This window comes from Shewanella putrefaciens, assembly GCF_016406305.1.
GTDB classification, from domain to species: Bacteria; Pseudomonadota; Gammaproteobacteria; order Enterobacterales; family Shewanellaceae; genus Shewanella; species Shewanella putrefaciens_C.
The window spans coordinates 3,912,633-4,143,318 of the sequence record NZ_CP066369.1 but is presented as its reverse complement, the minus strand read 5'-3'; the positions used below and the strand labels follow the sequence as shown (position 1 = coordinate 4,143,318).

Sequence of the window (230,686 nt, the reverse complement as noted above, 5' to 3'; positions counted from 1 at the left end):
ATAGACACCCGACCCATGGAGCGAATTTTCTTGCGCGAATAATGGCTTGGCACGTCAAAGTCGGTAATGGGCGCGGCTAAACGGGTATTGAGACCATCGTATTTATCCCATTCACCCATAGTGACGACGCAGTTTTTCTGCGCCTTAAGGCTTGCCGCAATGGTTGGCCAATCATGGCCTAGGGCGGTAATGCCACCTATGCCAGTGATGACCACTCGTTTCCCTAAGCGGGTTTGATTTGTCGACTCGCTCATTTAGATCATGCCTCCATTGACCGATATCACTTGGCGAGTGATATAGGCGGCATCGTCAGACATTAAAAATGCGGCTAAGGCGGCGATCTCACTGGGTTTACCCATGCGGCGCATCGGCACTAATTGTTCCACCATATCCTTAGGAATATCAGCCACCATGTCGGTTTCAATCAAGCCGGGGGCGATACAGTTGACGGTAATTTTGCGTTTTGCCAGCTCTAATGACAGCGCCTTAGTCGCGCCGATAATCCCCGCTTTGGAGGCGCTGTAATTCACTTGGCCACGGTTGCCCGCAATCCCAGAAACCGAAGCTAAGGTAATGATACGCCCGCCCTTGCGGCCTTGTACCATAGGCATCACGCAGGGGTGGATAACATTATAAAAGCCGTCCAAGTTAGTGTGGATCACGCTGTCCCACTCGCTTTCTGTCATGGCGGGAAAGGCAGTATCGCGGTTGATGCCCGCATTGAGGATCACGCCGTAATAGGCACCATTGGCCTCGATATCGGCTTCAATGGCGGCTCTGACGATTGCGCGGTCGGCAACATCAAATTTCAGTAGGCTCACATTCACGCCAAGTGCGTGGATTTGCGCGGCAGTCTCATCGGCCGCCGTTTGGTTACTGTGGTAATGCAGGGCGATATCGAAGCCCGCAGCGGCGAGTTTTAGGGCGATGGCTTTACCAATGCCGCGGCTCGAACCTGTAACTAATACTCTGTTATTCATCTGTTTTCTCCACCCCATTTTATCGTTATGCGTCGGTATGGGGTTGCATGTCTTTATGGTAAAAAGATAGCTTGTGAAGGCGCTTTAACGCTTTTTATCTACAGGCTGATTTACTTTAGTGTCAGTGCCCAAGGCTTCTATTGGCCGCGTCTTGATTTCCCACAAAGTAGGCTTGGGTGTCTTGGGGTTGGAACACATTCACATTGGCCTCGGCCACTAAGATTTTTTCTTGATCGCTTCCAGCTTCGGGCAACAGAAAAATCTGACAATCGAATACCGCTAATCCCGACTCCTCTTGATAGAGACGGCTGACTTGGGTGCGATAGGTGCGCCCGAGCTCATATTGCTTGGCATGCAAGGTTAATTTGCGCGAGCCCAGTAGAAAACCCACGCGGATTTTATCATTGCGAAGCTTTGCCTCAACCCCAGCGAGGGCGGCAATGCTTTGGGCCATATATTCGATACCCACATAGTTTGGCACGGCTCGATGTTTATCATCGAAATAAGGGCTATTGGCCGTGATAGTGACTTCGGTCTCTAGGTTATCGCGTCGATAGCCAATGATTTTATCGAGCAAAATCATCGGTGCCCTATGGGGAATAAAATCGGCAATATCCTGTTCGGCAAAGGGTTTATTGCATTGTATAAAGGGCATCATTTTAGGCCTCGTTACGGCAAAAAATCAGGCTGGCATTGCTGCCGCCAAAGGCGAAGGAATTGCTCATCACATAATTAAGCGCGCCCTTAGCGGCAACTTGATGGCGTTCGACCAAGGCAATGGACGGATCCAGTGGGTCGACTTGGCCGTCCCATTGATGGGGCGGCAGGGCTTGGTCGTGATTATGTGCTGACAGTAATAAATAGCAGAAGGCGGCTTCAATCGCGCCAGCGGCGCCTAAGGTGTGGCCGACTAAGGGTTTGGTCGAGCTACAGGGCGGCGTGTTAACGCCAAACACTTCAACCACAGCGCGGCTTTCCATCGCATCATTCTTAGGCGTGGCGGTACCGTGCAAGTTAATGTAACCAATGTCTTTTGCTGTAATATTTGCATCCTGCAACGCCGCGTGCATGGCGGCTATGGCACCTGCGCCTTCGGGGTGTGGCGCCGAAATATGGTGGGCATCGCTCGACTCGCCAATACCCGCCAGCATCACCTCGGACTCGCCCAACGTCAGCACGAAAAGCGCCGCGCCTTCGCCGATATTGATGCCGTCACGGTTGATGCTAAAGGGATTGCAGTGGCCTTTTGAGACGGATTCTAAGGCGTGAAAACCATTGACTGTGAGTTGGCACAAACTGTCGACACCGCCGACAATCACCATATCGCAGAGGTTAGCCTGTAATAGGCGTTTGGCGCTGGCAAACACTTTGGCGCTTGAAGAGCAGGCGGTTGAAATCGTGTAGCAAGGACCGTCGAGCTCAAAATATTGGCGTAAAAAGTCGCTGGTGCTGCCAAGTTCCTGCTGGAAATAGTGGTAATCCGCCGGAAAGTGGCCGTGTTCATTTCGATACGCAAGTGCCGCTTCGCCTTTAGAAATCCCCGAGGTGCTAGTGCCGAGCACTACGCCAATGCGGGCATGGCCAAAATCCCGTTTAGCTTGTTCAACCCTGGCGGCAATTTGCAGGGCGGCGCACAGCAGTAACTGGTTGTTACGGCAGTCAAACTGGATAAGTTTTTCAGGGATCGCCGGTAGCGCTGCCGTCACTGGCGCCACTAAGGTTGGGCGCTCGAAAAGGAGAGTGTCACTGCGCTGCAACGCGCTAGTGTCTCCCGCGATCAGGCGGTCTAAAACCTGCTGGGGATCTTGCCCTAGCGGGGTACACAATCCAATCTGTGTAATGGCGACTCTGTTCTTCATTGTGTGTCGTTTATCCAGCGGCTAAATCTATTAAGTGATTAAATGGGTTGTATTTCTAGTTCAAACTTTGCCTGTGGCATGGTCAAATTGATATGGGCTTGCCAGAGCATATCGCCCGTGCCCTGTCGGTAATTTATCTGTAAAACCTGTGCTTGCTCGGTACTGTTACTTTCTAAGGGATCTTGGCTATAAATCTGGCGACAGGGGATGCTACTCCCTTGGGCGTTGTTCAGTGTTTCTGCAACCGTTTTGCAAAGGCCTATGACTAAATGGCCACCTTCCAAATGGGCACGAATGCTTTGCTCGGGCCAATAGATGAGTTGCATCATCGCCATTAAATACTCGGCTTTAAAACTGTCCCCCAGCAGTACGCTTTGCTCACTGCTGAGTGTATTACCATCATAAACTAAGGTAAACAGCGCCTGTCCGAGTGGTGCTAAGCCAACGAGCGTCATGCGCTCACCCTCTAACTCCAATTGGGTGAGCAGTTCGTGGGACTCATCACCCACCTTAATGCTGACTTTTTGGCTAAAGGATTGGGGTGAGGATACGCCCGTTTTGCTTTCGGTTTGCGGGCTGCTAATGTCGGCGGGTTTCGCCGTCGGCTTAGTCAGAGTCTTATCGGTTGCGGGGGCAAAGTTATGGGGCAGTGGCGCCAAACAATAACGCGTGTCCTTAGCGAGCGCGACACAGGTCTGCCTAAGTAGCAGTTCGCTACAGCCTGTCAACCCAAGGCTTGCGATCAGCAAGGCGGGGATGACTCGCCATTTTGCGTTAATGTTTAGCGACATAGGGTTATTCCTCGTCGAACTCTGGGATTGGCGCCTGTTGTTGGCACAGTTCGACTATCATGTTCAGGCGGCGCTCCGAGTCTTTAACGAAGGGATTATTAAGATCCCAAGCGTAACCCGCCAGAATCGAGCAAATCATTTGCTTGATACGCTCGTTCGGTGCTTCATAGAAGATCACATCCTGAAAACGGCCATCATACCAAGCTTGCACATAGGTGCGGAAGGTATTGACCCCTTGCATTAACGGCGCTGAGTAATCGGCTTGCCAGTCAACTGCTTCGCCATTGAGTTGTTTAGTCACACATTTTGCCGCCATAGACGCCGATTGCATGGCGATAGTGACGCCTGAGGAAAATACCGGATCGAGGAACTCGCCGGCATTACCCAATAGCGCGAACTTGTCGGTCGCAAGCCGTGACACATTGGCGGAATAGCCTTTGAGCGTGGCGCATTCCTGTACCACTTTCGCGTTTGCCAGTAGGGCTTTTAGCCCTGGTTCTTCGTTGACTATGCTCATCAATTGTTGCTCAAGGGAACCTTGTAAACGCGCTAGTAATTGCGGCTCTGCCACTACGCCGAGCGAACAGCGACCATTGCTAAAGGGAATGAGCCAATACCAAATGTCTTTATGCTCAGGGTGGACGCTGATTAAAATCTTATTTCTATCGAAGCTTGGATCGCTGATGTTGTCTTCCACATGGGTGAAAATAGCGCTGCGCGGGGGCAGGCAAGACGGCGTTTCTAAGTGGAGCAAGCGCGGTAACACGCGGCCAAAACCACTGGCATCGAGCACATATTGGGCGCTGATTTGATAAAGCTCGCCCTGTTCATTGCGCACCATTAAGTATGGGTTCTCGGTTAAATCTATCGCCTCGACGGTTTCGCCGTAGCGGATGTCGACCCCTTGGCTTTGGGCGGTATCGGCTAACAGTTTATCAAAACTGGCGCGCTGCACTTGGAATGTGGTGCCCGGCCCTGGGGTAAATTTATCGGTAAAGTCGAAGGTAGTGTAAGTGCCATTGCGACGAAAGGCGGCGCCATTTTTATGCTGGAATCCAGCGGCATTGAGTGCCTCTAACATGCCCGCTTCTTCGATAAACTGCATGCAACAGGGCAGTAAACTTTCACCGATGGAGAAACGGGGGAAATGTTGTTTTTCTAACACCAGCACGCGCTTACTTTGTTGGTGTAGCAGGCTGGCGGCGATGGCGCCCGAAGGTCCTGCGCCGATAATAGCCACATCGACGGCAAGTGAATTTGGCATAGCCGATAAATCGTGAGCGGGTGTAGGCATGTAAAGTACGTTCCTTGTCGTTATCAGGACTTTTTAGTCGTTAAAATCAGTGGCGAAAGTAAGAAGGTAAAACCTATACCCAGCGACAGGGTTAAGCCAAAGTAATGGATCGCTTGGGTCTGGCTAAAGGCGAGTAAACCAAAGGCCAATAGGGTCGAGCAGGCGGACATAAACACCGCCATCATCACCGCCTTGCCGTGGTTTTGGGCAGAGGCAAAAAACAAGCTGTAATCTATGCCAATCCCGAACACTAAAATGAGTGCGAGTGCGTGGAACAGACTCAGCGGCGAGCCTGTTAAACCTAAGGTTGCCAGCGTCAGCAAGGCCGCAAGGGCTGGAACGGCCACCACAACCGCGGCTTTTTTAATGCCAAAATTCAGGCTAAACAACAAGAGTGCGATAGCGAGTGCGAGTGCTAACAGCTTTAGAGTTAACAGTCGGTAATGGCCCATCACGGCGGAGATATCCGCGACTTTATCGATAAGTTGTACGCTTTGAACATTGGCAAAGCGCGCCTTGAGCGCGTCGATCTGCTGAATGCCGCCAAGCAGGACGATTGCTCCATGAGCTGCGCCATGATCCGCGCTCGCCCCATCATCATTTAGCGCGCCGCCATCATTTAGCGCGTCATAGTCGGTGGCCTTGTCGTTCGGTGCTAGCCACAGCAGTGCGAGTTGCTTGCCTGCCTCTAGCTTAAAGAAATCTGCTGGGGCGATATATTGGTCTTTAGCCGCTAAGTAGCTTGCTTGCAACTCTGGCTTTAAGTTCTCATCCAACCCAAGGCTTGTGAGCACAGTATCTATCTGAGTTTGATAGATATCACCCTGTAAGCGATAAGCCGTGTCTTGTTTTTGTTGGCTGGGCAGATACCGGCTGAGGCTGACGTAGTTGCCTAACTCTTGATTAGCAATAGCGGCATCGAGCAGTGGCGACACTCGCTCAAGCTGTTGCAGCAGTGCTTCTTCACTCGCGGCGCGTACCAGTAAGAATTGATTATCTGTGCCGCCGCTGAGTAGCTGCCTGAGCTTATTTTCAGGTTCAGTCACGCTCGCGGGGCTTTGCTGCAAATGGCGAATATCGTCATCGACGGTTAACTTGGTAACGCCAACCAGACACCACACCACTATCACTAAAGCAAACATGCCCATGCCTAAAGGCGTGGTCAATCTGTTGGATAACTGAGTGAGATTAGCAAGGTAAGTCCCCGCGAATGCTAATGGGCGGGAGCCCGATGGCAAACGACTCCCCGCGAGCAGTGGGTAGGCGAGAATGAGGGTAAGATAGGCCCCGAGCAGTCCCGCGGCGCAGAAGATCGCCACTTGCTGCATTCCCGGAAACGGCGCTAAACCTATGCCCACATAAGCTAAGGCACTGGTGATAAAGGCAAGTGTCACTGTGGGGAAGATATACGCGACCGTCGCCTTTGCGCTCCGTTCGCTATCGCTTAAGCGCTCGCAGTAAAAATGAAAGCTGTAGTCGATGGCAATGCCAATCAAGCTAGTACCAAACACTAAGGTGAGTAAATGCAGCTCGCCAAACACGCTTAAGGTAAAAGTCACTGCCAGCAAGAGCCCGCTGGAAATGGTAACGATTGCCAACAGTAGCGGCATCACAGAACGAAACGCCAGCCAGACTAGGGCTATGACCCCAAGTAAGGATGCAAGACCGAGGATCGAGATTTCACTCTTAGCCGTTTGGGTCGCCGCAATCGCGTGAAACAGGGCGCCAGCCTTAAGCACATTAATATCGGGATAGCTTTGTTTAACCGCATCCAACCCTAGGGTTAATGCCGTCATCTGCGCTAATTGCGCATTGGGATTAAAGGCGCTTTCTCGCCCCTTTGCCATAACAACCGCGGCGACATTATCGCCTTGATTCACCAGCAGAATGCCTTGGCTGACCCTGACTTTTGAACTCGGCGCGAGGGCGAGTAAATTGGCGGGGAATAACAGCAGAGGATCTTGGGCAAGCAAGTTGCTATTGGCGTAACTAAAGGCGTTGTAAAGCTGTGCGGTGGCCGCTTCAATCAGACTTTCAATATTTTGGCTGGCTAACGCTTCGGCTTGCGGCGCTGTCAGTAATTTAAATCTGTGGGGGAAATAGAATTGTCCTAGCGCTTCACCGAGCTGCATATCGGCGCTGCGAATCTCTGTGAGTGCAGCATTTTTTCCAGTAGCAACAAGGTCAGCTTCAAGCTTTTGCATCAACAGCTTAGCCGCAGCGATTGCCGTGGTTTCATCCTTGGCGACGAGCGCAATATAGACTTGGTCGGCGAGGGTCGCTTCAACTTGGTTAAGGGCGCGCTCGGTGAGTTTGTCTTGCTGTAAATGCGGCAGCATAGCGAGGATATCGCTTTGTACTCGTGCGCCATTTTGCCAGAGTTGCAACGTCCACAGACTGGCAGAGAGCATCAATAGTAACCAAATGGCGAGGCGCCATTTAGGGGATGATTGTATTAGCGCTTGATTGGCGCGCGCGGCGAAGTTGGAGGCCATGGTTAAGGTATATTCGCCTCGAGCGCTAACGCATACTGCGCCAATTCGGTTTCGCTGAGTGTGCCTTGGGAAAGCGCACTAAAGTCGATGCGGGTCATATCCTGTGGGCTCACACTCGGCGCCGCGCTCAGCAGCACTAAGGATTGCAAGGTATCGCCACCCTCTAACACCATATTGGCGATGGCTTTTTTCATTAAGGGATCTTTGGGCGTTAGGCCTAATTGCCATTGACCGTCTGTGTTCAAGCTTCCTGCTTTTAACCTGTCTGTGATGAGAAAGTGCAGTTCGAAGTTCTCACTTAAACCGGAAATATCACCGCCGAGCATAGCGCGCACTAGGCTGGGCAATAAATCCCCCATAGCGGCAGCGCTCGCCGAGGCATCGGCCTTGCTGACTTGGACTCGACCTTGACTATCGCGCTGGGTCAGTTGTTTATCTTTTAAAATCAGTAGCGACTCAAAGGGTTTTATCTGTTGCCAGATCAGCCCTTGCTCTTTGTCGAAGATAAACTGACCTTGGCTGATTAACGGCTTTTTGAGCACCTTTAGTTGCCGAGATTGCACAAACTGGCCTCGCACCGTTTCGCCCAAGTTAAGCTTTTGACTGAGGGCCACAAGCTGCGCGGTATCCGCACTTTGGCTAAAGAGTGTTTGATAAACACTGGGCTCCGCAAGCCTGTCACTTAAGGTTTCAGCCTTGAGTGGCAGGGGCAGGGTTATCAAAGCAAAAGCTAAGCAGAGAAATAATGCGAATTTCGCCAGCACTGAGTTCATTAGTCTTCAACCTTAGCGAGCAGGGTGGCGATTTTGTCACGGAACACCTCTGGGGTGACAAAGCACAATTCTTGGGTGCTCATATCGACCGCCGCCTGAATAGTATAACCCTTAGTGATGCGCGCTCCGGTTTCGACATCGCGGATTTGATAATTGATTCTTAAGCGGTTTTCCCACTCGACTAACTCGGCACGTACCGTGATTTTTTGCTCGAAGGTGCTGGCTTTGACGTATTTAATCTGCAAATCGATAATCGGCCAGGCATAGTTAGATGCTTGCATTTGGCGGTAGTTGTAGCCCAGCTCATCGAGCAGTTTGCAGCGTGCTATTTCGAAATAACGCAGGTAATTGCCATGCCAAGTGATCCCCATGGAATCCACATCGTGGAAGGGGATTTGCATTTCCATATCGATAGTGAGCAATGATTTCATCGGCACACTTCCCATTCGCCCGCTTGGATTTTCGCTATGGTTTGGCGCAGTACGGCTTCAAGCGGCCTGTCTTCAATTAAGGTCTCAAAATCACCGCGCACTTGGGCGAGGGTTTTCGCCAATGAGGGTGTGAGCGAGGCTTCGTCCAGTTCATTTTGGGCGATACGCAGACCAATGCCTTGGGTCATGGCGAGCAAGGCAGCCGCCGCGACTTGTTCGGTCAATTGCAGCACGCGCATACAGTCGCGGGCGGCGATAGTGCCCATGCTCACCTTGTCTTGGTTGTGGCATTCGGTCGAGCGCGAGAATACGCTGGCGGGCATAGTGTGCTTGAGCGCTTCTGCTGTCCACGCCGACACGCCAATTTGCACCGCTTTAAAGCCGTGATTAATCGCACGGCGCGGGCCGGTTGAGCCGGATAAGTTGGCGGGTAAGCCATTGTTAAACTTAGGGTCCATCACTAGTGCCATTTGGCGGTCGATAAGGTCGGCTAAGTTGGCCACAGTATTTTTCAGTGAATCCATCGCAAAGGCGATATGACCGCCGTAAAAATGGCCACCGTGGAGAATGTGCTCGCCTTCGCCGTCGACAATCGGGTTGTCGTTGGCGCTGTTGACTTCGGTCTCGATAAACTGACGCATAAACGGCAGCGCATCCTGCAACACGCCGATAATGTGCGGTGCACAGCGGATGGAATATCTGTCCTGCAGCCTGTCCGAATTGCGTGGATGTTCGTGGTGATTTAAATCTTCACGGATCCAGGTGGCGATTTGGTTTTGCCCAGGATGCGGTTTGGCGGCAAATAAGATTTCATCAAAATGGTTCGAGTTGCCTTTTAACGTTAACGAGGCCATGGCGGTAATGCGGCTACTTAAGCGGGCAAGATATTGGGCGCGATCGAAGGCTAAACAGGCCAAGGCCGTCATCACTGCCGTGCCGTTCATCAGGGCTAAGCCTTCCTTTGGCCGCAGTACGTGCGGGGTGATGTTGAGCTTAGCGTAGACAGCTTGAGTCGCTTGGCGCTCGCCGTTATAAATCACTTCGCGCTCACCGACTAACACGGCGGCTAAATACGACAGCGGCGTTAAATCACCACTGGCGCCGACCGAACCTTCCTCTGGGATCACTGGTACTATGTTGAGATTCAGCAAGGTTTCGATGCGCTTTAATAGCTCATAGGTCACGCCAGATTTGCCAATGGCTAAGGAGTTTAAACGGCAAGCCATCACAGCGCGGGCCTGCATTATGCTTAAGGTCTCACCTAAACCGCAGCCGTGGAAGCGGGTCAAATGCAGTGGCAATTCGTGGACCAGATCTAAGCTCACATTGACTGTGCAAGAGTCGCCATAACCTGTGGTTACGCCATAGACCACGCCTTCTTCGTGCAGCAGGCTATCGATAAAGCGCGCACCTTTTTGGATATATGCTTGATAATCCGCATCATCACAGAGTTTGACTTTAGCACCCTTAGCAACGGCGACGACTTGCTCTAATGTGAGTAACTGGCGGCCAAATTCGATTGGCGGCTCAGTGGTTGTCGTTTGAGTAACTGCGTGGCTCATAAATGCGGTGTCCTGTCTGTCTTATGATCCTGCTCTGGGATCGGCGCTGCTGCTAAAGTGTCGGTTGGTACAGGTTGTGGCTGTACTGAAAGGGATGAAAGGCGCTGAAGTTCGCCATCGCTATGCCAAAAATCGAAGAAGTTAAACCATTGCAAAGGCTCGCGCCGCGCATAGTATTCTAAGCGTTCGCTGTAGCGATTCACCGCCTGCTGTAATCTGTCCATTCTGCCCGCTCTAGGGCCTTTAAGGGTGTCGGCGAAGCGTTCTAAATGCACCCGATAACGGCCCTGTTCCCGTAGGCAAAACATTAAAAACACAGGGCAATCGAGTAAGCCAGCCAAAATAAACGGCCCCTGCGGGAATGGTGCATCTTGGTCCATAAAGGGCGCGTACATGACGCGGCCTTGGGTATTGGATGAGGTTCTATCGCCCGCAATCACCACCAGTTCACCGTCTTCTATCTTTTGTTGCAACAGCATAGATGTCGCGGGGTTAAGCTCGGTCACTTGAATAAGATTGAGCGTGCTATCTGGGTTTAACTGTTTGAGTACTTTATTGAAGTTTTCCGCATGGCTCGTTAACACCATGACGTTTACTTTGACCTTGCGCTGGTGGATGGAAATCGCGCGGCAGAGTTCTAAATTGCCCAGGTGAGACACTAATAACACTGCGCCTTTACCGCTTTCGAGTTGACCCGCCAGCACTTGGCGGTCTGGGAAATCCACTTGGCTCAATTGAATACGATCGCACCAGGCATCGATTCTATCGAGCGCCGCATTGCCAAAGGCTAAAAAGTGATTCAGGCTATCGCGCCAGCCAACGGGACTATTCAGCTTAGGATGTTGCGGCTCAAGTACTTGTACGCGGCGCAGGAAATCTAACGAGGCGTTACGGGTGACTTTGCCCGTGAGAAAGAAATAGCAAATCACCGGATACATAATGGCGCGGCACAACCAATGGCCGCCAATACGATAGCTCTCGGCTAACAATTTGATGCCCCAGTAACTGCCGCGCTCCTTCATGCCCGACCAATGGGTGGCCGACGTTGATTTTGTTGCTGCCGTCGCTGGTGTTGCAGGCGAGCAATGGGAGTTTTGCGCGGCTTGTTGCTGCGATTTACGTTTCAATAGCCAAGGCAAGCGTTTGAGCATGCCGAAAAACAGCCGAGTGTGCAGTTTAGTGATGCGTACATTGTCGGCCACACCTTGGAAGTGACTGACACCACCTTCGGGATAAATCACCTTAGTCGGTTGGAATAAAATTTCCACCCCTTGCCAGTAAAGTTTGACGAGGATTTCGATATCAAAATCCATTCGCTCCGTTAAGGCTTGCTGGCACAGTAATCGCTCGGTGGCGGCTAAGGGATAAACGCGAAAGCCACACATAGAATCTTGAATATCAAAGCTTAAGGTTTCGACCCACACCCAAAAATGGGTGAGATAACGGCCATAAAGCCTGCCCTTAGGCACGGATTCATCGTACTCAGGTTTGCCTGAAATCAGCGCATCGGGTTTAGCCTGCGCCCTTGCTACCATAGCCGGAATATCGGCCAGATTATGTTGACCATCGGCATCGACCTGCAGCGCATGACTAAAGCCATCGCGGTAGGCCCGGCGCAGCCCTGTCATCACAGCAGCGCCTTTACCACGGTTGTAGGGATGTTGCAGCAGCGTCACCCAAGGATAGGTTTGGGCTAAGGATTGCAGCAGATAGCGGGTCTCGTCATTGCTGCCATCATCAATCAAATAACAGGGCAGATTAAACTGGGCGAGTTCGGCCAAGGTCTGGGCAATCGCGGCGCTGTGATTGTAATTGGGGATCACTAGGGCGAGCTTGATGGGCGCCGACTCAACAAGGTCGCTGGGTGGCGTTAACACTGGCTCACTCCGTTACTGTTGGCATTAGTGGTATCGGCAGGCTGATTGACCAATGGCGTGGTCTCAAAGGCGATTCGGCCTGATGCGTAGCGGTTTTCACCATCGCTATAGGCGAAGGTGAGTTTCCCCTTAGTGGCATTATGGCTAATGCTTAGGGTGACTTCTTGGCCCGGCAGTATGAGTTGCTGAAACTTAAGCACTTCTAAGTTAGCAACTGCCTCGCAATAACCAAAATGCTCGCAACCTAAACGCACCGCCCAATCTAATTGGGTCACGCCTGGCAGTACGGCTTGCTCGGGGAAATGTCCCTTAAAATAGTCAAGCTCGGCCGACACAAGGAGGCGAAATTCAATGGTATCAGTGCCGATATCGGAATGCAGGATCGGCGGTAAACTCGATTTAATCATGGTCAAATAACTCAACTAGCTCGGCGGTGACACGCTTACCCTGAGTGTTCAGCGGTAAAATATCGGGATAACGCCAGCGGCGTGGCAGGGTGACTCGCTCAAATTGGGTCAGTAAATGTGCTTTTAGGGCATTGTTGATGCTGAGTTTCCCCTGTTCTTGGTGCACGCTACGCCCCAGCGCCGAGAGGGTTACGACCGCGCCCAATTGGGATTTAAACTGCGGCAGTACCACCAGCGCGGCTTGTTCGACATAGCTGTGGCTGCACAACAACGTTTCCATCTGCGCCAGTGACAGGCGTTTTTCCTCAATCTTAACGATGCGATCGAGTCGGCCTTTAAGCCTAAACTGACCATTTTCGGTCGGTTCGATTTTATCTTCGCAGCGCAGCCATTCATCGTCGGCCAAATAGGGCGATTTCAGCAGCAGGGCGCCATCGGTCGGATCTTGGTCTATCGATATTTTGTCAAACACTTGCCAAGGTTCATCTGCCTCATGTTGGCGGCGATAGGCGATACCGCCGGTTTCTGTGCTACCAAAAATTTCGATGGGCAAATGGCCGTAACATTGGGCGACACCTTGGGCGGCGGCAAAACTTAATGGCCCGCCAGAGCTAAACACTAAGCTCGGTGAGCGCAGTTGGCGCTCGTGCTCTAAGGCTTTAGGCAAGCGCGATAACTGGGCAGGGCTACTGATCAAACACAGGTTTGGCAGTAAGGCAGTGTAATAGCTTAAGGTTTCTGGGTATTCAATCTGCTCGCTTAAAAACGGCCGACTGGCGGCGAGGGGCCACAAAATCTTGAATAACAGGCCGTAAATATGCTGGTGGGAAACCGTGGATACCACACTGCAATGGGGTAAATGTTCGGCAAAGGTATGTTCGAGCACTGACACTTCGACATCTAGCTGCCTTAATGTTTTACGGATCGCCTTAGGTTCGCCGCTGCTACCTGAGGTAAAGAGCACTAGCTCGCCTAGGTTGCCGCTCGCGGGCCAGGTTTGACTCGGTAGGCTCAGCTCTTTCTTCAGCAGAATAAAAGCCTGACTTTCGCACAGGGGCTTGTCCGACAAGATACCTTCAAACTGGTGGGTTAACTCGCTCAAGGTGCCGGTTTGAGTGTTGGCTGGCAGGATGATCTCCTTGCCCGCTAACAGCGCCGCACATAAGCCGACGGCAAACAGATCGCTGCTATCACTGGCGAGCAGCCATTTTTTCTCGGGGGCTTTGAGCAGTTGCTGGTAAAAATACGCCACCTGATTGGTAAATAATGCACCTGTGACTATGTCGTGGTGATTAAAGCTGATCAGTTGTTGGGCGAAGGGCCCTTGGGTTAACCAGTTTTTGAGTAGCTGTGTCATGTTTTCTTCAACCAAAAGCTGCGATATAACCATTCCCCACCGAGGAGCAGTCCCATGAGTACGTATGCAATCAAACCGTTATACAAGGTCCAGGTTGCTAAGCTAGTAAAGCCAGCGGTGTAAGCCGCCATAGTGCCATTGAAGATAAATAAGCCGCACCAGAGTAGGGTAACTTTTTTAAGGTATCCAATGGCTTCATCCGGTAAATCGGGTTCTTTCAAGCGGGCCAAACGCTCGATCATGCTAGGCCCACGGTGCAGTGAATAACTGAACAGCGCCAGCATAGTAAGATTTATCACCACTGGATAATACAGCAGCCAGTCGCTGCGCTTGGCAAGATAACTGCCCGCCGTGAGCGCAATGCCCACTAAAAGTGGTAAAACTAATGTCTTAACTCTTTGCTTTTGTAGCATTAACCGCGTTATCAGTAACAAACACAGCACGAGTGCTATGGTGCCTGCGGGCAAATAATTGAGCCCTAAATACACGGCAACCGGATAGGCCAGCACTGTGAGGGCGGTTAAGCCCTGTAGCAAGACTCGCATTAGCCTTTAACTAACCCTTCGATGGCATTGACTACATCGTTGACTGTGCGAACTGATTTAAATTCATCGGGTTGGATCTTTTTCCCCGTCAGTTGCTGCAGCTTAATCACTAAGTCGACGGCATCGATACTGTCGAGATCGAGTTCTTGATACAGATTGGCCTCGGGCGTAATAGCTTCGGCATCGATTTCAAATTCGTCCACTAAAATAGTGGTTAACATGGCGAGGATTTGTTCACGATTTTGCATATTCCTCTCCTATGGGCGCTGGGATTCAATAAAGCGCGCTAAGCTGGCGACACTGTGGAAATGGGCTTTAGTGGCATCCGAGTTCGCTTCGATTTTGACATCAAATTTTTTCTTGATGGCTAAACCAAGTTCGAGGGCGTCGATGGAATCTAAACCAAGACCTTCGCCAAAGAGCGGCGCATCTGTCTCAATATCATCAATACTGACGTCTTCGAGGTCGAGGCAGTCGATGATTAACTGTTTAATTTCATTGTTTAAGTTCATAATTACTTTCGAGTTGTTGTTTATAATAATGTTCAAGATCCCGCGTGAGTTGCCGGGCCATTTTTGCATGCTCACCTAAAGCCGCTGGGTACTTTTGGTGAGAAATTGTTGCGCCGATTTCAACGGCCATTCCCATGGTTTGCCTTGGGATCTCATACCAAGGCTGCTCCTTTGTCAAACCACGGACATTGGTACGTAAAACCACAGGTAAAATATCTGCTTCAGCCCTTAAGGCGATATTGGCTGCGCCGCGGGCAAAGTCGTTAATGGTCGCGCCGACAACCGTGCGCGTCCCCTCGGGGAAGATAATCAAATTGGTGCCCCGAGCGAGCACTTGGCGGCAATCCTCTAACATTAATTCGGCGCCGCGGTTGGGAATATAACCCGCGCAGGACACCACACCGCGCAAAAATGGATTACGCCACAGCCCCTGTTTAACTATGCAGCCCGCATTGGGCATTAGGCTTATCAGCACTACAACATCCACTAAGCTGGGGTGATTGGCAATAACGATAACGCCTTTAGCATCATGTAATTTTTGTGCGCCGTGGCGGCTGACCTTAATCACGCCCGCCCAGGTAAGCATAGCGACAAAGCCTTTAAACATCAGGTGCACGGCCCTTTGTACCCTAAGGATCCGCGCCTCGGGTGTGCCCGGCCAAAAGCGTAGCAGCGGCAAAATGGTCAAGGAGCTTAATAAACCGCCTAAGCCAAAGGCAATATAACAACTTACGCCACCGAGCCATCGGGGGAGATAATGTAGCCCTTCGCGGCGAGGTTCTGGCGTCGCATAGGCCACATTGAGTCCTGCCGGGTTAGACATGCTCTAGGCTCCAATGCCATTGGGACAGGCAGCCAGAAATATTTTGCGCTGTCGCAAGGGCGTGGATAAATGCGCCATAGGTCAGAGGGGTTAACTCTGTTGAGGCACCAATGCGGCTCACAGTGAGCTTGGCCGACGCGGGGGCATCGAAGGGCGCGAGCTGTAGGCCTAGGGCTAAAGGTAATTCAAATTCTTGGGTAAATTCATCGTACACTGGTGGCACTGCGTCATCGCCGAACACTAACAATAATGGCTCTGGCGATTGAGCTAATTGGACGAAGGCTTCAACCATGGCCTGTGACAGGGTTTCTGTGCCCGCTGCAATTGAGGTCGACGGCGCGGTATTGGCCGTCACTATGCCAAAAATACCGCTGGCAGTATTGTGCACAGATTGGCTAAAGCCTAAGGGAGATAAGGCTTGCTTGGCGATAATCTCTTCGAGTAGACCAATAGTGCGCGGCAACTCGCCGTGGCGCGAGGCAAAAATCGAGCGGCAGTTTGGCGCCACATTGCACTGAAAACCCGCCTCTAACATCATCTTAGTCAAACGGCTAAAACGGCGACGCTGCATGGCCGGCACTTGTTTGAGTGCTGGGGCCGAATTCTCTGAAAGTGTGGTATCTGACGGCGTTGTATCGAGACTGGAGGCAGCCGAGTTTTCGCACCAATTTTGCCAGCTATCACTATGCGGATATTGAGGCGTCCATGCGCCCCAGGAGAGAATGCTGAATGTTAGTTGCACTACTTTGCCTCGACACTAGTTTGCAGCTGTCTTAGTTATCCCTAACTAAGTTAACACTATGGTGAATGGAGCGGTCATTGGCTATTTACGCGTTGGATATAGCGCGTTCAATCCGCCATTTAGTGGGCGCCATTCTACACTAAGCCCCCCATTTTTATGAAGCCATTTGCTTAATGTGGGTTAATAAAATGCAATCAAGCTCGGGTGAATCACTCTTGAGTAACACTCTTTTCAGTCTTGTATAACTAACATTATTGAGTTCGGCTGGGTCAAATTAATCAAAAAGGCGCACTAAGGCGCCTTTTAATCGCAGTCGTTAGGGCAATTACTGCGCTAATTGATTTTCGAGTTTACGCAGCGCAATTTTTACTTTGCGGGTATTTTCTGGCCCCATGCGGATCAGCAGTTTTTGCGCGCTGGGTAGTGCTTCTAAATTAGGGTCAACAAATTGATAGTTAACGCTAATAGAGTTAAGTTCGATGGGCTCTTCAATAATCGGGGCCGCAAGTAACATTTTAATTGCCTGCAGCATTCTGTCATTGAATTTAGCGTTACTGTAACCCAGCTCCGCAAAGGCTTCTTCGAGTAATGGCGTCAGTTGCTTGTAGGTATTCATTAAGCTCTGCTCATCCATGCTGGCTATCACAGTCGCATAGGCATCATATCTATGGTAACTGTCTGGATTTAAATAGACCTTGTTGGTGATTTCCGACACAGTGAAGAGTTTTTCAGGCCCCTTGATAGGGCTTACCTTACGGGTCAATTCGCCCTGGGCCAAGTTATCCACGAACACCACAAATTGACGGGCGAGATCCTGGGTAATCAAGGATGAGCCGACAACATTGTTATTGATGATGGCGAGTGCTTTTTGGTGAATAAATTCGTCACTCTCCGCCAGCGCGGGGATAGGTTCAACCACAACGGCGGGTTCGGTCTCGGTGGCCGGACTATCTGTGGTTTCCGCTGCGGTTTGAGGCGTCTCGGGTAGATCGGTTGTGGTTGTTGGCTCGGGTGTGCTTTCGAGCGTCATGGGCTCGGATGAGGGGGCCTCTGGCAGCACAATAGGTGCGTTCGGGATCAATTTAGGCGAGTCTGAATCACCGCTATAGTAATAATATCCTCCGGCGGAAAGTAGCACGACGAGCACTATCGCAAAAAGCGCGAAGCGATTGCTGCTAGAGGAGGTCTCTTGAGGTGTTATTCTATCATCTTGATTAACTTGCATTTTACATCCTTCGCTTGAGCGTCAAGGTAACGTGGTGAATACATGCAGCTAACATTAAAGTGCAAGGACGGACTTGTTTGAAGGCCGTTGGTTCATTTTGCAATTTTCCATGCGCTTGTCTATAGCGCCTAGCTGAACATATCGCATTTATTTTGTGTTTTTAGGTAGATACTCTCTTAGGTCTGTTACATTTAGCACCTAAGCCTGTACATACTGTTGCCTGTGCCCCAGCCAGCGATGAATGATGGCGTCTACTCGCTCAGGAGCTTGCAACATCACATGGTTCGCCAGTTTTTGAATGTGGGGAATTAGGGCTTGATCCCGCACTAGGTCGGCAATTTTTAGCTCGGCCAGCCCAGTTTGTTTGGTGCCGAGCACTTCACCTGGGCCGCGAATTTCTAAGTCTTTTTGGGCAATCACAAAGCCATCGTTGCTTTGTCTGAGCACATTGAGCCTTTGGCTGGCAGTGTGACTCAAGGGCGCCTTGTAGAGTAACACACAATGGCTGGCGATGGCGCCGCGACCGACCCGTCCACGCAGCTGATGCAGCTGCGCTAGCCCCAACCGTTCGGGGTTTTCGATGATCATTAGGCTGGCATTGGGTACATCGACGCCGACCTCAATCACAGTCGTTGCCACTAGCAGATGAATCACCCCAGCCTTAAAGTCGGCCATGATTTGCTGTTTCTCGGCGCTTTTTAATCTGCCATGCACTAGGCCAATATTGAGCTCGGGCAGGGCGAGACGCAGTTCTTCGGCCGTGTCTTCGGCGGCTTGGCATTCGAGTACTTCGGATTCTTCAATTAGAGTGCACACCCAATAGGCCTGACGTTTGTCAGTCATGACACTGCTACGGACGCGATCTAACACTTCATTTCGCCGTTGATCGGGGATGGCGACTGTGGTCACTGGGGTTCGCCCCGGCGGCAGTTCATCGATAATCGAAGTGTCGAGATCCGCATAGGCCGTCATTGCTAAGGTTCGTGGAATAGGCGTTGCCGTCATGATCAACTGATGGGGGTGAAAACCCTGACTCACGCCCTTTTCCCGCAGCCCTAAGCGCTGGTGTACGCCGAATCTATGTTGTTCATCGATAATAATTAACGCGAGTTTATTAAACATTACATGCTGCTGAAATATGGCATGGGTGCCAATCACCATCTGGGCTGCGCCCGATTGAATATCCTCGAGGGATTGGCTTCTCGCCTTGCCCTTGAGTTTACCCGCAAGCCAGCCGACCTTTAGCCCGAGGGGCTCAAACCAAGCGGCAAAGTTGGCCGCATGTTGCTCGGCTAATAATTCGGTCGGTGCCATCATGGCAACTTGATAACCGTTTTCAATCGCTTGCAGCGCGGCCATCGCAGCGACTAAGGTTTTACCCGAGCCGACATCCCCTTGCACTAAGCGCATCATCGGATGGGGTTTTTCTAAATCTTTACCTATATCGACCACGACCCTTTGCTGTGCCCCCGTGGGTTTAAAGGGCAAAGCGGCGAGGAAGGGATTAAGCAACTGCCCTGTGGCGGGCATAGTGACCGCGGCGTCTAAATTACTGCGCTGCCTTAGGCGCAACATACTGAGATTGTGGGCGAGCAATTCTTCCTGCACGAGGCGCTGCTGGGCAGGGTGCTGGCCTAGCTCTAAATCGAACTGAGAGATCCCCGCGGGAGGACGATGCAGCGTCTGCAGCGCTTGTTTAAGGCTGATGTTGTTTGGTTGCAACTGCGGTGGCAGCAGCTCAGTTAAGCCGCCCTCTTCCAGTAATGCGAGGGCTTGTTCCGTCAGCTTTATCCAGCTCGCCTGCTTTAAGCCCTCTGTGGTGGGATAAATCGGCGTTAGGGTATCGCTTAGGTGAATATCCTCGCCGGGATACACGACTTTATATTCGGGATGCACTATCTCTGCTTGATGGTTGCCGCGGCGGACTTCGCCGTAGGCACGGATCATCAAGCCATTTTGCATGGCATTACGCTGGGCGACGGAAAAATTAAAGAAGCGCAGGCTTAAACTGCCGGTGTCGTCGCGCACATTGCAGACCAACATGCGTTTGCGGCCTTGGATGATTTGTGTCGATTGAATTTCGGCTTCTATCGTGCCGTAACTCCCCGGGCTTAGGGCGGCAATGGGATAGATTTGGGTTCTGTCTTCGTAGCGCAGGGGAAGGTGAAACAGCAGATCTTGTACTGTCGTGATACCAAGCTTGGCCAGTTTCTCTGCGACCCGTTTAGCGACGCCTTTAAGGTCGGTTATCGGAACAAGATCCAATTGCTGCAAGTTGTTAGCACTCAATCACTGTGAATTTATACATATATTAACAGAGTATATGCGTAAGGCAATCTTAGGGTGGGCTTTACGTTTGGCAGCCCGTTTCATAAATATTCTGACCATAAAGTTCACTTTGTATCATTTTGTGGTTTAATCGAAATATCCGTTGCCATTGGGGCATTTAGGCAACGATGCGGTAACAGGATTGTGAATCGATAATAATAAAGTGATCTCGAATGAAGGATAACGTTTGGGGGAACACGGTCGAGGAGAACTCGCCTATGCGTTTATGGACATTATGCAGTCTCTTGATATGTGGGCTTTTTTTTAGCATTCCGGCGATGGCTAAACTCGATGTCGTATTCTTTAATCCCGGTGCTGCAGAGGACAGTTTTTGGGGCGATGTCGATAGGTTAATGTCAGTCGCATCGACCAAGCTGGATATGAATCTCGAGATCATTCATTCGGATCGTAATCACTTCAAAATGATCACTCAGTTAGCTGAATTATTAAGTCATTCAGCTTCTCTTCCCCATTACGTGATCTTGGTAAATGAAAAGCAATCGGCACTAAAAATGCTGCAGATGCTTTATCCGTATCCTATTCATGTGCAATTAATTCTAAATGATATCTCCGTTGGTGAGCGTGATATCTTGCTGCAGGATCCCCATTGGCAGGAATACCTATTACCCGCCATTATTCCCGATAATTATGCGATTGGTTCGGCAACCGCTAAATCTTTGATGGCCGATTTAAAGGATAAAGAGGCTAAGGTTTTATTAATTTCGGGCGATAAATCGACACCAGCATCTGTGCTTCGTACCCAAGGTGCCCATGATTATTTTTTTATCCAAGCGAATGCGACGGTCGTGCAAACGGTCTACGGCCAATGGCGTGAGGATATTGCCTATGGTCAGGCGTTGACATTGCTTGGCCGCTATCCCGATCTCAATATGATTTGGACCGCCAGTGATCGCATGGCGATAGGTGTACTAAAAGCATTGAAAGAAAAAGGACTTAAGTCGGGTCAAGAGGTATTCGTCAGTACGATTAACACTTCGCCTGACATTTTACATCTCCGCCGTGAACAGGCGGTAAGCGTGCTCGGTGGTGGGCATTTTTTAGCGGGAGCCTTAGGCTTAGTACAATTGCAGCACTATCAACAGACGCGAAAATATATTCCCTATGAAGGGGTCGCGTTATTCGATGTGCTCAGGCCCGACTCGGCTTTCTATCGAATGCTAATTGCTAGGGATTGGCCCGCCATTTTTCAGGCTGAAATCTTGGATAAATTGCCGCCACAATAATACCTAATAGGTCTCCATGAAACATAAGAATCATTCCATTAGTCACCGAATGACGCTCACCATTATCGGTGTGAGTTCATTTTTTGCGGTGTTAACTATGCTGGTGCAACTGATATGGAATTATCAGGACAGCATCGACAATGCGACGGCGGATATTCGCGAGTATTCTGAGTCTATTCTCCCTAGCATTGCCAAATCGCTCTGGGATGTTGACCGTAGCTTACTCTCCGATTTGCTATCGGGCTTAGGTATGATGCCTATGGTATCGAGCGTGAATTTGGAGAGTATTGACGGAGTTGCTATGCAACTGGGAAGGCCTGTCCGTGATAGTGATGGGAGCCAGATGCTGTTTCACCATACGGTTGAATATCAAGATCAGCAGATTGGAACCCTCACCGTCGGTTTAGATACCAATGAGCTGTACTACGAATTGTGGCAACAGTTGATCATTATCGTCCTAGGCAATGGACTTAAAACCCTGCTGATGATTTATCTTATCCTCACTCTCGTACGTTTACTGGTTACGAGCCGTTTGTCCGCATTGGAACGTTTTGCCAATCAAATCAATCTTCATTCCCTTAAAAAGTTGTCGGTTCCCGAGACGATTGTGGCAAACCCCGATGAGATTGGCCATGTTGCCCTGTCGCTGCAGGCCATGTACCAGAGGATCCGCAACGATTTAGCCCTGAATAAGCGGCAGCAAAGGGCGCTACAGCAACAGCAACATCAGCTGGAACGTCTGGTCGAGGAGCGCACTCAAGAACTCAACTGGCAGTCGCGGGGGAACCAATTACTGGCTGAAATTTCATTGCAATTTCTCAATATGGATATGCTCAAGCTGGATGAAGGCTTGGCCGAGGTCAGCCAGAAAATCGGTGGATTATTCGATGTCCAGAGGGTGAGTATTATCGAATTTACCCAGGGGCAGGCCCAGTATCGCAGTCTGTGGGCGAGTGAGCCTAATGCCGAGCAAATTAAAGGCATTTCCGTTGAGAATGTCACTCTACTGGAACAGAAATTTGCAACTGAATCTATCCTAGTGATTGAGGATATTGAATCTTTAAAAGCTCAATCGCCGAAGGAATATGGCGTGATGCATTCGGTGGGCATATGCGCTATTGCGGCGTTTGCGATTAAAAATGCGGGTCACTTGCAGGGATTCTTGTCGCTATCGACTGTGAATTGCCCGTTAAATTGGAGCGCGCAGAAGAACGTCATGTTGACGCAATTTGCCGCCGCATTAAACGAATTGCTGCTACGAGCAGAAAAAGAGCGGCAAATGTTGGGCTTGCAGCAAGCCTTAGTCTCAGTCAATGCGCAGTTGCAGATCATGGCCGAAACGGACGAATTGACGGGATTAACCAATAGACGTCCCTTTACCCAAACCCTAGAAGCCGTATTGCAGGGCAAAGTGCCCGCCGGATTGTTAATGTTAGATATCGATTATTTTAAGCGTTACAACGATACCTATGGTCATCTTGAGGGGGATTCAGTGTTAAAGCGGGTGGCCGAGGCGTTAATGCACAGCGACATATTACCGCAGGGGGCCTTACTCGCAAGAATTGGTGGCGAAGAGTTTGCCATAGTGCTCGAGCGAGTCACGCCGGGTCAATTAGGGGCGATTGCGAACCAATTATGTTACCAAGTTGCGGAGTTAAATATTCCCCATAGCGGCTCGCCTATGGCCAAAGTGACCACTAGCATTGGCGGGGTTTATCTCGCGCTCGACACCCTATCTGGGCTGAAAATGGCGGATGTGCTTCGCCGGGCGGATATGTGTCTATACCAGGCGAAGGACAAAGGGCGTAACACTGTGGTGGTCGAGATAAATCCATGGGGCTAAGTCGCTTTTACTGAGCGGGCGATAGCGGGTTTATTTCTGATTTTTGCCTGCTATAATTGCCGCCCTTTATGTCCAATCTTTAGGTTTGAGCGTGTCAAAACGTGGTAAAAATACGGCAAATGCGGTGTCGATTTTTAATATCGATGATTTGTCTACCTGGCAAAAGTACCGTAAAGGTCTGTGTGACACTTGCCATGCCACTTGTTGCACCTTGCCCGTCGAAGTCACAGTGACTGATTTAGTCCGCATGGCATTAGTGGATGAATTTGAGGCCGAAGGCGATCTAAAAGTCATTGCTAAGCGCCTACAAAAAGCCCGCTTAATCGATAATTTTAATCATAAAACTGCCATTTTTACCTTAGCACGTATGGCGAATGATGATTGCCTGTATTTGGACAGCAACACCCGCCGTTGTACTATTTACCATCAACGCCCCGAGACTTGCCGCAATCATCCTCAAATTGGCCCTAAGCCAAATTTTTGCCCCTATCGCCCGCGGGCTTGAGCTGTTGAGTGCTCAGGTTTGCCTATTCTCTGTAAGACGCTGATGTAGTAATTCTTTTATAATTATCTATTTATAGATTCTGATAAAATAATTAACGGGTGAGTTTTCAGCCGCTTCGCCACAAATATGTCACTTAAATGATGGAAGCTCATCGGCATGACAAACGGGTGGCGAGAGCAGAGTCACGCATAGCTGAGTGATTAGCAGATATACTAGACATATATTTTCTATCGTCTTGAATTCAACTGACACGCGAGCCTTAAAACGCGGGTTGGTCCTAGTTAGTCCAGTGTTAAACAAAAGGTGTTACATGAGTCTCTTTGATAACGTGATGATTATATTGTGCTTAATCGGCGCGAGTTGTTTTTTCTCTATGTCAGAAATTTCCTTAGCCGCCTCGCGAAAAATTCGTCTACGTCAGCTGGCCGATGAGGGGGATGCTAGGGCAGAAAAAGTGCTGCATTTGCAGGCCCATCCGGGGAGCTTTTTTACTGTGGTCCAAATTGGCTTGAATGCCGTCGCCATTATGGGCGGTATTGTCGGTGAATCGGCTTTTCGTCCCTATTTCTATCAATTCCTAACGCCTTGGATAAGCGATCCTTGGTTGAGCCAAGTCAGCTTTTTACTGTCATTTGTGTTGGTGACCAGCGCCTTTATTCTGGTGGCTGATTTGATGCCAAAGCGTATTGCCATGGCGATGCCTGAGCCCGTCGCTCTGGCGGTAGTTGGCCCCATGAGCATCTGCATTACGCTGCTGCGGCCTTTAGTGTGGCTTTTTAATGGTATGGCGAGCGGCATTTTTAGACTGTTGCAAATTCCTACCGCCCGCAATGACGAAGTCACCTCCGACGATATTTATGCCGTGATGAACGCTGGAGCCGAAGCCGGGGTGCTGGATAAGGGTGAGCAACAAATGATGGAAAATGTGTTTGAAATGCAAACCGTTTCAGTCACATCCGCCATGACGGCCCGCGAGAGTCTAGTGTACTTTTTACTGCAGGACAGTGAAGAAGATATCAAACGTAAGATCGCCGAAGATCCCCACACTAAGTTTTTAGTCTGTGATGGTCAGTTGGATATGATCAAAGGTTTTGTTGATGCGAAAGAACTGCTGATCCGCGTGATCAATGGCGAGAACATCACGCTAAAAGACAGCAGCTTAGTGCATACCTCCCTGATCATTCCCGATACCTTGAGCCTATCAGAGGCGATGGAATACTTTAAAAATAGCCGCGCCGACTTTGCGGTGGTCATGAACGAATACGCCCTAGTGGTGGGGATTGTAACTACCAACGATTTACAGCGCGCCGTGATGGGCGCCTGGTCATTGCATGAGAGCGAAGAGCAGATCATCGCCCGTGATAGCAACTCTTGGTTAGTCGACGGAGTGACGCCTATTACCGATGTGATGCGCGCCTTCGGTATTGAAGAATTCCCGCACAATCAGAACTATGAAACCATCGCCGGTTTTATGATGTATATGCTGCGTAAAATCCCTAAGCGTACGGATTTTGTGAACTATGCGGGCTATAAATTTGAGGTGGTCGATATCGATTCTTACAAGGTCGATCAGCTATTGGTCACTCGTATCGATGCTAACGATAAGTTGATGTCGCCAGATACCTAAATCACTTCTAAGAAAGCGCTCAGTATTGGGTCATCCAGCCGTTTTACCTTGCAGCAGCAACCGAGTTCAAAGGGCGGTATCGCAACGGGTGAGACGAGTAACTGGATACGATCCCGCACTGGGCTGTTATTGATCACCACTTCAGGGCTGATGCTCAGGCCACAACCTAGCGCTACCATAGAGGCGATTGCTTCTTGCCCCGACACTTGGGCGTAAATATTGGGGCTGATGCCCATTTGTTTGAACCAGTTATCGGCGCGGCGCCGCCCGGGGCCGTGGTCTGGGATGATAAAGGGCACGCTCGCCCAATCGATGGGCGTCTGGCTAACTTGTTGCTGCACCGCGCAGCGGATCGTCGGTGCGATAATCGACAGCGGCACATCGTCGATTTTGGCAAAGTGTAGACTGCTGGGGAAGGGATCGGGCAGGGCGGCGATGGCGATATCGGCGCGATTCTGCTGTATTTCGACTAGGGCATTGGCTGCATCTCCCGTTGTCAGGGCTATCTCGACGAAGGGATGTTCTTGGCGAAATAAATCCAATAAATGGGGCAAATGGCTGTAAGCCGCCGTCACCGAGCAGTACAAGTTAAGCTTACCGCGCAGCACATCCTGCTTAAGGTCGATACTGTGCTTGAGCGTACTCCAATGGTTTAAGGTCTGCTCGGCAAACAGCTTAAACTCCCGTCCCGCGTGGGTTAAGGTCACGCTGCGGTTATCTCGCTCGAGCAATTTCGCGTTCACTTCATCTTCTAATCTTTGCAGGGCTCGGCTTAAGGTCGATGGGCTCACATGCATCTGCTCCGCCGTCTTGGCGAAGTGCAAACTGTCACATAAGTGCAGGTACAATTTGAGGGTACGAATATCCATGTGCTTATCCTGTTTAGGCTCGGCTACTTAGGTTGCAAGGGGGAGATGTACCCCATTTGCCACCGATAGCACGTTGCAATAAATGCAATATGAAGTTTCGAATATATCATTTTAAGCAACGATAAGCATGGGGTATAGTGATTTCAATCACAACCATTCCTTAACATAGTGTTTAGTTTGGTTGAGTCCCCCATTCCTGACTTAAAGGTGGTATCTCAGATGGCTAACTATTTTAACTCTCTGAATTTACGTCAACAATTAGCACAGCTTGGCCAATGTCGTTTTATGGATCGTTCTGAATTTACCGACGGCTGCAATTACCTCAAAGATTGGAATATTGTTATTTTAGGTTGTGGCGCTCAAGGTCTTAACCAAGGCTTGAACATGCGTGATTCGGGGCTGAATATTTCCTATGCCCTGCGCCCTGAAGCGATTGAACAGAAACGTGCCTCATGGCAAAAAGCAACCGATAACGGTTTCCGTGTTGGCACCTTTGAAGAATTAATCCCTGCGGCGGATCTGGTGCTTAACCTGACGCCGGACAAACAGCATTCAAATGTGGTTAATGCCGTTATGCCACTGATGAAGCAAGGCTCTACCTTGTCTTACTCCCACGGTTTCAACATCGTTGAAGAGGGCATGCAAGTTCGGCCAGATATTACGGTTATCATGGTTGCGCCTAAGTGCCCAGGTACTGAAGTGCGTGAAGAATACAAACGCGGTTTTGGTGTGCCAACGCTGATAGCAGTGCACCCTGAGAACGATCCCAAGGGCGACGGCTTAGAGATAGCTAAAGCCTATGCCAGCGCAACCGGTGGTGATAGGGCGGGCGTGTTACTGTCGTCCTTTATCGCAGAAGTGAAGTCGGATCTGATGGGCGAGCAGACTATCCTCTGCGGCATGTTGCAGACGGGCGCTATCTTAGGTTACGACAAAATGGTTGCCGATGGCGTGGAACCAGGTTACGCGGCCAAGCTTATCCAGCAAGGCTGGGAAACAGTCACCGAAGCGCTGAAACACGGCGGCATCACTAACATGATGGACCGTTTATCGAACCCAGCCAAGATTAAAGCATTTGAAATTGCAGAAGATTTAAAAGAAATTCTGCAGCCATTATTTGAAAAGCACATGGATGACATCATCAGCGGTGAATTCTCGCGCACTATGATGCAAGACTGGGCGAATGATGATGCGAACCTGCTGCGTTGGAGAGCGGAAACTGGCGAAACAGGTTTCGAAAATGCCCCCGTATCGAGCGAGCATATCGACGAACAAACCTATTTCGACAAAGGTATTTTCCTTGTCGCTATGATCAAAGCGGGCGTGGAACTGGCGTTCGATACCATGGTGTCTGCGGGTATTGTGGAAGAGTCGGCTTATTACGAGTCACTGCACGAAACTCCACTTATCGCCAACACTATTGCCCGTAAGCGTTTGTACGAAATGAACGTAGTGATTTCAGACACCGCCGAATACGGTTGTTACCTGTTCAATCACGCCGCCGTACCTATGCTGCGCGACTACGTGAATGCCATGTCGCCTGAGTATTTAGGTGCGGGTCTTAAGGATAGTTCCACCAGCGTTGATAACCTGAAACTCATAGCCGTCAATGATGCGATTCGCCACACAGATGTGGAATACATCGGTGCCGAGCTTCGTGGTTATATGACTGAAATGAAAAGTATTGTTTGAGTTAAATTGATCAAATAAATGCTGGTATAAAATGCCAAGACACTCAGGGAAAGGTGCTTGGCATTATTGAAAATTTTACCTGCTTCGTGGGCTGTCGAGTGGGCAACAACGACATGAGTTAGTCGGCAATGGTGCTAACTAACGCGCGTTTGATGGGGTTTTACCTTGTTGTTTTGCATTGTCTCGGCAGGGAAGCTGAATTTTTTTTGACAAAAAATCTTTTTTATTGTGTTTGGCTGTCGCTTTATGGTAAAGCTAATAGCTCGCAACGGGCAGAGCCCAGCGACATCATTATTTAAGCGATACTCATATTTTAGAAAACACCGATTAGGAACTCATATTGATGTTTAACCAAGCTGCCAAGCTCATTCTCGTGATTATTACCGTCGTGATTATTAAATCACAGCGGGGGCGGCGCATGGCGAACTGGTAGACCTAAAAGGTTAAAAGTTTCGAAAGAACCCCCCGCTCCGAAAGGACCGGGGGGTTCTTCGTTTCAGGGCCTTGAGCAAGGTCCAACGGTTCGACAAAGTAAAAGTTTCGAAAGCGTAAAAATCGAGTCGATTTTCGGCAATGTAGGATTCAGGTAGCGAGAGAAGATATGGAACCAGGGCAAATGATCAGAGGCGCAGACGCGGTAATCAAAGTGTTAGCCGCACATGGTGTTACCACAGTATTCGGTTACCCAGGTGGTGCCATTATGCCAATATACGATGCCCTCTATGGAAGCCCTGTTGAACATCTGCTCAGCCGTCACGAACAAGGCGCCGCCTTTGCGGCCGTAGGATACGCAAGAGCCAGCGGTAAAACTGGCGTGTGCTTTGCGACCTCAGGCCCAGGCGCGACTAACTTGATCACTTCCTTAGCCGATGCGCTGTTAGATTCTGTACCTATGGTGGCCATTACGGGCCAAGTCTCCACCGCCGTTATCGGCACTGATGCTTTTCAAGAAATCGACGTGCTGGGCATGTCACTGAGCTGCACTAAGCACAGTTTTATGGTGACAAACATCAACGATCTTATCCCCACCTTGTATCAAGCTTTTGAGATCGCCGCATCTGGTCGCCCTGGCCCTGTGTTGGTCGATATCCCGAAGGACATCCAAATCGCTCACCTCGAATACCGCACACCTTTGCTGGCCGTCATGAACGAACCCCAAGCCGAGATGAGTGATATCGACGCCGCCCGTGTGCTGTTGGCTGAAGCGAAACAACCTATGTTGTATGTCGGCGGCGGTGTGGGCATGGCGGGCGCGGTCGATCAACTGCGTGAGTTTATCAAAGTAACGGGTATACCTTCGGTCGCGACCTTGAAAGGGCTTGGCAGTATCGCCCACGGCACGCCCGGTTACTTAGGCATGTTAGGCATGCATGGTGGCAAAGCGGCTAACTTAGCGGTACAGGATTGCGATTTGTTGATCGTGGTGGGCGCCCGTTTCGATGACAGAGTCACCGGCCGTTTAGCGAGCTTTGCCGACAAGGCCAAAGTGATCCATTTAGATATCGACGCCGCCGAGCTGGGCAAATTGCGTATGCCAGAGGTGGCAATCGCCGGTGACTTACGTCAAATCCTGCCTGCCTTAGCCATGTCGATGAACATCACGCCTTGGCAGGCCGAGGTGGAGCATTTATCCCGTAAGCACCAATGGGATTATCAACACCCCGGCAGTTTGATCTACGCGCCTGCGCTGCTGCGCCGTTTAGCCAATAAATTACCCGAAGACAGCGTAGTTTGTTGTGATGTGGGCCAGCACCAAATGTGGGTGGCCCAGCATATGTGGTTCCGCCGCCCCGAAGATCATCTGTCCAGTGCTGGCTTAGGCACTATGGGCTTTGGTTTGCCCGCCGCCATTGGTGCGCAAGTGGCCCGTCCCGATGCGACAGTGGTGACTGTCTCTGGCGATGGGTCTTTTATGATGAATGTGCAGGAACTGACCACCATCAAACGCCGCAAGCTGCCAGTGAAGATAGTGCTTATCGACAATCAAAAGCTCGGTATGGTGAAACAGTGGCAGCAGCTATTTTTTGAAGAGCGCTACAGCGAAACGGATTTATCCGATAACCCAGATTTTGTGCAATTGGCCTCTGCTTTTGATATTCCCGGCCGGACTATTTTTTCTTCCGACGAAGTGGAAGAAGCCTTAACCGAAATGTTAGCGGCTAAGGGCCCGTATTTATTACACGTTGCAATCGACGATGCTTTTAACGTTTGGCCACTGGTGCCCCCCGGCGCATCAAACAGCGATATGATGGACGAAATGGAGAAACAAACATGATCCACTCTCTGGAATTAACGGTTCAACAACGCCCCGAAGTGCTTGAGCGTGTATTGCGCGTGACTCGCCATCGTGGCTTTAGGATTACCCAAATGCAGATGCGTATGAATGACGATGCGAGCCTGTCGCTGGATATGGAGGTCGATAGCGAACGTGCCATCGAACTGTTAAGTAATCAGTTGAATAAACTGATTGATGTGACCCAGTGTAAGGTATTGTTACCGCTGAGCTTGCAACAAACGGCGAATGCTTAAGCATTCGCCATGTGAATTAAGAATACGATTTTCGATTTGAGATAAAGGATACAGTCAATGCCAAAGTTACGTTCAGCTACCAGTACCGAAGGCCGCAATATGGCGGGTGCCCGTGCGCTATGGCGCGCCACAGGGGTGAAAGACAATGATTTTGGTAAGCCAATTATCGCCATTGCTAACTCCTTTACTCAGTTTGTACCTGGTCATGTGCACTTAAAAGACATGGGCTCACTGGTGGCGAGCGCCATCGAAGAAGCGGGCGGTATCGCCAAAGAATTCAATACGATCGCCGTCGATGACGGTATCGCCATGGGCCACGGTGGCATGCTCTATAGCCTGCCATCGCGTGAGCTTATCGCCGACAGTGTGGAATACATGGTTAATGCCCACTGCGCCGATGCTTTAGTGTGTATCTCCAACTGCGACAAGATCACTCCCGGCATGTTGATGGCGGCGCTGCGCCTCAACATTCCCGTCGTGTTTGTGTCTGGCGGACCGATGGAAGCGGGTAAAACTAAGCTGTCGGATAAGCTCATTAAGCTCGACTTAGTCGATGCTATGGTGGCGGGCGCCGACTCGAACGTGAGCGATGAAGACAGTGCCAAAATCGAGCGTAGCGCATGCCCAACCTGCGGCTCTTGCTCTGGTATGTTTACCGCGAACTCAATGAACTGTTTAACCGAAGCCCTAGGATTATCGCTGCCGGGTAATGGTTCTATGCTGGCAACCCACGCGGATCGCCGCGAGCTGTTTTTGGAAGCGGGTCGCCGCGTGATGGCGCTAGCAAAACGTTATTATCATCAAGATGATGAATCGGCATTGCCACGCAATATCGCCAACTTTAAAGCCTTTGAAAATGCCATGACCTTAGATATTGCCATGGGCGGTTCATCTAATACCGTATTGCATTTATTAGCTGCCGCGCAGGAAGCCGATGTCGATTTTACCATGGCGGATATCGACCGTATGTCGCGCTTGGTGCCGCACCTTTGTAAGGTTGCGCCATCGACGCCTAAATATCATATGGAAGACGTGCACCGTGCGGGCGGCGTGATGGGGATTTTGGGCGAACTCGACAGAGCCGGATTACTGCATACCGATGTGTTCCATGTGGCGGCCGATGACGGCGGAAATTTAAAGTCTGTGCTGGCCCAGTACGATGTGATGCAAACGCAGGATGAAAAAGTAAAACACTTCTTTATGGCGGGGCCTGCGGGCATTCCGACCACTAAAGCCTTTAGCCAAGATTGTCGCTGGCCTACATTGGATAATGACAGACAAGAAGGTTGTATCCGTAGCCGTGAGTTTGCCTTCAGCCAAGAGGGCGGGCTTGCCGTATTGTCGGGTAATGTGGCCGAAAACGGCTGTATCGTTAAAACCGCTGGCGTAGATGAATCGAATCTGACCTTTGTTGGCTCGGCGCGCGTCTATGAAAGCCAAGATGATGCAGTGGCGGGTATCTTAGGCGGCGAAGTGGTGGCGGGTGATGTGGTGGTTATCCGTTACGAAGGCCCGAAAGGCGGCCCGGGTATGCAAGAAATGTTGTATCCAACCAGTTACTTAAAATCTCGCGGCTTAGGCAAGGCCTGTGCGCTGATCACCGACGGTCGTTTCTCCGGTGGTACTTCAGGTTTATCGATTGGCCACGTCTCACCCGAAGCGGCTGCGGGTGGCACAATCGCCTTGATTGAAAATGGCGATCGCATCGAAATCGATATCCCCAAGCGCAGCATCAAGCTGGCGTTAAGTGATGCTGAACTCAATGCTCGTCGCGAGGTCATGTTAGCGCTTGGTCCTATGGCGTGGAAGCCTGTCGGTCGCGAGCGTTATGTGTCACTCGCGCTTAAGGCCTACGCCATGCTCGCCACCAGTGCCGACAAGGGCGCGGTGCGCGATCGCAGTAAACTGGAGGACTAATTATGTTTACTGCATCTATGTTGCCACTCTCATCGCAAACTCAGGCGGATTTAGCCCATTTTCAGTTGGCACAAAGCTATCTGCAAAAAATCCTGTTGTCATCCGTGTATGACATAGCGAAAGTGACGCCGCTTTCCAGCATGAACAAGTTATCGGCGCGTTTAGGTTGTCAGGTATTTTTGAAGCGCGAAGATATGCAGCCAGTGCATTCCTTCAAGTTACGTGGTGCCTATAACCGTATCGCCCAGCTGACGAAAGAAGAATGCCAGCGCGGCGTGGTGTGCGCTTCGGCAGGCAATCATGCTCAGGGTGTAGCTATGTCAGCGGCGAGTCGCGGTGTGGATGCTGTGATTGTGATGCCCGAGACGACGCCCGATATTAAAGTCGATGCGGTGCGCCGTTTAGGTGGCAACGTGGTATTGCACGGCCAAGCCTTCGATCAAGCCAATGGCTTTGCGATGGCGATGGCCAAAGAAGAGGGCAGAGTCTATATCGCGCCCTTCGATGATGAAGCGGTGATCGCAGGCCAAGGCACTATCGCCCAAGAGATGTTGCAGCAGCAGCGCGATCTCGAAGTGGTATTCGTGCCCGTAGGCGGTGGCGGTTTAATCGCGGGTATCGCAGCCTATTACAAGGCGGTGATGCCGCAGGTGAAAATTGTCGGCGTCGAGCCAGAAGATGCGGCCTGTTTAAAGGCGGCGATGGAAGCGGGCGAACCAGTGACGTTGGCGCAAGTCGGTTTATTTGCCGATGGCGTGGCGGTAAAACGTATCGGTACTGAGCCGTTTCGAGTCGCGAAACTTTATGTCGATGAAGTGGTCACTGTGACCTCGGATGAAATCTGCGCTGCGGTGAAAGATATCTTCGAAGACACCCGTGCGATAGCCGAACCCGCTGGGGCTTTGTCCTTAGCTGGGCTTAAAAAATATGTCAGCGCTAATGCCAATGGTGATTGCGGCAATGGTGAGAAAGTCGCGGCGATTTTAAGTGGCGCGAATGTGAATTTTCACAGTCTGCGTTATGTGTCTGAACGCTGTGAGCTTGGCGAGCAAAAAGAAGCGGTACTGGCGGTGAAAGTCCCTGAACGTCCGGGCAGCTTCCTGCGGTTTTGTGAACTGCTCGATAAGCGGGTGATGACAGAGTTTAACTATCGTTTCAGTAGTCGTGATCTTGCCGTGGTGTTTGCCGGCATTCGTTTAAGCCGAGGCCAAGGTGAGCTAGAACAAATCATTGCCACCTTAGAGGCCAATGGTTTTGAAGTGCAGGATTTATCCGGGGATGAAACCGCGAAATTGCATGTGCGTTATATGGTCGGTGGTCATCCACCAGAGCCTTTAGAGGAGCGTTTGTTTAGCTTCGAGTTCCCCGAGCATCCCGGTGCGCTGCTGAAGTTTTTGACCACATTGCAGAGTAAATGGAACATTAGCTTGTTCCATTATCGCAACCACGGCGCGGCCTTTGGCCGAGTGCTAGCGGGATTTGAAGTGCCCGCGAGTGATGCTTTGCCGTTCCAGCAGTTTTTAACTGAGTTGGGTTTTGTCTATCAAGAGGAAACCCAAAGCCCTGCCTATCAGCTGTTTTTAAATGCGGGTAATGCAAACAAAGCGTTATAGCATTTGCTGTGATTAACATAGCTGCTCGGTGCTATGGCATTTTAGGTAAAGTTAGGCACAAGTTAGATCAAAGTTAGGCTAAAGGAGGGGCGCACATGCGCCTCTTTTTGTGGTAGTTTTGTAGACTTAATACTCTAGCCGCCGATTAATACGTCGCAGTTAAGTCACTGACTTAAATCGCTGGCATTTAACGGGCAGTTTCTGAAAACAGAACGGCTAATGAATAACGAATTAATATCCAGACCTCGACCAGCACCTGCACGCATTAAGGAGACATGATGTTACCAGCACCGCGTTTTACCGCTTTTAATCCTCCTCGCCGTATTTTGATGGGCCCAGGCCCGTCGGATGTTTATCCCGAAGTGCTTGCGGCGCAGTCCAGACCGACAATTGGCCACTTAGATCCGCTATTTGTGGGCATGATGGATGAGCTTAAAAGTCTTATTCAATATGCCTTCCAAACTAAAAATGAAATGACCATGGCAGTATCCGCGCCGGGCAGTGCGGGCATGGAAACTTGTTTTGTGAACCTAGTCGAACCCGGCGAAAAGGTAATTGTCTGTCGTAACGGTGTGTTTGGTGAGCGTATGCGCCAAAACGTCGAGCGCATGGGCGCCATTGCTGTGTTGGTGGACAATGAGTGGGGCACGCCTGTCGACCCATCTGCGGTTGAAGCGGCGCTGAAAGCCAATCCCGATGCTAAATTTTTAGCCTTTGTGCATGCCGAAACTTCTACTGGCGCTTTGTCCGATGCTAAGACCTTGTGTGCATTAGCCAAACAACACGGCTGCTTATCGATTGTCGATGCGGTGACGTCCCTTGGCGGCGTCGAGTTAAGAGTCGATGAATGGGGTATAGATGCCATTTATTCTGGCAGTCAAAAGTGCCTTTCCTGTGTACCGGGTTTATCGCCTGTGTCTTTCTCGCCTGCTGCCGTCGAAAAACTCAAGAATCGCAAGACCCCAGTGCAAAGTTGGTTCCTCGATCAAAGTCTAGTGATGGCCTATTGGACCAGCGCTGGAGGCAAACGCAGTTACCATCACACAGCGCCAGTGAATGCGCTTTATGCACTGCATGAATCCCTACGTTTATTGGCGGCCGAAGGTTTAGAAAACGCGTGGCAACGCCATCATGAAATGCACTTAGTGCTGCGTGCTGGGCTGGAAAAGTTAGGGCTAAACTTTGTGGTGGCCGAAGATTCGCGTCTGCCACAACTTAACGCAGTTTACATCCCCGCTGGTGTAGATGATGCCGCAGTGCGGACTCGTTTATTGAAGGATTATAACCTCGAAATCGGCGCCGGCCTTGGCGCCCTTGCGGGTAAAGCATGGCGTATCGGTCTTATGGGCTTCGGTGCCCGCCGTGAGAATGTCGCCCTATGCCTCAAGGCATTAGAAGAGGTCTTAAGCTAAGCGACGGCACCATCATCCCCGCACTGCATTTGAGCGGGGATCCAGCTTTGGGTGACTTAAGTTTGATTAAGCATCGTCATCCCCGCGGTGCTTCTGAGCGGGGATCCAGCTTTTGGGTAACTGAAGTTTGATTAAGCACTGTCATTCCAGTGACACGCCGACTTTGGTTTAAAAATAAGTCATCCCTGAGGGCTCGACGGCGACATCTGCTGCACACGGAAGTGCGAATGCCGCGATCACATGAATGTGATAGAGCGGCCATGCCGCCAACGGTCACTTCCATGACAGTGCTTAATCTAGTTAAACCCTTGGTATGTCTGATAGTCTGTTATTTACAAATAGGGCATTTCAAGAGTTTAACAATGGGTGTCTCGTTAAAGTGATGGGTGTCTCGTTAACGTGGCTATAAGTTTGCGGCCTAACGGCCGAGGTGAATCAAGGTCGTGGGGCTTCCCCCCCTGATTTTTAATCAAGAGTCGACCAAGGAGGACTGCTCGTCCTATCCTCCTTGCTATTGTTTTCACAAGCAGCCAAGACGCCCCTAACGGAGTTGAAAGCCCCTTGTGCTCATTGCCAAATTTGCTATCGCTTCCGAAGGAGCCGTCCCTGCACCTGCGAAAGATAGCTCGCCATCCATGGCGAGACTCACGCAATTTGTCAATTCGCCCTGCGGTAACTCCGAGGGGGTGGTTAACTTCTGTTGCCTCGGTGTTGACTGTTAATAACAGGTGCGTTTTGTATGCCCGATCTTTTTACAAGTATGCACTTTGCATATTTAGCTATGATGGCTCATTAAACTAGAATTAATCAGCCCATCAAGCAGGTTTACATAGAGTATTTTCATATATACCCATTAACTCGCCTAGAACTTTTGTTAATATTTTCAAATAATTAAGGTTGTCCTTTATACTATCTGGTGATGGCCAATCAATACTACCTGATGGATGTGCAATCTTGTTCCTTAAATCCATTAAATCATTAAGTTTTCTTTTAGATTTTGACTCTACAGCACTTACATCATTATCTTTGAAGTATATTTTTATAGATGCCTGCTGAGCAATCAACTTCCATATTTCATTAGCACCAACTCTGCCAAATAAATCTGAGAGTACATCGGCCCTCATATTTGAATCGGTAATAGAAAGACATTGATAATTCACGGTATCAATATGGGCATTTGGTTGTAAATTTTGAGCTAATGTGGACACAAATGTACGCACCCCACCTTCAGCATGCCCATATTTTCTAGGTTCAGATATGACTCTTGCTGTAAATAAAGGAAGGTTTTCCTGCATTCTTGTCGGAAGCCTTTGATAGACTTTTGCTGCGGCAACTAACCTTTGACAAAGATCTTCAAACATAGTCCGCACCATTGATTCAAAACGACCGCACGTATAAAGGATAAGCGTACCTCGCGCAATTGGTAGATTAGTATGGCTTTCTTTTATTTTTGTAAGCAGCTCGATAGCAGATGTTAAAAAATGGCTGGAGTCATCCTCGAGAAGAGATGTATCATGACCTATAAACTCTCCAAGCATCTCAAGTAACTCAATTTGAATAAGTATTTTATTCAAATCATCTTCGAACTCTTTAACAATAGGGTCCATCAATATCCCCTTATAATCTTCTTAGCAAGTTCTACTCGATTCTTGATGGATTCCAGTGTATTTCCTCTACCAACCAATATTTCATACTCGTCAGGAGTTTCTAATGAAGAATTCAATCGCAATCTAATTTCAGCTGAATTAGAACTAAGATCTTGAGCTTGTAATTCTGATGTTGCTACCATCAAAGCATCATATAAAGGTCTACTAGGTTGACCTCCTTTAGAAAGCCTATGGAAATCATCCCCCAATGCAGCTCTTAATCTTACCAACGTTAACTTAAAGTCATTTTTTAATTGTTCGATTTCAAAGTAACTAGCTTTATTATATCTTGCCAATGTCTTGTTCAATATTTCACGTAATGCCCCTCGCGATATATCATTTACAGCATCTTTTATCGCAAAATATCGGAGCACCAACTCACAATCCATCATAGATCTATAGAGAGCATTCTTTAATAAGATTTGAGATGGATTTTCATCTTCATTATCTGATTTCCTGGGTATATCCCAAATAGCAGTAAAGTCATCACATCTTGAAAGTTCATGTATTGCCTGATTAAAAGGCCCAGGATAAAGCGCATTACGTAATTCTTGAGGATTTAACTTTACACCGCCAGTATTTAATCGACGAAACAGAATCATACGTATATCAAAATCAACATCTGTTCTGGCTGTTTCTGCTAATAATACAACCGCACTTATAGTTCTCCGAAGCAGTCCCCTCTGTATAAGGCTAGGTAAATCATTAAACCTTTTCCCTCGTAATTCAGGCCAAAACTCCAAACCAGTTAAGGCAAACCTATTAGCCAAAAAGTCTGAAATAGCCTCCATACGCTGTCTACCATCCATTATCTCATATTGGTTGTAATCATTCTCAAAAAGAAACAAGGGTGGTATCGGTACATTCATAAGAAATGATTCAATCAGAAGTGACTTCTTCTTGCGATCCCATCTCGCCCGACGCTGATACTCTGGAGCCATATTTATATATGATTTATCAGCGATAGATGCATTCAGAGTGTGAAGAGTAAAGTCTAGTGTAGACCTCACAATTCTAATCTGCATATCAGCATATTTTTGAGAAAGCTCATCATCGGTTAGTTTTTGTGGAGGCACCACATCATCTTCTGACTCGAACCAATCTTCAATTTCAGCATCATCTAAAAAACTATTAACTTCACTACTAATCATTATTAATTCTCATCAAAGAGTAAAATGTTACTTATGCTATTAGAATAAATCAGACCACACATTTTAAAACAAGAACATAGTACACTTTTGATATGGGTACAAGTTACTACAAGCTGCCATAAGCGACTTCCGCGTGAAAAGCGCTAGAAAGAAAAGATAGGACAAGCATTTTCACGATATTGGCTGTGTTAATGACCTTTCTAAAGCGATGCCAGCTGAGGTAATACTTAGGCATTTGGTTTCGGAGTTCTGGCGAACAGAATACACTTTTGTTAACGGGATTAAGCACTGGTATGTAAGTGACCGTCCGTGACATGGTCGCTCTTTCACATCCATGTGATCGCGACATTCGTAAATCCTTTTACATCAGATGTCACGGTCGAGCACACATGGATGTGCTTGCTGCGTGTCACTGGAATGACAGTGCTTAATCACTTCTCACGTCACACATAGCTGAATCACCATATCTTTAGAGGCATTCTTCGTTGAGTCATGCTGAACAATCAGGGATGAAGCCCCACGACTTTGATTTAGATGTTGATTTAGAAGAACAAACGAAGTTTGTAAGCTTATGCTCCTCTTTTCATAGTTGACATATAATGTCATCCCGCTATGATGCCAACACCTCTGGTTATACAAAGATCCTATAAATGAAAAAGTTATTTATTATGCTGGCGATGATTTTTGCGGTTAGCTTAGTTACTAGCCCAGTCGTTGAAGCGAAAAAGTTTGGCGGTAGTAAGTCTATTGGCAAGAGTCAGCAAACTGCGCAGGCTCAACCTGCAGCAACCAATACTGCGACCACTGCACCTACTGCTGCGGGAGCGGCGGGTAAAAAAGGCATGATGGGCGGTATGTTAGGCGGCTTGTTAGCGGGTGGCCTATTGGCGGCGCTATTTATGGGTGAAGGTTTTGAAAATATTCAATTTATGGATATTTTGATTATAGGTTTAGTGGCATTTGTACTGTTCAAAATTGTCCGTACTCTGATGGCCTCAAAAGCTGGCGCGCAGCCAAGACCTGCCTACGCGGGAGCTGGCCAGCCAAATCCTAATTTCCAGCGCCAACAAGCTGAGCAAACAGGTTTTGCGACCAATGGTAACAGTGGCAGCAATGGTTTTGCCCAGGCGGCAAGCGATGTTCCCTTTAATTTACCTGCGGGTTTTGATTTACCCGGCTTTTTGGAAGGTGCTCGTAGTCATTACAAAACCCTGCAACTGGCGTGGAATGAAAACGATCTGAACAAAATCCAAGAGTATGTTTCTATTGAACTATTCAATGAACTCAGCAACCAACGCCGCGAGTTAGTGGGCGATCAACACACAGAAGTGATGTTTTTGGATGCTGAACTGGTTCGCGCCACGCACAATGCTAATCTTGCGGAAGTGAGTGTTAAATTTAGCGGCCGCTACCGCGATACGGTTGAAGGCGTAGAAGAGGACATTAAGGAAGTATGGCATTTAGAGCGTAATTTAACGCAAGCCAACTCACCTTGGTTAATCGTCGGTATCCAGCAGTAATCCGTTCGTTTTCATCAAAGTAGTCCGTTTTCAAAGCAGCCTTAGCCATTTAAGGCTGCTCTCTTCAAACTTCTATTTTTATTCCCTTAGCCCCACCGCCACATTGAATTTTATTGCTAAATAACAAAGACATGTCAGCTTTTTTAGCTCGGGCAATAATCCTGGCTATATCCGCCGTTGAACGGTTTTGACTGGTGGTGGTAGGAGAGTGTTGGCAGAACTAACCGCTCTGGAACTCCTGCCATTTACCGCTATAGTTATGATACTCATCGAAGTGGGATAGTGTATGCGCTTGAGATTACTGTTAATCAGTTTGCTCATCCTACCGACCTATGCGGTATCGGTATCTTTAACTATTGGTAGCGCCTTAAATCGTCCACCCTATATTCTCGAAGATACTCGTTCTGGGCTCGAAATTGATATCATCAAGGCCGCATTTAGGGAAATGGGGATGTCAGTGAACTTTAAGTTCTATTCCCGTAAGCGCCAGCTTTTATATTTCAATAAAGAACGTGTGGATGCTGTGATGACCATGAGCACGCTCAATGGGATCAGAGGCTATTGGTCGGAGAGTTATATTGAATACGATAATGTGGCTATCAGTTTAGCGAGCCGCTAGTTAAAGATTAACTCAATTGCGCAGCTGCAAAACTACAGCATAATCGCCTTTGAAAATGCCCGTCTATTGCTTGGCCCCGAGTTTGCGGCAGTGGCAGCAAAGACCAGTTACAGTGAAGTGGACAATCAACTAAGCCAAAATAACATGTTGTATTTAGGGCGTATTGATACTGTGGTAGCCGATCGTTATGTGTTCTCAGCGCTTAATCAGTTGGTTGAGCAGAATGTCGCTCCCCAGCAAGCTGTGAGTTATCACTTGGTGTTCCCTCCTACGCCCTATCGAATGGTCTTTCATAACTCAGTGGCGAGGGATATTTTCAATCAGGGGTTAGTTAAAATTAAGGCCAATGGCGTTTACGAGGCGTTAGTGGCGCAATATTTAGGCAGTGCTGTAGCAAATAGGTAGTGCTGTAGCACAACCTAAATCGTTGCCAGCTATTTAACGGATCCTCAACGGATTATTGGAACCATGCCAGGGATCAGCGCCGTGGCTCCTGTTCAGCCCTTAGTGTTAATGGATAAAACTTACCGACCAAGAGTATGCTAGAGCCGCTGATAATGGCTGCCAAAAAAGTAGAAAAAAGCACATCCTGCGGCCAATGCATCCCCAATAACATCCGGCTCAGTCCCATCAATATCCCCCAACCTAATAGCACAGTGGTGAATAGGGGGAGCCCCGCCAACAGCAAGTAGTAGCTTGCGGTAAGCACCAGCGTCACCGCAAAAATGGTGTGCCCAGAGGGGAAAGAGTAGCCAATCTCATCTTCCCAGTGCTGATGGATAAGCGAGTCCAATTTTATCTGGGGGGCGGATATCTTCAATTTATCCAATGCGTTGGATATTGCCTGTGAACGGGCCTGTTTATCGAGCTGATAAAAGGTATCGAGGGAGAAGGCATCCTCCCTCGCCTTAGGCATCTGTTGCTCGGCTAAAAAAACCAGATTAGGTCTGGGTTCCTTAAAATAGGCCTTAAGTGAATGATTCAGGCTCAAACTCATGACTTGGCTGAGACTTACCGCCATAAATAAACTGATAAAAAACGTTTTGGGTAGAGAGCGATAGGCAATAGCTAATACACACAAAACGGTAGCAACCCCATAGGGCGCAGTGCCGGTAAAAGTGATCCAATAGAGGGCCTTGGCTAAGGACGATTGCAGATCGATCAAGGGAAATAGTTGATTTTGTGTCACTAAGAGTAGGGTTGGAATGGATGCCAGTAACAACCAAACTAGGGACAAGCGTCTAAAAAGCAGAGTATTAAGAGTCAAAATTGGGCCTCTTCATAAAACGCCATAGGCTACAACGGGAGATTGGCTTTGCCAATAAAAAAAATCCCGACAGCCAAAGTGGTCGCTGTCGGGGGTCTTCAAGGGTGGAACAGTTGGGCGTTATTGCGCCGTGTTCTTAGGTTGATGCCTTGTCACAAACATCAAAATCAGCAGGACCACTAACAGTAATCCTGTGCCCATCAGCAGGGCGTAATCTTCCAGTTGCAGTATCGAATAGAGCACGGCATACAAACTCACTAGCATTAAGCCAACGATGGAGCCACGCTTCATGCTCGCCGTGGCACTGCCCACATAGGCGGATACCGACAGCACGGGAATACAGGCGGCAATTAAATAGGCATGCAAGAAGGCGAGATGCTCAGAAAGCGACAGTAGTAGCAGATAGAACAGGGCCATGGCGCTGCCAACCAACATATATTGGATAGTGCTGAGGCTGGTTTTTTGGCCGAGTTCAAAAATGAACAACATGATAAAAGTCAGCACGATAAATAGCAGACCGTATTTTACCGAACGCTCAATCTTGCCATAGTGGGTCACGGGCTCGAATAGAATCGCATTGGCCGATACTTCGGTCAGGGTCGATTGATTACTCTTAATAAATTCCTGTGGGTAGTTACGGGTTAAGTGGCTGATATTCCAGCTAGCAGTAAATCCATTGGCGGTGATCTCCCGCTCGGCGGGTAATAATCCCTTAAAACTAGGGTGGGGCCAGTCAGCATGAATATTGAGCAGGGTTTGTTCGCCCAATGGCAAGGCACTAATCGACTGCGAGCCGCGCAGCGTCATGGCAAAGTCCACACTAAAGTCACTCGCCTCACCGACTTGTACACCTTGGTTGAAGCCCTTCTCTAGGCCGCCAGTGGTGCCTAAACCTGTGCCCGACATCAGCGAGCCTGAGAGTTTGACTGTATCGCCTGTTATCTCAAGTTTATCCACTTTATCAATAGCTTGATTCGACGATACCCCAAACACTAGGCGTGCATTTGTATTATCAAAGGCAATCAGGTTGGGGATCTCATAGTTATTTAAACTGAAATCGGCCTTACCTTGCAGCGCGGCGTTATAGACTAAGGATTGATAAATGCCACGGGTGCGAAAATCATGTTTAAGGTCTAGGTCGAGCTGAAGTTTTTTAGGCAGGATCACTAATTCATCCTGATAGGTACGCTTCACTTGGTGGCGGGTTTTGCCGTCGTTGCTGACTTCCTCCTGCATCACAAAATAGCTGTAGGGGATAACTAGCACTGGTCCAGATAGGGTTTGCTGTTCGCCCCATGAGTGGCCAATTTCATCGACTACGCTGTGGTAAAGCGCCTCACGATCTGAGGTCATATCCATAATGATCCCTAATGGGATCAAAGCGATAATCGATAATATGCCTATGGTTAAGGCTTTTAATAATGTGGTGTTCTTCGGGGTTACTTTATTGGGGGATGACTGTGCCTGTGGCGATTCCATGTCTATTCCTGCTTCTCGATTGAATTTTTTAAGGAGTGCGCGCCCGACTAAATAGGCGGCAGCACCGAATAATGCCAAAGTGAATAGGGCGACAACGCCCAGGATAATATCGAACATATGATTTCATTCCCTATGAAATGCGTTATTAGTGCCTAGAATGCGATTGAATACCTTAGCAAGTGCGGGTATTAAAACAGATTTACTCACGGAAGTTGCGGGCAAGTTGCTGATCAATAGTGGCAAAATTATGGCAACGGCTTTATGTTATCTAAATCTGGCGCTGGGTGAGTAGGTTAACGTGTTCGTTTGAGTCAGCGCAAGTATGATAAATCGTAAATGGTACTGATTTTCAATGTATTAGCTTGGTATGAAACTTGGTATCTGGTGAGTTTGGAGTCTTGATGTCTAGTCCCTTTTCCCCCCGCGAATGGTTACAGCTCAATATGCAGCAGCAAGGATTGCTGCATATTGAGGCATCTGTTCCCGCGCTGATCTCACGCCTAGGTTATGTGCAAATTGACTCTATCAATGTGGTCGAGCGGGCGCATCACCATGTGCTGCATAGCCGAATGCCGCAATACCAGAGCAGTATGCTAGATACCGCCTTGGCCCGGGGGGAGATCTTCGAGTATTGGTCCCATGCTGCGGCTTACCTGCCGATGGCCGATTATCGTTTCAGTTTGCAACGTAAACAGCAACTGCAAAATGGCGGTAAACATTGGTTTGAGCCGGACGATAAGGTGATGCAGGAAGTGCGTGCCCGCATTCATGCCGAAGGGCCATTAAAGGCGAGCGATTTTGAGCATACCGAGGGTAAAAATGGTGCATGGTGGGATTGGAAACCCGCGAAAAAAGCGCTGGAACAACTCTTTATGCGCGGCGAGTTGATGGTGGCGCGGCGGGAAAAATTCCAAAAAGTGTACGATCTTACGGAGCGAGTACTACCAAAGGGCATCAATATTGAGGTGCCTACGGACACTGAATTTGCCCGCCATTTGATTGCTCGTTACCTCGATGCCCACGCCTTTGGCTCGGCGGCACAAATCGCTTATCTGCGTAAAGGGATTAAAGCCAATGTGAGCGCGCAATTAGCCGCAATGCAGTCCGAAGGTGAGTTGGCAAGCTTTAAGGCCGAGGGACAATGGTATTTTTATCGCCCTGAATTGCAGTTAACCTCAGCTATGCCTAATCAGGTCTGGTTACTAAATCCCTTCGATAATCTGCTTATCCAGCGGCAAAGATTAAAGCAATGGTTTGATTTTGATTATCAAATTGAAGTTTATGTGCCCGCCGAAAAACGCCAATATGGTTATTATTCTCTCGCCATTTTGTGGCGCGACACTTTTGTTGGCCGTGTGGATGTTAAAGCCGAGCGCCAAACGGGCCGATTGTTACTGCAGCAATTGACCTTAGAAGCGGGCGTGATGGTGAATGGCTTAGATGAGGATTTCTGTGCGACCTTTGATATCGCAGTCAGTGAATATGCTCGTTTCAATGGTTGTGACCGCTGGAAGTTAGTTAAAGCTAACCATAAAGGCCTTAAGCAAAAGTATGCTCGCCAACAAAAGCTTTAACTATTTGTCTCTTTAGTTGGAGCATCCATAAAGCGAAAGCAGCCATAGAGTAAGATGAGATACAGCAGTGGCAATGCGGCGATAACGAGGGAAGAAGTGGTCATGTTTGCGCGGGCGATGCGATAGCAGGGAATATACACGGCGGGATAAGCTAGGCTTCCCCATAGAAAACACTGATTCATCAATCGATAGATAAAAGCGGGTTTGATGCTCGATTGGCTGCCTAGCCCCATCAAACTGGCGAGAAGCACACCGGGATAAGTGAGTAGCGGCAGGCCACCAAGGAGCAATAGTCCCCAAAGCAGATAGTCCTGATAGTCTGTGCTGATTGCGATATCCATTGCCGCTTTATTCCCTAAACTGGTCGACGCTAAAGCATTAAGTTTGTTTATGCTCTGGTTGCTGCTGTGTGACTGCCAGCCCTTGCTGCATCTTAAGCCAAAAGCTTTGCTGACATAGATTGCTAAAGGATTTTTGCGGCGGCGAAATCGCAATATGGGCTGTTACAACCCGATAGCTGAGCCAATAATCTTCACAAACCATGTCTGATTCATAGGGCTGTTTATCTTGCTCGCTTAGCTTGCTAATCACAACCCCGTTATCGAAGTGATAAAGCGTTATAGATTCACAAATCTCCACATTATCATCGTGATAGGTTTGCTGCTCGTTTGATTGGTTTACCACGGAGACAGGGCTGGGATAGCCTTCAATGGCAAGGATATAGCTAGCGAGTGACTGCATAGAAAACTCGGCATATTAGATTTGGGGTTAAGCGAATGATGTTATTTAAAACAAAAAGCACAGCCACCGCTTGCTGTGCTTTAAGAAAAAACACTTCATCACTTTGATTAACGCGCAATTAATCTGCGGCGTTAAGCTTTTTCTCTAGTTCATTGACTTGTGCTTGCAGTGCTTCTAATTTTTCACGGGTTTTCAGTAACACATGCTGCTGCACATCAAACTCTTCACGGGAAACCATATCTAACTTGAGCAATTGATTTTGCAATACTTGCTTGCTGCGCTCTTCAAATTCACCGGCAAATTGTTTCAGTCCGCTTGGCAAACTGTCGCTGAGTTGTTTTGCCATTTCTTCGATTTTCTTTGGATTGATCATGATCTTGTCCGCCTCTTTACTGAATGGGTCGATTGTAACCCAGTGGGCTTAGTTTCAAAAGTAAAGCTGTGCCCTTAACCGCAACGCCCAGAGGACGTAGGGGTTAAGGGCGATAGGATTAATGATCGACAGCCGCGGTTTCATTATCTTCATCAAACACAAGTAAAGGCTCATGTTTTTCTGCAAGATAGGTATATATCACCGGTAGAACAAACAGGGTGAAAACCGTTCCTATGGATAGGCCTGCGACAATGACTATACCAATATTAAAGCGGGCAACGGCGCCAGCGCCCGAAGCAAATAGCAGGGGTAGTAGGCCTGCAATCATCGCGGCTGTGGTCATTAAAATGGGGCGTAAACGTATAGTTGCCGCCAGTTTAATGGCTTCAAGCTTGCTTAAACCTCGGTGCAATTGCTCCTCCTTCGCCACTTCACACATCAAAATCCCGTGTTTAGTGATAAGGCCGACTAAGGTGATAAGTCCCACTTGGGTGTAGATATTGATTTTGGCTAAACCAAACACATGGGTCCAGCCGAGCACTATAAGTGCACCGCTGATCGCCAGTGGTACAGACACTAAGATCACTAGGGGATCTTTAAGACTCTCAAACTGGCTGGCCAATACGAGGAAAATAATGGCGATGGCCAGCAAGAACGTCGCGTAAAGCGCCGAGCCTTCGGTCACAAATTGGCGAGCTTCACCGAGGAAATCGTAGCGATAACCCTTAGGTAGCTCGTTGTCACCAATGTGCTGTAAGAAACTGATCGCATCACCAATAGCTACCCCTGGCGAGGCGACGGCGCCAACCGTAAGTGCGTTCATTTGGTTAAAGTGCGGTAATGAACGTGGCTCAGATACCATTTCAATTTCGACTAAGCTCGACAGTGGGATCGAGCGGCCATCGGCAGCTTTAACATAGTAATTTGCCAAGGATTCAGGATTGGCGCGTAAATGCCGTTCAACTTGCGGGATAACCTCGTAGGAACGGCCATCCAAGTTAATGCGATTCACATAGCCATCGCTCATCATAGTCGAGAGGGTAATCCCTATGTCTTGCATAGTGACGCCATAGGTGCCCGCTAGGTCGCGCTTTATGTGCAGTTTCATGGTGCCAGAATCGAACTTTAAGTTGATTTCCGAGTACACAAACAGCGGACTCTTTTGGACCTTGTCTAACACACTCGTACCTATCTGAAACAGGCTGGCGAAGGAGTTAGAGGTAGTGATCACAAACTGGATTGGCAAGCCGCTAGAGGCGCCCGGCAGTTCAGGCATTTGGAACGTCGTGACGGCCATCCCAGGGATATGTTTGACTTCCTTTGCAAAAAACTCCTGCATCTGTTTTTGGCTCTTATCCCGCTCGCTCCAAGGTACTAAGGGGGCAATCCCGAAGGCTTGGCTAGAACTCGGTACGCCGACGAAGGCAAGTGAGGCGGCAGATTCAGGCTGGGCCTTAATGATATCCGTCACTAGACTCATATTGGCCTGAATGTAATCTAAGTTGGCCGTTGAGGGGGCCGTGCCCATCATCATGACTACGCCTTTATCTTCGTTGGGGGCAAGTTCTGACGGGATAAACTTAAACAGCACAGGCAGTGAAGCGAACACGATAATCGCAAAGGCGACTATCACGGGGCGATGCGCCATAACGGCATCGAGCATACTCGCGTAGCGACGGGTTAAATTATCGAGGAAGGTTTCCACCCCGAGTTCGAAGCGATTAGGCGCAGTATGGGGTTTAAGGATTTTGGCGCACATCATAGGGGAGAGCGTCAGAGCGACAATCCCTGAGATAAATACTGCTCCGGCGAGGGTTAAGGCAAATTCCTTAAAGAGTGAACCTGTGATCCCTCCCATAAGGGCAATCGGCGCATAAACCGCTGCTAAGGTAATGGTCATTGAGATGACAGGCACGGCAATTTCGCGGGTACCAATAATGGCTGCCCTAAAGGGGGATTCGCCGAGTTTGATATGTCTGTCGACGTTTTCGACCACCACAATCGCATCGTCCACAACAAGACCGATGGCGAGCACCATGGCGAGCAAAGTCATCAGGTTTAAGGTAAAGCCAAACAGTTGCATAATGATGGCTACCCCAATCAGCGATAATGGGATAGTCACTATAGGGATGATCACCGCCCGCAGCGAGCCAAGGAATAAAGTGATCACTACAATCACAATAATCGCCGCTTCACCTATGGTTTTTACGACTTCTTTGATGGACTCATCAATGGCTAATGAAGAGTCATACAAGATGCGAGACTCTATGGATGGAGGTAAATTGCGTTCGATTTCAGGCAATAGGGCGCGGGTGTCCGCCGCCACTGTGAGTGGGTTGGCTGTGGGAGTCACATCGAGCCCGATCACTACCGCTTCTTTACCATTGGCTAAGGCGCGGTAGATATCATGGCTTTTTTCAAGGCTGACATCGGCAATATCTCCTAGGCGAACCACTAATCCATCTTTGCTGCCAATGACTAAGCGTTTTAACTCTTCAATCGTTGCTACTTGAGTATCGGCGGTGCCATTAAACAGGGTATAGACGCTATTGGTTTGACCAACGGCAGATTGGTAGTTGTTCGCCTGCAGTACCTGCATCACATCTGTGGATGACAGATTAAACGCTCCCATGCGTGCTGGGTCGAGCCAGATGCGCATAGCATATTTTATCCCACCATAGAGGTTTACCTTGGCGACACCATCTATGGTGAATAGCTGGGGTTTTACCACCCGCTCTAGGTAGTCTGTGAGTTGGCTGGAGTTGATTTGATCACTAAAAAACGAGATATAGAGTACTGAGGTTTGTGAACCCGTTGACATCTCGACGCTGGGATCTTCCGCCTCCTTAGGCAATTGGGACCGCACCGAATTGACCTTAGCGAGAATATCCGCCAAGGCGCCGTTAGGATCGGTATTGAGCTTCATATAGACGGAGATCTTTGAATTACCAAGGAAACTATCCGAGGTCATAAAGTCGACGTTATCCGCCTGCGCCAGTGCTTGCTCCAGCGGCTGGGTGATAAAACCTTGAATAAGGTTGGCATCGGCGCCGTAGTAACTGGTGGTAACAGTGATGACCGTGTTGGTCATTTTAGGGTATTCACGCACCTGCATGCTGTTAAGGGCGTTAAAACCTAATAACAGCAATAGGAAGCTGATGGAGGCGGCAAGGACCGGCCGCCTAATAAAAATGTCAGTAAAACGCATTGTTTAGCTCCTATTACAACTTAGGCATAGTGGCTGAGGGCGAGAGGGCTTTATCCTCAACGACTGTGACCTTGCTGTTGTTGCTTAGGCGAATTTGACCTGAAGTCACAATACGATCGCCCGCCTTGATATCGCCACTGACTAAGGCATTGTTGCCGTTACGTTCTAGTACCGTCAGGTTAAGCTGTTTCACTCGCTCAACTTTTTTACCTTCTTCCTCTAAGGGTTCAATAACATAAATAGAGTTGCCATAGAGGGTAAAATTGATTGCTGTTTGTGGCAGTACGAATTGGTTTTCGAGTTCAGGTAATAAAATCGACACACGGGCAAACATACCGCTGCGCAGTTTGGCGTTGTCGTTAGGAATGCGTGCTTGTACTTGAATGAGGCCGCTCTGGTAAAAAACCGCAGGCTCAATGGCGGCAATTTCACCTTCAAAGGGTTGTTCGGGATATGAATCAACGTAAACGTGAATTTTCTGCCCTACGGCAATGCGCGGGAGCTGAGTTTGGGGGATGGTAAAACGGATCTTCATAGTGCTGATATCTTCGAGGCGCACTATGTCGGTGCCGGGTTGCAGATATTCGCCTAGGTTGATATTACGGATCCCTACTAAACCGCTGAAGGGCGCAGTGATTTCTCGGCGCTCAATCGTGGCTTTTAGGCTTTCGATATCGGCCTGCAGTGCGAGGTATTTTGATTCGCTATTGTCTAAATCCTGTTTAGAAACCGATTTTTGCCCATAAAGTTTTGAGAGACGTTTAAAATCGGCTTCTGCGGCAGGCAGTTGCACCATCTTACTCTTAAGATTGGCTCTTTCTACTTTCGCATCCAGTTCGGCCAGCATTTGTCCCTTCTCGACGCGGCTACCGTTTTCGAAGCTGATACTGGTGACTCGCCCAGCTAATTCGTTGGCAATCGTTACCCCTTGATGGGGCTCAACAAATCCAATGGCATCTATGGTGGGTTGCCACTTCTGAGCGTTTAAGGTCATAGCCGTCACTGGAAACTCTGCTTCGGGCATATTGGCGATAGCATCGGCAATCTTGCCTTTCACCATCAAGTTAAAACCGATCACTGAGCCAAACGCGAGCACAGCAATGACGAGCATACTTAGGATCCATTTTTTCATGGCACTAAAAATTCCCAGAGTTAGGTTTGAGGGGAAGTTGAAATCGCCCTAAGGCAAAGCTCACAGGCTTTTTGTATTTCAAGTTCGTTAAAATCTACATGGCCACGCCGTAGACGTTTACCTATGGCTACGGCGGGCTCAAAGGCGATAGAGAACAAGATCCCATCGCTCAATGGTTGAATAATCCCTTGGCTTTTTGCTGTTTCGAATAGCTGATGCAATTGCTTAAAGGTTTCATTTTCAAATGCTTGATGCTCAGGCGCATCCACACCTGGCAGGTGGGAATACTGTGCAAAACTAAGGTTGGCATGTGAATGCTCACGGCCAAGTTTAATAATGTTGTACCAGAGGCGCTTAAAACGTTCCTCAAAGGAGCCTTGCTCAATATCAACCAAGAGTTCATTGGCGATGAGCTGTAATACGTTTTTGCGTAACTCGATGATCAAATCATCTTTATCTTTGAAATAACGATAAATGGTGCCCGCAGCAACGCCGGCATCGAGTGCCAGTTTTTGCATAGACAGGTTATGTAACCCCTCGGTGGCAATGATTTTTTCTGCCGCACGAAGTATTAAGTCGCGTTTATTATCCATTCGATTTACCATTTTCAGTAGTGAATGAATGTTCATTCACTTGGGAATTCTAATAGCTAAGCAGCCACTTGGCAATCCCAGTGAATAAAAAATAGCCCATTTTAGCCCGCAGTGATTTTTATCTAAGGTGAAGAGTTGATTGGCCTGCAAAATACTTAAGTGCGGCTGACTATGGCAGAGCATGTGTCAGAGTCAGCGGAGTGAGGTGAGCCGTTATCTATACTGAAGATGCAGGATTTAGATAGCTTGGGTATAGTTGCTCCCTATGCTCAATCAAGGGGATTTGTTAGCCTTAAAAGCGTCGATTCTGCTATGATCTCCAGCCCTTCTGCTACTTGTTTGGATATAACGCAAAGATGAAACTCAATCCCGCCCAAAACGATGCTGTTCATTACGTTTCTGGCCCTTGCCTAGTGCTGGCGGGGGCGGGCAGTGGTAAAACCCGCGTTATTATCAATAAAATCGCTTACTTAGTTGAAAAGTGTGGCTATAAGGCTCGCAATATCGCGGCCGTAACTTTTACCAACAAAGCCGCCCGTGAGATGAAGGAGCGGGTTGCACAGTCTATGGGTCGCAAAGAGGCCAGAGGATTGTGGATTTCGACCTTTCACACCTTAGGACTCGAGATCATTAAACGCGAACATAAGGTCTTAGGGCTAAAACCGGGTTTTTCCTTGTTTGATGATCAAGATACCTTGGCATTGCTCAAAGAGTTAACCCAAGACGAGCTAGACGAAGATAAAGATTTGCTCAAGGCTTTAGCGGGGGCGATTTCGAATTGGAAAGGGGGCTTAATCATCCCCGAACAGGCCAGCAAAATTGCCAAGGATGAGCAACAGCACTTATTTGCGAGCCTGTATCAGCGTTATGCCCAACATATGAAAGCCTATAACGCATTGGATTTTGATGATTTGATCCTTTTGCCTACGCTGCTACTTAGACACCACGAAGAGGTGAGGACTCGCTGGCAGACCAAAATCCAATATTTGCTGGTGGACGAATACCAAGATACCAATACCAGCCAATATGAAATGGTGAAATTGCTGGTGGGTGAGCGCGCTCGTTTTACCGTGGTGGGGGATGATGATCAATCTATCTATTCGTGGCGTGGTGCTAAACCACAAAACTTAGTCTTATTAGGGAAAGATTTTCCTAAACTTAAGTTGATCAAGCTGGAGCAAAACTATCGTTCCAGCCAGCGAATTTTGCGCGCAGCCAATATCCTCATTGCGAATAATCCCCACGTTTACGATAAGGCCCTTTTCAGTGAACTTGCCTATGGTGAGCCGCTGCGGGTGTTATTTGCCGCCAATGAGGAACAGGAAGCTGAGCGCGTGGTCGCCGAGATAGTGCGTCATAAGTTTGTTGGACGAACTCAATTTGGCGATTATGCGATTCTGTACCGGGGCAATCATCAGTCTCGTTTACTCGAGCGCGCATTGATGACAAACCGTATTCCCTACAAGCTCAGTGGCGGCACGTCATTTTTTGCCCGAGCAGAAATTAAAGACATCATGGGGTATTTGAGGTTAGTGGTGAACCCCGATGACGATAATGCGTTTTTGCGCATCGTTAACTTGCCTAAGCGTGGTATTGGTCCATCGACCCTGGAGCGTTTAGGTAATTTTGCCAATGAAAAACATATCTCTATGTTTGCCGCGATCTTTGAGCCTGAACTGAATCACCATTTGCCGCCGGCGGCTATGTCGTCCTTATATCAGTTTGGCCGCTTTATTGTGGAAACCGGCGATCATGCGCAGCGTGGCGAAGGCGTTGAAGCGGTCAAGCAGCTTATCCGCAAAATCAATTACGAAGACTATCTATACGAAACTAGCACTAGCGCTAAGGCCGCGGAAATGCGGATGAAAAATATCTCCGAACTGTATCGTTGGGTGACTGAGATGCTTGCTGGCGATGAATTGGATGAGCCTATGACGTTACCCGAAGTCGTCAATCGGCTCACGCTGCGAGATATGATGGAACGTAATAGTGAGGATGAAGGCGGCGATCAGGTACAGTTAATGACTTTACACGCCTCAAAGGGACTGGAATTCCCCTATGTGTTTATGGTTGGTGTTGAGGAGCGAATTTTACCCCATCAAACTAGCATAGATGAGGATAACGTCGATGAAGAGCGCCGTTTAGCCTATGTGGGCATCACCCGGGCCCAACGGGAACTCTGGTTTACCCTTTGTCGTGAAAGGCGTCAGTTTGGTGAAACGATGCGCTGTGAGCCAAGCCGTTTCCTGTTGGAGTTACCGCAGGATGATGTCGTCTGGGAAAATCGTAAACCCCAGCAAACGGAACAGGAGCGTATCCAAACCGGGCGAAGTCATATTTCTAACTTGAGGGATATGTTTAAGAAATAAAGGTTTAGCTAAATTTTTTATTATCCAATAATAGAATTAAGCGCAGACCTGCTGCGGACTTTCCAGTAGCGTAAAAGTGTCGGTTAAGGCACCGCCCTGGCCAAATTGGTAACCAAGTGAGCTAAATATTTGTATGTGCTCTTGGTTTGTGAGTCCGCTGGCAAAAATGAGCAGATCTAAGGTGGATGCGGTTTTTTGATAAGCAGATATCAGTTTAATATGCTGCTCGTCCTGCAGTTGTTTAGCGACATTTGTGTCGAGTTTTAGCGCTTTTATTGGTAAAAATAACAAACTATTCAATGAACTATGGCCACTGCCATAGTGACTTATCCCCAGATTAACGCCGAGCTTTTGTAGCAAACCAAAGCCATTAATATGGTTTTCGGTTTCTTGAACTAAGGCTTTTTCATTAAAGAATAACCATAAGCGGTTCAGGTTGAGCCGAGTTTGTTTTAGGGTGTTTTTAAGGCTACGCAATACATGCTTATGTTTAAGGTGTTGACTTGATAGCATTAAATGCAAGTCTAGCTGATCGCCATGGCACCTGAGTAACTCAATATAGGCGCTGTCTAAAATGGTTATTGCGTACTTATCTAATTCAACCATAAGGTTGGCCTGTTCTGCCAACGCACCGAGTTGCTCCTGTTGTATCGTGCCTCGTTGGGGATGTTCCCAAAACAAACGACATTCTAGTGCGTAGGTTTGCTGGGTTTGTAGATCCACTATAGGGGAATAACACAGTTGTAGCTCATGGGCTTGTAGTGCCAGCCTAAAGTCATTTTCAAATGCGGCATCTTGCATGGCTTGCTCGGACGAGCTGTCGTCAAAAATCACATAGCAACCCTTACCATTCGCTTTAGCCTGATACATGGCGGTATCGGCATTACGTAGCATCGACTCGCTCGTATCTAGCCTATGATTACCGCTCATGGTGATGCCTATACTGGCGCCAGAATTAAATTCGAGCGAGCCTGAGTGGTAGGGTTGGGAGATTTTTTGGATCACTCGCTCGGAGACATCTTTTGCATCATCAATGCTGTTGACGCAATCGAGTAGAATAACGAACTCATCACCACCGAGTCTGGCTAAAGTATCATTACTTCGAATACAGGATCTGAGGCGGCTTGCGGTTTCAATTAAAAATCTGTCGCCTTCGATATGGCCTAAGGTATCGTTAATTTGCTTAAAACGGTCGAGATCGATAAAGAGTAAGGCAAATTGTTCTAGGCTGTGGCGGCGGACATGTTTGATTGCTTGATTTAAACGCTCCATAAACATGGCGCGATTGGGAAGGCCTGTTAGTGCGTCGTGCTTGGCATCATGGACTAATTTTGCTTCCATATTGCGACGTTGGCGGATTTCTTTTTCAAGATCTTTATTTAATTCGGCTAAGGCCCTTGTGCGGGCAATCACTTTCTCTTCGAGTTCTTCGTAGCTGCGTTGTAGCGACTCGGCTGAGAGTTTTTTCTCAATAGCGGTACCAATATGCTGTGACACAAAGGTCAATAGCTCTAAGTCTTTGATCTGATAATTTTGCGTCATACTAAAGCTATAAATAGTCAAGGCACCACGCACTTGGTCATGGATAAAGAGGGGAATGCCTATCCATTGGTGCATTGTCTGGGTATGGTTTAACGAGGGCGCTTTAGCATAGATTTCACCAGAGGCGATAAGGGCATTGATGTCGTTTTGATCCAGTAGCAGTGGGCGTTTGTGCTTAAGCACATATTCGGTGAGTCCATCCTGCAGTGGGCGAGTTCCTGGATGTCCATTACCCAGTTGGGATACGTAAAAAGGAAAGGTTAAATGGGTTTCTTCCTCATTAAGCAAGGCGATATAACAGTTGTTCGCCGGAATTAAATGGCGGATAACATTGTGCAGCTGAGCGTAAAAATCGGGATTATCTGCGCTTGAGTTGGCAAGTTCTGCTATCTCAAACAGTGACTTTTGCAGCCGTTCAGCCCTACGTCTTTCGTAGACTTCTTGTTTCAGTTTATCGTAGGCTTGGCTGAGCTCTTTGGTGCGTTGTTGTATGGCTTGTTCTAATTGTTCTTGGTGTTTAAGCCTTTCCATAACCCCTGAAATATGGTGACAGATGAAGGTCATTAGCTCGACTTCAATATCGCCATAATGGACATTGGTATCGTAGGTTTGTACCACAAGTACACCCGTAACATTATCTTCATGTCTAATAGGGACACCTAACCATAAATGACAAGGGGAACCTAAATTCACAATTTGTCCCGCGGCGACGAGTTCATCAACCTTAGTATTGTCACACAGGAGCGGTTTGCCGGTTTTAAATACGTAACCCGTTAGCCCTTGTTGTAGCAAAGTGGACAGTGATTGTTCGGGGTAGAGTTGGGCTGGATGGGCATCTTTTTCATCGGCAAAGAAGGGGACTGTTAACCCACCAGTGGTGACATCGAGAGTAGCAATAAAGAAGTTATCGGCAGAGAGCAGCTGTTTGAGATGTTGATGTACACCCAGATAGAATTCTTCTAATGAGGAGACTTGTGTCGCAATATTTGATAATTCGAGTAAGGCGTTTTGAATGATTTCGGCACGCTTATACTTATGCGCCAGATATTTTAAGCGAATAAGCCGTTTTTCTAAGCGTTCAATCTCTTTAGTGCGAGGTTGCGCGGTTTCATCTTCATCCCTAAACATGATACTCACAGGTCAGATCTATCTATGTTGTTGCCAAACATTATAATTAACACGAAATACCGTAACATCCAAGTCATATTTAACGGGGATTTACGCTGGAAAAGCAGGCTAATGTATCAAAACTTGAGCAGTCAGTAAAAAAAGTGCAAAACAGCTATAGACTCAAGGGCTATTTGTCCATACTATATGCGGCGCTAACCAAGGCGAGCGCCCATAGCTCAGCTGGATAGAGCGCACCCCTCCGGAGGGTGAGGCCGAAGGTTCGAATCCTTTTGGGCGCACCACTTCCGTAGAACGTTGTGAGCTTTATGGTTGGTGAAGTAAGTGAAAATCAGTGGTGATTGTAGCTCAGTTGGTAGAGTCCCGGATTGTGATTCCGGTTGTCGTGGGTTCGAGCCCCATCAGTCACCCCATTTCATTTACTATGATAGATTTTTTACTCGATGATTAGCGCAGTCCGGTAGCGCATCCAGATTTTGGATAAGAACGGACCAGAGGGTTTGACCCTTAGAAAACAGTTTAATATTCGGTGATTAGCGCAGTCCGGTAGCGCATCTGGTTTGGGACCAGAGGGTCAGAGGTTCGAATCCTCTATCACCGACCAAATTCTTCGCATGACTAGCGCGCTTGATTTTACGAGCAAATAGTTAACAGTTTCGGTGATTAGCGCAGTCCGGTAGCGCATCTGGTTTGGGACCAGAGGGTCAGAGGTTCGAATCCTCTATCACCGACCAAATAGTGAAAAGCCCCAGCATACAATGTTGGGGCTTTTTTGCATCTGGCCTTTTATGCTTTGCCAATTAGCACTAGCTGTTGGACGTGTGCGCTGGGTGAAAACCAAAGTATAGCGATAATAGAAAAGCTCCCGAAGGAGCTCTACTATTGGTTCGATTGACGGTTTTAATCTAGGTTTTCTGGTGGGGCAATAAAGCCTTGATAAGCATCGGTTCTTAATTCATTAAAGCGTTCAAGCTGTGCTTTCTCCTGAATGCCTGTCACTATGACCTGAATATCTAACCCCTTGGCTACATTGATGATTGCACGGCATAATTCACCATTGTGCTGCGCTTCATCGTAATAGGAGAAGGACTGATCTAGCTTCACATAACTTGGTCTCAGCTCTTGAAGATAGGTCATAGAACCGAATTGACGGCCAAAGTGGTCGATACCAAACTTAGCCCCATTATCGCGAATAATTTTACACAACAATAAACAGGAATCTAAATCGCTGTAGACGCCCGCTTCTGGAATTTCGAAACAAATGCGTTCAATATTTGGGGCGGTGCGTAGGAAATGATTCAGCCATTCATGGAATTGAAGATCACTAATACTCTGATGCGTTAAGTTGATTGCCACGGGCTCATAACTACGTTCGAGTAGTTTTTGCTCGTAGACGGTTTCAATAAGGCATTTGTCGAGCAGTGCACCGAGTGACAATAGTTCTATATAGGGCATAAACTGCCCAGCGTGGGCTAGCTTATCTCCAAGTTCTAATTGGCAATATAACTCGCGTTGCGCTATGCCATTGCCATCGCAAAATTGAATGGGTTGCCATCTAAACTTAAATTTCTTATTGCTGATAGCATGGCTTAGGTTGTCTCGCCATTGTTCGCGAGTAAACAGCTGTTGTTCAGTCGTTTCAAACCAATGGAAAGTTTTGTTCTCCTTGAGGGCCTTTTGCAGGGCATTATCTGCCTGCGCCAGAATGTCGGAGACGTTCATTTGTCCAATTCGTTCGGCTACACCGATGGCAAAGCTCTCATTCGGCTTGCAGCCTGCCTTTGATATTTCTTGATTGATGGTGCGGATTAAGGTTTGAAGATATTTACTTATCTGCTCATGCTCCACCTCTGTCACAAGGAAAGCAAATTCAAAGGCTGCAATACGTGCGATGACCGAAGGCGTGATTTCATTTAGTTGCTGTTGGAATTTTTCGGCCAGAATACGAATGGTTTCATCCCTTACTTGGTAACCATATTTGCTATGGACTTCCTCAAGCCAATCGAGCTTAGCAAGAAAGAGTGCCCCGCTACTAGGTTCGCTTAACCAGCCGTTGAGTCTACTCACCACATATTGGCGATTCGGTAAGCCAGACGCTGGGTCTACTAGGTTTTTCTTACGTAATGCGCCTACTTCTTCATCCAAGGATTGGAAGACCTGCTTGAGTTGGGCTGACATGCTATTAAAGGCGGTGACAAGGTCCTTTAACTCTGTGGTTTTTGGGAGGGGCATATCCGGGCCAAATTGGCGGTCGGCAATACTTTTAGCGTGATCCGATAAATCGTGTAAAGGTTTTAGGATCCAAGTTAGCCCGAGTCTAGCGGTAAAAATAGCGACTAAGAATAATAGTGAAAAGGCGATAATGGTATTAGACATAATCCGCCATAACTCATGGTAGCCAAATCCCGGGTGCGCCGTAATTTCAAGCTGTGCCAGTTGTAGCCAGCCAGAGGTAATAGTGCTTTGTTTTTTGATTGTTTTAAAGAGGTTTAGATTGAGAAACCATTGGGGAACATCTTCAATTTTAAGGGGATTATTCCACTCTTGCTGTTTACCGTCGACCATCCAGGTCAATTTGACATTTTGGTAATAACCGCCTTCAAAAATCACGTTCACTAGGGTTTCTGCAGCCACTGTATCCCCTGCCTCAAGGGCTGGGGTGAGCATAAGACCAAGCGAAGTGCTGACGTTGTTTAGATCTGACTCCATTTGCTTGGTTAAAAAGCTTTGAGTTTCAGTGAATTGCACATAGCCAAGGCTTGCAACCACGAGCAAGAAAAGGCTAAAAAGCAGCGAATAAATCTGTCTAAACAGTGTCATCTTTGATGCTACTCCAGTTTCAATTTGGGTTGCCTGAGTCGGTCAACCCCTAACCTATGATTAAGGTCATTCCATTTTTCGAGTCGTGTTGACGAGCCGGCTAAGACGCCTCGTCCTTGTTCTTTGTTAAGCCATAACTGTTTACCGTTGAAACTGTACACAGGTAATAAATCTCTGCGCTGAGTCGCTGGTTTTATCGCATGATCGAGATTATCGAGGACGAGGGGAATTGATGAGGGGGTCTCATAGTAGGCTAATACCATATGATACTGATTCACACTGGTTGCTTTAACCATAGTAATTCGCATCTTATCTTCAGAAACCCCTAATTGAAGTAGCGTAAAGTATTTCGCTATCGAAAAATCTTCGCAGTCCCCACCATTCACACCAATAAACTCCATCGGTGTGGCCCAATAATTTGAATCGCCCCATAATTTAATGTCATCAACAAAACGGAACAAATTAAAGAAATTATTTACTTTCAATAATTTGTCCTGCTCACTCATTGTGACCGATTCCGACAATACCTTGAACCAAGCCCTTGCACGCATACCCGCGCGTTCACCGTAACGCTTTTCCAGTGTGGAAGTGATTCTAGTTTCATCAAGGGTTTGAGTTGGTGCGGCATAGAGGCAGCAGATGCCTAATGCCGACGCTATTAGACTTAAGCGGCAGACTCGCAAATATGATGCTTTATAACCAAGTCTGCCGTTCATAGCCTATTCTGCTAACCCTTATTTTGTAGGTTCATCTTTTGTTGGTTCATCGACGGAATAAATCGTCCATTTCATATCTGCCATAGTGTCATCCCCCGTGACTTCCGCAACAACGCGGCGGTTGCGGGTCTCAGCTTCGGGCGTGTGCTCTAAAACAAGAGGACGACTAGGCCCATAACCAATAGCGGTTAGCCTGCTTCTATCAATGCTAAAACGTTCCGCAAGTACTGCGGTAACCGCATCGGCACGCTCCTGTGATAACACAGCATTACGTTCGTCGGTTCCTGTGCGACTAGTGTGACCTTCGATGGTCACTTTAGTCGTTGGATACTGACGCAAGAAGACCGCGATTTCCTCAATCTGAGGATAATACTCGGGTGCAATAAAGGCTGAGTCATTAGGGAATAAAATATTTATTTCCTTGCGCTCATTAATCGCCTTAATGTTGCCGCAGCCATAGTTATCTATGCCTGCGCCTTTTGCCGTGTCGTTACAGCGCTCGCGGGCTTCGATGACACCATCTCCGTCTTTATCCGATAGATCATTGACTTGAGTTGTTGTCATTTCCTCAATATTAACTGTATCTCGTACCGAACAGCCAGCTAAAAGAGCGATACTGATGAATAGGATAGTTGTTTTCATTGGTTGGCGCCTCCTTCATAGTTACGCTCTCCACGCCACGCTTCAGGACGAGTGACTTTAAGAGAGTCGAGTAAACGTCCAGTGGAGTTGAGTACGCGATACTTTGCCGTAATTTCATCATATTCAGCCTGTAGGTAGTCTTTACGGGCTTCGAAGAGTTCATTTTCAGTATCAAGTAAGTCGAGTAAGCTGCGTTGACCTAGGTTGAATTGTTGCGCATAGGCCGATTGAGTGTCTTTTGCTGCTATCACATGGTCACGAATGTATTGCTTTTGTGGAGCAAGCATTTCAAACGCGTTCCAAGCTAGGTTTACGCCTTCAACCACTTCACGTTGTGCACGTTGGTTTATTTCTTTGGCTTCGCCGAGTTTGTAGGCCGTTTCTTTTTCGCGGGCAAGGTCTCTGCCGCCGGCAAATAAGTTGTATCTCACTCGCACCATGGCCACGATATCGTTGCTATAACCGCCTACATCTTGGCTAGGTATAACACTGACACCATCTTCACCGCCGACATCATTATTCCAATTACCATTCAGTTCCAATGAAACTTGAGGATAGTAGTTAGCTTGCACCGATGAGCGTTCATTTTCTGCTGCACGAATATCATTGGCAGCGGATTTAAGGATCGGGTGATTTTCCTGGGCGACAACTAAACCAGAACTGAGATCCTTAGGTAGCATATCAGCATCGGGAACGGGTTGAATTAAATCAACGGGCTCTACTTCAACCACGCGGATGAATTGGGCTTTCGCGTCGAGGAAATTATTGCGAGCCGAAATCACATTGGCATTTGCACGCGCAAGACGACCGGAAATTTGTGATAAATCTGCGGTCGAACCGAGGCCTGAATCAGTACGTTGCTTGATTTGCTCATAAATTTCTTTATGACTGTTTAGGTTCTTTTCCGCCAGTTTTAGCACTTCTTCAGTGCGTAGGTAGTTAAGGTAAACCTTACTGACATCGAGGGCCATATCTTCAGCTGCGGCAAGCAAAGCCCACTGGTCTGCGCTGGCTTCAAAGCTATAACGATCAACTTCACTGCTGGTGTAAAAACCATCGAATAGCATTTGCTTTAAGCTAACGCCAAATTCTCCGCGGTTTAGCTCTGCCACACCGTTACTATCGACATCGCCTACATTTTTACGTCTACGTGTTGATACGCTGTCAGTTTGTTCATAACCATAACCGCCAGTAATATCGACAGTAGGCATGTAGCCTGCAATCGCTTGATTAACTTGCTCTTCTCTGGCCTTGAAACGGTTAAACGCAACACGTAGATCCGGATTGGTATCGAGTGTATGCGCGACCGCTTGCTCTAGCGTCTGGCTCTGAGCCGATAACGGTAATAGGATTAATGACAGCACTATGGCTATCTTTGAACATTGAAATTGTCGTCTTACTGAAGTATTCATTGCAAACCTCCCGGTTTATAACAGGCTTAACGCTCTCTGAGCGCAGTATCCTTAGCCCTTAAAATTGGATTTAAAATGTACTCAAGAATGGATCTTTGTCCCGTAATGACATCAACCGTGGTTAACATCCCTGGGATAATTGGCATCTGTGTGCCATCGTCTTTGATTAAACTCGATTCTTCTGTTCTAACCCTAATAAGATAGAAGCTATTGCCTTCTTCATCCTGTGAAGTGTCGGCGCTGATATGTTCTACCGTCCCCTTAAGACCACCGTAGCGGGTAAAATCGTAGGCGGTTACTTTAACTACCGCCGGTAAACCTGGGTGTAAAAATGCGATGTCCTTCGGCAGGATCTTAGTTTCTATAAGCAACTGATCCTCGGAAGGAACGATTTCAATAATATCGACTCCAGGTTGTACAACACCACCTAATGTGTTGATATGCGTCGTTTTAATAGTGCCATTTACAGGAGATGTGATAATAGCTTTGCTCACTTTGTCCTGTGCGCCAACTTGGGCCTCATTCATGCGCGATAGCCGCGTTTGAGTTTCGTTTAGTTGCGCTCTAAGGTCTGCCGCATACACAAATACGGCCTCACGACGTTTTAAGATGGCTTCATCTAATGCTGCTTTCAATTTTGGCCTGAGTAATCGTAACGAATTAAGCTCACCTTGGGCATCGTTAACCGCCCGTTCTAATTTTAGCAGCTCAACTTCGGGAACAATGCCTTTTTTTGCTAAGGGACGTGTGAGTTCCAACTCGCGGGAAATCAACTGCATACTCGTTGTTAGTGTCGTTGTCTTAGAGGCAAGATCATCGATCTCTTGTTGGCGTTGCTGAATTTGCCGTACGAGAATCTCGAGTTGGTTACTGAGGTTGTCTAAGCGACCGTTGTATTCTTCCTGTTGCCGTTTAACGAGCGCAGGCTCGGCGGCGACAATGTTCTCGGGGAAAATCAACGCTTCTTTGGTAATTTTGACCTGTTCTCGCCAATCTGAAGTCATATCTGAAATCAGTATGCTATCGAGTTCTGCCCGCATACGAATGGCATTGGTTTTTAAACCAAACACTTCTTGTTCTTGTTGGGCATAATCGGAGCGGAAGCGAGTGTCATCAATGCGTACTAAGGGCTGCCCTTTAGTGACGATTTCACCTTCTTGCACATATAGCTCTTGCATGATGCCGCCATCTAAACTTTGGATGACTTGCACCTGTGAGGAAGGGATCACTTTGCCTGAACCTGTGGTGACCTTATCTAATTGGGCCAAACCAGCCCAAAACAAGAAACAAACTACCATGGCAGCGAGAGCCCAAATGATTAACCTATGGCCACTGGGCGCATCGGTCATCATGGCGCCATAGACATCATCGACCATATCAAGATCGGTTGTCGTTAGGTGTTTACTCATTTTTTAACGCCTCCATTAACGAGGCCAAAATTGAGTTTCTCTAATACTTCAGACTTAGGACCATCGGCCACAACATGACCGCGTTCGAGCACGATAATACGGTCAACCAGTTGTAATAGATGCATTTTGTGTGTGATGAGTATTAAGGTTCTATCTTTACTCACATTTTGCATAGAACGAATAAACTGTTGCTCTGCACGAGCATCTAAGCTTGCTGTGGGTTCATCCATTAACAGCACTGGTGGATCATTGAGCGTCGCTCTGGCTAGCGCTACAGTTTGCCTTTGTCCCCGGCTAAGTGACATCCCGCCTTCACCAACTTGTTGATCTAGGCCTTCAGCCTCAAGATGGGTGAATTGGCTAACCCCTGAGAGTTGTACTGCACGTATTAATTGATGTTCTGTGACTTGGCGAGTGCCGAAGAGGATGTTATCCCTAATAGTGCCATGGAACAGGGTGACGTCTTGGGGTAAATAACCAAAGTTACGGCGTAAATCACTGGGGTGGATCTGAGCTGAATCGACCCCGTCATAACGTAGGCTTCCGGTAGTGGGTTGGAACAGTCCGACTAAAAGTTTGGCTAGGGTGCTCTTACCTGAACCATTGCGGCCGATAATGGCGATGCGTTCACCGGGATTGATCGTCAGTGACATTGGATGCAATACTGGTTTTTCTGAACCTGGATAACTAAAGCCAACATTATCTGCGTTAATCTTACCTAATAGCCTTAATTTACTAACTAAATGGCCTTTGTTTTCAAATTCATCCTCTTGCATCATTAACTCATTAAGTTGACGCAATGCACTGGCGGTATGATTGGCTCGAGTCATCAGGCCCGCTAATTGCGCCATGGGTGCAATAGCGCGACTCGACAGCATTACCGCAGCGATGATCCCGCCCATTGATATCACATTATCGGCAACGCGATAAACACCCAAAATCACTACGCAGACGACAGTAAATTGGACGATAAAGTTGGCAAGGTTTGAGACTGAATTAGAGAGTTTTTTCGATCTTAATTGCCAGTTTGCACTGTGCCCTATCATCTGTTGCCAGCTTCTTTGAACTATACCCTCAGCGCCATTTGCCTTAATGGACTCAAGTGCCGAGAGGCTTTCAATTAAATGTCCGTGCTTAAGACTTGAGAATTTATTACCTTCTTCGATTGCGGCTTTCAATTTGGGCTGAGTGTAGAGTGTAAAACCGATAATGATTAAGCCACCAATCACGGGAATCGCGGCCAGATCACCCGCAACGATATAAATAATAATAATGAAGAAAAGCGCGAAGGGTAGGTCGACTAAAGTGGTTATGGTTGCCGAGGTTAAGATCTCACGAATATTGTCAAATTCACCAAGCTGCTTTGCCATGCCACCAATACTGGGGGAGCGTTTTTCCAATGGAATGCCGATGGCTTTCGCAAATAGCCGAGATGAAACTATGATATCTACTTTTTTACCTGCAACATCAATAAGATAACTCCTAAGTTGTCGCATCACCAGATCAAATAAATAGGCAATCGAAGCCCCAATAGCCAAAACCCAGAGTGATTCAAAGGCGAGGTTGGGAACCACTTTGTCATACACATTCATGATAAAAAGCGGTGAAACTAAGGCGAATATATTGACTAATATGGATGCAATTAAGGCATCACGATAAATAGGTGCTGAATCCCTTAGTGTTTGGACTAGCCAGTGAGTTTTGTTATCGTGTAAGTAAACATCGAAACCCATATCGCCACGGTATTCTTGTTTAACTAAGAATAAATATCCGACATATAAGGCTTCAAGGGACTCAATATTTAGAACTTCTTCACCGCCAGTCTCAGGCAGTTGAATGACAGCGCGATCAGATTCAAGGCTAAATTCACGTAATATGCAGGCTTTCTTATCTTTTAATAATAAAATGCATGGAAGCAGTATTGGTGATATTTCATTTAATCCCTTACGAGATAATTTTGCAGCTAAACCCGCACGCGACGCAGCTTGCGGAACCAAATCTGGCGTTAATATTGCGCCAGACAAAGGCAAGCCTGCCGCAAGCGAATCGCTTGAGCATGGGTTTCCAAAATGCTCAGTGAGGAGCACTAAACAATCTAGCAATGGGTCGACTATCACTCGCTGAGAAGCGGAAATAGTCCACTGCTCAACTCTTTCTGACGCAGTAGCAGGCACCTAGTTATCTATCCTTTGATTTCTATTTGATTATCAGAAGTATGGTCCAAGATGGCCTATATTTCTATAGGCCATCTGAACTGATTTATTAAGGAATCATAGTGCCATTGTTGTTATTGGGATCTAAAGGTTGAGTCAGTCCCTGCGGTGCATCTGGCGTGACAGGTGCAGCATCTATAATCAGAGGACCATTACCATTAGAGCCTAATAAGCCATTGATTATGCCTGCATTATCGATAGCACCATATTGACTGTAGAGATCAACCCCATCGAGGACGATATGTTGCTCAAAGACTCCATCTTTATTAGCGTCGATATCAATCACGGTTGAACCATTGTCTAAGCTAAAGTTGAGATAGTTTTCCAAAGTATTGGCAGTTTCACCTTGGAGTAAATCACTCAGATCTAACTTATCTTGGTTGGCATTAAAGTCCATTATATGGTCGGTGCCGTTATCTGCATCTGCATATCTCCAGACGAACTTATCGGCACCACTATCGCCCCGCAATACATCATCACCGAGACCACCGATCAGAGTGTCATTGCCTGCGCCACCACGAAGAGCATCGTTGTGGCTGCCTCCATCAATATAATCATCTTCAGTGTGTCCATAGAGGATATCTGAGCCTGATTGACCATAAATGCGGTCATTGCCACTACCTCCGTTGACGACATCTGCTTTTTCTGAGGCAACATCGTTGGCTAACAATAAACCATCATTATCAACAATCTTATTTGAGCCTGTTAAGGTACCCGTCATAATGTGATGATTTAAAAGGTCATTAACCGACAACTCCAGGTTATCATCGGAACCATAATTGCTTGTGCCAGTTTTGCCTGCATAGATCACATCGTTACCTCTACCAGTTTCAATATGATCGTTACCGTCACCGCCACTGACAACTTGCGCATCAGTAGTGCTAAAACTCTTTTTATTAGCGCCTGAGACAATAATTTCGTCACCGTTGCTATTAGTGATGATGCCATTTTGACCACCACCAAAAGTTACATTCAATTTATTATGGTTAGTAGCTCGTTCACCATCGATAACCACCATAGTGTCATTTAAGCTAGATCCTTGAGTTGTGAGTGCATTGGCGTCAGCAATATTGATACCGTCTGCATTTACTGGATTGACATTAATCTTTAAGGTTGCGCTTGAAGTATCTCCATCGCCATCCTGGATAGTGTAAGTAAAGGTTTCTACAGCTCCTGATGCAGGAAGCAGGTTCGCACTTGCAGTCAATTGATAGTGATAGGTTCCATCAGCATTAAGCACGAGCGTGCCATATACACCATTGATGGTTGAGCCTACGTGGCCAGACACGCCTGTACTAGTGTGATCACCACTAGCAACGCCGACAATTTCAAGTTCATCATCGGCACCAACTGTGTCATTAGTCAGTACATTACCATCGGAATGAGGCAGAGTGTAACCATCGCCTGCCACCATGCGAACGACTAGTTGGTAGCTGGTTGCTGCATCCTCATCCGTGTAAATAGAACTGACAATATTACCGTCATCATCTTTGAAACCAATAACTTGCATGGTGTACATTTGACCTTCATAGTTGAAAGTCACACTCGTTTGACCAACTGTCACTATATCCCTTGGGTCGGAACCGTCATTGGGTGTTTCATTATGGCTAAAATTCAACGTTAAGGTTACAGGGGTTACAACTCCGTAAGCATCTGTCACATTAAATGTTATTTCCATTGTTGCAGCAGTGATAGAGGAGCCTGAATCAATAGGGTAGTTATAGTGTGTGAAAGTTCCTAACACTATATCTTGGTTTAACGCGAGTGTGCCATTCAGCCCCGCATCGTTGTCCATAAATCCATAGCCAGATTGACGATCGTTGTAATTTGCAGGATCCCCCCAACGAACTTGATCGTGAGCTGAATCGTTATCTTCACCCCCAGAGCCGATATTACCATCGAAGGTATTAACATCTTCACCACCAGTGGTACTAATCCAAGTCGCTAGAATTCCTGAGAAGCTAAACGAATCGACCATTACATCCAACTGTGCAGTATCATTTTGGGCAATGTCCACGTCATCGGCGACTGTGACTGTGACTGTGGAATGTGCTGTATGACCAGCACCATCAACTGCCACGACTTGAATCCCATTAACTGTTAAGCTGTTGGCATTTACACTATGGGGGAGATTGGTCAGCAATTCGGCTGTAACTGTGACATCGCCTTGTTCTCCCGCATTGATACGATCCCAATCTAAGGTTAAGCGAAGTGCCTCTCTACCATAGACGGTACCGATTAATTGACCAGCACCATTGAGTGCCCAATGGATTTGGGCGTTAATACCTACGACTGAAATATTTGATAAGTTACCAAATTGGAAGCTTTCAATTGAATTGCTACCAGATTTAAAGCTCAGTGTTTGTACTGTTGTATCATTACCATCACTTGGTAATACGTCTTCATACAAAAACACTTGGGCGTTTGGTGTATTGGCAATAGGTTGTGCTGCAGGGTCTACAGTGACAGTAATTAAACCTTCAGTAGAATCCCCATCGTTGTCTGTTGCATTGTAAGCAAACTCAATATCGATAGGATCTTCAGTGACTATTGTGTTAGCTGAAACATCTATAATTTGGAAATCACTACCACTTTCATAACTAATAGTGATCGAAGTTATATTGGATCCATTCAGAGCCAAGGCTTCGAATTCTAAAGTTCCGTTTATTTCAATAAACTGTTCACTAGTCGTACCATTGGCATATGTGATGACTACCTTAGCTGTGGATACACTATCATGGGAACCATTTGAGCCGGTACCTAGACTGATAGTTGCAGCACTTGTGCCTGTAGAACTATAAGCAAAATTAATTGATTCACCAGTAGATATTGATGGATCGCCCACACCAATACCAAAACTGTTTGAGTTTACTTTGTGGTTACCACTACCAATACCAGTTATGGTGATGAGTGTATCCTCTGCACTGGCGTCACCATGGGTATCGAGCGTTCCATCTGTTAATACGTGATAGGCGTCGCTTGCGCCAGCTTGTATTCCAACAAAGGATGCTGTGGTGGTTTTATCTAGTTGTATTTCCTTAGATAATTCAAGCTGATAATCATAGTTGCCATTACCATCAGGAACTGCCGTTAAGGTAAACACCTCCTCGCCAGCATTGAAAACACCATCGTTATTAATATCTGCCCATGCAGTTAAGGTATTACCTGACATTAATGTCTGCAGCGGCTTACCATCACAAAATAAGCCAGTAGTGACGATGCTAAATGTGATTTCATCTAACCCATCTGCACCAGGAGCGAGTAAATCGCCACTGATCATTCCACTGCCGTTAAGTATGTGTTGAGCGAGATCTTGATCTACTTGATCGACCGGAGAGTCATCTTCAATTTTTATCTCAAAACTACCATTGGTTATTTGGTTTCCATCATCAACAGAAATGCCAATTTCAATGGGTAGCTCGTTTTCCCCTGTAGAGTTGGGGTGATCAATAGGCCCTAGTAGTGTTACTTCATATCCCCAAGTGCCAGATGAATTACCGATAGGTGGAGTTAGGGTTATTGTGATGACAGGAACGTTTGTACCTACTATGTAGCCAGTAAGTGTATTGCCAATCCAAGACCAAGCAATATCTTCACCGCCCGAAGTCAGGCCCGCTGGGCCAGAAAGCGAGACAGTTAGGGAGTCATTATCAACGTCAGTGATATTGATTTCGCCAGTCATTGAACTCAAATTGGTGGTGTCACTATCTCCAACAGTATCTTGGATACCGCCGGTTAGGCCTTCTTCAGACACGACAGCATTATCAGCCGAAACAATCACTGGCGCATCGTTCAGTGGGGTGACGGTTAAGCTTAAGGTAGAGGTGTCATTGCTGCCAGAGCCGTCGGTCAAGATGTAGGTAATGACGGGCACGGGGCCAAAGTAGTTGGCCACAGGGGTAAAGGTATACACGCCATCGCTGTTGAGGCTGAAGGTACCAATACCGTCGATGTTGATGTCACTGCCATCGGCGGGATAGACAGTGTCATCCCCGGCAATGGTGAAGCTGACCACGCTCAAGGGGCCGTCAACACTGACGCCATCAATCACGTTACCGGTCACTTCGGGGCTGTCTTCGACAATGCTGCGCTCTTCGTTGTCGTCGGTGAAGTTATCGTTCACAGGGGTGACATCGAGGGTCAGGGTCGAGGTGTCATTGCTGCCAGAGCCGTCGGTCAAGATGTAGGTAATGACGGGCACGGGGCCAAAGTAGTTGGCCACAGGGGTAAAGGTATACACGCCATCGCTGTTGAGGCTGAAGGTACCAATACCGTCGATGTTGATGTCACTGCCATCGGCGGGATAGACAGTGTCATCCCCGGCAATGGTGAAGCTGACCACGCTCAAGGGGCCGTCAACACTGACGCCATCAATCACGTTACCGGTCACTTCGGGGCTGTCTTCGACAATGCTGCGCTCTTCGTTGTCGTCGGTGAAGTTATCGTTCACAGGGGTGACATCGAGGGTCAGGGTCGAGGTGTCATTGCTGCCAGAGCCGTCGGTCAAGATGTAGGTAATGACGGGCACGGGGCCAAAGTAGTTGGCCACAGGGGTAAAGGTATACACGCCATCGCTGTTGAGGCTGAAGGTACCAATACCGTCGATGTTGATGTCACTGCCATCGGCGGGATAGACAGTGTCATCCCCGGCAATGGTGAAGCTGACCACGCTCAAGGGGCCGTCAACACTGACGCCATCAATCACGTTACCGGTCACTTCGGGGCTGTCTTCGACAATGCTGCGCTCTTCGTTGTCGTCGGTGAAGTTATCGTTCACAGGGGTGACATCGAGGGTCAGGGTCGAGGTGTCATTGCTGCCAGAGCCGTCGGTCAAGATGTAGGTAATGACGGGCACGGGGCCAAAGTAGTTGGCCACAGGGGTAAAGGTATACACGCCATCGCTGTTGAGGCTGAAGGTACCAATACCGTCGATGTTGATGTCACTGCCATCGGCGGGATAGACAGTGTCATCCCCGGCAATGGTGAAGCTGACCACGCTCAAGGGGCCGTCAACACTGACGCCATCAATCACGTTACCGGTCACTTCGGGGCTGTCTTCGACAATGCTGCGCTCTTCGTTGTCGTCGGTGAAGTTATCGTTCACAGGGGTGACATCGAGGGTCAGGGTCGAGGTGTCATTGCTGCCAGAGCCGTCGGTCAAGATGTAGGTAATGACGGGCACGGGGCCAAAGTAGTTGGCCACAGGGGTAAAGGTATACACGCCATCGCTGTTGAGGCTGAAGGTACCAATACCGTCGATGTTGATGTCACTGCCATCGGCGGGATAGACAGTGTCATCCCCGGCAATGGTGAAGCTGACCACGCTCAAGGGGCCGTCAACACTGACGCCATCAATCACGTTACCGGTCACTTCGGGGCTGTCTTCGACAATGCTGCGCTCTTCGTTGTCGTCGGTGAAGTTATCGTTCACAGGGGTGACATCGAGGGTCAGGGTCGAGGTGTCATTGCTGCCAGAGCCGTCGGTCAAGATGTAGGTAATGACGGGCACGGGGCCAAAGTAGTTGGCCACAGGGGTAAAGGTATACACGCCATCGCTGTTGAGGCTGAAGGTACCAATACCGTCGATGTTGATGTCACTGCCATCGGCGGGATAGACAGTGTCATCCCCGGCAATGGTGAAGCTGACCACGCTCAAGGGGCCGTCAACACTGACGCCATCAATCACGTTACCGGTCACTTCGGGGCTGTCTTCGACAATGCTGCGCTCTTCGTTGTCGTCGGTGAAGTTATCGTTCACAGGGGTGACATCGAGGGTCAGGGTCGAGGTGTCATTGCTGCCAGAGCCGTCGGTCAAGATGTAGGTAATGACGGGCACGGGGCCAAAGTAGTTGGCCACAGGGGTAAAGGTATACACGCCATCGCTGTTGAGGCTGAAGGTACCAATACCGTCGATGTTGATGTCACTGCCATCGGCGGGATAGACAGTGTCATCCCCGGCAATGGTGAAGCTGACCACGCTCAAGGGGCCGTCAACACTGACGCCATCAATCACGTTACCGGTCACTTCGGGGCTGTCTTCGACAATGCTGCGCTCTTCGTTGTCGTCGGTGAAGTTATCGTTCACAGGGGTGACATCGAGGGTCAGGGTCGAGGTGTCATTGCTGCCAGAGCCGTCGGTCAAGATGTAGGTAATGACGGGCACGGGGCCAAAGTAGTTGGCCACAGGGGTAAAGGTATACACGCCATCGCTGTTGAGGCTGAAGGTACCAATACCGTCGATGTTGATGTCACTGCCATCGGCGGGATAGACAGTGTCATCCCCGGCAATGGTGAAGCTGACCACGCTCAAGGGGCCGTCAACACTGACGCCATCAATCACGTTACCGGTCACTTCGGGGCTGTCTTCGACAATGCTGCGCTCTTCGTTGTCGTCGGTGAAGTTATCGTTCACAGGGGTGACATCGAGGGTCAGGGTCGAGGTGTCATTGCTGCCAGAGCCGTCGGTCAAGATGTAGGTAATGACGGGCACGGGGCCAAAGTAGTTGGCCACAGGGGTAAAGGTATACACGCCATCGCTGTTGAGGCTGAAGGTACCAATACCGTCGATGTTGATGTCACTGCCATCGGCGGGATAGACAGTGTCATCCCCGGCAATGGTGAAGCTGACCACGCTCAAGGGGCCGTCAACACTGACGCCATCAATCACGTTACCGGTCACTTCGGGGCTGTCTTCGACAATGCTGCGCTCTTCGTTGTCGTCGGTGAAGTTATCGTTCACAGGGGTGACATCGAGGGTCAGGGTCGAGGTGTCATTGCTGCCAGAGCCGTCGGTCAAGATGTAGGTAATGACGGGCACGGGGCCAAAGTAGTTGGCCACAGGGGTAAAGGTATACACGCCATCGCTGTTGAGGCTGAAGGTACCAATACCGTCGATGTTGATGTCACTGCCATCGGCGGGATAGACAGTGTCATCCCCGGCAATGGTGAAGCTGACCACGCTCAAGGGGCCGTCAACACTGACGCCATCAATCACGTTACCGGTCACTTCGGGGCTGTCTTCGACAATGCTGCGCTCTTCGTTGTCGTCGGTGAAGTTATCGTTCACAGGGGTGACATCGAGGGTCAGGGTCGAGGTGTCATTGCTGCCAGAGCCGTCGGTCAAGATGTAGGTAATGACGGGCACGGGGCCAAAGTAGTTGGCCACAGGGGTAAAGGTATACACGCCATCGCTGTTGAGGCTGAAGGTACCAATACCGTCGATGTTGATGTCACTGCCATCGGCGGGATAGACAGTGTCATCCCCGGCAATGGTGAAGCTGACCACGCTCAAGGGGCCGTCAACACTGACGCCATCAATCACGTTACCGGTCACTTCGGGGCTGTCTTCGACAATGCTGCGCTCTTCGTTGTCGTCGGTGAAGTTATCGTTCACAGGGGTGACATCGAGGGTCAGGGTCGAGGTGTCATTGCTGCCAGAGCCGTCGGTCAAGATGTAGGTAATGACGGGCACGGGGCCAAAGTAGTTGGCCACAGGGGTAAAGGTATACACGCCATCGCTGTTGAGGCTGAAGGTACCAATACCGTCGATGTTGATGTCACTGCCATCGGCGGGATAGACAGTGTCATCCCCGGCAATGGTGAAGCTGACCACGCTCAAGGGGCCGTCAACACTGACGCCATCAATCACGTTACCGGTCACTTCGGGGCTGTCTTCGACAATGCTGCGCTCTTCGTTGTCGTCGGTGAAGTTATCGTTCACAGGGGTGACATCGAGGGTCAGGGTCGAGGTGTCATTGCTGCCAGAGCCGTCGGTCAAGATGTAGGTAATGACGGGCACGGGGCCAAAGTAGTTGGCCACAGGGGTAAAGGTATACACGCCATCGCTGTTGAGGCTGAAGGTACCAATACCGTCGATGTTGATGTCACTGCCATCGGCGGGATAGACAGTGTCATCCCCGGCAATGGTGAAGCTGACCACGCTCAAGGGGCCGTCAACACTGACGCCATCAATCACGTTACCGGTCACTTCGGGGCTGTCTTCGACAATGCTGCGCTCTTCGTTGTCGTCGGTGAAGTTATCGTTCACAGGGGTGACATCGAGGGTCAGGGTCGAGGTGTCATTGCTGCCAGAGCCGTCGGTCAAGATGTAGGTAATGACGGGCACGGGGCCAAAGTAGTTGGCCACAGGGGTAAAGGTATACACGCCATCGCTGTTGAGGCTGAAGGTACCAATACCGTCGATGTTGATGTCACTGCCATCGGCGGGATAGACAGTGTCATCCCCGGCAATGGTGAAGCTGACCACGCTCAAGGGGCCGTCAACACTGACGCCATCAATCACGTTACCGGTCACTTCGGGGCTGTCTTCGACAATGCTGCGCTCTTCGTTGTCGTCGGTGAAGTTATCGTTCACAGGGGTGACATCGAGGGTCAGGGTCGAGGTGTCATTGCTGCCAGAGCCGTCGGTCAAGATGTAGGTAATGACGGGCACGGGGCCAAAGTAGTTGGCCACAGGGGTAAAGGTATACACGCCATCGCTGTTGAGGCTGAAGGTACCAATACCGTCGATGTTGATGTCACTGCCATCGGCGGGATAGACAGTGTCATCCCCGGCAATGGTGAAGCTGACCACGCTCAAGGGGCCGTCAACACTGACGCCATCAATCACGTTACCGGTCACTTCGGGGCTGTCTTCGACAATGCTGCGCTCTTCGTTGTCGTCGGTGAAGTTATCGTTCACAGGGGTGACATCGAGGGTCAGGGTCGAGGTGTCATTGCTGCCAGAGCCGTCGGTCAAGATGTAGGTAATGACGGGCACGGGGCCAAAGTAGTTGGCCACAGGGGTAAAGGTATACACGCCATCGCTGTTGAGGCTGAAGGTACCAATACCGTCGATGTTGATGTCACTGCCATCGGCGGGATAGACAGTGTCATCCCCGGCAATGGTGAAGCTGACCACGCTCAAGGGGCCGTCAACACTGACGCCATCAATCACGTTACCGGTCACTTCGGGGCTGTCTTCGACAATGCTGCGCTCTTCGTTGTCGTCGGTGAAGTTATCGTTCACAGGGGTGACATCGAGGGTCAGGGTCGAGGTGTCATTGCTGCCAGAGCCGTCGGTCAAGATGTAGGTAATGACGGGCACGGGGCCAAAGTAGTTGGCCACAGGGGTAAAGGTATACACGCCATCGCTGTTGAGGCTGAAGGTACCAATACCGTCGATGTTGATGTCACTGCCATCGGCGGGATAGACAGTGTCATCCCCGGCAATGGTGAAGCTGACCACGCTCAAGGGGCCGTCAACACTGACGCCATCAATCACGTTACCGGTCACTTCGGGGCTGTCTTCGACAATGCTGCGCTCTTCGTTGTCGTCGGTGAAGTTATCGTTCACAGGGGTGACATCGAGGGTCAGGGTCGAGGTGTCATTGCTGCCAGAGCCGTCGGTCAAGATGTAGGTAATGACGGGCACGGGGCCAAAGTAGTTGGCCACAGGGGTAAAGGTATACACGCCATCGCTGTTGAGGCTGAAGGTACCAATACCGTCGATGTTGATGTCACTGCCATCGGCGGGATAGACAGTGTCATCCCCGGCAATGGTGAAGCTGACCACGCTCAAGGGGCCGTCAACACTGACGCCATCAATCACGTTACCGGTCACTTCGGGGCTGTCTTCGACAATGCTGCGCTCTTCGTTGTCGTCGGTGAAGTTATCGTTCACAGGGGTGACATCGAGGGTCAGGGTCGAGGTGTCATTGCTGCCAGAGCCGTCGGTCAAGATGTAGGTAATGACGGGCACGGGGCCAAAGTAGTTGGCCACAGGGGTAAAGGTATACACGCCATCGCTGTTGAGGCTGAAGGTACCAATACCGTCGATGTTGATGTCACTGCCATCGGCGGGATAGACAGTGTCATCCCCGGCAATGGTGAAGCTGACCACGCTCAAGGGGCCGTCAACACTGACGCCATCAATCACGTTACCGGTCACTTCGGGGCTGTCTTCGACAATGCTGCGCTCTTCGTTGTCGTCGGTGAAGTTATCGTTCACAGGGGTGACATCGAGGGTCAGGGTCGAGGTGTCATTGCTGCCAGAGCCGTCGGTCAAGATGTAGGTAATGACGGGCACGGGGCCAAAGTAGTTGGCCACAGGGGTAAAGGTATACACGCCATCGCTGTTGAGGCTGAAGGTACCAATACCGTCGATGTTGATGTCACTGCCATCGGCGGGATAGACAGTGTCATCCCCGGCAATGGTGAAGCTGACCACGCTCAAGGGGCCGTCAACACTGACGCCATCAATCACGTTACCGGTCACTTCGGGGCTGTCTTCGACAATGCTGCGCTCTTCGTTGTCGTCGGTGAAGTTATCGTTCACAGGGGTGACATCGAGGGTCAGGGTCGAGGTGTCATTGCTGCCAGAGCCGTCGGTCAAGATGTAGGTAATGACGGGCACGGGGCCAAAGTAGTTGGCCACAGGGGTAAAGGTATACACGCCATCGCTGTTGAGGCTGAAGGTACCAATACCGTCGATGTTGATGTCACTGCCATCGGCGGGATAGACAGTGTCATCCCCGGCAATGGTGAAGCTGACCACGCTCAAGGGGCCGTCAACACTGACGCCATCAATCACGTTACCGGTCACTTCGGGGCTGTCTTCGACAATGCTGCGCTCTTCGTTGTCGTCGGTGAAGTTATCGTTCACAGGGGTGACATCGAGGGTCAGGGTCGAGGTGTCATTGCTGCCAGAGCCGTCGGTCAAGATGTAGGTAATGACGGGCACGGGGCCAAAGTAGTTGGCCACAGGGGTAAAGGTATACACGCCATCGCTGTTGAGGCTGAAGGTACCAATACCGTCGATGTTGATGTCACTGCCATCGGCGGGATAGACAGTGTCATCCCCGGCAATGGTGAAGCTGACCACGCTCAAGGGGCCGTCAACACTGACGCCATCAATCACGTTACCGGTCACTTCGGGGCTGTCTTCGACAATGCTGCGCTCTTCGTTGTCGTCGGTGAAGTTATCGTTCACAGGGGTGACATCGAGGGTCAGGGTCGAGGTGTCATTGCTGCCAGAGCCGTCGGTCAAGATGTAGGTAATGACGGGCACGGGGCCAAAGTAGTTGGCCACAGGGGTAAAGGTATACACGCCATCGCTGTTGAGGCTGAAGGTACCAATACCGTCGATGTTGATGTCACTGCCATCGGCGGGATAGACAGTGTCATCCCCGGCAATGGTGAAGCTGACCACGCTCAAGGGGCCGTCAACACTGACGCCATCAATCACGTTACCGGTCACTTCGGGGCTGTCTTCGACAATGCTGCGCTCTTCGTTGTCGTCGGTGAAGTTATCGTTCACAGGGGTGACATCGAGGGTCAGGGTCGAGGTGTCATTGCTGCCAGAGCCGTCGGTCAAGATGTAGGTAATGACGGGCACGGGGCCAAAGTAGTTGGCCACAGGGGTAAAGGTATACACGCCATCGCTGTTGAGGCTGAAGGTACCAATACCGTCGATGTTGATGTCACTGCCATCGGCGGGATAGACAGTGTCATCCCCGGCAATGGTGAAGCTGACCACGCTCAAGGGGCCGTCAACACTGACGCCATCAATCACGTTACCGGTCACTTCGGGGCTGTCTTCGACAATGCTGCGCTCTTCGTTGTCGTCGGTGAAGTTATCGTTCACAGGGGTGACATCGAGGGTCAGGGTCGAGGTGTCATTGCTGCCAGAGCCGTCGGTCAAGATGTAGGTAATGACGGGCACGGGGCCAAAGTAGTTGGCCACAGGGGTAAAGGTATACACGCCATCGCTGTTGAGGCTGAAGGTACCAATACCGTCGATGTTGATGTCACTGCCATCGGCGGGATAGACAGTGTCATCCCCGGCAATGGTGAAGCTGACCACGCTCAAGGGGCCGTCAACACTGACGCCATCAATCACGTTACCGGTCACTTCGGGGCTGTCTTCGACAATGCTGCGCTCTTCGTTGTCGTCGGTGAAGTTATCGTTCACAGGGGTGACATCGAGGGTCAGGGTCGAGGTGTCATTGCTGCCAGAGCCGTCGGTCAAGATGTAGGTAATGACGGGCACGGGGCCAAAGTAGTTGGCCACAGGGGTAAAGGTATACACGCCATCACTGTTTAAGGTGAAGCTGCCGACACCGACGATAGCCACGGCTTGGCCGAGCACGAAGGGACCGGCCACGCCAGCGATGCTGAAGCTTTGGACGGTTAACGGGCCATCGACACTGCTGCCATCAATCACGTTACCGGTCTTCTCGCCACTGTCTTCGGCAATCGACACCACTTCATCGTTATCGGTGAAGTCATCGTTCTCTGGGGTGACTTCAATCGTTAACGTGGCGGTTGAGCCTGTGTTGGTGGTGTAGGTGATGACAGGGACTTGGCCATTCCAGTTTTCATTAGGGGTGAAGGTGTAAGAGCCATCGGCATTAAGAATTAAGCTACCGCCTTCGAGTTCAACTGTGGTGCCTGCGGTAAAAGTATTGCCATTCACGGTGAAGCTGACAACGGAAAGGCTGCTGTCGATATCGCTGTCATTGTCGAGTACATTGCCGGTAGCGACGGTATCTTCTGCCACGGTATTGGTGTCGTTAACCAATACAGACGGATCATCAACCGGGGTAACTTCAATCGTTAACGTGGCGGTTGATCCTGTGTTGGTTGTGTAGGTGATGACCGGGACTTGGCCATTCCAGTTTTCATTAGGGGTGAAGGTGTAAGAGCCATCGGCATTAAGAATTAAGCTGCCGCCTTCGAGTTCAACTGTGGTGCCTGCGGTAAAGGTATTGCCGTTCACGGTGAAGCTGACAACGGAAAGGCTGCTGTCGATATCGCTGTCATTGTCGAGCACGTTGCCTGTGGCGACGGTATCTTCTGCCACGGTATTGCTATCGTTAACCAATACAGATGGATCATCAACCGGGGTAACTTCAATCGTTAACGTGGCGGTTGAGCCAGTGTTGGTCGTGTAGGTGATGACCGGGACTTGGCCATTCCAGTTTTCATTAGGGGTGAAGGTGTAAGAACCATCGGCATTAAGAATTAAGCTGCCGCCTTCGAGTTCAACTGTGGTGCCTGCGGTAAAGGTATTACCGTTTACGGTGAAGCTGACAACGGAAAGGCTGCTGTCGATATCGCTGTCATTGTCGAGCACGTTGCCGGTGGCGACGGTATCTTCTGCCACGGTATTGGTATCGTTAACCAACACAGAAGGATCATCAACTGGGGTAACTTCAATCGTTAACGTGGCGGTTGAGCCTGTGTTGGTTGTGTAAGTGATGACCGGGACTTGACCATTCCAGTTTTCATTAGGGGTGAAGGTGTAAGAGCCATCGGCATTAAGAATTAAGCTGCCGCCTTCGAGTTCAACTGTGGTGCCTGCGGTAAAGGTATTGCCGTTCACGGTGAAGCTGACAACGGAAAGGCTGCTGTCGATATCGCTGTCATTGTCGAGCACGTTGCCTGTGGCGACGGTATCTTCTGCCACGGTATTGCTATCGTTAACCAATACAGATGGATCATCAACCGGGGTAACTTCAATCGTTAACGTGGCGGTTGAGCCAGTGTTGGTCGTGTAGGTGATGACCGGGACTTGGCCATTCCAGTTTTCATTAGGGGTGAAGGTGTAAGAACCATCGGCATTAAGAATTAAGCTGCCGCCTTCGAGTTCAACTGTGGTGCCTGCGGTAAAGGTATTACCGTTTACGGTGAAGCTGACAACGGAAAGGCTGCTGTCGATATCGCTGTCATTGTCGAGCACGTTGCCGGTGGCGACGGTATCTTCTGCCACGGTATTGGTATCGTTAACCAACACAGAAGGATCATCAACTGGGGTAACTTCAATCGTTAACGTGGCGGTTGAGCCTGTGTTGGTTGTGTAAGTGATGACCGGGACTTGACCATTCCAGTTTTCATTAGGGGTGAAGGTGTAAGAGCCATCGGCATTAAGAATTAAGCTGCCGCCTTCGAGTTCAACTGTGGTGCCTGCGGTAAAGGTATTGCCGTTCACGGTGAAGCTGACAACGGAAAGGCTGCTGTCGATATCGCTGTCATTGTCTAGCACGTTGCCGGTTGCGACGGTATCTTCTGCCACGGTATTGGTGTCGTTAACCAATACAGACGGATCATCAACCGGGGTGACTTCAATCGTTAACGTGGCGGTTGAGCCTGTGTTGGTTGTGTAGGTGATGACCGGGACTTGGCCATTCCAGTTTTCATTAGGGGTGAAGGTGTAAGAACCATCGGCATTGAGGACAAGAATACCGCCGTCTAAGGTTACTTGAGTGCCTGCGGCAAAGGAGGTGCCATCGATCTCAAAACTTACCACCGTCAGTAGGGTATCGATGTCGCTGTCGTTAGTAAGCACATTACCTGTGGCAACGGAGTCTTCCGCGACAGTGTTTGTATCATTAACTAATAGAGAAGGTGAGTCAGTTGCTATTGTTTGTTCTGGCGTCGGTGTGGCGGCATCAGCCAATGGTTGACCTGCGGTGGAATAACCTGCAGTGGCGAGTGCTTCTGAACCATCACGGGCCAGTGACACGTAACCGGAGTTACCATCACTGCCTGGGGCATTACCGGCTGCGGTCTCGGGCAAGTTCTGGGTTGGATCTTCACCAGATGCTATAAGATCTTGTAATGCTTGGATTTCATCTAAGGCTGCTTCACTGGCCGTGTTGGGGGCGGCTGCGGCGGTTGCGTTCGGGGCTACCTCATTAGATAGCTTAGTGCCATCATCGAAGGTGATCTCGTATGTCGCGTTTTCCCCAATATGGAGAACTGCACCTTTCGGGAGTAGTTCGCCATCCTTAGCGGGTTGATTTGTACCATTAACTTCGACGCTGATTTGCCCTTTAACAAGCTTGAGCATACCTTTTTTTGATGTAATGACCGATCCCATAATAAGCTCCCAACAGCTCAACTGTGTTAATCCGAAGACGCACAAAAACAACAAAAATGTTGAATTGTGATACAAGTGGTGAAATTTTAGCTGGTGAAGCGTGGTAAGTCAATTTTTTGACGCGCCTGTATAGCTTGCTATGACTGGATTTTATGGGGTGCAGTACGTAAAACTGACATTTTTTTGAGGGCTAACTAGATGTAGTGCCTTAATAAATAAAACTAACTCTATTTAGTGTATATCAACTCTATATAGAAACATATTTATAACAAAATAATCTTGGAGCCTAGATAAAAACTTTAGTGAGAGGTAAAAAATTGTGGGTGAGGAGGAGCCCACACTGGATGAGTCAATCGTTTACGAGTGATGTTATGGCGAAACGCCGTAATCTGCTTATGCAAACTACGGCGTCTATATTGATGGCTGATTGTATAGTTGGCCTGATTGTATAGAGCTACACATTAACCGCTTGGCGATAACTTTGATTAGCGTGACCTTGTTCGCCTAGTTGCTCTTGAATACGAGCTAGTGCTAACCAAGAGGCCTTTGTGGGCTCGAGCCGACACACATTTTGCCAGCAGGTTTTGGCTTCTTTCATATCTCGCGTTTGCTGATATAGCTTGGCGAGACACATCTGGTAGTCAGCATTATTTTCGTGGGTCACTTCATGTTTCAGTAACTGTTTTCGAATTTCAATATCTTGGGCTGTCACTATCTCGGGGATGACTTGTAAAAGTGCTGATTCGGGAGACGTTCGCAACTTCTTGGAGAGCAGTTTCAGCGCTTGATCTTTGTGATTAAAACGGCACAAACCTATGGCATAAATCGCCAGATACTCAGACTGATTGCGTTCGCTGCGCGATAACCATTGCCAGCACTGTTCTAAGGCTTCTTCACCTTTGATAGAAGCGGCTTTGAGTAGGGCACTGTTCGTTGCTAATTCGAGTTCATTTAACTGGCTATCATTGAGGATTTGGCGCTTCTTTAAAATAGGCAACAATAGCTTAAGTGCATCCCAATCCTCTTGGGCTCGATATAACTCTAGGGCGAGTTTGAGCACCGGAGCCTTGCTCTTACTTGTCGGGGCTAATTTATCCAACTCGGCGCGTGCTAGGGTTAATTCCCCTTGTTTTAAGAGGTATCGAGTGCGGGTCGTTGCGACGGCATTTGCGGCAAGGGGTTGCGTAGCTGCACGGTCAAGGTATTGATCACGCTCGGCTATTTTATTTTGATACTGGGCAGCGCGGGCCGCCGCCAGTAAGTTAACGGCGGGGAGTTCACCGTTATCTGCGCCTTTTATCATAGCGCGTTCTGCTGCTGGCCAATCTTCTTCAGCCAGAGCGAGCGCACCCATTAAGGTATGTTTTTTGGCTGAGCGGCGGCGCCAATGGTAAGGGATAAAACGGCTGCGCAGCATCAGATTAATGGCGCTAATCACGAGCCATTCGAGCACCTGAAACACGGCATAAAATACAATTAAAGCTATGATCCCAAAGACTAAACTGGTCTCTATCTGATAATCACCCGCCGCAATATACACATAACCAGTATTGCCAACCAGCCAAGGGCTGATACAGAGCCCTATTAGCACAATTCCTAAGAAAATTAATATCTTGATCATAGTGGCGCATCCTCTGATGATGTCAACTCACCATAGCTGGTTAGCTGTAATAGCAGAGGTTTAGCGGCAAAGGATTTCAGGGTAATAGGGTCGAGCACAACTGTGGCTAGCTTATCGATTTCGGCGATGGCTTCGACCGTTTTATGGTCCTGAGTATCGAAGTAGGTTTGGATCCATTTGCGTGCCATCATCAACGATTGGTGATAGGCCGCTCTGTCATAGCGATATAACGCAAGTTGGGATTGCAGCAGTTTATGACGAATATTTTCCACCAAATACCATTGCTGTTCCGGTGCGAGTAATGCGGGGGCATCGGCGGTTCTGTGGCGTATGGTAATAAAATCTTGGGTTAACGCTTTCCACGTCTTGCCTAAGTTGCTCTGCCAGTCATTTAAATCGCCAGTAATGTTTGTATCTTCAGGGGTATCGGCTGCTGCATCGGCGCGATTAAGCGGCAATTTATCGAGTTGCTCAATTAAGGCATCGAGGGCTAATACACTGCCATCAATATCCGTGGTTTTAATGCTGGCCGTGGCAGCAATATCTTTCGCTAACGCCTTACGAATAGGCAGCAAAGCGGGATTGTTCATCGCGGCAATGGTTTCATCCGCGGACTTTAATAGATCGGTGGCGGTGCGGGGATCTTTCTCTAACCAAAGTTTACGGCCCGCCATATTCACTAGATATTCGGCTTCTGAGGCCATCCAATGGGTTGGGCTGCGCTGGGCGAGTTTATTGAGTCTATCCTGCAGCTGGTTTTGGTCTTCGGCCAGCTTTGCTAATTCTTGGAAAGTTTTGGCATCGTTCAGCTGCTGCTGTTCAAGCTGGCCAATACGTTGATTTGGCTGCAATAATGCTTGTTGTAATTGATCCTGCAGGGCAATATTTTTCGCATCCTGAACGAGCAGTTGTTGTTGTAGCTGTTGGTACAGCATAAAACCGCCACCAAGGGTGCAAACGGTTAAACCGAGCGCTAATAACACCCCAAAGCGAATCGCCCACGAGCTTCTCTTGGCGGCTGACGTTGGACTCGGTGCGGTTGATTGTGTGGCTTTAGCTGTTTTGGGTTCGGTGGATGACGCTGGAGTTGTGGACGTGTCATCGGTCGTTTCCGGTGACGCTATAATAGAAATGGCCTGTGATTCTGGGCTCTTTGCGTCGTGCTTGTTGTTATCCATTTAACAGTCCTTGAAAACATGCTACTGCCGAAATTCGAGTAAAATCGGGCTAAATAGCGCTTAGAGTTTAAGGGCGTTTAGCACGGCTTTGCTGTTGGCGGCATTGGCATTGGTGACTTGGGTTATACCAAAGGCGTGAGCTTGAGCTTCTACTCGGTTACTTGGGACTATGATATGACATGAGCGCAGCCATGCAAATAACTCTTTTGGCACTAGATTAATCAGGTTATCCAGCACTTCACCACTGGTCACCACAATAGTATCAATCCCGAAGGCTTGCCATTGTTGTACTAAGTGTTGTCCATCGAGCGGTGGGCAGGCCCGTTGATACACTTCCCAATAGCGCACATCTGCACCGCGCTCTGCCAGTTGTTCGGCAAGCGCTTCACGGCCACCTACGCCACGTATGATAGTAATCTGCTTAGCTTTAATATCTTGCAGCGGCGCGAGTGTGAGTAGACCTTCGGTCTGCTGGCAATCATCAGGAGCTTCGAGGGCTTCAATGCCGAGCTGATTTAATGCTTCCCAAGTCGCATGCCCAACGGCGAAGTATGGAATTTGTGGCCAGCCTTTGATTGGAGAATTCGCGGCTGTTAAGGCGTTATCAGCAAAAGTCACCGCATTGGCGCTGATGCAGATAATCATATCGGCCTGTGCCAAGGGATGTGGGGTATCGCTTGTTATGGGTGGCGTAGCTTCGACACACAGCAGAGGGGTGACCCAATGGCTAATGCCTCGCTCATTCAAGGCATCGACCATGGACTGATTGCGCCCCTCGGGGCGCGTCAGTAAGACTTTCATTGACTTAGGCTTTAGCGTAAACAGCGTCGAGAATGCCTTTTGCACCTTTGCTCAGTAACTCTTCTGCAAGGGCAACGCCTAATTGCGTGGCTTCGGTCTTAGGACCTGTGATCACGCCTTCGATGATTTCGCTGCCATCGGGGTTACCGACTAGGCCGCGTAGGGTCATCTCGTCACCATCGATTTCGGCAAAGGCGCCAATGGGTACTTGGCAGCCGCCTTCGAGGCGAGTGTTCATCGCACGCTCGGCAATCACACGGTAGCGCGTTTCTAAATGCTCTAATGGTGCCAGTAGCGCTTTAACGCGTTCATCGTTAGTGCGACATTCGATACCCACAGCGCCTTGGCCGTTAGCGGGTAAGGATTCTTCGGCCGAAATAAAGCTGGCGATACGCTCAGATAATTTCAGGCGGATTAAGCCGGCTGCGGCAAGAATAATGGCATCGTATTCGCCGTTATCAAGCTTAGCTAAACGTGTGCCTACGTTGCCGCGTAGATCTTTGATAATGAGGTCAGGGCGTGATGCGCGCAGTTGGCATTGACGACGTAGGCTCGAGGTGCCCACGGTTGCGCCTAGTGGTAATTCGCTGATCGATTTATATAAATTCGATACAAAGGCATCGCGGGGATCTTCACGCTCGCAGATCACCTCAAGGCCTAAGCCTTCAGGGAAGTCGACGGGCACGTCTTTCATGGAGTGCACTGCGATATCGGCCTGGTCTTCTAGCATGGCGACTTCAAGTTCTTTGACGAACAAACCTTTACCGCCTACTTTTGCTAGCGGCGTATCTAAAATCACGTCGCCCTTAGTGCTCATTGGCAATAGCTCCACCACAATACCGGGGTGAATGCGTTCTAATTCGGCTTTAACAAATTCAGCTTGCCACATGGCCAGCGGACTCTTGCGGGTTGCGATACGTATGCGGTTTTCAGACATGCCTAGTTTCCATCAAAGATCTTAGTTGCGCCAATGCTAACATTGGCTATTCGTTTATGTAAGGAAGCTCTATCGATTCTTTGAAGTTGGCTGTGTTCTAAATAGCCATAAAGTGTGACGAACTTCACGTTTGGTTGCTTGGGTTTGTAAAAGTGTTAACATGAGCACACTTCTCATAAGTATTTAAGCGTTGTGTTCTAGGATGGATCAGCAAGGCCTATTTCCTGATATTGCAGAAAGACTTAATAAGGTTCGCATCGCGCGAGCTTTGGCTTTGCTGTCGCCGTTACAAAAGCATTTATTCCATTTAATTCCCTTCCTGATCCACCAGAACAGCATTCAGTATCCCGGGTATCATGCTCCCAATACTCCCTGTGGTATTAAGGAATATTCAGCGGGTGTGCTCGAGTCGCATGCCTGCGATGTTGTTAAGTTGCCCTTTATGGCCCAAGAGCCTGATGTGTGTGCCTTCGAAGGCGTTTATGCCATGGGAAGTACCGCCAGCTTTGGCCAGAATACTAAGAGCGATGTCGATGTTTGGTTGGTATATAGTGCCGATTTGTGCGATAGGGATTTAGCCTTAATTCGCACTAAAGCCAATAGATTAACCGCATGGTTTGCCGAATATCAGTTTGAGGTGAACTTCTATTTAGTTCATTCGCAGCAGTTTAGTGGCGGTCAGGGGCGTAATGGATGCCAATCTTCCATGGCCCACGAGCACAGTGGTAGCGCGCAGCATTGGCTGTTGCTGGAGGAGTTTTACCGTAGTCAAATTCGCTTGGCGGGTAAAGCTATTGCTTGGTGGCCAGATGCTAAATTAAATCCTGATCTCTTGTATCTGGGGAATGTGCATGAATTACCCGCAAGTGAGTATTTTGGCGCCTCGTTATGGCTGCTCTACAAAGGCCTTGATAAGCCACACAAGGCCTTGATCAAAGTATTGTTACTCGAGGCCTATGCCAGTGAATATCCCCATTCGCAATTGCTCTGCGATCGCCTGTGGCAAAAAACGCTCGCGGGGGACTTTTCAACCGCGAATGATGCCTATTACTCCATCTATGAAGTCATTGAGGCCTACCTGTTAAAGCAAAATGATACCCGCCGGCTCGAGATCGCGCGTCGCTGCTTTTATTTAAAATGCGGGGTCTTTTTAAGTCGGCCAGATCAGGGCAAAGACTGGCGCTACGCCAAATTACAAAAGCTAGTGCAGGATTGGCAATGGCCCGAGAGTTTGATCCGCACCTTAGACGACTGTGAACATTGGCATAGCGGCCAACTCAATTGGTTTAACGATCAATTGAATGAGTTGTTATTGGCGAGCTACCAAACGCTATTGCGATTTGCATCGACCCACGAGCTAAATGAGGGATTGCGTGTCGAAGAGTTGGGGATGCTCACCCGCAAACTGCACACCTATTTTACCCAAGATGAAGATCAAATCTCTAAGCTGAATTTACTCTGGAGTCGTTCCGTTGCCGAATCGGAACTGACTATGGTCTCAAGCAGCCGTGAGAATCAATATTACCTGTACAGACAAGCACCAAAGCCACAGAACTTATTGGGTGAATCTGCCATATGCAAAGGTAAAACACCTTCGGCATTAATGATTTGGGCTTGCTTAAATGGTGTTTCCACCCCTGATACTAAATGGTATGAGTTAGGGCGGGGCAAAGTACAGTCGAAACGCCTTACCGAGGCCTCTAAGCGATTATTGAATTTTATTGACCATGATTGGCGAGTGTCCAAACGAGACCTATGCCAACCTTGGCATTTCAGAAAGCTGATCTTTGTGCTGAACCTAGACAATGATCCCACCACCCAATGGCACGGGCAGGAGATGATGGTCGATATGATGAATGCGAACGTATTTTCCCTTGGGCGTAAAAAGGAAAATATGCTCGGCGCCTTAGATGCGATATGCCTGAATAGTTGGGGCGAGTGGCAATGTCATCGCTTTGAAGGTGAAACCGCGGTATTACAAGCCTTGGCCTTTGTCACGCCAGGATTAAGGCGTGCGACTTTGCCCGTCGATATGGATGTGATCAGCTGCTCGCAAAAATTACGTCCCCAACTTAAATTAGCGGTAAAAAATCTGCTTATGCAAACAATGCGTTTATGTCAGCAGGCGCAGCAATCGAGCACTCTAGTTCAGCCGCTGCAGATAAGTCACACCCGCTATGGCATTTTCTTCAACCCACTGGGGATGGCGTATCAAGATTTAAGCGATGCAAAATCTTTCTACCAACAGTTATCCCGCAGTCATTTAGTGCAACTGCCACGGCCAGAATTGGGGGATGATCCTTTTTCGAGTATGCCTAAAGTGGTGCAGAATTATGCGGCTAAGGGATCTATCCAATATTTTCTACGTCAAAGGGTGGATAACTTAGATGTGTTTATTCTCGATGAGGAAAATCACCTGAGCCACTATGTACAGGCGGGATCGAACATGACTGAGCTAGTGAATAAAGTCAGCCATCACTATGTGTTTGGTGAACATTATGCTTCTAAGGCGCGGTTTAATATTCCGCAGTTTTTCCATCTGGTTCGGGTGGCGGGCGAGTTAACTGTGACACCCTTCGGTATCGATGTTGCCGATCAAGATCTTGAGTTTTAATAATATTTATAGTGAAAAATGGTTTTTGATCGCTCTTTATAACGCTTGATAACAACGGATGATAACAAGGAATGTCGATATAAATAGGGAAGCCAAGGCTTCCCTATTTATCTTGCGTAGCAAGGACTAGAAGCTAAGTTGAATGCCGCCCTGACGCTGGATAGACTCTTGCACGAATGGCATAAACTCTCCGCCGTTGCGTCCATCTAACCATTTCCCATCGACAAAACCGAAGTGATATCCACCAAAACGGGTGGCAACCCAGATCTCATGCAAAGGTTCTTGCTTGTTGATCACTATCTTAGAGCCATCCACAAATTCTAATTGCAGTACGTTGCCGCTGGCATCGATGTCGACGTCGGCATCTTGCTCATCAATCGCGGTTTCAATGGCATTCTCTATGGCTTGGAACATGTCATCGGCGAGCTGGTGAAATTCTGTATCTGTCATGGCCATGCATTTCTGTCCTTTGCTTTCGTCAAGATGGGTGCGATTATAAGGCCATTAGTCACCAGATGCACAGATGTTGAGAAAAATGAGACTGTTTTTATTGTTAATGCTTGGTAGCCTATTCATTACGGCATGCGGCCAAAAAGGGCCTCTGTATAAAGCACCTGCCGTTGAGGCGAGTCAAGCGACCGAAGCTGAAGTGCCTAAGACAGTGCCTGAGGCTGAAAAGATCAACACTGAAATTAACGCCATCGAAGCGGAAAAAACACAATAACCACCGCTAATTAGAATAATCAATACGACAACAAAGCGCAGTAAGGAACCGGACATTGGATCACTTTCTCTACCACAATAATACCCTGCATGCTGAAGGCTGTAGAGTGAACGATTTGGCCCAGACCTATGGCACGCCACTGTATGTCTATTCCCGCGCCACGCTTGAGCGCCATTGGCATGCCTTCGACAATGCCGTTGCAGATCATCCACATTTGATTTGTTATGCGGTTAAAGCCAATTCGAATTTGGCCGTACTGAATGTGCTAGCCCGCTTAGGTAGTGGGTTTGATATCGTTTCCGGTGGTGAGTTAGCGCGAGTGATTGAAGCGGGTGGCTCCCCCGATAAAGTGGTGTTCTCGGGCGTAGGTAAAACCGTTGCCGAAATGGAACAGGCGCTCAACCTAGGGATTTACTGCTTTAACGTTGAGTCGAGTGCCGAGCTTGAGCTGTTAAACCAGGTTGCCGGCCGTTTAGGCAAAGTCGCGCCAGTGTCCCTGCGAGTCAATCCCGATGTGGATGCGGGAACCCATCCCTATATTTCGACCGGCCTTAAAGAGAACAAATTCGGTATTGCTATGGATGAGGCTGAAACCGTCTTTGCCCGTGCCCATGCGCTGCCGCATTTACAGGTGAAGGGGGTCGATTGTCATATCGGCTCGCAACTGACTGAAATTCAACCTTTCCTCGATGCCATGGATAGGATGTTGGCACTGATCGATCGTTTAGCCGAGCAAGGCATAGTGATTGAGCATTTCGATGTGGGTGGTGGTTTGGGGGTCACCTATGATGCTGAAACACCGCCACACCCTGATGTGTATGCCGCCGCACTGCTCGCGCGTTTAGGTGACCGCAAGCTCAAGCTAATCTTCGAACCTGGCCGTGCGATTGCCGCCAACGCGGGGATTTTTGTCACAGAGGTGCTCTATCTTAAAGAGAACAGCGACAAGCGTTTTGCGATAGTCGATGGTGCGATGAACGACTTAATTCGCCCAGCACTCTACAGCGCATGGCAAAATATTATTCCCGTTAATCCAAGGAATGAGCAGACCTATGCCTTTGATATTGTTGGGCCAGTGTGTGAGACTGGTGACTTCCTCGGTAAAGACCGCCAGTTAGCCATAGCGGCGGGGGATTTGCTGGCGGTACGCTCGAGTGGCGCCTACGGTTTTGCGATGGCGTCGAACTACAATACCCGTCCTCGGGCCGCCGAAGTGATGGTCGATGGCGACAAGGCTTATCTAGTGCGCGAGCGAGAAAAACTGTCTCAGCTCTGGCAAGGTGAGCAACTCCTGCCGTAAACTAGAAAAATTATATTGATTCAGGCGCTTGGTTTCATATGTTATGAGCGGCGCCTCGGCTTAAAGGATAAGTATCTTGATTCAATTCACTAAGATGCACGGACTGGGCAACGATTTTATGGTGGTCGATGGGATCACGCAGAACGTGTTCTTTTCGCCTGAGCAGATCCGCCGTTTAGCCGATCGTAACTTTGGTATCGGTTTTGACCAGTTGCTCTTGGTCGAGCCGCCCTATGATCCCGATTTAGATTTTCACTATCGCATCTTCAATGCCGATGGAGGGGAAGTGGAGAATTGCGGTAATGGTGCCCGTTGTTTTGCCCGTTTTGTACGTAATAAAGGGCTGACAAATAAGAATAAAATTCGTGTTAGCACCTCATCGGGCAAAATGACGCTGCGTTTGGAACGTGATGGCACTGTGACCGTCAATATGGGCGTGCCTATTCTCGACCCCAGTCAAATCCCCTTTAAAGCCAAGAAGGCCGAAAAAACCTACCTGCTGCAAACCCCCCAACAAACTTTTTTATGTGGCGCGGCTTCTATGGGCAACCCCCACTGTGTGCTCGATGTGGAAGATGTTGCCAATGCTAACGTTGCCGAAATTGGCGCACTGCTGACCAAGCATGAGCGTTTTCCCCGTGGGGTGAATGTTGGGTTTATGCAAGTGGTGAACTCTGGCCATATCAAACTGCGGGTGTATGAGCGCGGCGCGGCCGAAACCTTAGCCTGTGGTACGGGGGCCTGTGCCGCAGTGGTTGTCGGGCAAGTTCAAGGGAAGCTCGACCAACAAGTGCGGGTGGATTTACCCGGTGGCACCTTAACCATCAATTGGGAAGGCGAGGGTAAACCCCTGTGGATGACCGGGCCCGCGCAACATGTTTACGACGGACAAATTCAGTTATGACAGAGCCCCTTATGCCGCAGACAGATGTGCCCTTCGATGAACTCCTCATTCGCGAGTATCTGCTCGATAATCCTGACTTTTTTAATCGTTATCCCGAGCTATTGTTAGCGATGCGTTTGCCCCATCTGGAACGTGGCGCTATTTCTCTGGTTGAGAGGCGACAGGAGTTGTTGCGCCAGCGAGTGGGTCAGCTCGAAGAAGAAATCACTCATCTGTTGGCGATGGCGGCGCGCAACGAGAAAATTTATCTGTTTAACTCTGAGCTGTCTTTTAAGTTGCTCAATTGTGCCGATCTGGTATCGCTTAAAGAGGTTTTAGCCGACAGCTTGAAGGATCAGTTTCATTTTACCCATGTGCGCCTTATTAGTGTGCTCGATGTCGACCTTGATATGAAAGCGATTTGGGAGCAACGCTTGCGTAAAGGTCACTATTTTGGCCGCGTGACGCAACAGGAAGCTAAACGCTTATTTGGCGCCGAAGTGGGCTCAGTTGCCTTAGTCAAGTTAGCCGAAGAGATCCCCGTTATCTTTGCCATCGCCAGCCAAGATGCGACCCATTTTCACCCCGATATGGACAATATGCTGCTGGAACAGTTACGGCGTTTGCTGGCTCATATGTTAGCTAAGCTTTGATTATTATCGAGTTAATGCTCAATCCCCACCGATAAGGAGCCCGATATGAGTGCACAAGCGAGCGATATATCGGATCCCAAGGTGGCGGATCCCAGTGAAAACTACCTGCAATCCTTTGAGCGTTACTTACATTCGGAGCGGCAGTTATCAGATCATACGGTGCGGAATTATCTCTACGAGTTACACCGCGCCAATGAATTGCTGCCAGATGGCATCAATCTGCTCAATGTCGCGCGTGAGCACTGGCAACAAGTGCTCGCCAAATTGCACCGCAAGGGGTTAAGTCCACGCTCCCTTTCATTGTGTTTGTCCGCGATAAAGCAATGGGGCGAGTTTCTGCTGCGCGAAGGTGTGATAGCCCTTAATCCCGCTAAAGGCTTAAGTGCGCCTAAACAGGCTAAACCGCTGCCGAAGAATATCGATGTCGATTCCCTAACCCATTTGCTGGAAATTGAGGGCACAGATCCCTTGAGTCTGCGGGATAAAGCCATCATGGAGCTGTTTTATTCCAGTGGCTTACGTTTGGCAGAGCTTGCGGCACTCGACTTAACCAGTGTGCATTATGAGTTAAGGGAAGTGCGGGTATTAGGTAAAGGCAATAAAGAGCGAATTGTGCCAGTAGGCCGTTATGCCATCAAGGCGTTAGAAGCGTGGCTCACCTGTCGAAGGCAAATCCCCTGTGAAGATAACGCCCTGTTTGTGACCGAAAAGGGCCGGCGTTTATCCCACCGTAGCATTCAGGCGCGCATGACTAAATGGGGCCAAGAGCAAGCATTGTCGGTGCGGGTGCATCCCCATAAGCTGCGTCATTCCTTCGCCACTCATATGCTAGAAGCGAGCGCCGACTTGCGGGCGGTACAGGAATTATTGGGCCATGCGAACCTTGCGACCACGCAAATTTATACCAGTTTAGATTTCCAACACTTAGCTAAGGTGTATGATAACACCCATCCTAGAGCGAAAAAACCACAGGATAAATAATGCGTTGTTACCTTAGACCCCAAAATATCCACGCGATCAGTTTCGATCTCGATGATACCTTGTACAACAACCAACCCTATATTTTGAATGCAGAAGCCGAGTTAACTCAGTTTTTGCATCAATCCTTTCCCCTCACCGCGGCGTGGCAATCCCAGGATTGGCGGCGGCTAAAACTGCTACTTTTACAGCAAATGCCCGAATTAGCCCATGATACGACGGCGGCAAGGGTGGCGACGTTGCGCCAAGGGTTGCTGCAACTGGGTTATAGTGCGAGTGAGGCCGAGCGCGGCGCTGCAGAAGGGTTAGCGTGTTTTTATTTTCATCGTAGCCATTTTCAAGTATCAAGCGACGTGCTCTCGTTACTTCGGCGCTTGGCGCAGCGTTTTAGATTGGTCGGCATTACTAATGGCAATGTGGATGCCGAGCGTATTGGCCTTGGTGATACGTTCGAGTTTGTTCTGCACCCAGGAAACGGTGTGCGCATGAAGCCTGCTAAGGATATGTTTGACCTCGCCTGTACTCGCTTAGGCATTCGGCCGGAACAACTGTTGCACGTGGGGGATAGCCTGAATGCCGATGTGCGGGGTGCGCGTTTAGCTGGCTGTCAGTCGGTGTGGCTGAACCCCAGTTTTGGTCAACTTGAGTCATTGCCGATAGCGGCACTTTTGCCCCATATGGAGATCGCCGCCCTAGGCTCGCTCAGCGATATTTTATGATCTTAAGCGAAGGCGTTGTTGGCGAGCGTTTTACTTAGCAGTACACTTTTGCCAACCTAAGGGTGATAAAGATCAACGTTTAGCATCATGATATGCAGTAGAGTCTTAGATGGTATTCCTATGACTCTCAATTGCTTATCAAGGATCTCACTATGGTGCGCTTAAGCTTATTTGCTCTACTCTTCCTCCTGCTTATCGCGCCGGCTTCGGCCCATGAGATCCATTCTGGCGGTGGTTTTATGTCTGGCTTTAACCATCCAGTGTTAGGGTTTGACCATCTGCTCGCCATGCTAAGTGTGGGTATGCTTAGTACCCAACTCGGTGGCCGTGCTATCTGGACGGTTCCCTTAGCGTTTGTCGCCTTTATGTTGGTGGGTGGTATCTTAGGGTTGTACGCGATTCCCGTGCCCTTTGTCGAAATTGGCATCGCCTTATCCGTGTTGTTACTCGGGCTTGCCATCGCCTTTGACCGCCAGCTTCCCCTATTATTTGCTATGGCATTTGTTGGGGTGTTTGCCATATTCCACGGCCATGCCCACGGTGCCGAAATGCCCGAATTAGCGAGCCCTGTATTGTATGCGCTGGGATTTTTATGTGGGACAGCGGTTATCCATTTAGGCGGGGTCATGATTGGCCTTGGGATGCAGCGCTTAACTGGGCAGCGGAAGTTAATGCGCATTTCTGGGGCGGCAATCGCCACAGTGGGCGGTTATTTGTTAGCGGGATTTTAACAGTAAAAGGTTAGCGCGCCTTGAGCTGTTTATTGCAGTAACGGGCGCGGCGTAGTAATTGACTCACTTGTCGACGGCTTGCATGCATGTCGGCATCCCCTAATCGAAAGTAAGTCCCAGTGTAGGCATCATTACCAATAAAGATGGGTTTTAGGTGCTCGGGTGCGAGTGGGACACGGATCCTGATCAGCTTTTTATTCATTATTTGAATCAGTTGCACATCTGAAATCGCCAGAATATTGTGGCTAATCCGGCTTGGGTCGTCGAGTATTTCCCAAAATTCTTGCAGTACGGGTAGGGGATTGGGAATGCCTTCGATGGTAAAATGCCCGCGAATTTCCCGCACACCGAGAATGATTTCGCCGCCTAAGGTATTGGCAAAGGAGCTGTAAGTAGCCCAAATATCCTCGGGTAATTGACCTTGACCATCACGACCACCGGCGAGCTTAAATTCCACCTGGGCCGATTCATGTAAATCGGCAATATCATCGAGTGCAAAGGATTGAAATGTCATGGCTGCATATCCGTCAGTGACACATGACTTTTTGTAGCATGCAAAAGCCGCAAAGGCCAGACTTGGCCTTTGCTTTATACTAAAGCAACCTCAAGAGATGAGTTTCAGCATCTTGAGGTTGATATCTATGACAGGATAAGCGCTTAGCGCTAGGCGAGCTTGAGCGTTTTAGGGAACAGGATGTTGCTCTCTAGATGAATATGCCTATGCAGATCTGCTTCAAATTCCGCTAGGGTGGCATAACAGACGCGCCATGTGGTGCAGGCATATTCTGGCGGGGTAAAATCATTCGTTAATTCATGCAGTTTTTGCAGGATCTGTCCCGCTTCCTCATGTTCATGCTGCATAGCGTTAATCGGATTACCTATATGGCCAAAACAGCCTTCAAGCTGCTCACCTTGAGATAGTGCGCGGATCGCCGGGAATAGGATTTTTTCTTCCTTCATTAGGTGTGGCATTAGCTCTTCGATTAAGGCTCTAACCCAACCTGCAAAGGGAATGATTTCGGCATAGTGCTCACCATGCGCCCGCACCATTTTTTCAGAATATTCAATCAGTAATGGAGCTTTTGCCCGTACATATTGGTGGTGAGTGGTTTCGATATAATCAATCAGTTGCCCTAGAGGTAATTGATTCAACTCATCTTCTCTGCTGCCTACGAGTGCAGCCTCTTCTAGTGCAGCTATGACCTTATCAGGATCGACTTCGGCGCGCTCGCAGGCAACGGATAGTGGTTTGCCACCACCACAACAAAAATCAATTCCAAATTGGCTAAATATATGGGCACGGCGAAAATCTTCGGCGACGAGTTCCCCGACTTTTCTATCTAACCATTGTGGTAATACCGATGATTCTTCCTGCAAGCTTAGCTCTGATGACAGATTGGCAGACGACATAGCAACACTCCAAAGCAGACAATAAATTTACATATATATTATTTGCATCTTTAAAATGGCGCAACTAATCCCGACTAAAACAGTCGGGATTTGCAAACGAAGTCACAGTTCATTGGATGAAATATCCCTAAGGGAGTAGAACGCATGGGAATTATCAAGGATGTAAAAAGCCTAGCAGTGCTGGGATTCGAGCGCTGTCATGGTGGCGCGCGATTAAGCACGCCACCATGATAATAGGGTGGGGCTTAGTGTGTTCTTTTTTGGATATTGTGCTGCAACACGGCCAACATACATGCGCCTGACAAGCCAATCATTAGCGCGCCATTGACGGCTTCTAACGGGCCAAGCATCTTCCATTGCGCACTCATGACCACGTCGCCATAGCCTAATGTCGCAAAGTTAACACCTGAGTGATACACCGCATCCCTTAGTGTCTCAAACTCACCGAGCAGTAAGAATAAGGCTCCCCAAACAACGATTTGCGCGAAATTGCCCAGCATAACTATCAGGATAATGCCAAATAGACTCAGTACGCCCGCGGTTAGGGTATCGTTATGAGAAAAGCGTTTGCTGTAAAAGCGAATGCACCAGATGGAGACTAGGGATTGCAGTAACATGTTTATCAAAATGACGGGCAAACCGACCAACATAATTGTCAGCATTTTATTCTCCTATATTAGATTCTGGTGCCGGCCGACCAGCTGGCCACCAATGTTCAAGCATGATGACGCATAGCCAGCCGTAGCCTGCGACCATTAAATAGAGGCCAGTGCGTATCGCACCCGCCAACCAAACATCTTTACCTGTAGCGCTGTCGGCAATTGCTGGGCCAAACAGAATCAGGGCAGTGATCCAAGCATTGCTCCAAAAGGAGGGCGGGAAACGTCCTGGAACGAGTTGGACTAAGCGTCTCGTCAACCAAAGTGTCATTAGGCAGAGCATCAATACCAACATCAATAATGACGGCCAGATACTCAGCCCCATCCAGAGCGCAAAGGCGAGAAAGGCGCCCATTAAGGTTGATAGCACCAGCTCCTTACCCACATGCTTAGCGTCGAGTGAGGTACTTTGTTGTGCCAGCATCACGGTTTTCATGACAGCCGGAATATAAAAGGCAGGATTACCCAGCGCGAGTAACCATATGGGGAGCACTATGATCACCGCACGCAGCGCCAGTCTTTTGGGGTGCTCGGGTGGCAGTACGGCTTGCTGAGTTTTGACTGCCACAGTGTTCGGGGGAAATAGAGCGTGGGCTATCCCATTGACTAAGGTTCCAATGATGATCCCTACGGCCATCATCTGGGCAATTGCAATGGCCAATGCCTGCTCAATAAGTCCCGCGACCGGGATAACAGTGATCGCCATAATGAGCAGCATGGCTATCGCCCCCACGCCAGCGATCGATTTTTGCATCAAGAGGTACAGAAGTAGCATGACCAAGAGCACGCCCGCCAGAGCATAATGTTCCAGTAGGGGCACTAACAGGACTCCGCCAACCATCATGCCCAGCAGGAGCGTAGCGCCGACCAAGCCCTGCTTCAAACTCAACGCAGCGCCCGGGCGACATAGGACTATCCAGGCCATAATGCAGCCAAGGTGGGGCATAGGCAGGGCTAATCCGTAGCAAATCAGCACGCTAATCGCGACACCTGCACTAATTCTAATTACCGCACTGTCGGCGTTATGCATATGGCATCTCAATAGAGGAATGAGAAGAGGCTCATCAGGCGGATATACAAGGCCCCGATCAAATTCATCAAGCCATCCTCATTGGTATAAACCAGCACATCGGCTTGACCACCGACACGCAGCCCCACTGCGGGAGGAGGGTCATCGGCACTAAAGGCTATTTTAACGGGGAACCGCTGGGCCTGGCGCAACCAATCTCGGTTGTTATCTACCGTCGGCAGTGAACCTGCCTGCTGGTTTTTGCCATCGTCTATACCATAGCCAATGCTGCGAACTTCCCCTTGGAACAGCTGACCCGGTAAGCTATCGAGTAAGATACTGACCTTGTCACCAATTTTGATATTACCGAGGTTATTTTCAGTCATGTCCGCCGAGATCCAAACATCATGGATGGCGACCAGTGTCATGGCTGGTGCGCCAGCACTCATAAACTGGCCAGCATCTGTGTTGAGATCGGTAATGAGACCACGACTTGGTGCTAGAACTCGGGTATTGAGTCTATCCAACTCCGCCTTGTTCACGGCCGAGCGGGCGCTGAGAAGTTGGGAGTTATTCTCGCCTGTGAGCCCCGCAGACTCTATGGCTCGGCGCACGTCGGCTTCGGCCGCAGTGACTTGGCTTTTAGCTGTTTCGCGTGTCGCTTGGGCGATTTCAAGGCGGCGTACCGATATCGCCCCCGGATCTTCACGGTAGAGGCGTTCCTGGCGTTCGGCGTCTTTGGCTGCATTATCATAGGCGGCTCGCATCGCTTGTAGCGCTGCTTCGGCGGCCCTCACTCCTTCGCTGCTCGCTTTGACACCACTGAGTACAGTTTCATAATCAGAGCGCGCCTTAGCCAGTGCAATGTCATAGGGCTCAGGATCGATTTCGAATAGCGGCTCACCTATGTCAACATCTTGATTATCATTGACATACACTTTTAGGATCTGCCCCGACACTTCGGCTGCGATAGGAACGACGAAGGCTTGCACCCGCGCCTGGGAGCTATAAGGCGTTAGCCTATCGGCAATCAGATACCAAGTAAGTAGAAGAACGATGAGTCCCAGTAATCCAAATGTAGCGCGGCGGCTGGTTTGACCGGGAGAAGACGTGCTATCAGTCATTAAGGATCACCTTCTGAGTATTGGGTTGGGACTGGCTATCTGGTTGGGGCTGATTGTCGGGTTGGGGCTGAGTCGCATCGAGTAGTGGCGCCCATTCAGAACGGGCTCGAAGTTGAGCTTCGACTTCAGGGGTGACTAAGGCGCGCTGGCGGCCTTGTTCCCAACCGCCACCTAGCGCTTTGTAAAGCAAGATAAGATTACGGATTTGGGCCCCACGACTGTTTACCAGGCGTTCCTGTTGGTTAAATAGCGCACGCTGGGAGTCGAGTACCCGCTGAAAATCGGCCATCCCTTCACGGTATTGGGTATTGGCTATTTCGAGGGAGCGGCGTGCCGCTTCGCCCGTTTGGGTTAATAACTGAATCTCACTCTGGTCGTTGGCATAGGCGATGGCGGCATCGTCAACCTCCCGAGCCGCTTTAAATACAGTGTCACGGTAACGCTCGTGTAATTGCTGGAAGCGGGCATCCTGGATCAGGATTTGGTTGGTCAAGGTGCCTCTATCCAGTAAATTCCAACTGATAGAAGGGCCTGCGGCCCAGGAAAATGTTTCGTTACCCACCCCTGTGGCATTAATGCCTAAGGTGCCTAGCAGCGTGATTGATGGATAAAGTTCACTTTCGGCGATACCAATAAGCCCCGATTGGGCGGCCAGTTGCCGTTCGGCGACTCGAACATCCGGGCGGCGGCGCAGTAGGTCAGCGGGCATTTCGGCGACCAGTGCCAGCTTACCTGGTGGAATATGGCCAGTATTGGACATCATTTCCGGCAGAGGCCCTGGCGCCCTTGCCAGTAAAGTGCTCAGGGCATTCTGGCTTTGGCGTAGGTTGGTTTCGAGCTGTGGAATACCTGAGAGGGTGCCCAGATATTGAGTCTTGGCCTGCTGTACGTCTAGTTCGGCACTGTTGCCACTTTGGAATAGCCGCTCAGTAATTTCCAAACTGCGTTTTTGAATTCGCGCATTCTCTTGGGCTATCTGGAGTCTGGCCTCTATGGTACGAATGTTCACATAGTATTGAGCGACTTGCGCAATCATCAATACCTGAACATCATCGTATTGAGCGAGACTGGCAAAGTAGTTAGCGTCAGCGGATTCAATACCGCGTTGGAATTTGCCCCAAAAATCGAGCTCCCACCCCAGATTAAAGGCGGCGCCATAACTGCTACCCGATGCACTATGGCCATTTTGTGTTTGGCCAGCCCTCAGCCACTCACCCGTTGCCTGCGTGACCTGCGGGCCAAGCAAGCTTTCGGCGATGCCGAGTTGTGCTTGCGCCTCTAGGATGCGCAGGCCAGCAATGCGTACATCTGGATTTTTGACTAAGGACTCTTCGACTAAGGCACTTAATACCGGATCGTCTAAGCGAGCCCACCATCGATGATAATCAACGGCATGGGCCTCATTTTTAAAGAGGCCTTGGCTCACATTTTGCCAACTCTGTATTTCTTTGACCTCAGGCCTTTGATAATCGGGGCCTAGCACGCTGCAACTGCTGAGCAGTACACAGGCCCCACCGAGTAGAGTCCGAGTAAAAGGGTTATTGGTGGTCATTGGGCTCGCTCGTCTCCGCCAGACCGTCGTCAACCCAGGCCATGAAAATGCGGTAGCCGATAGAAAGTAAGGTGGCCCCAACAAACATACCAAGAATACCGCTAGCCGCCATACCCCCTAAAGCACCGATCAATACCACAGGCATAGGCGCATCGACACCGCGGCCAAGGAGTAATGGCTTAAGTACGTTATCAGCCATACCCGCCACAATCAGCAAAATAGTGAAGACGATATTAAGGGCTGTGCCGTGATCGCCAGTCATCCACATGTAGGCGATAGCGGGGATAGTGACGAGAATGACGGGGATTTGCGCTATGCCTAAAATCAGCGCGATGATAAAGAAAATGCCGACCGCAGGAATACCCGCGAAGGTCATTATAATGCCGACTAACAGGGCTTGAATAAAGGCAACACCGATAACACCTAAGGCCACTGCACGGATGGTCGCTGTACACAGGGCGGTGAGTTTTAAACCACGCTCTGCGCCAATAATGCGGGTAGCAATACGGTCGGCACTATTGGCACCTGCGCGGCCATAGGCCATGATGATCCCCGCCACGATAAAGGAAAAAATGCTCATCAGTAAGCTACCGCTCATACTGGCCAGTGTACCTATGATTTTTTTAGTTGCATCACCTAGCTGTGGCTGCAGGCTTTTGATTAAAGATGGTAAATCGGTGGAGGCTTTTAGCCATACTGCGTTGAGCTTCTCACCTACCAGAGGAATAGTGGCTATGTTGGCCGATGGTGGGGGGATCTCTAGGGTATTGTTATTGACGCGTTCAATCAGATTGCTAATGCTGTCCCCCATGGAGCTAACCATGGCTATGGTCGGCACGACCAACAAGAGTAAACCGAGCAACACTAGTAAGGTCGCGGTTTTGCCCTGTTTATCATTGAGGCGTTTGGCGAAACGTTGATGTAAAGGATAAAGAGTAACGGCTAAGATTAACGCCCAGAGCATCAGGTTCATAAAGGGCGAAAACACGGTAAAGCAGAATGAGGCGAGCCCCAAGATCAGACTAAACTTAATAAACATATCCAAAAATTTGGCGACGATTCGTTTTTCAACTGCGATTAATTCATTGTTTTCCATTTCGGTGTTGCCTCAATGAGTGATGAACACATTACTAACAAAAATCCCTTGTATGACTAAATCAGCAGACTGCGAGTCGAGCAGTAACTAAATCAAAAATAGATAAGATGTTTAACCGCATCACCTTGTTATTTAGTTAATGGAGCGACATTTTTAACTTGTTGATTTAATGCTATAAATTTTCTGTTGTTTATTGTTTGCTTATATAGTGTGGCTGCGATATCTCTATTTATTTGCCGATGTAGTATAGATAGTAGTCAAAGGCCATTCAAATAATCCATATTTATTTTTAATTTAATATAGCTAGGTGAAATTTGAATAAATTCAGTTTCATGGGGGAAGTGAATTAGCGCTAAGTGCCCACACAGCCAAAGCGTTTCCTTTGGTTATTTTTCCGTAAAAATTAACTTGAATGGAATGTCGTGGGGTAGCCGCTGATGGAGCGTTCTATTATGCGGATGACGCAGGCAATAGGTGTCATTCGTGTATCAAATTAAACTGAAAACTCAGCGCATCGAGCAAACTTTGAAGATATTGAACTGGCCTGTGAAGCAGCCATTTTCAATTTCAGAAAAAGAGATTTTATTGGTAGAAATTCGATTAGGAACTCTCTTGGGGTACATTTATCTCGGGGTACATATGGGGGCATATAATGCGAAAAGGGGCTAACCTTTGCAGGTTAACCCCTTTCCTAACAATCACTTAATCCTTGCGGATTAGTTCATGCCGTATTTTTTCAATTTCTTACGCAGGGTACCACGGTTGATACCTAGCATGTTTGCTGCGCGGGTTTGGTTGCCGCGAGTGTGTTGCATGATGATATCAAGCAGAGGCGCTTCAACTTCACTTAGCACCATTTCATACACTTCTTGTGCTTCCTGACCGTCCAACTGTGCGAAGAAGTTAGTTACGGCGCGTTTTACGGCGTCACGTAATAACTGGGGCTTGATAGTGCCGTTTGCGGTTTCGATTTTGCCAACGGTAAGCTGGTGAACTTCTGTGTTAGTTGTCTGATCAAACATTCTATTCTGCTCTTTATTAATTCTGTACTAATTCATCAAAATAACATTCCACGAGGGAATACTGTTCTGCAGCGGTTTCCAGCAGATTAAAGTCAGCCCTAAATTGGCACTGAGCTTCTTGGTCTAGGTACCATCCCATATGTTTTCTGGCGAAGCGGATACCCTTATATTCACCATATAAATCATACAATTTGGTGAGATGTTCCAGCATGACTTCACGCTGCTGGGCAATCTCAATGGGCGCTAGCTTATTACCTGTGTCCAAGTAGTGCTGGATTTCTCTGAAAATCCAAGGTCGTCCTTGAGCACCCCGTCCTATCATCAGAGCATCGGCACCGGTATAGTCCAGCACGAAGCGGGCTTTTTCCGGACTGTCGATATCCCCATTCGCGACAACAGGAATCGAGACATTCTGTTTGATTGCTTTAATTGTGTCGTACTCGGCAAAACCCCGGTACATGCATTGTCTCGTACGGCCGTGAACGGCGAGCGAGGCAATGCCACAATCCTCGGCAATCTGGGCGATTTGAACACCATTCCTGTGTTCTGGCTCCCAGCCAGTGCGAATCTTTAACGTGACGGGCACATTCACTGCGGCGACCACGGCTTGTAAAATGGCTTTTACTAGCGGTGGATTTTGCATCAGTGCCGAGCCAGCCAGCTTTTTATTCACTTTTTTTGCCGGGCATCCCATATTGATGTCAATGATATGGGCACCCTGTTCGACGTTGAACTGGGCGGCCTGTGCCATTAACTCTGGATCTGCCCCTGCTATTTGCACTGAGCGTATTCCTTCCTCGCCAGAATGCGTCATACGCTGGCGGCTTTTATCCGTATCCCAAACCTCGGGATTAGATGAAAGCATCTCGGAAACCGCTAGGGCCGCGCCATAACGAAGACAGAGATTACGGAAGGCTTGATCGGTGACACCTGCCATTGGTGCCACGATCAGCTGATTCTTCAGTTGATAGGGTCCAATCCGCATTTACTGTTTCACCTTAGCTCTTCAAAGGGGCGCTATAGTAGCCCTTTTTGTTGGCCGTGAAAAGGTCAATAAATGACCTAGGCGCAATTTTTTTTCTTGACTTTTTAGCCTTGAGAAGTCAGCGCCAAAAATTGGCCTAAGCCAGTAGTGGCGCACGTTACGCCGCCCTTTAGCGCTATTTACGCTTGCCTGTCAAGCGGCTCCAATCTTCTTTGTGAGCCGCTTCGTCCATATCGAACCATTGGCTGTAGAAGTCGGATATCTCTTGGGCTTGTTCTTTGAGCAGACCAGAAAGGGCTAATTTGCCGCCGGTTTTCACCCGTTCGGCAATGAGTGGGGCGAGTTCGCGCAGTGGACCAGCGAGAATATTGGCGACCAGTACGTCGGCCTTAAGATCGGCGGGTTGATTTTCGGGTAGATATAAGTCGAGTTTGTCGGCGACACCATTGCGTTCGGCATTAGCGCGTGAGGCGTCGATGGCCTGATAGTCGATATCGATACCTGTGACTTTTTTCGCGCCCAACTTCAATGCTGCAACGGCTAAGATGCCCGAGCCACAGCCAAAGTCGATCACTTCTTCATCGCTTAAATCTAAGCTATCTAGCCACTCTAGACACAGCGCTGTGGTTGGGTGAGTACCAGTGCCGAAGGCTAGGCCAGGATCTAAGATCACATTGACTGCTGTGGGATCGGGGATTTCGCGCCAGCTTGGGCAGATCCACAGACGTTCGCCAAATTGGATGGGGTGGAAGTTATCCATCCATTCACGTACCCAGTCTTTATCTTCGATTTGTTCAATCTTGTGGCTGAAGTTCTCACCGAGGAAAGGCAAGGTTTTCAGCATGGCTATGGTGGGAGTCAGGTCGGTTTCGGCATCGAATAATGCGACGACTACGGTATCGCGCCACAGTGGAGTTTCGCCCAGTTTAGGTTCAAAAATAGGGGTGTCTTTACCATCTTCAAAGGTGATAGAGACTGAACCTTCTTCCATAAGCAGGTCGCTGATGGTTTCAGCATCGTCGCTATTGGTGTTTATACGGAGTTGGATCCAAGGCATGGGAGTATCCTGCGGCTAAGGGTTAAATAATCGCGGTATTGTATACCCAAACCACCTCAAGATGCAGGATTCAGCGGGAATTTAACGCACTTTAGGCAAGGCGGTTATTTGCAGACCTAGCGGGCTAAGTTAAAAATAACCAACGCAGTATAAAGTGCGTTAAAACCCGCCGGGACGGAGCGCCTAGGGCACTCCACTTCCGTGTTGCATCAATTCAAAAGGTAGCCGACATTCTTTCATTGATGCGCCTAGAATTGAAGCACCCTAGACGCTCTGAAACTAGTATCTTGAGGTAGCTTGGGTATATACCCAAGCTACCTGAAAATGCAGGACCGTGCGGGAATTTAACCCGCCTTATGCTGGCTACCGTATGGATATCTTTATGCCATTGCTACCGTACTTGTGGAGAGCTATTTCAGTCTTGTCAAAGTGTTAGCAGGTTTAACGCATTATGGTTAAAAAGCGAATTGTCAGTTTTATTTTTAAGCTTAACACTATGAAATATATTGGTTAATTGGTTTTACCTTTGTTTGGCTTTGCTGGTTTTTTTGTGATCATCTTCTAAGAGTTCCACTCTGCTCAGTGAGTTGGCTCACGCTTTAAATCTGTGACACTGAACGGTGATTTTGGTTGCTGCTATGGTGTAGCTTGCCCAGAGGTGCCAACGATAAACCACAAAGGTAGATGCAAGATGACAAGCGTAACGCGCGTTCACACGAGAGTGAGCACACCCTCACTAGGCCACCCTTGGTCGGCCAAGGCGGATAGATTGCAGAGTGCAACGGGTATCTTACTCGGTTGCTTCCTGTTGCTGCATATGCATTTTGAGTCGAGTATTTTGCTGGGTAAAGAGGCGTTTTACCATGTAGTTCAATTGCTTGAAGGCGGTATGTTTAGCAGTACGGGCCATGGTTTCCCGATAGTTACTAAAGTGTTTTCAGTGTTTATGTTATTGGTGGTGATAGTGCATGCCGCCGTGGCGTTAAGGCGCTTTCCGGCACAGCTTGGGCAGTGGCGGGCGCTGCGCTCACATCTTGGGGGCATTAAGCATAAAGATACCCATGCCTGGTTTTGGCAACTTATCACTGGCTTTATTCTATTTTTCCTCGTACCAGTGCATCTCTTTACCATGATTTTGAATCCCGAAATTGGCCCGCATTTATCGGCCGAGCGGGTTTATCACGATAACGCTTGGTTGCTATACGCCTTATTGCTGCCTGCTGTGGTGATACACGCCATGATTGGTTTGTACCGGGTGGCGGTAAAGTGGGGCTTGACCTTAAACCGCTCTGGTCTGCGTAAGCTCGCGAAAGTGCTGATCATTTATTTATTGTGTCTCGGTGCCGCCAGCCTTGTTTCTTATATGTTTATTGGTAGCGAGCTGAGTCTCCCGGTGCAACCCTTTGTGCCTCACTAATTAGAAACCCGATACTGCTGCGTCTGCGGTGAGTTGTGTCAACGCTGTGCAGCAGTATTTTGTTTCGCTGCTAATATTTAAGCATTCGATTAATTATTCGTCTCCTACTTGATCTAACTCAGGTTTTTGGGTGGATTTGTGAGCGATATTGATTTTGAGTAATGGGACTTATGGGATTGGCTCGATAGAGCTAACGGCGCGAGGCAAGAGCGATGGCGATAAAACTAAATATAAAAAAATGGAGTGCGTGGCTGGATCTAAGCCAGAGTTTATCGGGAGTCATTCTCGCGGTGTTTTTATGGACTCATCTAGTGCTTGTGTCATCGATCTTATTGGGGAGCGATGCCATGAGTTGGGTGGCGCGCACTATGGAGCTGAGTTTTCTCTCCGCCGATGGCCATGGTTACCCTTGGGTGGTGACTTGTATTGCTATCGGCATTGCGGCTTTGGCCTTAGTACATGTGCTGGTGGCACTACAAAAACTGCCGATGAGTTTGCGGCAGCAAAGGGCGCTGCAACAACAAATGCAGGTGATCAACCATGGGGATACACGTCTATGGCGCTGGCAAGCCATTACTGGAGTGGTGATTTTACTGCTATTGCCTGTGCATTTGTGGCTGATCGGTTCCGCACCCGAGACCATAGGCCCGCAGGGTAGCGCCGATCGTATTTGGAACCAAGGCGTGTGGATGTTGTATCTGCCGTTATTACTCACAGTGGAGTTACATGCGGCCATTGGTATTTACCGTGTGGCGCTTAAGTGGGGCGCGGCGCGGGATCTTAATAGCCGCATCCGACTGAGAAAAATTAAGACCATAGTCAGCGTACTATTTATCACTGTGGGGATTGCTTCCCTGCTGGCATTTTTACCCTATGCCAGTTAAAAGGCAATAAAATCAATTAATAATAATGAGTTGCAACAAAGATAATATGCGAATAAACCCGACAATAACAGCAGATCCCATTAAGGAGCAGGCGTGAAACTGATTTATACCGATTCATTAGTGGTTGGTGCGGGGCTGGCAGGCTTAAGGGTGGCGATTGCCTCCAAAGAGCGTGGGCTCGATACCTTAGTTTTATCGCTTATTCCGGCCAAACGTTCACATTCGGCAGCCGCTCAAGGGGGAATGCAGGCGAGCTTAGGTAATGCCGTTAAGGGAATGGGTGACGATGAAGACGTGCATTTTCAAGACACAGTGAAAGGTTCCGATTGGGGATGCGACCAAGAGGTCGCGCGGATGTTTGCCCACTGCGCACCTAAGGCCGTGCGTGAGTTGGCCAACTGGGGCGTGCCTTGGTCAAGGGTGACGGCTGGCCCAAGGGAAGTGATAGTCAACGCGCAAAAGGTGACTCTCCATGAGGCGCAGGAAGCGCATGGGTTAATCAATGCCCGCGATTTTGGTGGCACTAAAAAGTGGCGTACTTGTTATACCGCCGATGGCACTGGTCACTCACTGCTATATGCCATGGATAATAAAGCGATTTCCATGGACATCCCAGTGCATGAGCGAGTCGAAGCTCTGGCGATTATTCACGATGGTAAACGTTGCCATGGGGTCATCGCCCGCTGCCTTATCAGCGGCGAGTTGCGTGCCTATGTGGCTAAGTCTACAACGATTGCGACTGGCGGCTATGGCCGTATTTACGAGGTTTCGACCAATGCGATTATCTGCGAAGGCATAGGTCAAGCCTTAGCTCTCGAAACGGGCGTCGCGACCCTAGGCAATATGGAAGCGGTGCAATTTCATCCCACGGCGATTGTGCCCGTGGGGATTTTAACCACTGAAGGTTGCCGTGGTGATGGCGGCTTATTGCGGGATAAAGACGGCTACCGCTTTATGCCGGACTACGAGTCCGAGAAAAAAGAACTGGCATCACGGGACGTAGTCTCACGGCGCATGACAGAACATATGCGTAAGGGCAAGGGCGTCGATAGCCCCTATGGGCCACACCTGTGGTTGGATATTACACTGCTGGGCCGTAAACATATCGAAACTAACTTAAGGGAAGTGCAGGAAATTTGTGAGAATTTCCTCGGTATCGATCCCGCGAAAGACTGGATCCCAGTGCGGCCAACCCAGCATTACTCTATGGGCGGTATTCGCACTAATGCCACGGGTGAAAGCCCGCAACTTAAGGGCTTGTTCAGCGTGGGTGAAGCGGCCTGTTGGGATATGCACGGCTTTAACCGCCTCGGGGGTAATTCGCTGGCCGAAACTGTGGTTGGCGGCATGATTATCGGTAAGTATGTCGCCGATTTCTGTGAAAATAATAGCCTTGAAATCGATACTAAGCTTGCCGAGCAATTTATGCAGCAAGTGCAAGCTGAAATCGACACTTTGGTCGAGGGCAATGGGGAGGAGAATCCCTTCGAAATCAAGCGTGAAATGCAGCGCATTATGATGGATTATGTGGGGATTTTCCGTAATGGGCCTGAGCTAGATAAGGCCGTCGCCGAACTTAAAGTGTTGCTCGAGCGTTCGCGTAAGCTTGGGCTTAAATGTAAAAAACGCCATGCTAATCCTGAGTTGGTCGAAGCCCTGCGGGTTAAGCGTATGCTCAAAGTGGCACTAACTGTTGCCTGCGGTGCTGCGGCGCGTACCGAGAGTCGCGGCGCCCATGCCCGTGAGGATTATCCGCAGCGCAATGACCGTGATTGGTTAAATCGCACCCTAGCGAGTTGGCCCGACGCCAACGCCCTCGAACCTGTGCTGAATTACGAAGCGCTCGATGTAATGAAAATGGAATTACCGCCGGGTTACCGCGGTTATGGTATTAACAATGCCATAGTGCATCCCGATACCGAGAAGCGCGAGCAGCAAATTGCCGAGATTTTGGCCTCACTAGGTGAGGATGCTGACCGCTATCAGCGGCAACAGGCCCTTATGCCATTTGAGTTGCCACCGAGCCTACAACCTAAGAACGAACGATTAAGTGATACTTTAAAAAGCCCATCTGCCAATGCGTTAGGAGAAAAATCATAATGAGCCAAGGTCGCACGCTCACCTTTAATATCTTTCGTTATGATCCGCAGGAGCCAAACGATAAGCCGAAAATGGTGCGTTATCAGTTAACTGAAACCCCTGGGATGACAGTATTTATCGCCCTGAATAAACTCAGGGAAGAACAAGATACTTCCCTGCAGTTTGATTTTGTTTGCCGCGCCGGTATTTGCGGTAGCTGCGCTATGGTGATCAACGGCTTCCCAACGTTGGCTTGCCGCACCTTAACCGCTAAATACCCTAAGGGTGAAATTACTCTTATGCCGCTACCTGGCTTTGAGTTGATTGGTGATCTCTCGGTTAACACGGGTAAGTTTATGCGTGAATTAGCCGAACGCTTAAAGCTGTGGTTACATCCTAAGGCCAATGATATAAGCGTGCATCGCCTAGAAGATCCTATGGACCCAGACGAAGCTGCACGCCTGTATGAGCTAGAGCGCTGTGTTGAGTGCGGTGTGTGTGTTTCAGCCTGTGCGACTAAACAAATGCGTGAAACTTTTGTTGGTGCAGTGGGCATGATGAAAATTGCCCGTTTCGAGATGGATAGTCGTGACGCCCGCACAGCAGAGGATTTTTACCATGTGATCGGTAATCAGGATGGGGTCTTTGGTTGTATGACCTTACTTGGATGTCAGGATAACTGCCCTAAGGATTTACCCCATATGCAACAAATCGCCTATCTGCGCCGTAAAATGGCAATGACATTGGTTTAATAAATTTTATTGCTTTGATTTTAAAATAAAAAGCGCCAAGTTTGGCGCTTTTTTGTTAATGACGTTAGCAAGCATAACTCTTATGGATCTCGACTTTTTCCACTAACGCTTCGGAAGCGACGACAAAGGCATTAAAGTGATGGCTTGCCATATGTGCATCAATCGCCGCTTGTGATCGCCACACTTCATACATCCAAAACTGATTAGCATTATCTAAAGAATGATGCAGCGTATACTCCAAACAACCTGCCTCGGTGTGGGTGTCACTTACCAGTTGTTTGAGGACTTTAAAGAGTGAATCACTCTGGCCTGAATGCGCTTGGATTTGCGCAAAAACCGTGATTTTCATTGGCTAAATCCCTCAAGCACAATTTTACCAATCGCTTTGCCCGACTCAATTTGTGCATGGGCCTTTAGCAAGTTTTGCGCATTAATCGTGCCGTAATGCTCACCAAAGGTGCTTTTTACTTTGCCGGTATCGATAAGCTCTGCAATGCGATTGAGTAGATGGTGCTGGGCAATCATATCCTCGGTTTGATACAGGCTGCGGGTAAACATCAGCTCCCAATGCAGCGACAGGCTTTTACGCTTAAGCTTCATCACATCTAACGGGGCTACCGGATCATCAATCAGTGCCAGTTTTCCTTGTGGTTTGAGCACTTTTACAATTTCGTCAAAGTGCTTATCGGTTTGGGTCAGGCTAATCACATGGGTGACATCGGCAATATCGAGCTTAGCCAGCTCTTCCGAGAGGGGTTTATTGTGATTAATCACTGCATCGGCACCTAAGGTTTGCACCCAAGTTGCTGATTCTGGCCGTGATGCGGTACCGATAACCTCTGCTCCAGTCAATTTGACCGCCAGTTGAGTGATAATCGAACCCACACCACCTGCGGCACCGATAATTAAAATACGTGCATCCGTGGCGGAGCCATCCTGTGGTAGACCTAAACGGTCAAACAGCAATTCCCAAGCCGTGATACTGGTTAAGGGTAAGGCTGCCGCCTGTGCGTTGCTTAAGGTTTGCGGTTTATGGCCGACAATGCGCTCATCCACTAACTGATATTCGGCATAACTACCACTGCGGCTAATATCGCCGGCATACCAAACTTCATCGCCTACCTTAAATAGGCTGACTTTGTCCCCGATAGCTTTTACAACGCCAACGGCATCCCAACCGAGGATTTTATACTCCCCAGCAGGCGCTGAGCTTGATGCGCGGATCTTGGTATCAACGGGGTTAACCGATATGGCCTTAACCTCGACTAACAAATCAAAATCCGTTGGAGTTGGTTTGGCTAATGTGATGTTTTCTAATGCATTATGCGCATCGACTGCGCCTGCTGTTTGGTAACCTACGGCTCTCATAATCATTCCTCACTGGCGACTCATGTCTGTCACTTGTCATTGAGCACCATTGTGTGAAATATTAACCTTTAGATAAACGGGGTAAAGTTTGTAATTTTTTCAAAGGAAATTTGATAATCATGTTGCTTAATGATCTCGCCTTATTTGTTCGCGTTGCCGATTGCGGCAGTATTTCGGCCGCAGCGGCCGAAATGGACCTATCTGCTGCTTCAGCGAGCGCAGCGATTAAACGCCTTGAAAAACAGCTTGATACCAGCCTATTTGTGCGCACAACCCGCAGCCTTAGATTAACCGCTCAAGGTGAGCGTTACCTAATCCATTGTCGCCGCGCCTTAAGTGATCTCGCCCTTGGAGAGCAGGCGATCGCCAGCGATAAAGGTAAGGTCTCTGGCACCTTAAGCCTGTCGGTTTCATCAGACTTTGGGCGAAACTTATTCGTCCCTTGGCTTGATGACTTCCTCCTAGATTTTCCACAGCTGCAAGTACGTTTGCATTTGGGCGACAATATCAGCAGTTTTTACCACGATAAAATTGATGTGGCAGTGCGCTATGGTAAGCCGCAGGATTCTAATCAAGTAGCCTTTCCGATTTGCAGTGCCGACAGAGTGCTATGTGCATCGCCAGAATACCTTGCCAAGTTTGGTAAACCTGAGACATTAGAACAACTGACACAGCATAATTGCTTGTTTTATAAGTTAGATGATCGAACTCACGACCAATGGCAATTTGAGCGTGATGGCCAGGAATGCAAAGTCCGCGTCACGGGGAATCGTAGTGCCAATGATGCTGAAATTGCGCGCCGCTGGGCGGTAGCGGGAAAGGGGCTGGTGTTTAAGTCGAGCTTAGATTTGGCAGAGGATATTATGGCAGGGCGTTTAGTGCCCTTATTGCCCGAATATCGTGGCGAGTCGGTCAATTTGTACTTAGTGTGCCCTGGGCGGGAGCATGTCACGCCTGTCGTCTTATTGTTGCGGGAAATGCTGCGGCAACGCACACAGGCTTTGAGTAAAAGCTTAGGTAAAATATTGGCAGTAAAAAAATCTTAGATAACAAAAAAGCCGCATCATGCGGCTTTTTTTAGCGACTCGCGAAGATTAAGACTTAGCGCGTTTCATAGCAGTAAAGAACTCTTCATTGGTTTTGGTCATAGCCAATTTATCAATTAAGAATTCCATTGCGCTGACTTCATCCATAGGATTTAAGATCTTACGCAGGATCCACATTTTTTGTAGCTCATCTTGATTGGTGAGCTTTTCTTCACGACGCGTACCGCTGCGGTTGAAGTCAATGGCTGGGAACACGCGCTTTTCTGCCGCTTTACGTGACAGATGCAGCTCTTGGTTACCTGTACCTTTGAATTCTTCGTAGATCACTTCGTCCATCTTAGAACCCGTATCGACCAATGCGGTGGCGATAATGGTTAAGCTGCCGCCGTGTTCGATGTTACGTGCAGCACCGAAGAAACGTTTTGGACGGTGCAGGGCGTTAGCATCCACACCACCGGTTAACACTTTGCCCGATGAAGGAATCACAGTGTTATAGGCGCGGGCTAGACGAGTGATAGAGTCGAGCAGGATCACCACATCTTTCTTGTGTTCTACGAGGCGTTTAGCCTTTTCAATCACCATTTCAGCCACTTGTACGTGACGGCTGGCTGGCTCATCGAAGGTAGATGCGATCACTTCACCCTTAACTAGGCGTTGCATCTCGGTCACTTCTTCTGGGCGTTCATCGATCAGCAATACCATCAACACGACTTCAGGGTTGTTATAGGTAATGGATTGAGCGATGTTTTGCAGTAATAAGGTTTTACCGGCTTTTGGTGGCGCAACAATCAAACCACGTTGACCTTTGCCGATTGGCGAGCATAAATCCAGAATACGGGCAGTGATATCTTCAGTTGAGCCATTGCCGCGCTCCATACGCATACGTTCTTCTGCGTGGAGTGGGGTTAAGTTTTCAAAGAGGATTTTATTACGGGAGTTTTCTGGTTTATCGAAGTTAACTTCATTGACTTTCAACAGGGCAAAATAACGCTCACCTTCTTTGGGTGGACGGATTTTACCAAAAATGGTGTCACCCGTTCGCATGTTGAAGCGGCGAATTTGGCTTGGTGAGACGTAAATATCGTCTGGTCCGGCTAAATAAGAACCGTCTGAGCTGCGTAAGAAGCCGAAACCGTCTTGGAGTATTTCTAATACACCACCACCGAAAATGTCTTCTCCACTTTTGGCGTGGGCTTTAAGGATTGAGAAAATAATGTCCTGCTTACGAGCGCGGGCCATATTTTCGAGTTTCATATTTTCGGCTAGCGAGACTAGGTCGGATATCGGCGTGTCTTTTAATTCAGTTAAGTTCATTTTGGGGGTCTTGTGTTACGCGACAAAGCTTACCGCGATCAATCAGTAAAGTTTGTGATTCAGGATAGTGATTGACGAGCGAGAAGTGGTTTAGTTAGAAAGAATCTGGTTATTAAAGTAGCACTAACAAAGCGGGGCGTCCAGAAATTTAGGGGGATTCCGGCACAATTAATTTATAGCCTGTGCCGGAGGTCACTCAATACGACAACAAATTAGATTTGTGCGTCGATAAACTCTTTTAATTGAGTTTTAGATAATGCGCCAACTTTAGTGGCCGCCAATTCACCGTTCTTGAATAACAGTAAAGTTGGGATACCACGAACACCGTATTTCGCAGGAGAAACATTGTTTTGATCAACGTTTAATTTAGCGATAGTGACACGACCTGCGTACTCTTCAGCTACGTCATCAAGGATTGGAGCGATCATTTTACAAGGACCACACCACTCAGCCCAGAAGTCTACCAATACTGGTAAATCAGACTTTAATACGTCGTTTTCGAAGCTGTCGTCACTCAGGTATATAATTTTATCGCTCATGATGTTCTCCAGTTTGGTTGCCATTGCTGGTTTGTTAATGGCTTACCATGTATATTGGGGTTGAAAAATAGCTTTTCAAGTTACCTTTTTACAATGTGGCTATTTCAAACGATCGAGTATCTTATTGCAACCCCAAATGGTATGCTTGCGCTATGAGCGAAACACATTTATCTACCCAAAAATTTGCCGACCTTCCTCTACATCCAGAGGTAAAACAGGCTCTTGCAGAAAACGGCTTTGAATTTTGTACGCCAATCCAGGCGTTATCATTACCCGTATTACTTCAATCAAAAGATATCGCTGGTCAGGCCCAAACGGGTACTGGCAAAACAATGGCGTTTTTGGTTGCTACATTTAACCATTTATTATCGACCCCGATCCCTGAAGGTCGTCAGCTAAATCAACCCCGTGCCATTATCATGGCGCCGACCCGTGAACTGGCTATCCAGATCGCTAAAGACGCGATTCTGCTGGCTAAACATACCCATTTGAAGGTGGGGATTGTGTACGGTGGCGAGAGTTATGACGTGCAGCGTAAGGTGCTCGATCAAGGCGTGGATATCCTGATTGGTACCACAGGCCGTATTATTGACTACGTTCGCCAAGGGATTATCGGCCTCAATTCGATTCAGGCTGTGGTATTAGATGAAGCGGATCGGATGTTCGATTTAGGCTTTATCAAAGATATACGTTTTCTCTTTAGACGTATGCCTGAGGCGAATAAGCGCCTGAATATGCTGTTCTCGGCGACCTTATCTATGAAGGTGCAGGAACTGGCCTACGATCATATGAATGATCCGGTTAAGGTTGAGATTGCCCCCGAAGAAAAAACTTCAAAAAACATCAAAGAAGAAATCTTCTATCCTTCCCAAGAAGAGAAGATGCGTTTGCTATTGACCTTGATTGAAGAGGATTGGCCTGAAAAAGCCATCGTTTTTTCAAACACTAAGCACAGCTGTGAAAATTTATGGTCTTGGCTTGAGGGTGATGGTCACCGTGTAGGATTATTAACCGGTGATGTGCCACAGAAGAAACGTATTCGTATTCTTGAGCAGTTTACCAGTGGCCAGTTAGATATCTTAGTTGCAACTGATGTTGCAGCCCGTGGCTTGCATATTTCTGATGTATCCCATGTCTATAACTATGATTTACCTGATGATTGTGAGGATTATGTACACCGTATCGGTCGTACTGGCCGCGCAGGTAACAAAGGGGTATCTATCAGTTTTGCCTGTGAAGAATATGCACTGAACTTGCCGGCGATTGAAAGCTATATTAATCACTCCATTCCTGTGAGTAATTACGATAGTGCGGCGCTGCTCGATGATATTCCACAACCCGTTAAGATCCATCGTAAGCACCCCAGTGGCACGCGTAATTTACGTGAGCGTTCTGGAGCGGGTCGTCCCCAAGGTGCCCATCGTAGTGGTGGACGTCCACCTCGCCATGACAGGACGCGTAGACATTCGTAAATGCCAACACCCGCTTATGCCGCCATTACACTAGGCTCCAATAGCTTTAATATGCTGATCGCCAAAACAAAAGGTGGTCAGCCTCATATTATTGCTAAGTATAAGCGTAAGGTGAGATTAGCCGAAGGTATTGACGAGGACGGCACGCTAAATCAAGAGGTTATGCAACGTGGCCTCGATTGTCTTAGCATGTTTGCGCAGATGTTAGCCCAACACAAAATTCATCAAGATCACGTCGCTGTGATTGCCACTGCGACCCTTCGCTGTATCAATAATGCCGATGAGTTTAATCGGCGAGCGTTACCTCTGCTGGGTCATCCTATTGATATCATTTCGGGTATGCGTGAAGCCGAGCTTATCTATCAAGGTATGGTTGCCACTACTTGTGGGCAAGGGCGCCGCCTAGTTATCGATATTGGCGGGGCGAGTACTGAGTTTATTATTGGTGATGGCCATCAAGTCTTGTTCAAAACCAGTTTGCCAATGGGGAGTGTTACCTATAATCGGCAGTTTTTCAGCAATATGCCCCTGCAGCAATTGGACTTTGATGATGCGAAACAGCAGGTGCTAGCAACACTGGCTGAACATAGAAAGACACTGCGTGACCTTGGCTGGCATTGTGTTGTCGGTGCCTCTGGTGCGGTGCAATCTGTGGTCGAAGTGCTAATGCATCGCAAACTGTCCGAAACCATTACTCTCAATGTGCTGAATCAACTTAAGGCCGAAATTCTCGTTCAAGAGGATATGTTGCTCTCGGGGATCCTAGGTTTAAGCAGTGAACGCGCCCCGACCTTCGCCGCGGGTGTTGCTATCCTATTAGCGCTGTTTGAATTATTAAGCATAGAACAGTTGAACTTATCGGGCGGCGCACTGCGTGAGGGGGTATTGGTGATGTTAGCCCAGCGGATAATTGAAAGCTAATGCTTCTAGAATCTAGGACGTTGCTGCGCAACTGCTAGGACGCTCGCAAGCTCGCTCTAGAATCTAGAATCTAGACTCTATCGCAGCACTATCATGGGTGTCATTCCCGTGAAGGCGGGAATCCATAGTCACGTCTTGAATGTTAAAACATCTAAAAAGAAGTGAGTAAAAAGCTGGATCCCCGCATCGATAAGTGCTCCTGCACTCTTGCTAATTAAAGAGTTCTAACTCCTGCATCTGACCACCATGGAAGGTGGAAATGTCATATTTTGTATGGAATAAAATTGACCATGCAGTCGTACGCGAGGATGACGGCTTAAAAGCTAAAAGCGCAAAGCGAAGCGTTCTCGCTGGGCTAAGCCCGTCCTGCTTTATTTCAATATATCTGCTAAATCTTGTTCGAGTGATACCGTTGGGCGCTCAACAATGCGGCCAATTTCTTTACCTTGTTGTTGCACGATAAAGGTGGGGATTCGTTTAAACTCGTATTTTGCCGCCAGCCCTTCAGGATCTTGCTTGCTGCGATCGACGCCAATATAAGTCACTTTGATATTGGGGTTGGCCACTTGTTCCATTATGCGGATAAAGCGCGGGGTTTCACGGTGACAATCTGGGCACCAAGTGCCGATGATCACTATGATTTCCGTTGGTTCGGTAATGTTTTTTAGGGGGGGAATAGCCGCAGTATCCACCTGATAGCTTTTATAACCATCAGCAAATTCATTGAGTTCGGTGACTAAATGCTGCGCTTCAACTATGCCTGTTAAAATCACTTCTTGTTTCTCCTCACTGCAGGTGGCAATCAAGCCCTGTTGTTGTTCTTCAAATCCACAGCCACCGTTGGCAAATACCTGACAGCTAAAAAATAAGGCTGTAGTGGCGAGTAATGCTTTAACATTATTGTGCATGATATGCCCTCTAAATCGAAGAAAAGAATGGTGAATCTGCATTCAAGCATCAATCACGATTTTCTAAAAGGCCATTGTTAATTTGCTGTAAGCCGGATCACGTAAAGATAGGACGCTTTGCTGCTAGGACGCTGCGCTTACGGAACGGCATGCGGCCTTACAGGGCACGGAACGAGCTTCGCTCTCGCGGTAATCGTTTCAGCTTTGACCGTAAGCGAAGCGTTCAGTGAGTGAGCCAGCGAACGTTCCGTTATCCGTTATCAGCAAGCGAAGCTTTTTCTAATATCTTGTCTAATATGGGTTTATTTGCATCGGGGAAATCGTAGCCGATAAGATCACCTTGGTTTACCCAAGCGATTTGTTGTCCTTCAAGTCCTTGCGCTTCTCCTGAGAAATGGCTGACAGTGTGGATATCGAGTAACACTTGTTTATCGGGATAGTCATAGCTTAAGGCCATAAAAGGCTCGCTTGAGGTGACATCGAGTGCCACTTCTTCTTTTAACTCGCGGATGAGGGCCTCTGTGACAGTTTCGCCCGATTCGACTTTACCTCCGGGAAACTCCCATTTGCCCCCTTGATGCAGGTGATCTGGTCGTTTGGCCAGTAAAATCTGCTGGGCTGAATTGAGGATAATGCCGACGGCAACATGGACACGTTTAGTCATAATGGGCTTTTACTCTTAGAGGGTTGGGCTTAGCTGTGGTTATTCCTTAAAGAAGGCATCGTCATCGAAGCCAAATTCGTCCAATGCCTCGGGATCGAATTCCGACTTAACGGGGATGGCATGTTTTTCAGATGCCCAATCTCCGAGATCGATAAGTTTACAGCGTTCACTACAGAAAGGCTTAAATTCGGACTCTGGCTTCCATTCGACTGGCGTTTTGCAAATAGGGCAGTTTACAGTTAAAGGCATAATGTGGATCCCGTGATTTACTGCTGGATAACGGATAACGGATAACGGATAACGGATCAATGCGGTTAGTGTAAAGGCTTCAGGCGCAGGTCGCTAGTAAGAAATCGATGGATCTATCGGAGTGGCGTTGCTGATCGAATTGGACAAAGTGGATCGCATAGCGATTTTTATGGCCGCTAATGGTGGGATAACAACCTTGGGCTGCATCAATTTTAACCCGAACTAAGGATAAAGCCTGGGCGCTATCGCCTTGGTAAAAACCAGCATGGGCGACAGCGTTATCATAATGTGCGGTGCTGCGAGTCAGTTGCAGCAGTAAGGTGATGGGCGTGAGCAAGGGCTCAAAGTGGGCAATCCAAGTGAGATAATCTTGCTGTCTTTCTTCCCACGGCTTAGAGAGCCAAAAATGCAGTTGGGGAAGATCGAAGTTACAACAAGCGCCTGGCATTCCAAAACGTTGCCTCAGTGCGGATAAAAATCTGTCTTGTTTGAGTTGGCCACCACAACGTTCGGGTTTTTGCAGGGGATCGCGAGCTTGCATGAGGGCGTCAATATAAAAGGCTATTTGCTCATTATCTACATGGTCGAGCCCTTGCCATTTGTAGAGTTGCAGTAGATTTCGTTCAATATCTTTTAAGACTTCATTGCGGTAATCACAGCGTTCCGATAATTCACACAGGGAAAACAGTGGGTAAAAGCATCGATGCTGGTGGTCGTGGCTTAGGTTGTTACGCAGCTGCTTATCGAGGTATTCGAGCCGTAAATAGCTGCGAATTTTCTCGTTTAATGGCTGTTCGTAAACTAAGTCAGTCATGGGCGTTATTTGTACCGGATAAGTGTAAATAGCGTTGGTGCAATGCTAGCACCTCTCGTTTTAAGGTTGATATCTCTCCCTGATTATCAATAATGTCGTCGGCTCTTGCGAGTTTTTCGCTGCGACTACATTGGCTATTAATGATGTTATTTACTTGAGATGCATCGACATTGTCCCGTTTTACGGTACGACTAATCTGTAAATCCGGTGAAATATCCACCACTAAAGTCCGATTGACTAACCTATCTAACCTATTCTCAAATAGCAAGGGCACGACCATAATTACGTATGGTGAAGTCGCATTTTCTACCTGTTTTTGCATTTCTTGGCGGATCATAGGATGCAAGAGCTGATTCAACCATTCCCGCTCTTCATCATGGCTAAATATTCTTTGCCTAAGCTTGGCACGATCGAGACTGCCCTCAGGGGTTAAAATATCCGCGCCAAAATGCGCCACAATAGCCTTAAGCCCACTTGAGCCCGGGGCAACGACGTCCCTGGCAACGATATCGGCATCGACCAGAGTAATACCTTCGGCGGCAAATAAATTGGCTACTGTCGTTTTACCGCTACCAATGCCACCCGTCAGGCCGACAACAAATTTAGACATAAAATTCTCTTAATAAACTAAGAAGGACGCTGCGCTTACAAAAATTCGGAACACCGCTTTGCGGCTACGGAACGTCACTACGTGACTTACGGATGCCTCTGGGATAACAGAACGTCGCTACGCGACTCACAGATAACAGAACGTCGCTACGCGACTCACAGATAACAGAACGTCGCTACGCGACTCACAGATAACGGAACGGGCTTCGCCCTTACCGTAAGAGAAGCGTTCAGTAAGTGAGCCTGCGAACGTTCCGTTATCCTTACGCGCAGCACGCTCTGTTAGTTCAGCGTACTTAAATACCAATCCACTATGGGGTGTCCCCATATTACCGCTATCCAACCAGCGGCGGCGATGTAGGGGCCAAAGGGAATGGGGTTACCCAGTTGATTGCGTTTAGTGACAATCATAGTGAGGCCCACAACGGCACCAACTAAGGATGAGAGCAGGATAACAAGGGGGAGCAGCTGCCAGCCGAGCCATGCGCCAAATACCGCCAGCAGTTTAAAGTCCCCATAACCCATGCCTTCCTTGCCTGTGAGTAACTTAAACAGCCAGAAAATGGACCATAAACTTAAATAGCCCGCTACAGCGCCGATAATCGCATCGGTTGGGCTGACGAAGGTGTGGTTTAAATTGAGCAGCAATCCCAGCCAGAGTAAAGGCAGGGTTAATTGATCGGGCAGCAACATTTCATCCAAATCGACACCCGTAAGTGCGATAAGCACAAAAGTTAAGATGCTGGCGCAGACAAATTGCCAACTCGGGCCAAAATGCCAGGCCAAGGTCGCCACCAAAAGGCCCGTGATTAATTCAACAATAGGGTAACGGCTTGAAATAGGAGCGTGGCAAGCGGCGCATTTGCCCTTAAGCATTAACCAACCTAATACGGGTAGATTATGCCAAGGTTTTATCGCGGTTTTGCACTTAGGACAGGCAGAACCTGGCACAACGAGGTTATATTTTTCGGGGTAGTTATCTATGGGTTTGTTGAGCTTTTCGATACCGATTTGTGTAACTATATCGGCATGGTATTCCTGTAAATATTGATTACATTCCTGCTGCCATTCGCGCTTCATCATCACAGGGAATCGATGAATAACGACATTTAAAAAGCTGCCAATAGTCGCCGCAAAAACAAAGCTTAAGGTTACGAAAAGCCAAGGGCTCTGGTCAAAAGAGTGGCCAAAAGATTGGCCTAATAAAGTGATAAATTCAGTCATACTCTTACTTATAATGTTATTGGAAAAACAGGGCGCTTCGCTTCTAGAACGCTGCAAAAAGCGCAGCTGCTAGGACGGGCTACGCCCTTATAGATTCTAGGCCCTAAGCTAAGTCGCGCTTAAGCCGTCATCCTCGCGTACGACTGCATGGATGCAGGAGGTAGAATAACGCAGGAGCAGTTATCGACGCGGGGATCCAGCTTTATGTACTTATGTTCTAGAAGGAGCGTAGCGACGCTCTAGCAGGACGAAGTCCGCCCTAGCAGCGAAGCGTCCTTCTTAACTTTAGCCTTAGCCTACGACATTTCCCATTTGGAAGATAGGCAGGTACATACCCACAATTAGGCCACCTACGAGTGTGCCAATCACCACCATCATAATGGGCTCAATTAGGCTCGATAGGCCATCGACTGCATCATCCACCTGCATCTCATAAATATTAGCGACCTTATTGAGCATATTATCTAGTGAGCCTGACTCTTCGCCTATCATCACCATTTGGATCAGCATGTCGGGGAAAAGCCCAGTGGTGCGCATGGCGACGTTCATCTGCATCCCCGCCATCACTTCTTGGCGCACTTTAAGCAGGGCTTTGCGGTAGACCGCATTGCCGGATGCACCCGCGGCGGATTCCATGCCATCGATAAGCGGCACCCCAGCGGCAAAGGTAGTGGCTAAGGTGCGGGAAAATCGTGCCATAGCCGCTTTATGCAATATCTCGCCGATAATGGGGATTTTAAGCACTAGCTCATCGACGCGGTCGCGAAGGGCCTGTGAGTTACGGTGGGCGCGCACAAATAACCAGATACTGATGACAATGGCTGCGAAGAAAAAATACCAAGAGCTCTGTAAAAAACGCGAGATGCCAATAATTAGTTGAGTGAAGGCGGGGAGTTCGGCGCCAAAACCCTTAAAAATTTCTTCAAATTGCGGTACCACAAAGAGCAGTAATAGTACAGTAACGGCAACTGCGACTACAACTACGGCTGCGGGGTAGAACATGGCTTTTTTAATTTTCGATTTTAACTGCTCGGCTTTTTCCCTATAGGTGGCGATACGATCGAATACCGCATCGAGTGAGCCCGAGTGCTCACCCGCTGCGACTAAGTCGACATATAAATCATCGAAATAACGCCTATGGGGGCGCAGCGCGTCCGATAATGGAATACCCGATTGGATTTCCGAAAGCACAGTGCCTAGGAGTTCACGCATCTTTAGTTTTTCATGACCGCGACCTAACATTTCTATGGTGGTCACTAGGGGAACGCCCGCCGCCAACATAGTGGCAATTTGGCGAGTTACCATAGCGATATCCATAGGTTTAATATCGGGATTACGGGCAAAGAAGGGTGCGGATTTTTTACGCACTACTTTAGGGTTAACACCCTGGGATTTAAGCTGGCTTTTTATTTCGGCAACTGTGGCGCCCTTGAGTTCGCCGCCAGTTTTGGCGCCATCGCGGTTTACCCCTTTCCATTCAAAGGTATAAATTTTCGGTTGGCCTTTTTGCTCCGTCTTTTTGGCGCGGGGCTTTTTTAATGTCGTTGCCGTAGCCATAAATAATCCTGTTAGGTTGAAAAACGAAGAGGAGCGCTGCGCTTACAGAACGGGCTGCGCCCTTACTGTGTTCGGAACGCTGCGCTTACAGTATTATAGTATAAAGCCTATTTTTAACGTTTTTCGGTGAGCGTAGCGTTCCATATTCTGTCAGTCACACAGTGACGTTCTGTGATCAAGCCTTGTTAAAAACTCGTCACCCGATTGACTTCGGCAATACTGGTTACGCCCTGTATCACTTTTAATAAGCCTGATTGGCGCAGATCGCGCATGCCTTGGGCCTTAGCTTGGGTGGCTATTTGCAGTGAGTTGCCACCTTCCATAATAGTGCGGGCAATTTCATCGGACATTTTCATCACCTCATAAATCCCCACGCGGCCCTTATAGCCGCCGGAGCAATGCTCACAGCCAACGGGCTTAAAGCTGGTAAAACCTTGGGTAATTTGTGCTTCACTAAAACCTAACCGCAGCAATTCATGTTCGGGAACATCTTCACTCTGCTTACACTCGGGACAGAGTCTACGGGCGAGGCGCTGGGCGATGATCAGGTTGACTGAACTGGCGATATTATAGCCAGGTACGCCCATATTGATTAAACGGGTTAAGGTTTCCGCCGCCGAGTTAGTGTGTAGGGTCGATAACACTAAGTGACCCGTTTGCGCCGCCTTAATGGCAATCTCAGCGGTTTCTAAGTCGCGAATTTCCCCCACCATAACTACATCTGGGTCTTGGCGTAAAAATGACCGCAGGGCCGAGGCAAAGGTTAGCCCCGCCTTTAAGTTAATATGAACCTGATTGACACCCTCGAGGTTAATTTCCACCGGATCTTCGGCGGTAGAGATATTACGTTCCTCGGTATTAAGAATATTTAACCCAGTATAAAGGGAGACGGTTTTACCCGAACCCGTGGGACCAGTAACGAGGATCATCCCCTGGGGTTTGGCCAGCATTTCTAAATAGAGTTTCTCTTGGTCCGGCTCGTAACCGAGCTTTTCAATCCCCAATTGTGCGGAGGAGGAGTCCAAGATCCGCATTACAATTTTTTCACCCCAGAGGGTGGGTAGGGTGCTCACCCGAAAGTCGATGGACTTAGTGCGGGAGAGCTTCATTTTTATCCGCCCATCCTGCGGCACCCGGCGCTCGGCAATATCGAGTTTTGACATTACCTTTAACCGGGCCGATAACCTGCCCGCCAGGCTAATGGGCGGCTCTGAGACCTCATGCAAAATCCCATCGATACGAAAACGAATGCGGTAGCGTTTCTCATAGGGCTCAAAATGCAAGTCCGATGCGCCCTTACGAATAGCATCGGTTAATATCTTGTTGATATAAATAACGATAGGGGCATCGTCACTGCTATCCCCCGTGGGTTCCTCATTGCGCCTATCGGTATCGGTGATTTCAATCCCCGCCAGCGCCGCCTCATCCATACCGCCTAAATCTAGGCCGGTAATATCCTCTTCGAGGATTTTTTCCAGTGCCTTAGCGAGCTTATCTTCCTCCACCAAAATGGCTTCGGCATGTAGGCCGGCGCTAAACTGAAAATCCTCCAGCGCGGCGATATTGGTGGGGTCGGAGGTGCCAATATAGAGGCGATTGCCCCGTTTAAACAGCGGTAGGCAGCGGTGTTTTTCAATCAGTTTTTTATTGATAAATTCTTCGGGGATGGCGCTAATATCAAATTCAGCTAAATCCAGTAGCGGTGTGCCATATTCCTCATAGCAAAGCTCGGCAATGGCGCGGGCCGAGATCAGTTTGCCCTGCACTAAGGTGCTAACTAGGGCTTGTTTTGTTTGGCGGGATTTGGTGATGGCATTCGCCATCTGCTCTTCATTTAGCAGGCCCTTACGGATAAAGAGGGTAGATAAACCGAGATGAAGACCTGTTGTTGGCATAAGAGAAAGCTTTTCCAAAACAACGAATATGGATTTGAGTAATTGAAATCGGGGTTTAAGTCGTTATATGAGCTTAACCCCGAAATTTTCAATTAGCACATTACAGGTGTACCAGTCTTACATGTACCACCGATTGTCCAAGTTACTTTTCCATTTGCATAAGCAGGGGTTAGTGTATAAGTCTGACCTGTTAAACCATTTGCAGTTGCAGCTGTTGCTGTAATAACACCATCGGCAGTTGTAATCGATAGTATATTACCTGAAGCTCCAACAGCAGCCAATGACCAACCATTGCCATTCGAACCATCAGAACAACCTGTTACAGTCGCAAGATCTTGTGCGCAAATCTCAACAGCAGTCTTAGTGGCTGCAGTTCCTAATACAACTTCAGAAAATTTAGATTTAAGAGTGTATTGTTGATACGCAGGTAGTGCGATTGCGGCCAAAATACCGATAATGGCGACAACAATCATTAATTCGATTAAGGTAAAACCTTGAGCTTGCTTATTTAGCCCTTTATTTAAACGAAGACCTTTCATTTTATCTCTCCAGCTTACGCAGTAAGTTACTAATTTGTTTGATATATAACATCGCACTACAGATGCTCTGTCATCTATCTGTCTTGTAGCTATCTTATATCGCCACGTTTTTATGGTTTAACCTAAGCATTTTTACATTTATTTTACAAGTCAACGTTACGCGACCGCTAGTTAATGTAAGTCTAAGCGCTTAGGGCTAATTAGCATGGTTAAAAGATACACCTTTCGGCAACCGTACCTTAAGTTGATCTATCGTTAGGGAAAGCTTACTGCTTTAGTATTGCTTCACCTACGATGAACCTTTACCTCCCCCTAAAGCCATTGCTGGACGCTTTATCAGTCAATACCTTTAAGGTGACGCATCAAGCATATTTGAGGTCTCATTGTTGTGCCAACTTTCGGCTGACACATTTTTGACACTCTCTTTACTCCAACCTTCGCTCCACCTTTGTATCATCCCCTGTATCAGCAGGCTTATACACTTATACAAACGTGCAGATGGCATATGCTTGCCTTTGGTGAGGTTGGCCTATGGCCATCTCGCCTATGTAAAAGTTAGTACAAAGTTAAATAAAATGAAACAACAATTTTACCGAAAACATGAATAAAATGATTATTTTGTCTAAAGAACTGGCAACATACCGAATTCTGTTCTAACAAAAAATTGACATAGTCAATATAAGTGCTGCAAGTATGACTAATGCCAATATTTAGTCATTAATTTGTATGAGGAGAAAGGGGGGGGCTGCGTATGTTAGAGCTTAGAGCGCTTCGCTTCTAGGACGCTGCAAAAAACGCAGCTGCTAGAATCTAGAATCTAGGTTCTAGGCCCTAGATTCTAGAAGGAGCGTAGCGACGCTCTAGCAGGACGAAGTCCGTTCTAGCAGCGAAGCGCCCTTTTTAGCTTTTTAGCCGCATTGATAGATCGAGTGCGCGAACGTGCTTAGTGAGCGCGCCTACTGAAATATAATCGACGCCCGTTTTGGCGAACTCGGCTAAGGTGTCTAAGGTGACATTGCCCGAGACTTCGAGCTTGGCCCCCGCGCCTTTGGCACGATACTGATTGTTAAGCTCAACGGCATCGACCATCATAGTGATATCAAAGTTATCTAACATGATGATATCTGTGCCAGAATCCAGTGCTAATGCCAGTTCGCTTAAGGATTCAACCTCAACTTCGACGGGCTTATTAGGATAGAGGCTGCGGGCGGCATCGACCGCTTGGCGGATCCCACCAGAGGCCATGATGTGGTTTTCCTTAATTAAAAACGCATCATAGAGGCCTATCCGGTGATTTTTGCCGCCGCCACAGGTGACGGCATATTTTTGCGCCGTGCGTAGGCCGGGAATGGTTTTGCGGGTGTCGAGTAGGCGTGTATGCGTGCCTGCCAGTTTATCGACATAATGCTTAGTTAATGTGGCCACGCCCGATAGGGTTTGAATAAAGTTCATGGCGGTGCGCTCGCCGGTGAGTATAGTGCGGGCCGGGCCAGATAATTCACAGAGGACTTGATTGGGTAATACGAGGTCACCATCATCGACATGCCAATGTAATGCGACTTCGGCTCCTAATTGGTTAAAGACCTGTTCCGCCCAGGCTTTACCGCAAAATACCCCTTCCTCGCGGGTGATAAGGGTCGCTTCTGCATATTTATCGGCGGGGATCAGCAGGGCGGTGATATCGCCGTAGGCAATGGCTTTGGTATGCTCGTTAATGTCAGTGCCACCTAGGTCTTCGGCGAGGGCGGTTTTTACGGCGTGGCGAATATCGTTTTCTAACATGATTGGGATCCTTGCACTTGTACGTCGGGCGAGTGGGCATGACTGAAACTGCCTGCTTGCGTATGGGGTTAAGATTATCATGGCTGCGCCGCTAGGTGCTAGGGCGTCGCTACGCTCCTTCTAGAATCTAGAATCTAGAATCTAGCAGCTGCGTTCTTTGCAGCGTCCTAGCAGGGCGAAGCCCGTCCTTCTTTTAAGGAGTTAACATGAGTTTTGAGTTTGGCTGGTATAGTGGTGCTCGGCGCTGTGAGTCGCCACATTTTAATCGCCGCCCTTTTGGGGAAATAAGTTTATTGGTGATCCACAATATCAGCTTACCGGCGGGATGTTTTGGTTTACCTTATATTGATCAATTGTTTAAAGGGTGTTTAGATACCAAAGCCGACGACAGTTTTGCCGATTTAGCCCAATTGCAGGTTTCGGCCCACTTTTTGATCCGCCGCGATGGGGAATGTGTGCAATATGTGAGTTGTAGTGATAGGGCTTGGCATGCCGGGGTTTCTCGCTATGGTGACAGGGAAAATTGCAACGATTTTTCAATCGGTATTGAGCTTGAGGGGACGGATACTGAAGCCTACACAGTTGTCCAGTATCAGAAACTCACCGAGTTGACCCTTGCCTTAATGCAGGAATATCCGTCATTAACTGCGGAGCGAATTGTAGGGCATTGCGATATCGCACCCATGCGTAAAACAGATCCCGGCCAAAGCTTTGATTGGCAAAAGTATTTAAAAACGCTGCGCGATTCACGGATGCCACAGGGATAACAGAACGTCGCTACGCGACTTACGGATGTCATAGGGATAACAGAACGTCGCTACGCGACTTACAGATAACGGAACGGGCTTCGCCCTTACGGTAAGCGCACGACTGCATGGATGCAGGAGGTAGAATAACGCAGGAGCAGTTATCGAGCGTTCTGTGAGTGAGCCTGCGAACGTTCCGTCATCCGTAAACCTTAATCGGTAAGCGCCGTCCCGTGATCCGTAACCATTTTTACAAGGAGTATAACCGATGGCATTGTTTTCATTGTTAATTGCTATTTTAGTGGAGCGACTTAAGCTGCTGCCGGCATCGTGGCAATGTGATCGATTATTGCAGTCCTATCAGTCGACCTTTTTCGGTGATAAAGCCTCTTTAACTGCGCCTATGATGGCTCTCGCCTTAATCTTGCCCGCATTGGTGGTTTACGTTTTATCTTGGTTAGCCTCGGGGATGTTTTGGGGATTGCTGAGTTTAGCCCTGTGGGTATTAGTCGCTATCATTTGTTTTAACCACCAAAAGCAGCGGGATATCTTTAAAAAATACATGCAGGCGGCGTGTCGTGCCGATGTTCAAGCTTGCTATCACTTTGCGGCGGAGCTTGATTGCAGCGAATGTTTAGAGGCTGTGTCTGAGCGGGATTTAGGCGCTAAGGTGGGCCAGAGTGTGGCTTGGATTAACTACCGTTATTACGGCGCAGTGGCGTTTTTTTTGATTTTCTTAGGTCCTGTGGGAGCCATGCTATATTGCACGGCGCGTTTTTATGCCGAAGAGAATGTGCGTAAATCGTTGAATTTGCCGTTGGTTGGCGAGGTCATCGCCGTTTTGGATTGGTTGCCGAGTCGAGTCTTTGCCTTTGGTTATGCCCTAAGCGGACAGTTTAGTGAAGGGCTGGCGGCCTGGCGCAGTAGCGCGTTAAGTTTCACTACCAGCGCTAGAACCGTGGTTGTTGAAACGGCATTAGCGGCGCAGCCTTTACCCGAGGAGTCCAGTGCACCTATTTGTGTACAGTCTACCCTTGCACTATTAGTATTGAGTAAACGTAACTTTACGTTGATAGTGGCCATACTTTCACTACTGACAATCTTTGGGTTGGTGAGTTAACTCCTGATGGATGACAGAACGTCGCTACGCGACTTACGGATGTCACAGGGATAACAGAACGTCGCTGCGCGACTTACGGATAACGGAACGGGCTTCGCCCTTACGGTAAGCGCACGACTGCATGGATGCAGGAGGTAGAATAACGCAGGAGCAGTTATCGAGCGTTCTGTGAGTGAGCCTGCGAACGTTCCGTTATCCGTTATCCGATATCCGTAAACCTTATTCTGTCCCGTTGTTAAATGGTCTGACCCCGCGGGCATTTTTTTCGGCTATGCTCTCTCAGCGTGGGTGCGGTTGGAAAAGATTGCTGCTTTTGAGACGGATCACCTTTTTAGGTTGATTTTCAATCTGGACATCAAAAGTCTGATTTGATAAAGTGCGCTCACTCATAAAAATTGGTAAGACCAATTTACAACGGAGCTGAGCGCCTAATGGCCTATAGTAAAATTAATCAGCCAAAAATTTCTGACGTGATCATGGCGCAATTAGAGCAAATGATCCTAGAGGGCAGTTTACAGCCCGGGCAGAAGTTGCCGCCTGAACGCGAGCTGGCTATCCAGTTTGAAGTGTCTCGACCTTCTTTGCGCGAAGCGATTCAAAAGCTTGAGGCGAAAGGGTTATTAATGCGCCGCCAAGGCGGTGGCACTTATGTCAAAGAGCAACTCTGGCAGACCCTTGCCGATCCCATCGTTGAGTTAATGAATGCCGATCCTGAGAGTCAATATGACTTGCTGGAATTTCGTCATGCTACCGAAGGTATGATGGCCTATTTTGCCGCGCTACGTGGCACAGACGCCGATATGCAAAATATCAAGCGAATGATCCTCGAGGTGGAAGCCGCCACCAGTATCGAACAAAAAGCCGCCGCCATTGTGCGCTTTTACCGTGCCGTGGCCGAAGCGTCACACAATGTGGCTATGTTACACCTCGTACTCAGTTTAACCCCTGTGCTGCATCAAAATGTGGCGCAAAACCTGGAGCTTTTAAGCCGCCGCGAAGAAGCTTCTACTATGGCGAATGATCACAGACGGGCCTTGCTCGCTGCTATCGTTCGCCGTGATCCCGACGCCGCCAGAGAAGCCTCGAATGAACATTTAAGTTACATCGAAGAGGTGATGTTATCTGTGCGGGAAGAAGATAGCCGGTTGCAGCGAAGCTTGCGCCGCTTAAAGAGTGGCGCTTAAGTTTCCGTGATTTAGCCTTAGCTAAGCCGGGATTTGCCGCAAACACCATTCATTATCATGTATATAGAGAAGGACAGTGTCATGTCTGAAGATATGCTACAAGACGTAGATCCGTTAGAGACTCAGGAATGGGTTGATGCCCTGCAAGCCGTGTTGGAACAGGAAGGCCCAGAACGCGCCCATTTTTTATTAGAGAAGCTGATCGATAAAGCGCGTCGTAATGGCACACACTTGCCTTACACTGCGACGACCGCTTATTTAAACACTATCCCAGCGGGCCAAGAGCCACACATGCCTGGCAACCAAGAGATGGAACGTCGCATTCGCGCCATCATCCGTTGGAACGCCTTAGCTATGGTGCTGCGCGGTTCTAAGAAAGACTTAGAACTTGGCGGCCATATTTCCAGTTTCGCCTCAAGCGCGACTATTTATGACGTGTGTTTTAACCACTTCTTCCGCGCACCGAATGAAAAAGACGGTGGCGATTTAGTGTATTTCCAAGGCCATATCGCCCCTGGTATTTATGCGCGCTCATTCTTAGAAGGTCGTTTAAGTGAAGATCAACTGGCTAACTTCCGTCAAGAAGTGGATGGTAAGGGCTTATCTTCATACCCACATCCCAAGTTGATGCCGGATTACTGGCAATTCCCAACGGTTTCTATGGGCTTAGGTCCAATCCAAGCGATTTATCAGGCCCGCTTCCTGAAATATCTGACTGACCGTGGTCTGAAGGATTGTTCGGCGCAAACCGTTTACTGTTTCCTAGGTGACGGCGAGTGTGACGAGCCAGAAGCCTTAGGTGCGATTGGTTTAGCGGCCCGTGAAGAATTAGATAACTTAGTGTTTATCGTTAACTGTAACTTACAGCGTCTCGATGGCCCTGTACGTGGTAACGGCAAGATCATCCAAGAACTGGAAGGCGAATTCCGCGGCGCCGGCTGGGAAGTTGTTAAAGTGATTTGGGGTCGTTACTGGGATCCATTATTAGCCCGTGATACCAGCGGTAAGTTATTGCAGTTAATGGAAGAAACCGTAGACGGTGAATACCAAAACTGTAAAGCCAAAGGTGGCGCTTATACCCGCGAACACTTCTTCGGTAAGTACCCTGAAACCGCCGAAATGGTCGCGAACATGTCAGATGATGACATTTGGCGCTTAAACCGTGGCGGCCATGACCCAGTTAAAGTTTACGCAGCCTTAGATCACGCGCAAAAAACCAAAGGTCGCCCAACGGTGATTTTAGCTAAAACCGTTAAAGGTTACGGCTTAGGTGATGCGGGTGAAGGTAAAAACATCGCCCACAACGTGAAGAAAATGGGTATCGAGTCTATCCGTTACTTCCGCGACCGCTTCAATATCCCAATTCCAGATGACCAGTTAGAAGATTTACCTTTCTATCATCCAGGTCCAGATTCGGAAGAAGTGAAGTACATGATGAGCCGTCGTGAAGCGCTGCATGGTAGCGTGCCACAACGTCGTCAAAAGTTCAGCGAAGAGCTGGAAATCCCGTCACTGAAGATTTTCGATTCGATTTTAGCGGGTTCAAATGGCCGTGAAATTTCATCGACCATGGCATTCGTTCGCGTACTGACAGCACTGCTGAAAGACAAGAAAATTGGCAAAAACATTGTGCCAATCATTCCTGACGAAGCCCGTACCTTTGGTATGGAAGGTCTGTTCCGTCAAGTGGGTATTTATGCTCACGAAGGCCAAAAATACGTACCGCAAGACTCTGATCAAGTCGCTTACTACCGTGAGGACAAGTCAGGCCAAGTACTGCAGGAAGGGATTAACGAACTCGGTGCTATGTCATCTTGGGTATCAGCTGCGACCAGCTACTCAGTGAACGATGTGCCTATGATCCCATTCTACATCTACTACTCAATGTTCGGTTTCCAACGTATTGGCGACATGGCGTGGGCAGCGGGTGATATGCGTGCGCGCGGCTTCTTAGTCGGTGGTACTTCAGGTCGTACAACCCTGAACGGTGAAGGTCTGCAGCATCAAGATGGTCACAGCCATGTACTGGCTAACACTATTCCTAACTGTATTACTTACGACCCAACCTACGGCTACGAAATCGCCGTTGTGGTGCAAGATGGTATCCGTCGTATGTACGGCGAAAACCAAGAAGATATCTTCTACTACTTGACCACAATGAACGAAAACTACATCCAGCCAGAAATGCCAGAAGGTGCGGAAGTGGGTATCGTTAAAGGTATCTACAAGCTGGAAACTGTATCTGGTTCGGGTAAAGGCAAGGTTCAGTTAATGAGCTGTGGCACTATCCTTGAACAAGCTCGTAAAGCGGCGCAGGCACTGGCAAAAGATTTTGGTATCACTGCCGACGTCTTCAGCGTGACTAGCTTCAACGAGTTGACCCGTGATGGCCAAGCTGCCGAGCGTTGGAACATGCTGCACCCAACCGAAACGCCAAAACAAGCCTATATCAGCCAAGTGATTTCAAGTGATGCACCTGCGATTGCGGCCACTGACTATATGAAGGTTTATGGCGAACAGTTACGTGCTTACATGCCAACCGATTACAAAGTGTTAGGTACTGACGGTTTCGGTCGCTCAGACAGCCGCGAGAATCTGCGTCACCACTTCGAAGTGGACGCTAAGTTTATCGTGATTGCGGCACTGAAATCTCTGGTTGATCGCAAAGAGCTGCCTGTCGATGTGTTAGCAAAAGCCATTAAAGAATATGGTATCGACGCTGACAAGATCAATCCACAGTACGCGTAAGAGGCAATAAAAATGGCTGAATTAAAAGAAGTTTTTGTTCCTGATATCGGCGGCGATGAAGTGCAAGTGATCGAAATCTGCGCCGCTGTGGGTGATACCCTCGCGGCCGATGACTCGATTATTACCGTCGAAAGCGACAAGGCGACTATGGATATTCCAGCGCCTTTCGCCGGTGTGTTAGCCGAGTTGAAAGTGGCTGTGGGCGATAAAGTCTCTGAAGGTACTTTGATTGCAATGATGCAGGCAGCGGGTGCATCCGCCCAAGCTGCCGCGCCAGCGCCAGTTGCGGCACCTGCTGCAGCGGCTCCAGCCCCTGTTCAAGCTGCACCAGCCCCTGTGGCTGCAGCTCCTGCTGCGGTTGAGGCTAAAGTTGTCGAAATCAGTGTGCCTGATATCGGTGGCGACACCGATGTATCGGTTATCGAAGTCTTAGTTGCGGTTGGCGATAAGATTGACGCCGATGCAGGCTTGATTACCTTAGAAACCGACAAAGCGACCATGGACGTACCATCGCCATTCGCCGGTGTGGTTAAAGAAGTGAAAGTGGCTGTGGGTGACAAGGTTTCCCAAGGCTCATTAGTGATTATGCTCGAAGTCGGCGGCGCGGCACCAGCTGTCGCAGCAAGCGCACCAACGGCGACGGTTGCGGCTCAAGCGGCTCCTGTCGCTGCGGTAGCGCCAGTGGCCGCAGCACCTGCGGCAAGTGTGGTTGCGGTAAAAGAAATCCAAGTGCCAGATATTGGCGATGCGAGCAATGTCGATGTGATCGAAGTGCTAGTGTCAGTGGGCGATATGATCACTGCCGACCAAGGTTTGATCACCCTTGAAACCGACAAAGCCACTATGGAAGTGCCAGCGCCATTCGCCGGTAAACTGCTGTCTTTGACTGTTAAAGTGGGTGACAAGGTTTCTCAAGGTAGCATCATAGCCACTATTGAAACGACTTCAGTTGCAACAGCAAGTGCGCCAGCACCAGTTGCTCAAGCGGCGGCTCCTGCTCCAGTGAGCGCGGCACCCGTTGCGGCTTCAGCACCTGCAAGCCGCCCTCCTGTTCCACACCACCCTAGTGCAGGCTCGCCTGTGTCTACCGGTGCGGTACATGCATCGCCTGCGGTACGTCGTTTAGCCCGTGAATTTGGTGTGGATCTCACCCAAGTGACTGGTTCTGGCCGTAAGGGTCGCATTATGAAGGAAGACGTACAGGCGTATGTGAAATACGAACTGTCGCGTCCGAAAGCAACGGCGGCAACTTCAGTCGGCGCTGGCAATGGCGGTGGTCTGCAAGTGATTGCTGCGCCTAAAGTGGACTTCAGCAAGTTTGGTGAAGTGGAAGAAATTCCATTAAGCCGTATCCAGAAGATCTCTGGCCCTAACCTGCACCGCAACTGGGTAACCATTCCCCACGTGACTCAGTTCGATGAGGCTGATATCACTGAGATGGAAGAGTTCCGTAAGCAGCAAAACGATGCGGCGGCGAAGAAAAAAGCCGATTATAAGATCACTCCGCTGGTCTTTATGATGAAAGCCGTGGCGAAAACACTGCAACAGTTCCCAGTGTTCAACTCGAGCTTAAGCTCAGATGGTGAATCACTGATCCAGAAGAAGTATTTCCATATCGGTGTGGCGGTTGATACGCCAAACGGTTTGGTTGTGCCTGTGGTGCGTGATGTGGATAAGAAGGGCATTATCGAGTTATCCCGCGAATTAGCCGATATCTCTATCCGCGCTCGCGATGGCAAGCTTAAATCCGCTGATATGCAGGGTAGCTGCTTCACCATTTCAAGTTTAGGTGGCATTGGCGGTACGGCGTTTACGCCTATCGTGAACTACCCAGATGTGGCGATTTTAGGTGTGTCTAAATCTGAAATTAAGCCTAAGTGGAATGGTAAAGAGTTCGAACCTAAATTGATGTTGCCACTGTCGCTATCTTACGATCACCGGGTGATCGATGGTGCAATGGCTGCACGCTTTAGCGTGACACTGTCAGGAATTCTGTCCGATATTCGTACTTTGATTCTGTAAGCATATAAGGCTGCTCATCTTGAGCAGCCTTTTGTTTATTGTGATCAGTATCAAACACAGGTTAAAATGCGCCCACCTTACGCGCTAGCGCATTTTCGGTTGGCAGGATTGGTCTCCTCCAACGGATTGAATGAGAATTAGAGGAAAACATGAGTAACGAAATCAAAACTCAGGTAGTGGTATTAGGAGCAGGCCCAGCAGGTTATTCTGCGGCTTTCCGTGCGGCGGACTTAGGTCTACAAACCGTTATCGTTGAACGTTTTAGCACTTTAGGTGGTGTGTGTCTGAACGTGGGTTGTATCCCATCTAAAGCACTGTTACACGTCGCTAAAGTTATCGAAGAAGCCAAAGCCGTTGCCGCCCATGGTGTGGTGTTCGGTGAGCCAACTATCGATTTAGATAAGTTACGTGGCTTTAAAGAAAAAGTGATCAGCCAATTGACGGGCGGCTTGGGCGGTATGTCCAAGATGCGTAAAGTAAATGTGGTTAACGGTTTCGGTAAATTCACTGGCCCTAACACACTGGAAGTCACCGCTGAAGATGGCACTGTGACTGTCGTTCAGTTCGAGCAAGCGATCATCGCTGCCGGTTCTCGCCCAATCAAACTGCCATTTATTCCCCACGAAGACCCACGTATTTGGGATTCGACCGACGCATTAGAACTGAAAGAAGTTCCTGGTAAGTTGTTAGTGATGGGCGGCGGTATTATCGGTTTAGAAATGGGTACTGTGTACTCTTCTCTTGGCAGTGAAATCGACGTGGTTGAAATGTTCGACCAAGTGATCCCAGCGGCTGACAAAGACGTGGTTCGCGTATTCACTAAGCAAATCAAGAAGAAATTCAACCTGATCCTCGAAACTAAAGTCACAGCGGTAGAAGCCCGTGAAGACGGTATCTATGTTTCTATGGAAGGTAAGAGCGCGCCAGCTGAACCAGTACGTTACGATGCCGTATTAGTGGCTATCGGCCGTACACCTAATGGCAAGCTTATCGACGCCGACAAAGCCGGTGTTAAGATTGACGAGCGCGGTTTCATCAACGTAGACAAGCAATTACGTACTAACGTACCGCACATCTACGCCATCGGTGACATCGTTGGTCAACCAATGTTGGCTCACAAAGGCGTGCACGAAGGCCACGTCGCGGCCGAAGTTATCGCTGGCATGAAGCACTACTTCGATCCAAAAGTGATCCCATCAATCGCTTACACAGACCCTGAAGTGGCCTGGGTTGGTCTGACTGAGAAAGAAGCGAAAGAGCAAGGTATTGCTTACGAAACCGCAACTTTCCCATGGGCTGCAAGTGGTCGTGCGATTGCCTCAGATTGCTCTGAAGGTATGACTAAGCTGATTTTCGACAAAGACACTCACCGCGTTATCGGTGGTGCAATTGTCGGTGTGAACGGTGGCGAGCTGTTAGGCGAAATCGGCCTAGCGATTGAAATGGGTTGTGATGCTGAAGATTTAGCATTGACCATTCACGCTCACCCAACATTGCACGAATCAGTAGGCCTAGCGGCTGAAATGTACGAAGGTTCTATTACCGATTTGCCAAACCCAAAGGCAAAGAAAAAGTAATTTAGTTGTCGATTAAAAAAGCGCTCATTTGAGCGCTTTTTTATTGCTTCGCGGAAAATGTAACTTTAATGTAAACAAGCGGGTGAATTGAAGCTTTTGAACTGCTAGAGTAATCATACGGAATGCAGTAAGTCGTCAAATGAAAACAAAAATAACTAGAACACTTCTGACATGTTTCATCCTTTTCTTCACTAGCCTAAATACCGTTTGGGCCAGTGGCTTAGTGCAGCGTGTCTTTACCGATAGGGATGGGCTCGAAGCGACCAGTATTCGGGCATTAACCCAAGATGATTACGGTTATGTCTGGGCGGCGACTGAACAGGGTCTGTATCGGGTCAGTAATGCTAAGGTGCGGCGAATCGATAAAATCGGTACTGAGTCGCGCCTTACGGATGATTTTCTGACCGCAGTCGTCAATGTCGATCGGGACCGATTATTGGTGAGCACTGGGGCGGCGACTTTCCTCTACGATATAGCCAAAAATCAATTTACCTCTTTCGGTTCGGCAGATTTGTTCCCCCATTTTCCGGGTGGTGCACTCATTTCTGCGGCCAGAATGGATCAGCAAACATGGCGGTTATTGATTGATAATGGCCAGATTTATGAGTTTTCCCCTTCTAAGTCCACTCTACAACTTATCACTCAATTACCCGTTAATCGCGACCTTCCTTGGCGTAAGTTATTACTTATGCCTAATGGGCAAATGCTGGTGGCGGGACAATTGCAATTAGTACTCCTCGATAACAAGGGCGAGCGGCTGTTCGAATACCCTTGGACCGAATCTATGGGCAATATTCTTGATATGTTAGAGGATTCGCAGCAGCGTATTTGGATTGCGACGGCTCTTGGGGTCTACCAGCTTGAGCCAAGATCCCGCCAAGTTATCCCTGTTGCCGAATTACCCGGTGGGAGCACGGCAATCGCTGAAGATCCTAATGGGGAGCTGTGGTTTACCAGTCGGGTGGGTCTATTAAAGTGGTCGCCAGAGACGCGGCAGATTGAGAATTATCAACAGCAGCTAAAGGTGGGAGCCAATATGGAAACCCTCAAGGCCATGTTGTTTGATAATTCGGGGTTAATGTGGGTCGGTGGCTCTGGCGATGGTTTAGCACTCTTAGCCTCGAAGCCGGATTTTATCCTCGATACTTTTACTGCGGATGAACCCTATGCATTGAGTGATGCCATGACTTGGTCAGTACATGCGACCGATGAAGGTCTTTGGCTCGGCTCCTCAAATGTAACCTTGATTGCTAAGGGAAGTGATAAAGCGCTTGAGGTCTCGATTGAAGGCTTAAACTCCCATGAGAGTATTTACGATCTTAATGAGTTTGAAGATCGCTATCTGCTGGTGTCGACCACCAGTGGCCTCTTTGTGGTCGATAAGCGCACGCTGCAAGGCAGCAGTTTTGCTAAGTGGGCCGGTGGCAAAGATGAGTTCAAAAATAAAGTTGTTTACAGTACCTATATTGACCCCTACCTTAAGGGCCGAATTTGGATTGCAACCTCGGCAGGGCTCTATTTTTGGGAGTCTGGCTTGCAGGAGCCGCAACCTTTTGACATAGATAAATCCATTAGCGATGGCCCTAAACGGCCCACTATACGCACGCTCTATCGCGCATCCGATGGTAAGTTATGGGTCGGCGGTAAAAAAGTGTTTGGCTATATCGATGGTCAAAATGAATTCCATAATCAAATGGGCTTATTTAGCGCTTTAGCTTCAACGCCGACAGTGAGCCATCTGGAAGAAATGTCACCTGGGGTGATGTGGTTTGGCACCTATGAAAAAGGCTTATTTGAATACCGCGAGCAGACGGGACAGTTAGCCTCTTTAACCACCCAGTGGCAGGTCAATTGCAGCTCAGTATTTTTTATCCAAAAGACGGAGAATGCTCATTTAATCGCCTGCGCCGATTCCCTGATTCGCCAAGATAAACAGGCGGGGACTATTAGGGTATTGAATCAACTCGACGGTTTTATTTCCGATGAGATGAATGAGGGGGCGTATTTTTATTCTCTAAATTCGGGACTTTATTTAGGCACCCCCGAAGGGGTGATGCACTTGGATGTGGATAAGCTGGCTAATCGTATTACCGATGATCACGTGATGCTCGAGTCCGTTTCCGTTTACTACGATAGTGCCACCGAAGTATCGCTTCTGCCAAAGCCGATGACGACCATTAAGCCCGATGCCAAGATGGTGAGTCTACAGATCACCAATTTGGATTATCTTGATGATTCTCCAATTCAATTTAAGTACCGTTTACGTTATCAAGGCGAAGAAGGCCATTATGTCTTGCTGCAAGGTGAGTCACAGATCAACCTCGCAGGCCTAGATGCTGGGCACTATGTTTTAGAGATCCTGAGCCAAGTTAATGGTGTATGGTCCGATAAACCCTTTTCCTATCCCTTTTCTGTCGAGCAACATTGGTGGTTAACACAAGGATTTAAAGGTGTGTTGCTGCTGATCTTTTCTATTGTGGCACTGAGTTTGGCTTGGTATAGGCAACGGCAAGTCCGCACGTTTATGAATATGAACCAAGCGCTTACCGAGAGCGATGAACGCCTTAGGCAGGCGCTGCGCGGCAGTGACTCCGATCTGTGGGAGTGGCGTAAAGAGACTCAGTGTTTTTATCTCGATAATAGGGGGGCCGTGCTAGGCACCCATGCCAATGAAATCGTGGTGCCGCTCGAGGAGCTCCCTGTGCATCCACAGGATAAAAATCAGGCGGTAGAGAAGTGGAACAGCATGCTCACAGGTGAGCAGGACCGTTTCGAGGCCGAATATCGTTACCTGCGTAAAGATGGCAATTGGGGGTGGTTAAGGGTCCGAGGGCGCCCCGTGGCTCGTCATAGGCAAACCCATGAAATAGAGCGGGTTGCCGGTATTTATAGTGATATCACAGTACAGCGCCAGCTTGAAGATGAAGTGAATTTACTTGCTCAAGCCTTTGAGAATACGTCGGAAGGTGTGTTGATTTTAGATGCCGATGAAAATATTCGCGTGGCCAACCATGCGGCGCAGCATATTATCGGTACTGAACAAACGGATTTAATTGGGCAATCATTTTCCCAATTTGTGCAAATGAGGGATGGCCTCTCTACCGAAGTGGCTCAGTTACTTGGGCAAGATACCTCTTGGACGGGGGAGCGGGAGTTAATGGGGCAGAATGGATTGCTGTACCCAGTATGGCTCAACGTGTCGGTGATGCATTCGGCACATGAAGATATAGTTCATTATGTTATTGTATTTTCGGATATTACCGAGCGAAAACGCACCGAAGCCGATTTGCGGCGGTTGGCAAATTATGATGTGCTGACGGGATTATCCAATCGATCTTTGTTTTCGAGTCGTTTGTTACAGTCGATACAGGTGGCGCAGCAAACGGGTGATAAGCTCGCATTATTGTTCCTCGACCTCGATAGATTTAAACATGTTAATGATTCCTATGGGCATAGCATGGGGGATGCCTTGCTGGTGGAGGCCTCTAATCGTCTCCAATCATGCATAGGGAGTGAGCATTTACTCTGCCGGTTTGGCGGCGATGAGTTTGTTATCCTATTGAAAAACGCGAATAGTTTAGATGAGATCAATCATTTGGCCGAACGGCTGCTAGACCAAATAAAGGCCCCCTTTAAACTGTTTGGCCGTGAGTTTTACATTTCGACTAGCATAGGGATCAGTATTTGGCCCGACGATGCGGTGCAGCCCGAGGCCTTTATCAAAAATGCCGACCTCGCGATGTACCACGCCAAGGAGGAAGGGCGAGGTAATTTTAAATACTATTCATCGGAGCGTAATACTCAGGCGCTATACCATTTACGCCTAGAAGCCGATCTACGTAAAGCCATAGAGCGGGAAGAGTTTGAACTCTACTATCAACCGCAAATTGATATTCTACGTGGCGATCGGTTTATCGGAATGGAGGCCTTGATCCGTTGGCGTCATCCGAAGGAAGGATTTATTCGCCCCGATATTTTCATTAAGGTGGCGGAAGCCTGTGGTTTGATTGTTGAGATCGATCGTTGGGTGCTACGTCAAGCCTGTGTGCATGGGGCTAAATGGGTTAAGACGTACGCCGAACCCTTCAAGTTATCGGTCAATATTTCGGCGATTCATTTCCGCCAACCCGATTTTATCGAGGGCGTAAAACAAATACTTGCAGAAACTCAAATGCCAACCTCATACCTAGGGCTTGAAATTACCGAAGGGGTATTGATGAAAGAGTTACAGGTGGCAAAGAGTCATTTGACGCAATTAAAATCCCTCGGTATCGAAGTTGCCATCGATGACTTTGGCACTGGTTATTCTTCTCTGGCCTATTTGCGCCATTTTGACGTGAATACCTTAAAAATTGACCGTTCATTTTTAATTGATATAGCGACTAACTCCGCCGATCAGGCCATTGTCAGCAGTATTATTGAATTAGCACGTAACCTAAAACTGAATGTGGTTGCCGAAGGGATAGAGACAGTAGAACAGTTGGAGCAGGTCTTTAGTCGAGGCTGTTATATTATCCAAGGTTACTATTTTGCTAAACCTATGTCGGCCACTGACTTTGAACAATATCTAGTAACAGATGATCAAATTGAGTCGATTTAGATAAAATATGACTGACGGTTAAATACTTAAGTTTGTTAATATAACTCGAATTTTTATTCTATAAAAAGTAGCCAATTATGATGCGTAAAATACTCGCTTCTCTCTTTTTATGTTTGTTCCTCACTCCCTTAATGGCGGCCGAACGGCCCAAAATCGGGCTGGTACTCAGCGGTGGTGGTGCCAAGGGGGCTGCCCACGTAGGGGTGCTCAAAATATTGGAAGAACACCATATTCCAGTCGATTACATTGCCGGTACGAGTATCGGCGCCTATGTCGCTGGCATGTACTCACTGGGTTACAGTGCGAGTGAGGTCGAAGCCATTATGATGGGCGTCAATTGGGACAGCGGCTACTCGGATACCATCCCACGTAATGTGTTGAGCTACAGGGATAAACAACTAAGGGATCGCTACAATATTCCGCTGAACATTGGTTACAACGAAGGTGAAGTGAAGGCGCCTAGTGGTTTACTGCGTGGCCAGACCATGTCGCAGCTATTGCGTCAATCAACGGATTTAGTCAGTCAGTTTGGTGATTTTGATGATTTAGCCATTCCCTACCGAGCGGTGGCGACCGACTTAGAAACCAGCTTACCCGTGGTTATCAACCATGGCAGCATAGTTAAGGCGATGCAAGCCTCTGCCACTGTACCCGGTGCGCTGCAACCTACACAAATTGATGGAAAGTTGCTCGTCGATGGCGGTATTGCCAACAACATGCCCATAGATGTGGTTAAAGCTATGGGCGCCGATATCATTATTGCCGTCGATATTGGCTCTCCTCTGGTAAAAAAAGACAAATTAGACAGTACCATAGCGGTACTGGATCAGCTGTCCAACTTCCTGACCAATGCCAGCACCGCCAAGCAAAAGGAGCTGCTGACAGAGAATGATGTGTTGATCCGTCCGGCGATCGATGCCTTAAGCACCACAGATTTTACTATCATGCCGTTGGCATTAACCTTAGGTAAAGAAGCCGCCAACGGCCAGCTCGATAAGCTGAGCGGTATGAGTGTGAGTCCTGAGGAATATGCTGCTTACGTTGCTGCCAAAAAGACCAAGAGCAAAGTGCTTATCGCTGATGTGAGTCATCCCATTGAGGAAATTGTGTTCGATAACCAATCTAAGGTGAGCCTCAATCTATTGAAGGAAACCTTAGAGCTTAAAGAAGGGCAATCGGTCACTAAAGATGAGTTGAACGAAGCATTAAAACGTATTTACTCCCTCAACAAATTTGAGCGTGTCGATGCCGAATTTGTTGATGGTGAAGACGGCCGCATACTTACTGTGACCACTAAAGCGAAATCCTGGGGGCCTAATTATTTCCAACTGGGCTTTAATTGGGAGGATGACTTTAGTGCTGATTCGAATATCACCTTCGATATGGCTTACACTATGACGGATCTCACCCGCAACGGTGGCGAATGGCGTAATGAAGTTAAACTCGGGTTTGAAAAATTATTTGGCACTGAGTTCTATCAGCCTTTGGATAGGGATCAAGAATTTTATAGTCGCGCGCGTTATCAGTACGATAACCAAAGTTGGGACTTATACGACAATAACAATCGTGTCTTCGATTTCGATAAGAGAACCCAAACTATCGAACTGGGTATAGGGTATAACTTTATTCTACAGGGCATGATTGAGCTCGGGCTGGTGGGAGAGAAAGGTTCCATCGTTAACGATGCTTGGCTCACTGAGGATTTAGATTTTGACTCCTACGGCGCCTATTTCAAATTTGGTTATGACAGTTTAGATAGCATCAGTTTCCCGACCTCGGGTAATCGCGTCACCTTAAACGTCTATGTGCGTAATGAGGATTTCGCCGATATTGTCGATAACAATGAAAATGAATACAGCGTGCAGGTCGAGGCCGACTGGAAAGGGGCGCTCAGTGTGGGCAACCATGCTTTTGTGGGTAAAACCTCACTTGCCACTAACAGTAATGATGGCGTTAATACGCTGCACCTCTCCGAGCTCGGCGGCTTCTTAAACCTTTCGGGTTACCACAAAGACTCATTGAATGGCGCACATAAAATCTTTGGCGCCTTTATCTATCAGTATGACTTGGGGCGCGATGCCTTAGGGATGACGGATTATCCTTTGTACCTAGGTTGGAGTTTAGAGGCAGGAAATGTTTGGTATGAAAGGTCCGATGTTAGCCTATCCGATCTTATCTACGCCTCGAGTTTGTACATAGGTACAGATACCTCTATGGGACCCGCAGCACTGGGCTTTGGGATCACAGATATGGGTGATAAATCCTTCTATTTATTTGTAGGTAAAGCCTTTTAGACAATAATTTAGCCACAGCTAAACAATAAGGGCATGACTGGTATCATGCCTTTTTTTTGCCAGAGTGCTGACGAGAATCGTCAAAATAGTCACTAAAATGTCATATCCTTTTACAAAATCTTGCTACTGCGGGGCAGGGCAAGATGCTAAGGTTTTGCGGAAAAATAAATAACACTCTCAACGGAAGCTGGGGAAAACAATGAAGAAAATTAGCACACTGGCTCTGGGGATCGCCTTGAGTTTAGGTTTAGCGGCTTGCAGCAGCGAGCCTAAAACGGAAGCTACCGCGGTTTCTGGTATTGAATTACAAAACTTTGATACCTCTGTACGTCACCAAGACGATTTCTATTACAGCGTCAACGGTAAGTGGTTAGCGAATACGCCTATACCTGCCGATAAATCTAACTACGGCGCATTTTCTGTGCTCTACGATCAAAGCCAAGATGCATTGAAAAAGATCATCGATGAAGTGTCCGCGAAAAAGAATCCCGCGGCGGGCTCTAATGAGCAGAAGATCGGTGATTTTAATGCCAGCTTTATGAATACCGATTTGCTGGAAACCTTAGGCGTTGCACCACTTAATCCGTTATTAAATGATATCGCCAGTGCGAAAACCCATGCCGATTTACCCGCAGTCATGGGTAAGTTACTGACGAGTGGTGCCAGCATTCCCTTTGGTTTTTTTGTTAACAATGACGCAAAAAATTCGACCCAATATGCGGTGTATTTAAGCCAGTCTGGCCTCACTCTGCCGGATCGTGATTACTACCTTAAGGATGATCCTAAGTTTGCCGCTAATCGCCAAGCGATGGCTAAGTATGTCACCGACATATTGACAGAGGCGGGTTATAAGGATGCTAAGCGGGCGGCCAAAAGTGTCGCGGATATCGAATTGATGTTGGCGCAAAGTCAGTGGAGTCGCGTTGAATCCCGTGATGCGAATAAGGCCTACAACAAGCGCGATCGCGCTGAACTGCAACAGTTAACGGGCAAGTTCGATTTTAATGCCTTCGCCGCGAGTGCCGGTTTTGGCGATAAAGTGACAGAAGTCGTTGTGCGTCAGCCTTCTTATTTTGAAAAGCTAGGGGCAAATTTTGATGCTTTCCCCGTTTCTGCTTGGCAGGATTATTTAACCTTCCACTTAGTGGACAGTTACGCAGAATTGTTAAGTAAAGACTTTGTCGATTTGAACTTCGCCTTTAAGAGCAAAACCTTAATGGGTATTGAAGAGCAGCAGCCTCGCTGGAAAAAAGCGGTCGATGGTGCCGACCAAGTGATAGGCGAGCTAGTGGGTGAAGAGTACGTTAAGCAATACTTCAAGCCAGAAGCCAAAGCGCGTATGGAAACCATGATCAAAAACTTGATCAAAGGTTTTGAAGTCAGCATCAATGAACTCGAGTGGATGACGCCTGAAACTAAGGTGGCCGCCCAGGAAAAACTGGCTAAATTTACCTATAAAATCGGTTATCCAGATAAGTGGAGAGATTACTCGGGCTTAGAGATCAAATCCGACGAGCTGGTGGGTAACTATATGCGTTACGCCCAGTTTGAATATCAAGATATGTTAAACAAGTTAGGCAAGCCTATCGATCGCACTGAGTGGCATATGACACCACAAACGGTGAACGCGTATTACAGTCCTGTCAGTAACGAAATCGTGTTCCCTGCCGCTATTTTGCAGCCGCCATTCTTCAACATGGAGGCCGATGATGCGGTGAACTACGGTGGTATCGGCGCTGTGATCGGCCATGAAATCAGCCATGGTTTCGATGATCAAGGCGCTAAGTACGACGGTGACGGTAATCTGCGTGATTGGTGGTCGGATAAAGACCGTGAAGAATTCCAAAAGCGTGGCAAACAGCTTTCGGCCCAGTATTCTGGCTATGAAGCATTGCCCGGCAAATTCGTTAATGGTGATTTGACCTTAGGGGAAAACATCGGTGACTTAGGTGGCTTAACCGTCGCAGCTCGCTCTTATCTGATGAGCTTAAACGGCAAGCCTGCACCTGTTATCGACGGCTTAACGGGCGAGCAGCGTTTCTTTGTTGGTTGGTCGCAAGTGTGGCGCCGTAACTATCGCGATGAAGAGCTGGGACGTCGTTTGCTGACCGATCCCCACTCACCTAGCCATTACCGTGCAATGGGTACGCCGCGCAATATCGAAGCTTTCTACAAAGCCTTTGAGTTGAAAGAGAGCGATAAGATGTACTTAAAACCAGAAGAGCGCGTAAAAATCTGGTAATCCATTCAGTTATAAGTAAAAAGCCAGACAGATGTCTGGCTTTTTTACTATATGGATGCATGCAACGCTAATAATGGGATAACCATTTTCGCGCCTAGAGCCTAGAGCCTAGAGCCTAGAATCTAGAGTAGGCTTACGCCGTTAATACCTTGGGTAATGCGAGCAAAGTGTCGGCTTGATGGTGAGCAACTATCCATTTGGCCTCGCCGCGTTGTTCTGGTGCTGGGATAGCAACCGTCTGCATATTGGCGGCTCGGGCCGCAATCAGGCCATTGAAAGAGTCTTCTATGGCAAGGCAATAACGTGGGTCGACTCCTAGAGCGGCAGCACAATTGAGGTAAACCTCGGGATGCGGTTTGCCGTAGGTGAGCGCCTCTGCTGATTCTACCGCCATAAATTGGCCCTTAAGCTTAAGTCTTGTTAGCACTGCATCGATCAAAGCTGTTGGGGATGAGGTCGCTAAGCCTATTTTTAATCCTTTGGATTGGCAGTATTCCATGGCTTGCTGAACACCAGGCATAGGCTCACCGATTTGCCGAATTTCTTCAGCAACTTTGTCAACAATGGATTGACTGACCTTGGCGTTGTCGTAGTCTGCCCAAGGCGCTTTGTGATACCAATAGTCGACACATTGGTCGATACGTAGCCCCGTGGTTTGTTGAATCGTTTCTATAGTCACTGGCACACCGAGGGCGGATAACACTTCATATTCGACGCGTTGCCATAGGGGTTCTGAATCAATTAAAACGCCATCCATATCAAAAATAACGGCTTGAATATTAAGGGTTGTCATTGGTACTCCGATGGACTGGTGCAATCACTTAATGATGCGATAAATAGCGCTTGAGTGTAAGTTTTTGTGCTGCATCTTAAAAGCCAAAACCCACAAAGTTGAGAAATATTTACGCATATTTAAGCCATAGCGCTGAAAAAATCTTGTTTAATTTCAAATTTGTGAAGAATAGGTAACTATTTGTCACATATGATTTTTTATCAGTTTTCAAACTATTGTCTAATTTCCCTTGTTTTATTCTTCCCGTAAGTTGGGCATCGCCGCCGGATTTAGCCCTTATTTCGTCTTTCGTCGAGTGTGACCTGATTCATACTTTTGCAAAGCTGTAGTATACTGCTGGCCGGAAATACGGGTCGATCATGTCGGACTGTCAGCTTCAATAAAGAAGACGTGCAGTTTCGTTGTTAGAGCGCCAAACAAAGAGGAATGTTGCCGTGCTAGAAGCATATCGTAAACACGTCGCAGAACGTGCTGCAGAGGGCGTAGTCCCTAAGCCATTAGATGCACATCAAGTGGCTGAACTGGTTAAATTGGTTCAAAATCCACCCGCAGGTGAAGAGGCTTTCGTTCTCGACCTGCTCGAAAATCGAATTCCCCCCGGTGTTGATGAAGCCGCTTATGTTAAAGCTGCTTTCTTAGATGCAGTAGCCAAAGGCACTGTCTCTTCACCTATCCTATCTGCTGAGCGTGCTACCGAGTTATTAGGCACTATGCAAGGCGGCTATAACATCGAACCTCTGATTGCGCAACTGGACAATCCAGCCCTCGCACCATTGGCCGTTAAAGCCCTCGCTCATACCCTACTGATGTTTGATTCTTTCCACGATGTGGTTGAGAAGATGGAAGCGGGTAATGAGTTTGCTAAGCAAGTCGTTGAAGCGTGGGCGAATGCTGATTGGTACTTAAGCCGTCCAAAGCTTGAAGATAAAGTGACGCTGACAGTATTCAAAGTCTCTGGTGAAACCAACACCGATGACCTGTCACCGGCACCCGATGCTTGGTCACGTCCAGATATCCCATTGCACGCCTTAGCTATGCTGAAAAATGCCCGTGATGGTATCGAGCCTGATGTAGCGGGTTCAGTTGGTCCAATCAAGAAATTAGAAGAACTGAAAACCAAAGGTTTCCCACTCGTGTATGTGGGAGACGTTGTGGGTACAGGTTCATCACGTAAATCAGCCACTAACTCAGTGCTGTGGTTTATGGGTGATGATATTCCATTCGTACCCAACAAACGCGCTGGCGGTTTCTGCTTAGGCGGTAAAATTGCCCCGATTTTCTTCAACACTATGGAAGATGCGGGCGCTCTGCCAATCGAACTTGACGTCAGCAAGATGGAAATGGGCGATGTTATCGACATTTACCCCTATGCCGGTGTTGTTAAGCGTCATGGCTCAGATGAAGTGATTTCTGAGTTCAGCCTGAAAACCGACGTACTGTTAGACGAAGTTCGTGCGGGTGGCCGTATTCCTTTGATCATTGGCCGTGGTCTAACCGACAAAGCCCGTGATGTATTAGGTTTACCTGCATCTGACGTATTCGTGCGTCCACAGGATGTCGTTGATTCTGGTAAGGGTTATACCCTGGCACAGAAGATGGTCGGTAAGGCATGTGGCGTAGCCGGTGTGCGTCCTGGCCAATACTGCGAGCCTAAGATGACTTCTGTTGGTTCACAGGATACTACCGGTCCTATGACCCGTGACGAGCTGAAAGACTTAGCCTGTTTAGGTTTCAGTGCTGACCTGACTATGCAGTCATTCTGCCACACTGCGGCCTATCCAAAGCCAGTTGACGTAAACACTCACCACACGCTGCCAGACTTCATTATGAACCGTGGCGGTGTGTCTCTGCGCCCAGGTGACGGTGTTATCCACTCATGGTTAAACCGTATGTTATTACCAGATACCGTTGGTACTGGTGGTGACTCACATACGCGTTTCCCAATTGGTATTTCATTCCCAGCGGGTTCTGGCCTAGTGGCGTTTGCTGCGGCGACGGGCGTTATGCCTCTGGACATGCCTGAGTCAGTATTAGTGCGTTTCAAAGGCAAGATGCAACCTGGCATCACCTTACGTGATCTAGTACATGCTATCCCATTAAAAGCGATTGAAATGGGTCTGTTAACCGTTGAGAAGAAAGGTAAAGTGAACATCTTCTCTGGTCGCGTACTGGAAATCGAAGGCTTAGAAACGCTGAAAGTTGAGCAAGCATTCGAACTGTCTGACGCATCTGCCGAGCGTTCTGCCGCCGGTTGTACCATCAAGTTAGACAAAGAACCTATCATCGAATACCTAAACTCGAACATCACTATGCTGAAGTGGATGATCGCCGAAGGTTACGGTGACCGTCGTACCATCGAGCGTCGTATCAAAGGTATGGAAGAGTGGTTAGCGAATCCTGAACTGATGAGCGCCGACAAAGATGCCGAGTACGCTGCAGTTATCGAAATCGACTTAAACGACATCAAAGAGCCAATCCTGTGTGCGCCTAATGATCCAGATGATGCGGTATTACTGTCGTCTGTTGCGCAAACTAAGATTGACGAAGTGTTCGTTGGTTCTTGTATGACTAACATAGGTCACTTCCGTGCGACCGGTAAGATGTTAGACAAGTTTGCTAAGACACTGCCAACTCGTCTGTGGATCGCACCACCGACTAAGATGGACAGAGATCAGCTGACCGAAGAAGGTTACTATGCGATTTTCGGTCGCGTAGGCGCCCGTATCGAGATCCCTGGTTGTTCACTGTGTATGGGTAACCAAGCACGTGTGGCCGAAGGTTCGACTGTGGTATCGACTTCTACCCGTAACTTCCCGAACCGTTTAGGTACAGGCGCTAACGTTTACTTAGCGTCTGCGGAGTTAGCGGCGGTTGCAGCACTTTTGGGTCGTCTGCCATCGGTGGAAGAATATCAAACATACGCTAAAGAGTTAGACGCGACTGCGGCTGACACTTACCGTTACTTGAACTTCGACCAAATCGATTCTTACACTAAAAAAGCAGCGGAAGTGATCTTCCAGACTGCAGTTTAATCGATTGCCGTTAAGGTAACTTGTTGTAAAAAAGCCAGCGCAAGCTGGCTTTTTTGTTAATGTCTGGCAATGAATAAATATTGAGTGGCTGGAGCGAAAGATGGGCGAAAAACGTTGTTATGCAGCGCACTCACACTGAGTTGTGCGCTTTAGCATTAGGGGGCTTATGTTTGAGGCGTTGCATCTGTTTGAGGAGTTACGCCTGTTGGGCTTGCTCTGAATAGTTGTGATGCAGCACTTCGAGGAGTTCATCCTCTAGCTCAAAACGGGTTTCCATCGCCTGGGCCAACTCAGACAGATCTTTATCGAGTTGATATAGCACTTGGTCGTCCTGCGCTTCGGCGTATTTATCGTTGAAATCTAGGGCTATATTGGTCGTTGGGGTAATTTGAGGTAGCACTTGCTGGGCTAAGACTTTGCTCGATTCACCAAATTTTTCGCAGGCGGTAACGACTCTATCGTACACTTCAAAATGACCTTCGGAGACATAATCGACTAACAGATCGCAGAAGGATTTTACATTTTCGAAGGAGGGAAGGGACTTCTCTGATTTAGTGTAGGGAGGTAAGCCGGCAATTTGACAGTAATGCACTAACAGCTTGCGACGATTTTCTAGCCATTGATCTATAAGCTTATTTGAACCGCCCCACTTCTGTTCTGCTTTTTCGAGTTCTCTCAGCATGATGCATTCCACTTAAGTGCCCGGACATGCTTCTAATGTAGGGGAGAAACCGCTATTTGATCAACACTTTTTATCGGCTTTTGCGTGAATAAGCCTATGGACAAACCAGTTGTTTTGTATAAAAAAATACAGAAATAAAAAGCCCAACGATAGAAACCTATCGTTGGGCGAGTATGTATATAGCAGGCTCGATGCGACGAGCTTCTTGATTGTTCTTGCTAGCGCAGACTTTTTATACCAAAGGCGGACAGCAGGCGCAACTTTTTTCTGCCTGAGTGTGACTTCGAGTTTGATTGCTAAATAGGGTGTTATCTGGTTAACATTTTAGCGCTAAGTGATTAATTGGACGCCAATGATGGGGATTAGCTCACATAAATTAGCTCATAAAGGTTACATTATCCGCGTAAATGCTAAACTACCGACCCAGCGGATCTCAATAAGTCTAGGAATCAAGCCAAATGGCAGAACTAAAGAATGATCGTTATTTACGCGCCCTACTGAAACAACCTGTCGATATGACCCCCGTTTGGATGATGCGTCAAGCTGGCCGTTATCTCCCTGAATATAAAGCGACTCGCGCACAAGCGGGCGATTTCATGTCTTTATGTAAAAACCATGAGCTGGCCTGTGAAGTGACCCTGCAACCCCTGCGTCGTTATGAGCTGGATGCGGCTATTCTGTTTTCCGATATTTTAACTGTACCCGATGCTATGGGTTTAGGTCTGTATTTTGAGGCGGGTGAAGGCCCACGTTTTGAGCGCCCAACAGACACTATCGATGCGATTAAAAAATTATCAATCCCAGATCCAGAAGATGATCTGGGTTATGTGATGAAGGCCGTGAGCACCATTCGCCGTGAACTGAACGGCGCTGTGCCGTTAATCGGTTTCTCGGGTTCGCCTTGGACGCTGGCGACTTATATGGTGGAAGGTGGTTCGAGCAAAACCTTCGAAAAAATCAAGAAGATGGCCTATGCCGAGCCTGCTGCGCTGCATATGTTACTCGATAAGTTAGCGGATTCTGTGACTCTGTATCTGAATGCTCAGGTGGCTAACGGCGCTCAATCTTTAATGATCTTTGACTCTTGGGGCGGCGCGCTATCGCACACGGCTTACCGTGAGTTTTCACTGCGTTATATGCAGAAGATTGTCGATGGCCTGACCCGTTTTGCCGATGGTCGTCAAGTGCCTGTGACCCTATTCACTAAGGGCGGCGGTTTATGGTTAGAAGCCATGGCCGAAACTGGTTGTGATGCCTTAGGTTTAGATTGGACGGTAGATATTGCCGATGCCCGTCGCCGTGTTGGCCATAAAGTGGCACTGCAAGGCAATATGGATCCATCTATGTTGTATGCGCCAATTCCCCGTATCGAAGAGGAAGTTGGGCAAATTCTCGCGGGATATGGTGAAGGTACAGGCCATGTATTTAACTTAGGTCATGGTATTCACCAGCACGTTGACCCAGAGCATGCGGGTGCCTTTATTAAGGCGGTTCACGCGCAATCTAAGCAATATCATAAATGAGATAATGCTCGTTGACACATTAACGGACCTTAGGGTCCGTTTTTTTATGCTATTTGCAGAATTACTGCGTTAAATCAAAGGGGTGAAAGTAAATTAAATGCATGCTATCGCTTACTTTAGCGACGGATAAAGCTAAGTGATGTTTAATACTATTCGTAAATGAGCTATGTTGCATGGCGCAGCGAAGGATTATGCGCAGCTATCAGTCAATTTAGTCATAAAAAGCCGTGGTAAGAGATGCACATTGGCAAGAAAATATTGGTATTTATTGCGGGCTTTTGTCTTCCTGCGGTGGTAATAGTTTCCTATTGCCTTGGTTATTGGTATGACCATCGCGTGGAGCTTTTACGCCAGGATAGTGCTAACCGTGAGCTGACGAATATCCAGCAGCAATTCAAAATTGATGTCGATCGTTTAGCCTTTCTAACGAATATCTACGCCCTGCCGCTATCCCAGCTCTATGGGTCGCAACTTAACACTTTAGAATCGACCTTAGAATCCTCATGGCACTCCAGCTCAATGTCGGCCAATTTGAGTTGGTATATTCTTGCTGATGGTGAGTTACGCGCTTTTCTCCCTAATAAACAGCCTCTTGCCAGCGATAAGCTGCAGGAAATTGCGAGCGCCGTGACAGCCATAGGCAAATCCCGTGTTGCGGGGGCTTATTTGATTGGCAATCAAGCCTTTGTGGTAACGGCAGTTGCCTCCGCCCCCAAGGAATATGTGCTGCTAATACGCCAACTGACACCCAATGATCTCTTGGAATATGCGCAGGCTTCCTTAGTGACTAAGGTGACTATGAGCCACTCGGCCGTAGCCGCATCAAATACTGAGGGCGCTCATAGCGATGTCATTGAAATTCCAAGTCTTTTAAAGAGCGAGCCTATTTATTTACAGGTCTTTTTCTCCGATGGTCTGTTCCAAGCTGTAAAATTTAGGCTCGACTGGGTATCCCTAGGCTTTATTCTGCTGGGCGTGTTTATTGTTGCCCTTGGTTATATTTGGCTTCGCAGGGGCCTGCTTAAACCCTTTAAGCACCTTATGCAGCAATTGGCCTTGGTCGATCCTATGTCCAGTGTCTATCGACCCGTAATGGCGGAGGGAAACCAAGAGTTAGAAGTGCTCGCGAGCCGTGTTAATAGCCTGCTGGCAAGAATTTTTCAGCAAAAAGAACGGGCTAAAATTACCTTAGAATCCATTGCCGAAGCCGTTATTTTGACCGATGTCGATGCTAAAGTGCTTTATATGAATGCAAAGGCCGAGTCGCTGCTCGGTGTGGTGAGTGCTGACGCCCTTAATCTGAGTCTTGGGAGTCTCCTAAAGGCCAGTGAATCACTCAATCAAGCGGTATTCAATTGTATTCGCCTCGGCGATTCGACTCCCCAGACTGAAAAAATTAAGTTATTAACGGCCTCACCGCGGATCATGGAGCGCAGCATCAGCAATGTGCGCGGCCATAACAAAGATATAGTCGGTACTGTGGTGGTACTGCGTGATATTACCCAAGAAGAGTTGCTTAAGCGTCAGCTGCAGAGAAGAGCAAATATCGATAGCGTAACTCAGTTGCTCAATCGGCAAGCCTTTGAGGAGCGCCTCCCTCATTTCGCTCACAACGCTAAGACTATCGCCGTTTGTTACCTCGATTTAGAGCAATTTAAGTTGATCAACGACAGTTGTGGCCATGCCGCGGGGGACCGGATGTTGGCTATGGTGGCAAAGGCGATGCAAGCCTGTCTTGGGCCTGGGGAGTTGTTGGCGCGCCTTGGGGGTGATGAGTTTGGGCTAGTGATGTGTAACCGTACGGCCTTATCTGTGGCGCAGTTGCTAAAGCAGGTGAGCGCTCGGGTATCTCTGCAAGTGTTAAATGACAAAAATTGCCATTATAAAGTGGGCTTAAGCATAGGGGTCGCCTTTGGGCGAGCGCCTTTTATTAATGCCCAAGAACTCTTGAAGGATGCCGATATTGCCTGTATTGCCGCTAAGGCTAAGGGATCTAATCAAATCCATTTTTACGATGATAAAGATAAAGAACTGACTTATCAGCGTAATGCCCCTAAATGGGCGGTGAGGATTGCACAGGCGATTGATGACAATGAACTGATCCTCTACTACCAGCCGATCCGCGGTCTAGGCGCTGGATCTAAGCGCCAACGGATGGAAATTTTACTGCGAATACAGGAGCCCTGTGGCCGCATTCTCGCTCCCGCACAGTTTATTGCCGCCGCAGAGCGCTTTAAGCTGATGCCTGAAATCGATAAAGAAGTGATCCGTAAAGCTTTTTTATGGTTGTCCCTGCATCCGGATCTTTGGCCTGATCATTGTATTTCTATCAACCTTTCGGGCAATAGTTTAGGCGCCGAAGGTATGGTGGAATACATTGCCCAGCAGCAAGGTATCTTTGATATTCCAAGCCAATGTATTTGCTTTGAAATTACCGAAACTACCGCGATTCAAAACCGCCACCGCGGCATGGAAATGCTCAAACAGTTACGCAAATTAGGTTTTTCATTCGCATTGGATGATTTTGGCAGTGGCTTTGCTTCCTATGGTTATCTGCGAGAATTACCCGTGGACTATGTGAAAATTGACGGTTGTTTCGTGAAAAATCTCGCCGTGAATGCCAAAGATTATGCCATAGTCAAATCGATTCAGGATGTTTGCCGTGTAATGGGAATCGAAACCGTCGCTGAGTTTGTTGAAAATCAAGATATTATGGATTGCTTGCAAAGTATAGGTATCAACTATGCGCAGGGTTACGCCATCGGCAGGCCGCAACCTCTCGCTAACTATCGTGAACAATACGGGATAGACATAGCGCAACGTGCATAGGGGATTGCGCACAGGGGATTGCGCTTTGGGTATGATTATGCCAGTTTACGCTAAAGCTTAATTAACACATTGATAACAAGGGAATGATTATGGATGGACTCACTGGCAAAGTGGTGATTATCACTGGTGCCTCAGAAGGTATTGGCCGAGCACTCGCGACGGCAATGGCACGTATTGGGTGCCAACTTGTGCTCAGTGCGCGCAATGAAACCCGCCTAGCTTCACTCGCCCTCGAAATTGCCAATTATGGCCCCACGCCCTTTGTATTTGCCGCCGATGTGACGAGTCCTGAGCAGTGCGAGGCGCTGATCCAAGCGACTATTACCCACTATGGCCGTCTTGATATTTTAGTCAATAACGCTGGCATGACCATGTGGTCACGTTTCGATGAGTTAACCCAGCTGTCGGTGCTCGACGAGATTATGCGCGTCAATTATCTTGGCCCCGCCTATTTGACCCATGCCGCTTTACCCCATTTAAAGGCAAGCCAAGGCCAAGTGGTCGTAGTGGCGTCGGTCGCCGGATTAACAGGCGTGCCAACCCGCAGTGGTTATGCTGCTTCTAAACATGCTGTGATTGGTTTTTTCGATTCTTTGCGGATTGAATTAGCAGATGACAATGTGGCCGTGACGGTGATTTGCCCTGACTTTGTCGTATCGCAAATTCACAAACGCGCCCTCGATGGTAACGGTAACCCCCTAGGCAAGTCCCCCATGCAGGAGTCAAAAATCCTCACTGCAGAGGAGTGCGCCAATATGATGTTACCTGTGATTGCGACCCGTGGGCGGCAGTTGATTACGTCTCTGCGCGGCCGTCTTGGACGCTGGCTTAAACTTATCGCCCCAGGCTTAATCGATAAAATTGCCCGCAGGGCGATAGCTTCAGGCCATTAGCGGTTATTGAGGTGTTTAACTATGGTTTGCTCGGCTTCGTTTTGGGTCGCTTTAGCTCCCTTTGCGAGAATATTCATCGTCGCTTTGTGGCCGGTGAGATCCTCAGCAATATGTAGCCAGTCTGGATGCCAGTAAAAATCCAGTCCCGAGAGTGTTTGCCAGTTGTGCACGCCGGACTTTTCGCCTTGATAAATAATGTCTTTGATTGAATAACCCATAGAAAACCCCCTGATTTATTATTGGATATCATTATTGAGGTTAAATAGTGCGCGCTCCATATCGCGACGGATGTGCGTTAGGTCACGCTTTTAGGCAAAAATAAACCTCGCATCGGCGAGGTTTATTGTTTTTTACACTTAAGCTTCAGCGCCTTAAAGTCTAGTGTCTTAAAGTCTAGAGTATTAAGGTTTAGCACATTGGCTGGGTGAGCTTGTCCCTTTCCAAAGCGTACTGCCATCGCTCAGTGACAGTGGGATAAAGGTTAAACCTTGGCTCATATTCGCAGGCGGTAAATCGGTTTCTAGCTCATACATGCCCATGGGCATAGTCCCCGATGTTGCATTGCTGGCCGTTTGCGCGGCCGCAAGGCTAGAGTAGCGCAGCCCCAACATATCGAAATGGCTGCGCCAATCTTTGCCTGTCAATTTGCTGAGGGAAACCAGCATAAAGTCATTGCCTGGAATGTCTCTAACCGTTTTACCGCCGTAGACGCTGTGGCTATCGAAGGGGAACAAGTCAAAGCCCAGTTTGCTGCGGTTTGCCTGCCAATCACTGGCATTATTGACATATTTGTCGAAAATACGGCTGTGTTGATACAGCAAGGTGAAGAGGTTAAAGCCATTGCTTAAAATTGTACCGTCACTGAGCGTCATGCCGTGGGCCTTAAGTGCCATTTGGATGTAAAACGCCATGCGATAGCCGTTATGCACGGCATAGGCATTGCTGGCCCAGGGCGCTGTGTACCTGTCTTCACCAGCATCTAGCACTTTGCAGTTGGCGCCAAAGACCACGCGCTTGCCGCTAGTATCCGTTGTGCCAACTGCATCGGACATAAACACATAGAAGAGATCTTTGTGGTTCATATGGCCATCGTTAACTGTGCCTGTATTGCCATCGCGCAGATAATGGGTTTTCCACTTCACTACATAGGGGAAGATGTTATTGGAGTTTTCCCCTGCGCGGCTGCCATAGGCTGCCCAATTGTCGCTGTTGGCCGCGGTGGCATATTGCACATTGAGGCGGTTAGTTTGCAGATTATGGCCTAACTCATGGTTATCGCCCCAACCCGTTGGCGAGATATTCCAAGCCGCATCCCAAGGATTACCACTGCAACCTGCACCGCAGTGGGCATTCTGGTCGTAATTGGCGTGTTGAATAATAGTGCGGGTATGCAGACTATTATCGATGCAGTCGTCGCCAAACAGTCCTCTGCAGGCTGACTCAACATCGGCGGGTAAGGATTCGTTTAAGCTCTTACCTTGGATCTTAAGTCCCGCTAGGGTGTAAACGCTGTTGATATGGTCATCGACAATACTGTTAAGAAGCGCGTTCACATCGGGCACATTACCGCCGATGGCATTCATAAAACGGTCGCGGCGCAAATGCTGCTCGGCGCCATCGGTGCGCAGATCCACATGGGGTAATTCGGTATTTTGGATCTTGTCGTTGAAGGCCGTGACTTCGGCTGGATTGGAAAAATCCATAATGCTTGGATGTTTAGCCACATTTTGCGCATGCACATCGACACTGAGCGCGCCTTCGCTGCCACTGATATAAAGGTAAATTGGCCCGCCATAGGGTGTTGAAAACTCAATACTTTGCCCTTGAGCTAAACGCAGGCGCTGCTGTGCTAACTCTAGCGGCGCGCGATAAACTTTTTGCTCATAGGCGCGGTTGGTATTACGTCTATGGTAGTTGAGCTTGATTTCCACATTCGCAGCGCTGCTGTCGAGGCGAGTGAGTTTGATGGTTTGCCCCGGCAGGGCATACCAGCCAGTGGTCGTCCATTGGCCTGTGTAGGGCACACTGATGGTTTTACGCTCGGAGACAGTCGCGGGGTAAGCGTAGTGCGCATTGCTGCCCTTGCTGAGGTTGGCACTGTCGGTAACATATTCACCTAAATCTGTCTGGGCTAAGTTATGGACGCGGGCGTAGCTCACTGTCCAATCGGCAAATAGCGCCTGCTGCCACAGGGCGTATTCGCTGTAGGCTATGGGGTAATCAATCTCGCTGCGATACTTATCGGCGAGCAGTAAACCGGCCTTCATCAGTGAAAAATTTGGGCGGCTAAAAACATCGATACTATTGATATCTAAGGTTTCGGCATTATTGCGATACCAGTCAGCGCCCGCTTTAAATGCATCAACAAAGGCTGGGACATTGCAGCTTAAGTAATTGCCTGTGCAGTCAGTTAATACTTGAGTGTCAAAGCGCTGCTCACGAAGATTTGCGAGTAGTTTTTCTACATCCCCAAGGGTTTTGTCTTCGGCCAGAATGGTGCTCACACTCAGATTGTCGGCATGGAGTTTTGACCAATAATTGCCCGCGGTAGAAAGCCCCATCTCGAGGTAAAGTGGCGACAGCAGTGGGCTTTCATTGCGCCAGTAGTTAGAGAGTAGCAGGGGAATCCCCGCGGCTTTTGCCTTAGCGATAGCGGCCTGTATACCCGCAAAACCCAGTGACTGGCGGTCTATATCACTGATAACGATTAAATCTGGTTTTAGGGTATCGATACAGTTGCTTAACTCGCTGTAATCACAGCTATTTGCCGCATTAATGCTATGGGCATTGGGGTAGTTGCTTGTCAGCCAAGTGCGGATCCCTTCGTTATGGGGAAAGTACCAACTGTCAGCCTTGCTCGGCATTTGGGCGGTCACTATGCTGAGGCCATCGGTTTTATCGGCGCCTTTGGTCAGCCAGCCTAAAAGATTTTTCAATAAAGTATCGGTTTGCGCCGAAGTGTTGACGGAAAACAGATTCCCCGCCATCGCCGCATAGCGTTGATTTTGTTGCTCACCCGCCATTACTAACCCACGAACGGCGCTGGCGCCACTGCCATCGACATTCGAGGGTAAGACAGTAAAAGTGTTTTCCGGCATAAAACTCGAAAAGGTAATAGAGTCGTGGGTCGGATGCCAACTGATGCTGCTACCGACACCTTGATATAGCTGATTTATCTGGGCTTTACGTTTGATGTCGATATTAGCGAGTTCGGCGATGCTGAAATCAATTAACTCACTCGCACTGGCAAGCCTGTGGTCTTGGTGTTTAATGGCATTTTCGGCGTTTGTGATAAATGTCGGCGTGATAGTGCAATCGGCCGTCATGGCCGCAGTGGTGTAAGTCAGCGCATTGAGGGTGCCACCACAGCCAGTAATGCCCTCAAGCGTAAAGCCTGCATCGGCGGTAATGCTAAAAATAGCGCTTTTACCGGACTCCACTTTTTGACTGCTAGGGTCTAGCGTTCCGCCAATTGCTGACACGCTACTGGCGGTGTATTGCACCGGCGAGGGAGGTTGGACTGGCGGCTCTGTGGGCGGCGTTGTCGTGTCCGTATCTTCTGAGCCTCCGCACCCGCTAAGCAGTATGGCGATGGCGGCGAATAGCAGTCTAATCCTCATGGGAGATCCTTGGCATTGATGGCATTAACATTTGCTTGACATTGTAGCTTGCGGCTTAGGTTTTCAATAGGGATAATTATAAAATTTTATTTTAAATCATTGGTTTATAATTGACGATCGTCAAAATCCAGGCATAAAAAAACCGGCATCAAGCCGGTTTAATAAACACAAAGAGTCGTTAATTTTGTTGCTCACGGGCAATGGCGCGATAGCCAATATCGGTGCGGAAATACACGTCATCCCAGTGGATTTCATCAACCAATTGATAGGCTGCTTTTTGCGCTTCGGTGACCGTGTTACCTAGTGCGGTGGCGCAGAGTACGCGACCGCCATTGGTGACCACGTGGCCGTCTTTCATCTCTGTGCCAGCATGGAACACTTTGCCGTTGTTATCGCCAAGGCTGAGACCGTCGATCACATCGCCTTTACGGTACTCATCAGGGTAACCGCCAGCGGCTAATACCACGCCCACCGCTGCGCGCTCGTCGTATTCGGCGGTCACTTTATCGAGTTCGCCACGGGTGGCGGCTAAACACAGTTCCACTAAGTCAGACTTTAACCGCATCATGATCGGCTGAGTTTCTGGATCGCCAAAGCGGCAGTTGTACTCAAGCACTTTGGCACTGCCATCGGGGGCAATCATTAGACCTGCATAGAGGAAGCCCGTGTAGACATTGCCTTCTGCTGCCATACCATCCACCGTTGGGCGGATTACGTTAGCGATTGTCCAATCGTGTACCGCTTGGGTGACCACAGGTGCAGGGGAGTAAGCGCCCATGCCGCCGGTGTTTGGGCCATGGTCGGCATTATCGCGGGCTTTATGGTCTTGGCTGGTGGCCATTGGCAGAATATTTTTGCCATCGACCATGACGATAAAGCTAGCTTCTTCGCCTTTGAGAAACTCTTCAATGACCACGCGTGAACCCGCATCGCCAAACTTGTTACCGGCGAGCATGTCATCGATAGCGGCATCGGCTTCGGTTTGGTTTTGGGCGATGATCACGCCTTTACCCGCGGCTAAACCGTCGGCTTTGATGACGACAGGGTAGCCAGTGGTGGCGGTTAATTCACGTACGAAGGCTTTAGCATCGCTAATCTCGGTACAGTTTTTATAACCCGCAGTTGGAATATTGTGGCGGGCTAAAAAGTCTTTAGTGAAGGCTTTTGAACCTTCAAGCTGGGCTGCGGCTTTAGTAGGGCCAAAAATCGCTAAACCTGCGGCGTTGAAGGCATCGACGACACCGATAACCAGCGGTGCTTCTGGGCCGACTATGGTCAGTTCAATCTTATTGGTTTTCGCAAAATCCAGCAGAGCAGGGATATCGGTGGCGCTGATCGCCAGATTTTCAACATTAGGTTCTAGGGCTGTGCCCGCATTGCCGGGTGCTACATAAACGGTATCAACTTGAGCCGATTGAGCGGCTTTCCAAGCTAGGGCATGTTCGCGGCCGCCGCCACCAATAACTAATACTTTCATTGTAAAGCTCCCATGAATCGAAATGGATAAGGCCCTAGAATCTAGGACCTAGAATCTACTGATTAGTGACGGAAGTGGCGCATGCCTGTCATCACCATGGCCATGCCGTGCTCGTCTGCTGCGGCGATGATTTCAGCATCGCGCATTGAGCCGCCCGGTTGGATGATGCAGCTGATACCCGCAGCCGCTGCGGCATCGATACCGTCACGGAAGGGGAAGAAAGCATCGGATGCCATCACAGAGTTCACCACTTCTAAACCTTCATCGGCGGCCTTGATTCCGGCGATTTTAGCGCTGTAAACGCGGCTCATTTGGCCTGCGCCGACACCGATAGTCATGCCGTCTTTGGCATAAACGATGGCGTTAGATTTAACGAATTTCGCTACTTTCCAGCAGAACATTAAGTCTTTAAGTTCGCTTGCAGTAGGTTGACGTTTAGAAACCACTTTGATGTCTTCTAAACCGACCATACCTTGGTCGCGATCTTGCACCAGTAAGCCGCCATTAACGCGTTTGTAGTCTAAGGTTTGGGTCTTAGTGTTCCACTGGCCGCATTCCAATAAACGCACGTTGGTCTTCTTCGCGACCACATCGCGCGCCGCTTGGCTGACGCTTGGGGCGATAATCACTTCAACGAATTGACGCTCAACGATCGCACTCGCCGTCGCAGCATCTAATTCGCCATTGAAGGCGATAATGCCACCGAAGGCTGAGGTTGGATCGGTTTGATAGGCGCGGTTGTAGGCGTCCAGCAGGTCTTTACCGAGTGCGACACCACAAGGGTTAGCGTGTTTAACGATAACGCAGGCAGGCTCACTGAATTCTTTTACACACTCAAGGGCGGCGTCTGTATCGGCAATGTTGTTGTAAGACAGCGCCTTACCTTGCAGTTGTACTGCAGTCGCGACTGAAGCTTCATCAATTTTAGTGTCGACATAGAAGGCCGCCGCTTGATGGCTGTTTTCGCCATAGCGTAAGTCTTGTTTCTTCACTAATTGGGTGTTGAAGGTGCGTGGGAATTTTGAATCAGTAAAGCATTCGTCCGTGCTGTGCGCAGGAACCATAGTACCGAAGTAGTTGGCGATCATGCCATCGTAACCCGCAGTGTGCTCGAAGGCGGCAATCGCTAAGTCGAAACGCGTCGCATGGGTCGTGCTGCCATTGTTAGCGGCCATTTCGGCTAACACGCGGTTATAGTCGGCCGCATTCACCACGATAGTCACGTCTTTATGGTTCTTCGCCGCAGCGCGCACCATAGTTGGGCCGCCAATATCGATATTTTCGATAGCGTCTTCTAAGGTACAACCGGGTTTAGCCACAGTTTCAGCGAAGGGATAAAGGTTAACCGCAACCAGATCGATGGCATTGATATTGTTGTCGGCCATGACGCTTTCATCAAGACCGCGGCGCGCCAAAATGCCGCCGTGCACTTTAGGGTGCAGCGTCTTAACACGACCGTCCATGATCTCAGGGTGTCCTGTGTAATCAGATACTTCGATAACAGGCACGCCGTTATCCGCTAACAGGCGAGCGGTGCCGCCAGTCGATAGCAGTTCCACACCTTGGGCGTGAAGTGTTTTGGCGAACTCGAGAATTCCGGTTTTATCTGAAACGCTTAACAGCGCGCGACGAATGGGTCTGGCATTATTTGCAGCAGTCATTTGGGTACAGGGTCCAGTTATTTTAGTTTCAAGGATCTTTCGGAAAACAGAACAGCCTTAGTGCTGCACCGCTTTCCAAAAGTCCCTTGGTCCTATTTTTACTTTATTAGCTAACTTTTTATCCCTTCATCACGGCGCGCGTATTCTACCGTAAAACTGCATTTACGGGTGTTTTTTCTGCGTGATTTCACAATATTCATATCAGAACAAAGTGGAGTGGTTTCTGAGTGCGGTATAAATTAAAAATACCCCTTGACCTTGGAGTAGGCTCCAAGGTTTATACTCGCACCATTGAGTTGTATGCTGGAAACTCTCCTTGAGTTGGGGGCTTTCGCAAAGGATGAAGACATGTATCGTATTGGTGAACTGGCGGATGTGTGTGAGGTGAAAGCCGACACCTTAAGATTTTACGAGAAGCACGGTCTGCTCGCGCCTTCGAGCCGTACCGAGTCTGGCTATCGCGTGTATACCGAGGCCGATGCCGCGCGGTTACGTTTTATTTTGCGGGCCAAGGCCGTGGGTTTTACCCTCAATGAAATCAGTGAATTGCTGTCAATCGAGCTCGATAAATCTAATCGCGTCTGCGCCGATGTGAAGGGCATGGTCGATATTAAATTAGCCCAAGTACAGGCCAAAATTGCCGAGTTGCTGCATTTTCAAACTAGTTTGCAGAGTCTGTCCGATGCCTGTTGTGGTGGGCCACGTAGCGCCGAACATTGCTCTATTTTAGAGGCGTTGGAGTCCAGCACTGAGGGGGTACGCGTTGAGCATCACTCCCATGAGGCCCTTAAGTACGATGACAATCAGCAGCAAGTACATCAGCACCAAGCACCGCAGAATGAGGCGCACCAGCATACTCACGGCAAAACAATCCATGATGAGTCAGGGAATTAATTATGTTACTGAAGAATTTTATCGATCTGTTTTTAGACTCAGCGCCTTGGTTGTTATTGGGCTTGATTTTGGCCGGGTTATTAAAAGTATTCGTGCCCATGGCGTGGATGCAAAAGCAGCTCGGTGGTCACGGTTTTAAAACTGTGGTCAAGGCGGCGCTGCTCGGTGCGCCTTTGCCTTTATGTTCCTGCGGCGTGATCCCTGCAGCAGTAGGGCTGCGCCGCTCTGGTGCCTCTAAGGCGGCAACCACCTCCTTTTTAGTCTCAACCCCTGAAACGGGCGTCGATTCAGTGACGGTTTCCTATGTCTTGCTCGGCCCTTTTATGGCAATAGTGCGGCCGATTGCGGCGATCACTAGCGCCATTGTAGCGGGCTTATTGGTTGGTCGTGATGATGACGATGGCAAACCTGTCGTTAAGCCCGAAGTTCAATCAGATAAGCCATTAGAGGGCGCGCCAGTGGCGTCTTGCTGCGCCTCAAAATCTTCGGCCCAAGTTACAGAGGTAAAAGCCGAAACAGCTAAAAGCTGCTGCTCATCGACTAAAGTGCCTGCAATTACGCCTGTGAAATCATCATGTTGTGGCAATGAAAGCGCTCCTGTGCCAAAAGCCGAGCCAAAGCCGAAGATCAAAATGACGCCTATGGCGGCGCCAAGCTTAATGGCGGGTTCTTCAAATGTTATGGCTGTTGGCGGCCAAACCATGGGATCGATTCAAACCATTGGATCGATTCAAACTATGGGGTCTGTGGCCAAGGTTGACGCGGTGAAAGTGGAAAGCGCGGGTTCATGTTGTGGTAGCCAGACCGCAGAGCCTGAAAAAATAGTAGTAGTGAAAAAAGGCGCCTGCTGCGGCAGTGCTAAGGATACAGAGCCGGCTAGTGCTAGCACTGCAGGTGAAAGTTGCTGCGCTTCGACCCAAGATATGGCGAGCGAGTTTAAGTCACAATCGGTATTAAGCCGTGTTGGAATTGGCCTTAAATATGCTGCAACGGATTTAGTGCGTGACACAACCCTGTGGCTGCTGGTGGGCTTATTTTTCGCGGCACTGGTACAAACCTATGTTCCCGCTGACTTCTTAGCTAAGTGGGGCGATGGGTTACTGGCCATGCTGGTGATGGTGCTGGTTTCTGTGCCTATGTATATTTGTGCGACGGCGTCGACGCCGATTGCGGCTGGGCTGTTACTCGCGGGTGTGTCACCCGGTGCTGTGCTGGTGTTTATGATGGCGGGGCCTGCGACCAATATCGCTACTTTAGGTGTGGTTGCTAAAGAGTTAGGTAAGCGTGCGCTATGGGGATACCTTGGCGGTGTGCTCGGTGTGGCTTTAGTAGCGGGTATGTTAGTCAATTATTTGGTGGATACCTTTGGCTTTGTGGTGATGCCGCAAATTGGTGAGCAGCATCAAATGTTACCCCATTGGCTAGTGGCCACCTCGGGTATATTACTGGCGGTATTAATGGCTAAAGTAGTGTTTGAGAAGATCCCTCGCAGTTGGTTACGCCGCAGCGACTGCTGTTCTTAATCGGCTGATATTGCGCTAAATATTATCGAGTCAATAAAAATCCCAGTGTTAGGGTTAACACTGGGATTTTTTATTGTCGGTTTACTTTTTGTGCGCGGTTCAACTAAGGGTTAGTTGGCTTTTTTCGCATCGATAAAGGGCAGTGTGCCCGTTGGTAAGACTGTGGTGGGCAGTTTGCCATCCCATTTTTCAGCCTTAGTCAGTTCGACTAAGTTTTGATTTTGTGCCAGGGCTTCGGCGCGGCTCTTAATCGCCGAGGCTTCAGCGTCGCCTTTAATGCGGATACTTTCGGCCTCAGCCTTAGCACGGGCCAGTTGTGAGTCCGCCTCTGCCTGCGCTTGGGTGACGGCAATTTGCGCGCTGACTCGCTCTTTCTCTAAGTTTTGCAGTTGGGTTTGTACTTCCACTTCGGCGCGCATTCTGTCTTCGACGGATTTTTCATAGGCATTTGAAAAGTCGATATTTTCAATCTGTACTGAGGTGATTTCTACCGGCCCTTTAACGGCTTGGGTTATAGCGTTAGTGACATCGATACCGAATTTTATCCGCTCCTGCACCACTGAAATCGCCGTATATTTACCAAAAATATTTTCCACCTGAGTGGGGACTTGGCGGTCGAGCAGGCGGGCGACCATAGCATCTATGCTTTTAAAGTTAGCATACACTTCTTCGACGCGATCCGGTGGCACGTTAAAGGTGACCGAAGCTTTGAGTGTCGCGGGTTGTTGATCGCGGCTATAGGCCTGTAGCGAGGTATAGCTAGTGGTATGGGTTTGGGTGGAGATTTTTACCACAGTATCAAAGACGGGAATTTTAAATCCAAGCCCAGGCTCGGCGGTGCCAATAATCTTTCCATTACGCAGAATGACTCCCCGCTCGCCTTGGTCAACCGTGTACCAACTGCCAAAGAGAGAAATAAACAGGATCAACAAAATAACGATGGGAATAATTTTGGCTAGGCCGATTGAGCTAGGTAAATTGAGTTCATTTTTAATCATTTAGCTTCCTTTGCTGACGGGGTTATGCACTTGCTGTCGGTATTGTGCTTGGCCAAATCATCACGATTTAGGCTCACAATATTGGGCTGGGGGTCAACCGCCTTGGGTTTATCCCTCAGGGTGGAATGTAACTTAATGGTTAATTTGTCGCAATAATTCGATAACGGGTTCTCGCCGTTGTGATATGGGCAGCATTAGTTAGCCTTACAGTGTAAATCTTATTGCGAACTATTCTCATAAAAGATAATGTCGCGGCAGCATACTCTATTTATCTATGGCTTTCATCATGTTACATCAGTGCTTTGTTGGCGTTTTGCCTCGTCTTAAGGGTAAAGCCTCAATGATGTTTGATGTTGAAGGCAAACGCTTGAGTTGAAGGAGTTAAATCTGTGTTACAGCTCTTGTTGGTATTGGGCTCAGTTTTAGCCTGCTTATGTTTGTATCTCAGTAATAAGCAGCAAAATGTACTCGCTAAAGCCCTCCCTAAGCGCTACTGGCGCAGCCTTGGCTACGGTTTAGCCCTCGGTTGTTTAGCTGGATGCCTGTACCTCTTTACCCTAAGTGCAGCCATTTTCACTTGGTTAGCCTTGTTGATGTTAGTGACTGGGTTGGTGCCATTTTTGTCTTTGATGATCAGTAGGAAATAGCTAAATGGCGCGTTTAAATGCTGCGGAAAAAATTCAGCCAGATTGGTGGCTTAAGACATTAGCGGGTTTGATCTTAGGCTTTACCCTTGCCCTAGGTTTGGTGGGTTTGTTTGCCTGGTTTGGTCCAGGCGGCATAGATGCCGATACTAAAGTGCAGTTCAATATGTGGATGATTGCACCCATCTGGCTGTTGATTTTAAGTTTTAGTTTTCTCTTTAAAACGGGGCTAAGGGCAATCGGCTATTTAGGCCTACTTAACATTCTGACTTATATAGTTTTATATACCTTTAGGTGATAAGGGATGAAAGTTCGCAGTGATGTTTTACGGATTTATCAGTCTATCCATATTTGGACTGGGATCATCGCCGGAATTGTATTGTTTATCGGCTTCTATGCTGGCTCACTCACTATGTTTAAGGGGGCGATTGATGCTTGGTCAATGCCACCGGCTGTGACCTTACCCCAAGTGCCCGCCGATAAACTCGATGACTTAGTCACGCAGGTGTTAGCGCAGGATGATAAAGCGAAAATCGGCTTTAGTTTGCACTTGAATGATGAGCATCAATCGCCGATGACTTGGTATCAACAGGGCTCAGAGCGGGAACTCAGCATGAGTAACCAGCTTCGGCATGCAAGCTTAGATGAAAATGGGCAGTTGCTAACGCAGCTAAGCACGCCCAGTGAGTTAGCGGAGCTGATTGATCAATTGCACCGCACTGCGGGTATTGCGGGTGAAGTTGGCCATGATCAAGCCGGTGTCTATGTGTTAGGGATAGCCGCCGTTTTATATTTCTTGGCATTGGTTTCTGGGGTGATTTTTTTACTGCCGACCCTAACCAAAAGCTTTTTCGCCCTGCGTAAAGATAAAGGTGAGAGTCGTTTCTGGCTCGATGCCCATAATTTAGTGGGTATTACTAGCTTGCCATTTCATCTGGTGATCAGCCTGACTGTGATTGTATTTGCCTTCCATGATCAGCTTTACGATGGGCTTAAGCACATGGTTTATGGTGAAAAACCATTATTTGCTCAACCCGCTCCAGACAGAACGCCCTATACACTTGCCGATTTGCCCAAGGTCACCACTGTATTAGCTAAGGTGCAGAAAATTGCCCCCGATTATCAAGTGAATGAAATGACCTTTATGAACTTGGATAATCCCCGTGCGACCCTGCGTTTGGGTTTATATAACCCTAATGGTTTTATGCGCGGGCCAGTTACGGATTATTTATATCTGCATCCTTACAGTCTTAAGGTGTCCAATAGCACTATTGACCAAAGTGATAAGGGCATTTGGGCCAGAACCGTCGCGGTATTCTTTGGATTGCACTTTGGTAGTTACGGTGGGGATCTTGGTCGCTGGGTGTATTTCTTTTTAGGGTTAAGTGGCGCCTTTTTGTTTTACAGCGGTAATTTGCTGTGGCTAGAAAAGCGTCGTAAAAAGCAGGCGAGTGAACAAACCCGTGCCTGCCGTTTAATGGCAAGTGCTACAGTGGGGATTTGCCTTGGGTCTGTTGCCGCCTTAGCGGTAAGTATGTTACTGGGTAAATGGTTATATGCCCACGTGAGCAATATCAATCACCTCTATTTGTGGCTGTATTATCTGGTGTTTGGATTGCTGGTGACTTACGCCTTTTGGCGCGGTGCAGCTAAGGCGGCGCTGCTGATATTACCCCTGTGTGCTTTGGCCACATTGGCGATGCCAATCACTTCTTTAGTTGCGGTATTAGCACCAAGTTTAGGTTTGTGGGCACCTTATTCAGCGGCGACTCTCGGTGTCGATCTGGTGGCATTAGCCTTTAGCGGGGTGTTCTTTTATGGTTATAAGCTCACTCGCCATCGGGTGTTTAATGGGCCGCAGGACAGTGTCTGGGCCATTCCCGTCAAAGAGCCTGTGGCAGAATTAACCCAGCAAACATCATAATCACAATGGGCGCTTTATCGGCGCCCATTTTTACTCGCTCTTTTTCAATACACTCGACACTTAGCGCTAAGCTTTCGCTGTGGGTAAACGCAGTTTGTTTCGGGCTAGTAAGTGTACGCTTAGGTAGCAAGCCGTCATTAAAAAGCTGGCTGCTAAGTAGAGCAATAAGCCATGTTCTATATGGTTAAATCGGCTGGCGGTAATAGGGCCAATAACCGACCCCACGGAATAGCTTAATAACATAATCTGAGTGGCGGCGACGATTTGGCTGGAAGGTAAATGATCGCAGGCCAAGCTAATGGCGATGGGGTAGAGGGCAAAGGCGCAGGCGCCGAGTAACACAAAACCAAACCATAATCCCACAAGGGATTTTTGCATCAGTAATAACAGCGATGCAGCGCCCACTAAGCAGAAGGCGGCCATTAACACACTCTTTTGAATACGCGGAGATAAATAGCTCACTAAGGGCTGGACTAGCATGCCACCTAAGATAATTAGTGCCATAAATTGCCCTGTTTGCTCGGCAAACCCCATATCCTGCGACACATACACAGGCAATAAACCGTAGATGGGGCCGAGTAATAATCCCGACACTAAACAGCCTGTAATGGCGGGTTTATTCAGGGTTTTTAGGGCGGAAAGGGCGATTGAGTGTTGTTCACTTGACTGCGGTTGGCCGCGTTTAACTAAAAGCGCGGGTAAACTGGCAGCAGCCAGCAAACCTATTACTACCAAATAGGGTAAATTACCCGTAGTGCCTAAATAATCTACGGCGAGTTGTCCGATGGCGGTGCCACCGTAGAGGGCGGTCATATATAGGCCTAAGCGTTTTGCCCGTTGTTTTTGGGTATCGGCCATCAGTAACCAAGACTCGACCACCACAAAAATCCCCGCAACGGCCAAGCCCGCGATCAACCGTGATGCCAACCAGATACTCGTCTGCGGCAGTAGCACCATCAGCACAACGCTACACAGTAAGATATTTAAGAACAAAATAAAGGCCTTACTGTGGCCTATGCGGCTGACTATCGGCGCAATACAAGGTGCGCCGAGTAATAAGCCGAGGTAGAAAATACTCGCCAGCCAAGGCGCAAGATCAAGACTCAGCTCAAAGTAACTGAGTGAGAGTGGGATCAAACTCATCAAGTAGCCTGACGCTAAGGCAAAGAGACTGAGTCCTGCCACAGGAACAAAAAGCCCAGGTTTTTTAATGGGTTGAGCTAACAGCATATTATCCACAAGCGGTACTCAAACAGGTAAAAAATAAACAGCAGGTGAGATTACGGGCGCGACTTTAGGCCGGATTGTGCACGGGGTAAAGTGAGTTAGATTGACTGAGGTGGTGAATAATATTTGTGTTTATTATTCATATAGATAATGGAGGTTAAATGTTATTTATTTGCAATGGATTGGTGCTTTTTGTTTGGGGTATTCTCTGGTTTTTTTATCGTTTATTAGCGTTTTATATTAAAGGGCGTTATTAAGCTTAAGTTAAGCCTTTATCACTCGATTTAAAAACCTAATTTGATCTATGTCACAGTTTTAAACATTTATTCAATTACAGCTTTATCAAGGTTTTGCGCTATTTTTATTCGTTTGAAAGTTTTGTTCATTCCCTTAGATCAAAAACAGGTGATTTTTATCGCTAAAATGGCATTTTTGCGCTTTTGGTCCTAGGTTTTGTTGTGGTATTGTCGCAAAAGTACAAAATAAACTGCTTTGCATGATGTGATCTATGCCCTAAATTTGCCTAAAAAAATAATGGTATTAAGGTAGTCACCATGTCTTTAGTGCAATCAACGTCGGTTCCACCCAATCATTCACCCGTAAATAACGGGCTCGAAAAGCAAAAAATGCTGATCTTAATCGCAGATATTTTGCTGCTATTCGCCTTGTATTACGGATTACCCTTCGATCAAGGCGTCAATACGGGTCTTGCGATCTTAGTATTTGCGGCCATTCTGTGGTTAACCGAAGCGATTCATATCAGTATTACCGCGATTTTAGTGCCTATTTTGGCCGTGTTCTTTGGGGTATTTGAAACCAAGGAGGCCATGAGTAACTTTGCTAATCCAATTATCTATCTGTTTTTCGGCGGTTTTGTGCTTGCCGCTGCATTGCATCATCAAAAGATTGATACCTTGATCGCCCAAAAATTGCTGCTGGCCTCTAAAGGTAAATTGAGCATTGCCTGTTTAATGTTGTTTGGGGTAACGGCGCTGCTGTCCATGTGGATCAGTAATACCGCGACCACGGCGATGATGTTGCCCTTAGCACTGGGAATTTTGCAGCAGTTGGACCGTAAAACCTACCACAGCACCTATGTTTTTTTACTGCTAGGCATTGCCTATTCTGCCAACATTGGCGGTATTGGTACTTTAGTCGGCAGCCCGCCAAACGCGATTGCCGCGGCGCAGGTGGGGTTAAGTTTTAGCGATTGGCTGAAGTTTGGTATTCCAACCGTTGTCTTAATGCTGCCTATGATGCTTATCGCGCTCTATTGGTATTTTAAGCCTGACTTGTCGGCTAAATGCGAGCTTGCACTTGAAGATCAAAAGCTGACTTTCCAAGGAAAACTGACTCTGGTTATCTTCCTTGCGACCGTCTGTTGCTGGATTTTCAGTGTGCCGCTTGCAAATGCCCTCGGCGGAATTACCCAGTTTGATACTATCGTTGCCCTCGGTGCAGTCGTGTTGCTGGCAGGTTTAGGGCTAGTGGGTTGGAAGAAGATTGAATCGACCACTGATTGGGGCGTGTTGATCCTATTTGGTGGCGGTTTGACCTTAAGTGCTGTGCTTAAAAGTACGGGCACAAGCGTGTTCCTCGCCCATTGGATGACCGACATTTTTGGCAGTACCCATATGTCGCTGTTCGTTTTTGCGGTGATCGCCTTTGTGGTGATGCTGACGGAATTTGCCAGTAATACGGCGAGTGCTGCCCTGTTAGTGCCTGTATTTGCAGCGATTGCCGAGGCATTAGGGGTATCACCTGTGATGTTATCTGTGCTGATTGGTATTGCCGCTTCTTGCGCCTTTATGTTGCCAGTGGCCACCCCGCCTAACGCGATTGTTTACGGTTCTGGCCATATTAAACAGTCAGAAATGGTGCGTGTCGGTATGATCATCAACTTTATCAGCATGATAGTGCTGGGAATTATTGCCCATACTTTCTGGGATATTTAAGCGCGAGTAATACAGCCAGATAAAAATACCCAGTTAAGCTGGGTATTTTTATGGGCGAAGCACAAATTAGCTATAGCGCTTTAGCCATTGATCGAACGCCGATTTAGGTAAAGCTCCGGCTTGTTGCGCGAGGAGTTGCCCTTGCTTGAAAATCATTAAAGTCGGAATGGAGCGGATATTAAATTGGGCCGCCAGCGCTTGCTGTTCCTCGGTATTTATCTTGCCGAAGCGGAATTGGGGTTCCCATACTTTTGCCGCCTCGGTAAAAACAGGTGCAAAACTTTTACAGGGGCCGCACCAGCTTGCCCAAAAATCGACCACTAAGGGCAATTCTGACTTATGGGCGTGATGGCTAAAATTGGCGCTTGTAAGCTCGATGGGCGCCGCGGCAAACACACTGCGTTTGCATTTACCGCAGGTCGGCTGCTCAGTTAACCGCTCCTTGGGCACGCGGTTTAAGGTGTCACAGTGGGGGCAAGCGATAATCATAATCTAGCTCCTAAGCTCGAGGGATAATCTCAATATGGGGATGAATCGCTGGAATTTAAAGGCGGATAGGATCAAGTGAACTCGTCCTAAGCCACAAAATCCCCTACACACGCCGACAAGTTGACCTACCGATGCTAGAATAGGCACTTTGATAAGTCACTTGTATTAAGTGAAGGGTAAGAGATTAATTAAATGACTGAATTAGAAGTAATAGATCTGGTTGTCGGTGAAGGAAAAGCAGCCGTAAAGGGCGCGTTGATCACCACCCAATACCGCGGCTTTTTGCAGGACGGTACCCAATTTGATTCCTCCTATGACCGTGGTCAGGCATTTCAATGTGTGATTGGCACTGGCCGAGTGATTAAAGGCTGGGATCAAGGCATTATGGGCATGAAAGTCGGCGGTAAGCGTAAGTTGTTAGTACCTGCACATTTGGCCTATGGTGAGCGTCAAGTGGGCGCACATATTAAACCCAATTCGGATCTGACCTTCGAAATTGAGCTATTAGAAGTACTGACCCGAGACTAATTAAGGAAAAATATTTTTCGTGGCTTCGGATACCGCAGCGGAACAGATTAAACAGCTTCAGGCTGAAATCGCTCAGCTAAAACGGGAAAACGCTAATTTAACGGCGTTGAATCGCCGTGCCGAAGAAAAACTGTTTGCCGCCCTCGATGGTAATGGCCTGTGCCTGTGGGAACAGCATATTCCCAGTGGGAATTTGACCATATTTAATATGCGCTGGGGCGAATTATTAGGTTTCAGTCGTGAAGAACTTGCAGCCCATATCGACAGCTGGAAAAGCAAATTACACCCAGAAGATAAAGAATGGGTAATCAAAGCCTTTGAAGACCATGTCAGTGGTAAGGCCGATTACTATCAGGTAGTACACCGAATGCTGCACAAAGATGGCAGCATCACTTGGGTGTCCGACCGGGGGCGTATCGTTGAGCGTCTTGCCGACGGCACGCCGCTGCGGATGATGGGCAGCCATATCGATATTACCCAAGAAAAACGCTATGAAATGGATTTAGCCCGCTTAGCCCACAGTGATCCTTTAACGAATTTGATGAATCGCCAAGCCATAGCCAAAGCATTCGATGACTCCTTGCGTTCGGGTATCCACGGGGCATTATTTTTTATCGATCTAGATGGTTTTAAAGCGCTTAATGACCGCTATGGACATAAGTTTGGCGACAGTTTGCTGATGCACGTGGCGCATACTCTGGTGTGCCATGCGGGTGAATTAGCGCAGATAGCCAGGTTAGGGGGTGATGAATTTGTGATTTTACTGCCATCCTCCGATAGTGGATCTTTAGCGATACTCGCCCAGTCCCTGCTCGATGTGTATCGACAAAAATTCCTACTAGAAGGCTGTGAAGTGGAAATTGGTTTAAGCATTGGGATCGATATTTTTAGCGATGGCGATAGTTTTGCTAAAAGTTGCGATCGCGCCGATGCCGCCATGTACCGGGTGAAACACCAAGGAAAGCATGGATATTGCTTCTATCATCCGCCCAAATAAAAAACCACCTTGCGGTGGTTTTTCGCTCTAAATAACCATTCCAGATTATAGGAGCAGCTATTTAGCCTGTTACCTGTGATGCAGCGATTTATGGTGTCACTAGGTCAAATCGTGGATGACAGCTTACACATAAGTTTTCAGATTTCTTATGCACGTGGTGGCATTTAGCACAATCTGTCTCAGTATCGAAGTGACGGTTGTTATGGGGATTTGTTGGTTTCACGTCTGCTGTTTTTGCCGCTAGCTTTTCTGTGTTGTGGCATTGCACACATTTAAGCATGGGTACAGCTTGACGATCTTCTTTGCCATGGCAACTGGCACATTTTACCCCTTTTGCTGCGTGGGTTTGATCGAGTAGAACAGTGTCTTTTGCTAACGCGCTGCCAGCGAAAATACTCAAGACAAGAGAAAGCATAATTGTTAAGTTCTTCATTGTGTTATTCCATTGTTCATTTAACTGGATGCCCAAGTATGAAGCCTCCATTTTTGATGACTTTGCGCGCTATAGTTTGGCGACGTATTTGCCGGCTAAGTAACCGAAGGTATAACAACGGCCTAGGGACAAGCCGAATACGGTCAATGGATAGTCAACGCCACCATAGAAACCGGCTCCAAGGTTGCCGACAATGAATAAACCCGGAATTTCTTTACCATCGGCATCAAGTACTTGATGATTTTCGTTAACGAGAATACCTGAGCATATAGTTGAAATTCGCATGCGACGGTGGATACCGTAGAAAGGAGGCTTGAGTACTGGCACCATCTTGCTCGCCGGTTTTCCGAAGTCCTCATCTTTGCCCTTTTTGCATAACTCGTTGTAACGGTTAACGCTAGCAACAAAGGTTTTTGGATCGCATTCCAGTTTCACGGCCAATTCTTCTAAGGTGTTAGCTGAATAGGTATTGATCAAAGAAGGGTAGACGCCCTTTTTCTCGCCTGGCTCTTCAGGCATGTAGACTTTTAGTTCTTCAGGAGAATAGAGGTGGCCGGGCCAATCTTTGGCTTGTGTCATATAGTCTGAATCAAATACTTGGGAGTAATGACCAGCATTCTGCTCATCTTTCAAGTAGTTATTCATCAAAGACATCTCGACCTTTTCATTCACAAAGCGCTCACCTTTACGGTTTACGGCTAGGAATGGCATGTCGCACATTGAGGCTGGACCTGCATCGAAGTCGTGGAGCATTTTTGTGTGGCCAACGGGTTCGATAACCCCACCCGCCCAATAGGCCATAGCAAAACCATCACCGGTGCGGTCCATCTGCTTACGTTCAAAGTTTTTCAGTTCAGGGATGAAGAAGTCACACATGGCTTGGTTATTTTGGTAGTCACCGGAAGACAGGATGACACCTTTCTTAGCCATATATTTGTGGTACTTACCATCACGAGTCTGGGCAATAACCCCAATCACTTTTCCTGACTCATCTTGGATTAACTGCTGTGCTGGCGTATTAAAGAAGAATTTCACCCCGGCTTTTTCGGCCGTTTTAGCTAATGCACGAATGGCATCGCCAGTGGTGTAGGGTTTAGGACCGCAGAATGAGGTCACAAAATTTAGACGATCACCTTGATCTGCGATGCCGCGAATACTATGTTGCGGTTTAGTTCCTTGGTCAACAATTTGGCCACCACCTTGCTTAACGCGGTCAATAACCCAATTCACGGCTTCACCGGAGTTGTAGGCCCATTGTCTTAGTAAACCTGGGTGTGAGCGGTGGGCGTTGTCCGCCATCAAACGGCTCACTAAGGATTCGATTGCCGATTTGTCGCTGTTTTTTAGATCAATACCTGAGCCTGTGTTGCCCTGGGATACGGGAATCGCCTGCTTTTGCAAACAAGCAACGCTTGCGCCGCTTTCTCTGGCGGAGAGAGCCGCAGGCACGCCCGAAGCACCCGCACCGACAACAACGACATCAAAGGTTTGGGTTGTCGCAATATCTTTATCAGCAATAGGTTTTGGCTTAGGCAGAAAACCTAAGGTTGCGCCACCAATCTCACCATATTCAGTACCAACTTGAATCGGTGCAGCGCTAGCAGAACCCATACCAAGACTCGCGAAGGCTAAGCCACTGCTGCCTACCGCGGCTCGCGTCAGGAAAGTTCTTCGAGATATACCATTTTGAAGGACGCTAGCAGTGTATTGATCAATTTCTTTCGATTCTTTACTCATTTAATACTCCTTTGGCCCTCATTGCTAAAGAGGTTCCCCTATAGCAACGACACTGGATCTATGTATAACCACATATGTTTGCTTGCTTTAAAAACGTAAAATGCAGTTGTGCGAAAGTGATTAAATTTCACCTCATTAACAACATACCTTTAAATGTATGACATATGACAATAAACCAAAAGAGGTATTAATTACATCTTTGCAGTGCTTCACAAAATGCTGGCATTTTGAGCGATGAATGTGATTATTCTTTTTAAAAACAATCTAATATAGGACTTATTGAATGAATAAGTTTGGCGGCGCGGGAAATATGAGCGTCTGATTTTATGCATGTTTAAGTTGTTAACAAATAGGGACTATTTATAAATAAACATGATTTGAGGTAGGCCACCTCAACAATATTGAGGTGGCCTTTGGGCTTTAATACCCTAGGGATTATTTAGGTGATACACAGGTAAAATTGGCGGCATCTTCAACATTACCTATACCATTGTATTTTGCGAATTGTGGGTATGGGCAGAGGACCCGAGTTCTGCTTTTTGACCAATCACTGGGTAATTCGGCATTTTCAGGGCGCACTGAAGCCGTGATATTTTGGGGTTCGACTCCTTTTTCAACCCAGTCAACCAATGCGCGGATCATGTTAAATTTATCTGTGGTAGGGCCGCTGCCGCAATGATTCATCCCTGGGATAAGGAATAAACGGGCGAAGGTTTCTGCGTGCCCAGCATTGGCCTCGGCTAATTCGTTATACCAGTTCACTGTATCATTGGCTGAAAATACGGGGTCAGATGTTCCATGGAACAACATCATCTTAGCGCCGCGATTTTTTATGGCCGAAAGATCCGTTGGCTGGGGTGGTGTCATAAAATCGATGCCCGATTCTGAGTAAATCGAATCCGTGGCATAGATCCGTTGGACATCTTCATCCATGCTAAATGATTGCACAAATTCCAAACTGGATTGTTCAGTTGCACCATTAAAGGGGGTTGGTGGAGAACTAAAAATAAAGCCAACGGCACCAGGGTCTCGATTGAGCGCCATGTTATATTCCCAGGAAGCCCAACCAGATGCGCCGATACCCGCATCGTATGGGAAGTCAGTGTAAATGGCTTCACCTGTCTTGCTGTTATGGGGGCCAGCCATGATATTGCCGAGTACCTGCTTTTGCTCTGCGGTTAAGCAGGTATTATCTCTGCCACTTGAACAGGTTGGAACATCACGTTCAAGGTCAAAGGTCTTTTGACAGGAATAAGTATCTGCAATCATGCCATCGCTCACGCCGTCAAGGGCATCACACTGCTCGAGGACTTTTTGGGAAACGAGAGTGAATTCTTCAGGGGTAATGGCGGTTTGTAGTGTGGCTAAAATATCAGGACCATCAAATTCAACCAGCTTTGAATACTCTTGAACACCATACATTTGTGCGACTGCAGCTTTAGGTAAGTTAAATCCTGGATTGCCTACCAGAAAGCCATCGTACATATCGGCAAAACGACTGGCCGCGACCATAGTGTGTCTACCGCCGTTAGAACAACCGGCAAAATATGATCTATCAGGTTGTTTACCATATACTTTTTCTATTAAACCTTTCGCCATTGGCGTTAACTCGGCCACAGCATTGTAACCATAGTCAAGCCTTGCTTGAGGATCTAAACCAAAGAAAGGGGTTGGCGCTGGATGCCCCATATCAGAACTTATGACGGCGAACCCTTCATTGAGGGCGGCAGAATCTGGGCCAGCGGAAAACACTATTCGGCCTACAGCCTTAGCGACCGAACCATCGAGACCACCGTTGGCTTGATAATAAAATCGCCCATTCCAGTTAGTGGGCAAACGCATTTCAAAGCCAATGGCATAGCGAGTCTCTCCCGCAATGCCAGTTCCCATCCTCTCATTCATATAGCCTGTCACTAAACAATGTTCCGGTGCTCGGTAACTTTCAGTGGCGTTATATTGAACATTTCCTGCCGCAATAATTTGTGAATTCGTTATCACAGTATTTTTGAAAGTATATTGTGCCGCAATTTCACTACATAGATTCAGTGTGGCGGGTGTTGCCTGAGCTAACTGTGGTAATGGGGTTTCGGCGTTATCGTTATTTCCACATCCGCTAAATAAAAAACATGACATAGCAACGGCTGGAATAAGTAAGTAATTCTTTGTTTCCATTATAATCTCAATCCTTAAGTCAAAGTGTTTACCGCAACTTTTACTTGGGTATCGGTGATTTTGCGGTACAAAAATTGGGTGTATCGAACAAGGCTGATACACCCGTATAAGGTTTGGTGCAGGGGAGTTAAAACTGGTGAACTATTTACCTAAGGCAAATTTATAAGTGACATATAAACGCAGATCGTCAAGATCTTCACTTTGATCAAAATCGACCATGGCATAACGTGCCTTAAGACCTAGGCCCGATAACATGCCTGAAAATTTATAGGCGATTGAAAAGTTTGTTTCATTAAAATCTGACGCAGTCCCCTCTGGCACATCGTACTGCCCATAGAAGGCATAGGCTTCTAATCCACTCGCACCTAATTTTTCAAAGTCATAGGCCAGCTTTAACGCGTTGACCTCTTCATTCGCCCGTGCAGATTGATATACCTGTTGAATGACCACTTTTTCATCGCCCCATGGGGTCAGCACTGTGTCATCCCCGGTTTTGGCGTACATATAAGTGAGATCTGCCCCCGCCAATTTGGCGCCTAGATGGAAGCCATATTGATAGGTATCGAGTGGGCCGCCGGTTTCTTCACCTATTGCCTGTTGAGTTAAATAGGAAGGTGTTAAGTACAAATTCGTTGGACCAACATCAGCGGCTAGTTTCACTTTGGCATAGGTTTGATTGAAAACATCTTCCATGCTGTAGTGCCAAAGATGGGCTTCAGTTTGGACTGTCTTAAAGGGCAATTGATATTTAGCCCCTAAGGCATAAACCGGGTTATCGGCGACATCCGCCACAATACCCGCTCTAGCTAATTCGTTTTGTACAGCTTCTTTCACAGTGATGAAATTGCTATCCGACCAGCCCATAGAATCCGTAATGTACAGGGCTGAAAGTGTGAGGTTATTGATACTCTTGTTTTCTGCTGAAAAACCGCGGAAAGTCCGTGGGATCGCACGAATATCATGGGGATTCATCATAGGGGTGCGCAGTTCCTGTGCGCCGAGCTTGAATTTAGTATTCCACCAATCGCCTTGGACAAAATATTCTTGTAAGCGGTTAACGTCGTCATGGTCACCGTTGGCATCACGGGCGACTAAACCATAAACATCATCAGAGTCGTTGATCCAAATCGGGTTTGCCGACGCGAAGCTAGTGCCAAAACTGATCCCATTTACCTTTGCAGTGTTGTAGTAAAACAGCCCGCCGAATGAGGTGTCATGTTTGGTGTTGGTCGTATCATAGTCACGGGTAAAGTCGAATAGGCGTAGTTCGCCCTTTAATGTCCCTTGGCTAAACATTTGATCAATGCTGGTATCTGCAATGGCTGGGATGCTTAATACCGATAGCACAAGTAAAGATAAATACGATCTGTTCATCATCATTTCCTTATTTTTGTGTGCCCGCTTGGAGTGGTCCGAGCGAGTTAAAAGGCTAGTGTTAACCTCTTTAGGTGAAATGTATGACGTATAACCATTATCCACAACGGAGTAAGAATGAATATGAGAAACTAGTTACGAAATTCGTACAGATGTTACATAGATCAACAAAAATGAAGATTTTTTAATCACTAATATAGGAAATACCGGAGTACTTTTTCTGAATTGGTTGGGTTTTATGGTAGGATGACGCCACTGAGTTTATCCGAGATAATAAATTGCATATCTTCAAGCCTATTAAGCAGATAAAAGCTTCGAGTGAAGTCGGTCTGCAACTGAAAAATGCTATTTTAGGTGGCGATTATAAGGCGGGCGATAAGTTGCCCTCCGAGCGTGAATTAATCGAGCTATTTCAGGTCAGCCGCACTGTGGTTCGGGAAGCAATTAAGAGTCTCGAAGCGGGTGGATTGGTTGAAATTCGTCAAGGGGCAACGGGTGGTGCATTTGTTAAGCACTTGACCTTTGAGCGTTTGAGTGATGCCTGCCACGACTTGTTTATGATGGGAAAACTCTCTCTGCCTGAGCTATGCCAGGCACGAATGTTGATTGAGCCCCAAGTTGCAAGAATGGCCGCTAAAAATTGCACTCCAGAGCAAGCGAAAGCCTTACAAGAGGCTAATAGCCATGAAAATGACAGCTATGAATATCCTGATACCGTCATTTTACGATCCCAAGTGCATTATGTGCTGGCGGAAATGTCGGGAAATCGCTTCCTAGAAGCTATCGTAAAATCCTTGTTGGTTTTATTAAGTAATCAAACGACTAAATTCCAGCCGCCGACCGATGAAATTCATCCATTAGGTTTGCATGATGTTATTGTCGAAGCTGTTATCGCCAAAGATGAGGCGAAAGCTGAAGCCGAAATGTTGGCACATCTGCAAGATTTTAATATACGCCTAGCAGAAATTGAGCGTAAGTATATGCTTAAACAGGCTTAAGTGAGTGCTGATAAAGCCCTTAATCCTTTAGCAAGCACCAGCGTAAACGATTAAATACCCGTCTAAATGCACGGGTATTTTTATCACTGCATCCTAAGGCACAGAGTTGCAACCCCACAGTTCGACCGCCGCATCTTGCTTGTTCGGTGGGCCAATCCAATGGTCCATGGCTTGGCATTCAACCTTGCCCGAGGGAGCTGTGAAACACAAATCATAGTCCCCCGCTTCGGGCGTACGACCTAAGCGCAGCACCGGCAAACCGGGTAGTTTGGGGTGATAATGCCAGCTGCCATTCTTAAGATAAGCATCATCTGGGATTTCCATTCCCGCGCCAGTTCCTTTAACCCTTGCCTCGACTAACACTAAGCCTTGGGGCGTGACGTGATAGTCTTCTTCCCAGCGGATTTTTTCTATGCTGTGATTCCATGCAAGGGTGAAATTATCTGTGGGCACTTGTGCCCACAGTGTGCCTGCTAGGCCTAAACATAGACCTAGCATTAGCTTACCCTTAACCACAGATTAATGGCAGGTAATTCCAAGGCTTATCCCTGTTTTGCAAGGCGCTTAAGTTTGCGCGCCCGCCAGCTGTGCTGCACGATAAACAGCAAGGCAAGCCCAAAACCTATTTCATCACTGAGTGGGGTCGCCAGGATCAAACTACCTCCCGCAAGGAACCCCATCAGCCTTTCCCACCAATAGAGTTTTTGCAGCAGATAACCCGTGAATATCACGCCCCAAATCCCAATGCCCACCGTCGCTTTAAGCACCACAAAACCGATAGCCAACCAACTATCGCTTTGTAGCATTAATGCGGGATCGTAAACCGCCATAAAGGGGATCACAAAGCCGGCAATAGCGATGCGAATCGCCCATAGGCTGATCTTAAGCCCAGATTCTTTGGCAATCGGGGCGGCGGCAAAGCAGGCCAAAGCGACAGGCGGGGTGAGATCGGCCATGATGCCAAAATAGAACACAAACATATGGGACACTATCAAGGGCACGCCTAAATCCAGCAGAGCAGGGGCGGCAATTGAACTGGTGATAATGTAGTTTGGGATAGTCGGGATCCCCATACCCAATACCAGACAAGTGAGCATAGTTAACACTAAGGATAAGAACAGATTATCTTGCCCTACCGCCAGAATGTAACTGGCAAAGGTTGAGGCGATACCTGTCAGTGACACTATGCCGATAATCACGCCCACTAAGGCACACGCTATCCCCACGGGGACGGCGTGACGTGCTCCTTCCACCAAAGCATGTAAGCAGATTGTCAGGGTATCTTTGCCGCCATTAATAAACCAACATACCGCTACTAATAGGGCTATCACAGCAAATACCACCGCAATCCCTAGTTGGAAGAAACCTGCGCACAGCACTCCAAGGGCAATCCAAAATGCAAAACGCATCGCATTTGATGGCAGCCTCAAGACGATCGCCGAGCCCAAGATAACAATCGAGGTCAGTGCTAAACCGACCATACCTGAAAAGAGGGGCGTTCTGCCGGAAAAAAGCAGATAAATCAAAATAAACAAGGGGATAAGTAGATACCAGCGTTCCTTAATCGCGGCCCAGGGATCGGGACATTGATCCTTAGGTAGGCCGCACAGATTGGCGCGTTTGGCCTCTAAATGTACCATCCAGAATACCGAGCAGAAATACAATAAGGCAGGGACCAGTGCCGCTTTAGCGATTTCGATAAAGGGCACGTTTATGGTTTCGGCCATGATAAAAGCCACTGCCCCCATAATGGGTGGCATGATTTGGCTGCCCATACTCGAAGTTGCTTCCACCCCGCCAGCAAAGGCGGGACGATAACCGAAGCGTTTCATCAGCGGAATGGTAAATTGCCCAGTGGTGACTACGTTAGCGACACCAGAACCTGTAATAGTCCCCATCATAGCGGAAGAGACCACGGCAACTTTTGCGGGGCCGCCAAGCTTGTGGCCGAATAACCCCATCGCAAAATCGGTGAAGAGACGGATCATCCCCGCCTGCTCTAAAAAGGCGCCAAAGAGGATAAATAGGAAGATGTAAGTTGCCGAAACATAGGTCGGAGTACCATAGAGGCCTTCAGTACCAAAGGATAACTGATTGATAATCTGATCAACGCCGTAGCCGCGGTGCATTAAGTCACCGGGAAGATATTGGCCGAATAAGCCATAGGCCAAGAAAATACAGCAAATGATCGGCAATGCCCAACCCATGACTCGGCGTGCGGCTTCAAAGACTAATACAATCAAAACAACGCCAATCACCATATCGGCATCGGTCAATTCACCGGAACGCTGGATCAGATCGGCTTCAAAAATCCATTGGTAGGCCGCTGTTGCCATACCAGCAAGGCCAAGCAGCCAAGCTAAGGGTTGCCAAGGGCGAGATTTGCCCACAGCGGGATAACTTAAAAATACCACTAAGAGTAAAAAGCCCACATGGGTCGCACGCAATACTTGGGTCGATACTGGATGAAAAGCGGCGGTAATAATTTGAAAAATAGAGAAAATTAAGGCGGTATAAAATAGTGCCTTGGGCCAGTCGCCGGGCTTGGCGCTAAGGCCTTGTTCGGAATCGCTCATATTATGCCTCACAGCATTAGACTACAGAGGGCGACATAGCACTTGAGCCTTAGTGTTAGCTCAAGTGCTTAAGTGGAGAATCGGTCGCACAGGTTAAAATGACAGGCTTAAAGTGCGCCAACTTCTTTGAAATAACGCTCAGCACCAGGGTGAAGCGGTGCGGGTAGCTTTTTAGTCGCGTTATCTAAGCTAATAGCCTTGGCGGCCGAGTGGGCATTGCCTAGACGCTCTAGGTTTTCAAACATGATTTTTGCCATTTGATAGGCTAAATCATCTGAGACACCGCTTTGGGTGACGAATAGGTTTTGAATGGCAACTGTGGACACATCGGCAGTTTGGCCTTCGTAGGTGGCTGCAGGAATAACCCCGTACTGATAGGCTGGATTATTGATTTTCAGCACTACATCTTCAGGGACTTCGACAAAGTTAATGGGCATAGTCGCCGCAAGATCGCGAATTGCCGCCATACCTAAGCCCGATGACTGTAACGTCGCGTCTAATTGGCGATTTTTGATTAATTCAACGGATTCGGCATAGGGTAAAAATTCCACTTTGCCCATGTCTTCATAACTTAATCCCGCCGCCTTGAAAATGGCTCTGGCATTGAGTTCGGTGCCTGACTTAGGCGCGCCAACGGAGATACGCTTGCCTTTTAAATCGGCCAAGGTTTTGATGCCAGACTCTTTATTGGCCACGATTTGAATATAGTTAGGGTAAGCTGCGGCAATAACACGGATTTTATCTAATGGCTTTTTAAAGCCAGCATCGACATCCCCTTGGTAGGCTGCGGCAACGGAATCACCTAGTGCTAAAGCTAGCTCCCCACGACCCGCCTGAAGCAAGTTGAGGTTTTCAACCGAGGCCTTAGTCGCTTGAACTGAGGTTTTGGCCCCTTCAATACCCGTACCGTAGAGTTGGGATAGGGCAACACCTATGGGGTAATAAACACCGCTAGTACCACCGGTGAGAATATTAATAAATGCGGGTGCGGCGGCCATAGTGGCAGCGCTGAGTGAGAGTGTCAGTGCAGTACCGACGGCGATAAAACGTTTGTTGATTTTCATATTGAAATATCCTTATTTTTTATTGTGTTATATAGGGCTATTAAAATCGACTCTGTTAACTGCTGACTTTAGTATTACTACTTATATACCCAAAACTGCTCAAAATACAGACTTTGAATGCTGTTTTGTCACTCAGAGTTTCGGTTTTTGAACGATTTAACTGACTAATTAACAAGTAATTAACTCAATATCGGCCCTAATATGTTGCACTCTGTTTAGCCAGCAAAGCTAAATGAAGCAAGTTCACCCTGTATCCCGCTAAGTCTGTTTTTGCGCGTTAATGGCGGTTTTATACCTTAGCAAAAGATCTGCGGAATGTAGATTTTGCTTTAGTCTAGGTGACATTTTTAAATACAGGGATTTTTAGGGATTAACTGTTATAAAACAATCGCTTCAATTTGTTACTGTGCAGATGATAAATGGACGTTTTTGTAGGGCTTAAGCTTAATTAGAGACTAATAGAAGAGAATATAAAAAGGGCTAACATAAGTTAACCCTCTATTGATATCGAATGCGCAACTGATATTGAATGCGCTGGCACAACACTATTTAGTGTTTTCTAAGAAACCCTTAGAAGCATTTTTAGCGTGTTTTGCTGCTCTTTTTTCCTTTGCAGACATTAACGGCTTCTTTTTCGTTTCTTTGCGGTTTTTTTGCTCTTTACTCATAGCTAACTCCATGTACTTTGTGGTTGTTCATCAGGCTAATCATGTAAGCCATACGCGTAAAACCTGTACCATGATGTCCTGACTGAAGCGAAACGTTAAATCTCGAATTACAACATTTTTAAATCGCAATTATTTAAAATCATTGATAATTTATTTGAATTTGTTTGCCTCTCTGAGCTGGACTCGCAAAATAATCTTATCACCTAAATCCGTGGCAAGATCTATCCCTTACTTAGAATAATTCATGCTATTGGTAGTGCTAAACTGTCTATAAAATATGCGACCTAGAGCACGGTTACTACCGTCAAGCCTATCTGCGGGTTGATTTACCCAATATACCCCCTAGTAGTCCCCGCAGAATTTGTTTTCCTAATTGATTGCCCACAGTGCGCGCCGTTTGTTTGGCAAGGGTTTCGGCTAAACCTTGGCGGCGTTTATTGCCGAAAATAAGCTCGCTAAACCAACCCTGTTCTTCTGTTTTTGGACTCGTTTGATCTGTATTTTCAGAGGATCTTGATTCAGAGGCGGTTGATGGCGCGGGCTCACTATCAGAGCGCCGGTTGTGAAGTAATTCATAGGCCGATTCGCGGTTGATTAAGCGATCATATTTGCCACCAATAGGGCTTTGTGCGCGAATTTGTTGCAGCTCATCGAGCAATGCCGGCCCCATACGACAGCGGGGTGGGGCGATGAGCGCACGTTCTACCATAGTGGGCACCCCTTTATCGGCCAACATAGAGACTAAGGCTTCGCCCACCGCCAGTTGGGATATTACATCTGTGACGACGAGTTTAGGGTTGGGTACAAAGGTTTCGGCCGCGGTTTTAACGGCTTTTTGATCCCTAGGCGTGTACGCCCTAAGGGCATGCTGAATACGATTGCCGAGCTGGCCGAGGATTTCATTGGGAACATCATCTGGAAATTGTGAACAAAAATAAACGCCAACGCCCTTGGAGCGGATAAGCCGCATAATTTGTTCAACCCGTTTTAATAGGCTCGGCGGGCACCCCTCAAACAATAGATGCGCCTCATCGATAAAAAAGATCAGTTTAGGTTTGTCGAGATCGCCCACCTCAGGCAGATTTTCAAATAGCTCTGATAACAGCCAGAGTAGAAAACTTGAATATAATCTTGGTGTTAAAATGAGTTTATTGGCGGCGAGCAAATTGATGATGCCACGCCCCTGTAAGTTAGTGCGCATCAAATCTTCGAGTTGTAATGCGGGTTCGCCAAAAAAGTCTTTACCACCATCGCGCTCTAAACCGAGTACGGCTCGCTGAATTGCGGCGAGGGATTGGGCGCTAATGAGGCCATATTTGGCGGAGATTTCTTTGCGCTCATCGGCGACTAAGGTCAGCATGGCGCGCAGATCATCTAAATCGAGCAGCAACAATCCTTGATCGTCCGCCAGTTGAAAGACGATATCTAAAATGCCACTTTGAGTATCATTAAGCTCGAGGATGCGGCCAAGCAAGGTGGGGCCCATTTCACTCACCGTTGTGCGTAACGGATGTCCTTGAATCCCGGCTAAATCCCAGAACACGACGGGATTGGCCTCGGTTTGATAGTCCTCGATCCCGATTTGAGCCGCCCGTTGTAACAGCTTGTCGTTTGGGGTGCCCGCCATAGCAAGCCCTGAAATATCCCCTTTGATATCTGTGATAAATACCGGCACACCTTGGCGTGAAAACCCCTCGGCTAGGCTCATCAACGAAACGGTTTTCCCCGTACCCGTTGCCCCTGCGATAAGCCCATGACGATTGGCATATTTAAGATTTAAGTGAACCTGTTGCTCACCTTTCCCTAGGAGTAGAGTATTCAAGCGCAGTCCTTATCTTAATTTAACGATTCAATAATCGGTTTTAGGTGGATAAAAAATCATCACCCAGTGTTTTCCTTTAAAAAATCCCTGTCAACATCTGTTAGGTGCAGCCTTGATACAGGTCAGGTAAAGCTTGCCCATGTTAGCTTGATTAAGTGTAGCCATTTGGTTGAATTTATTGAGGCACCGAAGATGAAAATTCCATTGATTATGTTAGTCTTATCCGCATCATTACTCACATCGGCATGCGCCGATTTGGCCTGCTCCGCAAGGACAGATGTCGATCCCTATGGGCCAATGCTAGATCAACAGCGCTGTGTGATTGAGGCGAATAAACAGCTTGCCGAGCATGAAAAAGCCAAAAAGGCAGAGCAAGAACAACAGCTTAAAGCGGCCATGGATCGAGCAATCCAACGTAGTCAATAGCAAGTAGTTATGCCAGCCTGTGGGGCATTATCTGGCCCGGTAGGCAAGGGCAAATAGCGGGATTTATACATGGCGTTTGAGGATACTTTTCGGCTGAGTAGCCATGGGGTGATCACCAATGATCTCGGCCAAGTGCTGCTGCTTAAAGCAAACTATGGCAATTTTGCCTGGGGTTTGCCCGGCGGCGCCTTAGAACCCGGTGAAACCATTCACGAGGCGCTGCTGCGTGAATGCAATGAAGAACTCGGGCTCGAGGTGAACATTCAGTACCTGAGTGGTGTTTATTATCACAGTGCTTACCAATCCCAAGCATTTATCTTTCGCTGCGAGTTTGCGGCTGCCGATGCGGTGATTCGCTTGAGTCATGAGCATTCAGAGTTTGCCTTCCATGATATCGACACCCTCAGCGCGGTTCAGCAGCAAAGGATCAAAGATTGTCTTAATTTCAATGGTGTTGTTATAAGTGGGAAGTTTTAAGGCTTTGCCAGTAAGCAAAGTCGTGGGGCTTCACCCCCTGATTTTTTAATAAGAGTCGACCAAGGAGGACTGCTCGTCCTATCAAAAACGTCCATGTTAAACTGCCAGCTCGATATCCCTATCTCGCGCTCAAAGCGGCCGCTGGCCTTCGCCCTTGGATGCTCGCCCCTAACGGAGTTGAAAGCCCCTTGGGTATTAAGCGTTCTAATGCTATCGCGTCAGACGCTCGTCCGTGATTCGACTGCCGCTATCTCGGCATCTGATAGGCAGGATGCCTGAATGTCGTGAAGTGCATGGTCAATGATGTTCCATACATCATTCTGACATTTCCCATTTCCCTATGGGTCTGATGCACGAGAACGACCATGCCTCGCTCACGCAACGAACGCAAATGCCCTGCGGCAACTCCGAGGGGATGGTGTATTCCTTTGATTGTTGAGTTGTCTGTTGGTCACTTAAAGCATTAAAGAGTTGTGGATGTCCTGTTTCAGCTTGTTTGAGGGTCGCAGCCCAAACCCTGTTTGATTTATTTAATAAAATCAAAGTCAAAGTCGTGGGTCTTCAACCCACACCCGACCAAGGAGGACTGCTCGTCCTATCCTCCTTGGATGCTCCTTGACGCCCCTAACGGAGTTGAAATCCCCTTGGGCATTAAGCATTCTTATGCTATCGCGTCAGACGCTCGTCCCTGATTCGACTGACGCTATCTCGGCATCCATGCCTCGCTCACGCAACGAACGCAAATGCCCTGCGGCAACTCCGAGGGGATGGTGTATTCCTTTGATTGTTGAGTTGTCTGTTGGTCACTTAAAGCATCAAAGAGTTGTGGATGTTCTGTTTCACCCTAAGCGTGAAAATCACTGCTTTTTATTCTCTCCTGTATCCACGAAATTTAACAATCGGTGTCTTGATAAACTGATATCATTACCACCGACCAGTGCTTTTATAGACATGAACGAGCAAGTATGAATAGTCTTAAGAATTTTATCAAAAAAACAATATCTTATATATTGGATGCTATTTTAGTCTTAATTAATTTTTTTCTTGATTTGATAAAAGGTACTGAAAATCTTGCATTACATATAGGAATTTTTTTCAGTCCTATAAAGAGAATGAAAATGTCTGAGTGTATTAAGAACTCCATGGTTCAAGTTGATTACCGTACTTTCATTCATTTTTATCGATTTGAAGATATCGTTGCAAAGCATACTTTAGATGAATTAAATGAAATATCTAACATTTGTCTTTCCATATTTAGGGATCATTACCAGGGCAGAAGCATCAACTACGAACTAGAAGTTAACTATTTCTGTAGCCTTGTCTATCACACTCCCAAGGTTTATTGCCTTCGTTTGGAAGATGATGAAGCTCTAAAAAGTAAGTTAAAAAATGAATTGGCACAGCTAAAAGCTAATTACAAAATTTCTGATGACACGATGAATGATTTTGTAAAAACACTTTATAACTGCTTTATAAATCATTCTGTTAATGGAAGTTTCTCTGAATATCTCTGCAGCGATATTTATTTTAACGTTGCAAGTAAAATGTCATTTTCAAGAGAGTCTAATCCTGTTAGAAAACTAAACATTTGGTGAACACATCAATCCCATCTCAGCCTTAACCATTCCTTTATATGAATGCAAATTAAACTATCCATCCTCGTTAAATTTACAGAGTGTATGCTTGTAAGAAAGGGTTCAGATTACTGTTGGGGTTGGCAAGATTAAGCGCTGGCATGTAAGTGACCGTCCGTGACATGGATGTCACGGTCGAGCACACATGGATGTGCTTGCTGCGTGTCACTGGAATGACAGTGCTTAAGAATGGACAGTGCCATACCACTCTCCTTATGGCTCTTGTCTTATGCCTCTTGTCTTGTGGAACAGGCGCGCAGGCGGGTTTTCTTCTGTTATACTGCCTCCTCGATTTTTTGGAGGCGAGAATGGACGTATCTTCTTTACTTGACGGCCTAAATGATAAACAGCGTGAGGCTGTCGCGGCACCGCAATCTAGCATGCTAGTGCTTGCGGGCGCGGGCAGTGGTAAAACGCGGGTGTTAACCCACCGCATTGCGTGGTTAATGCAGGTTGAACAGCAGAGTCCGTACTCGATTCTTGCGGTGACTTTTACCAATAAAGCCGCGGCCGAGATGCGTGAGCGGGTCGAGAAGGTCGCGGGCACCAATATGGGGCGGATGTGGATTGGTACCTTCCACGGGTTAGCGCACCGTTTGCTGCGCACTCACTTCCAAGATGCGGGATTACCGCAAAGCTTTCAAATCCTCGACTCTGACGATCAAGTGCGTTTGATTAAGCGCATCCTTAAAAGCCTCAATTTAGATGAAAAACAATATCCACCTCGCCAAGCGCAGGGCTATATCAATGGTAAAAAAGACCAAGGATTAAGGCCAAAGCATATCGATGCGGGTGGCTTTCCGATTGAGCAAAATCTGTTAAAAATCTATCAGGTTTACCAAGAGTCCTGCGATCGCGCAGGCTTAGTCGACTTTGCCGAAATCCTGCTACGTGCTCACGAGTTATGGCTCAATAAGCCGCATTTGCTCGCCCACTATCAAGACAGATTCAAGCATATTTTGGTGGATGAGTTCCAAGATACCAACGCCATTCAATATGCGTGGATTAGAGTGCTTGCCGGGCAAACCGCCAATGTGATGATAGTGGGGGATGATGACCAATCCATTTACGGTTGGCGCGGCGCACAGGTTGAAAACTTGCATCGCTTCCTGCGGGATTTCCCGACGGCGACCACGATTCGCCTCGAGCAAAACTATCGCTCCAAGGGCAACATTTTGAAGGCGTCTAACGCCCTTATCGCCAATAACCCCGAACGTTTGGGTAAAGAATTATGGACCGACGAAGCCGATGGTGAGCCGATTTCCCTCTACTGTGCCTTTAACGAAATGGACGAGGCGCGTTTTATTGTCGGCCGTATCAATGACTGGTACGAAAAAGGCGGCAATTTAAGCGACTGCGCGATTTTATATCGCTCAAACGCCCAGTCACGGGTACTCGAAGAGGCCCTATTACACAAAGGTTTAGCCTATCGGATTTACGGTGGTTTGCGCTTTTTCGAACGCCAAGAGATTAAAGATGCGATGGGCTATATGCGCCTCATCAGCAACAAAAATGACGATGCCGCCTTCGAGCGGGTGGTCAACACGCCGCCCCGCGGCATTGGCGATCGCACCTTAGATATTTTACGCACTACCGCCCGCCAGCAGGAACTCACCCTATGGCAGGCGTGTTTGCGCCTGCTGGATGAAAAAGTGCTCGCAGGTCGCGCCGCCTCAGCGGTACGGGGCTTTATGGATCTGATTGTCACCCTGCAGGACGACACTCGCGATATGGCGCTGTATCGCATGGCCGACACTGTGATCCAAGCCTCTGGCCTTAAAGCCATGTACGAGACGGAAAAGGGCGAAAAGGCCCACGCCCGTATCGAAAACTTAGAGGAACTCGTCACCGCCGCGCGCACCTTCGAAATGCCAGAAGAACTTGAGGATATGGGCGAGCTTAACGCCTTTTTATCCCACGCGGCCTTAGAGGCGGGCGAAGGTCAGGCCGATGCCTTTACCGATGCGGTGCAACTGATGACACTGCACTCGGCCAAGGGGCTGGAGTTCACTATGGTGTTTATGGCGGGTGTCGAGGAGGGGATTTTCCCGAGTAAAATGGCGCTCGAAGAGGGCGACAGACTCGATGAGGAGCGCCGCCTCTGTTACGTGGGCATGACCCGCGCGATGGAAAAACTCTATATCACCTATGCCGAATCCCGCCGTATCTATGGCCGTGAAGATTACGCCCGTCCATCACGCTTTATTAAGGAAATTCCGCCGCAATATGTGGATGAAATTCGCTTGAAGGCGCAGGTGTCGACGCCGATGGCGAATAATCGTTTTAGTACCCAAAAATCGGCCGCGGCCAATGATACGGGTTTTAATGTCGGCCAAAGAGTCAATCATCCTAAGTTTGGCGAAGGCAAGGTCACCAACTTTGAAGGCAGTGGCGCGCAGGCCAGGGTGCAGGTTAATTTTAACGATTTTGGCAGCAAGTGGCTGGTGGTTGCCTATGCTCGCCTAGAGGCGCGTTAAGATAAGGTATTGGCTGGCTTGTTATTTTTTATGGCAGGTTTTACAGCTTTGAAACTCGCTTCGGGGGGAGCTTGGGTATATGATGCTCACCCTGAAAGTTGAGATAAAAATGTGAGCTCAAATTAGGAGTGGGAGTACCTAGTTAATGAATTTAAAGCAGAAGTGGGACGTATATTCCCGCCTGACTCGACTCGACCGCCCCATAGGTACGCTGTTATTACTGTGGCCATGTCTGATGGCCTTGATGCTAGCCGCCGGGGGGATGCCCGATCTTAAGGTCTTGATTATCTTTGTGGTTGGCGTAGTGATCATGCGCGCCTGCGGCTGCATCATTAACGACTATGCCGACCGCGACCTCGACTCCCATGTTGAGCGTACCAAGTCCCGTCCCCTCGCCAGCGGTGAAATCAGCACTAAAGAAGCGCTATTACTGTTTGTAGTCTTAGGTCTAGCCGCCTTTGGATTAGTCTTATTACTCAATGGATTAGTGGTTAAATTATCCGTTGTTGGCATTATTCTCACCATTATCTACCCCTTTACTAAGCGCGTGACTAACATGCCGCAAATGTTTTTGGGCATAGTGTGGAGTTGGTCTATCCCTATGGCCTATGCGGCGCAAACGGGCGAAGTGCCCATCGAAGCCTGGTGGTTATTTGCCGCCAATTGGTGCTGGACCGTCGCCTACGATACCATGTACGCCATGGTCGATAGGGACGATGATCTTAAGGTCGGCATTAAATCGACCGCCATACTTTTTGGTAAATATGACCGCCAAATCATCGGGTTATTTCAACTTGCCGCGCTGGTTTGTTTTATCGCCGCGGGCTGGAGTGCCGACCGTGGTTTGCTCTATGGCCTAGGATTGCTCACCTTTGTAGGCTTTAGCACTTACCAGCAGATGCTGATTTTTGGCCGCGAAAGAGCACCTTGCTTTAAGGCCTTCCTTAACAATAACTGGGCCGGTCTGGCATTATTTGTTGGCTTGGGCGCCGACTATTTGATTTAACGAGTTTCGCTCAAGGTTGGGAGATCTTGATGGATCATCCATTGGTTTTCTGGGGCTAATATTTGCTCTAAATCAATCTGGTTGACATTGTCTTGGGATATGACCTTGATCATTGGGCTCACCCTGCGGGGATAAGGCGCACCTTCGAGTGCGCGCACCGCGAGGTCGATGGCAATTCTTGCTTGCAGTACGGGGAAGTCGCTGACAGTCGCAAGTAGTTGCTTTTTCTGCACTAATTCTATGGTTTGTGCATTAGAATAAAAGGCAATGACCCTACCCGCTTGCTCACTTTGTCTATCTAAAAGTCGCACCGCAAACGTAGCCGCCACCGCATTGGCTACCACATAATCTATGCTTTGTTTTGTCAGTGTTTTTCGTACTAAATCGGCTTGAATGAATAACTCTGTCGCCCCGTAGCCCCCTTCTATAATCTCGAATTCATGCTTGGCCGCTGCTTGCCTAAATCCCTGTTCCGCGGCTATTACCCAAGAGGCATCTTTAGGGCCCGGAAACCAAGCCACCTTAAGCTTAGGTGAGCCTTTGTCTATAGACGTTAGTTGCTGCGCGGCAATGTAATCTGTCGCCGCGGTGGACATATCTTCAAAGCTGACTAAGGAGCGACTCGTGAGTTTGTCGGTCGCAATACCATTCACTAAATCGATAACAGGAATGCCCGCCGCGATGAGTTGTTCAATATCCGTCACGAGTCCGTCAGCCGTATTGGCGGCAATAATATAGGCTTGGGCTTTGAGCGCATAGCAATCACGGAGCTGCTGTTTTTGCTGCTCAATTTTGTCATATCCGCCGGCATCATAAATACCTAGGGTCACGCCTTGGCGCCGAGCTTCCTGGGATAGTCCAAAGGCTACGCCCCACCAATATTGGTCTTTACCATGGGGAAGTAAGGCGCAGATCCGCCAGGCTTTACTCGCTTGAGTGAGGGGGGTATATGTGCTTTTTTGTCCATCGGAAATGATATCCGCAGGATACCAAGTCGCCAATGCTGGGAAAACTGCATTCGTGAGGGCTATGAGTAAGGTCATTCTAAGCATAGAAGTTGCGAAAGCATTTAAGCGCATAGAGGCATCATGTTGAATGAATAATGGATTAAGCATAGATGAATGCGGCATTGTTACCCTAAAGCGTTTTGTTGCCAAGTTGTTTCTGTCTTGTTTGATTATTTGTCATCGAGGAAGGCTGTTACTTAGGTAATTGGCGTTGATATGTTGATTCTATTAGGATTTACACGTTTAAGCTTAATATGCTTGCTGTCTACGCTTGTATCCAGATCCGCGGCAGTGTACTTATGTGAGCGAGGTTCTGGAGGCTTTCTGAGCCATCGGGATGAATCGTCAAGGGATAAAACGTTAAAGGAGGTGGGATATGCCATGCCAGTTAACCCGATTATTTGGGATTGAATTACCTATTATTCAAGCGCCTATGGCGGGTGTTCAGGGCAGTGCGCTTGCTATCGCCGTCTCTGAGGCGGGGGGGCTTGGCTCGTTACCCTGTGCCATGTTGTCCCTTGAGGCGCTCGAGGCCGAGCTGACAGAAATCCGCTCAAAGACCACTAAACCTTTCAATGTGAACTTTTTTTGCCACAGTGAACCCGAGCCACAACTCGCGAAACAAGCGGCTTGGCTCGAGCAGCTTGCACCCTATTTCGATGAATTTAATCTTGATATTAATACTCAACCTCTTGGGGCACAGCGTAGGCCCTATAGCGAGGCGCAGGCTGAAGTCCTCGCTAAATTTAAACCTGAGGTAGTGAGTTTTCATTTTGGTTTACCTAGCGAAGCGCTGCTACTTGAAATCAAATCATGGGGGTCAAAGGTGATATCGACTGCGACCACCATCGAGGAGGCGCTTTGGTTAGAGGCCCGTGGTGCCGATGCCATCATCGCCCAGGGTTTAGAGGCGGGTGGCCATAGGGGGCATTTCTTATCTGGGGATTTAACCGAACAGTCTGGGACCTTTAGCCTACTGCCGCAAATTATTGCGGCGGTAGATATTCCAGTAATTGCCGCAGGCGGGATAGTGGATGCGAAAACCGTGCGCGCCGCCATGGCAATGGGCGCATCTGCAGTGCAGGTGGGTACGGCTTATTTACTCTGTCCTGAATGCACTACCAGTGATATTCACCGCGGCGCACTGCAAAGTGAGGCGGCGCAACATACGGCGCTGACGAACTTATTTTCCGGCCGCCCCGCCCGGGGTATTGTGAATCGTTTTATGGCCGAACTTGGGCCTATCAATGATGTAGTGCCGGATTTCCCCCTCGCCTCAAGTGCCGTCGCTGGGCTGAGAACCGCCGCAGAAGATCAAGGTTTCGGCGATTTTAGCCCTCTCTGGTGCGGCCAAAATGCCACTGGCTGCCAGGCGATTCCCGCCGCTGAACTAACAAGGCAGTTGGCTTTAGGTGTGATGGGAAGTAGTCCAAATATACGCGGATAAAAAGGAGGGGAATATTTATTCTAATTAGATGATTTATTGGCTTATCTAAGTTAGTCTGCTGTGCGTTTGTTGGATATCTTTATATAGTTAGGGCATTTGCCATTACTTACTAGCGTTAAGTCGAGGAGCAGTTTGACTATGGCACCTATTTTCAGTAATGCCGCGGTTGGCCGTACCCTATTAGTTCTGTTGTTGTGTGCTGGTGTATTCTTTTTTATCGACTTTTTAGTCCCCGCCTTAGCCGCTTTGATTGTGTGTTTTTCGAGTTGGCCGCTCTATCAAAAACTGCTGGCCAAATGCGGCGGTCGCACGGCATTGGCGGCGAGTATTGCCATGGTGTGCATTGTATTTGGCTTGGTCACTCCGTTAGTATTTGTATTTTCCTATGCTTTACAAGAGATTAGAACTTGGGTCGAATGGTTAGTTCATGCTAACCAACATGGCGCAGCCGTGCCTATATGGATCAAAGATTTTCCTGGGATAGGGGAATGGTTAACGCTCAAGTGGCAACAGTTTATCGGTGAGCCCCATGAGCTGGGTAAAATTGTCAGTGCCATCAGTGGTCAGAATCTGAGTGGCATTTCCCGTTGGGTGTTGCAATTGGGCTGGAATACCTTGGGATTATTATTGACCTTACTCTTTATGCTGATCACTTTGTTTTTCTTGTATAAAGACGGCGAACAAATCGCAAGGCAGTTGGATATTGTCGGCGAGCGAGTGCTACCAATACGCTGGCACAGTTTTTCCCGCGTGGTGCCCGCCACGGTGAGCTCAACTGTAATCGGTATGACACTCATCGCCATAGGTGAGGGCATTGTACTTGGCACGGCCTATTGGATTGCAGGCGTTCCTTCCGCCGTGGCCTTTGGGGTATTAACGGCATTTATGGCGTTGATCCCCGGCGGTGCGCCCACTATGTTTACGCTGATCTCCCTCTACTTAGTGGGGACGGGCGATCTTACTGCGGGTGTCGGGCTATTTCTGTGGGGAAGTATAGAGCTCTTTATCGTCGATAAAACCCTGAGGCCTAATCTTGTCGGTGGGCCGATAAAGTTGCCTTTTTTACCGACTTTTTTCGGTCTGATCGGCGGCGTAAAAACCATGGGTTTTGTCGGTTTGTTTGTTGGTCCAGTATTGATGGCCCTGCTGGTGGCCATTTGGCGAGAGTGGTTAAGGGAAGAGCCCGAAACGATACCCGCTCAAGGGGCTATTGCGTCTCAGTCTGATGATGTCAGCCAATAGATAAACTAAAACTTGGTGTAAACATCATTTTATTTCAAATGCTTGTTTGCGTTCATCCGTATAAAACCACCAAGGCAGAGGATCATCACCCGCCATAAAGCGGGTGATTGAAATAAACACATCGAGCATACAAGGGTCATGTTTTACCCCGGTTAATGCGTTGAGTGTGCGGTACATTTCGTAGGGATCTCTCCCCACGAGTTGCTGCGGGGTTTCTATGCCGAGTAACCGCAAATCCGCCGCACAGGCTTTGCCAATATTGGGTAAATCAGTCAATTGCTTAACCTCGGCACGCACGACTTTCGCTGGATTCATACTTATTTCCCTGTGATAAGCAGTATTCAAAAGCCCGCGCTGCCGAAGCGTGACTATTAGGCTTTCACTAGTTTAGTTAAATCCGCTGGGCGGTAATACACCGACTTTAATACCTTGCCTTGGCGTACGATTTTACCTGCCATTTCTACGTCTTTAGCGCATTTGGCGATGATGAAATCACCTTGCTGACTACCGACAATTTCAACGCCTTGCTCGGCATAAAAGGCGATAGTCTCGGCCAGTTCTTGCTCGTTACGGCAGACCTTGCTCATATTGCTCGAATGGACTTCATCCCAGCAGGCGATAAAGTCAATTTCACGGTTTTTGGCAACACACAGCAGCAGATCGATAAGGTAGCTGATTTCCAGTCTGTCACTCATTTGCTCAGCGCCTAAATGCACTAAACGACCCATCAACACGTAAACAGAATCCACAATGGCATCGGCCTGTTCGATACGGCTATCGGCTTCGGCAAGTTCAGTTAACTCTTCAATAATCAACGAAGTATGTAAGGTGTCGGCCTTATCATCCAATGAGCTGGCATGGTTGACGGCGAGGTCGAAGGTACTGCGAAACTCACTGATATCACGGTACAAGTGGTCATAAATAGGTTGCGTTAAACTGGTGAGTTTCATCGGGGGAGCCTTAGTTTTTTATCAATAGGTTTTACGAATAGATTTGCGAAATCGATTCATGGATAACAGCGGCAATTCTAAAGAAAGGTGGCGCAGAATACAAAGCGTGCTGGCCTTGAAGTAAAAATACCCGCTGCCAAATCGGGGAGCAGCGGGTTTCGGCAAAAATTAGGGTGGGGTACCGAATGGAGATTAGATTTACCGGCTCGGGCTAAGTCAGTAAAGACAGCGCCATTTACCGTGCTTTACGGGATTATTGAGCGTATTTGGCGATAAGCTTTTCCAAATAAGGGGCGACCTCTTTATCTGTCCAATCTAAATAGCCACGAACAAAGCCGACAAGGTTGCCTTTTGCATCAAACACATAAGTTGCAGGAACCACGTTGGCAGGGATGATCTGCTCAATGTTTTTGTTAGGATCGAGCCAGGTGCTGTACTGGTTAAAGCCATGCTGATTAAGAAACGGGCGCACTTCTGTTATTTCTTCATCAATTGAAATCGGCACTATGGCGATGTTTTTATCGGCAAATTGCTGTTTGAGTTTTTGAAGCTCGGGGATTTCCCTTAAACAGGGAACACACCAGGTTGCCCAGAGATTCACTAGCGTGAGCTTACCTTGATGCTGCTTGAGGCTTTGTGCTTGGCCTGCTTCATCGATAAAGGGCACCTCGGGTATCCCGCGGGCATGCTGCATCTCAATAAAACCCGTCATGACTCTCGGTTTAGGAATCGCTTCACCTGTGTCATAGAGTTTGTTTTGCAGTGAATGGGCCTGTACGACGCAGCTTAGCAGTAGTGAAGTACAAAGGAGCGTGAGCTTGGCTGTGTAAGATTTCATGGGTTAATCCTTATATTCAAACTGAGCGAGTCGCTTTGTCGGGAGACGAAGACTTGCGTTTTATCAAGGTGAGACCTAGGCCTAAACCCGCGACTAATAACAGCAGCGGGCCTAGCCAAAGCGCCAGTGTTGAGGGCTTAAACTCTGGCTGGTAACGGATTTTCTCGCCGTAGCGCTGCACCATAAAATCGAGCACTTCATCACGCTTATAGCCTTGTTGTAGTAGCGAAAAAATTTGTCCTTTAAGCTCATGGGCGATAGGCGCCTGCGACTCAAATAAGGTCTGGTTGGTTGCCATTGGGCAGCGCAGTTCTTTGCTGATTTCAATCGCTTGCCTTTGGTAGGAATGTTCCTGCTGGGCATCTTCCTGAGCGCTCGCAAAAAATGTTGCGCCTCCAAAGCAGAGTGCAAGCGACAACAACCAAAACAATAAACACAAATAGGGTGAGCGAAAGAGTGGATTCATTGGGTTACCGTCTCCCTTGATGATGAGCTTGGCATACTAAGCAATTCTGATTGTTCTACGCGGCGAGCTTGCCTTATGGGCCAAGCGGCAATGGCACCGCCGAGCATCATCAAGAGCGCACCGAGCCAAATCCAAGTGGCCAGTGGTTTATAACTAATGCGGATCAGGTATTCGCTGTCGCTTAATTGCACGCCCATTGAGACATAAATATCCCGCCAAAAACCGTGGTCGATCCCCGCGTGGGACATTTCCATTGCGTTGCTTTTAAAGGTTTGGCGTTGCGGCCTAACGTAACCGAGGATCACTTCATCATTCGCGCCATCGCGGATACTGATATTGGCTTGGATTGCCGTAAAGCTGTTGGTTTCGACATTCTCAGTGCTTTCATACACTAAGATATAACCCGCTAACGGCTTACCTTGGCCTGGGCCCATTCTAAGCAGCGCTTCTTCTTCAAAATTGGATACCGCCGAGGCACCGATAATCGTGATGGCAACCCCGAGGTGCGCGAGCATCATGCCGATAAAGCGTTGTTTTGAAATGCGGGGTTTAACGGGCGCGTTGGCTTGTGGTTTGGTTGTGTGCGTTAGTGATAGGGTTGCCGCTTGGTTTGCGCGTTTGCCAACGCCAAGGCTCACCAACAGCGTCAGTAATAGACATACGATAAGCCATAGGGCTGCCGCCGTACCCAGCAGTAAGAATAAACTGCTACCAGATGCCGCCTGTAGACTTACCCAAAAGGCGATAGCCAATACGCCAACGCCGAGCAGCAATATAGGAATAGCTTGAGCCTTAGAGGTATTTTGCCATTCAATGAGGGGAGCAATCCCCATTAGCAGCACAACTAAAAAGGTCAGTGGCACAAATATGGCGTTAAAGTAGGGCGCCCCGACCGAAAGTGTACCTAGGTTGAGTAGTTCATAAATCAGTGGATAAAAAGTGCCAAGCAACACCGAAAAGGCGGCAACCACTAAAATCACTATCCCGAGCAGTAATAGCGTTTCTTTACTGAACAGACCAAAGTCGATTTCACGCCGTAATAAATTGGCCTTGAGCGCAAAAATTAATAATGCTGCGCCGACAAAAATCACCAGCAAACTGAGGATGGACATACCGCGCGTCGGATCTGCGGCAAAGGCATGCACCGATTGCACTATGCCTGAACGCACTAAAAAGCTGCCTAACAAACTGAGGGAGAATGCCAATAAACATAAAAACAGTGTGGTAAGGGTAAACCCCTGGGTCTTTCGGGTGAGTACTAAGGAATGCACCAGCGCTGTTGCAACCAACCAAGGAATAAAAGAGGCGTTTTCAACGGGGTCCCAAAACCACCAACCGCCCCAGCCCAGTTCGTTATAGGCCCACCAAGAACCAAAGGCATTGCCACCCGTGAGGAAAATCCACGTCAGGAGTACCCAAGGGCGAAGGTAATCGAGGTGGCGAACGGGTAACTTGCCACTGAGTAGTGATGCCAGCGCTGCGGCAAAGCAAACCGTTAGCCCGACATAACCTAAAAACAACATAGGTGGATGCAGTATTAAGCCTATGTCCTGCAATATGGGGTTTAGGTCGCGCCCTTCGACTGGAATGTTAGGTAACAAGCGGACAAAGGGATTGGAAGTAAAGAGTAAAAACAAATTAAAACCTAGGATCACTAAGGCCAAAATAGCGAGTACCCGACCAAAGTAAGCCTTATCTGCTTGTAAGTTTTCCATATCGAGTTTGGCGCTATGGCTTGTTTGGCGCCAATTGATCACTGCGCCCCACAGCGCAATGGCAAATACCCAAAACAACATTGAGCCCTCATGGCTGCCCCACACGGCCGCAATTTTATAGCCCAGAGCGAGTTGACTATTAGAATGGTTGGCAACATAGGCGACTGAAAAATCATCGCTAATAAAGCTAAATATTAAGCTACACAGTGCGGCAAATAAGGTAATAAATAGTGCGTAAAATAATCTATTGCCAAAGGCGATTAAGTAAAAGTTATGCTGGTAGCTACCGATTAAATGACTTGTTGCCGACAATAATGCAAACACAGTACTCATGATCAGCAATATGTGCCCGATTTCTGGAATCATATTTATCATTGATATTTCCTGCATAGCATTAGTTAACGATTTACATTAATACCGAGATTAATGATGGATTAATTTTTTAGCGGTTAACCGCTACTGACTTATTTATCCTTGCCTGGGTAGATTAGATATTGAGTCTTTAACCATTCAACGATTGGCTCGCAGGGTAACTGAGTTTTTGCGGGCGGAATGTGATCTGCCTCGGCATTAAAATGGTCATTTATGACTTTGGTTATTTTTGAAAAATCAAAGCTGTTTTTAGGTTTTTTTAGATCTAAAAAAGTAGATTTGGCATCTAAAAAATTTCTTTTTAATTTTGTCTAAGCTTATGATTTTATTTTATTTTATTGTTTTTATTTTTATTGATTTCTGAATCAAAATTTAATGTGCTCTAGCGCAGGTTTTTCGCTTTTTCTCTCATTCATCATGCCGCTACTGGTCAATTGTTTATGTCGTTCAGTGAACAGTTAGGTTCAGTGGAAAATATAAAACTAATGATAAATTAGGAGTGAATGATGAAGCGATGGAAAACCAAAACAGCCCTAGGCGTGCTGTTTTGTTTAGGTTCTGCCGTAAGCGCTACCACAATCGCCTCCGATGCGAAATCGGATGGTAAAGTGGTCCCTGGAGTGGGTAATAAACAGCAATCCCACTATACTCAAGATATTTTGGCTAACCCCAATTTAAATGAAAATTTAATGGAACAATCCCGCGGTGTTAAAACACTGCAGGATTATATTGTTCAAGAGCAAGAATTGTTTGATTTTCTATTTGAAAATCACCCAGTTTTTAAATATGACGCGGAAGGTCGATTAAAGGGCACTTATAAAGTCAGTGACCGTGGTGAAGAATATTTACACGGCGGCGACAGTGTTGCTTATAGTAAACACAGTAAAGAAGTGAACTCAACCGATGGCACTGCGGTACGTTACAGTTCCTATAACGATGGTCAACGTCCTAAGGCACTGCAATATCGTTTAGGGGCAAAATCGATTCTCGATTTCCCTAACAAGTTTGTTGGCCCTGAAAAATGCGGTGAGTGTCATGGTCCGCAATACGAAAAATGGAGACGTTCACGCCACTCTAAGACGATTCGCTTCCCTGGCGAACATCCTGAGGTCGATAACGACCTGAAAAAAACCATGTATGGCACTAAAGATACTACGATTCTGCCATCGGGTATTACGCCAGACGCTATCTACGCCACTGTAGGTACACCACGTACCAAGTATGGTTTTATCGACGCCTATTTAGTGCGTGGTACTTACCATGTTAAAGACGGTCTATTGAAGGACGGCACTGGGACTATGGTCGCCGGTGGTAACCAATTCTCCCGCGGTTGGGCTGAGTGGTTAACCCCTGAAATGGCTGCAAAAATTAACAAAGCTATCCCAAGTTTTCCCGTCAAAATGGAAGACTTTGGTACCAGCGGTTCACACCAATGGGGCATGAGCTCATACGGTGCTAAGTACGAGAAGGAATTCCTATTCCAACCTGCTAGCTCCTATTGCGAAATGTGCCATAGCTTTAAGTTTGACTTCCAAACTAAAGATGAATTCTTCGCTGCCTTAGGTAACCCGAAAGAGCTGCAAAAACACACGATTTCTAAAGGGATTACCTGTGAAGAGTGTCATGGCGCAGGCGGTCACTTAGACGGTGGTATCGGCGGAGGTATGCCATCTAACTGTGAACGTTGTCACCAACGCTTCAACTTTGTTGAAGAGTTAGCTGAAACACCACAGGGTAAAGAGAAGCTGGAATACGCCTTCAACGTGAAGATGAAGTCTTCGTGTCCATCCTGTGGTACTGAAGGTTCGCAAATGTTTGCCTCTGCTCACTATGACAAAGGTATGCGTTGTTCAACCTGTCACGATCCCCACGAAGTGACCGATGGTGATTGGAAGTCTGGTATCACTAAACCAAAAATCATCAAAGAGTGTACTGAATGTCATACGGCCCAAGCCGAGATAGCCCAGAACACTAACACCCACAGCAACCAAACCTGTCAAAGCTGTCATATGCCAAACATGGGAAGCTGTGAAAACTTCACCGCAATCCAATATCCAGATATGGCGGGCTTCGACAACGTGCGTAAGTCACATATGTGGAAGATTGACGTCGATCCTCTGCGTAAGACCCTCAACCCACCTGAAGGTAAGTCTCGCGATGCGACCACCAAAGGCTGGACTGTGGCGAAGGATGAAAACGGCTACAACTACCTCGACTTGATGTGGACCTGTGCCCGTACTTCGGCTTCTGACCACGACGTTACTGAAAACAAAGGTTGTCATAGCCAGTTCCAATCTGAACTCGAAGTGGGTCTGCACTTTGAAGACCAGATGGAAATCTACGGCGAAGTTCAAAAGTGGCAAAAACCGGTGAAAGAAACCTTTGCCAAAGTAGAACAAGCCCTTGCCCGTATCGACAAGCTGTTAGAAGTCACCAAGCTGTCGGTTGAAGACAAGACGCAAGTGTTGATGTTGACCGACAAAGCCCAAGACGTTGTTCGCCTGATCAAGGCCGACGGCTCATGGGGCGCCCATGGCCCAACTTACTCACTGAAACGTCTCGATGCTGCCTTGACCTATGTCACTCAAGCCCAAGCCATTATTGATGGTAAAGGTCTGAGCGCACAGAAAATGTAGTTCGACTCGAGTCTAACTTGTCCCCGGCACAACCGTGCCGGGGAATATACGAGGCCAAATGATGAATAACGCGATCCGACAAAGCCTTATCGGCGGCTTACTGGCACTGAGCCTAGGGGGTATTAGTTTACCTGCCATCGCAGGGGGAGGTTCAGATCTCTCTGAAGCGCCCTATAACGAAATTCAGTTGAATCCCATTTCCATGCGGGAAGCTGAGACCTTAGTCGGTCAGCAAGGGGTTTATTTTTTCGACGTAAACACGCTGGAAATCTGGGCGGAAGGTTTTATCCCCGGGGCGGTTTTTTTCAATGTTCAAAATTGGAGAGAGTTACTTCCAAAGAATAAAGATGCGGTGATGGTGTTCTATTGTGCTAATCGCCTTTGCACCGCCAGCAACATGGCCGCACGGGAAACCATGAAGCTAGGTTACACAGGTGTGCGCCATATGGCCGATGGTATTTTCGGCTGGCGTATGTCTGGAAGAACAACAGAAAAACCATAGTAATCAAATAAATATTTTAATCGGTTATGGGCAATGTCCATACGTTTTCGGCTAACGCACCAGGCCTTAGGGCTAAATAGAAGAGAATATAAAATGAAAATATCTATGCCAACGTCTTTTATCCCAAAAACCATCACAGTGGCGACCTGCGCCGCTCTGTTTGTGTCTATGGCGAGCTTTGCCGCCCCGAGTCTTAAAACCGATGCAGATAAAGCGTCTTACAGTATCGGTGCCTCTGTCGGTAACTACATTTCTGGCCAGGTTTATAACCAAGTGGAACTGGGCGCAGAAGTGAATGTGGACTTAGTCGTCCAAGGTTTTGTGGATGCGCTGAAAAAGCAGCAGCAATTAACCGATGAGGAAGTGCTGACCTACCTCAATCAACGCGCCGAAGAGTTAAATCAAGTGAGAAAAGCCAACGCTGAAAAATTAGCCGCTGAAAACATCAAAGCGGGTGAAGCCTTTCTTGCTGAAAACAAAAACAAAGCTGGTGTCACTGTGACCGAGTCTGGCCTGCAATATGAAGTGCTGGTTGCGGGCGAAGGCAAAAAGCCTAATCCAGAAGATGTGGTGACCGTTGAATACGTCGGCAAGCTTATCGATGGCACTGAGTTTGAAAACACCGTTGGCCGTGAAGAGCCTACGCGTTTCGCCCTGATGAGCGTTATCCCCGGTTGGGAAGAGGGCCTAAAACTCATGCCTATGGGGTCTAAATACCGCTTTGTGATCCCAGCTAACTTAGCCTACGGCAATGAATTTGTAGGTGAAATTCCACCTCAGTCCACCTTGGTGTTTGAAATTGAGCTGAAAAATATCGAAAAGCCAAGTGAGAAGAAAGAAGCCCGCATGATGGGCATGATGCCCGCTCACTAAGGTTTGGTTTGAGAATTGGGGGCTGAGCACTCAGTTTTACACCTTTAGTCGTGAGTTTGGATAGGCGAGCAAAGAGGTTAGGCATGGCAAGTTTAGGGTTCACCATCGCACTCCTATTAAGCGGATTTGTTGCTTGGATTTTCTGGCAACACGTGCGCTTAAACCAATTGCAAACCGTGGCGAGTCTGCCCTTAGTCTCCCATTGGTTGCCAGTGCTGTGCAGTGGAGTCTTGCTTGCCATGACGCTCGCCATCTACAGCCAAACGGGGCGTTATAGCGATTGGGACCAGGGCAAGGTAGATGAACATATTGACTACTTAGTCGCTGCCGACATCACCAAAGCCCTGCGCCATGTGGATGATGAACCCAAAAATCCGCTGGCGTTGATGTCACTCGCCCAGGCCTATAGCGCGGGTGGTAAGTATGGCGATGCGGTGCAGACCTTAGACAAGTTGCTTGCGCTGGTGGGTGAGGATGCTGAAGTGCTCGGCGCTAAGGCCAATGCCCTCTATTACCGCGATGGCCGCCAAATCACGGCAGAGACCCAAGCACTGATTGCACAGATCTTGGCGTTTGCGCCCTTTGAGCCGCAGACCCGCATGTTGCAGGCCACCGATGCGTATCTCCATGGGCGCTACTTGGAGGCCATAGACCATTGGCAGGCATTACTGTCACAGCCAAGTGTAGAGATTAATCGTGAGGCCATTTTAAACGCCATCGGCAAGGCCCAAAGCAAATTGAATGAAAGTGGATATTAATCAAGTCGCTAGCCATTTTCAGGCATGTAGGAACGATAACGATATAAATAAAAACGTCGGTATAAAACCGATAGATGGAGGATGTTGTGAGTGAAAATATAGAGAGACGGAGGTTCCTTAAAAGCGCTGGTATGTGCTCTTTGATGTTAACACCTTTAGCGGGTTGTTCGGTCAAAGAGGATGCTGACAGCGCCCATAAGCCCCATTACGTCATGGTGTTTGACCAAAATAAATGTGTCGGGTGTGGCGATTGTAAAACCGCCTGTAACCAAGCAAACAACTTACCCGCGGGTGTTTCTCGGGTGATCCTTGAGCAGCAAAGCGGCCGTGTTGAGGGGCAGGCTTGCCCACACTGCGGCAAGATGAGTTGCGACTGTGAACGTAAGTTTGTGCGGGTTTCCTGCCAGCAGTGTAAAAATGCTCCCTGTGTCACGGTTTGTCCAACGGGCGCGGCGCACCGCGATGCGAAAACCGGCATTGTGACTATGGATGCAAGCAAGTGCGCTGGCTGTAAATACTGCATCGGTGCTTGTCCCTACAACGCCCGCTACATCAACAGTGATACGGATGTGGCCGATAACTGCGATTTCTGTCTAAACAGCAAGTTAGCCAAGGGTGAATTACCCGCCTGTGTGCAGAGCTGTAAGTACGATGCACTGATTTTTGGCGATGCCAACGATCCTCAGTCCTATGTCAGTAAGTTATTGGCGGTAAAAGACTCAGTGCGGATTAAGCCGCAGTTTGGTACTGAGCCGAGCTTACGTTACATACCAATCGTCAAACTGGGAGTGTAAATATGGATACCAGTATGGAATTTACCTTAGGGCTTTCCCAAGGCGTTGCTTGGCCTTGGCCGATTGCGGTGTATTTGTTTTTTGCGGGGATCTCGGGTGGGGCCTTAACCATTGCGCTGGGGCTACGTTTTTACCTAGGTCAGGTTGAAAATACCGCCTTCTTAAAAGCCGCGACCCTGTTGTCCTTTGTCACCATTAGCTTAGGGATGTTATGTCTGGTGCTCGATTTGACTAACCCCTTATTCTTCTGGCGAATTTTGGTGTTCTATAACTTAAATTCTGTGATGTCGATTGGTGTTATTGCGCTGTCGGTGTATATCCCGTTAGTGGCAGTCGTGGCGCTTTTAGCCCTCGAAAAAGAGCTGATGGCCATCCCACAATTGAAGTTCTTAGCGCCAATTATTGCCAAGCTAAAAGGCTTTAGACGCCCAATGGAAGCGCTCGCGTTAGTGCTGGCGTTATCTGTGTGTGCTTACACTGGCTTCTTGATTTCAGCGCTGATCCGCTTCCCGCTGATCAACACCTCGGTACTCCCAGCATTGTTTATTGCCTCGGGGCTTTCTGCAGGTGGCGCCTCGGCCAAAATGCTGGCGGTGTGGTTATTTAAAGAACCCCTGCACAGCGGCGAAATGAAGATACTGCATGGCGCCGAGTGGCCAATTATGTTCGCCGAAGCCATGTTTATTTTCATGATCGCAACCGCGTTATTAACCGGTAATGCGGGTGGCCAATTTGCCTTTGCCGCCTTCCATGAAGGTGTGTGGGCAAGCGTATTCTGGATTGGTGTGGTGGGTATCGGCTTTGGTGCGCCACTGCTACTTAACTTCGCCACGGGTAAGCATTTTAGCCATTCGGCCAAAGCGTTTTATATGTCAGGAATGTGCGCGGTAGTAGGCATGATGTGTCTGCGACTCTTCATCCTGTTAGCGGGCCAAAATTACGCGATTTAACAAGGTAATAAGGCCATCGGCCTTTGATAAACCATTTCTTATCAACCCTCGTCACAAGAGGTCTGTCCCTGCAAGGTGCCTTGGCGAGGCGTTGATATTTTTCAAAGGAGTAACAGCATGAGAAAGTTCTTTGGGTTGTTATTACTCGCGCCCTTGTTATTGGGATGCAATAAGAGTGAAGCGACCGATCACCAACATAAGGCCGAGATGATCCACGAGCATGATCGTTGTCATTTGTGCGGCATGGTAATTAATAAATACCCAGGACCAAAGGGACAAGTTCACCTTAAGGCGGAGAAAATGGTGCCTAAGTTTTGCTCTAGTCGCGATATGTTCAACTTTGCCCTGCAGCCTGAAAACAAAAGACAAATTGATTACATGATGGTGCACGATGCCGCAGCGACCGATTGGGATCAGCCAGACGATGGCGCCTTTATCGATGCCGCTAGCGCTTTTTATGTTTATGGCACCAGTAAAAAAGCCGTGATGGGGCCAGCAGTGGCACCTTTTAGTACCAAAGCCGCCGCCGAAGCCTTTGCCAAGGAATACGGTGGACGGGTACTGCGCTTTGACGATATCACCCTCGAATTACTGGCCGGCGATAAGTAGGCGATTGATCATGCTGCGTTTATTGCTCCTTTGTTGGCTCTGCACCTTATCCCTTATCGGGGTGGCGCAGGAGTTAAGGGTTAAAGATACGGCTTCTTTGACTAAAGCATTGGCGCAGGCGCAGGACGGTGACACCTTAGTACTCGATACCGCGGTATATGAGGGTAATTTCAGTGTTACCCGCTCCATTCATATTAAGGGCGAAGCAGGGGCGACCCTCGATGCCCAGCGCCAAGGTAGCGCCTTAACCATTGCCGCTCCTAAGGTCATTGTCGAAGGGCTCAATATCCGCCATTGGGGGCGGGATCTTTACTACCACGATGCGGGGATCTTGTTACAGCAAGGGGCGGATCGGGCCGTTATCAAAGGTAACCGACTGATAGGAGAGGGCTTTGGTATTTATGGTGAGCATCTAGATTCCCCCGTTATCACTGATAATAGCATCAGTGGTAATGGTGCTATTTATGTTCTAGACCGGGGTGATGGCATCTATCTTAAGCGGGCCAACTCCCCGCGCATTGCTCGAAATCAGCTGATATTGGTGCGCGATGGTGTTTATTTAGAGTCGGTCAATCAGAGCAAAGTGTTCGAAAATCATTTCACTAAGCTGCAATACGGCATCCATTACATGTATACCCGAGCCGATGAAGCGTGGCATAACCAAGCCATTGCCGTCGATGGCGGTTACGCTTTAATGAATTCCAAGGAGATTTATCTGCACCACAACAAGGTCACACAGGCACGTGACTTTGGGATCTTGCTTAATATTACGGATTCGTCCCATGTACAGGCCAATGTTGCCAGTCAAATACATCACCCCGAGGGAACGATAGAGCTTGGCAATGAGGGGAAAGGGATCTTTATTTACGCGGCCCAGAATAATCGCATTCAAGACAATGAGTTTAGCCATAGCGATACCGGGATCAGTATGGCCATGGGAGGGGAGCAAAATCGGCTGTGGCACAATCGCATCATGGCTAACCAAACCCAAGTTAAATACGTTGGCGATACCTCCTTAGAATGGAGTGAACAGGGACAGGGCAATTACTGGTCCGAATATAGCGGTTGGGATATGGATGGCGATGGCATAGGCGATGTTGCCCATAGGCCTAACGACAGTTTAGATAAGTTATTTTGGCTCTACCCCGAGGCCAAATTATTAATGGATAGCCCAGTAGTATTACTGCTGCGCTGGGTTGAGCGGCAGTTTCAGCCGCAAACAGCGACGGGTATTAGTGACAGTTTTCCGCTGGTGGGTATTGCACCATTGTCGCCGATTGATGGAGGTTTTTAATGGCATATCAGGCAGTTACTATTCCCGATTTTAGATCTAAGTCCCATGTCGATATTGCCGTGATGGCAAAGGATATCAGTAAACACTACGGCAAGTTTAAGGCATTAACGGACATCCATTTTGACCTACAAGCGGGTCAAACTCTGGCATTATTGGGTCATAACGGTGCGGGTAAATCGACCTTACTTAAGTTGATCTTAGGGTTAATTCGCCCTTCGACCGGCCAGATCCTTGTGCAGGGGCAAGATGTGAGTGCCAAGCAGGCAAAAGGACGGCTATCTATAGGTTACTTGCCTGAAAATGTGAGTTTTTATGACAATATGACCGCCCTTGAGCTACTGGGGTATTTTGCTAAACTCAAGGGCGTTCACCCGGGGATGGTAAGGCAATTATTGCTGGAGTTTGGCTTGGATGCGGCCAAGGATAAGCGACTGAGCACTTTTTCCAAGGGAATGCGCCAACGCCTCGCCTTAGCCCAGGCCATACTCGCAAAGCCTAAGGTATTACTGCTAGATGAGCCCACGGTTGGGCTGGACCCCATTGCTTCAGGATTTTTATATCAAAAAATGGCGCAACTTAAGGCGCAGGGCTGTGCCATTATGGTTTGCACCCATGAATTAGCATTAGTGCAGGATCAAATGGATCGCGCCTTGATCTTAGGTCAGGGAAAGATGTTAGCTTCGGGGAATTTAACCGCCTTAAGGGCGGCAACCGCACTGCCGTTGCAAATGCGTTTACCTAGCCTATCCACGGCGCAGCGGCAACAGCTCTTGAGTGACGAATTTTTATCTCCCTTTGTTATCGATTCCACGCTTCAAGGCGTGCGCCTCAATGTTCCCGTTGCCGCTAAATCTGCGGTGATCACTCAATTACAGCGCGGCATTCACACCGATGAATTTTCCGTGGAGATGCCCAATTTACAGGATATTTTTCATTGCTATATGGCGAAGTTACCTAACGTATCCGCAGCTATGTCCGCCGATAGTCTCAATCCACCAATCTGTGAGCGGGAGCGAGTCGCATGAAGTCCGTTGATGTGTTACCTGATGTGTTACCTGATGTGTTATTTGAGGTAAGGCCGCTAACGACCCTAGGGTTAATTTTCACTATTGCCGCCAAGGAGTTTAAGGATAACCTGCGCAATCGTTGGCTGCTGATGATGAGTGGCATACTGCTATTGCTGTCCCTTTGTGTGAGTTTTATGGGCAGCGCCGTCTCAGGCCATTTAGTGATGTTAGATCCTGCTCAGCTCATCTCAAGTTTAGTGACCTTAAGTGTATTTATCTTGCCCCTAGGGGCGATTCTACTGAGTTACGATAGCTTTGTGGGGGAGAAGGAGTCGGGCACTTTGCTGTTGTTACTCACCTATCCATTAGCACCTTGGCATATTGTCTGCGGTAAGTTTTTAGGTCACGGCGGCGTGATGGCCGTGGCCTGCTTTTTAGGTTTTGGTATTACCTGTGGCTTACTGCTGTTTTTAGGGGCAACTGACGCGAACATTCCGCTATTAATGGGGTTTATCCACTTGATCTGTAGCAGTATTTTGCTGAGCCTCATTTTTGTGTTGATCGGTTATTGGGTCAGTTTAGCTGTGCAAGAAAAGGCCAAAGCCCTTGGTATTTTGCTACTGCTGTGGTTTGTATTAGTGCTGGTTTACGACCTTGTGCTGCTAACGGCATTAGTGGGGCTGGCCGATAGTCTTAATCGTGAATGGTTTAATGTGGTGATTTTACTTAATCCAACTGACTTATTTAGGGCATTAAATTTGCTCGCCAATCCTGCGGAAAATTTAGCCGCTAAAAGTAGCCTTGCCCTCGTGGCTCAAACAGGGCTAAGCCTGCCATTAATGTACGCCATCTTAACGGCTTGGGTTGGGATATTGCTGCTAGGTTGTACGGGATATTTTAAACGAATCGAAGTTTAACACCAGCTAAATTAGTGTAATTTTGTGCTTATTAAACAATAACTAAAGTGAGTATAGGGTCACAGTCTTCCATGTTGTTAAAAGGTAAAATAAGCCATCTTGATTAGGTGATTGCATATCATCGTTTTCATGGGAAATATCTATGCCACACTATGGTTGCTTGTTGCTAAGGTAATCATTCCCTATCAGTTTTGGCTGAGTTTTTGAGCGTTCAACATGCATAAAATAACCTCCTACTTAATGTTAGATGGGCAGGCAAAACAATTGGTCGACCGTGTCAATGGCACATCGATTGGTTTAACCTTTTCAGAATATGCTGTGTTAGTGCTGTTGTTATCCTCCCCCGATGCGATTTTCACTAAGGAAGAATTGCTTGAAGTGGGTTGGCCAGATAGGGTGGTTGCGCCCACCTCTTTAACCCAGTGCATCAGTACTCTACGTAAGAAATTAGAGCCTTATACCGAGGTGCAACTCAAGACGGTGGCGCGTCGCGGTTATCAGTTACACGTTTCCGAACAGTCCCATGTAAAAATGTTGGCGATTAACGATGCCGATGCGATCCGCGATGCGATTGTGGGTGTCTCTGCTTGGACTAAAGTGGCTGGTATTGCCCTGCTAGCGATTATTTTGGGGATCATTTGGTATGCCAGTGACCACCATGCGGTGGTTAAGCATGCGGCTAAATGGCACGCCGATAAATTTATTAGTTTGAACATAGGTGGCACCTTAGGCTCGGCGCAGTTGCTTTATATCGGCGATGAAGAGCATTTACATCCTTCATGGTGGCAAAAGCATTTAGCGCCAGAGGGGAATCATCTCGATAACTTTAAATATTTCAGTGCCTTTGCTACGACCGACGGCAAAAATTATTCTATGGCTGTTTGTCCTGAATTGGACTCTGACGCTTGTACGGGCGAGGGCATCATTAATATTACGGCGATAGATGCGAGACCCGCGGGATTGAATATGGCGGAATTTATTCCGCTCAGTAAAAAAATGGAGCAGCGCATCCGCTATAACCGTATTGTCCTGCCCGTGGACGATAAGGGTAAGGGGGAATTGCTTGAGCATAACTACCATGCGGATATTTACTTCCCCGTAGCGGGTGAGCTTTTGGTGCGCACCGATTTGAGTATGTCTTTGGTTTATGAAGGGGAAAATAAAGGCAAGTTCTATTCAACCTCCTGCATTACCGATCAGGACTGTATCACTACTCCCATAAAGTACACTGTGCGGGGGGAATTTGAACAATATCAAACCACAATTAATGAACTACAAGTTGATGTCTTCCACGTAAAAGTAGTACAAAAAGAGTTAACTAAGCCAGATGAGGTGAGCCCGTCGGCGATGCATTTTTACCGTGAGATCCGCAAACATGATATCCGCGATGAGGACTTATTCTACTATCGGATTTATCAAAACCAACATACTGCGGTGTGGATAGTGCCTCAAATGGGACACTTGCTCGCTTGGACACAGTACACCCAGATTAAGCTGTAAATGCAGCGATTCAATCTATCTAAGCCGGCCACAGCGTCGGCTTTTTTGCGCTTGTAATCTAACCGATTGAGCCATCAACCACAGGATTTTTGCTGAGTATGAGGCATAAATATCTGCCCTTGGGATAGCGTGAACAGATTAGATATTTGCTCTAATAGGTATTAGACTGCTTACCCATTAATTGAACCGAATCACCCCTTTGATTCCCTTCGTATTAATCAATACCACCATAAATACAATAAAAACGAGGAACTCTCTATGACGGACCGCCTGATCCCCGCGCTGCTATTGTCTACAACTGTGCTGGCAGGACTCACTGCTTGTGGTGATAACAGTCAAGACAATACGGCAAAAACCAGCGATACCGCCCCAAAGACGGAAGCCGTCGTGGCCCAAATGCCGATTGGCATTAATGTCGCCGCTATGACTGCCACGGTAAAACCCGGCGATGATTTTTATGCCTATGCCAACGGCGAGTGGATGAAAACCACTGAAATCCCAGCCGATCGCTCAAGCACTGGGGCATTTTTAGTCGCGTTCCAAGAGACTGAAAAACATAAGACTAGCCTGATTGCCGAGTTGGTTAAGGCCGAACATGCGACTGGCAGCGACGCCGCCCGTATTGCCAACTTCTACAAGGCTTACACAGATACCGCCGCCATTGATGCCGCGGGGATGAAACCCGCCGAGGCCGATTTAGCCCGTTATGAGGCCATTGCGAGCAAACAAGATCTGTCTGCGGTATTAGGCCAAAACCTGCGCGCCGATGTTGACCCGCTTAATGCGACTGATTTTTATACTGAAAACCTGTTTGGGATTTTCGTCACCCAAGGCCTAGCGACACCGGGCGAAGTCTTACCCTATTTTTTACAGGGGGGTTTAGGGCTACCGGAGCGCGAATATTACCTATCCGCCGATCCTAAAATGGTTGAGATCCGCACCGCTTACCGTGCTTATATTGAAGCCCTACTCAAGGATGCGGGCATAAGTGATGCCGCTACACGCGCCGATCGTATTTTTGCCCTTGAGCATAAGATAGCGAGCGCCCACACCAGCCGTGCAGACAGTGAAGATTTTACTAAAGCCGCGGCAGTTTGGAGCCGTGCCGACTTTGATGCTAAGGCACCGGGTATCGATTGGACCGCCTTTTTAGGGGCTGCGCAGCTCAGTGAACAACCTAAATTTGCCGCTTACCATGGCGCGGCGATGACAGGACTCTCGGCCCTAGTGGCATCTGAGCCCTTAGATGCATGGAAAGATTGGTTAGTGTTCCATCATATCAATAGCCATGCCGATGTGTTGCCATCGACTATCGACAATACGGCGTTTGCCTTTAATGGCACTAAGCTGTCTGGTACGCCAGAGCAGCGTAGCCGCGATAAGCGTGCCTTAGCTGCGCTCGATGAATACCTAGGTGATGCCGTAGGCCAAGCCTATGCCGAGCAATATTTCCCTGCTTCGGCCAAGGCGGAAGTGAGCACTATGGTGGACAATATTGTGCTTGCCTTTGGTAAACGAGTTGCCGCCCTCGATTGGATGGACCCCGCCACTAAAAAAGAAGCCCTCGCCAAAGTAAACACTATGGCCGTTGGCGTGGGTTATCCCGATAAGTGGCGCAATTACGATGCCTATACTGTTTCGCCAACCAATGCCTACGCTAATGCCATCAATGGTGAAAAAGTAGAGTACAGCCACCAGTTAGCCAAGATTGGTAATCCAATGGATAAGGGCGAGTGGTGGATGACGCCGCAAGTGGTTAACGCGGTCAACTTGCCCGTGCAGAATGCGCTTAACTTCCCCGCGGGGATTTTACAGCCGCCATTCTTCGATGCTAAGGCCGATGCCGCCTATAACTATGGTGCGATTGGCGCCGTGATTGGCCATGAGATCAGCCATAGCTTCGATAACAATGGCGCGGCCTTTGACTCGACGGGCGCGATGCGTAACTGGTGGACTCCAGCGGATTTTGCCCAGTTTGCCAAACAAGGTGAGGCACTGGCGAAGCAGTTTGATACCTATGCACCCTTCCCCGATCTGCATGTGAATGGCAAGCTGACCTTAGGTGAAAATATTGCCGACGTGGCAGGTTTAGCCGCCGCCTATGATGCCTACCACGCCTCCCTTCAAGGGAAAGATGCCCCAGTGATTGGCGGTTTTACGGGCGATCAACGCTTCTTTATCGGCTTTGCGCAAACTTGGGCAACAAAGATGCGTGATGAAGCCCTGCGTGCCCGCGTCGCCACCGATGGCCATGCACCTGGCATGTACCGCGCGCTAACGGTGCGTAACTTAGATGCCTGGTACACAGCATTCAATGTGAAGCCTGGCGACAAGCTGTATTTAGCGCCAGAGGATCGCGTTAAGATCTGGTAAGTTTATTGGGTTGATTTGAAAGCAAGGGGAACGCTAGCGTTCCCCTTTTTCATTAACGATTTTGCAGGCGGTTATAATCCAGCCAACCGCTTTCTATCGGGTGATTGTCGAAAAAGATCTGATTGAGTTCGTCACTAAAGGCCCAAAACTTCGGATCAGTACGGCGTACACCCACCATATCTAACAGTGCCTCATAGTCTTTCTCGGTTTGCATTTGCTCTACTGTCGCCACGACGTTAGGCAAATCCTGTTCTTTCACTCGCCAAAATGCCTCAGGATAACTGCCCAATAAGCCATGCACTAAAGTGACATCATCTTTAGCGGGTTCGCGGTTACTGGCCTCATTAAAGAGACTCGAAATATTACGATGGGCGCTATTGCGAACTAAGGTAAAAACTTCAGCTTTACCCGCTTTTTCAGGCTCGACCATGATCATCGTCAGCTCAGGTAACAGGGTCGCTTGCGTACCTTTTAATCGACCTAATGCCTGTAACAGCGCCTTGCTGTTGGCTTGCAAGTGACTGTTTTCTATTTGATATCGATTCGGCTGAACCTTAGCGACCTTCTGCCCGAGTTTTTGATACAGTTCGCCCTTGAGGTCGTCGCTATAGTAGAGCACGCCCGTTGGCTGATTAAAGGTGTTGATATCCCCCGCGATAAACGCCGTGAGCTGAGTGCCAGCCCCTTGATACCAATCACTAAATTGTTTGCGTCTTTCCTCCTGCGGTAACAAGGTCAGGAAATTTGATTCCCCCTCCATGCGTAAAAAATCCATATATAAGCGAGTTAATAGCTGGTGGCCGTAGTTACCATACACATCGAAACCCGCGACCAGTAAATAGTGGATACGCTCCAGTAAGGCGTAATCGATAATCCAAGCGGTTTTGGGCGGTTCGCCGACTAAGCCTTTGACTACAGTGGCATTATCGAAGTGGCGAAACACTGTCAGGCTAGCATTGTCATTGTTGTCGTCGCCATCCCAGAGACCGTCGATAGTGAGGTGTTGGCCGTTTTTGAACTTCTCGTTCAAGAACTGATTACGCGCCCGCATATACTTGCCTTGCTTGGCGGCATATTTTACCCAAGTTACGGCGAGTGCCGTACTTTCCTCCTCCGCTGGCATACGTAGGTTTTCAATTTGGGATTGGTAGAAGGTCCTAAAATCCGTGTCGTCCATATAATCTGGGGTAACAAAGTACACCCAGAATCTGTCGTTAATCACATTGAGCGCCACCTGACCACGGCACACTGGGCCTTTGATAAAGCCCATAATGGTGTCTTGAGCGCGGGTCAGCATAAAGCGATAGCGTGCGCCGGCAGGAATTTGAATAAAGGCTTCTAAGGGATTGGCTGCAATGCTCGGCTGGTAGCTCGGCAGCTGAGTCACTGAGTAATCCGCATCGATAAACCATTGCTGCCAGTCATGTAGCAAGCCAGAATTTAAGGCGTAGGGGATGTGGGTTTTGTCGACTATGGTTGCCCGATAAGGTCGAAAACGGTAATACACACGTTCCACCTTTGGATCGTCGAAGGGACGACGGGAGGCGATAATATCCAGCGCTTGCCCCGGCGGCGTCCTCGAACGGACTAATTCGAAAAATAGAGGTTGGGCGTTCGGCTGATTTAAAGATTCAAAATATAAGTGGAAGGCAAACAAATGCTCGTAGATGTAGCGTGCGCTTAATTGGCTTTTTAAACTGTCGCCGTTTAAGAATTGCTCCCAATGGGTGATTTCCGTTATAAATTCAGGGGCAAGTGATGGCGCGAACGGCAATGGCGCACCTTGTTCGAGCCAATGCATCAACACTTGATGTTCATTCGCATTCAGTGCTGGCAAGCCGTAGGGCATACCCGCAAACGGTTGGCTTTGCTCGTATTTGTCCATTTCCTCTAGGTTGGCGCATTGCTGAACTCTGTCTAGGCTGAAATCAAAACGCTTATCTAAAATCTTATCTTCAGGCAGGGGATGCATTTGCTTAAGCGTGAGCATTCTGGCCAATACTGAGGCTTGGGTATTGGCTTCTGGGGTTTGATCGCGCTCGTTTAGCATGGGGTAAAATCCGCGTTGACGCCAAGCTTCTGGGGTAAAGGCATCGACAAATAAGCGATTAGGTGTGGCAGCGACTAAGCGTGTGCCTTGATAGACTTTTTCTTTACTCGCCCCGCGTTCTATGCCTTCGCTTGAGGTCATTTTGAGCTGGCAGGGGGCATCATAGCAGGCATGGCATACCACGCAGCGGCTATTGAGAATTGGCTCAACTTGTGTGTGCACAAACTCGGCCTGTTGAATAAATTGGCCGTTAAGCTGCGCATTCTCGACGCGCTTTTGCGGTGAGCTAGTGCCAAACAGCGCATTGAAATCAATTTGCGCTACGCTGGCACATCCCGTCACCAACAGCACTGTGGTCAATAACAGCTTTTTCCATATTCTTTTTATCGCGTCCATTCACGACTCCTTGATTCGCCACCCAACAGCGTTAGCCATTTAGCTCACTGATAAGCATCACTTTAACAGAAGAGTATATGGGATCTAAAATTTGCAGCCTGATTTTATCCTAGGACGTGCTTAACTTATGCCGCTGAGTTTTGGCGACGGACGCGGAACTTAGGTAAGATAGCGACCATAAAAGTGTGCCAGTGATGGCTGTGTTAATCGCTCAAGTCATGGTTGTAGTAATACCCATGTGGCAATCACAATGTGGCAATAACAAAAGGATCAAGTATGACAGCTGATAACCGCTATTTTTACGAGCCGAGCAAAGGCCATGGTCTCGCTCATGATCCGCTTAATGCTATTGTCGCCCCAAGACCCATAGGTTGGATTTCATCCCGCAATGCACTGGGGCAGCGTAATCTTGCCCCTTACAGCTTTTTCAATTGTTTCAACTACAAACCGCCCATCATCGGCTTTGCCAGCACAGGCTGGAAAGATAGTGTCGCCAATATTGTCGAAACAGGCGAATTTGTGTGGAACCTCACCACTCGCGGCTTAGCTGATAAAATGAATCAAACCTCCGCCATGCTGCCACGCGGTCAAGATGAGTTTAGCTTTGCCGGACTCACGGCTAAAGCAGGCACCATTGTTAAGGCAGACTTAGTGGCTGAAAGCCCAGTGAACTTCGAATGCAAATTGTCCCAATGCATCCAGTTAACAGCCGCTAATGGCGACAAGATCGATACTTGGTTAGTGTTAGGTGAAGTGGTTGCCGTGCATATTGCCAAGCATTTACTCGACAGCGAAGGCGTGTATCAAACCGCCCTCGCCGAACCAGTACTGCGAGCTGGCGGCCCATCGGCGTACTATGGGATCTCCGAAGATCAAAGGTTTGATTTGAATAGACCACAAGTGTAGGAGTCGGTGCTCAAACTTCGTTTGAGTTTTTAATTCAAATCAAAGTCGTGGGGCTTCACCCCACACCCGACCAAGGAGGACTGCTCGTCCTATCCTCCTTGGATTCTCCAAGACGCCCCTAGCGAAGTTACATGCATTTGTTAGTGGTCTCATACTCCAATAAAAATTGCCTAACGGCTCAGATGGGACATCCCTGTCCCCCCGAGCCTGCGCCATCATCCATGATGTCGCCACGGCATTTTTATCTGCGTATTTCGACAACTTCGCAGGGGAAGGTGAACTTTTGTTGCTTTAGTGTTGGCCGCGAAACTTAAAAGAGTACTGCAGGTTCAAAAAAGATATATGTAACATCTTTGTTGCGAGTTATTCTGTAAATGGTGATACATTATTTGTTTATCTTACCTAACGGTAAGAATGTATAACCGAATTAGGTGGTTTAGCTCCTGAGGTAGCAGCACAGCCTCATTTGAGGGGTTATGCAGCACAAAATACTTAAAGTGCAAATTATAAATATTCCCCCTTATTTTGTTGTAGACTTTTGTTGTTTATGAGGGAGTTGTAGTATTTTTAATGTTGTTAATTTATAAAGGGATGCAGTGAAATAATGAATGAAGAAATAAAGAGTGGAAGCAGAGTATCTAAAAGTTTTTTTACGGTTTTAAAAACACTTAGGGAAATGGTTTCTATATTTACCTGGTTGTGTATCTTTTCAGAAGTTTTTATTTTTGATATAGGGGTGGCTTTAGTTTCTAAATATCCAATTTTTCAATTCGTATTTGATTATAACGTACTGTTGTTACTTGGTAGTGTAGCAGTTACATGGCTTGCATTTGGATCTAAAATCTTATTGAAGACATTTGGATATATAGCATTTTATCCATTCATTTTGTCACTATGGACAATGCCTAGGTTTCTTTTTAAAAATTGGGCTGTTGTGATCGCTTTCTCCCCAGCAATATATCAGTCATTAAAAACATTCAAACGAAGCTTTATCGTTTTTGTGGTAATTATTATTTGTGTTTTCTTGGTTTGTCTGGCTCCGCTAGACTATTATGTAGTTCATATAAGCATGGTGGCTGTTGCTATTTATTTAGTAAGTCACTTTATCAGTAGGTTAAGATCCGCATATTCTTCACCATCAATTTTTACTATTCTAAAAGATGCTGTTAGAGAAATATGGGAATATCAAAAGGACAGTATTATTAAAGAAAAGCCTAGTGAAAATACTGATTCAGAAGATTATAAAAGGAAGTTTGGCGAGTCACTGCTCCATACGTATATGTTGTCGACATGTATGCATTTTTCAATAGTGAAACTTCAAGAAGTTATGGATAGTAGAAAAATGGATCTATATTTTTTTAGTTCACTTATATGGACTTTTTTCGTTTCTGTAATTTCATTTGGTGTTTTTTATTATGGATTGTTCAGAATTGACAAGACGAATTTTGTTAATGTAGATAATGCGAGTTTAATCGACTTTATTGGGTTTAGCTTTAATACATTAATGACTTCTAGCATTTCAACTATAGTGGCTGCTTCTGGAATTGCTAGATCTGTTACTTTTGTTCAATTGTTTACATCTGTTTTATTAATAATTTTGCTTGTATTTATCATTCTAACGAGTGTTAGAGAAAGGTGTAAAGAATATTTAAATAATTTGATTTCAGAGCTTAGAGAGTCAAGTGATAAGTCTAAATCTTATATTGAATTAAATTATGAATTAACTGCAGAAGCTATCGAGCATCTCTTATTTAAGCATAATGAAGCTGTTATGAAATTACTTTTGGGAGTACGATATGGCAAGGTCGATGCAGAGAGAATAATTGAACAATTTAAAAATTTAGAAAAAAAGATTGAAACAGAAGATGAAATTAAAGTAAAGCCGTTAGAGTAGAGTCATTATAAAAATCTTAGTGAACGCAGTATCAGAAAGAGCGAGCAGATATATATTAATGCTACGATTTCCTGTTTTTTATTAAGTAATCCACGGTTGCCAAAGAACGGATAGGCATACATTTGATGTTAAAGATTACACCCTCCCCTTGGAGTTGCCGCAGGGCATTTGCGTTCGTTGCGTGAGCGAGGCATGGATGCCGAGATAGCGTCAGTCGAATCAGGGATGAGCGTCTGACGCGATAGCATAAGGACGCTAAATGCCCAAGGGGCTTTCAACTCCGTTGGGGGACGTCTTGGAGCATCCAAGGAGGATAGGACGAGCAGTCCTCCTTGGTCGGGTGTGGGGTGAAGCCCCACGACGTTGACTTTGATTTGAATGAAATCTAATTTGCGGCAAGACATTGTTTACTCAATAAATAAATTGTCAGGATAGTTAAATAGCTAAGGAGAGGCTGATGCCTTTTGAATTATCGGAAGAACAATTAGTCCTAACTGAACAAGAGTTGGGTGCAACATTGCCACGCGAATATCGTGAAGCGATGAAATTGGATAATGGTGGCGAAGCCGTTACAGCAGAAGATGATTGGGAGTTGTATCCGATTAAAGATACTTCTGATAGAAAACGAATTTCCCGCACTTGCAATCATATCCTTTATGAAACTGAGTTGTGCAAAGGGTTTCACCATTTCCCCGATAATGCGGTCGCGATTGCGGGCAATGGGTTAGGCGACCAAATGGTTTTTATCAAGGAATCAGGCCGGATTTTGGACACTGTGTATTTGTGGCTTCATGAAACGGGTGAGCTTCAACAATTGGCCGCTTCATTTAATGGAATTGAAAAGCTGTAAATACTAATAACAGTATGATTAAATATAAATTTTTAACACGATAGCTACAGATAACACAGATCCCCTGCGAAGTTGCCGCGGGGCGTTGGAGTAAATTGCAAAAGATCGGACAGGCATAACTCTTTTTTGCTTTTAAATCAGAGTCAAGATCAAAGTCAAAGTCGTGGGGCTTCACCCCCTGATTTTTTAATCAAGAGTCGACCAAAAGGGGAAAAGCGCCTGTTCCTCTTTTGCCTCTTTTTTAACAAGAGTCCTTGTCGAACAACGTCCTTGTTTAACTGCCAGTTCGCCATCCATGGCTCTCGTTCGTAACGCTGCTACGCAGCACTCACCCTAGCGAAGTTACATGCATTGGTTAGTGGCTTCGTGCTTATTCGAAAATAGCTAACGCTTCCGATAGCTACGCTTTACATCCATGTAAAGCACTCCAGTTCGGCAGTCCCTGCCTCTCGTTCATAAGCGCGAAAATCACCGATTTTCATTCGCCCCTTCCCCGAAAGTTACGCAGACGTCCTATCTGCGTCACGCGCAATCCTTTCAATGAAGAGTCTTCTAAGCCCTTCAGCAACTTCGCAGGGGGAGGTGAACTCCTGTCGCTTTTGTGTTGAAAGTTTTGCTATTTACTAAAGTTCCATTTTTGTTTTGGGATCTAGGCATCGAACCGCTGAAGGTTATTTGACTATCAACGTCGCCTAGCCCCCTGACTCATACGACCCATTTCTCTCACCGTGCCTCGTTGACGCGCACTTTGTGCTCGCTGCAAGCTTTGATGGTCTCTCGTCTGTGTAGCCGAAGAACCATAGTTCTGCATAGTTGCAGAACGGTCCGCTGACGTCTGCGGGCGATACTCTGGTGTAATTACTTGATGATGTTCGGTTTCCTGACGCATTTTATCCCGTTGAGCATCGGTTAATGGTTGGCCTTTTTCATGCTGCAAGCCAATAGTGTCGAGTCGCTGAATAGATTCCTGAGGCTTCCATTGCCCCTGATTTCTGTCTTGCCATTTACCGTCTTGCAGGCGTGATACATTACCATTTTTGTCTGCATAAACATTGTTATCACGGGTACTGCTGGCCTTAGCTCTTTGCATATCACGTTGAACTACCGCAGGGTCGGCATTACGCGCCCGATTGTTGGCACGGTTATACAAGTTTACTTGACCTAATTGGTTGGCCCGCAAATTGTTGTTGCTGATGTGGTGATCTATCTTGTTGCGGTTGCCGATATTAATACTGTTGCCAATATTGATATCGCCGTTATTGATAAACACTGGGGGTCTATAACCACCGCCACCGTACCAGCCCGATCCATAGTTTCCCCAATGCTCGCTCCACCCTATCCCAACAGTAAAGAAGCCATTACTCCAACTCACGCCGAAGTTCCATCCTGTCCATGGATTGTAACCGACATGGAATCCCCATGTTGGGGGTCTTGGGTAGTAACCTGCGCCCCAGTAAGGCGTGTAATACCAACCTGTGCCGTATATGGGAACACCATAATAGGGGAACGACCACATATAACCTGGAGTATAACCAACGTAGACCACCTCAGGTGTAGAGTCATAAATTTGCACATAAGTGGTGTTATACACGGGTGAGCTAGGGGGAATTTTAGCTATTTCATCACTTGGCACTTTATCGGCCACTTTCCATGGTCCCTTGGCAGAGCTTGACTCATACCAGACACCGTTATCGACCGCATAGTAATGTTTGTCGATCAGCAATACTTGGGCTGCTGTGTTAACCGCATAGGATATTTGAGTGCCTGGAATGGCTTCAAATTTGGGTTCACCGTCATACTCGACCGTTAAGCTGGCATTACTGCGCTTAATGGCCGCCGTTTGAGGAATTTGCGCGTCATACATAGCATCTTGTGCTTCGTCTGTGCCCGCTACCGACACGCGTAAACCGCCAATATCGGAATCAGGTGGGATTTCCTTGAAACTGTCTGGTAGATGATCGGCGCGTACAAATGCCCATGGGCCTGATTTTGAGTTTGATTTAAACCAACGTCCCGATAGTAAGATGTACATTTCATTCTTACTCACATCTCTTAACCAAGGGGTTTCGGTGTTTGTTACATAGAGTAGTTTGCCGCCAGTCAGTGATTGCCAATTTGGTTTACCTGTGGTCGAGATTAACTCTGTCGGTTCGGTGGCCACCACAATTTCTGGAATCGTCGCGGGTTTGGCATCACTGGTTTTTGGGGCTATTTTAACCAGTTCGGCTGGTGGCTGGGTGGTAATAGTCCATGGTCCCATAGGGTCTTTAGCCTGATACCAGAGCGCACCAGAGCTTAAATACACAGCACCAGATTTTTTATCGCGTGCAACGGCAAACGGAGTGTTGAGTACGCGCTCAAACTGGCTGTTTTCAATATCGGTAAACTTAGGCTTTCCATCAAACAGCAGTAATACTGCTAGCTGTTCTTTAAACACTATTTTTGGCGCATCATGTTTAAGGTTTTCTAAACTTTGTTGGCTTTGCTCTGCTGTTTCTAAGCTGGCAGACAGTCGAGACATTGAGATATCGAAACTGGTTTTGGCTAATTGTTGGTCGACTATTTCAGTAAAGCGTGCTTCGTCTTTCTCGTCTGAATCCGGCCAAGTGACTTTAGTCACTTTGACATTATGTACTAAGGCACTGTCTTCATCGCCGTTGGTATCAATTTTTGCACTAAACCAAAATGCACCAAATATCGGTTCTGAATTATCTTTTAATTCAAGTGACATCGCAGCGCGTCCTTGCAGCAAATTCCCGATCAGGCTTTCAGGCTGAGGTTGGTACACTATGATAGTGCCACTCGGGGTGGTGATCTCCTGCGGCCAAGTATTGGCAAATGTCGATGTTGTACAAAAAAATAAAATAATGAATATAGTTTGAAATTGTGCGAGCTTGCTCCTCACGGTTTTAAACAGCAAAGCATTCATAATGCCATCCTCGATTTTCATAAAATCAACTACTTACGTTGTAGACTTTTAGGTTGAGCACTCACGGTAATATCTTAGTCGACATATATGCTATAGCGTGATACTGAGACCAAAGTATAGAACAGATCATGTGGACTCCCTGTGCGCGTCGCTTTTTAATTTTACCCATTATTTACAATAATATTTCTGCATTAGCTAAAGTCGTGGCAGCGCTTTAATGTTATTTACGAACCCAAATACTCTGAAGCTAATAAGAGACTTTTAAAAAGAAATTTTTATTTAGCCTCCATAGCTAAATCACTTTGTGAAATCATTTAGATGTGTGGTTGTAAAATGCGGACTTTCAGATATGCGAAGGGATTAACGGCATCAGTCGTAAATGGAAATACCTGTTGTCGAAAATGCCACTCGCTAGTGCGGCATAACAAAACTACCCTAGGGCCAACTTATGGGTGAGGTGGCTTTTTGCTAGGTGGCTATGTTTCGATATCTTTTGTGTAGTTTTAGTTTAGTGCTCCTGTATCCGACGGGGATTGATATGTACTTGGTCGGCTTACCGCAAATCGCTCAGGATTTAGGGGCGAGTGAGGCTCAGCTGCATATTGCTTTTTCTATGTATCTTGCGGGGATGGCGACGACTATGTTGTTTGCCGGGAGTTTAGCCGACAGAATAGGGCGCAAACCTATTACATTGTTTGGGGCGCTACTGTTCGCGATTGCGTCCTACCTTGCGGGGAGCGCACAGACGAGCGACCTCTTTTTAATGGCGCGATTCGCCCAGGGAATTGGTGCAGGTGCTTGTTATGTTGTGGCTTTTGCGATTTTACGTGATGTATTAGACGAACAGCGCCGGGCAAAAGTGCTCTCGATGATCAATGGGGTGACTTGTATTGTCCCCGTGATAGCCCCTGTGATTGGCCACTTAATCATGCTGAAATTTCCTTGGCCTAGCCTGTTTAATACTATGGTGGGCATGGGATTATTGGTCTTGTTTCTATGTGTTGTTGTCCTGCGCGAAACCTCTCCTAAACTGCGGTTACAAGCGGCTACTGCGGGTACGAATGAACCTAGGGAATCCTTTAAGCAGCGTTTCTTTATTAGCCGGGTAATCATTACTACGCTAGGGGTGACGACGATTCTCAGCTATGTGAATGTTTCACCTATGCTTATTATGGGGCAAATGGGGTTTGACCGCGGTCAATATTCCAATACCATGGCGATGACAGCGTTGGTGAGTATGGTGGCTTCCTTCTCCACGCCTTTTTTGCTTAATCGCTGTAAAGAAAAAACCTTAATGCTGATCTCCCAGGCTTTATTTGCCGCGGCGGCCTTAGTGTTTATCTTGACCCAATTGCACTGGTTGAGTGACACCATCAACCTAGTCGGTTTTGGTTTAGTATGCTCAGGATTTGCAATTGGATTCGGAGTGACAATGAGTCAGGCGCTTAGCCCATTTGCCTCTCGGGCTGGGGTGGCGAGTTCACTGCTGGGAATTGCTCAAGTGTGCGCCTCGGCTTGTTATATTTGGGTGATGGGTCTGCTCGGTGTGAGTGCCATTAATATACTATTGCTGATCTTAGCCGTCGGTGCATTGGTGAGCATAGCACTGATATTGGCGGTGCCTAAATTGCAGGAAATTGTACCTAATGAGCAAATCTCTGACGCGGTTAGATCTTAACTTATTGTTTATTTTGCAGCTTTTATTGCAGGAGCGAAGTGTCTCTAGGGCCGCCAAGACGCTGAATGTTACCCCTTCGACCGTCAGTAAAGCCTTGGCAAAACTGCGGGATTGGTTTGACGATCCCCTGTTTGTCAAAACGCCGCAGGGGTTTCAATTAACACCATTGGCGCACGGTATGGAGCAAGAGCTATCGGATTGGTTGCAAATGGGCAAACAACTGATGGCAAAGCGCGGTGACGAGATGACCAAGGGGCTGACCTTTGAACTCGTGCTCGAATCGCCGTTATTGCTCATCATGCTCAATGAGTTAACGCAGGCTATTTATGGGCAATATCCCGATGCTAAAGTGAAGGTGAGAAATTGGGATTATGACTCATTGGAGGCGATAGTGCGCGGCGAAGCCGATATGGGGTTTACCGGCCGTGAAAGTCATCCGCGTTCTAAGGAATCCCTCGATCTCTTGCCCTATTTTATCGATTTTGAAGTGTTATTTACCGATCTTCCTATGGTCTATTTGCGCCATGATCACCCAGCATTGCAGGAAGCATGGAATATAGAGACCTTTCTTAAATATCCCCATATCAATATCCTGTGGGAAAAGAGTGACACCTGGGCCTTAGACGATGTGCTTATTGAGCTTGGCCTCAGTCGCAATATAGTGCTGACCTTGGCCAGTTTTGAGCAGTCCCTCTTTATGGCCGCGAAACCCAATCACACTATGCTGGCAATCGCCCCACAATATTGTGGGAAGTATGCACAGCAGCTGCACCCTGAGTTAGTGTGCAGGCCCATACCAATAGCTGCGGAATATATCGATAAGCTTGCCATTCCCTTTACGTTAATTTGGCATAAAAGAAACAGCCACAATCCGAAAATCACTTGGCTCAAACATACCTTAAAAACCATTTATGGTACTGAACAGTTGCGATAGTCGTCGGGCGAACTCGGCCCTAGCATCGGCACAGTTTAGGCTATTTGTATCAAAATCAGGGTCAAAAAGTGTGGTTTGTATCACTTTGACACTTGTTGTTGAAATGTTTGTTAAGTGTTTGAGTTTGTGAAATATTTGTTTTAGTTTTTAGGGTAAACAGCCATTGTTGTGACTGCAAATCTGCGTAGACTGAAGTTGATTTTTCACTGGTCTATGAGGGACATAATGATAAAAAGTAAATTAAAGGGATTTGCAACCATTGCCGTCGCATGCTTGGCTATGACGGCCTGTGGTTCAGATGATAAAGATGAAGGCAGCACAGATCAAAGTGGTACTTATGTGCAATTTTATAACGCTGTGGCTGGTAGTACGACCACCGCACTTAAGATAGCCGATAAAACCTACGAAAGTGTTAGCTATGGGGACGCTATGCCGCGTTTCACCTCGAAGGCGGGTGTCGCTGCGATTGATATCATGGCTAAAGATGCTACAGGCAAAGATGTTTCTATCTATAAAGAAGATATTGATCTAAAAGATAAAACAGATCATTTCTTTGTCTTACATGGCGATTTTACCGAGCCAGCCCTACTCAATATTTATTATCCCCGCGCTGAACTCGATAAGCTTAATGAAACCGCTGAAAACAGTAAGATGCAACTTTTAATCGCCAATACGGCTATGCATGCTCAAGCCTTTGATGCCTATATTTCTAAGTCGAGTGAGACCTTTGCCGATGCCGATCCGCTGGGCAGTGTCGCCTATGGCGAAGTATCTACGCCGCAAATTATGGACACAGGGGAATATAAGTTGTACCTCGCACCCGCGGGAACGACCAATGTGACCTACACGACCGCGAACATTAAGTTCAATTCTAAGGTGCCCTATAAGTTGATCATTAGGGAAGGTTTTGGCGCATCGGCTGCAAAAATTACCTTAGACAGTATCGATTCAACCACCAATGTGCGTAACCATGTGGCCCTCGAAGCCAGTGTCGATTACCGTGTATTCAATGGGTTAGGTTCGCACATTGTGGATGTGAAAGTCGTTAGCAATAAGCAAGATACGCTATTTAGCGCTGTGCCCTCATTTGGGGTGACTAACTATCAAAATGCTGAATTTAATGACTTTAGTGTGAGTGTGTTCGACAGCGGTACCCAGAATAAGTTACTGGATAATGTGCTTATTACCCTGAACCAAGATGAGATCAAAACGATCTTTATCTACGAGCAAACTAATGATGAGGGTAGCCAAATCAAGGCCATGGAGATGAAACAAACTCAGGTCCCTAGCCCCTACAGCTTTAAGTTCGACATAGTGAGTTTTGCCGATAAGACGAATTTGACCCTGTATTTCCTAAAGGCGAATGACACGATTGAAACCGCTGCACATAAGATTTCGGCGCTTAACCCAGCGAGTCCTCTGTCTGCCATTGTGCCAGAGGGCGAGTATTCGATTAAAATCATTGCAGTGGAAAACGGTGTTAAAACCGTTGTTTATGCATCTGATTTAATTGATTTCAGCAATGAAGACAATGTGACTATGGTGCTCAATAGAGATCCTTCAACTAGCTTTGGCTATAACCTAGTGAAGCTGTAATAGTTCGCTTAAGCCCATTGGGTAATAAAAAAGCGCTACTTTAGGTAGCGCTTTTTTTATGTTTTTTGGGTTCTACTCCGACAGTTTTAGCTCTTGGCCGGGTTTAATAATGCTCTTAGCATTGAGCTGGTTCCACTTCATTAAATCAGCCAGTTTAACTTTGTTTTTACGGGCAATTTTATCCAAGGAATCGCCGGATTTTACCTTATAGGTCGTTGCTTTTACGGCGGGCTTATCGGCGGTGTTAGCGGCTGCGCTTGCTGTGTCGCTCGCTTTTGCCTTGGACGATGACTTTTTACTCGTGTTCGTTTGAGCTTCATCATTTGCGGCCATAGGCGTTAAGAGGGTGAGCTCTTGGCCTACTTTTATTCGGTCCGATGTGAGGTTATTGGCTTGTTTTAAGGCGCTGACTGAGATATCAAATTTAGCCGCAATTTCACCTAAGCTATCGCCGGATTTGACGATATAACTTTGGCTGTCATAGCGTTTTTGGGCGTAGAGCTTATCGTGGTTTTCTTGATATTGACCTATGTTTTCCAGCGGCAGGGCGATTTGATATTTGCCTTTGCTCGGGATCACTCCTTGACGAAAACCAGGGTTGTAGGTTTTAAATTCTGCCTTGCTAAGCCCGGCGGCATTGGCTATCTGGCCGATATCTACGCCATTGGGGGCGGGGACTCTATCTAAGAAAGGACGGTTAGCAATCGGTGGCACTTTGAGATTGTAATGGTTGGGAGCGCGAATAATTTGAATAAATGCCAACCACTTAGGCACAGTTTGTACTCGCTTGGCGGGAATGCCTAGGGACCAAAAATCCGTCGGTTTGCCCTTAGCTTTGTTCTTATCTATGGCGGCCTTAATCACTAGCTCACCGGTATTGTAGGCGGCGACGGCGTTGATCCAGTCTTTATCTAAGGTGTCGTATAAATGCTGTAGATAGTCGAGCACGGCATCGGTTGAGGCCAGCGCATCTTTGCGGCCATCGTAGGCCGAGTTGATGGTGAGGCCAAAATTACGCCCTGTGGCGGGGATCATCTGCCACAATCCGGCGGGGCCATTGGCCTGGGCCAGCGGATTATAACCACTCTCGACTATGGGTAATAAGGCCAATTCTAATGGCATGTTACGGGCTTCGAGTTGGCTGACGATGTAATACAAGAATGGCTCGGCGCGCTCGCCGACTTGGTTCATAAACTTTTGTTTATCGTCGAAAAAGTTGCGCTGTTTACGCACTTCGGCATCGTCATGTACGTCAATGGTATTGGCGTGCTGGATTTTTTCCCACACGTCGCTGTACTGCTCAACCACGGCGGGCGGTGCCTCGTGCTGTTGCTTTGAGTCCTTGTTATCCTTGCTCACCTCATCTGCTGGAGCACTGAAATCTGTGGTCGATGGGCTTGCCGATGTGGTAGCGCAACCGCTCAGTTGGGCCATAAACATGGCGAGCATAAGCACGGTAAAAGAGTGCATTTGGCGAAAAGGTATCCGCATGATTGTCCTGTGATGAGTTGACTGGGCATTCCATATTGGTGCACATGCTAATCTGTTTTCGAGTTTCTGAATAGATCTCAACGGTTTTCCCTACTGTCTCGGGTGCAATTTTGAGGCGATTTCACTCCCCTTTGGTGGGTGAACTTGCGTTTAGCTTTAGCCATTAATGCGCTACCATAGCGGCGATTTTTCATTAACTTGGGTAGTAAAGTGCAGACGTTAGCGCAGTTAAGGGCAGGGCAGTTACAGGGGATCACGCGTTTACAATTGGTCGAGGGGCTAACCGAGTTCCCGCGGGAGATTTTTGACTTAGCCGATACCCTCGAAATCCTCGATTTATCGAATAATCAATTGAGCACTCTCCCCGAGGACCTGCACCGTTTAACGCATTTAAAGATAATTTTTGCCTCCAATAACTGCTTCGATCACTTACCCGAGGCATTAGGGCGCTGCAAGAATTTAGAGATGATTGGCTTTAAGGCGAATCAAATCAAGACAGTGACAGCTGCGGCGTTACCGCTGCAAACCCGCTGGCTCATCTTAACCGATAACCAGATAGAGTCGCTGCCATCGGCAATGGGGGATTTACAGCGTCTGCAAAAATTAGCCTTAGCGGGCAATTGTTTAACGGCTTTGCCAGAGTCGATGGCTAATTGCCGTAATTTAGAGTTAGTGCGTTTATCGGCCAATCAACTGCAGGCACTACCCGCTTGGTTGTTGAGCTTACCTAAGCTGACTTGGCTCGCCTTTGCGGGTAATCCCTTTAGCCATACCTTGGTCGATCCCCATGCCGATGTGGCCACAGTGGCGAATGTGACGCTAGATGATATTAAGTTGGCTGAAAAACTGGGTGAAGGCGCCTCCGGGGTGATTTACCGTGGCGATTGGTTGAATCAAACTATGGTCGCCGCGACGGGTTCGCCACAGGTTGCGGTAAAACTCTTTAAGGGGGAAGTGACGAGCGATGGTTACCCCGCCGACGAGCTAGATTGTTGCCTCACCACGGGAGATCACCCCAGCCTTATCAAGGTGGTGGCGCACATTAGTCAAAAAGATCAATTAGGCCTAGTGATGGAGCTCATTCCGCCGGGGTTTAGCAATTTAGGCTTACCGCCAAGCCTAGCAACCTGCACCCGCGATACCTTTAACGCCGATACCCAGTTCAGCCTTAAAGAGGTGGCCAAGATTGCCTCTCAGTTAGCCGATGCGATGGCGCATATGCATGCCAAGCAAATCAGTCACGGCGATGTCTACGCCCATAATATTATGGTTGATGCCAAGATGAACCTGTTGTTTGGTGACTTTGGGGCTGCGTCTAATTTACGTCATTTATCCCAGGCCGAACGCTTGGCGATGGAGGCGATTGAAGTACGCGCCCTGGGTTGCTTGATTGAGGATCTGTTGGCCTATGTGGATGCTTCTGCCAATCCTGAAGCTTTTGCTTTGCTTGTAAGCCTAAAAGATCGCTGCATGTCGATGGATTTGGAGGCTCGCCCCCGTTTTATGGCGGCGAAGAAAGCCCTGCAGTGGTAATTTTGGCCCTCTATAGCCAGTCTTATCGCTGAATTGACAATTGTTACTGCACTATTGTTACTGTCCTATCGGGTTTGGGGTGTTTTTGTGAGCCCCTAGGCTTAATTGTTAAATCCTTAGTTAACTCTTTGTTTTGTTTGAATCTGTAACCTAATTTTTACTGGCCCTCACAGGCAGCATGCCTTTAGGCTATGGACCCAAACCGCCTCAAGCTGCAAAAAACACATCGCGGGAGGTGAATTAATCTTGGGTTCAATCCGGTTTGCTGTCGTCGGATAGGATGTCCGTTGAAGAGTCAGAACGATAGGTTTACAAATTATGTCTACACACCAAATGACTGCACGAGCGTGCAGTGTATTCAAAAACCATCCCCAGCATCTTCCTTGGGCGTCATTATTCGCGCCGATACCATTTTTACTGGCGAGTCTTTTCAGCCTTTTCCCACTAGCCTCCTTGGCGGCGGATAAGGTCGATATTATCCCTGTGACTGTCGAAGCGGTTAAGGAAAGCTCCTTTGCCGATGGGGTGAAAGAAGTCGGTAAAATCAGTGCGATCGATTCGGCGGTGCTGAGTTTTAATGCCAGCGAAAAAATCAGCGCGATTCATTTTAGCAATGGCGACACTGTGACTAAGGGGCAAGTGATTGCCGAGCAGGATAACACTAAGGCCAAGGCCGATTTAGATAAAGCCAAGAGCACCTTGGCGCTGGCAAAGACTAAGCTTGAGCGTATCGAAGATCTGCTGATCAAGGAACCCTTTGCGCTTGCGAAGCAGGATGTGGATGAGTTGAGGGAAAATGTGAATCTCGCCGATGCGGATGTTCGGCAGAAACAGGCGACCATGAACGACTATCTGATCATGGCCCCCTTCGATGGTCAATTGACCAGCTTTAGTCAGTCCATCGGCAGCCAAATCGGTGCCGGAACGGCCCTAGTGACCCTCTATAGTTTAAATCCCGTCGAAGTCCGTTATGCCATTAGTCAGAAGGATTTAGGTAAGGCGCAGAAGGGCCAAGGGGTGAATGTCACCGTTGAGGCCTATGGCAATACAGAGTTTAAAGGGCTGGTTAATTATGTGGCCCCCGCGGTGGATGAGAGTTCGGGGCGGGTTGAAATCCACGCGACCTTAGATAACCCGGAGTTTAAACTGGCCCCAGGTATGTTCGCCAATATCAAGCAATTCTATAGCCATGATATTAAACACTTATTAGTGCCGCAAAATTCGATTATCGCCAATAATGATGAGCGTTTTGTCTGGTTAGTACGGGGCGATAACGCCGTAAAACAAGTAGTTAAACTGGCCCAAAATACCAATGACGGCTATGCGGTTGTGCTTGAAGGTTTAGCCGAAGGCGATCTTGTGGTTAAGACTGGCATGCAAAACCTCAAGTCCGATGGCAAGGTCAAAGTCATTCAGGATAAAAACACGCAAGACGTCGCAAGCACGGGCCCTAATCCAAAGGCTAGCCTAGACACGGCTCCGAGTGCGAGTGCAGGCTCAAGCCCAGATACAAGCGCTAACTCAAGCCCAGATACAAGCGCTAACTCAAATCCAGATAACTCAAAGCCAGACACTAATCCAAGCGCAAGTGCTGACACAAGTTCAAGCTCAAACACGAGTTCAGACACCAGCTCAGACACAAGCAGTGGGGGCGCCAAGTAATGCGTTTACCCGAAGTCTGCATCCGTCATCCTATCTTCGCCTCCGTACTCAGCATTATGGCGGTGTTACTGGGTTTGATTGCCTTTCAAAAACTCGATATCCAATATTTTCCTGAACACACCACCCACTCGGCATCGGTAAATGCATCGATCGCGGGGGCGAGCGCCGATTTTATGTCGAGCAATGTGGCCGATAAATTGATTGCTGCGGCTTCGGGCATAGACAAGGTCGATACTATGTCGACCGACTGTAGCGAGGGGCGCTGTTCGTTAACGATTAAGTTTGTTGATGATACTAGCGATATTGAATACACCAACTTAATGAATAAGTTGCGTAGCAGCGTCGAAGGGATTAACGATTTCCCCCAGAGCATGATAGATAAGCCGACGGTCACCGACGATACTTCGGCGACCGATTCCGCCAGTAATATCATCACCTTTGTGAACGCGGGCGGCATGGAAAAGCAGGCCATGTACGACTACATTAGCCAGCAATTAGTGCCACAGCTTAAACAAGTTCAAGGCGTTGGTGCCGTGTGGGGCCCCTATGGCGGCTCACAAAAAGCCGTTAGAGTCTGGCTCAATCCTGAGCAGATGAAGGCGCTCAACATTAAGGCCGCCGATGTGGTGGGCACGTTAGGCTCCTACAATGCCAGCTT

176 protein-coding genes and 4 tRNA genes (2 of these 180 only partly in view) are annotated in these 230,686 nt (G+C 48.1%); 85 read left to right on the top strand and 95 right to left on the bottom strand.

Features of this window, described 5'->3' with window-relative positions; genetic code table 11:
- The 20 genes from JFT56_RS17955 to recG form a co-directional block, all read right to left on the bottom strand.
- Nucleotides 1-254 carry the 5' portion of a beta-ketoacyl-ACP synthase gene (locus JFT56_RS17955; protein WP_198781338.1) on the bottom strand. The gene continues 1,006 nt to the left of window position 1, outside the view, so the window shows 254 of its 1,260 coding nt (coding positions 1-254); its start codon is at nucleotides 252-254; its stop codon lies beyond the left edge, outside the window.
- The gene (locus JFT56_RS17950) at nucleotides 255-980 is read right to left on the bottom strand and encodes a 3-ketoacyl-ACP reductase FabG2 (RefSeq protein WP_198781337.1); all 726 of its coding nucleotides are present in this window, start codon (nucleotides 978-980) and stop codon (nucleotides 255-257) included.
- A gap of 121 nt (nucleotides 981-1,101) precedes the next feature.
- Nucleotides 1,102-1,638, bottom strand: coding sequence for a hotdog family protein (locus tag JFT56_RS17945; protein WP_420136005.1), 537 nt, complete (start codon nucleotides 1,636-1,638; stop codon nucleotides 1,102-1,104).
- A 1-nt stretch (nucleotide 1,639) separates the two neighbouring features.
- Nucleotides 1,640-2,839, bottom strand: a complete 1,200-nt coding sequence (locus JFT56_RS17940; RefSeq protein ID WP_198781336.1) for a beta-ketoacyl-[acyl-carrier-protein] synthase family protein — start codon at nucleotides 2,837-2,839, stop codon at nucleotides 1,640-1,642.
- 38 nt (nucleotides 2,840-2,877) lie between these two features.
- Nucleotides 2,878-3,630 carry a DUF3261 domain-containing protein gene (locus JFT56_RS17935; RefSeq protein WP_198781335.1) on the bottom strand — a complete coding sequence of 251 codons (753 nt, stop codon included), beginning with the start codon at nucleotides 3,628-3,630 and terminating at the stop codon, nucleotides 2,878-2,880.
- Nucleotides 3,631-3,634: 4 nt separating this feature from the next.
- Entirely contained in the window at nucleotides 3,635-4,924 is a 1,290-nt protein-coding gene (locus tag JFT56_RS17930; protein WP_198781334.1) for an NAD(P)/FAD-dependent oxidoreductase, read from the bottom strand.
- Between the two features lie 23 nt (nucleotides 4,925-4,947).
- Entirely contained in the window at nucleotides 4,948-7,419 is a 2,472-nt protein-coding gene (locus JFT56_RS17925) for an MMPL family transporter (protein WP_198781333.1), read from the bottom strand.
- Nucleotides 7,420-7,421: 2 nt separating this feature from the next.
- Nucleotides 7,422-8,192 (bottom strand): outer membrane lipoprotein carrier protein LolA, encoded by a 771-nt coding sequence (locus JFT56_RS17920; RefSeq protein ID WP_198781332.1) that lies wholly within the window; start codon nucleotides 8,190-8,192, stop codon nucleotides 7,422-7,424.
- Nucleotides 8,192-8,623 (bottom strand): acyl-CoA thioesterase, encoded by a 432-nt coding sequence (locus tag JFT56_RS17915; protein WP_198781331.1) that lies wholly within the window; start codon nucleotides 8,621-8,623, stop codon nucleotides 8,192-8,194. The genes JFT56_RS17920 and JFT56_RS17915 overlap by 1 nt, the downstream gene beginning before the upstream one ends.
- Nucleotides 8,620-10,185: an HAL/PAL/TAL family ammonia-lyase gene (locus tag JFT56_RS17910; protein WP_198781330.1), complete on the bottom strand. Its 1,566-nt coding sequence runs from the start codon at nucleotides 10,183-10,185 to the stop codon at nucleotides 8,620-8,622. The genes JFT56_RS17915 and JFT56_RS17910 overlap by 4 nt, the downstream gene beginning before the upstream one ends.
- The gene (locus tag JFT56_RS17905; RefSeq protein ID WP_198781329.1) at nucleotides 10,182-12,062 is read right to left on the bottom strand and encodes a glycosyltransferase family 2 protein; all 1,881 of its coding nucleotides are present in this window, start codon (nucleotides 12,060-12,062) and stop codon (nucleotides 10,182-10,184) included. The genes JFT56_RS17910 and JFT56_RS17905 overlap by 4 nt, the downstream gene beginning before the upstream one ends.
- Nucleotides 12,056-12,469: a thioester dehydrase gene (locus JFT56_RS17900; protein ID WP_198781328.1), complete on the bottom strand. Its 414-nt coding sequence runs from the start codon at nucleotides 12,467-12,469 to the stop codon at nucleotides 12,056-12,058. The genes JFT56_RS17905 and JFT56_RS17900 overlap by 7 nt, the downstream gene beginning before the upstream one ends.
- On the bottom strand, nucleotides 12,462-13,826 hold the full coding sequence (locus JFT56_RS17895) for an AMP-binding protein (protein WP_198781327.1): 1,365 nt from the start codon (nucleotides 13,824-13,826) through the stop codon (nucleotides 12,462-12,464). The genes JFT56_RS17900 and JFT56_RS17895 overlap by 8 nt, the downstream gene beginning before the upstream one ends.
- Entirely contained in the window at nucleotides 13,823-14,371 is a 549-nt protein-coding gene (locus JFT56_RS17890; protein ID WP_198781326.1) for a hypothetical protein, read from the bottom strand. The genes JFT56_RS17895 and JFT56_RS17890 overlap by 4 nt, the downstream gene beginning before the upstream one ends.
- Complete coding sequence (locus JFT56_RS17885) at nucleotides 14,371-14,619, bottom strand: acyl carrier protein (protein ID WP_198781325.1); 249 nt, start codon at nucleotides 14,617-14,619, stop codon at nucleotides 14,371-14,373. The genes JFT56_RS17890 and JFT56_RS17885 overlap by 1 nt, the downstream gene beginning before the upstream one ends.
- Nucleotides 14,620-14,628: 9 nt before the next feature.
- Entirely contained in the window at nucleotides 14,629-14,883 is a 255-nt protein-coding gene (locus tag JFT56_RS17880) for a phosphopantetheine-binding protein (RefSeq protein WP_011787697.1), read from the bottom strand.
- Nucleotides 14,867-15,706, bottom strand: a complete 840-nt coding sequence (locus tag JFT56_RS17875) for a lysophospholipid acyltransferase family protein (RefSeq protein WP_198781324.1) — start codon at nucleotides 15,704-15,706, stop codon at nucleotides 14,867-14,869. Before JFT56_RS17875 ends, JFT56_RS17880 begins: the two co-directional genes overlap by 17 nt.
- Entirely contained in the window at nucleotides 15,699-16,448 is a 750-nt protein-coding gene (locus JFT56_RS17870) for a beta-ketoacyl synthase chain length factor (RefSeq protein WP_198781323.1), read from the bottom strand. The genes JFT56_RS17875 and JFT56_RS17870 overlap by 8 nt, the downstream gene beginning before the upstream one ends.
- A 325-nt stretch (nucleotides 16,449-16,773) precedes the next feature.
- Nucleotides 16,774-17,673: a DUF3014 domain-containing protein gene (locus JFT56_RS17865; protein WP_198781322.1), complete on the bottom strand. Its 900-nt coding sequence runs from the start codon at nucleotides 17,671-17,673 to the stop codon at nucleotides 16,774-16,776.
- Between the two features lie 198 nt (nucleotides 17,674-17,871).
- On the bottom strand, nucleotides 17,872-19,947 hold the full coding sequence (recG, locus tag JFT56_RS17860; protein ID WP_198781321.1) for an ATP-dependent DNA helicase RecG: 2,076 nt from the start codon (nucleotides 19,945-19,947) through the stop codon (nucleotides 17,872-17,874).
- 272 nt (nucleotides 19,948-20,219) lie between these two features.
- On the opposite strand from recG, the gene JFT56_RS17855 reads away from it, so the two are divergent.
- The 4 genes from JFT56_RS17855 to JFT56_RS17840 all read left to right on the top strand — a co-directional run bounded on the left by JFT56_RS17855 (nucleotide 20,220) and on the right by JFT56_RS17840 (nucleotide 25,220).
- Nucleotides 20,220-21,245, top strand: coding sequence for an ABC transporter substrate-binding protein (locus JFT56_RS17855; RefSeq protein ID WP_198781320.1), 1,026 nt, complete (start codon nucleotides 20,220-20,222; stop codon nucleotides 21,243-21,245).
- Nucleotides 21,246-21,261: 16 nt separating this feature from the next.
- Nucleotides 21,262-23,088 (top strand): GGDEF domain-containing protein, encoded by a 1,827-nt coding sequence (locus JFT56_RS17850; RefSeq protein ID WP_233095538.1) that lies wholly within the window; start codon nucleotides 21,262-21,264, stop codon nucleotides 23,086-23,088.
- Nucleotides 23,089-23,179: 91 nt separating this feature from the next.
- Entirely contained in the window at nucleotides 23,180-23,593 is a 414-nt protein-coding gene (locus JFT56_RS17845; protein ID WP_198781319.1) for a YkgJ family cysteine cluster protein, read from the top strand.
- 310 nt (nucleotides 23,594-23,903) lie between these two features.
- Nucleotides 23,904-25,220 (top strand): hemolysin family protein, encoded by a 1,317-nt coding sequence (locus JFT56_RS17840; RefSeq protein ID WP_198781318.1) that lies wholly within the window; start codon nucleotides 23,904-23,906, stop codon nucleotides 25,218-25,220.
- On the opposite strand, the gene ilvY is transcribed toward JFT56_RS17840, so the two are convergent.
- Nucleotides 25,217-26,089 (bottom strand): HTH-type transcriptional activator IlvY, encoded by an 873-nt coding sequence (gene ilvY, locus JFT56_RS17835; protein WP_198781317.1) that lies wholly within the window; start codon nucleotides 26,087-26,089, stop codon nucleotides 25,217-25,219. The genes JFT56_RS17840 and ilvY overlap by 4 nt on opposite strands.
- Nucleotides 26,090-26,308: 219 nt before the next feature.
- On the opposite strand from ilvY, the gene ilvC reads away from it, so the two are divergent.
- The 6 genes from ilvC (at nucleotide 26,309) to JFT56_RS17805 (ending at nucleotide 35,252) form a co-directional block, all read left to right on the top strand.
- A complete protein-coding gene (ilvC, locus tag JFT56_RS17830) occupies nucleotides 26,309-27,781 on the top strand; it encodes a ketol-acid reductoisomerase (protein WP_198781316.1) in 1,473 nt (490 codons plus the stop codon).
- Between the two features lie 601 nt (nucleotides 27,782-28,382).
- Entirely contained in the window at nucleotides 28,383-30,056 is a 1,674-nt protein-coding gene (gene ilvG, locus JFT56_RS17825) for an acetolactate synthase 2 catalytic subunit (protein ID WP_198781315.1), read from the top strand.
- Nucleotides 30,053-30,310 carry an acetolactate synthase 2 small subunit gene (ilvM, locus tag JFT56_RS17820; RefSeq protein WP_007651625.1) on the top strand — a complete coding sequence of 86 codons (258 nt, stop codon included), beginning with the start codon at nucleotides 30,053-30,055 and terminating at the stop codon, nucleotides 30,308-30,310. Before ilvG ends, ilvM begins: the two co-directional genes overlap by 4 nt.
- 57 nt (nucleotides 30,311-30,367) lie before the next feature.
- Nucleotides 30,368-32,227: a dihydroxy-acid dehydratase gene (ilvD, locus tag JFT56_RS17815; RefSeq protein ID WP_198781314.1), complete on the top strand. Its 1,860-nt coding sequence runs from the start codon at nucleotides 30,368-30,370 to the stop codon at nucleotides 32,225-32,227.
- Nucleotides 32,228-32,244: 17 nt separating this feature from the next.
- A complete protein-coding gene (gene ilvA, locus JFT56_RS17810; protein WP_198783631.1) occupies nucleotides 32,245-33,840 on the top strand; it encodes a threonine ammonia-lyase, biosynthetic in 1,596 nt (531 codons plus the stop codon).
- A gap of 278 nt (nucleotides 33,841-34,118) precedes the next feature.
- Entirely contained in the window at nucleotides 34,119-35,252 is a 1,134-nt protein-coding gene (locus tag JFT56_RS17805; protein WP_198783630.1) for a pyridoxal-phosphate-dependent aminotransferase family protein, read from the top strand.
- 815 nt (nucleotides 35,253-36,067) lie between these two features.
- Here JFT56_RS17805 and JFT56_RS17800 read toward each other — a convergent pair.
- Nucleotides 36,068-36,859: a HEPN domain-containing protein gene (locus tag JFT56_RS17800; RefSeq protein WP_198781313.1), complete on the bottom strand. Its 792-nt coding sequence runs from the start codon at nucleotides 36,857-36,859 to the stop codon at nucleotides 36,068-36,070.
- Nucleotides 36,859-38,049, bottom strand: a complete 1,191-nt coding sequence (locus tag JFT56_RS17795; RefSeq protein ID WP_198781312.1) for a DUF262 domain-containing protein — start codon at nucleotides 38,047-38,049, stop codon at nucleotides 36,859-36,861. Before JFT56_RS17795 ends, JFT56_RS17800 begins: the two co-directional genes overlap by 1 nt.
- A 650-nt stretch (nucleotides 38,050-38,699) precedes the next feature.
- On the opposite strand from JFT56_RS17795, the gene JFT56_RS17790 reads away from it, so the two are divergent.
- From JFT56_RS17790 to JFT56_RS19955, 3 genes are all read left to right on the top strand, one after another.
- A complete protein-coding gene (locus JFT56_RS17790) occupies nucleotides 38,700-39,569 on the top strand; it encodes a Tim44 domain-containing protein (protein ID WP_198781311.1) in 870 nt (289 codons plus the stop codon).
- Between the two features lie 286 nt (nucleotides 39,570-39,855).
- A complete protein-coding gene (locus tag JFT56_RS19960; protein ID WP_233095537.1) occupies nucleotides 39,856-40,188 on the top strand; it encodes a hypothetical protein in 333 nt (110 codons plus the stop codon).
- A gap of 90 nt (nucleotides 40,189-40,278) precedes the next feature.
- Complete coding sequence (locus tag JFT56_RS19955) at nucleotides 40,279-40,593, top strand: transporter substrate-binding domain-containing protein (protein ID WP_233095536.1); 315 nt, start codon at nucleotides 40,279-40,281, stop codon at nucleotides 40,591-40,593.
- 73 nt (nucleotides 40,594-40,666) lie between these two features.
- Here the strand turns inward: JFT56_RS19955 and JFT56_RS17780 are convergent, their stop codons facing one another.
- Both JFT56_RS17780 and creD read right to left on the bottom strand, forming a co-directional pair.
- Entirely contained in the window at nucleotides 40,667-41,455 is a 789-nt protein-coding gene (locus JFT56_RS17780) for a phosphatase PAP2 family protein (protein ID WP_198781310.1), read from the bottom strand.
- A gap of 120 nt (nucleotides 41,456-41,575) precedes the next feature.
- The gene (gene creD / locus JFT56_RS17775) at nucleotides 41,576-43,051 is read right to left on the bottom strand and encodes a cell envelope integrity protein CreD (RefSeq protein WP_198781309.1); all 1,476 of its coding nucleotides are present in this window, start codon (nucleotides 43,049-43,051) and stop codon (nucleotides 41,576-41,578) included.
- Between the two features lie 40 nt (nucleotides 43,052-43,091).
- Between creD and JFT56_RS20025 the strand changes: the two genes are divergently transcribed.
- Both JFT56_RS20025 and JFT56_RS17770 read left to right on the top strand, forming a co-directional pair.
- Nucleotides 43,092-43,226, top strand: a complete 135-nt coding sequence (locus JFT56_RS20025; protein ID WP_269819993.1) for a hypothetical protein — start codon at nucleotides 43,092-43,094, stop codon at nucleotides 43,224-43,226.
- Nucleotides 43,227-43,335: 109 nt separating this feature from the next.
- On the top strand, nucleotides 43,336-44,508 hold the full coding sequence (locus tag JFT56_RS17770; RefSeq protein WP_198781308.1) for a winged helix-turn-helix domain-containing protein: 1,173 nt from the start codon (nucleotides 43,336-43,338) through the stop codon (nucleotides 44,506-44,508).
- Here JFT56_RS17770 and JFT56_RS17765 read toward each other — a convergent pair.
- The 6 genes from JFT56_RS17765 to JFT56_RS17740 all read right to left on the bottom strand — a co-directional run bounded on the left by JFT56_RS17765 (nucleotide 44,505) and on the right by JFT56_RS17740 (nucleotide 50,555).
- On the bottom strand, nucleotides 44,505-44,849 hold the full coding sequence (locus JFT56_RS17765) for a hypothetical protein (RefSeq protein WP_198781307.1): 345 nt from the start codon (nucleotides 44,847-44,849) through the stop codon (nucleotides 44,505-44,507). The genes JFT56_RS17770 and JFT56_RS17765 overlap by 4 nt on opposite strands.
- A 37-nt stretch (nucleotides 44,850-44,886) precedes the next feature.
- Nucleotides 44,887-45,249, bottom strand: a complete 363-nt coding sequence (locus JFT56_RS17760; RefSeq protein ID WP_198781306.1) for a hypothetical protein — start codon at nucleotides 45,247-45,249, stop codon at nucleotides 44,887-44,889.
- A 118-nt stretch (nucleotides 45,250-45,367) separates the two neighbouring features.
- Entirely contained in the window at nucleotides 45,368-45,622 is a 255-nt protein-coding gene (gene ubiK, locus JFT56_RS17755) for a ubiquinone biosynthesis accessory factor UbiK (RefSeq protein WP_007651586.1), read from the bottom strand.
- 118 nt (nucleotides 45,623-45,740) lie between these two features.
- Nucleotides 45,741-48,830 carry a multidrug efflux RND transporter permease subunit gene (locus tag JFT56_RS17750; protein WP_198781305.1) on the bottom strand — a complete coding sequence of 1,030 codons (3,090 nt, stop codon included), beginning with the start codon at nucleotides 48,828-48,830 and terminating at the stop codon, nucleotides 45,741-45,743.
- A 13-nt stretch (nucleotides 48,831-48,843) separates the two neighbouring features.
- Nucleotides 48,844-49,962, bottom strand: a complete 1,119-nt coding sequence (locus JFT56_RS17745; protein WP_198781304.1) for an efflux RND transporter periplasmic adaptor subunit — start codon at nucleotides 49,960-49,962, stop codon at nucleotides 48,844-48,846.
- 20 nt (nucleotides 49,963-49,982) lie between these two features.
- Complete coding sequence (locus JFT56_RS17740; protein ID WP_198781303.1) at nucleotides 49,983-50,555, bottom strand: TetR/AcrR family transcriptional regulator; 573 nt, start codon at nucleotides 50,553-50,555, stop codon at nucleotides 49,983-49,985.
- A 356-nt stretch (nucleotides 50,556-50,911) separates the two neighbouring features.
- On the opposite strand from JFT56_RS17740, the gene rep reads away from it, so the two are divergent.
- Complete coding sequence (gene rep / locus JFT56_RS17735) at nucleotides 50,912-52,924, top strand: DNA helicase Rep (protein ID WP_198781302.1); 2,013 nt, start codon at nucleotides 50,912-50,914, stop codon at nucleotides 52,922-52,924.
- 36 nt (nucleotides 52,925-52,960) lie between these two features.
- Here the strand turns inward: rep and JFT56_RS17730 are convergent, their stop codons facing one another.
- Complete coding sequence (locus JFT56_RS17730; RefSeq protein WP_198783629.1) at nucleotides 52,961-55,594, bottom strand: diguanylate cyclase domain-containing protein; 2,634 nt, start codon at nucleotides 55,592-55,594, stop codon at nucleotides 52,961-52,963.
- Nucleotides 55,595-55,801: 207 nt separating this feature from the next.
- Here JFT56_RS17730 and JFT56_RS17725 point away from each other — a divergent pair.
- The 4 genes from JFT56_RS17725 (at nucleotide 55,802) to JFT56_RS17710 (ending at nucleotide 56,328) form a co-directional block, all read left to right on the top strand.
- Nucleotides 55,802-55,878 (top strand) — tRNA-Arg (locus tag JFT56_RS17725).
- A 53-nt stretch (nucleotides 55,879-55,931) separates the two neighbouring features.
- A tRNA-His gene (locus tag JFT56_RS17720) sits at nucleotides 55,932-56,007 on the top strand.
- 114 nt (nucleotides 56,008-56,121) lie between these two features.
- Nucleotides 56,122-56,198, top strand: a tRNA-Pro gene (locus JFT56_RS17715).
- Nucleotides 56,199-56,251: 53 nt separating this feature from the next.
- Nucleotides 56,252-56,328 (top strand) — tRNA-Pro (locus JFT56_RS17710).
- Between the two features lie 166 nt (nucleotides 56,329-56,494).
- Here JFT56_RS17710 and JFT56_RS17705 read toward each other — a convergent pair.
- From JFT56_RS17705 to hemC, 11 genes are all read right to left on the bottom strand, one after another.
- Nucleotides 56,495-58,414, bottom strand: coding sequence for an EAL domain-containing protein (locus JFT56_RS17705; RefSeq protein ID WP_198781301.1), 1,920 nt, complete (start codon nucleotides 58,412-58,414; stop codon nucleotides 56,495-56,497).
- An 8-nt stretch (nucleotides 58,415-58,422) separates the two neighbouring features.
- Entirely contained in the window at nucleotides 58,423-59,130 is a 708-nt protein-coding gene (locus JFT56_RS17700) for a transglutaminase-like cysteine peptidase (RefSeq protein WP_198781300.1), read from the bottom strand.
- 18 nt (nucleotides 59,131-59,148) lie between these two features.
- A complete protein-coding gene (locus tag JFT56_RS17695) occupies nucleotides 59,149-59,772 on the bottom strand; it encodes an OmpA family protein (RefSeq protein WP_198781299.1) in 624 nt (207 codons plus the stop codon).
- Nucleotides 59,769-61,184, bottom strand: a complete 1,416-nt coding sequence (locus JFT56_RS17690; RefSeq protein ID WP_198781298.1) for a TolC family outer membrane protein — start codon at nucleotides 61,182-61,184, stop codon at nucleotides 59,769-59,771. Before JFT56_RS17690 ends, JFT56_RS17695 begins: the two co-directional genes overlap by 4 nt.
- A gap of 26 nt (nucleotides 61,185-61,210) precedes the next feature.
- Complete coding sequence (locus tag JFT56_RS17685; RefSeq protein WP_198781297.1) at nucleotides 61,211-62,593, bottom strand: HlyD family type I secretion periplasmic adaptor subunit; 1,383 nt, start codon at nucleotides 62,591-62,593, stop codon at nucleotides 61,211-61,213.
- Nucleotides 62,590-64,767: a type I secretion system permease/ATPase gene (locus tag JFT56_RS17680; RefSeq protein WP_198781296.1), complete on the bottom strand. Its 2,178-nt coding sequence runs from the start codon at nucleotides 64,765-64,767 to the stop codon at nucleotides 62,590-62,592. The genes JFT56_RS17685 and JFT56_RS17680 overlap by 4 nt, the downstream gene beginning before the upstream one ends.
- 88 nt (nucleotides 64,768-64,855) lie before the next feature.
- Nucleotides 64,856-79,687 (bottom strand): retention module-containing protein, encoded by a 14,832-nt coding sequence (locus JFT56_RS17675; RefSeq protein WP_198781295.1) that lies wholly within the window; start codon nucleotides 79,685-79,687, stop codon nucleotides 64,856-64,858.
- Between the two features lie 454 nt (nucleotides 79,688-80,141).
- A complete protein-coding gene (locus JFT56_RS17670; RefSeq protein WP_198781294.1) occupies nucleotides 80,142-81,308 on the bottom strand; it encodes a heme biosynthesis HemY N-terminal domain-containing protein in 1,167 nt (388 codons plus the stop codon).
- Complete coding sequence (locus tag JFT56_RS17665; RefSeq protein WP_198781293.1) at nucleotides 81,305-82,486, bottom strand: uroporphyrinogen-III C-methyltransferase; 1,182 nt, start codon at nucleotides 82,484-82,486, stop codon at nucleotides 81,305-81,307. The genes JFT56_RS17670 and JFT56_RS17665 overlap by 4 nt, the downstream gene beginning before the upstream one ends.
- A 60-nt stretch (nucleotides 82,487-82,546) precedes the next feature.
- Nucleotides 82,547-83,287, bottom strand: a complete 741-nt coding sequence (locus JFT56_RS17660) for a uroporphyrinogen-III synthase (RefSeq protein WP_198781292.1) — start codon at nucleotides 83,285-83,287, stop codon at nucleotides 82,547-82,549.
- Between the two features lie 4 nt (nucleotides 83,288-83,291).
- On the bottom strand, nucleotides 83,292-84,224 hold the full coding sequence (gene hemC, locus JFT56_RS17655; protein ID WP_198781291.1) for a hydroxymethylbilane synthase: 933 nt from the start codon (nucleotides 84,222-84,224) through the stop codon (nucleotides 83,292-83,294).
- A gap of 202 nt (nucleotides 84,225-84,426) precedes the next feature.
- Here hemC and JFT56_RS17650 point away from each other — a divergent pair, with 202 nt between their 5' ends.
- Nucleotides 84,427-86,838 carry a class I adenylate cyclase gene (locus tag JFT56_RS17650; RefSeq protein ID WP_198781290.1) on the top strand — a complete coding sequence of 804 codons (2,412 nt, stop codon included), beginning with the start codon at nucleotides 84,427-84,429 and terminating at the stop codon, nucleotides 86,836-86,838.
- Nucleotides 86,839-86,964: 126 nt separating this feature from the next.
- On the opposite strand, the gene cyaY is transcribed toward JFT56_RS17650, so the two are convergent.
- Complete coding sequence (cyaY, locus tag JFT56_RS17645; protein WP_198781289.1) at nucleotides 86,965-87,294, bottom strand: iron donor protein CyaY; 330 nt, start codon at nucleotides 87,292-87,294, stop codon at nucleotides 86,965-86,967.
- A 79-nt stretch (nucleotides 87,295-87,373) separates the two neighbouring features.
- Here cyaY and lptM point away from each other — a divergent pair, with 79 nt between their 5' ends.
- The 7 genes from lptM (at nucleotide 87,374) to JFT56_RS17610 (ending at nucleotide 92,826) form a co-directional block, all read left to right on the top strand.
- Nucleotides 87,374-87,562 (top strand): LPS translocon maturation chaperone LptM, encoded by a 189-nt coding sequence (gene lptM / locus JFT56_RS17640; protein WP_420136004.1) that lies wholly within the window; start codon nucleotides 87,374-87,376, stop codon nucleotides 87,560-87,562.
- A gap of 55 nt (nucleotides 87,563-87,617) precedes the next feature.
- The gene (gene lysA / locus JFT56_RS17635; protein WP_198781287.1) at nucleotides 87,618-88,862 is read left to right on the top strand and encodes a diaminopimelate decarboxylase; all 1,245 of its coding nucleotides are present in this window, start codon (nucleotides 87,618-87,620) and stop codon (nucleotides 88,860-88,862) included.
- Nucleotides 88,863-88,938: 76 nt separating this feature from the next.
- On the top strand, nucleotides 88,939-89,766 hold the full coding sequence (gene dapF / locus JFT56_RS17630) for a diaminopimelate epimerase (RefSeq protein ID WP_198781286.1): 828 nt from the start codon (nucleotides 88,939-88,941) through the stop codon (nucleotides 89,764-89,766).
- Complete coding sequence (locus JFT56_RS17625) at nucleotides 89,763-90,398, top strand: DUF484 family protein (RefSeq protein ID WP_198781285.1); 636 nt, start codon at nucleotides 89,763-89,765, stop codon at nucleotides 90,396-90,398. Before dapF ends, JFT56_RS17625 begins: the two co-directional genes overlap by 4 nt.
- 45 nt (nucleotides 90,399-90,443) lie before the next feature.
- Nucleotides 90,444-91,379, top strand: coding sequence for a tyrosine recombinase XerC (xerC, locus tag JFT56_RS17620; RefSeq protein ID WP_198781284.1), 936 nt, complete (start codon nucleotides 90,444-90,446; stop codon nucleotides 91,377-91,379).
- On the top strand, nucleotides 91,379-92,095 hold the full coding sequence (locus tag JFT56_RS17615; RefSeq protein WP_198781283.1) for an HAD-IA family hydrolase: 717 nt from the start codon (nucleotides 91,379-91,381) through the stop codon (nucleotides 92,093-92,095). The genes xerC and JFT56_RS17615 overlap by 1 nt, the downstream gene beginning before the upstream one ends.
- 152 nt (nucleotides 92,096-92,247) lie before the next feature.
- On the top strand, nucleotides 92,248-92,826 hold the full coding sequence (locus JFT56_RS17610) for a HupE/UreJ family protein (protein ID WP_198781282.1): 579 nt from the start codon (nucleotides 92,248-92,250) through the stop codon (nucleotides 92,824-92,826).
- Between the two features lie 10 nt (nucleotides 92,827-92,836).
- Here the strand turns inward: JFT56_RS17610 and JFT56_RS17605 are convergent, their stop codons facing one another.
- The 10 genes from JFT56_RS17605 to prmA form a co-directional block, all read right to left on the bottom strand.
- Nucleotides 92,837-93,340 carry a helix-turn-helix domain-containing protein gene (locus JFT56_RS17605; protein WP_198781281.1) on the bottom strand — a complete coding sequence of 168 codons (504 nt, stop codon included), beginning with the start codon at nucleotides 93,338-93,340 and terminating at the stop codon, nucleotides 92,837-92,839.
- Nucleotides 93,341-93,489: 149 nt separating this feature from the next.
- The gene (ric, locus tag JFT56_RS17600) at nucleotides 93,490-94,236 is read right to left on the bottom strand and encodes an iron-sulfur cluster repair di-iron protein (RefSeq protein ID WP_198781280.1); all 747 of its coding nucleotides are present in this window, start codon (nucleotides 94,234-94,236) and stop codon (nucleotides 93,490-93,492) included.
- A gap of 245 nt (nucleotides 94,237-94,481) precedes the next feature.
- Nucleotides 94,482-94,898, bottom strand: coding sequence for an ion channel (locus JFT56_RS17595; RefSeq protein ID WP_198781279.1), 417 nt, complete (start codon nucleotides 94,896-94,898; stop codon nucleotides 94,482-94,484).
- 1 nt (nucleotide 94,899) lies between these two features.
- Nucleotides 94,900-95,925 (bottom strand): hypothetical protein, encoded by a 1,026-nt coding sequence (locus JFT56_RS17590; protein ID WP_198781278.1) that lies wholly within the window; start codon nucleotides 95,923-95,925, stop codon nucleotides 94,900-94,902.
- 8 nt (nucleotides 95,926-95,933) lie between these two features.
- Nucleotides 95,934-97,028, bottom strand: a complete 1,095-nt coding sequence (locus tag JFT56_RS17585) for an HlyD family secretion protein (RefSeq protein WP_198781277.1) — start codon at nucleotides 97,026-97,028, stop codon at nucleotides 95,934-95,936.
- A complete protein-coding gene (locus JFT56_RS17580) occupies nucleotides 97,021-98,580 on the bottom strand; it encodes an efflux transporter outer membrane subunit (protein ID WP_198781276.1) in 1,560 nt (519 codons plus the stop codon). The genes JFT56_RS17585 and JFT56_RS17580 overlap by 8 nt, the downstream gene beginning before the upstream one ends.
- Nucleotides 98,567-99,676, bottom strand: a complete 1,110-nt coding sequence (locus JFT56_RS17575; RefSeq protein ID WP_198781275.1) for an AI-2E family transporter — start codon at nucleotides 99,674-99,676, stop codon at nucleotides 98,567-98,569. Before JFT56_RS17575 ends, JFT56_RS17580 begins: the two co-directional genes overlap by 14 nt.
- A 716-nt stretch (nucleotides 99,677-100,392) precedes the next feature.
- A complete protein-coding gene (gene fis / locus JFT56_RS17570) occupies nucleotides 100,393-100,698 on the bottom strand; it encodes a DNA-binding transcriptional regulator Fis (protein WP_006083371.1) in 306 nt (101 codons plus the stop codon).
- A gap of 16 nt (nucleotides 100,699-100,714) precedes the next feature.
- Nucleotides 100,715-101,683: a tRNA dihydrouridine synthase DusB gene (gene dusB, locus JFT56_RS17565; protein WP_198781274.1), complete on the bottom strand. Its 969-nt coding sequence runs from the start codon at nucleotides 101,681-101,683 to the stop codon at nucleotides 100,715-100,717.
- A gap of 175 nt (nucleotides 101,684-101,858) precedes the next feature.
- Nucleotides 101,859-102,740 (bottom strand): 50S ribosomal protein L11 methyltransferase, encoded by an 882-nt coding sequence (prmA, locus tag JFT56_RS17560; RefSeq protein WP_198781273.1) that lies wholly within the window; start codon nucleotides 102,738-102,740, stop codon nucleotides 101,859-101,861.
- Nucleotides 102,741-103,431: 691 nt separating this feature from the next.
- Between prmA and JFT56_RS17555 the strand changes: the two genes are divergently transcribed.
- From JFT56_RS17555 to JFT56_RS17540, 4 genes are all read left to right on the top strand, one after another.
- Nucleotides 103,432-104,157 (top strand): fumarate reductase cytochrome b subunit, encoded by a 726-nt coding sequence (locus JFT56_RS17555; RefSeq protein WP_198781272.1) that lies wholly within the window; start codon nucleotides 103,432-103,434, stop codon nucleotides 104,155-104,157.
- Between the two features lie 212 nt (nucleotides 104,158-104,369).
- Complete coding sequence (locus JFT56_RS17550) at nucleotides 104,370-105,041, top strand: fumarate reductase cytochrome b subunit (RefSeq protein WP_198781271.1); 672 nt, start codon at nucleotides 104,370-104,372, stop codon at nucleotides 105,039-105,041.
- 93 nt (nucleotides 105,042-105,134) lie between these two features.
- On the top strand, nucleotides 105,135-107,141 hold the full coding sequence (locus JFT56_RS17545; protein ID WP_198781270.1) for a fumarate reductase flavoprotein subunit: 2,007 nt from the start codon (nucleotides 105,135-105,137) through the stop codon (nucleotides 107,139-107,141).
- A complete protein-coding gene (locus JFT56_RS17540) occupies nucleotides 107,141-107,872 on the top strand; it encodes a fumarate reductase iron-sulfur subunit (protein ID WP_198781269.1) in 732 nt (243 codons plus the stop codon). The genes JFT56_RS17545 and JFT56_RS17540 overlap by 1 nt, the downstream gene beginning before the upstream one ends.
- Before the next feature lie 64 nt (nucleotides 107,873-107,936).
- On the opposite strand, the gene JFT56_RS17535 is transcribed toward JFT56_RS17540, so the two are convergent.
- Together JFT56_RS17535 and JFT56_RS17530 are read right to left on the bottom strand one after the other, a co-directional pair.
- On the bottom strand, nucleotides 107,937-108,221 hold the full coding sequence (locus JFT56_RS17535) for a putative quinol monooxygenase (RefSeq protein WP_198781268.1): 285 nt from the start codon (nucleotides 108,219-108,221) through the stop codon (nucleotides 107,937-107,939).
- Nucleotides 108,218-109,240 carry a zinc-binding alcohol dehydrogenase family protein gene (locus tag JFT56_RS17530; protein WP_198781267.1) on the bottom strand — a complete coding sequence of 341 codons (1,023 nt, stop codon included), beginning with the start codon at nucleotides 109,238-109,240 and terminating at the stop codon, nucleotides 108,218-108,220. The genes JFT56_RS17535 and JFT56_RS17530 overlap by 4 nt, the downstream gene beginning before the upstream one ends.
- 119 nt (nucleotides 109,241-109,359) lie before the next feature.
- Between JFT56_RS17530 and JFT56_RS17525 the strand changes: the two genes are divergently transcribed.
- Nucleotides 109,360-110,286 carry a LysR family transcriptional regulator gene (locus JFT56_RS17525; RefSeq protein ID WP_198781266.1) on the top strand — a complete coding sequence of 309 codons (927 nt, stop codon included), beginning with the start codon at nucleotides 109,360-109,362 and terminating at the stop codon, nucleotides 110,284-110,286.
- A 48-nt stretch (nucleotides 110,287-110,334) separates the two neighbouring features.
- On the opposite strand, the gene rho is transcribed toward JFT56_RS17525, so the two are convergent.
- Together rho and trxA are read right to left on the bottom strand one after the other, a co-directional pair.
- Nucleotides 110,335-111,600 (bottom strand): transcription termination factor Rho, encoded by a 1,266-nt coding sequence (rho, locus tag JFT56_RS17520; RefSeq protein ID WP_198781265.1) that lies wholly within the window; start codon nucleotides 111,598-111,600, stop codon nucleotides 110,335-110,337.
- Nucleotides 111,601-111,812: 212 nt separating this feature from the next.
- Nucleotides 111,813-112,139, bottom strand: a complete 327-nt coding sequence (trxA, locus tag JFT56_RS17515; RefSeq protein WP_037459347.1) for a thioredoxin TrxA — start codon at nucleotides 112,137-112,139, stop codon at nucleotides 111,813-111,815.
- A gap of 152 nt (nucleotides 112,140-112,291) precedes the next feature.
- On the opposite strand from trxA, the gene rhlB reads away from it, so the two are divergent.
- Nucleotides 112,292-113,611: an ATP-dependent RNA helicase RhlB gene (rhlB, locus tag JFT56_RS17510; RefSeq protein ID WP_198781264.1), complete on the top strand. Its 1,320-nt coding sequence runs from the start codon at nucleotides 112,292-112,294 to the stop codon at nucleotides 113,609-113,611.
- Nucleotides 113,612-114,532 (top strand): exopolyphosphatase, encoded by a 921-nt coding sequence (locus JFT56_RS17505; RefSeq protein WP_198781263.1) that lies wholly within the window; start codon nucleotides 113,612-113,614, stop codon nucleotides 114,530-114,532.
- A gap of 371 nt (nucleotides 114,533-114,903) precedes the next feature.
- On the opposite strand, the gene JFT56_RS17500 is transcribed toward JFT56_RS17505, so the two are convergent.
- The 10 genes from JFT56_RS17500 to nadC form a co-directional block, all read right to left on the bottom strand.
- The gene (locus JFT56_RS17500; protein ID WP_198781262.1) at nucleotides 114,904-115,440 is read right to left on the bottom strand and encodes a thioredoxin family protein; all 537 of its coding nucleotides are present in this window, start codon (nucleotides 115,438-115,440) and stop codon (nucleotides 114,904-114,906) included.
- Nucleotides 115,441-115,690: 250 nt separating this feature from the next.
- The gene (gene mutT / locus JFT56_RS17495; RefSeq protein WP_198781261.1) at nucleotides 115,691-116,104 is read right to left on the bottom strand and encodes an 8-oxo-dGTP diphosphatase MutT; all 414 of its coding nucleotides are present in this window, start codon (nucleotides 116,102-116,104) and stop codon (nucleotides 115,691-115,693) included.
- Between the two features lie 39 nt (nucleotides 116,105-116,143).
- Nucleotides 116,144-116,353, bottom strand: coding sequence for a DNA gyrase inhibitor YacG (gene yacG, locus JFT56_RS17490; RefSeq protein ID WP_198781260.1), 210 nt, complete (start codon nucleotides 116,351-116,353; stop codon nucleotides 116,144-116,146).
- A 79-nt stretch (nucleotides 116,354-116,432) separates the two neighbouring features.
- Nucleotides 116,433-117,167: a cell division protein ZapD gene (gene zapD, locus JFT56_RS17485; RefSeq protein ID WP_198781259.1), complete on the bottom strand. Its 735-nt coding sequence runs from the start codon at nucleotides 117,165-117,167 to the stop codon at nucleotides 116,433-116,435.
- Entirely contained in the window at nucleotides 117,160-117,777 is a 618-nt protein-coding gene (coaE, locus tag JFT56_RS17480) for a dephospho-CoA kinase (protein WP_198781258.1), read from the bottom strand. The genes zapD and coaE overlap by 8 nt, the downstream gene beginning before the upstream one ends.
- 281 nt (nucleotides 117,778-118,058) lie before the next feature.
- On the bottom strand, nucleotides 118,059-119,000 hold the full coding sequence (locus JFT56_RS17475) for a prepilin peptidase (RefSeq protein WP_198781257.1): 942 nt from the start codon (nucleotides 118,998-119,000) through the stop codon (nucleotides 118,059-118,061).
- 291 nt (nucleotides 119,001-119,291) lie between these two features.
- Nucleotides 119,292-120,557 (bottom strand): type II secretion system F family protein, encoded by a 1,266-nt coding sequence (locus JFT56_RS17470; RefSeq protein WP_198781256.1) that lies wholly within the window; start codon nucleotides 120,555-120,557, stop codon nucleotides 119,292-119,294.
- 185 nt (nucleotides 120,558-120,742) lie between these two features.
- Nucleotides 120,743-122,452, bottom strand: coding sequence for a type IV-A pilus assembly ATPase PilB (gene pilB / locus JFT56_RS17465; protein WP_198781255.1), 1,710 nt, complete (start codon nucleotides 122,450-122,452; stop codon nucleotides 120,743-120,745).
- 92 nt (nucleotides 122,453-122,544) lie between these two features.
- Nucleotides 122,545-122,991: a pilin gene (locus tag JFT56_RS17460; RefSeq protein ID WP_198781254.1), complete on the bottom strand. Its 447-nt coding sequence runs from the start codon at nucleotides 122,989-122,991 to the stop codon at nucleotides 122,545-122,547.
- Nucleotides 122,992-123,891: 900 nt separating this feature from the next.
- Nucleotides 123,892-124,773 (bottom strand): carboxylating nicotinate-nucleotide diphosphorylase, encoded by an 882-nt coding sequence (gene nadC, locus JFT56_RS17455; protein WP_198781253.1) that lies wholly within the window; start codon nucleotides 124,771-124,773, stop codon nucleotides 123,892-123,894.
- A gap of 206 nt (nucleotides 124,774-124,979) precedes the next feature.
- On the opposite strand from nadC, the gene ampD reads away from it, so the two are divergent.
- The 9 genes from ampD (at nucleotide 124,980) to JFT56_RS17410 (ending at nucleotide 143,306) form a co-directional block, all read left to right on the top strand.
- On the top strand, nucleotides 124,980-125,540 hold the full coding sequence (ampD, locus tag JFT56_RS17450) for a 1,6-anhydro-N-acetylmuramyl-L-alanine amidase AmpD (RefSeq protein ID WP_198781252.1): 561 nt from the start codon (nucleotides 124,980-124,982) through the stop codon (nucleotides 125,538-125,540).
- A gap of 247 nt (nucleotides 125,541-125,787) precedes the next feature.
- A complete protein-coding gene (ampE, locus tag JFT56_RS17445; protein WP_198781251.1) occupies nucleotides 125,788-126,639 on the top strand; it encodes a beta-lactamase regulator AmpE in 852 nt (283 codons plus the stop codon).
- Nucleotides 126,640-127,070: 431 nt separating this feature from the next.
- Nucleotides 127,071-127,823 carry a pyruvate dehydrogenase complex transcriptional repressor PdhR gene (gene pdhR, locus JFT56_RS17440; RefSeq protein ID WP_198781250.1) on the top strand — a complete coding sequence of 251 codons (753 nt, stop codon included), beginning with the start codon at nucleotides 127,071-127,073 and terminating at the stop codon, nucleotides 127,821-127,823.
- An 81-nt stretch (nucleotides 127,824-127,904) separates the two neighbouring features.
- On the top strand, nucleotides 127,905-130,571 hold the full coding sequence (gene aceE / locus JFT56_RS17435; protein WP_198781249.1) for a pyruvate dehydrogenase (acetyl-transferring), homodimeric type: 2,667 nt from the start codon (nucleotides 127,905-127,907) through the stop codon (nucleotides 130,569-130,571).
- Between the two features lie 12 nt (nucleotides 130,572-130,583).
- Nucleotides 130,584-132,593 (top strand): dihydrolipoyllysine-residue acetyltransferase, encoded by a 2,010-nt coding sequence (aceF, locus tag JFT56_RS17430; protein WP_198781248.1) that lies wholly within the window; start codon nucleotides 130,584-130,586, stop codon nucleotides 132,591-132,593.
- Between the two features lie 149 nt (nucleotides 132,594-132,742).
- The gene (gene lpdA / locus JFT56_RS17425) at nucleotides 132,743-134,170 is read left to right on the top strand and encodes a dihydrolipoyl dehydrogenase (protein WP_198781247.1); all 1,428 of its coding nucleotides are present in this window, start codon (nucleotides 132,743-132,745) and stop codon (nucleotides 134,168-134,170) included.
- A 139-nt stretch (nucleotides 134,171-134,309) separates the two neighbouring features.
- Complete coding sequence (locus JFT56_RS17420; protein ID WP_198781246.1) at nucleotides 134,310-138,770, top strand: EAL domain-containing protein; 4,461 nt, start codon at nucleotides 134,310-134,312, stop codon at nucleotides 138,768-138,770.
- Nucleotides 138,771-138,847: 77 nt separating this feature from the next.
- Complete coding sequence (locus tag JFT56_RS17415) at nucleotides 138,848-141,064, top strand: patatin-like phospholipase family protein (RefSeq protein ID WP_198781245.1); 2,217 nt, start codon at nucleotides 138,848-138,850, stop codon at nucleotides 141,062-141,064.
- Nucleotides 141,065-141,263: 199 nt separating this feature from the next.
- Entirely contained in the window at nucleotides 141,264-143,306 is a 2,043-nt protein-coding gene (locus JFT56_RS17410) for a M13 family metallopeptidase (RefSeq protein ID WP_198781244.1), read from the top strand.
- Nucleotides 143,307-143,439: 133 nt separating this feature from the next.
- Here JFT56_RS17410 and hxpB read toward each other — a convergent pair whose 3' ends face one another.
- Nucleotides 143,440-144,099 carry a hexitol phosphatase HxpB gene (gene hxpB / locus JFT56_RS17405; protein WP_198781243.1) on the bottom strand — a complete coding sequence of 220 codons (660 nt, stop codon included), beginning with the start codon at nucleotides 144,097-144,099 and terminating at the stop codon, nucleotides 143,440-143,442.
- Nucleotides 144,100-144,533: 434 nt separating this feature from the next.
- Here hxpB and acnB point away from each other — a divergent pair, with 434 nt between their 5' ends.
- Nucleotides 144,534-147,131, top strand: a complete 2,598-nt coding sequence (acnB, locus tag JFT56_RS17400) for a bifunctional aconitate hydratase 2/2-methylisocitrate dehydratase (RefSeq protein WP_198781242.1) — start codon at nucleotides 144,534-144,536, stop codon at nucleotides 147,129-147,131.
- A gap of 196 nt (nucleotides 147,132-147,327) precedes the next feature.
- Here acnB and rsd read toward each other — a convergent pair whose 3' ends face one another.
- Nucleotides 147,328-147,813, bottom strand: a complete 486-nt coding sequence (gene rsd / locus JFT56_RS17395) for a sigma D regulator (protein WP_198781241.1) — start codon at nucleotides 147,811-147,813, stop codon at nucleotides 147,328-147,330.
- A 458-nt stretch (nucleotides 147,814-148,271) separates the two neighbouring features.
- Here rsd and hemE point away from each other — a divergent pair, with 458 nt between their 5' ends.
- From hemE to JFT56_RS17380, 3 genes are all read left to right on the top strand, one after another.
- Complete coding sequence (hemE, locus tag JFT56_RS17390; RefSeq protein ID WP_198781240.1) at nucleotides 148,272-149,336, top strand: uroporphyrinogen decarboxylase; 1,065 nt, start codon at nucleotides 148,272-148,274, stop codon at nucleotides 149,334-149,336.
- A gap of 237 nt (nucleotides 149,337-149,573) precedes the next feature.
- Nucleotides 149,574-152,165 (top strand): putative bifunctional diguanylate cyclase/phosphodiesterase, encoded by a 2,592-nt coding sequence (locus tag JFT56_RS17385; protein WP_198781239.1) that lies wholly within the window; start codon nucleotides 149,574-149,576, stop codon nucleotides 152,163-152,165.
- A gap of 89 nt (nucleotides 152,166-152,254) precedes the next feature.
- Nucleotides 152,255-153,058 carry an SDR family oxidoreductase gene (locus JFT56_RS17380; RefSeq protein WP_198781238.1) on the top strand — a complete coding sequence of 268 codons (804 nt, stop codon included), beginning with the start codon at nucleotides 152,255-152,257 and terminating at the stop codon, nucleotides 153,056-153,058.
- Here the strand turns inward: JFT56_RS17380 and JFT56_RS17375 are convergent.
- The 4 genes from JFT56_RS17375 to purH all read right to left on the bottom strand — a co-directional run bounded on the left by JFT56_RS17375 (nucleotide 153,055) and on the right by purH (nucleotide 159,816).
- The gene (locus tag JFT56_RS17375) at nucleotides 153,055-153,276 is read right to left on the bottom strand and encodes a hypothetical protein (protein WP_198781237.1); all 222 of its coding nucleotides are present in this window, start codon (nucleotides 153,274-153,276) and stop codon (nucleotides 153,055-153,057) included. The genes JFT56_RS17380 and JFT56_RS17375 overlap by 4 nt on opposite strands.
- Before the next feature lie 183 nt (nucleotides 153,277-153,459).
- On the bottom strand, nucleotides 153,460-156,678 hold the full coding sequence (locus JFT56_RS17370; RefSeq protein ID WP_198781236.1) for an ImpA family metalloprotease: 3,219 nt from the start codon (nucleotides 156,676-156,678) through the stop codon (nucleotides 153,460-153,462).
- Nucleotides 156,679-156,856: 178 nt separating this feature from the next.
- Entirely contained in the window at nucleotides 156,857-158,155 is a 1,299-nt protein-coding gene (gene purD, locus JFT56_RS17365; RefSeq protein WP_198781235.1) for a phosphoribosylamine--glycine ligase, read from the bottom strand.
- Nucleotides 158,156-158,217: 62 nt separating this feature from the next.
- Nucleotides 158,218-159,816, bottom strand: coding sequence for a bifunctional phosphoribosylaminoimidazolecarboxamide formyltransferase/IMP cyclohydrolase (gene purH / locus JFT56_RS17360; protein ID WP_198781234.1), 1,599 nt, complete (start codon nucleotides 159,814-159,816; stop codon nucleotides 158,218-158,220).
- 348 nt (nucleotides 159,817-160,164) lie between these two features.
- On the opposite strand from purH, the gene zntR reads away from it, so the two are divergent.
- Complete coding sequence (gene zntR / locus JFT56_RS17355) at nucleotides 160,165-160,710, top strand: Zn(2+)-responsive transcriptional regulator (protein WP_198783628.1); 546 nt, start codon at nucleotides 160,165-160,167, stop codon at nucleotides 160,708-160,710.
- Nucleotides 160,711-160,712: 2 nt separating this feature from the next.
- Nucleotides 160,713-162,233 (top strand): SO_0444 family Cu/Zn efflux transporter, encoded by a 1,521-nt coding sequence (locus JFT56_RS17350; protein ID WP_198781233.1) that lies wholly within the window; start codon nucleotides 160,713-160,715, stop codon nucleotides 162,231-162,233.
- A 110-nt stretch (nucleotides 162,234-162,343) separates the two neighbouring features.
- Here JFT56_RS17350 and JFT56_RS17345 read toward each other — a convergent pair whose 3' ends face one another.
- Nucleotides 162,344-163,231: a prohibitin family protein gene (locus JFT56_RS17345; protein WP_198781232.1), complete on the bottom strand. Its 888-nt coding sequence runs from the start codon at nucleotides 163,229-163,231 to the stop codon at nucleotides 162,344-162,346.
- 389 nt (nucleotides 163,232-163,620) lie between these two features.
- Here JFT56_RS17345 and JFT56_RS17340 point away from each other — a divergent pair, with 389 nt between their 5' ends.
- From JFT56_RS17340 to JFT56_RS17330, 3 genes are read left to right on the top strand one after another with little or no spacing between them, the layout of a single operon-like run.
- A complete protein-coding gene (locus JFT56_RS17340) occupies nucleotides 163,621-163,878 on the top strand; it encodes a hypothetical protein (protein ID WP_198781231.1) in 258 nt (85 codons plus the stop codon).
- A gap of 4 nt (nucleotides 163,879-163,882) precedes the next feature.
- A complete protein-coding gene (locus JFT56_RS17335; protein ID WP_198781230.1) occupies nucleotides 163,883-164,173 on the top strand; it encodes a hypothetical protein in 291 nt (96 codons plus the stop codon).
- A gap of 6 nt (nucleotides 164,174-164,179) precedes the next feature.
- Nucleotides 164,180-165,799 carry a PepSY-associated TM helix domain-containing protein gene (locus JFT56_RS17330; protein WP_198781229.1) on the top strand — a complete coding sequence of 540 codons (1,620 nt, stop codon included), beginning with the start codon at nucleotides 164,180-164,182 and terminating at the stop codon, nucleotides 165,797-165,799.
- A 66-nt stretch (nucleotides 165,800-165,865) separates the two neighbouring features.
- Here the strand turns inward: JFT56_RS17330 and JFT56_RS17325 are convergent, their stop codons facing one another.
- The gene (locus JFT56_RS17325; RefSeq protein WP_420136031.1) at nucleotides 165,866-167,029 is read right to left on the bottom strand and encodes an MFS transporter; all 1,164 of its coding nucleotides are present in this window, start codon (nucleotides 167,027-167,029) and stop codon (nucleotides 165,866-165,868) included.
- Nucleotides 167,030-167,580: 551 nt separating this feature from the next.
- On the opposite strand from JFT56_RS17325, the gene JFT56_RS17320 reads away from it, so the two are divergent.
- The gene (locus tag JFT56_RS17320) at nucleotides 167,581-168,981 is read left to right on the top strand and encodes a DASS family sodium-coupled anion symporter (protein WP_198781227.1); all 1,401 of its coding nucleotides are present in this window, start codon (nucleotides 167,581-167,583) and stop codon (nucleotides 168,979-168,981) included.
- Nucleotides 168,982-169,047: 66 nt separating this feature from the next.
- Here the strand turns inward: JFT56_RS17320 and trxC are convergent, their stop codons facing one another.
- Nucleotides 169,048-169,470 carry a thioredoxin TrxC gene (gene trxC / locus JFT56_RS17315; protein ID WP_198781226.1) on the bottom strand — a complete coding sequence of 141 codons (423 nt, stop codon included), beginning with the start codon at nucleotides 169,468-169,470 and terminating at the stop codon, nucleotides 169,048-169,050.
- 192 nt (nucleotides 169,471-169,662) lie between these two features.
- Between trxC and JFT56_RS17310 the strand changes: the two genes are divergently transcribed.
- Both JFT56_RS17310 and JFT56_RS17305 read left to right on the top strand, forming a co-directional pair.
- Nucleotides 169,663-169,998 carry an FKBP-type peptidyl-prolyl cis-trans isomerase gene (locus JFT56_RS17310; RefSeq protein WP_198781225.1) on the top strand — a complete coding sequence of 112 codons (336 nt, stop codon included), beginning with the start codon at nucleotides 169,663-169,665 and terminating at the stop codon, nucleotides 169,996-169,998.
- Between the two features lie 19 nt (nucleotides 169,999-170,017).
- Nucleotides 170,018-170,995, top strand: coding sequence for a sensor domain-containing diguanylate cyclase (locus JFT56_RS17305; protein WP_198781224.1), 978 nt, complete (start codon nucleotides 170,018-170,020; stop codon nucleotides 170,993-170,995).
- An 88-nt stretch (nucleotides 170,996-171,083) separates the two neighbouring features.
- Here the strand turns inward: JFT56_RS17305 and JFT56_RS17300 are convergent, their stop codons facing one another.
- From JFT56_RS17300 to JFT56_RS17285, 4 genes are all read right to left on the bottom strand, one after another.
- On the bottom strand, nucleotides 171,084-171,428 hold the full coding sequence (locus JFT56_RS17300; RefSeq protein ID WP_198781223.1) for a cytochrome c3 family protein: 345 nt from the start codon (nucleotides 171,426-171,428) through the stop codon (nucleotides 171,084-171,086).
- Nucleotides 171,429-171,497: 69 nt separating this feature from the next.
- Nucleotides 171,498-173,165, bottom strand: a complete 1,668-nt coding sequence (locus tag JFT56_RS17295; RefSeq protein WP_198781222.1) for an FAD-binding protein — start codon at nucleotides 173,163-173,165, stop codon at nucleotides 171,498-171,500.
- A gap of 435 nt (nucleotides 173,166-173,600) precedes the next feature.
- On the bottom strand, nucleotides 173,601-175,337 hold the full coding sequence (locus tag JFT56_RS17290; RefSeq protein WP_198781221.1) for a tannase/feruloyl esterase family alpha/beta hydrolase: 1,737 nt from the start codon (nucleotides 175,335-175,337) through the stop codon (nucleotides 173,601-173,603).
- 141 nt (nucleotides 175,338-175,478) lie between these two features.
- On the bottom strand, nucleotides 175,479-176,714 hold the full coding sequence (locus JFT56_RS17285) for an OprD family outer membrane porin (protein ID WP_198781220.1): 1,236 nt from the start codon (nucleotides 176,712-176,714) through the stop codon (nucleotides 175,479-175,481).
- Between the two features lie 275 nt (nucleotides 176,715-176,989).
- Between JFT56_RS17285 and JFT56_RS17280 the strand changes: the two genes are divergently transcribed.
- Complete coding sequence (locus JFT56_RS17280; protein WP_198781219.1) at nucleotides 176,990-177,709, top strand: FadR/GntR family transcriptional regulator; 720 nt, start codon at nucleotides 176,990-176,992, stop codon at nucleotides 177,707-177,709.
- A 93-nt stretch (nucleotides 177,710-177,802) separates the two neighbouring features.
- On the opposite strand, the gene JFT56_RS17275 is transcribed toward JFT56_RS17280, so the two are convergent.
- The 5 genes from JFT56_RS17275 to JFT56_RS17260 all read right to left on the bottom strand — a co-directional run bounded on the left by JFT56_RS17275 (nucleotide 177,803) and on the right by JFT56_RS17260 (nucleotide 183,839).
- Nucleotides 177,803-178,207, bottom strand: coding sequence for a DUF1850 domain-containing protein (locus JFT56_RS17275; protein ID WP_198781218.1), 405 nt, complete (start codon nucleotides 178,205-178,207; stop codon nucleotides 177,803-177,805).
- 44 nt (nucleotides 178,208-178,251) lie between these two features.
- Nucleotides 178,252-180,285: a TRAP transporter permease gene (locus tag JFT56_RS17270; protein ID WP_198781217.1), complete on the bottom strand. Its 2,034-nt coding sequence runs from the start codon at nucleotides 180,283-180,285 to the stop codon at nucleotides 178,252-178,254.
- A 107-nt stretch (nucleotides 180,286-180,392) separates the two neighbouring features.
- Entirely contained in the window at nucleotides 180,393-181,349 is a 957-nt protein-coding gene (locus tag JFT56_RS17265; RefSeq protein ID WP_198781216.1) for a TAXI family TRAP transporter solute-binding subunit, read from the bottom strand.
- 545 nt (nucleotides 181,350-181,894) lie between these two features.
- Complete coding sequence (locus tag JFT56_RS20020) at nucleotides 181,895-182,017, bottom strand: hypothetical protein (protein WP_269819992.1); 123 nt, start codon at nucleotides 182,015-182,017, stop codon at nucleotides 181,895-181,897.
- Between the two features lie 310 nt (nucleotides 182,018-182,327).
- The gene (locus JFT56_RS17260) at nucleotides 182,328-183,839 is read right to left on the bottom strand and encodes a helicase HerA-like domain-containing protein (RefSeq protein ID WP_198781215.1); all 1,512 of its coding nucleotides are present in this window, start codon (nucleotides 183,837-183,839) and stop codon (nucleotides 182,328-182,330) included.
- Nucleotides 183,840-184,031: 192 nt separating this feature from the next.
- On the opposite strand from JFT56_RS17260, the gene JFT56_RS17255 reads away from it, so the two are divergent.
- The 5 genes from JFT56_RS17255 to ubiA all read left to right on the top strand — a co-directional run bounded on the left by JFT56_RS17255 (nucleotide 184,032) and on the right by ubiA (nucleotide 189,859).
- Complete coding sequence (locus JFT56_RS17255; protein ID WP_198781214.1) at nucleotides 184,032-184,265, top strand: hypothetical protein; 234 nt, start codon at nucleotides 184,032-184,034, stop codon at nucleotides 184,263-184,265.
- Nucleotides 184,266-184,334: 69 nt separating this feature from the next.
- Nucleotides 184,335-184,742, top strand: a complete 408-nt coding sequence (locus JFT56_RS17250; RefSeq protein WP_198781213.1) for an NUDIX hydrolase — start codon at nucleotides 184,335-184,337, stop codon at nucleotides 184,740-184,742.
- 965 nt (nucleotides 184,743-185,707) lie between these two features.
- Nucleotides 185,708-186,337 (top strand): hypothetical protein, encoded by a 630-nt coding sequence (locus JFT56_RS17245; RefSeq protein WP_198781212.1) that lies wholly within the window; start codon nucleotides 185,708-185,710, stop codon nucleotides 186,335-186,337.
- Between the two features lie 347 nt (nucleotides 186,338-186,684).
- Complete coding sequence (gene uvrD / locus JFT56_RS17240; RefSeq protein ID WP_198781211.1) at nucleotides 186,685-188,853, top strand: DNA helicase II; 2,169 nt, start codon at nucleotides 186,685-186,687, stop codon at nucleotides 188,851-188,853.
- 145 nt (nucleotides 188,854-188,998) lie between these two features.
- The gene (gene ubiA / locus JFT56_RS17235; protein ID WP_198781210.1) at nucleotides 188,999-189,859 is read left to right on the top strand and encodes a 4-hydroxybenzoate octaprenyltransferase; all 861 of its coding nucleotides are present in this window, start codon (nucleotides 188,999-189,001) and stop codon (nucleotides 189,857-189,859) included.
- Here the strand turns inward: ubiA and torT are convergent.
- Entirely contained in the window at nucleotides 189,856-190,989 is a 1,134-nt protein-coding gene (gene torT, locus JFT56_RS17230; RefSeq protein ID WP_233095534.1) for a TMAO reductase system periplasmic protein TorT, read from the bottom strand. The two genes, ubiA and torT, sit on opposite strands and share 4 nt — an antisense overlap.
- 253 nt (nucleotides 190,990-191,242) lie before the next feature.
- Between torT and JFT56_RS17225 the strand changes: the two genes are divergently transcribed.
- Together JFT56_RS17225 and JFT56_RS17220 are read left to right on the top strand one after the other, a co-directional pair.
- Nucleotides 191,243-192,313, top strand: coding sequence for an NAD(P)H-dependent flavin oxidoreductase (locus JFT56_RS17225; RefSeq protein ID WP_198781209.1), 1,071 nt, complete (start codon nucleotides 191,243-191,245; stop codon nucleotides 192,311-192,313).
- 138 nt (nucleotides 192,314-192,451) lie between these two features.
- Nucleotides 192,452-193,555, top strand: coding sequence for an AI-2E family transporter (locus JFT56_RS17220; RefSeq protein WP_198781208.1), 1,104 nt, complete (start codon nucleotides 192,452-192,454; stop codon nucleotides 193,553-193,555).
- 24 nt (nucleotides 193,556-193,579) lie between these two features.
- On the opposite strand, the gene JFT56_RS17215 is transcribed toward JFT56_RS17220, so the two are convergent.
- From JFT56_RS17215 to nrfE, 5 genes are all read right to left on the bottom strand, one after another.
- A complete protein-coding gene (locus JFT56_RS17215) occupies nucleotides 193,580-193,870 on the bottom strand; it encodes a helix-hairpin-helix domain-containing protein (protein ID WP_198781207.1) in 291 nt (96 codons plus the stop codon).
- Between the two features lie 56 nt (nucleotides 193,871-193,926).
- Complete coding sequence (locus JFT56_RS17210; RefSeq protein ID WP_198781206.1) at nucleotides 193,927-194,505, bottom strand: nucleoside triphosphate pyrophosphohydrolase family protein; 579 nt, start codon at nucleotides 194,503-194,505, stop codon at nucleotides 193,927-193,929.
- Nucleotides 194,506-194,758: 253 nt separating this feature from the next.
- Nucleotides 194,759-195,343 (bottom strand): TlpA family protein disulfide reductase, encoded by a 585-nt coding sequence (locus JFT56_RS17205; protein ID WP_198781205.1) that lies wholly within the window; start codon nucleotides 195,341-195,343, stop codon nucleotides 194,759-194,761.
- 16 nt (nucleotides 195,344-195,359) lie between these two features.
- Nucleotides 195,360-195,809 (bottom strand): cytochrome c-type biogenesis protein, encoded by a 450-nt coding sequence (locus tag JFT56_RS17200; protein WP_198781204.1) that lies wholly within the window; start codon nucleotides 195,807-195,809, stop codon nucleotides 195,360-195,362.
- Entirely contained in the window at nucleotides 195,806-197,899 is a 2,094-nt protein-coding gene (nrfE, locus tag JFT56_RS17195; protein ID WP_198781203.1) for a heme lyase NrfEFG subunit NrfE, read from the bottom strand. Before nrfE ends, JFT56_RS17200 begins: the two co-directional genes overlap by 4 nt.
- Nucleotides 197,900-198,402: 503 nt before the next feature.
- Between nrfE and sirA the strand changes: the two genes are divergently transcribed.
- The 12 genes from sirA to JFT56_RS17135 all read left to right on the top strand — a co-directional run bounded on the left by sirA (nucleotide 198,403) and on the right by JFT56_RS17135 (nucleotide 212,109).
- Nucleotides 198,403-200,532 carry a dissimilatory sulfite reductase SirA gene (gene sirA / locus JFT56_RS17190; RefSeq protein ID WP_198781202.1) on the top strand — a complete coding sequence of 710 codons (2,130 nt, stop codon included), beginning with the start codon at nucleotides 198,403-198,405 and terminating at the stop codon, nucleotides 200,530-200,532.
- A gap of 58 nt (nucleotides 200,533-200,590) precedes the next feature.
- Nucleotides 200,591-201,034 carry a rhodanese-like domain-containing protein gene (locus tag JFT56_RS17185; protein ID WP_198781201.1) on the top strand — a complete coding sequence of 148 codons (444 nt, stop codon included), beginning with the start codon at nucleotides 200,591-200,593 and terminating at the stop codon, nucleotides 201,032-201,034.
- Between the two features lie 93 nt (nucleotides 201,035-201,127).
- Nucleotides 201,128-201,907, top strand: coding sequence for an FKBP-type peptidyl-prolyl cis-trans isomerase (locus tag JFT56_RS17180; protein ID WP_198781200.1), 780 nt, complete (start codon nucleotides 201,128-201,130; stop codon nucleotides 201,905-201,907).
- 83 nt (nucleotides 201,908-201,990) lie between these two features.
- Nucleotides 201,991-202,665 carry a tetratricopeptide repeat protein gene (locus tag JFT56_RS17175; protein ID WP_198781199.1) on the top strand — a complete coding sequence of 225 codons (675 nt, stop codon included), beginning with the start codon at nucleotides 201,991-201,993 and terminating at the stop codon, nucleotides 202,663-202,665.
- Nucleotides 202,666-202,751: 86 nt separating this feature from the next.
- On the top strand, nucleotides 202,752-203,459 hold the full coding sequence (locus tag JFT56_RS17170) for a 4Fe-4S dicluster domain-containing protein (protein WP_198781198.1): 708 nt from the start codon (nucleotides 202,752-202,754) through the stop codon (nucleotides 203,457-203,459).
- Nucleotides 203,460-203,461: 2 nt separating this feature from the next.
- Nucleotides 203,462-204,409 carry an NrfD/PsrC family molybdoenzyme membrane anchor subunit gene (nrfD, locus tag JFT56_RS17165; RefSeq protein ID WP_198781197.1) on the top strand — a complete coding sequence of 316 codons (948 nt, stop codon included), beginning with the start codon at nucleotides 203,462-203,464 and terminating at the stop codon, nucleotides 204,407-204,409.
- A gap of 117 nt (nucleotides 204,410-204,526) precedes the next feature.
- Nucleotides 204,527-205,018: a nitrous oxide reductase accessory protein NosL gene (locus tag JFT56_RS17160; protein WP_198781196.1), complete on the top strand. Its 492-nt coding sequence runs from the start codon at nucleotides 204,527-204,529 to the stop codon at nucleotides 205,016-205,018.
- 10 nt (nucleotides 205,019-205,028) lie between these two features.
- Nucleotides 205,029-206,312 carry a nitrous oxide reductase family maturation protein NosD gene (gene nosD / locus JFT56_RS17155; RefSeq protein ID WP_198781195.1) on the top strand — a complete coding sequence of 428 codons (1,284 nt, stop codon included), beginning with the start codon at nucleotides 205,029-205,031 and terminating at the stop codon, nucleotides 206,310-206,312.
- Nucleotides 206,312-207,337 carry an ABC transporter ATP-binding protein gene (locus JFT56_RS17150; RefSeq protein WP_198781194.1) on the top strand — a complete coding sequence of 342 codons (1,026 nt, stop codon included), beginning with the start codon at nucleotides 206,312-206,314 and terminating at the stop codon, nucleotides 207,335-207,337. The genes nosD and JFT56_RS17150 overlap by 1 nt, the downstream gene beginning before the upstream one ends.
- Nucleotides 207,334-208,236, top strand: a complete 903-nt coding sequence (locus JFT56_RS17145; RefSeq protein WP_198781193.1) for an ABC transporter permease — start codon at nucleotides 207,334-207,336, stop codon at nucleotides 208,234-208,236. The genes JFT56_RS17150 and JFT56_RS17145 overlap by 4 nt, the downstream gene beginning before the upstream one ends.
- A 216-nt stretch (nucleotides 208,237-208,452) precedes the next feature.
- Nucleotides 208,453-209,736 carry a winged helix-turn-helix domain-containing protein gene (locus tag JFT56_RS17140; RefSeq protein WP_198781192.1) on the top strand — a complete coding sequence of 428 codons (1,284 nt, stop codon included), beginning with the start codon at nucleotides 208,453-208,455 and terminating at the stop codon, nucleotides 209,734-209,736.
- A 258-nt stretch (nucleotides 209,737-209,994) separates the two neighbouring features.
- Nucleotides 209,995-212,109 carry a M13 family metallopeptidase gene (locus tag JFT56_RS17135; RefSeq protein WP_198781191.1) on the top strand — a complete coding sequence of 705 codons (2,115 nt, stop codon included), beginning with the start codon at nucleotides 209,995-209,997 and terminating at the stop codon, nucleotides 212,107-212,109.
- Nucleotides 212,110-212,161: 52 nt separating this feature from the next.
- Here JFT56_RS17135 and JFT56_RS17130 read toward each other — a convergent pair whose 3' ends face one another.
- Nucleotides 212,162-214,555, bottom strand: a complete 2,394-nt coding sequence (locus JFT56_RS17130) for a fatty acid cis/trans isomerase (protein WP_198781190.1) — start codon at nucleotides 214,553-214,555, stop codon at nucleotides 212,162-212,164.
- A gap of 276 nt (nucleotides 214,556-214,831) precedes the next feature.
- Between JFT56_RS17130 and JFT56_RS17125 the strand changes: the two genes are divergently transcribed.
- The 3 genes from JFT56_RS17125 (at nucleotide 214,832) to JFT56_RS17115 (ending at nucleotide 218,205) form a co-directional block, all read left to right on the top strand.
- Complete coding sequence (locus JFT56_RS17125) at nucleotides 214,832-215,461, top strand: flavin reductase family protein (RefSeq protein WP_198781189.1); 630 nt, start codon at nucleotides 214,832-214,834, stop codon at nucleotides 215,459-215,461.
- Between the two features lie 604 nt (nucleotides 215,462-216,065).
- Complete coding sequence (locus JFT56_RS17120; RefSeq protein WP_198781188.1) at nucleotides 216,066-217,355, top strand: hypothetical protein; 1,290 nt, start codon at nucleotides 216,066-216,068, stop codon at nucleotides 217,353-217,355.
- Between the two features lie 457 nt (nucleotides 217,356-217,812).
- Nucleotides 217,813-218,205, top strand: coding sequence for an SMI1/KNR4 family protein (locus JFT56_RS17115; protein ID WP_198781187.1), 393 nt, complete (start codon nucleotides 217,813-217,815; stop codon nucleotides 218,203-218,205).
- A gap of 682 nt (nucleotides 218,206-218,887) precedes the next feature.
- Here JFT56_RS17115 and JFT56_RS17110 read toward each other — a convergent pair.
- Entirely contained in the window at nucleotides 218,888-221,155 is a 2,268-nt protein-coding gene (locus tag JFT56_RS17110; RefSeq protein WP_233095533.1) for a carbohydrate-binding family V/XII, read from the bottom strand.
- Between the two features lie 457 nt (nucleotides 221,156-221,612).
- Here JFT56_RS17110 and JFT56_RS17105 point away from each other — a divergent pair, with 457 nt between their 5' ends.
- The 3 genes from JFT56_RS17105 (at nucleotide 221,613) to JFT56_RS17095 (ending at nucleotide 225,342) form a co-directional block, all read left to right on the top strand.
- Complete coding sequence (locus tag JFT56_RS17105) at nucleotides 221,613-222,812, top strand: MFS transporter (protein WP_198781186.1); 1,200 nt, start codon at nucleotides 221,613-221,615, stop codon at nucleotides 222,810-222,812.
- Complete coding sequence (yidZ, locus tag JFT56_RS17100; protein ID WP_198781185.1) at nucleotides 222,781-223,746, top strand: HTH-type transcriptional regulator YidZ; 966 nt, start codon at nucleotides 222,781-222,783, stop codon at nucleotides 223,744-223,746. The genes JFT56_RS17105 and yidZ overlap by 32 nt, the downstream gene beginning before the upstream one ends.
- A gap of 225 nt (nucleotides 223,747-223,971) precedes the next feature.
- A complete protein-coding gene (locus JFT56_RS17095) occupies nucleotides 223,972-225,342 on the top strand; it encodes a DUF4397 domain-containing protein (protein WP_198781184.1) in 1,371 nt (456 codons plus the stop codon).
- Between the two features lie 72 nt (nucleotides 225,343-225,414).
- Here JFT56_RS17095 and JFT56_RS17090 read toward each other — a convergent pair whose 3' ends face one another.
- Nucleotides 225,415-226,833 (bottom strand): LysM peptidoglycan-binding domain-containing protein, encoded by a 1,419-nt coding sequence (locus tag JFT56_RS17090; protein WP_198781183.1) that lies wholly within the window; start codon nucleotides 226,831-226,833, stop codon nucleotides 225,415-225,417.
- Nucleotides 226,834-227,043: 210 nt separating this feature from the next.
- Between JFT56_RS17090 and JFT56_RS17085 the strand changes: the two genes are divergently transcribed.
- From JFT56_RS17085 to JFT56_RS17075, 3 genes are all read left to right on the top strand, one after another.
- Nucleotides 227,044-228,366, top strand: coding sequence for a leucine-rich repeat-containing protein kinase family protein (locus tag JFT56_RS17085; RefSeq protein WP_198781182.1), 1,323 nt, complete (start codon nucleotides 227,044-227,046; stop codon nucleotides 228,364-228,366).
- Nucleotides 228,367-228,684: 318 nt separating this feature from the next.
- Nucleotides 228,685-230,028, top strand: a complete 1,344-nt coding sequence (locus JFT56_RS17080) for an efflux RND transporter periplasmic adaptor subunit (protein ID WP_198781181.1) — start codon at nucleotides 228,685-228,687, stop codon at nucleotides 230,026-230,028.
- Nucleotides 230,028-230,686 carry the 5' portion of an efflux RND transporter permease subunit gene (locus JFT56_RS17075; RefSeq protein ID WP_198781180.1) on the top strand. 2,413 nt of this gene lie beyond the right edge of the window, so the window shows 659 of its 3,072 coding nt (coding positions 1-659); the start codon lies at nucleotides 230,028-230,030; its stop codon lies beyond the right edge, outside the window. The genes JFT56_RS17080 and JFT56_RS17075 overlap by 1 nt, the downstream gene beginning before the upstream one ends.

What these genes read in the sequence shown, in the direction of transcription:
- ilvA (WP_198783631.1), top strand. Translation starts at nt 32,245, where the DNA reads ATGTTGCCACTCTCATCGCAAACTCAGGCGGATTTAGCCCATTTTCAG.
- JFT56_RS17915 (WP_198781331.1), bottom strand. Translation starts at nt 8,623, where the DNA reads ATGAAATCATTGCTCACTATCGATATGGAAATGCAAATCCCCTTCCAC.
- JFT56_RS17200 (WP_198781204.1), bottom strand. Translation starts at nt 195,809, where the DNA reads ATGAATCCACTCTTTCGCTCACCCTATTTGTGTTTATTGTTTTGGTTG.
- JFT56_RS17175 (WP_198781199.1), top strand. Translation starts at nt 201,991, where the DNA reads ATGGCAAGTTTAGGGTTCACCATCGCACTCCTATTAAGCGGATTTGTT.
- JFT56_RS17940 (WP_198781336.1), bottom strand. Translation starts at nt 2,839, where the DNA reads ATGAAGAACAGAGTCGCCATTACACAGATTGGATTGTGTACCCCGCTA.
- purH (WP_198781234.1), bottom strand. Translation starts at nt 159,816, where the DNA reads ATGACTGCTGCAAATAATGCCAGACCCATTCGTCGCGCGCTGTTAAGC.
- JFT56_RS17690 (WP_198781298.1), bottom strand. Translation starts at nt 61,184, where the DNA reads ATGAATACTTCAGTAAGACGACAATTTCAATGTTCAAAGATAGCCATA.
- JFT56_RS17185 (WP_198781201.1), top strand. Translation starts at nt 200,591, where the DNA reads ATGATGAATAACGCGATCCGACAAAGCCTTATCGGCGGCTTACTGGCA.
- yacG (WP_198781260.1), bottom strand. Translation starts at nt 116,353, where the DNA reads ATGCCTTTAACTGTAAACTGCCCTATTTGCAAAACGCCAGTCGAATGG.
- JFT56_RS17275 (WP_198781218.1), bottom strand. Translation starts at nt 178,207, where the DNA reads ATGCTAGGTCTATGTTTAGGCCTAGCAGGCACACTGTGGGCACAAGTG.
- JFT56_RS17525 (WP_198781266.1), top strand. Translation starts at nt 109,360, where the DNA reads ATGTTGCTTAATGATCTCGCCTTATTTGTTCGCGTTGCCGATTGCGGC.
- JFT56_RS17670 (WP_198781294.1), bottom strand. Translation starts at nt 81,308, where the DNA reads ATGATCAAGATATTAATTTTCTTAGGAATTGTGCTAATAGGGCTCTGT.
- JFT56_RS17300 (WP_198781223.1), bottom strand. Translation starts at nt 171,428, where the DNA reads ATGAAGAACTTAACAATTATGCTTTCTCTTGTCTTGAGTATTTTCGCT.
- JFT56_RS17875 (WP_198781324.1), bottom strand. Translation starts at nt 15,706, where the DNA reads ATGTCTAACCCGGCAGGACTCAATGTGGCCTATGCGACGCCAGAACCT.
- coaE (WP_198781258.1), bottom strand. Translation starts at nt 117,777, where the DNA reads ATGTCTAAATTTGTTGTCGGCCTGACGGGTGGCATTGGTAGCGGTAAA.
- nosD (WP_198781195.1), top strand. Translation starts at nt 205,029, where the DNA reads ATGCTGCGTTTATTGCTCCTTTGTTGGCTCTGCACCTTATCCCTTATC.
- JFT56_RS17270 (WP_198781217.1), bottom strand. Translation starts at nt 180,285, where the DNA reads ATGAGCGATTCCGAACAAGGCCTTAGCGCCAAGCCCGGCGACTGGCCC.
- JFT56_RS17675 (WP_198781295.1), bottom strand. Translation starts at nt 79,687, where the DNA reads ATGGGATCGGTCATTACATCAAAAAAAGGTATGCTCAAGCTTGTTAAA.
- JFT56_RS17855 (WP_198781320.1), top strand. Translation starts at nt 20,220, where the DNA reads ATGCGTTTATGGACATTATGCAGTCTCTTGATATGTGGGCTTTTTTTT.
- uvrD (WP_198781211.1), top strand. Translation starts at nt 186,685, where the DNA reads ATGGACGTATCTTCTTTACTTGACGGCCTAAATGATAAACAGCGTGAG.
- trxC (WP_198781226.1), bottom strand. Translation starts at nt 169,470, where the DNA reads ATGATTATCGCTTGCCCCCACTGTGACACCTTAAACCGCGTGCCCAAG.
- JFT56_RS17910 (WP_198781330.1), bottom strand. Translation starts at nt 10,185, where the DNA reads ATGAGCCACGCAGTTACTCAAACGACAACCACTGAGCCGCCAATCGAA.
- JFT56_RS17805 (WP_198783630.1), top strand. Translation starts at nt 34,119, where the DNA reads ATGTTACCAGCACCGCGTTTTACCGCTTTTAATCCTCCTCGCCGTATT.
- hxpB (WP_198781243.1), bottom strand. Translation starts at nt 144,099, where the DNA reads ATGACAACCCTTAATATTCAAGCCGTTATTTTTGATATGGATGGCGTT.
- JFT56_RS20020 (WP_269819992.1), bottom strand. Translation starts at nt 182,017, where the DNA reads ATGAGTAAAGAGCAAAAAAACCGCAAAGAAACGAAAAAGAAGCCGTTA.
- nrfE (WP_198781203.1), bottom strand. Translation starts at nt 197,899, where the DNA reads ATGATAAATATGATTCCAGAAATCGGGCACATATTGCTGATCATGAGT.
- JFT56_RS17160 (WP_198781196.1), top strand. Translation starts at nt 204,527, where the DNA reads ATGAGAAAGTTCTTTGGGTTGTTATTACTCGCGCCCTTGTTATTGGGA.
- creD (WP_198781309.1), bottom strand. Translation starts at nt 43,051, where the DNA reads ATGTTCGATATTATCCTGGGCGTTGTCGCCCTATTCACTTTGGCATTA.
- JFT56_RS17595 (WP_198781279.1), bottom strand. Translation starts at nt 94,898, where the DNA reads ATGCTGACAATTATGTTGGTCGGTTTGCCCGTCATTTTGATAAACATG.
- JFT56_RS19960 (WP_233095537.1), top strand. Translation starts at nt 39,856, where the DNA reads ATGCGCTTGAGATTACTGTTAATCAGTTTGCTCATCCTACCGACCTAT.
- cyaY (WP_198781289.1), bottom strand. Translation starts at nt 87,294, where the DNA reads ATGGCCATGACAGATACAGAATTTCACCAGCTCGCCGATGACATGTTC.
- pdhR (WP_198781250.1), top strand. Translation starts at nt 127,071, where the DNA reads ATGGCCTATAGTAAAATTAATCAGCCAAAAATTTCTGACGTGATCATG.
- JFT56_RS17700 (WP_198781300.1), bottom strand. Translation starts at nt 59,130, where the DNA reads ATGAACGGCAGACTTGGTTATAAAGCATCATATTTGCGAGTCTGCCGC.
- ilvD (WP_198781314.1), top strand. Translation starts at nt 30,368, where the DNA reads ATGCCAAAGTTACGTTCAGCTACCAGTACCGAAGGCCGCAATATGGCG.
- JFT56_RS17685 (WP_198781297.1), bottom strand. Translation starts at nt 62,593, where the DNA reads ATGAGTAAACACCTAACGACAACCGATCTTGATATGGTCGATGATGTC.
- JFT56_RS17575 (WP_198781275.1), bottom strand. Translation starts at nt 99,676, where the DNA reads ATGGAAAACAATGAATTAATCGCAGTTGAAAAACGAATCGTCGCCAAA.
- JFT56_RS17800 (WP_198781313.1), bottom strand. Translation starts at nt 36,859, where the DNA reads ATGGACCCTATTGTTAAAGAGTTCGAAGATGATTTGAATAAAATACTT.
- ilvC (WP_198781316.1), top strand. Translation starts at nt 26,309, where the DNA reads ATGGCTAACTATTTTAACTCTCTGAATTTACGTCAACAATTAGCACAG.
- JFT56_RS17370 (WP_198781236.1), bottom strand. Translation starts at nt 156,678, where the DNA reads ATGAGGATTAGACTGCTATTCGCCGCCATCGCCATACTGCTTAGCGGG.
- JFT56_RS17550 (WP_198781271.1), top strand. Translation starts at nt 104,370, where the DNA reads ATGGCGATAAAACTAAATATAAAAAAATGGAGTGCGTGGCTGGATCTA.
- JFT56_RS17930 (WP_198781334.1), bottom strand. Translation starts at nt 4,924, where the DNA reads ATGCCTACACCCGCTCACGATTTATCGGCTATGCCAAATTCACTTGCC.
- JFT56_RS17900 (WP_198781328.1), bottom strand. Translation starts at nt 12,469, where the DNA reads ATGATTAAATCGAGTTTACCGCCGATCCTGCATTCCGATATCGGCACT.
- JFT56_RS17790 (WP_198781311.1), top strand. Translation starts at nt 38,700, where the DNA reads ATGAAAAAGTTATTTATTATGCTGGCGATGATTTTTGCGGTTAGCTTA.
- JFT56_RS17335 (WP_198781230.1), top strand. Translation starts at nt 163,883, where the DNA reads ATGGCGCGTTTAAATGCTGCGGAAAAAATTCAGCCAGATTGGTGGCTT.
- JFT56_RS17885 (WP_198781325.1), bottom strand. Translation starts at nt 14,619, where the DNA reads ATGCAAAATCGTGAACAAATCCTCGCCATGTTAACCACTATTTTAGTG.
- ubiA (WP_198781210.1), top strand. Translation starts at nt 188,999, where the DNA reads ATGAATTTAAAGCAGAAGTGGGACGTATATTCCCGCCTGACTCGACTC.
- JFT56_RS17925 (WP_198781333.1), bottom strand. Translation starts at nt 7,419, where the DNA reads ATGGCCTCCAACTTCGCCGCGCGCGCCAATCAAGCGCTAATACAATCA.
- JFT56_RS17740 (WP_198781303.1), bottom strand. Translation starts at nt 50,555, where the DNA reads ATGGATAATAAACGCGACTTAATACTTCGTGCGGCAGAAAAAATCATT.
- JFT56_RS17500 (WP_198781262.1), bottom strand. Translation starts at nt 115,440, where the DNA reads ATGCACAATAATGTTAAAGCATTACTCGCCACTACAGCCTTATTTTTT.
- JFT56_RS17770 (WP_198781308.1), top strand. Translation starts at nt 43,336, where the DNA reads ATGTCTAGTCCCTTTTCCCCCCGCGAATGGTTACAGCTCAATATGCAG.
- JFT56_RS17125 (WP_198781189.1), top strand. Translation starts at nt 214,832, where the DNA reads ATGACAGCTGATAACCGCTATTTTTACGAGCCGAGCAAAGGCCATGGT.
- JFT56_RS17320 (WP_198781227.1), top strand. Translation starts at nt 167,581, where the DNA reads ATGTCTTTAGTGCAATCAACGTCGGTTCCACCCAATCATTCACCCGTA.
- JFT56_RS17585 (WP_198781277.1), bottom strand. Translation starts at nt 97,028, where the DNA reads ATGACTGATAGCACGTCTTCTCCCGGTCAAACCAGCCGCCGCGCTACA.
- purD (WP_198781235.1), bottom strand. Translation starts at nt 158,155, where the DNA reads ATGAAAGTATTAGTTATTGGTGGCGGCGGCCGCGAACATGCCCTAGCT.
- JFT56_RS17090 (WP_198781183.1), bottom strand. Translation starts at nt 226,833, where the DNA reads ATGCGGATACCTTTTCGCCAAATGCACTCTTTTACCGTGCTTATGCTC.
- JFT56_RS17660 (WP_198781292.1), bottom strand. Translation starts at nt 83,287, where the DNA reads ATGAAAGTCTTACTGACGCGCCCCGAGGGGCGCAATCAGTCCATGGTC.
- JFT56_RS17605 (WP_198781281.1), bottom strand. Translation starts at nt 93,340, where the DNA reads ATGACATTTCAATCCTTTGCACTCGATGATATTGCCGATTTACATGAA.
- JFT56_RS17950 (WP_198781337.1), bottom strand. Translation starts at nt 980, where the DNA reads ATGAATAACAGAGTATTAGTTACAGGTTCGAGCCGCGGCATTGGTAAA.
- JFT56_RS17310 (WP_198781225.1), top strand. Translation starts at nt 169,663, where the DNA reads ATGACTGAATTAGAAGTAATAGATCTGGTTGTCGGTGAAGGAAAAGCA.
- JFT56_RS17120 (WP_198781188.1), top strand. Translation starts at nt 216,066, where the DNA reads ATGAATGAAGAAATAAAGAGTGGAAGCAGAGTATCTAAAAGTTTTTTT.
- xerC (WP_198781284.1), top strand. Translation starts at nt 90,444, where the DNA reads ATGAGTGCACAAGCGAGCGATATATCGGATCCCAAGGTGGCGGATCCC.
- JFT56_RS17080 (WP_198781181.1), top strand. Translation starts at nt 228,685, where the DNA reads ATGTCTACACACCAAATGACTGCACGAGCGTGCAGTGTATTCAAAAAC.
- JFT56_RS17245 (WP_198781212.1), top strand. Translation starts at nt 185,708, where the DNA reads ATGAATAGTCTTAAGAATTTTATCAAAAAAACAATATCTTATATATTG.
- zapD (WP_198781259.1), bottom strand. Translation starts at nt 117,167, where the DNA reads ATGACTGACTTAGTTTACGAACAGCCATTAAACGAGAAAATTCGCAGC.
- rhlB (WP_198781264.1), top strand. Translation starts at nt 112,292, where the DNA reads ATGAGCGAAACACATTTATCTACCCAAAAATTTGCCGACCTTCCTCTA.
- JFT56_RS17145 (WP_198781193.1), top strand. Translation starts at nt 207,334, where the DNA reads ATGAAGTCCGTTGATGTGTTACCTGATGTGTTACCTGATGTGTTATTT.
- JFT56_RS17330 (WP_198781229.1), top strand. Translation starts at nt 164,180, where the DNA reads ATGAAAGTTCGCAGTGATGTTTTACGGATTTATCAGTCTATCCATATT.
- prmA (WP_198781273.1), bottom strand. Translation starts at nt 102,740, where the DNA reads ATGCCTTGGATCCAACTCCGTATAAACACCAATAGCGACGATGCTGAA.
- rep (WP_198781302.1), top strand. Translation starts at nt 50,912, where the DNA reads ATGAAACTCAATCCCGCCCAAAACGATGCTGTTCATTACGTTTCTGGC.
- mutT (WP_198781261.1), bottom strand. Translation starts at nt 116,104, where the DNA reads ATGACTAAACGTGTCCATGTTGCCGTCGGCATTATCCTCAATTCAGCC.
- JFT56_RS17250 (WP_198781213.1), top strand. Translation starts at nt 184,335, where the DNA reads ATGGCGTTTGAGGATACTTTTCGGCTGAGTAGCCATGGGGTGATCACC.
- JFT56_RS17750 (WP_198781305.1), bottom strand. Translation starts at nt 48,830, where the DNA reads ATGCGTTTTACTGACATTTTTATTAGGCGGCCGGTCCTTGCCGCCTCC.
- rsd (WP_198781241.1), bottom strand. Translation starts at nt 147,813, where the DNA reads ATGCTGAGAGAACTCGAAAAAGCAGAACAGAAGTGGGGCGGTTCAAAT.
- yidZ (WP_198781185.1), top strand. Translation starts at nt 222,781, where the DNA reads ATGAGCAAATCTCTGACGCGGTTAGATCTTAACTTATTGTTTATTTTG.
- lptM (WP_420136004.1), top strand. Translation starts at nt 87,374, where the DNA reads ATGAGACTGTTTTTATTGTTAATGCTTGGTAGCCTATTCATTACGGCA.
- lpdA (WP_198781247.1), top strand. Translation starts at nt 132,743, where the DNA reads ATGAGTAACGAAATCAAAACTCAGGTAGTGGTATTAGGAGCAGGCCCA.
- JFT56_RS17760 (WP_198781306.1), bottom strand. Translation starts at nt 45,249, where the DNA reads ATGCAGTCACTCGCTAGCTATATCCTTGCCATTGAAGGCTATCCCAGC.
- ubiK (WP_007651586.1), bottom strand. Translation starts at nt 45,622, where the DNA reads ATGATCAATCCAAAGAAAATCGAAGAAATGGCAAAACAACTCAGCGAC.
- dusB (WP_198781274.1), bottom strand. Translation starts at nt 101,683, where the DNA reads ATGCGGATTGGACCCTATCAACTGAAGAATCAGCTGATCGTGGCACCA.
- JFT56_RS17220 (WP_198781208.1), top strand. Translation starts at nt 192,452, where the DNA reads ATGGCACCTATTTTCAGTAATGCCGCGGTTGGCCGTACCCTATTAGTT.
- JFT56_RS17375 (WP_198781237.1), bottom strand. Translation starts at nt 153,276, where the DNA reads ATGGGTTATTCAATCAAAGACATTATTTATCAAGGCGAAAAGTCCGGC.
- torT (WP_233095534.1), bottom strand. Translation starts at nt 190,989, where the DNA reads ATGCCGCATTCATCTATGCTTAATCCATTATTCATTCAACATGATGCC.
- nrfD (WP_198781197.1), top strand. Translation starts at nt 203,462, where the DNA reads ATGGATACCAGTATGGAATTTACCTTAGGGCTTTCCCAAGGCGTTGCT.
- ric (WP_198781280.1), bottom strand. Translation starts at nt 94,236, where the DNA reads ATGTCGTCTGCCAATCTGTCATCAGAGCTAAGCTTGCAGGAAGAATCA.
- JFT56_RS17895 (WP_198781327.1), bottom strand. Translation starts at nt 13,826, where the DNA reads ATGACACAGCTACTCAAAAACTGGTTAACCCAAGGGCCCTTCGCCCAA.
- JFT56_RS17580 (WP_198781276.1), bottom strand. Translation starts at nt 98,580, where the DNA reads ATGACCACCAATAACCCTTTTACTCGGACTCTACTCGGTGGGGCCTGT.
- JFT56_RS17385 (WP_198781239.1), top strand. Translation starts at nt 149,574, where the DNA reads ATGCACATTGGCAAGAAAATATTGGTATTTATTGCGGGCTTTTGTCTT.
- JFT56_RS17460 (WP_198781254.1), bottom strand. Translation starts at nt 122,991, where the DNA reads ATGAAAGGTCTTCGTTTAAATAAAGGGCTAAATAAGCAAGCTCAAGGT.
- JFT56_RS17795 (WP_198781312.1), bottom strand. Translation starts at nt 38,049, where the DNA reads ATGATTAGTAGTGAAGTTAATAGTTTTTTAGATGATGCTGAAATTGAA.
- JFT56_RS17135 (WP_198781191.1), top strand. Translation starts at nt 209,995, where the DNA reads ATGACGGACCGCCTGATCCCCGCGCTGCTATTGTCTACAACTGTGCTG.
- JFT56_RS17625 (WP_198781285.1), top strand. Translation starts at nt 89,763, where the DNA reads ATGACAGAGCCCCTTATGCCGCAGACAGATGTGCCCTTCGATGAACTC.
- JFT56_RS17705 (WP_198781301.1), bottom strand. Translation starts at nt 58,414, where the DNA reads ATGACACTGTTTAGACAGATTTATTCGCTGCTTTTTAGCCTTTTCTTG.
- hemE (WP_198781240.1), top strand. Translation starts at nt 148,272, where the DNA reads ATGGCAGAACTAAAGAATGATCGTTATTTACGCGCCCTACTGAAACAA.
- JFT56_RS17535 (WP_198781268.1), bottom strand. Translation starts at nt 108,221, where the DNA reads ATGAAAATCACGGTTTTTGCGCAAATCCAAGCGCATTCAGGCCAGAGT.
- JFT56_RS17140 (WP_198781192.1), top strand. Translation starts at nt 208,453, where the DNA reads ATGCATAAAATAACCTCCTACTTAATGTTAGATGGGCAGGCAAAACAA.
- JFT56_RS17205 (WP_198781205.1), bottom strand. Translation starts at nt 195,343, where the DNA reads ATGAAATCTTACACAGCCAAGCTCACGCTCCTTTGTACTTCACTACTG.
- JFT56_RS17210 (WP_198781206.1), bottom strand. Translation starts at nt 194,505, where the DNA reads ATGAAACTCACCAGTTTAACGCAACCTATTTATGACCACTTGTACCGT.
- aceE (WP_198781249.1), top strand. Translation starts at nt 127,905, where the DNA reads ATGTCTGAAGATATGCTACAAGACGTAGATCCGTTAGAGACTCAGGAA.
- JFT56_RS17920 (WP_198781332.1), bottom strand. Translation starts at nt 8,192, where the DNA reads ATGAACTCAGTGCTGGCGAAATTCGCATTATTTCTCTGCTTAGCTTTT.
- JFT56_RS17325 (WP_420136031.1), bottom strand. Translation starts at nt 167,029, where the DNA reads ATGCTGTTAGCTCAACCCATTAAAAAACCTGGGCTTTTTGTTCCTGTG.
- JFT56_RS17265 (WP_198781216.1), bottom strand. Translation starts at nt 181,349, where the DNA reads ATGAAAATCAACAAACGTTTTATCGCCGTCGGTACTGCACTGACACTC.
- JFT56_RS17745 (WP_198781304.1), bottom strand. Translation starts at nt 49,962, where the DNA reads ATGAAAAAATGGATCCTAAGTATGCTCGTCATTGCTGTGCTCGCGTTT.
- JFT56_RS17540 (WP_198781269.1), top strand. Translation starts at nt 107,141, where the DNA reads ATGAGCCAAGGTCGCACGCTCACCTTTAATATCTTTCGTTATGATCCG.
- JFT56_RS17945 (WP_420136005.1), bottom strand. Translation starts at nt 1,638, where the DNA reads ATGATGCCCTTTATACAATGCAATAAACCCTTTGCCGAACAGGATATT.
- JFT56_RS17285 (WP_198781220.1), bottom strand. Translation starts at nt 176,714, where the DNA reads ATGATGAACAGATCGTATTTATCTTTACTTGTGCTATCGGTATTAAGC.
- JFT56_RS17470 (WP_198781256.1), bottom strand. Translation starts at nt 120,557, where the DNA reads ATGGCTACGGCAACGACATTAAAAAAGCCCCGCGCCAAAAAGACGGAG.
- JFT56_RS17850 (WP_233095538.1), top strand. Translation starts at nt 21,262, where the DNA reads ATGAAACATAAGAATCATTCCATTAGTCACCGAATGACGCTCACCATT.
- JFT56_RS17410 (WP_198781244.1), top strand. Translation starts at nt 141,264, where the DNA reads ATGAAGAAAATTAGCACACTGGCTCTGGGGATCGCCTTGAGTTTAGGT.
- zntR (WP_198783628.1), top strand. Translation starts at nt 160,165, where the DNA reads ATGTATCGTATTGGTGAACTGGCGGATGTGTGTGAGGTGAAAGCCGAC.
- JFT56_RS17110 (WP_233095533.1), bottom strand. Translation starts at nt 221,155, where the DNA reads ATGAAAATCGAGGATGGCATTATGAATGCTTTGCTGTTTAAAACCGTG.
- JFT56_RS17290 (WP_198781221.1), bottom strand. Translation starts at nt 175,337, where the DNA reads ATGGAAACAAAGAATTACTTACTTATTCCAGCCGTTGCTATGTCATGT.
- ampD (WP_198781252.1), top strand. Translation starts at nt 124,980, where the DNA reads ATGAGTTTTGAGTTTGGCTGGTATAGTGGTGCTCGGCGCTGTGAGTCG.
- JFT56_RS17475 (WP_198781257.1), bottom strand. Translation starts at nt 119,000, where the DNA reads ATGACTGAATTTATCACTTTATTAGGCCAATCTTTTGGCCACTCTTTT.
- JFT56_RS17105 (WP_198781186.1), top strand. Translation starts at nt 221,613, where the DNA reads ATGTTTCGATATCTTTTGTGTAGTTTTAGTTTAGTGCTCCTGTATCCG.
- JFT56_RS17890 (WP_198781326.1), bottom strand. Translation starts at nt 14,371, where the DNA reads ATGCGAGTCTTGCTACAGGGCTTAACCGCCCTCACAGTGCTGGCCTAT.
- aceF (WP_198781248.1), top strand. Translation starts at nt 130,584, where the DNA reads ATGGCTGAATTAAAAGAAGTTTTTGTTCCTGATATCGGCGGCGATGAA.
- JFT56_RS17650 (WP_198781290.1), top strand. Translation starts at nt 84,427, where the DNA reads ATGGATCAGCAAGGCCTATTTCCTGATATTGCAGAAAGACTTAATAAG.
- JFT56_RS17345 (WP_198781232.1), bottom strand. Translation starts at nt 163,231, where the DNA reads ATGATTAAAAATGAACTCAATTTACCTAGCTCAATCGGCCTAGCCAAA.
- JFT56_RS17865 (WP_198781322.1), bottom strand. Translation starts at nt 17,673, where the DNA reads ATGCAAGTTAATCAAGATGATAGAATAACACCTCAAGAGACCTCCTCT.
- sirA (WP_198781202.1), top strand. Translation starts at nt 198,403, where the DNA reads ATGAAGCGATGGAAAACCAAAACAGCCCTAGGCGTGCTGTTTTGTTTA.
- JFT56_RS17505 (WP_198781263.1), top strand. Translation starts at nt 113,612, where the DNA reads ATGCCAACACCCGCTTATGCCGCCATTACACTAGGCTCCAATAGCTTT.
- JFT56_RS17115 (WP_198781187.1), top strand. Translation starts at nt 217,813, where the DNA reads ATGCCTTTTGAATTATCGGAAGAACAATTAGTCCTAACTGAACAAGAG.
- ilvM (WP_007651625.1), top strand. Translation starts at nt 30,053, where the DNA reads ATGATCCACTCTCTGGAATTAACGGTTCAACAACGCCCCGAAGTGCTT.
- JFT56_RS17380 (WP_198781238.1), top strand. Translation starts at nt 152,255, where the DNA reads ATGGATGGACTCACTGGCAAAGTGGTGATTATCACTGGTGCCTCAGAA.
- JFT56_RS17295 (WP_198781222.1), bottom strand. Translation starts at nt 173,165, where the DNA reads ATGAGTAAAGAATCGAAAGAAATTGATCAATACACTGCTAGCGTCCTT.
- JFT56_RS17225 (WP_198781209.1), top strand. Translation starts at nt 191,243, where the DNA reads ATGCCATGCCAGTTAACCCGATTATTTGGGATTGAATTACCTATTATT.
- JFT56_RS17095 (WP_198781184.1), top strand. Translation starts at nt 223,972, where the DNA reads ATGATAAAAAGTAAATTAAAGGGATTTGCAACCATTGCCGTCGCATGC.
- JFT56_RS17420 (WP_198781246.1), top strand. Translation starts at nt 134,310, where the DNA reads ATGAAAACAAAAATAACTAGAACACTTCTGACATGTTTCATCCTTTTC.
- JFT56_RS17615 (WP_198781283.1), top strand. Translation starts at nt 91,379, where the DNA reads ATGCGTTGTTACCTTAGACCCCAAAATATCCACGCGATCAGTTTCGAT.
- JFT56_RS17935 (WP_198781335.1), bottom strand. Translation starts at nt 3,630, where the DNA reads ATGTCGCTAAACATTAACGCAAAATGGCGAGTCATCCCCGCCTTGCTG.
- JFT56_RS17695 (WP_198781299.1), bottom strand. Translation starts at nt 59,772, where the DNA reads ATGAAAACAACTATCCTATTCATCAGTATCGCTCTTTTAGCTGGCTGT.
- fis (WP_006083371.1), bottom strand. Translation starts at nt 100,698, where the DNA reads ATGTTTGATCAGACAACTAACACAGAAGTTCACCAGCTTACCGTTGGC.
- JFT56_RS17130 (WP_198781190.1), bottom strand. Translation starts at nt 214,555, where the DNA reads ATGGACGCGATAAAAAGAATATGGAAAAAGCTGTTATTGACCACAGTG.
- JFT56_RS17590 (WP_198781278.1), bottom strand. Translation starts at nt 95,925, where the DNA reads ATGCATAACGCCGACAGTGCGGTAATTAGAATTAGTGCAGGTGTCGCG.
- JFT56_RS17415 (WP_198781245.1), top strand. Translation starts at nt 138,848, where the DNA reads ATGATGCGTAAAATACTCGCTTCTCTCTTTTTATGTTTGTTCCTCACT.
- JFT56_RS17530 (WP_198781267.1), bottom strand. Translation starts at nt 109,240, where the DNA reads ATGAGAGCCGTAGGTTACCAAACAGCAGGCGCAGTCGATGCGCATAAT.
- nadC (WP_198781253.1), bottom strand. Translation starts at nt 124,773, where the DNA reads ATGTTAGAAAACGATATTCGCCACGCCGTAAAAACCGCCCTCGCCGAA.
- ampE (WP_198781251.1), top strand. Translation starts at nt 125,788, where the DNA reads ATGGCATTGTTTTCATTGTTAATTGCTATTTTAGTGGAGCGACTTAAG.
- JFT56_RS17730 (WP_198783629.1), bottom strand. Translation starts at nt 55,594, where the DNA reads ATGTTTAGGGATGAAGATGAAACCGCGCAACCTCGCACTAAAGAGATT.
- JFT56_RS17150 (WP_198781194.1), top strand. Translation starts at nt 206,312, where the DNA reads ATGGCATATCAGGCAGTTACTATTCCCGATTTTAGATCTAAGTCCCAT.
- ilvG (WP_198781315.1), top strand. Translation starts at nt 28,383, where the DNA reads ATGGAACCAGGGCAAATGATCAGAGGCGCAGACGCGGTAATCAAAGTG.
- hemC (WP_198781291.1), bottom strand. Translation starts at nt 84,224, where the DNA reads ATGTCTGAAAACCGCATACGTATCGCAACCCGCAAGAGTCCGCTGGCC.
- JFT56_RS17180 (WP_198781200.1), top strand. Translation starts at nt 201,128, where the DNA reads ATGAAAATATCTATGCCAACGTCTTTTATCCCAAAAACCATCACAGTG.
- rho (WP_198781265.1), bottom strand. Translation starts at nt 111,600, where the DNA reads ATGAACTTAACTGAATTAAAAGACACGCCGATATCCGACCTAGTCTCG.
- pilB (WP_198781255.1), bottom strand. Translation starts at nt 122,452, where the DNA reads ATGCCAACAACAGGTCTTCATCTCGGTTTATCTACCCTCTTTATCCGT.
- JFT56_RS17840 (WP_198781318.1), top strand. Translation starts at nt 23,904, where the DNA reads ATGAGTCTCTTTGATAACGTGATGATTATATTGTGCTTAATCGGCGCG.
- JFT56_RS20025 (WP_269819993.1), top strand. Translation starts at nt 43,092, where the DNA reads ATGCGATTGAATACCTTAGCAAGTGCGGGTATTAAAACAGATTTACTC.
- trxA (WP_037459347.1), bottom strand. Translation starts at nt 112,139, where the DNA reads ATGAGCGATAAAATTATATACCTGAGTGACGACAGCTTCGAAAACGAC.
- JFT56_RS17765 (WP_198781307.1), bottom strand. Translation starts at nt 44,849, where the DNA reads ATGGATATCGCAATCAGCACAGACTATCAGGACTATCTGCTTTGGGGA.
- JFT56_RS17215 (WP_198781207.1), bottom strand. Translation starts at nt 193,870, where the DNA reads ATGAATCCAGCGAAAGTCGTGCGTGCCGAGGTTAAGCAATTGACTGAT.
- ilvY (WP_198781317.1), bottom strand. Translation starts at nt 26,089, where the DNA reads ATGGATATTCGTACCCTCAAATTGTACCTGCACTTATGTGACAGTTTG.
- JFT56_RS17665 (WP_198781293.1), bottom strand. Translation starts at nt 82,486, where the DNA reads ATGGATAACAACAAGCACGACGCAAAGAGCCCAGAATCACAGGCCATT.
- JFT56_RS17255 (WP_198781214.1), top strand. Translation starts at nt 184,032, where the DNA reads ATGAAAATTCCATTGATTATGTTAGTCTTATCCGCATCATTACTCACA.
- JFT56_RS17555 (WP_198781272.1), top strand. Translation starts at nt 103,432, where the DNA reads ATGACAAGCGTAACGCGCGTTCACACGAGAGTGAGCACACCCTCACTA.
- JFT56_RS17880 (WP_011787697.1), bottom strand. Translation starts at nt 14,883, where the DNA reads ATGAACTTAAACAATGAAATTAAACAGTTAATCATCGACTGCCTCGAC.
- JFT56_RS17350 (WP_198781233.1), top strand. Translation starts at nt 160,713, where the DNA reads ATGTTACTGAAGAATTTTATCGATCTGTTTTTAGACTCAGCGCCTTGG.
- JFT56_RS17610 (WP_198781282.1), top strand. Translation starts at nt 92,248, where the DNA reads ATGGTGCGCTTAAGCTTATTTGCTCTACTCTTCCTCCTGCTTATCGCG.